Below are 230,686 nucleotides of genomic sequence, written 5' to 3'. Positions count from 1 at the left end.
TTTCCAAAAGCTTTGATCAAAAGTTTCGCTCCGGTAATATTCTTCCCATCCCAAGGTTCGAAAGGAGTCAATAATTGTAAGCGCTTAGAGTCTGGCTTCACTATTACTTCCACATTACTTCCATCAGAAGCAGGGGCTTGATAACCATTTTCTTCAACCGCAAAACCTTTAGAAGGAAGTTCATCACCCACTGGTGGATCAAGTTTCACTTGCTCACCTTTCTCGTTGGTTAGGGTGTCTGTGATAGGGTTGAAGCCTAAATCTCCAGAGATTGCAATAGCTGCTACCATTTCTGGAGAAGTCACAAATGCATGCGTATTTGGGTTTCCATCTGCTCTTTTAGAAAAGTTTCTATTGAAAGAGTGTACAATGGTGTTTACTCTATTATTGTCACCTGTTCTTTCCCACTGGCCGATACATGGTCCGCAAGCATTGGTGAAGATAGTTGCATCCAAATCTTCAAAGATTTGAAGCATTCCGTCTCTTTCTGCGGTATATCTAACTTGCTCAGAACCTGGGTTGATACCGAAGTCAGCTTTAGTTTTTAATCCTTTTTCTACCGCTTGTTTGGCAATAGAAGAAGCTCTAGACAAGTCTTCGTAAGAAGAGTTGGTACAAGAACCAATCAGTCCCCATTCAACTTTAGTAGGCCAGCCGTTTTTCTCAGCTTCTTCTCTCATTTGAGAAACAGGAGTGGCTCTATCTGGGGTGAAAGGGCCGTTTACATGAGGTTCTAATGTACTGAGGTCAATTTCAATAACCTGATCGAAATATTCCTCAGGATTGGCATAAACCTCATCATCACCAGTAAGGTGTTCTCTTACAGTGTTCGCCAAATCGGCCACATCAGCTCTGTCTGTAGCGCGAAGGTAGCGCTCCATTGAATCGTCATAACCGAAAGTTGAAGTAGTAGCACCAATTTCGGCACCCATGTTACAGATAGTACCTTTACCTGTAGCCGACATGCTTTTGGCTCCTTCGCCAAAGTATTCTACAATACAGCCAGTTCCACCTTTAACAGTTAGGATTCCGGCAACTTTAAGAATAACGTCTTTCGGAGCAGTCCAACCGTTCATTTTCCCGGTCAACTTTACACCAATGAGTTTTGGGAATTTAAGCTCCCATGGCATTCCAGCCATTACGTCAACCGCATCAGCACCACCAACACCAATGGCAACCATTCCTAGTCCACCAGCATTTACGGTATGCGAATCGGTACCAATCATCATTCCACCTGGGAATGCATAGTTTTCGAGCACTACTTGGTGAATAATACCAGCCCCAGGTTTCCAGAATCCGATTCCGTATTTGTTAGAAACCGACTCCAGAAAATTGAATACTTCACCAGAGGCAGTTAATGAATGTCTTAGGTCTTGTTCGGCACCTTGCTTAGCTAAAATCAGGTGATCACAGTGTACAGTAGAAGGAACAGCCGCGGTTGGCTTTCCTGCTTGCATAAACTGCAAAAGTGCCATTTGCGCTGTAGCATCCTGCATGGCTACTCTATCTGGAGCGAAATCTACATACGACTTACCTCGTTCGTAAGAGGTTGTGGCATCTCCGTCCCAAAGGTGGGAGTACAGGATTTTTTCAGAAAGGGTAAGTGGTTTTTTTACAGTATTTCTAGCTGCTTCAATTCGAGAAGGCATTTTCTCGTAAACAGCCTTAATCATATCAATGTCAAAGGCCATGGACTATTTTTTTGGTTTTTGGTTTAAAAAACGAACGACTCAAAAATTAGCTTTTTTTGTCTGCATGGGCAAAAAAATGTATCGCCCATACAGACAACTAACAAACTCGCACTAAAAAGTGTTCGAAACGTACGCTTTTTAAATATAATAGCCTTTGCTCGAACCTATTAGCTAGCTGTTAAAAGCTTAGATGAAGGTTTGAATTTGGTTAATTCAATTCCTTCAACAGCTTTTTCATATTCTTCAATTGTAGGTGTTCTACCTAAAATAGTAGAGAGCACTACAACTGGTGTTGAAGATAATAAAGATTCACCTTTCTTCTCTTCAGAATCTTTCACCACTCTACCTTGGAATAGTCTGGTAGATGTAGCCATAACAGTATCGCCAGGAGCTGCTTTTTCTTGGTTACCCATACATAGGTTACAACCAGGACGCTCTAGATAAAGCATGTTTTCATAGCTAGTTCTAGCGGCAGCCTTAGGGTTGTTGTCGTCAAACTCAAAACCAGAGTATTTTTGAAGCACTTCCCAATCGCCTTCTGCTTTCAGCTCATCTACAATGTTGTAAGTAGGAGGGGCCACTACTAAAGGAGCTTGGAAGGTTACGTTTCCTGTTTGACTTTCTATGTTTTTAAGCATTTGAGCCAAAATTTTCATGTCACCCTTGTGAACCATACAAGAACCCACAAAACCAAGGTCTATCTTCTTCTGACCTCCGTAGTAAGACAATGGTCTGATGGTGTCGTGCGTATAGCGCTTAGAAACATCGTCATTGTTTACATCTGGGTCGGCAATCATTGGCTCGCCAATCTCATCCAGATCAACCACTACTTCAGCATAGTATTTTGCATTGCTGTCAGGCCTCAAAGCAGGTTTTTCACCCGATCTGATTTCTGCAATTCTCTTGTTTGCTTTGTCGATCAAGCCTTGAAGCACTTGCTTCTCATTGTCCATACCCTTTTGGATCATGATTTCCATACGGGATTTAGCAATCTCTAGCGATTCGATTAAGGTTTCATCTTCTGAAATACAGATAGAAGCTTTTGCCTTCATCTCTGCAGTCCAGTCGGTGAAGGTGAAGGCTTGGTCTGCTGTAAGCGTACCAATGTGCACCTCAATAACTCTACCTTGGAATACGTTTTCTCCGCCAAATTGCTTCAGCATTTGTTGCTGCGTAGCATGTACTACATCACGGAAGTCCATGAAGCTTTTCATGCTCCCTTTGAAGGTCACTTTTACAGACTCAGGAATAGGCATAGAAGCTTCACCAGTTGCCAAAGCTAGGGCTACAGTACCTGAGTCGGCACCGAAAGCCACACCTTTAGACATTCTAGTGTGAGAGTCACCTCCAATAATAATTGCCCAATCATCTATAGTGATGTCATTCAGTACTTTGTGAATTACATCGGTCATTGAATGGTACTTGCCTTTAGGGTCACGTGCGGTGATTAGGCCAAACTCATTCATAAACTTCATCAGTTTAGGGATGTTCGCTTGAGCCTTCTTGTCCCAAACTGAAGCAGTATGACAGCCCGACTGATAAGCCCCATCTACAATAGGAGAGATGACAGTGGCAGCCATAGATTCAAGCTCTTGAGAGGTCATTAGCCCCGTAGTATCCTGAGAGCCTACAATGTTTACTTCAACTCTAGTGTTCGAACCTGCATGAAGTACTTTACCTGGCGTGTTGCCTACAGCGTTTTTGTTGAAGATTTTTTCAACGGCTGTAAGTCCTTGGCCTTCGTGAGAAATTTCTTTTGATGGAGCGTAAACTACAGGTGCTTCAACATTCAAAGTCTTAGCAGCGAAAGACTGGAGTTTTTTACCAAATACAACGGCATAAGAACCGCCTGCTTTAATAAACTCCATCTTTTGAGGAGTTAGAGCAGAAGAGATATCCATTAGCTCTTCATCACCCTTATAGAGTTTCTTGGTTTTTGTGTCGATGGTCAGAACCGTACCAGTTTCTACAGAATAAGTCTGTTCCAACACTGGTTCGCCATCAGCGTCTACTACCGTATTGCCATCAGCATCTTTCTTCTTTACCCAGTTTTTAAGGTCTATACCAATTCCACCTGTTACGCCAACAGTTGTCAAGAAGATAGGAGCTACGCCATTTGTTCCACCAATGATCGGTGCGATGTTAATGAATGGTACATACGGGCTTGCCTGAATACCAGTCCAAAGGGCTACGTTGTTTACGCCTGACATTCTAGAAGAACCAACACCCATGGTACCTTTTTCGGCCACTAACATTACTCTTTTATCAGGGTGCTCAGCCTTAAGGGCTTTCAGCTCTTCTTGCATTTCTTTGTTGTGCTCGAAAATACATTGACCGTGTAGCTCTCTGTCAGATCTAGAGTGCGCATCGGCACCAGGAGAAAGCAGGTCGGTAGAGATATCTCCAGTTCCTGCAATGAAAGTTACGATCTCAATTTTTTCAGGAACATCTGGTAATTGAGTGAAAAACTCTGCCTGAGAGTAGCTTTCAAGAATGCCTTTGGCAATAGTATTACCGTTTTTATAGGCTTGTTCTAGTCTTTCGGTATCGGCTTCGTAAAGGAATACCTGAGTTTTAAGCACTTTAGCAGCCTTTTCTGCAATGGTTTGGTCGTTACCTAAAGCTAAGTCTAATAGTACTTTTACCGAAGGTCCACCCTTCATATGAGAAAGCAATTCGAAAGCGAAATCTGGTGTAATTTCAGCAACTTCCGATTCGCCTAAAATGATCTCCTTTAAGAAGTCTGATTTTACCTTAGCGGCAGGGGTGGTGCCTGGTAGGGTATTGTATATGAAGAACTGCAGTGAATCTGCTCTATGTTCGTTATTTGTATCTTTTATTTGGGTGATGATTTCACTCAATAACTCACTTTCATCAATAGGTTTTGGGTGTAACCCAGCTTGTTTTCTTTCTTCAATCTCCTTGATGTAATCCTGATAGGTTGTCATTTAGGCAATGGTTTAAATCTTGTATTTAGATTTCTTATCTCAATCTCTCTTTTTTAGCTATAAGGCTAAAAGAGAGCATTATTTAAAAAGTAGCTTCAATGTGCTTTTAACGTGCTCAAAGTCTCCTTTTTAAGGGGGCGCAATTTATCAAAAATCGGTAAAATTGGAGGCTAGAACCTTTCTAAATTCTTGTAGTAATAATCAGCAATTCAGAAGCTTTTGATTTTTAAAAAATCAGCAAGTTGGTGATGAAGATAACAGAGCCAATAAGCAAAATAAAACCACTATAAGGCAGTATGTCTTTGGCTTTAAGCTGTGTAATTCCTAAGAGTGGGAGGGCCCAGAATGGCTGAAGCATGTTAGTGAGCTGGTCTCCATAACTAAGCGCCATTACCGTTTTTGGGATGGAGACTCCAAGTGTTTGTGCTGCTTCTGTTACAATAGGTCCTTGAACTACCCACTGACCGCCACCGCTCGGCACAAAGATGTTTACCAAACCAGCACTCAAGAAAGTGAAGATGGGTAGAGTAGTTTGGTTGGAAATAGCTACAAAAGCATAGGAGATTTCGGCACCTAAGCCAGAGTATTTCATAATGCCCATTATTCCTGCATACAGTGGGAATTGAATGATTATGCCTGTAGATCCGCCAACAGCAGTTTGAACGGCTTTCAGAAATTTGGCGAATGTTCCATGGAAAGTAAGTCCTAGACCAAAGAGTAAGAAGTTTACATAATTGAGATCAATGAAACCTAGGCCAGCATCACTTGGAGTATTGAAGGCTTGTCGAATAGCTATAAAACAAATGATAACTCCCAGACCAATGGCGGGTAGTTTGTAATGGTCAAATTTCTCGGCACCAACTACAGAGTCGGATTCTACCACCGAATCATCTGCTTTTAGATTGAAAGGTTTGTCTTTAACCATTTTGCCGAGCAAGTATAAAGACAGTGGAATAAGAATAACCAGACAAAACCAAGTAACAAGATTCATGTTGGAGAGTATTGTTTCATCAATACCTATTCTTCCAATTTGATTGATAAGAAAATGATCTTTACCTGAAACAGTTAGTGGCGCAGATGCCGAAAAACCACCATGCCAACACATCATGCCAGCATAACCAGCCGCACCTATCAGAGGGTAGTTCAGTGGTTTACCTAGTTGTTGTGATCTTTCGGCTACTTTTCTGGCAAATATTGCTCCGAATACTAGGCACAGGCCCCAGTTGAAGAAACTGAGTAGAATTGTAAATAAGCTGACAATCAATGCAGCCTGAGCAGTTGTGTTACAAAACTTGGTTAGCTGACCAATGAGCTTATTGAATATTGGAGTAAGCGCTAAGGTATGGCCAAGTATAAGAATAAGAGCCATTTGCATGGTGAATGCTAAAAGCTCCCAAAAGCCAGTTTGCCAATACTCCAAAATTTTTATCGGATAAGCGGAAACAGCGTTTTCAGGCCTTTGAGTGAAAATTAGTGCCAGAAAAAACACCATCACAGAAATTATAATGGCTATGGCAAAAGGAGAGGGGAAGAGGTGGTAGAAAAGTTGCCTGAATCTTTTGGTCATGCTTAAAGATGCGAATTCTTATGGATTCAAATAACTAGCCCACGGTTTAAACCTTGGGCTAGTTTGTTATTTTACTTTTTATAAAATCATTGAAATGGTTTTTGAATTTATAAGGAGGCCAAAAACTCCAGCGTATCTACACCATCGGCATAATCCCAAAGTTCAGGACATTGAGCGGTTCCGAATGGCAAGCTGCCTTCGTACCAGCCGTCTTTTGAAACTACACATTGAATTTTGTCTTGCTGAGCCGATAACTTTAGGGAGAGCTCTGCCTCACTTTCGTAGGTTTCATAATAGAGTACTGAAATAGGAGAGACCAACTCTTTGCTTTCTCTCATCATAAAGAAGCCAGAATCTAGGTGCGGTTCTTTGTTGACTAGGTAGATTGATTTATTGTAGTCGTAGTTGTTGCGGTATTTGTGATGATCAAGTGCAGAAGAGAATTTGTCCATTGCACTTATGAGTGTAGGTAGTTTAAAATCCTTCGGTACATAAACTTTAGATACGTTTCTGCAACCAAGACCGAAATAGGTAAATATATCTTCGCCTAGTGCTTCAAAGTCTTCGGTACTTTCGCTTCCGTTAACAATGCCCACTGAAACTCTGTTTTGTCTGATGATATGTGGTTTCCCTGCGAAGTAGTGTTTGAAGTATCTTGCGGAATTGTCAGAACCAGTTGCAATAACGGCATCTACATCGTTGAGTCGTTCAACCTCTTGAATAAGCTCTTTAAAGCCTGCATCAATATTGATTAGGGCGTTTATAACAGCTTTCATTAAAATAGAGTCTTGCGAAGAGTATTTTACACAGGCTACATTTCCACTTATAATTACTGACAATACATCGTGGAGACCAACCAATGGAATATTTCCAGCAAGTACAAGTCCAATGTTTTTGCCAGAAGCTTTAAAGGAGTAAGGTTTTACCCAGTCTTGCATTTTGTCTTTTTGAAGGGCTTCTGCCCAAGCATTAAAACACTTTTCTATGCTTTCTTTGGTAAACCAGTTGTTCTGATTGGCTGCTATTTGGCACAAGGCATCTAACGATTCGCCCTTTTGTTCATTAAACCAAAAGCCCAGTTGTCTTATTCCTTTTAGTCTCGCTTCTAATTCCATTGTTGTAATTCTGTGGCAAAAATACACTTTAAGATTGCGCGCAAGAACAATAACTCATTACTTTTGCGCCAAATACTGAAGAATTCTGAAACTTAGGCGACTGAAAATTGTTGCACTAAGAACACCAATAAAACAAGAAGCGCTATGGCGATAATGATTACAGACGAATGCATCAATTGCGGTGCATGTGAACCTGAGTGTCCGAATACAGCTATTTACGAAGGTGGGATGGAATGGACGTGGGCAGGCGGAACTGATCTGAAAGAAGTAGAAATGGAAGATGGAACTGTAATTGATGGCAATGAGCCTCAAGAACCGGTTTCTGATGAGTTCTATTATATCGTCTCAGGAAAATGTACGGAGTGTACTGGTTTCCATGAAGAGCCTCAGTGTGCTGCAGTTTGCCCTGTAGATTGTTGTGTTGATGATCCTGACTACAGAGAAACTGAGGAAGAATTAGAAGCGAAGAAAGAATGGCTTCACGTTTAATAGCGTTGGAACCAATAATATTGATAAAAAAAGGCCTCGTGAGAGGCCTTTTTTTTATTCTACAATTTTGTGATAATAATCTGGTCACTACTTTCAAATTCTTTATTGAAAGTAATGCCATAAGAGTTCCTTAATTCTTTAAACAATTCTTCGGTGCTGCCTCTCTTAAGTTCAATTTTAAGGTTAAATCCAAGTTCAGGTAATTGCCCTTCAATAGGAGTCTCGACCTCCTTATTTAATAATGTGATTAGGTCTGTTAGTGTGCCAACAAAGCTGATTTGATTTTTTGTAATCTTAGATTGTTGTTTTATGCCTGCTTGATAGTCTCTTGCCTGCGCAAGTAATTCTCTATTTGATATTTCTACGCTGTAGAATTCTCTTGTGCCATCTTCTGTTTTCCACTCAAATCCAACTTCTTCAGCCATAAAGCTTAATATTTCATCTCTTAGAAGAGATATTTCCTTTGCTGGAAAATCAGTGACTTTGAGGTTATAGGTGAAGTCTTGAAAATCACCCTTTACCAATAGACTGTTATTTGGGGTGAAAGATTTAATCACTTCTTGAAGGCTGCCCATTCTTTGAAACATAAACTCACCCTCCGATGATCCAGAAACATTATTGCTGAAGTAACCTTTCCTTTCGATTTCTAACTCAAGTTTGGCGTTGTTTTTTTCTTCTAGTGTTTTGGAATCATAAGATTTTTTAGAATCAAAGTCGCAACTAGATAGAAATACAAGAAGGGCTAAGGAAATGATGTGTATTGTGTTTTTCATTGATTAGATTTTGATATTCTTAAATTAAGTCATCTTTTGTCTCTTTATCAAATAGGCTTTAAGAATTTGGTCGAAACCTTGGTTGATGTCGGCTTCTATCAAATCAATCTTTAGCTTGGCACATTTGAGGTAAAGGTCTTTGTAATAAGAGTCCATTTGCTCTCTAAAGGCTTTCTTTATAGTGGCAGGGTTCAACCTAACCCTCTCTTGAGTTTCTGAGTCTATAAATTCATGAGGTCTATCTTCAAAGTCAAAATCTAACTCCGTATGATGATCCGTTACATGAAACAGTAGCACTTCATGTTTTTTGTGCTTTAAGTGCTGCAGTGCAGACATCAACTCTTCTTCATTGGCTTCATTGTCGAACATATCGGAGAAAATGATTACCAAAGACCTTCTATGAATTTTCTGAGCAAGTTGATTCAGAATAGATGCAACGTTAGTTCGCTTTTCTGTCTTTGGTTTCTCCAGCATTTCATTGAACTGAAGAAAAAGCTTGTGAATATGTGACGCAGAAGATTTTACAGGAGTCTCAATTTCTAGCTTTTCGCTAAAGGTGTGAAGGCCAACAGCATCTCTTTGTTTGTGGAAAAGATAGGTGAGGGCAGCACCAGCCATTACACTAAATCTCATTTTGCCCAAGTTCTCCTTTGGGTAATACATAGAAGAAGATTGGTCAATGATGAGCTGGCAACGCAGGTTAGTTTCCTCCTCGTATTGTTTAGTATATAGTCTATCGGTTTTAGCATAAAGTTTCCAATCAATATGTCTGGTGCTTTCTCCATTATTATAGAGTCGGTGTTCTGCAAACTCAACTGAAAAACCATGATATGGAGATTTATGCAAGCCGGTAATAAACCCTTCTACCATTTGTTTAGCCAGCAACTCTATGTTGCCCAGCCCTTTAATATCTTCTAATGTAAACTGCATAACTGTTGCTCTATGTATCTTATCGGCTTCTTAGACCCAAAATCACCCTTCAAACTACTTAAAATAAACTTATGGGTTGTGTTTTTTATTTTTGCGGTGTTTGCAATAGTAATTTTAATTGGTTTATATTAGACTGCTTTTTATACGAAAACCAACTAAGACTAATTAGATTAAATACTTTGAGTAGTGGAAGACAAGGACAGGAATGAGATTTTTTCGAAGCGGGTGAGGGCAGGAAAAAGGACGTATTTTTTTGACATTAAGGCCACCAGATCCAATGACTATTATTTGACCATCACAGAGAGCAAAAGAAAGTTCAAGGATGATGGTTTTAGCTATGAAAAGCATAAGATATTTCTCTACAAAGAAGATTTTCACAAATTTGTAGACGCACTCAATGAAGCAGTAGGACACGTAAAAGACGAATTGCTACCCGATGTAGACTTTACACAATTCGAAAAAGAAGAAGAGTATAGTCTTAATAATGACTCCAATCACGATAGCGAGCTTAGCTGGGATTAAGAGATAAAAAGATAAAGATATTAAGGGGCTTAGCCCCTTTTTTGTTGTCCAAGAGTGAGCTCAAAAATCAATTATTTTTATCTTTGCGCCCTGTTTTAATAAAAGCAAATTCAATTATCAATTATGGGTTTACAATGTGGTATTGTTGGTCTGCCAAATGTGGGAAAATCAACACTCTTTAATGCACTTTCTAGCGCTAAGGCCGAAGCAGCAAACTTTCCTTTCTGTACCATTGAACCCAATGTTGGGGTGGTTACCGTTCCAGATGAGCGTTTAGATATTTTAAAAGGATTGGTAAACCCGCAAAAGGTGTTACCAACAGTAATTGAATTTGTAGATATTGCTGGTTTAGTAAAAGGTGCCAGCAAGGGAGAAGGACTTGGTAACAAGTTCTTGGCTAACATTAGGGAGGTAGACGCCATTATTCACGTTATCCGTTGTTTTAAAGACGATAATGTAGTGCACGTTGCAGGTAATGTAGACCCTGTTTTCGATAAAGATGTAATTGATACAGAGCTTCAGCTCAAGGATATTGAGTCTATTGAGAAGAAGATTCTAAGGCTACAGAAAATAGCTAAATCTGGAGACGCCAAAGCCAAAAAAGAATTAGCCGCTTTAGAAAAGTTCAAGAACGAAATGGAAACGGGCAAAAATGCTCGTTCTATCGAAGCCAATGAAGATGAGTTGGAGGCAGTAAGAGACTTATCTCTACTTACTATTAAGCCTGTAATTTATGTGGCCAATGTAGAAGAGTCTTCAATTCACACAGGTAATGAGCATGTTGATGCGTTAAAAGAGTCCGTAGCCAATGAAGGAGCAGAAGTTGTTGTTATTTCCGCTTCAATAGAGTCTCAAATTGCGGAGTTAGATGACCCAGACGAGAAAGCTATGTTCTTAGATGAATATGGCCTAAAGGAGTCGGGTTTAAATAAGCTTATTAAAGCTTCTTACTCTTTGCTTAACCTAATTACCTATTTCACTGCAGGTGAAAAAGAGGTGCGTGCTTGGACTATTACCAAAGGATGGAAAGCTCCTCAAGCCGCTGGAGTTATTCATACCGATTTTGAAAAGGGCTTTATTCGTGCGGAAGTAATCAAATTAGACGACTATCAACAGTATAAAACTGAGGCTGCAATTAAGGAAGCTGGTAAGATGTCTGTTGAAGGAAAGGACTATATTGTAAAGGATGGCGATATAATGCACTTCCGTTTCAATGTTTAATTCCTATTTTGCTATAAATCTTTATTTTTTACAATTAGGCTGAACAATCTTTTTCACCACAGAGTTTAGGTTCATATTGCTCGCAATGGTGGGCAAGTCTTGGAGGTTGTAAATTAAAGTAGAGTATAGTGAGAATCAGGGTAATTTTTAAGCTGCATAATAGAGGGGCTTACCTGCCATTTCATCACCAACACATTCTAGCTCAATTTTTGAAAGGTGTTTTGGTGAAGGGTGCGGAGAAAAAATACATCAATTTCGAATGTTTTAACTTTTCTGGTCTGAAGGGACAAACCAAGATTTCCAGAAATGGTCTCCATTATTATTCAAATTTGGTTACCCTGGTTATATCATCACCAGATAAAGACTTTGTAGATTATCTGCTTGCTCAAATTTTCGAGTTCGAAACTATTGAGTTCGGTAACCTAAAAGTGAGTCCATCTTTCACTGAAATCGAAAAACCTATAGACCTTACGGAAGAAACTAAATTCATCTGTATTTCACCGATAGTGCCTTTTAAGGCTGAATTCAATGATGAGTCTTCTAAAAGGTTTATCCTTCCTGAATCTGATGAATTTTCCGATTTATTGTACGAATCTACGATTCAAAGACTTGAGAGATTGGGTAATTACACCACAGAAGATTTTGATCGGTTTAAGAAGTTTCAGGTAGTGCCAGATGCCGAATACTTAAAGCGTATGCAGGAGAGAGATAAGAAATTCGCCAGAATTTATTCGCTTTTCGATAATGACGTGAAGTATGAAGTAAGAGGTTATACTTTGCCTTTTAAGTTGTATGCTGATAAAGAGGTTCAGGAGTTTTTATTTCATTGTGGCTTTGGCAATTACACTTACAAGGGCTTCGGCATGTTAGATATCGCCAATGCTAATCCAGTAGATAGAACTGAAAAGTACCAATTTCAGAGAGAGTCTGTTACCGCCTAGAGTTGTAGGCTGTGGCTGAATATGCCACTAATAAATCTCCTCTGCCACCCATGGGTCTGTAGTACACAAATACTTCGTATAAATTCTCAGTGTCAAAGAAGCTACCATCAATAGAGAAAGGGTCTTGTCCATCGGTCACATAGGTATAATTATACCAACCTTGCTTTAAAAGAACTTCCAATTCATATTGTTCGAGTTCGCTATTGTAGTGCATCAGCGAGGTCTCATTCTTCTGCCAGTTATTAAATGCACCCAAAACGTAGACATTATCCTGTTTTTGAGGAAGTTTTAAACTCAGTTTGGTGTTCACATATTCTGCCGTAGATTGTCCTGATCGTCCTTCTAAATCTCGAATGTAAAATTGCCCATTAATATCTAATCCTTGAAGGTATCCATCGCCAAGTGGCATATCTGGTCTGAGTTCAGCGAAAACCCTATTCTCAACAACCTTTACAGACTGCACATTTCTCCCCGTGAAGGTTACTGTTCCCAAATCGAAGCTTCTAAATTCGTTGGTCCCCGGAAATTCATTTTCATCTCCCAGATTTTGGTATCGAATAGTTTTATTATTCTGATCAATGAAAGTAGAAGGTAGGTTATAGGTGGTCAAATCTTCGCGCTGATTCTGCCTAACCACCACCTTAAACTGAGTTTTAGGGTCAATGGCTTTAAGGTTGGCGTAGTTAAGCGTTACTTCCACCCGCTGATTATTGAGCCTTTTACCAGCATCGGCAGACCGGTTTATAGAAACACCAGCGGCTGCAGCATCTTCAAAAACATAGAACCTTTGAGATAGAATCAAGTCTTCTTTATCTCTATCTCTGTACACAACCGCCAAATAATTGCCCGAAGTCTTAAAGGCTGGAATGGCAAAGCGGTAGTTTACATATTTTTGCTTGGCCTCTGAGCTGAACTCGAATTCGGTTATTTCAAACTCATTAAAGGTGTTCAGGAATACGTTTGGCCTAATACTAGAGGGTGTCCAGTCGGCATTACAGTGAATGAAATAGACATAATAGTAGTCTGCATTTTCTCTAAGGTCGTCAAAAGAAAGCCAGAGTTGTTGCCTGTTAACTCTAGTAACGGGAGGGGCTATTACACTTTCAACTGAATTACCATTACTGTTTATTTGTACAGTTTTTATAGTTGGTTCGTAAACTCGGTTATCAAACTTTAATTCTTTTTGCGCCAAAGTGGCAAATGGCGTAAGCAAAGCAAGAATGAGAGTTAAGTACAGAGGCTTTATATTCATTTGTAGGAAAGACTTTCGATAAATTTCTATGGCATTACAACCAATAATAATACCAGTGTGTCTAAAAAACCAGAAGACAGGATCTTCTTAAAGGTCAATGATTCAAGATATAGAATTAATCCATAAATGCATTGAAGGAGATGGCAAGGCGCAGCGCGAACTTTACAACCGCTACGCTGCCAAGCTCATGCCTATGGCTATGCGTTACGCAAAGTCTCAGGCCGATGCTGAGGATATTCTTCAAGATGCATTTATTAAAATATTCAATAGTCTAGAGTCATTTCGTCAGGAAGCACAGTTTCTGACTTGGTTAAAGCGCATAGTCGTTAATACCGCCATCAACCACAACAGAAAAAAGCTTTATCAGCAGCCAATGCTAGATATTGAGAAAACACCTCTTTATGTGGAAAAGGATCTGGTGATATCGCACTTACACTTTACGGAAATTATGGCAATGATGCAGAAGTTGCCGGTGGGTTGTAGAACAGTTTTCAACCTTTTTGCCATTGAAGGCTATGGTCATAAAGAAATAGCCGAAATGATGGAAATCACTGAAGGAACCTCAAAGTCGCAGTATTCAAGAGCGCGAGCTCTGCTAAAAGCAATGATTGAAGAGGCCAGTACAGTAGTTAAATCAAATGCGTCAATGTGATGGACAATTTTGAAAGTGAAATGAAAGATATGTTCGATGGTGTTGAGTTTCAGCCATCGGAAAGAGTTTGGGCAGGAGTGGAGCAGGCCCTGGGGGAAAAAAAGAAGAAGGGGGTCTTCTTTATGTGGCAAACTTATGGGGTGGCTGCAGCACTTATTTTGTTCATTACAGCAGGTATGCTGTATAAGAATGGCTTATTCACGAAGCAACCAGATGCTCTTGAGGGAACTAAGCAACTCACTGAAAGTGAAGAGCAAATCTCCACAGATACCCTTAAGAATGAAGATGGCGCTCATGAAAAACTCTTAGCCAAAGAGGGTACGCAAGAAGAGTTAAAAAGAGAGAAGCCTGGTGATCAAATCAAAACGCTTTTAGCTGCCAAATCTAGTGAAGGAAAAGCTCAGGAAACCCTTGAGAATATAAGTTTGAAAGGTTCCTCTACTGATGAATCGGTCGGAATGAGTTCAGAAGGTGAAAGTGATTCAGAAGGTCTTTTGATCGATTTGGAGAGACTTGAGGCAAAGCCTTACAGAGCTAGTCTTGCTGCCACCAAGGCCAAATGGCTGAACAGGTTGGGGGTAGATGAATCTGCCCTGGCGTCTTTGGTTAAAACTGCTGAAGAACAACCCGAGTTTGTGGGAGAAAATGCTCTTAACGGTAGGCTGGGGAACAATAACTTTAATATTTCCGAACCCGCTAATGGTTCTCCATTAGCAGCTAGGGCAGAGGATGCCAATTTTCAGGCTATGTCTAGCATTGAAAACCGAAAGGAAGAAACTTTAGGTTCATTGAGTGCCGGAATTGGTTTTTCGCTAGAATTAAGTCAAAGGTTGACGTTAAATACCGCTCTTAGATATAGTGAGCTCAGAACTAAAACCACTTCTAATGCTTACTCAGTAAGTAAGGGTCAGTCGTTTCCAATATACTTGCCGCTTGGTTACGATCCAGACAATGTAAACTTCATTGGCACTTATGATTTGGTGAATACACTGCAAGGGCTTTCAGTTCAGCCTACGTTGAGCTATAAAGTGGCTCAGTTCGGTAAATTCGATGTGTCCGTTTTGGGTGGTGTAGGTTTCGACTATTTCTTCGCTTATCGGGTTAAGGGCGAGTTGAACTTTCTTTCAGTCAAAAAAGCCAACCTGAACGATTCTGATTTCATTAAAAAATTCAATGTGAGTGGAATTACCGGCTTGGGTCTAAATTATAGACTCAATGAACAGTTTGGTTTAGCTGCTGATTTAAATTACCGATACTTCCTTCCAACTGGTGGCGGTGACAACAGAAGACAATCTTCTGTAGTTGGTTTTGGACTAGGAGTAAACTATTTTCTTCAATAGAATTAGCTAGCCTCGAGCTCTTCTATTTCTAGATAAATGGTTTCCCAGTTTTCTTGCTTACTTTCTAGTTGTTGCTTTAGCTGGGTATGCTTTTCGGTTTTTTCGGCCAGCGTATCTGGGTTTTCAAACACCTCTGGCTTAGCCATATCCTTTTCAATGTTGGCAATTTCACCTTCTATTTGCTCAATAGCACTTTCTGTTTCAGCTAAGCTCTGTTTCAGTTTCTTTAGCTCTTGCTCTTCCTGATTATTACGAACTTTTTTGCCTGCACTTTTAGCTTTAGGTTTAGCTGGTTCTGGTGGAGCCTGTGCTGCTAATTGCTTTTCTCTTTTGGCTTGCCAATATTCGTATTCATCGTAAGTTCCCGGATAAACCTTGATTTCTTGATCTTCTATGTACCAGATTTTATTGGCTATTTGAGAAACAAAATGTCTGTCGTGAGAAACAATTACGAAGGTGCCTTCGTATTGTTGAAGCGCCTGAATAAGGATGTTTACCGATAAAAAATCTAAGTGGTTTGTCGGTTCATCCATCATTAAGAAGTTAGCCTCAGAAAGAAGCGTTTTTGCTAGAGCCACTCTAGATTTTTCGCCACCAGAGAGTACCTTAATCTTCTTAAAAACTTCTTCATTTTGAAAAAGGAAACAACCCAAAATACCTCTCAAATCTCTTTCAGACTTACTTGAGCCAGCTTGCTGTAATTCTTGAAGTATTTCGTTTTCAATATTTAATGCCTCAAGCTGGTGCTGGGCATAAAATGCGGTGTTTACGTTATGACCTTCTTTTCTATCTCCTTCAATTTTCTCTGACCCAGCTATAATTCTTAAAAGGGTAGATTTACCTTTTCCGTTGGCTCCGATTAGCGCAATCTTATCTCCGCGTTCTACTTGAGCAGAAGAATTCTTCAGGATTTGAAGATCTCCATAGCTCTTAGAGATGTTGTTTAGCTCTACAATGTACCTACCAGACTTTTGAGTGAAGCCGAACTGAAAGTTCATGGTGATATTCTCATCAACAACGTCTTCAATTAGGTCCATTTTTTCAAGGGCCTTTACCCTAGACTGAACCTGTCTTGCCTTAGTAGATTTAGCTCTGAATCGTTCAATAAATCGCTCAGTTTGGCGAATTTGAGCCTGTTGGTTTTCGTAGGCGTTCTTTTGAATTTCTTCTCTTTCGGCCTTTTCTTCCTGATAAAACGAGTAATTACCGCTGTACTGAGTGAGTTTAAAGCCCGAAACCTCTACTATGGAAGTTACCACGTTGTCTAAGAAGTACCTATCGTGAGAAACTACTATAATGGCGCCCTCATAACTTCTTAGGTAGCTTTCAATCCACTTAATAGAGGGAAGGTCTAAGTGGTTGGTTGGCTCATCGAGCATTAAAAGAGAAGGCTTCTGTAAAAGAAGTTTGGCCAGCATTACCCTCATTCTCCACCCTCCAGAAAACTCTCTGAGAGGCCTTTTTAAGTCTTCAGTTCTAAAACCGATACCTTCTAATATGGCCTCGGCATCTGACTGCATGCTGTATCCGCCTAGTGCTTCGAACTGCTCTTGAGCTTTTGAGAGTTTATCAACCAAACTATCATCATAGTCTGTTTCCATTTTATGAAGAATCTTTTCAATCTGACGTTGATGCTTGTTGGCTTCTTCAAAAGCTTCCATAGCAATAGAAAGAATGCTATCGTCTGATTGATAGGAGAGTAAGTCTTGATTTAAGAATCCAATGGTGCACTCTTTACTCTTAGAGATTTCTCCAGAAGTGGGCTGATATTCACCAATGATCAACCTTAAAAGGGTAGACTTACCTCTTCCGTTTAGGCCTATTAATCCAATTCTATCATTGGGTTTTATATGTAGGTTGGCGCTGTCGAATAAGGGTCTGTCACCGATATAATAAGATAGGTTGTTGATGGCAATCATGTCGCAAAAATAGCTTCACTAAAAAGAAAACAAACATTCACCTCTGATAAAATAGTTATCATTACACGATATATCATTTGATAGATTTGACATTATGAAAAGATCGACCTTAATCAGACTGTTCTATTCCTTGTTTATACTTTGTTTAGTGAGTTTTTGGAGTTGTGATAGCAAAGCCCAAAGCAAACAGAATAATGAGTATGAGGCCCTTTTGGAGCGTATAAATCTTCCCGAAGGATTTGAAATTTCTTATTACGCTACCAACGTTATAGACGCTAGATCATTGGCCAGAACCGAAGACGGAAAAACTGTTTTTGTGAGTAATAGACGTAGAAAGAATGTCTATGCACTTACCGATACTAATGGAGATATGGTGGCAGATAAGGTAGATACAATTCTAACTGGTTGGAATTCACCGAATGGAATTGCTTACAGAAATGGCGATTTATATGTAGCCGAAATCAACAGAATTCACCGTTTCCCAAGTATTATGGAGAACCTAAGTGATCCTAAGTCAGAGGTTATTTATGACCAATATCCAACTGACGGTCATCATGGATGGAAGTTCATTGCTTTCGGGCCCGATGGTAAGCTTTATGTGCCAGTTGGTGCCCCATGTAACGTATGTGATAAGGAAGAGGAAAACCCAGTTTACGCAACAATCACCCGAATGGATCCTGATGGTTCTAATATGGAGATTTACGCAAAGGGCGTGAGAAACTCAGTTGGGTTTACTTGGAATCCAAAAACCAATAATATGTGGTTTACGGATAATGGTAGAGACCTTATGGGTGACGATATTCCGGCTTGTGAACTTAACTTTGCTCCAAAGGCGGGTATGCACTTTGGCTTTCCTTACTGGCATCAAGGAGATATTCCAGACAAAGAATTTGGCAAGAAATATCCTCGAGATAAGTTCACTGAGCCAGCTTACAAATTTGAGCCTCATAGTGCTCCATTAGGATTGAGGTTCTACGAAGGCAATATGTTTCCTGCTAAATACAAGAATAATATAATTGTTGCACAGCATGGATCATGGGATAGAACCCCTGATGCAGGTCATATTGGCTATCAACTTCGCTTTGTGCAGATTGAAAACGATAAAGTAGTGAAAAGTGAAATTTTTGCAGATGGTTGGTTAGACACTGAAAATAATAAAGGCTGGGGCAAACCAGTAGATATTATGGAAATGCCTGATGGTTCTATTTTAGTGTCAGACGATGTAAACCATTGTATCTATAGAATTACATACAAGAAGTAATCCTTTAAGATTATAAAAGGCTGTTTTCAATTAAAAGAAAGCAGCCTTTTATTTTTGCAGTTTATGCTGAAAGTCAAAAACCTTCATAAAAAATACTCAGGAGAAAGCTTAAGTGCTGTTGTAGATATTTCATTCTCCTTAAAGGAGTGCGAGGTGTTGGCTGTAGTTGGTAAAAGTGGTTCTGGTAAAAGTACTCTGCTGAGAATGCTAGCAGGATTGATGAAACCAGATGCTGGGGTGGTAGAGTTTGATGGAAAACCGCTTAAGAATCCCGAGGAACAGCTAATAGCGGGTCACGATAAGATAAAGATGGTTTTTCAAGACTTTCAGGTAAAACCAAACATGACAGTTGCTGAAAATGTAAAGTATAAACTACTTCATTTCAATAAGGAATATCAGGCCGAAAGATGCGAAGAACTCCTAGATACTTGCGGGTTGAGCACTTTAGCAGAGAAAATGCCCCATGAGCTTTCTGGTGGTCAGCAGCAGAGGCTTTCTTTGGCCCGGGCTTTGGCCGATGATCCTAAGTTATTACTGATGGATGAGCCCTTTAGCAATTTAGACCCTATTATTAAAGAGGACTTGCTATTGGAGCTTACCGAGATTGTAAAGAAAGAGCGCTTGTCTTTAATCCTGGTTAGTCATGATACCAGAGATGCATTGCTCATAGCCGATCGCATAGCATATGTTGAAGAGGGTAGGCTTGTTCAGATTGGAGACAACGAAACAGTCTACAAGCAGCCGAAGACTTTAGAGGTTGCACAATTTTTTGGAAGAGTAAACGAGATAAGCTTAGATGGTCAAAAGCACTTTATTCGGGCAGAAGATTTAACCCCTCAATTAGAAGAAAATAAATTCGAGGTAACAGTGAGCAGCAGCACCTTTATGGGAGGTGTTTATCTCAATCGTGCTAGATACTCAGGTCGCAAATTAGTGGTGTTTTACAGCAGTGAAAAATTATCTGAGAATAGTAACATGGTACTTGGTTTTAAAGGTAGGTGCCAACTACATTTTTGAGGTGACTAAGTGTAGAATCTTAGTTTTTTGATATCTTTAAGCTGTGTTCGCGGAACACCCTCCTCAACAACCATCGATACTGACGACTAGCCTGTCAACTTTTATTAGAATCATCAATCAGACAAACTATGAAGAGATCACTAATCGTTCTGTTCATTCTCAGTTTAGTAGCCTCTACGGCATTCGCCCAAAACTTGAATAAAGTTTATGGTGCCATGGCCGAAGAAGACTGGGAAGTGGCGCTTGAAGAATTGGAACCAATTCTATCAAAGAAGAAGAAAAATCATGAAGCTATGTGGTTGGCAGCTATCTGCCACACAAAACGCTATAGAATGGATAAAGCCTTTGAGCTGTTTCAACAGTCGGCACCATTTGCTGAAGAGCTTCCTTATTACTGGATTCCTTATGCTGAAGCATACTTGGTTGCAGAGCGCGTTGATGACGCTGAAAGAACACTGCGCAGATTGAATCCGAGCAGCTTAGAAGAGCAAGATCAGGCCGATTGGTATACACTTTTCAATAAAATTCAGAACGCCAGAAAGTATCTGTCTAACCCGAAAGATATTATTATTAAAAACCTTGGGCCAAACGTAAATACGGAAGGTAACGAATACTCTCAGGTGGTAACGGATAACCAAATGGGTATTTACTTTACTGCCAGAAGACAAGGACTTGGTAAAATTGCCGATGATGGTGAAAACTACGAAATGGTAATGACTGCCGAGATGGATGATTTGGACAAGTGGAAGAAAGACAGACCACTAGATGGTTTTTCGGCAACCGATGCCAATGAGGCTCCGGTTCAGTTGACCAATGGAGATAGCACTCTTCTAACTTTTTATGACGAAGACCTGTACATCTCATATAGAGACCCTAACGGAAAGTGGGGAAAAAGAGAAGCTTTGCCAATTAATACCAATAAGTGGGACTCTCACGCCTTCCTTTATAACAATGGCAACTCAATGATTTATGCCTCAAGTTTTGGGAACGATGAAGAGAACTCCGACCTATACATTGTCCATAAAGACGCTACAGGTAAATGGAGCAAGCCTTACTTTATTGAAGAATTGAATACTCCAGAAAGAGAAGATGCTCCGTTTGTGGCAGGCGATGGCACGCTTTATTTCTCTTCTCAAGGGCACGATTCAATGGGAGGTTATGATATTTTCATGACTCGTATAGATAGTGCAACAGGTAAATTCTCTGAGCCTGAGAATATGGGAGCTCCTATTAACCTGCCAAACGATGACACATTCTTTACGCTTTATGGAAAGAATGCCTATCTGTCTTCTAGCCGTCCTGATGGTTACGGACAGGTTGATATTTACAGAATCATTATGTTCAACAAGTCTCAGCTTCAGGGCAAGTTGCTAGACTGTGATAACGAAACTCCAGTGGCTTTTGCAGAGGTGAAAGTGACTACTGAAGACGGAGAAGAACTGACGACAACTACCAATGAGTTTGGCGTATATAAAATGACCATGCCGATTGAGCGAGATTTCACACTTACCGTTTCTAAAGACGATGAGGTAGTTTATGAGAAAACTCATGCCATTAGAGTGTTATTTAGAGATGAGTTCGATATAGAGCAAGATTTCTACATTGGTTGCGATAAGGTGGAGAAGGACATCTACGTTAAAATGATCAACAGTTTTGACTTAGACCCTACCAACGTGCCAGTAGAAGAGGTTTCTACCGAAGGTATTGTTGCTGTGGCAGAAGTAGAGCCAGGGCCTGAAGTGGAAGAAGAGAGTCCTGTTGAAGAGGTCCCTGTGGTAGAAGAGAAGAAAGCAGCAGTAGTGCCAGCAGTTACTCCTGAGACCATAGAGTTGCCAAATGTATTCTTCGATTTCGATAAGCATAATGTGAAGTCAGAGTTCTTTGAAAGGCTGGACGAGGCAGCAGAGCTATTGAAGAGAAGAAGAGACCTAAGAGTGATGGTAGCAGGCCACACAGATGCTTACGGTACTAATCCGTACAACGTAGCCTTAGGAGAAAGAAGATATACAGAGGTTTATAATTACTTGGTGAATAAAGGGGTGAATCCTAGCCAGCTAGCAACCAAAACGTTTAGTGAAGATATTCCTATTGCTACCAACAGAACCGTTCAGGGTAGGGCATTCAACAGACGCGTTGAGCTTTATTTTATTGATGAAAATAATAATAGGGTAGACTATTAGATGATAAGGTGTTGATAATTAAAAAAGGGCTCGAGAGAGCCCTTTTTTGTTACAGAGTCATTCCTGTATTCAACTATTAAATTAAAAACGAGGGTCGCTAAACAAACTCTGGTTATTTCATTTATTTTTTATCTAACGCATTTATTGACGCGAAAATCTATTTCAAAGAGCAATAATTCCTGTTTTTTCTGCATTTTCTTACGAGCGGTTTTTATTCAGGTTTTCTGGATGACCTTATTAGCAACTCTCGCACGCTTTTTAACATCTAAAGCAGAAACGCGCTTCAAATTGACACAGTTGCAGGATTGTGTCTGCCGAATGACGAACAGCAAAGCTTCAGAAAAAGGTTCAGCCTCAGGTAGAAAAAATCAGTAGCAGGACTCATCAAGAAATACATAAAGTCAGCATCTCGAAATGAGTGGGTTTTCCCCTATCTAAGATAGTTTACTAGTCTTTACTCAGCGAAGCAAGTTAGATCACAAAGTGCTAAGACATTATATCATACTTAGTCTCTGATCAATGGTAAGGTTGAGCAGCGGAGCAGGCCACTAAGTTTAGAGGTTTCGCTATACTTTACGGGGTGACAAGTGATGCCTCTTTTCTCTAACTCTTGAATGAGTCTGGAAAAGTTGCGTTCTATCAATACATCATTTGGCCCTACAGAGAAGATGTTAGGAAACATTTGATTTTTCTCAGCTTGACTAACCGGTATAAGGTTCTCTTCTCCAAATACCTCAAAGATGATTTCAGGTTTATTCACAAAGCCTTCTTCATGAAATATGGCAAAGCCACTTCCAACAGGTTGAAAGGCGCAGTCTAAATGAAGAATGTTTACTGCAGGATCGTCACTTACTACAAGCTCTAAAGCATGAAACTTCTTATTCGGAAACTGTGCTTTTAAGTAATCGAAGCCTTTTTGGTTGGTTCTTTTGCTGATGCCTACAAAGACATGTTCACCATGTACTAGCACATCTCCGCCTTCAATGGTGGCACCCTCAGGGATACGAATGACATCATCAGGGTTCATCTGTTCAAGTACAAAAGCAATTCCCTCAATCTCACCTTGTCTCAAAGGTTCCTTCATATTGGCAATCACAAACTTATTGTCAATTACAAAGCCAATGTCTCTGGTGAAAATCTGTTTTTTAGCACTAAGATTTGTGGGCTGAATTACCTTAACACCTAAAGCCTCCAGTGTTTTCTTGGCACCGGCAATTTCTTCCTGAATATCTTCAGGAGTAGGGTAGGTGCCTTGCTGTTTGTGCATTTTAGCCACTGGGTTAATCTCGTAAGGTTTACCCTGATCGGTACCAGTTCCGAGAATAACAGTTTTTAGCTTATTAGTTTCTGAGGTGATATTTAATGGTAGGTAATTCAATTCTTGTGCTTTTTAAAAGGTCAAATGTACAAAAGAATTAACTACAGCCTACCTGAATGGTTTAGGCCTGAGCAGGAATGGACTCTGCTTCCGTTTTAGTTTCCTTAACCTTTCTCAAAGTTCTGTAGCTTAAAACGAGGCATATCAATGAAAAGAATGCTCCTAAGGCAAAAGGAGCTCCAGGAAAATAGTTGTCACCAACTGTAAATGTTTTGAATGTAAAGCCCATCATAATTGGGCCAAATATGGAAGATAAGCTCATTAAGCTGGTGAGACCGCCCTGAAGCTCTCCTTGTTCACTGTTTGGCACCTGAGATGACATTAATGCCTGAAGTGTTGGCCCGGCTAAACCTCCTAAAACATAAACTCCCAGAAAGGAGTATAGCATGGTTTCGCTGGTGGTTATAGAGAATAGAATAAGACCGGCAAGGTTAAAGAAAAGGCCTAAATAGATAGTTTTTTTGTTGCCAAGTTTCTTACTGACAACTCCGATAAGGCCACCTTGAACAATGGCCACCATTATTCCAATTACAGTTAGAGAGATGCCAATTTCTTTGGACGCCCAACCAAACATTTCTGCTCCAAAATAAGACCATTGAGATTGCACCGAGTGACTGGCTAAATACAAGAAAAACAAGGCAACAGCTAAGCCAATAATAATAGGATTCTTTTGAAGCTGTTTTAACGAACCTACAGGATTTGCACGCTTCCAGCTAAACTCTCTTCTGTTTTCTTTAGGTAACGATTCTGGTAAAAAGAATAGCCCATAAATGAAATTGAGCATGGTTAAACCTGCGGAAATAAAGAATGGAAACCTCAAACTGACAGACCCTAAAAGACCGCCTAAAGCTGGGCCTATGATAAAACCGAGTGCGAATGCAGCACCAATCATTCCGAAGTTCTTCGCACGCTTTTCTGGAGGACTTACATCGGCTATGTAAGCAGAGGCCGTTGTAAAACTAGCTCCGCAGATTCCAGCAATGATTCTGCCTACAAATAATAGAGTAATTGTAGGAGCAAGGGCTAGAAACAGATAGTCTATTGCCAAGCCTAGTAAGGCAATAAGAAGCACGAGTCGTCTTCCGTATTTATCACTTAAACCACCTAATATAGGAGCGCAAATGAACTGCATTATAGCATAAGCCGTTACAAGCTGCGTTCCTGTTAATGAAGCTTCACCATAAGTCATATTTCCTAGCTGACTTAAGAGCTCAGGAAAAATGGGTATGACTAATCCTAGACCGATAACGTCTATCAGAACAGTTATGAATATAAAGCCGAGGGCGGGAGTTCTTTTGCTCATGATTGAAAAAGCAGGCGTGAATTTACTGCTTTCAATTGAAAAGCCTAGCCGAAACAAAAAAAGTATAAAAAGAGGTTTTACCCTTAAATAATATTTACCTCAGGATGTAGTTCAATACCGAATTTGGTACTCACTGAATCCAATATTTCGAAAGCTAAATCTCTAATTTTTGCACCTTGGCCACCTCCATAATTGACTAGTACCAAAGGTTGTTTTTTATGCACTCCAATATTATCGAAAGTCTTGCCTTTCCAGCCAGTTTGTTCAATAAGCCAGGCAGCAGGAACTTTGACCTTATTATCTGGTAATTGATAACCAGGTATAGAAGGGAATTCAGCCTTAAGACCTTCATAGTCTAGCTTGTCTATGGTGGGGTTTTTGAAAAAGCTACCTGCGTTGCCTATTTCTTTAGGGTCTGGTAGCTTGCTCTGGCGGATATTAATGACAGCATCAGAGATAGATTTAATGCTTAAGTCATTAACCTCCATTGTATCAAGGGTTTCTTGAATTGCCCCATATGAGGTATTGAAATCAGGAGTTTTATTGAGTCTAAGCGTAACAGAAGTAATAATGAATTTTGCTTTAAGCTCCCGCTTAAATACACTTTCTCTGTAGCCAAATTGACAATCAGAATGCTTGAATTCATGCAACTCACCTGTTGCTATTTCCACAGCCTTTAAGTGGTCAAAAACTTGCTCTATCTCAACTCCATAAGCACCAATGTTCTGCATTGGCGCTGCACCCATTGTGCCCGGAATAAGCGAGAGGTTTTCAACCCCAGCCCAATTGTTAGCAATAGCAGTAAGCACGAATTCATGCCAAGTTTCTCCTGCCTGAACTTCAATAAAGAAGTGCTCATTTGTTTCGTTCAACAGTTTAATCCCTTTTAACTCATTTTTGAGTACTAGACCATCGAAATCTTGGGTGAGTAAGATATTGCTTCCTCCACCTAAAACTAAGAGCGGAGCCTTAGCAGCATGCTTAAGTGCCAGTTGAAGACTGTCTAAATCTTGAAAGGCAAAAAACTGTGAGGCACTTGCTTCAATTCCAAATGTGTTGAATGGCTTTAGCGCTATGTTTTGTTGAAACATTGAATTTATTTGTCGAGCAGTCTGCGGTGGTAGTTCAGTTGGCCTAAGTGGTAGTTTAAGTGAGCATGGAGGTGCTGCAAAAAGAATAGCACTGTCATTTCTTTTCCAAAGACGTTAATCGGGTAAACTTCATCTAGCTTGTTTTCCGAAAGCTCTTGGAGTGTTTCAATAACAGATTTCTTAGTTTCTTTGATCTGGCTTACCAGTTCCGACTTTTTTACATCTTTAAGTGAAAACTCATCATCTCTCTGTCGTATGTAACTGGAGCCACCCAGCATAGCACCGATAAAGTGCCTTAGGTTACCACAAAGATGAAGTACAAGGTTGCCACCACAGTTAGAGATATCTCCGGTTACTACCCACAAGTTTTCCTCTTTTTTATACGCCTTTAGCTCATTTAGCAGAAGGTCTAGATCTCGCTCATAAAGCGCTGATAGTGACTCTAAAATGTTACTCATAAGCCCAATTCACTTTTAATTTGACCAATCTTATTTTGAAGTGTGCTCTTAACTTCATCGTATTGCTCTTTAGATTCTAAAGACTGATTTACGCTGATGTAGAACTTAATTTTAGGCTCTGTTCCCGATGGTCTAGCAGAGATTTTTGAACCATCTTCTAAAATGAATTGCAGTACATTAGACTTTGGAAGGTCTATATCTGATTCTTCTCCCGAATTTAGGTTTTTAGATTTTGAAGATTGATAGTCTAGCAGTTCTACCACTTTCAATCCTGCCAAGGTTTGAGGAGTATTCGTTCTAAAATCAGTCATCATTTGCTGAATTTCTTCAGCACCTTTCATGCCCTTTTTGGTTAGGGAAACCAAGTCTTCTAGATAAAAGCCAAATTCCTCATAAACCTTGGCTAAAAGCTCAAAGACAGTCATGCCTTGGTCTTTAGCCCAAGCACACATCTCAGCCAACATGGCACACGATGCAATAGCATCTTTGTCGCGAACAAAATCGCTTATCATGTAGCCATAGCTTTCTTCGCCACCGCCAATAAATTCCTTTTTGCCTTCTTCTTGTTTAATTAGCGCAGCAATAAACTTAAAGCCCGTTAAGGTACTCGGACAGTCTACTCCAAAGCTAGCAGCCATTTTATCTAACAAGTCGGTAGTAACAATGGTCTTAATGATCATTTGCTTTCCGTTCAACTTGCCATTCTCTTTCCATTTGGTGAGTAAATAGTAAATAAGAATAGAGGCAGCCTGGTTACCGTTCAATATTTCGTATTCACCCTGTTTATTTCTTGCGGCTATCCCAACTCGGTCAGAATCTGGGTCAGTTGCCATCACCAAGTCTGCATGAATCTCATCTGCCTTTTTGAGAGCCAAACTCATGGCTTCCTTTTCTTCTGGGTTAGGGTATACTACGGTTGGAAAATTGCCATCAGGAATAGCCTGTTCTTCAACAACAGTAACACTTTCAAAACCCTTTCTTTTCAACACCTCCGGAATAAGTGTTATTCCAGTACCATGAATGGGCGAGAAAACAATTTTTAAGGTATGTTGCTTTTCAATTACCTCAGGAGCAAGCGTGAGGTTCAGGATTTCTTGCAAATAGGCTTCATCTATTTCTCTGCCAATGCTTTCAATTTTGGCATCGTTCTTTTCGAACTTAACTTGCTCTACACCAGAAATGGCCTGCACTTCCTGAATGATATTTTTGTCGTGCGGAGCAATTACCTGAGCGCCATCGTCCCAATAAGCTTTGTAGCCATTGTATTCTTTCGGGTTGTGAGAAGCTGTAAGCACCACACCACTTTTGCAACCAAGCTTTCTGATAGCATAAGACAATTCTGGCGTGGGACGAAGGTCTTCAAATAGGTAGACATGAATATTGTTTGCCGAGAAAACTGCTGCGGTTGTTTCTGCGAAAAACCTACTGTTGTTTCTACTATCGTGAGCAATAGCTACATTAATTTCTTCATCAGGAAAAGACTTCTTTAAGTAATTGGCCAAGCCCTGAGTTGCCATACCTACGGTATATTTGTTCATTCTGTTTGAACCGGCTCCCATTACACCGCGCAAACCACCTGTTCCAAACTCTAAATCTTTATAAAATGAGTCGGCCAACTCATTTTCGTTCATATTTCTGATGGCTGCTTTGCTTTCATCGTCTATGGCTGAGTTGAGCCACTTGTCTACTTTTTCCTGAATTGCTTGGTCTATCATAGCTGTAGGTAATTCTGCGGTTGAATATCATCTAAATTTTAGATGAATTGGAATTCGTTTAAAAAACTGTGCTGTAAACGTTTCCCCATTAATGCTTTTCAAAAATAGAAGTACGAACCATATGGTGAAAGGAAAACCGATTTTATGTGGTTGTTTGATAGTTTCTCATGGGTAAATGACGATTAACGTTTTGATAGTTTGGAATTTGAAATTGAACTCAACAGCTTTGCAAAAAACAACAATTCATGGACATCAATAAACTGAACGAAGACTTCGCGAAGATTGCAGATAAGATTAATGAGCTGGATGAACTAGATTATAGCGATGAGCGCTATGACGATTTGGAAGAGGAGTTGCATGATATGGAAGATGACTTCATTGAGGAGTTTGGTGAATACTTAGAAGACGCCATTGAAGGTGTTCATGATAAGTTCTGTCCAGACAATGATGTACTTCTGCCAATAGCTTATTTTGCTAAGAACTACATAAGAAATCAAAAAGACCATAAGGGTAGGTATAGTTATGATATTGAATATGGTGAAGGAGTACCTGTTACTGTTAAGCAGTTCGGAGATCAGGAAGTAAAGCTAGTATTGGTTCCTGGGCCAACCAGACTAATAGTTACCATAGGAGAGTCTGCTAAGCAAGTTGCTTGGAAAGCTGATTAAAGCACTTAAAAGAAAAGATATAAAAGGCTGTCATTTGATAGCCTTTTTTTATGCAGAAAAAGAATCGCTTCTCTTATTTCCTTTTTGCGTAAGCTAAACCTTGTTAGCTTACGTTAAGTACATACACACTATTCATAGATGGTCAATTCTACAAGCTATTTCCGAAGCCTAACTCTCCTAACAATCCTTGTTTGCTTCTGCATCAGTTCATGTAAAAAGCCTCAGGTTGATGATAGAAATAATACTGCTCTAGATCAGGTTGTTCTAATAATTGACAAATGCCCGAATTATAGTAGTACCGAAAATCCAGAAACTGGAGTTTATAGTTCTACTGCCGATGATTTTGAAATTACAGCCATAAATAGTGAGTTATGGAAGCTTAGCTACAAGACTAAGCAGATTCCAACTTTAGATACAGTTGTTTTTCAAACCAAAGGGGAGTTTTTGGAATTGGATCATATCTATAAGTTTTACAGACACCTGAGTTTTATTGTTCAAAAGGGCGATACAGTGCTTTTTACCTACGATCAGGATTTCCCGAAGGCGGAGATTCTCAATAGAGAGGTCAGCTATGAAGAACTCAACTATGATTTTATTAGATCGAACTATTTACTAGATGATTTCAAAGCGCTTGATGGTAATAGCAAGTTTAATGTAAGTCCTGTTAGTTCAGTTAAGGGGTATATAACCATTCGAGATCCTTTAAAGCAGAAAGATATTCGGTCGAAAATTTATCAAGATGCATTAGAAGAAGGAAGGAGTCAGCTGGAAAGAGAAATATTACTGCTTGACTCATTAGTAAGCCAAGGACTAATGGGGGAGGATGCAAAGTCTTTATATCTCAAGAGGGCATCAGTTTTAAATCAATTTAACGAGTATAGATATAATGAATATCTGAGAGAAAATTTTGGTGGATCCGAAAATACCTTGGTCGAATGGGATATTCAGAGTACGTCAGAAGTAGACTTAGCGAGATTTGGCTACTATAATACAATACTCGACTACATAGAACGCAAGACCTATTATAGTCGAGTAGGTTGGATAGAGGAAGTCAATAGGCGGTATCCTGATTATAGAAGGGTTTACGACTCCTTAAAGACGAATGAGTTTTTAGCAAAAAGTGAGATTGATCGTCTGCTAACCAAAAACATTGAACTTATTATCGAGCATTTTCCCCAGAAGGATTCCGAAACTTACTTAAAGAAGTTTGCTGAAGATGTAAGTAATCCACTCTTGGTTCAAAATGTACTGAATAAACACCGTTATGCACTAAGCGCTGAAATTAAAGAGTGGGGTAGACGAAATTTTGAATTTGCGAATCTTTCTGATTCTTTATTACAGCTGAGTCTCATCAATACTAGTAATGAACAGTTTGATTTTAATAAACTCTTAGAAAAGCATAGAGGGCGTTTGGTTTATGTTGATTTTTGGGCAAGTCATTGTGTTCCTTGTTATGCTGCCATGCCTTATTCTAAAGACTTAGCCTCCACTTATAAAGATCAGGCTATATCATTCATTTATATTTCAATTGATACAGAGTATGAAAGATGGTTATGGGGAATGGATAAGGCGGAAATCTCTTCTTACCCTAACTCCTTCATGGTAAATAAAGAGGCGGCTAATAATAGCTTTTTAGCTCAGCTAGAGATTAATGAGATTCCCCGATACCTACTTTTCAATAAAAAAGGTGAGTTGGTTCAGTATAGAGCTTTTGGCCCCAAAACATCGGAAATCAGAGAGGTATTTGATACTTATCTTAATTAGCCTGTCATCTTTGGTAACCAACGTTCACCTTACGGTAACTTCTTATCTTTTTAGCACCTGTTGTGTGAATTGAACTGCCCAATGAGGTTAGTCAGCATTGCTTTGTGAACTAGTTTGCTAATATAGCTTTGCCAAATAAAAATGGCCACATTTTGCAATGTGGCCACTATATATTATACGTTGTTATCTCAATTATCCAAGGCTCTTAGCCATCTTCAAACGAGTGTTTTCATCTAAATAGATTTTTCTCATTCGGATTACTTTTGGCGTGATCTCCAAGTATTCATCTTTCTGAATGTATTCCATCGCTTCTTCCAAAGAGAATCTACGTGGAGGAGCAATTTTAGAGTTGTCATCAGAACCGGCAGCACGCATGTTAGTCAGCTTTTTACCTTTCTGAACGTTCACCACAATGTCATTCTCACGGTTGTGCTCACCAATTACCTGACCTGTGTAAAGGTCTTCACCCGGAGCCACGAAGAAATAACCTCTGTCCTGAAGTTTATCCATTGAATAAGCTGTACCAGGACCATTTTCCATTGAAATCAACGAGCCGTTCATTCTACCTTTGATTTCGCCTTTGAAAGGCTGGTAATCTAGGAATCTGTGGTTCATAACAGCCTCACCACCAGTAGCAGTAAGTACGTTGTTTCTTAAACCGATCAACCCTCTTGAAGGAATCTCAAACTCAAGGTGCTGCTGATCTCCTTTTGGCTCCATAATTTTTAGCTCACCTTTTCTCTGGGTAGCCAATTCAATTACTTTACCCGAAACATCTTCTGGAACATCTACCACAAGTGTTTCTATAGGCTCGCATTTCTTACCGTCAATTTCTTTGAAGATTACCTGCGGCTGACCTACCATTAGCTCATAACCTTCACGTCTCATTGTTTCGATCAAAACAGACAAGTGAAGAATACCACGGCCATAAACCAAGAATTTATCTTCAGAATCAGTCGATTGAACTCTCAATGCAAGGTTCTTCTCAACTTCTTTCATCAAACGGTCTCTCAAGTGGCGAGAGGTAACAAACTTACCGTCTGAACCAAAGCCAGGAGAGTTGTTGATGGTGAAGAGCATGTTCATTGTAGGCTCATCGATAGCGATACGTGGGAGTGGAGCTGGGTTTTCGAAGTCGGTCAAAGTATCACCAATTTCGAAGTCCTCAAGTCCAACAATGGCACAAAGGTCACCAGCTTTTACTTCAGAGACTTTTACTCTACCTAGCCCTTCAAACACTTGAAGTTCTTTGATTCTTACTCTTTGAATAGAACCGTCAGCCTTAGTTAAGCCCATTGACTTTCCTTCCTCCAGTTTACCTTGGTAAACACGGCCAATAGCAATTCTACCAACGTAAGAAGAGTAGTCTAATGAAGTTACTTGGAATTGAGGAGTTCCTTCAGGGCTTGGTGCCTCAGGAATAGTCTCTAATATTTTGTCTAGAAGAGGAGTGATGCTGTCTGTTTCGTTTTTCCAGTCATCGCTCATCCAACCGTTTTTAGACGAACCATACATGGTCTGGAAATCCAACTGCTCTTCAGTAGCGTCTAGGTTGAACATCAGGTCGAACACTTGCTCATGAACCTCATCAGGTCGACAGTTTTCTTTGTCTACCTTGTTTACCACAACAATTGGCGTAAGGCCTAAACCTAGGGCTTTGCTCAATACGAATCTTGTTTGAGGCATTGGACCTTCGAAGGCATCTACCAAAAGGAGAACACCGTCAGCCATTTTCAATACACGTTCTACTTCACCACCAAAGTCTGCGTGACCAGGAGTGTCAATGATGTTGATTTTTACATCTTGGTATGTAACGGAAACGTTTTTTGAAAGAATGGTAATTCCTCTTTCACGCTCTAAGTCATTGTTATCCAGAATCAACTCACCTGATTCTTGATTCTCTCTAAATAATTTAGATGCGTGAATAATTTTGTCTACCAAGGTTGTTTTACCGTGGTCAACGTGTGCAATAATGGCAATATTTCTGATGCTCTTCATACGGGCTCTTCAATTCGAGCGGCAAAGGTATGCTTTTAATATGACTTGATTGTTATCACTAGGAAAATAGTATGTGTTTGGTACTCTGGATATTGGTGAATAAGTCAAATGTCATTCGTCATTAGGGAAGTTGGTGAATTAGTTGTGGCAATTGACCTTTGACAAACCTTTACTCCGATTTATGCACTAGTTTTTGTGTTAATCAATAGTTGCTAATTCAAGTTTGTCAAAGGTTATAGGCTTTAGGGTCATTTGTCGATTACAAAGCGACTGTTCTTGAATCCTCGATACAATCGAGGATTAGTTAGTTGGTCATTGGTCATTAGGGGAACTTGGTGATTGGTGAATTGGTGCATAACAAAAGACCTTTGACAAACTTTTACCTCGATTTATGCACTAGTTTTTGAGTTAAGTAATGGTTGCTAACTCAAGTTTGTCAAAGGTAACCTTGCAGCATTTTTAGTGTATTCTTGTTGATTACAAGTCGATTGTTCTTAAATCCTCTATGCAATCGAGAGAACTGGGAAATTGGGTGATAACAAAAGGCCTTTGACAAACTTTTACTCTAATTTATGCACTAGTTTTTGTGTTAACCAATAGTTGTTAACTCAAATTTTTTAAAGGTTATAGGCTTTGGCGTCATTTGTAGATTACAAATCGACTGTTCTTGAATCCTCGATACAATCGAAGATTAGTTAGTTGGTCACGGATCATTAGGGAAACTGGGTGATTGGTGAATTGCTGCATAACAAAAGACCTTTGACAAACTTTTGCCCCGCTTTATGCATTGACTTGCGTGTTTAGCAATAGTTGCTAATTCAAGTTTGTGAAAGGTTCACCTTGTAGAAATGTGAGTGCATTCTTTTCAATTATAAATCGAAAGCTCTTAGTTAGTGGTTCGTTTATTATGTTAATCTAAAGGGCTGTTCTACAGTTGTATTTGAGATTTTTACCGATTATAAATACACCGTGCTCTAACCCTAGAAGCAACAGAGGGTAGGTTTATGAAGCTTTTTCTTCTTGAGCTTCTTCTTCACCATCCTTAATTGTTTCTTCGGCTTCTTCTTTTTCTTCTTCAGACAAGGACTTCGAATTCTTCAATTCTTCTGAAATAATTGTGAACTGTGAATGTAACGGGAAGTGGTCTGATCCGATGTCGCTCATTCTTTGCAGCTTATTGATTTCAATTCCATCAGAATAGAACAGCAGGTCTAGAGGGAACCTCATCAATTTATTGTTAACAGGAAAGGTAGAACAAAGGCCGTAACCAATTCTCGGGTCGGTTAGGTTAGAGGCTTTGGCAAATGCCTTCGAACTTCTAGACCAGGTTACATTGTTGAAGTCGCCAATCACTAAAGTAGGTAGTTCGCATTTAGCTACTCTCTTGGCTACTTTCATTAGCTCGGCATCTTTCTTCTTAGAGGTTTCTTCTTCCGTAGGGCTTGGAGGAGGCGGGTGCACACCCCAGAAAATGAAATCATTGCCTTCGGAATCCTCCAAATGAGCTTCTATTGAAGGGAATTCTTCAGAAATCAGAAAGTGTGCGGTGAGCTGTTTTACTTTAAGCTTGGTATAAAAGTGCATTCCATACCGATTTTCTAAGGCAATCTTTTTCGTTGAAGGGTAATACTCTTCTATGGATTTCAAAGCTTTTTCCCATTTAGCATTACTTTCTAAAGTGAGTAAAATATCTGGCTGATGTTCTTTTACCAATGCTATCAATTTGTCGCAGTTATCATTCTCCTGTAATACGTTGGAACTGATAATAGAAATGGTATTCGACTTTGCGTTTGGCCACTTCTTTTTATTGAACAAAGAGAGATAAGGGAATATGATTTTTATTTGATACAATAACGCAATTAGCAGTGTGGCCATGGTCACCATGCCAAGGGTGGATTCTTGGTCTAGAACAAATAAGCTTACAATTAAGATCAAAAGCTTGATTGGGATAAGCTGAACCCTAATGAAGTCGAAGTTGCGCACAGACCAATGCGTGATTCGAAAGGAGGGAAGAATAGCACCTAGAATAAATATCCAGCTAAGAACTATCAGAACGATTTGAAGCGCATTCATTGAGTTGAAAAAATGTAAGCTTAAAAATCAAAAGGTAGACAATAACATCTACCTAAAAACAAACCCGATAGCTTCTATTTTGTTTGTCTTAAAGCCTTAAGACTGCCTTAATATTTTCTCCATTTTTCGGCCTTTTGCTAGTTCATCTACCAGTTTATCTAAATAGCGAACCTGTTTGGTAAGAGGTGTTTGAATTTCCTGAATTTTGTAGCCGCAGATAGTACCTGTGATCAATTCTGCGTTAGGGTGAAGTTTAGCTTGTGCGAAGAAATCTTGAAAGGTGATTTTGCTACTGATGTGCTTTTCGAGCGTAGGTTCATCGAAGCCAGTCAGCCATTCAATTACCTCATGAAGCTCATCAACAGTCCGTCCCTTTTTCTCCACTTTGGTTACATAGTGGGGATACACTGAAGAGAAGGTCATTTGGGCTATGCGCTGATCATGTTCTGGGGTGGTTGTCATAAAGCGAATTTATAGAATAAATCTATTTGTGAAACTCTCCAATATGCCAAAGTATGGTGCAGGGGTCGTGTACAAAGAACTCGCGCCCCCAGGGTTCATCTCTGATTTCAGATATTCTTACTCTTGGATGCTTTTCTGCCAGATTCTTTTGAAGTAGCTCTTGGCGAAAATGTTCTGTGTTTTCTACCTCAAGGAAGAGCATGGTGTTTTCAACCCAGTCTTTTACAAAGTATTTCTGAAGGTAGAATGCGATGTTTCCGTCCAGTTTATAGACGCACATATCTTGTGAGATCTCAATTTCCTGAAAACCAAAGTCTCGGTAGAAGGCTCTTGAAGCTTCATAGTCTTTGGCTCCAATAAATGGGCGGATGGATTTGGCAGGAGAGTTCATAATGTAGAAAAACCAGTAGTTAATGGTTATGCCTTAGTTAGCAATTTTCTTTTCATCAATTTATGCATGGTATAACCGAAAGCTAAACCTGCTAATGTCCAAATCACTAAGGAACCCAATATAAACTTTTGTGTTATCGATTCTCCACTGAGCCAAGGAGAAACTAGAGTCATAAAAACGAACATAAGTAGTCCCCAAATAAGCCCCATTTTTATCCAGTTCTTGTTAGAAAATTCGGGTGTTATACTCTCCATATCAATTGAAGAAAATCTTGCTGACTGTTTAATAAGCCATTTTTGCTTCATTCTAGTTCTAAACCAACCCCAAACGGGGTAGGTTAATACCAAAATTATGGCTGAAGTAAGGTTGAGAAAGCAAGGGATTGTTTCTCCACAGTTTGGACAGTAGAGACCAAACCAATTTTTGAAAGCAGTATTATTTTGAGTAGACCAAGTTCGGGAGTCGTGTAAAGCATTACAGTGAGGGCAAGGAACAAAGCTTGCTTCTGCTAAAGATTTACTTTTGTCTTTCTCTACTAAAAGGGTTTTAGCAACTCTTTGGCCTAAAACCAGTTCATTGAAAGCTAAGCCAGGATTGATAATCCAATGAAGCATATACGGATGCTTCCAATTCCAAACTTTATATTTGCTGGTGTCTATTTTCATCATCAAAAGATAATGAAAATAGCGTTTTATCTATATTCTGGATTCTCGAAATTCCAGCGTTCTCCATTGTTCCACTCTTTTGTAGAATTTCCGTAGGCTGAGTAACCGTTGGCTTCTTTCAGCATTTTGGCTAGATGAAGCATATTGTAAGTCATAAAGGTAGTATTACGGTTGGTAAATGAGTTTTCTGATGCATTAGACTCTTCATCTAAATAGCTCGGTCCAGGGCCTATCTCGCCCAACCATCCGCAATCGGCCTGTGGAGGAATAGAATAACCAATGTGCTGAAGTGCATACAGAATTGACATTGAACAATGTTTGGCCCCATCTTCGTTACCTGTAATTACACAGCCACCTACTTTTCCATAGTATAGGTATTGCCCCTTATCATTTGTTTGTCCGCTTAAGCTGTATAGCCTTTCGATCAGTTTTTGGGCTTCAGAAGACTTTTCTCCCAACCAAATAGGTGTGCCAATTACTAGTATATCAGCAGCCAAAATTCTCTCCTTGAGTTCTGGCCATTCATCTTTCTCCCAACCATGCTCTGTCATATCTGGGTAAATGCCAATAGCTACATCATGATCGATAAAACGAAGCTCATCTACGGCTACACCTTCTTTGAGCATAATGTCTTTCGAACGACTCATGAGTCCTTCAGTATGGCTCTTTTCAGGAGACTTTTTAAGCGTGCAATTAATGTAGATGGCTTTCAATTGAGAGAAGTCGGGCTTTTTCATGGTAGGAGGGGTTTAGAGGTAATTTAAGTTTTTTCAGTATAAAAAGGAATGTCCCAAACAATGTTGGGACACTCATTAATCAAGCAACTACTGTAGATTACACAGTTTGGTCTTCATGTTTACCTTCGGCCACTTCTTCGATTACTTTGGCATTGAAGGCTTCTAAGTCTTCAGGGCTTCTAGAAGTAACTAGACCTTCGTCTACCACTACTTCTTCATCTACCCATTTGGCACCTGCATTCATTAGGTCCTTTTTAATTGAAGGGAATGAAGTGATTTTTCTATCGTTTACTACATCCGCTTCAATTAACATTTGAGGTCCGTGGCAAATGGCCGCAACTGGCTTATGTGCTTTAAAGAAGTCTCGAACAAAAGAGACAGCATTTTCATCTCTTCTGAGGATGTCTGGGTTAATGACTCCACCAGGAAGTACTAAAGCATTGTAATCTTTTACATTTGCTTCAGAAAGTAGCTTATCTACATCTACTTCTTTACCCCAGTTGCCATTATCCCAACCTTTAATAGAGCCAGATTCCATAGAGATTACTTCTGTGGTTGCCCCGGCTTTTTCTAAGGCAGCTTTAGGTGAGGTTAATTCAGATTCTTCAAATCCGTTGGTTGCCAAAATAGCAACTTTCTTATTTGTAAGGTTTTCCATTTTAAGTTCTATAGGGTTTGTATAGCCCGAAAACGGGCTATGGTTAATAATCAACTATCAATCTTATCTGAGGTAGATATTAGATGGAATCGATAAAGTCCTTAATCTCGTCCTTAGTCTTTCCAGTCTTTCTCTGAATACGGCCCAAAAGCTCGTCTTCTTGACCTTCTGTGTAAGTAAGGTCATCATCAGTAAGATCAGCATAGTTCTGTTTTAATTTTCCTTTGATAATATTCCAATTGCCTTTCAGCTTGTCTGTTGTTGCACTCATAATTTTTGATTTTTTGGTTCGGCAATAGAAGTCCAAAGAGAGTGCCGAGTCTCTAGGTGTTTTGTAACCTATTGTAAATCAGTTAATAAAAAGTTTGTGTGTTTGCTGTGCTTATTGGTTTTGCTTTCTATTTGAGAAAGATATTCTCTATATGAATGAACTATGTATAGAATGGGCGCTAAGAGTGGGGCTAAAAGATTAGTGAAAGTAGCAAGAGGCCTGCCATCAGCAGGAGTTTATTATTTACCTCTGTGGGAGGCAATTAGTAGCTTTCAAGCCTAAGAAGCGAAGCTAGTTTCAATACTGATGGCATGGTCTCTTTTCGGAAATCGTATAAGGTTAAAGTTAGTGGGCCAGGTTAACTTCCTCTGTGTCATCTATTTAAGAAATCTGCAGATGTGTGAAACGTACTATGTGGTTTACTGAAGAATAGATGTGAAAATTAGATTGGTTTTAACACCAATCTTGGCTAATCAAGAAGACTAAGCCTCCTTATACTCCATGCCTAAAATGGCAAAGGCGTGTTTCTTGTGCTGGTCCATCACCTCAGTTCTGGTCTGGGTATCGGGTACCATGCATAGGTAAAAATAGGCCCCTTCAAGAATCGTATAGATAAGGTTGGCTGTTATTTTAGGATCGTCCAATTGAAGAGAACCTTCGTCAATACAGGCTTCTAAATGTTCAGTAAGTGATTCTCTCAGTGAATCGTGTAGCTGTCTGTATTTCTTTTGGATTAACGGATCTCTAAAAATTAGTGTAAAGCAGTTGTAGTACACATCGTCACTGACCAAGGTGTTCCATTTTCTGGAGAAGATATTATTCAATACCTCCATTAGCTGATCTATGGCAGATCGATTACTCTTTATTGTATATATGTTAAGGTATCTGTTGAGAATATAATCGATGAGAGCGAAGATCAAATCCTCTTTGGTTTTAAAGTAGTGCAGAATTAAACTTGGGTTAACATTCATTTCATCCGCTACCTTCTTAATTGACGCATTGTGTAGGCCTTCAGCTTTGGCTGTTTTATACAAGGCACGCACAATTTCTTGCTGTCTGATGTCTTTAATGCTTTTTCTTCCCATGTGTTGTCAGTGATTTTCGCGTTGAATATCTGTATAATAAATTGACTGACTGTTCAATTAAAATTAAATCCCGGTTAACTCCCACTTAATACTGGCCACCTACCTTTGAGTTATTAAAACCTAATTCGAAAAACTCTATGAAACGACTCTACCAAGAATTAAGAAACAGCCGAGCCTTCATGACGGGCCTAGGTTGCTTTCTTGTGCTATTGACTTTGAGTTCTTCTGCCTTTGCGCAATCCAGAAGAGTTCAGGGGCAGATTACTGACGCTAATGGCGTTCCACTCTTCGGAGTAACTGTGTTTGAAAAAGGAACGACCAACAATGGAGCTATTTCTGCCGAAGATGGCTCTTACACTATTACAGTGGCCAGTTCTGAATCTGTGCTTCTCATTACTTCAATAGGTTTTGTAAACCAAGAAGTAACAGTTGGCAATAGAAATACCATCAACATTATGCTTGAAGAAGACATGACCATGCTTGAAGAAGTGGTGGTGGTAGGTTATGGCACTGAAAAGAAAGTAAACCTTTCTGGCGCTGTAGATCAGGTGAATGCAGAGCAACTTGAGAAAAGACCTATCAGTAATGTTACTGAGGGGCTTCAGGGGGTTGTACCAAACCTAAACATTATGAACAATTCTGGTGCCCCTGGTTCCAATTCTAACATTAACATTAGAGGTATTACTTCAATCAACGGTGGCGATCCGCTCATTCTGATTGATGGTGTCCCTTCTAGCACTGCAGAACTGAATAGAATTGCTCCACAAGATGTAGAAACAATCTCCATTATTAAAGATGCATCTGCTGCTGCAATTTATGGTGCAAGGGCTGCTTTTGGTGTGGTGCTTATCACCACAAAAAATGGAGAGGGCAAAGTAAAGGTGAACTACACTGGTTATGTATCCTTCAATAGACCAACCGTTACGCCAAACAAAGTTACCGACCCTTATATCTACTCTAGGCTTCTTGAAACCTCTACAGATAATACCCCATGGGATAATGTGAACTATAATGATCAGTACTACGATTACGCCAAGCAGAGATCTGAAGATCCTTCAGTTCCGGGTGTAAGAATAAACCCTTCTGATGAATCGCTTTGGGAATATATGGGAGATAGAGATTGGACTAACTATTTCTTAAAAGACAATACAGTTTCTAACAACCATCAGATATCAGTTAGCGGAGGGCAAGAAAACGTGAATTACCTACTTTCAGCCTCATATAGCCGTCAAAATGGTGTGTTACGACTTGCAGAAGACTATTTCGATAGATACACAGTAAGAAGTAAGGTCAATTTTAAGCCTACCAACTGGCTGACTGTAGGAAACAATACTTACTTGACAACTACCGAAAGAAAAGAGCCTTCTCAATTGAGTTTGGGTGCTATTTATGACGTTTTCCCTACTTCTTGGAATATTAACCCTGATGGTACTTGGGCTAATTCTGGCGCGGGTCGAATTGGTGCGCAGCTAACCGATGGTGGTGAAAGTATTACAGAGTACAGCAGTCTACAGTCTCAGTTTACTACCAAAATCGATTTCATTAAAAATAAGCTGAGTTGGAATAATGACTTCACCTTTAGAAGAGGAAGACAAGATTGGAATTGGTACAGAACTAAATACCAGATTGGCTATGGCCCTGGCGATGTAAGAGAAGAAGGAGACAACAGAGCTTACCGCTCAAATGCTATTGATAACTACTATGTGTTCAACTCTTACTTAAATTTCAATCAGATGGTAGGAAGTAGACACGACTTCAGTGCTACTGCCGGATTTAACCAAGAGCACTACAGATACAACTCTTTCAGTGCAGAAAGATATAACGTTATCTCTGCCTCATTACCAACTATTGCCTTGGCTACTGGAGATCAATTTGTAAATGAAAGTATCTCTGAATGGGCTGTGAGAGGCTTGTTCTATAGATTGAACTACATATTTGATGAAAAGTATATTGTTGAATTCAACGGTAGATATGATGGTTCTTCAAAATTTCCATCAGACAAAAGATGGGGTTTCTTCCCTTCGGCTTCTGTGGCATGGAGAGTAGATGAGGAGAACTTCATGGACGGGCTTTCTGATGTATTCAGTCAGCTGAAATTAAGAGCTTCTGTTGGTTCTTTGGGTAATCAGGCCATTGGTCCGTACGATTATATTGCCACAATGAGTGCTTACCAAGGCAATTATTTAATTGATGGCAGTCTTCCTCTAGAAATTTCTTCTCCTCCTTTGGTTTCCGGCAACTTCACTTGGGAAAAGGTAGTAACCACCAACTTTGGTGTAGACATGGCTTTTATGGATAATCGCCTAACGGCCTCTTTCGATATATACAGAAGAGATACAAAAGATATGCTCACCTTGGGTAAAGAGTTGCCAAACGTACTTGGTGCAACTGAACCAAGAGAAAATGCCGCTGACTTGAAGACCAACGGATGGGAATTGTCACTAGGTTATCAAGGCGAGGTTAGTTTAGCTGGTAAACCATTGAGCTTTAATCTTACGGGTATTCTTTCCGATAGCAGGTCTTACATCACTCGATTCGATAACCCTACAGGTAGCATCACTCAGTATTATGAAGGTATGGAGCTAGGTCAGATTTGGGGCTTGGTAAACGATGGCTTCTTTGAGAGTACCGATGAAATTGCTGCTTTAGATCAAACAGGAATTATTCCATGGGGAGCGCTTTCAATTGTGCCAGGATGGATGAAGTACAAAGATTTAGATGGTAATGGAGTAATTGAAAAGGGTTTGACTCTTGATGATACTAAAGACTTAACGGTGATTGGTAATCAGGCACCACGCTACAGCTTCGGGTTCAACTTTGCAGCCGATTGGAATGGGTTTGATATTAGCGGACTAGTTCAAGGAATTGGAAAAAGAGATTACTACCCATTAGACTACTTGTATTGGGGCTTCTATCAGCAGCCTTATGCCGGAGGTTACTATCACTTGTTCGATTTCTACAGAGCTGAATCAGAAACTGGTGCAGATAGAGATAGACACTCTCAGTCATATCTAGATGCTGGCCTTGCTGATCAAAATTTAGATGCTAAATATCCTCACTTACAGTCATGGTTAGCAGATAGAAACCTTGGTGAGAGAATAGATCAGGCTCAAGGTTTAGGTATCCCTCAAACAGATTATTTACTGAGTGCAGCATACGTAAGGTTGAAAAACTTAACAGTGGGTTATACACTACCACAGGCACTTACAAGTGGAATAGGAATTAGTAACCTTAGAATCTATGTGAGTGGAGAAAATCTGATGGAGTGGTCTGCCTTGAAAGATTACTTCGATCCTGAAGCAGTTAATGATGCCATTCAATACAACCCAGCTGTTAGCCAGTCTAGAGGAGTAGGTAAGGGTTATAGTTATCCATTCCAAAGAAGGTATGTAGTAGGTGTAAACATTGGTTTCTAATTCAACCCAACTGACAAAAGATACAACAATGAAAAAGTTAAAATATATATTCTTATTCACCCTCATTGGTGTTTTTGCCTGTGACGATGAATTCTTGGATGTAGTGCCAGAAACTTCTATAGGAGAAGAAAACTTCTTCAATACCGAAGAAGACTTGCAGATTTACATCAACAGCTTGTACAACTTTCCGGGTACCGGAAATTACAATGCCGACCGTGCCACTGATAATGCGGCAACCACAGGTAACACGGAGTTGAAGACCATGATGGTGAGCACGCCATCTTCTACCTCAATTACTGGTGGATGGAATTGGGGAACCCTCAGATCTATCAACCTTTTTCTAGAAAACTTTGAACGTGCAGATATTTCTCCTGAAAAATTAAACCACTTTGAAGGTTTAGCAAGGTTCTTCAGAGCACAGTTTTACATGGAAATGGTTAAGCGGTATTCTGACGTACCATACTATGACTTTGTAATTGATACTGACGATACTGAGGCGCTTACCAGACCAAGAGACCCAAGAACAGTTGTTGTAGATAAGATTTTTGATGACTATCAGTTTGCTGCAGATAATGTGTTTGAGAACCAGCCTTCTGGTGCTGTAAATCAATGGGTAGTTAAGGCGTTTATGGCCAGAGCAGCCTTGTTTGAGGGTACTTTTAGAAAGTATCATGATGAATTAGGCTTAACCGCCTCGGCTAACGTCTATCTGTCTAAAGCTAGAGATTTGGCCAAAGATATAATGGATAATGGCCCGTTTAGCATTCACAATACAGGTAATGTAAATTCTGACTATGCCTCATTGTTTACTGATCCTGACCTTGGTGATAATCCAGAGGTAATCTTTGCTGTTTATAGCGAAGACCAAGTGAGAAATAGCGGTTGGTCCGAAACCATTTTCGGAAACTACGAAGTGAGCCCAACCAAAGACTTATTGCAGTCTTATTTAATGGCCGATGGTTCTTTCTATTCTTCACAAGCTGGTTATGAGACTTTCAGTTTTGTAGATGAGTTTGAGAATAGAGATCCTCGTTTGTCTCAGACTTATGCCTTTCCAGGTTTCTTTCTAATCAATACTGGTACTTACTCTCAAGGTGGTGGTGTTTACGTTCAGCAGTTGGCTAAAAACTTCTCTGGTTATCATCAGATTAAAGGTTTTGTGAATGTTACTGACCAAGCTGTAATCAATAGTTTAGATTTCCCTGTAATCCGTTTGGCAGAAATGCTCCTTACCTATGCAGAAGCAAGAGCCGAGCTAGGTGAGTTAACCCAGGCAGACCTTGATATGTCCATCAACTTATTGAGAGATAGAGCAGGTATGCCGAATATGACCATGACCACAGCAACAGATCCTTTTCAGCAGGCAAAGTACCCTGGTGTAAGTGCTGTATTACTAGAGATTAGAAGAGAAAGAAGAGTAGAGATGGCCTTGGAAGGCTATAGATACGATGACCTAATGAGATGGAAGGCTGGTAAATTATTGGAAGAAGAGCCAAAGGGAATCTACTTCGATGGCCTCGGTAAGCATGATTTAACAGGTGACGGAATTGAAGATATTGTGTTGTTGAGTGAGTCTGAGTCTATTCCAGATCCGAAGGAGCAAAATTCTCTTGGCACTACATTGGTTTACTATAAAGCGGGAAATCCTGGTGAAAGTGTAGGTGTTTTCCTTTCTAATGGTAATAGTGGGCATATTATAACCGTGAACGAAAGAGGTACTTTTCAAGAGCCTAAGTATTATTACAGACCGGTTCCGGCCGCTCAAGTAACGCTTAACCCCAACCTGACTCAAATTTTCGGTTGGGATTAGGTTCTCCCTTACTGGGGTAAATAAACGGTTGGGGCAAAGGCTCCAACCGTTACTTCATTTTCAACTTTACTGATGATCTTTCCTTTATGAAACAACTTTTTGGACTACTAGCTTTTGTGCTACTACTCAGTAATTGTGCAGCGCAAAAAGAGAAAAAGGTGGTACTTATAATCATCGATGGCGTGCCAACCGATGTTTTAGAAAGAAATGAAACACCGCATATAGATTCTATAGCTGCAGTGGGTGGTTATGCACGCTCATATCAGGGTGGAGAAAAGGATGGCTACAGCCAAACTCCAACCATTTCTGCTCCTGGATATATGAATATGATTACAGGCGTATGGGGAAACAAACACAATGTTTGGGGAAATTCCGTAAAGAATCCGAACTACAACTATTGGAATATTTTTCGCGCAGCAGAAGAGCTTAAACCAGAGTTAAATACTGCCATTTTCTCTACTTGGGAAGATAATAGAACTAAGCTGATAGGCGAGTCTAAGCCAGAAGCGGGCTCTATAAAATTAGATTATGCCTTCGATGGTTTTGAGTTAGATACCGTTGCTTTTCCTCATGGCGATAGTCGTTTATTCATTCTGCAGATAGATGAGCATGTAACAGATGAGGCTGCGGTTTATATCAAAGATGAAGCGCCCGATTTGTCATGGGTTTATTTAGAATATACTGATGACATTGGTCATGCTTATGGCGATAGCCCAGAAATGGTGGAGGCTGTGGGCTTGGCCGATGCTCAGATTGGCAGAATATGGGAAGCTATTCAATACCGCGAGGCCAACTTTAATGAAGAATGGATGATCGCTGTCACTACTGACCATGGTAGACACCCATTTAACGGAAAAGGTCACGGAGGGCAAACAGTGAGAGAAAGGCTTACGTGGGTGGTTACTAACCTCTCGGATCTAAATGAGCGATTCAATGACGGTTTGGCTGTTGTAGATATTTACCCAACTGCTATAAATTTCATGGGTGTAGAATTGCCAGAGGCTCAAAAATCTGAGTTAGATGGTGTGCCATTTATTGGAAAAATATCACTTCAGTCGCCACAGGCCAGATACAATCAGGGCGTATTGAGTCTTACGTGGAAATCCATTGGCTCCGGAAATGTAGAGATACTCTATACCGATGCCAATGAGTTTGCTAAGGGTGGAACAGACGAATACATTTCATTGGGTAAAGTTTCGGTAGGTGAAGACGAGTTTCAGACTCCACTAGAGTTGAAGGCGGGCACTTATAAGTTCCTTTTGAAAGGCTACAATAATTGGGTTAACACTTGGCTAACCATTACTGACGATCAAACCACAAACAACTAATAATGAATAGAAGAGAAGTTATATCATCGCTTGGGTTACTTGGTGCAGGCGCTTTAGTTGGAGGCAAAGGCTTGAGTACTTCTAGCAGAAAACGAAGTATAAGAATTGCTCACTTAACAGATGTGCATTTACGCGACTATGAGGATGCTCCGAAGAAATTTGAAAAGTGTCTTCATGCGCTTCAGTCAATTTCAGACGCACCTGATATAATCTTTAATGGTGGAGATACCATTTTCGATGCTTTAGGTGCTGAAAAAAGTAGTGTAGAAAGACAGTGGAAACTTTGGGATAGTATTATCAAAGAAGAAAATAGTCTGCCAATAGTTCATTGCATTGGTAATCATGATGTTTGGGGTGCTGGCGATAAGTCCGATATTCTTTATGGAAAGGCTTATGCTGTAGATAAGATGGGGCTAAGCTTGCCCTACTACAGCATGGAAAAAGCTGGCTGGAAGTTCATTGTTCTAGATAGTACTCACCCTGTAGGAGAAGGCTGGTACACTGGTAAATTAGACGATGAGCAGTTTGATTGGTTCGAAAACGAATTGGCAAATACCGATTCAAATAGACCAATCATGGTAATGTCTCATATACCAATATTGACAGCCACTGGCTTTTACGAAGGGAATGAAAAAGAAGGTAATTGGGTTGTTCCAGGCAGCTGGATGCACATAGATTTCAACCGTATTAAGAAGCTTTTTCTTAAGCATCCGAATGTGAAACTATGTATTAGTGGCCATATGCACTTAGTAGATCATGTTCAGTATAATGGAGTAACCTATTGCTGCAATGGTGCCGTAAGCGGAAATTGGTGGGGGAACGAAATGTACCATGAAACTCATGCCGGCTTCGCTTTAATAGACCTGTATGACGATGGAGGTTTTGATGTAGAGTATAGAACCTACAATTGGTAAAAGAATAATAATACAGTTGTTTACCTCATGTTTTTACAGATTCAGAGCTTTGTCGTGGGCTCTGAATTTCTGTTTTTATGGAGCTAGGAATTACTGAACTGGAAAATTATGTGGCAAGAAGTAGCCGTTCAAGGTATTGGTTGGTTAGGGACAATACTCTTTATTATTGCCTACATTCAGTTGAATAGGGGAGTTTGGACAGTGAAAGACCCAAAATATCATGTCTATAATATTTTGGGTAGTATCTTTTTGGTTGCTAATACTTTGTGGGATTACTCTTACGCTGCCACTATGGCCAATCTGTTCTGGGGTGTTATAGCGGTTTATGGCTTCCTTAAATTCAAGAAAGAAGCAAAAGCTGATTAATTCAAGTTTCTCTAAAGTCTACTTTAATAGTCTCAGTTCTCTAGAAATTCTGAATGATTCTTAAGTTTAGCCTGAGACTTCTTCCGCATGGAAATGTCTATTTGTTGTGTTTGATGAAAATTGAACTATTCTAATTTTGTTATGTCAACTGCAGAAACTTGATTTTACATATCATTTATACAACTATTAAGGTTTCATTGAGATAAAATCCGTTTCCAATAAGGCTTATTCCCTATCTTAATATCGAATTCGTTACCGCCTTATAGTTCCATAAAATGTTTAAAATGTGCTTTTAAAATGCTTAAAAGCATGTTTTGAGAGCCTCCTCTCTTTTTGTTCACTCTTTTAAGATTGATTTTTGAAGCTTGACTCGTAAAAAATGCTTTGTACAACAGAATGCAGTCAGTTTTGTTTTCATTATTTAATTTGCTCCTGTTAATCACCTAAAGCCAGTATAATGAATCGAATAAAACTACTCGCAGTAGGAGCTATGTTTTTGGCTCTCATCGGTACGCTTCCTGTACACGGGCAGACCGAAAAGTCACTCGATCAGTCGTTTTCTGAAATCCTCAATAGTTCGGAGTCTTATGAAGAATATAAGGTGATAAAGACCTCAAAGCTTAATGCCTTTAGAGGTGCTATGTTCGATAGTCTAAAATTATACCGAGGCACTATTCAAAACCTGCAAGGAGAGCTGTCTGAAGTGAAGTCAGACATGGCAGAAATGAGAAGTGAGCTTCAGGCCGTTCAGCAAAGCTTCAATGACAGTCAAGCCAATTCAGAGATGATAGGCTTTTTGTGGTTCGATGTAAAGAAACTTACCTATTCAATCTTCCTTTGGTCTTTGGTGGCCTTACTCACTTTATGTTTGGCCATAATGTATGGCAGAATTAAGCACGTTTGTGGCGTGGTTAAGCGAGTTAAAGCAGCTTACTCCAAAATTGTAGAAGACTATAGAAACCAGCGTTTTCAGGCCACTGAAAAGCAAATAAAGCTCAAAAGAGAGCTACAGACGGCTTTAAACAGATTAGAGAATATTCAAGCTTCAGAGCAGCTCTAGCGCTTTAGCTTAAAAATACTTAGTAGTGTCGGATTGGTCGAGAGGCCATAAAAAAACCCCAGCAGACGGCCGGGGTTTTTTGTTGATATTAAGTGAGTTCTATTCGTAATCTGTTCTTGGCTTAGGGCCACCTGCCATAATTTCATCGTTGGCATAAGACTCAAACTTCTCAAAGTTCTTCTGGAACATTCTAGCCAGCTTGTTAGCCTTTTCGTAGAATCCTTTATCGTCTTTCCAAGTTTCTCTAGCACTAAGCAATTCGCTTGGTACTTCTGGGCAAGTCATAGGTATTTCAGCACCAAAAATTGAGTGCTTTCTGTAGCCTACATTGTCCAATACACCTGAAAGTGCCGCAGAAATCATAGCTCTAGTGTATCTCAACTTGATTCTTGAACCAACACCGTAAGGTCCGCCAGTCCAGCCAGTGTTAACCAACCAAACATTTACACCGTGCTCATCCATTTTCTTACCTAGCATCTCTGCATATTCAGTAGGGTGCAATGGCATAAATGGAGCGCCAAAACAAGCAGAGAATACTGGAGTAGGCTCAGTAACACCGGCCTCAGTACCTGCTACTTTAGAGGTGTATCCTGAAATGAAGTGGTACATAGCCTGACCTTTGTTCAATTTCAAAAGTGGAGGCATTACACCGTAAGCATCGCAAGTTAAGAAGAAGATGTTCTTTGGAATACCACCAATAGATGGTTCCGCAATGTTGTTGATGTGGTGAATTGGATAAGATACTCTAGTGTTTTCAGTCACAGAAGTATCTTCATAATTCACGGTTCTAGTGCCTTCTACAAATCTGGTGTTCTCTACAATTGCACCATACTTGATAGCTCTGAAAATGTCTGGCTCGTTTTCTTCAGTAAGGTCAATGGCTTTTGCATAACAGCCGCCCTCAAAGTTGAATACGTTTTTCTCTGTCCAACCGTGCTCATCGTCACCAATCAACAATCTATTAGGGTCGGCAGATAAAGTAGTTTTTCCTGTTCCTGAAAGGCCAAAGAAAATAGCAGTATCTCTTTCTTTAATTCCCATGTTGGCAGAGCAGTGCATAGGTAAAACGCCATCTTCAGTCGGCAACAAGAAGTTCAACACAGAGAAGATACCTTTCTTCATTTCACCAGAGTACTGTGTACCACCAATAAGAATCATTCTCTTGGTAAAGTTTACAATAGCAAAGTTGCTTTGTCTGGTACCGTCAGTTTCAGGGTCTGCCTCAAATTCTGGGCAAGAAATAATAGTAAAGTTCGGTTCGAAATCAGGAAGTTTATAATCTTCTGGTCTGATGAACATGTTGTAGCAGAACATGTTGTGCCAAGCAAAAGTGTTAATTACTCTTAGCTTAAGTCTGTGCGTTTTGTCTGCTCCAGCATACGCATCTCTAACATATACTTTCTTGTCTTCCAAGTAAGTCAACATCTTGTTATAGATCTTGTCGAAAGACTCAGGAGAAATGCCAATGTTAATATCTCCCCACCATACTTTATCTTCTGTCATTTCATCTCTTACAATGAAACGGTCTTTAGGAGATCTTCCGGTGAACTTACCGGTGTCGCACATTAACGCACCTGTATCAGTCAGGTGGCCTTCGCCATTCTTAATGGCTTCTTCTGTTAACTCAGTAGGGCTGAGGTTCCAATGTGCTTCTTTAACTTTTTTAATGCCTGCAGCTTCCAGGCCTGTTTTGGATTTCGTTCCGGTTTCTAACATGATTTTTATAGGTACTTTCCTTGTTTATGAAATCGTTTGCAAAAGTAATTATCAGGTTCGAATTTAGGGCATGAATTTTTAACAATTACTGATTTCCGTCATTTAGGGTAGAAATCCTTTCTAAATGGCATATTTACGATGGCTTTGAATGAAATGCCTTGTAATATTTTTCAGACAGTACTAATTTGGAAACTTTGCTAAAAACTAAATATCAACTATGTCAGAAATAAAAAACATAGAAGGACCTCAGATGCTTGGTCATCCTAAAGGTCTGTTCTATCTGTTCTTTGCAGAACTATGGGAGAGGTTCAGCTTCTATGGAATGCGTGCCTTGCTTACCTTATATATGGTAAACGTGGTTTTTGAAGCACTAGTAACCAGAGACTTTGCGGCAGCAGCCGTTTATTCATCTTATGGATCACTCGTATATGCTTCTACCGTAGTAGGAGGGAGAATCTCCGACAAGATTTTAGGCTTTAGAAAGTCTATTTTCTTAGGAGGTATCCTGATGGCTCTAGGCCATTTTGTGCTGGCTATTGAGAGCGATATGACTTTCTTTTTGGCTCTTGCACTTATAGTAGTTGGTAATGGTTTCTTTAAGCCGAACATTTCAACCTTTGTTGGTTCTTTGTATAAAGACGGTGACACCAGAAAAGATTCAGGGTTCACCATCTTCTACATGGGTATTAACATAGGTGGTTTTGCTGCCCCTCTTTTGTGCGGTTGGTTAGGCAGAGAGTATGGATGGCATTACGGATTCGGCTTGGCTGGTATCGGTATGTTAGCCGGACTTATCTTCTTCTGGTCAGGTATTAAGGCTGGTGTCTTTATGGACAAAGGTTTGCCACCAAGCGAAGAAGCTTTGAATAAAACTGTTCTAGGTATTAAGCAGAAAGTATTAGTGCCAATTTTGGCTTGTATTGCTGCTCCAATCATTGCTCTAATGTTGGCTTCATATGAGCCTTTATTAAATGGTGAATCATTCTTTGGAGATCAGAATATTGTTAATGTGCTCTTCAAAGGTATTGGTATTGTCATATTACTCTACATGGGGTACATTTTGTATCAGGCTAGTTTAGAAGAAAGAAAGAAGCTAGCGGTGGCACTGTTCATTACTCTATTTATGACCGTGTTCTGGGGTTTTCATGAGCTTTCTGGAAGTGTAATTACTCTTTTTGCCGATAGAAATGTGAACCTAAGCATTATAGATGCAGCTCAGACTAATGCACTGAACTCCATGTTCATCATTATTCTTTCTATTCCTATTTCATTACTATGGACTTACCTAGCTAGAAAAAAGAACAACCCTCGTACACCTTATAAATTCGGGATGGGTCTGTTATTGGCTGGTATAAGTTTCTATGTATTGGCGTTAAGTGGCGGTTCGGCCGATGAAAACGGTATGGTACCTTTCAGTTACTTGCTAATTATGTACTTCTTACTTTCAGTTGGTGAGCTATTTATGTCGCCAGTAGGGCTTTCTAAAATTACTGACCTTTCTCCTAAAAGAATTGTAGCTTTTATGATGGGTATTTGGTTCTTGTCTAGTGCCTATGCCTTCCAAGTGGTGGGCTTCATAGGCAAGAAATTGGCTGTGGAAAGCACTGGTTCTGAAGTAAGAGGCTTCGCAACTTTAGATGTGTACATTGGTGGTTTTGAGCTAATTGCACAATATGCAATAGGAGCTGGAATAATAGTCTTTATTCTTTCTCCGATACTTAACCGTTGGATGCAAAACGTACATTAGAACAACCTATCCATTTATATAATTACAAAGCCGCCTCAACAATATGGGCGGCTTTTTCATTAGATTTAGATATACCAAAAGATTAAGATGAAAAAAACACTCAAACATCTGATTGGGCTGGCTTCAGCAAGTGTTATGCTTGCTTTTACAGCATGCCAAAGCCCTACAGAGTCTCCTACAGACGAGTTTTCACTCGACTATGAGAAATATGAATTAGACAACGGCTTAGAAGTTGTCTTGCATCAAGATAATTCAGACCCTAAAGTGGCTGTGGCAATTCTATACCATGTAGGTTCAAATAGAGAAAAGCCTGGAAGAACTGGTTTTGCACACTTTTTTGAGCATATGCTCTTTCAAAACTCTGAGAATGTAGGCCCTGGAAATTTCATTAAGTATATCAATGAGTTAGGGGGAACCTTCAACGGAGGAACTTCAACAGACCAAACCGTTTACTTTGAAACTGTACCTAGCGATGCGCTCGAAAAAGTGCTTTGGATGGAGTCGGACAGAATGGGCTTTTTCATCAATACGGTTTCAGAATGGGGCTTAGAGAATGAAAAGCAAGTAGTAAAGAATGAGAAAAGGCAAGGTGTAGACAATAGACCTTACGGACATAAGAGCTACGTTCAACTCAAGAACCTTTACCCAGAAGGCCATCCATATAGCTGGGACGTTATTGGTAGTTTAGAAGATTTGCAAAATGCTACAATTGCCGATGTAAAAGAATTCTACTCCCAGTTCTATGGTGCTGGTAATGCTACTTTAGCTATCGCTGGCGATATAGATATTGCCAAAGCTAAAGAACTGGTAAATAAGTATTTCTCAGAAATAGGTTCTGGTCCTGCGGTTGAGGCAATGAATCCTATGCCTGCAGTGTTGGATGAAACCAAACTTTTCTATCATGAAGACAAGTTTGCCAATCTGCCAGATTTGGAGATGATTTACCCAACTGTAGAGGAGTACAATAATGATATGTGGGCCTTAAATATGCTCGGTCAATTATTGACTGATGGTAAGAAGTCGCCTCTTTACAAAGTGGTTGTGGAAGAAAAGAAGCTAGCACCAAATGTATATGCATATAATAGTTCTGGAGAAATAGCAGGAACATTCAATATTGGTGCTAGAGCTTTTGATGGCATAGACCTCAATGATTTAAGAGATGCCATTTTTGATGGGATGGAAAAGTTTGAAAAAGAAGGCTTTACCGATGAAGATTTGGCAAGAATTAAAGTAGGTGCAGAGACAGGTGTTTATAACTCAGTATCAAGTGTATTTAACAAAGCATACCAGCTTGCCAGCTACAATACCTTTACTGGAGACCCTGGCTACATAACTAAAAACCTGAAAAAAACGCTCAATGTAACTCGTGAAGATGTTATGAGAGTGTACAATAAGTACATCAAAAATCAGGATTACTTGGCTACTAGCTTTGTGCCAGTGGGTCAGAAAGAATTGGTGCTAGAGGGCTCGGTTCAGGCCGAAGTTGTGGAAGAGCCAATTGTTCAAGGGGCAGAAGGAAATCTAGATCAATATGAGAGAAATGTGGAATTTGAAAAAACTGCATCTCAGATAGACAGGGCTGCAATTCCAGCGTTGGACGGTGATTTAAGCTTTGCTCCACCAAGCATAACAACTGATGAACTCTCTAATGGCATGAAGGTATACCACATTTACCAAGATGAGCTGCCTATGGCTCAGTTCAGCATTAGACTTAAAGGAGGAATGTTTTTAGACAACCCAGAGAAGGTTGGGGTGGCCGCATTGCTAGATAATATGCTAATGGAAGGAACAGCCAATAAAACGCCAGAAGAGCTCGAAGAAGCCTTAGGTCAGTTAGGGGCTAGTGTTTACGTTTCATCTTCTAGAGAATACATTACCATTTCTGGTAACTCTTTGGCCAAAAACTATGATGAGGTATTGACTTTAGTAAAGGAAATTTTGTTAGAACCACGTTGGGATGAGAAGGAGTTTGAAAGAATCAAAAGTTCTGCTATCAACTCCATACAGCAGTCTAATGCCAACCCGAATGCAATAGCATCTCGTGTTTTCAATGAAGTGCTTTATGGTAAAGATCATATTTTCTCTAAGCCAACTTCGGGCACAATGGAGTCAGTTTCTAGTATCACACTTGAAGACTTAAAAGACTATTATAGAGATAATTTTTCTCCATCTGTGGCTTCCTTCCATTTTGTAGGTGCAATTTCTAAAGATGAGGTAATGACTTCTTTGGAGCCATTGGAGTTATGGATTGCTAAAGACGTAACCTTTCCGGAGTATGAGGTGAAAACTAATACTGAAGAGTCCAGAATCTTCTTTGTAGATTATCCAGATGCAAAACAATCGGTCATCAATATCGGACGAATTGCCATGGAAGATGGTAACGATGATTATTCGGCAGCTTCGGTTTCTAATTACCGTTTAGGTTCAGGTTCAGGTTCAATCTTGTTTAAGGAGTTGAGACTTGAGAAGGGCTATACTTATGGCGCTTATTCTGGTTACAGCCGAACTATGGATGGTGCTGTTTTTCAGGCTTCTTCAAGCGTAAGGAGTAATGTAACCAGAGAATCTGTAGATCTATTTAAGGACTTGTTAGATAACTATAGTACCGATTTCTCAGATGAGGATTTGGAGGTAACCAAGAATTCAATTTTGAGAAGTAATACGCAGTCTTACGAGACATACGGTAGTCTATTGGGTATTCTTCAGAATATTTCTACTTACGAGCTGCCATTAGATTATATAGAAAAGGATGAAACCAAGCTAAAAGCTATGGATAAGGCGGAGATCAAGCAAGTGATTGACGAGTTTATGAATCCTGATAACTTGGTATACGTTGTGGTTGGAGATGGAAAAACTCAGCTACAAAGATTGAATAATACTGGATTAGGAAAACCAGTAGTGATTAATAAAGATGAAGAGTCTCTTAAGATAGATAAGTAAGAGACTAATCGGTAAATTTTTAAAGGAGGCTCTCTCAAAAGCTAACTGTCATTCCCGACTCCGTCCCGACATATCGGGAGATTCCCAGTCAAGCTGGGAATGACGAATATAGTAGCTTCAGGGATGGCCTCCTTTATTGTTTAAGAACATCATGAACTATCTTCTTTAGTTCAGGTAGAACCCCTTCTTCAAACCATGGATTTTTACGCATCCAAATTCCATTTCTAGGAGAGGGGTGAACCAACGGAAAGTAGTTTGGTAAATAGTCTTCAAAAGATCTTACCGTTTCGGTTAAAGTCTTCTTTCTGCCTTCTAAATAGTAGCCCTGAGCATATTGACCGATAAGAAGCGTAAGTTCTATATTCTGCATTTTATTGAGGAGCTTATTATGCCATGTTGGGGCACATTCTGGGCGAGGAGGTAAGTCTCCAGACTTTCCCCTTCCAGGATAGCAAAAGCCCATTGGCACTATGGCGAACAGCTCTGGGTTATAGAATTCCTCTTCTGAAATATTCATCCACTTTCTCAGGTTTCTACCCGAAGGGTCATTCCAAGGAATTCCTGATTCATGTACTCTGGATCCTGGAGCTTGTCCAATAATTAGAATCTTAGATTTGACATGGGCACGAACTACAGGCCTTGGCCCCAGAGGCAGGTGTTGCTGGCAAATAGTGCATTGCTCAATTTGGTTTAGTAATTCATCCACAGTTAAAGATTACAATTAATTCAACTACATGTTGTCAGGTAAACGATGTTAGCTTCTGGTCAATTCATATTTAGAAAGTACCGCCTTTATTGGGACAATTTCTTTAGGAGCACTCTGGTTCGCGTTTAAATCCAAATCCCACCAACTGGTATTATACCAATTGCCATTCTTGTAGCCTATGTTTTTCATTTCCCCAATATGCATAAACCCAAGAGCCCGATGAAAACCTATACTAGCATCGTTTGGAAGTGTAATTACGGCTATGGCTTTACAGAAATTCATGGCTTTTAGCATATCTAGAAGTAGTAAATAGAGCTTCTTTGCAATACCGAGCTTTCGATATTCCGGATGCACATACACAGTTACTTCTTGGTTCCATTGATAGGCCTGTCTGCTTCTATGGTCTGTAGCATAAGCGTAACCAACCACCTTGCCTTGTATCTCTGCAACCAACCAAGGAGCCTTTTCACTGTAAGCCTTTATTCTTTCCTCAAAAGACGATAAAGTAGGTACTTCAGTTTCAAATGAAGTTGCTGTATTTAGTACTAATGGCCCATAAATCGCCAGCATATCTAATGCATCATCAACCTTAACTAGCCGAACAGAAATAGATGATTTCATGCTGAAATGTAGGTAAAAATATAGGAGTGTAAATGAGAAATTGTCATCCATATAAAAACATGAATCTTAGCTGAGCGAGTCAACGAATGGAGGTTGTACTTGGATTAAGCCGGTTGAGTTTAACCAGTAAGCATAGGAGCAAAGCCAGACGTTAACTTTGATGTAATAGAAAGGTCGAAATCTTATGTTAGTGATTTGATTTTCAGTTGTTTGAGAAACATAATGGTTTTAGTTTCTGACAATCTGTTTTATCCGCTAATTTTGAGCCATGGATAAGTTCTCTAGCTCGGAGCTGATATACTTTGTGGATTTGGCCGGAACCTTTGTGTTTGCCGTTTCTGGTTGGCTTTTGGCCTCCAAAAAAGAGTTAGACTTTTTTGGAGCTGCGGTTATATCATTCATTACCGCAGTTGGAGGGGGTACACTTAGAGATGTACTTATAGGAAGTACGCCTGTTGGGTGGATGCAAGACATTAACTATCTGCTCATTATTGCCTCGGCTATGTTAGCTACAGTATTTTTCAAGAGAATTTTTGAGAAGCTTCGTAGAACCATGTTTTTGTTTGACTCCATCGGAATAGGCCTTTTTACTATTCTTGGTGTTCAGAAAACACTGGGGCTAGGTCTTTCTCCAGTAGTTGCCATTATGATGGGTACCATTAGTGCTGTATTTGGGGGTGTACTTAGAGATACTCTTGTAAACGAAATTCCGCTGATTTTTAGGAGAGAGGTTTACGCTACTGTTTGTGTGGCGGGTGGTACCACCTATTGGTTGTTAGGAGAAACTTCACTCAATGATGAGTTGAGGGTAATTATAACCATAGGCTTAACCATAACCATTCGAATATTGGCAGTTGTGAATAACTGGACTTTTAAAGCTGTTAAGTAGTTATTTTTTCTTCTTTTTGGCCTTAGGCTTGTAGTAGAAAGAATCTGCCAACGGACTGGTGTAGAAGCCCCAAATTAGAGAAAATGTAACAGCATTTCCGCTGTAGTCAACCACTGAGTTTAAAGAGTAATCGGCAACGTTGTATTTCAATTGAAGCCCCAAATATTCGCGATAGCTCAAGTTGTATTTATAGCCCATACCGATGTTGAAATTATAAGTTAAGACACTTGCTCCATCAATTCCGGCATCTTCATCTTCTTTAAGCGCATCAAAACCATCTAAGCCAATACCAGCCAAAAGTTGAAGCTCATTATTACCCCATCTGGTTATCTCTCTGCCAAAATCTACACCAAAATAACCTCCAAAAAAATGCTTAGTGTTTTCTAAAGGACTTGAAGCTCCATCCCTTCTAGCCTCGTAGCCATCTTTCACATTCAAGAACTTAAAGCTTAGAGTTAAGTCGTAAGTAAGTTTCTTCTTTTTGCCACCAATGAAAAAGCCCAAGTTTGGGTGTGTGCCCAAAACGTTTAGTTCGCCAGTTGGGCTCCATGTTCCACCAAAAAGGCCAGAATGTAGCTTTGTGGTGTTTTCAATGCTTTGCACTTTAAAATCATATAGGTATCGTACTTTGGTATTCGAGTATCTTTCTTCACTCAACATGCTATGTACATTAGGAGATGAAGAGGCATAGAATGATGCTAAAAATGCCTCTGTACTAGATTCTTCAAAATCGTTTATCGCACCTTTGGCCATTCTGGAAAGTAGCACATTAAAGTCGCTATTAGGGTGAACATAGTCGTAAAGGCTAGAGGTCCAATTGTTAAACTCTATTCCTTCACTAGCATACATTATTTTATGCTGATAGCTCATAAGGTAGTCCATCAAGTTAGAAGGCAATTCAGACTCCTCAAAAGTATTATTGTGCAGGCTTAGAATGGTTTTAGCTCTAAAAACAGGTTCTACTAAGCCACATGTTTTCTCCCAATAATTCAGTAACATTTGGGCAGAATCTAGTTCATTAACGATCATGTAAGATTCAAAGAGTTCGGTAGAATTGATGGCTACATCAAAGCAGTTGATGGTTCTTTTTACCATCATTTCGTCAAAACTCTTATTCTGGCTAAATGAAGCGAAGGAAGAAAGCAAAAGCCCTAGGCAAAGAATGAGTCTATTAATCATGTGAATTTTAAAAGCGCAATGATACGAATATTGGCCTTTTGTCAATACAGTTATTTTGTGAATCGCTTCACAAGGAGCAAGTGCCTACTTTTCAATCAACTTGGAGGTTGTTGGAAAGTATATCGGAACTGTTGGTTGTGCGATAGTTAAAGTCAAAAGACTCCATTAATTCTCATAGACTACATTAACATCTTGCTTAAACCACTCAGGGTACATTGGTGTGTGAATAGCTTCCACTCTATTGCGCTTTACCTTTAGAGAAGGTGTCATTAGGCCGTTTTCTACCGACCAAACCTCTTTCATTACAACTGCCTTGGCAACCTTTTCATAAGCTTCTAAGCTGGGGTTAATATCGGTAATGGTTTTCCAAATAGACTGATTGAATTCCTCTCTAGACTTCTTTTTCCCTATCTCTGATGGAACTACTAGTGCAATAGGCTGCGGTATGCCCGAACCTACAATACAAACTTGGTCTACATCATTGTTTTTAAGAATTTCCAGTTCAATTGGTGCTGGAGAAATGTACTTGCCTTTGTCAGTTTTGAACTGATCTTTAACTCTGCCAGTAATGGATAAATAACCATCATGATCGAATTCTCCAATATCTCCTGTGCGCAGAAAGCCATCTTCAGTAAACATTTCTGCTGTTTTTTCAGGCTCTTTGTAGTAGCCCTTCATAATGCAGTTACTCCTTATGAGTATTTCACCATCTGCAGATAGTTTAGAGGTTACCCCTGGGAGAGGCCTTCCAACTGTGCCGAACTTATTTTTTCCTGGTAGGTTGAAATGAGATAGTATACAGTCTTCTGTCATTCCATAGGCCTGATTAATTTCTATGCCCAGCTTTCTGTACCATTGCTGTAAGCTCATGGCAATTGGAGCTGCTCCTGAGAAGTTTACCACGGAGGCTGAAAGTCCCAATTTCTTCTGAATTTTCTTTTTAACTAAGCTGCCAATGAGCGGTAAACCCAACAGCTTGTCGAGCTTTTTCTGAGGCATTTTTTCGAGTATCTTCTCCTGAAATTTTTGCCAAATTCTTGGTACACCAAAAAAGGTTTGTGGCTGAACAGAGCTGAGGTCTTCAGCAAAGGTTTCTAAAGACTCAGGAAAGCTAACGGTGCCACCTCTAAATATGGAAGACATTTCAATACCAGCTCGCTCTGCAATATGTGTCATTGGCAGGTAAGAAAAGTATCTTGGGTTAGGGGGCATTTTAATTTGGTCTATAGCAGTGTTGATCAATTGATCGAAGGCAGCATAGGTGTGCATTACTCCTTTGGGGTTACCAGTGGTGCCAGAAGTGTACATTATGGTCATTAAATCTTCTGGCTGCGGAGTATGTATTTGTTCGCTCGGCTCGTTTTGAGCAAGAATTTTCTCCCAAGTTTGCTCTTCTATTACGCCATACATTTCTACCCCAATTTTTATAATATCTGGAATGCCAGACTGCTGAGCAGCATAGTCATCTAATTTCCCTACAATAATTGCTTTAGACTCGCTATGCTCAAGAATTTCAAAGATGGTTTCAGCTCCAAACGTGGGGTAAATAGGAATTGAAATACATCCAGCAGCCATTATGGCTAAATCGGCCATCATCCAATGGGCACAGTTCTTAGAAAGAATAGCTATGTGGTCGCCTGGCTGAATACCTAAGTTCCTCAGTCCGGAAATCATTTTTCTGATCTCCACATCCGCATCCTTATAAGTGTACTCAATGAAGTTTCTATTGATAGGTTGTCTTAAGAACACCTGATTGGGGTTTTTCTTTGCCCAATAGCTAAATGCCTCTAAGGCTGAAGAGAATTTTTCCATAATAAGTCGAGTTTGGCTTAGGAATATACTGAATTATGGTTCGATTCTTGTCAATCAAATCCAGATTCTCGTTTAATAAAGATTTGTCTTAGTACTCTAAAAATCAATTGTCAATTTTGTAAGACAGTATCGTTGTGGCTATTCAGGTTTAGAAATATTCATGGTCGGTGAATTTTCTTACAACCAATCTGAAAATGCCCGTGTCGAAAAAGTATGGTCAAAAACATCACAATAGCATTAATGCTCTTACTACCTATTTGGGCATTATCGCAAGAAGAAGATTCAGTAAAAGTATTTCAACAGGCTGAAGTAGGTTTTGGTTTATTAGCAACCAGTCCAAAGGCTTTACCTTTCTGGATGAAGCACAACAATAGTGGTAGATTTACAGACGCTCAGGCGGGTGCGTTATATTCTCAATTGCATTATTCGGGCAATAGTGAACTGGCTAAGTGGCTCAAGCCAAGCTGGGAGTTTGAGGGGCTAGTTTCTGCAGGCAATAATGGTTCGTATGCCTCTATAATTCAGGCCAATGTAAGTGTAGGGCTGCCTTTGGTTACTATCTCTGGAGGGGTAGATGAAGAGTTTTTTGGTCTTAATGATTCTACACTTTCTGTGGGCAATCTCTTTTATGGTAACAATGCACGGCCAATGCCTAAGCTTCGCATTCAAACCAATGGATGGGTAGCTTCACCTGTACTTTCTAAACTACTTTCTTTTAAAGCCTACCTTGCTCACGGCTGGTTCGATTCGGATAGAACTCAATCTAAGGCCTTTCTTCATCAAAAGTATTTGTATGGCCGTATGCAATTGTTTAACAGTAGATTGTCTCTTGTGGCAGGGCTAAATCATAGTGCGCAATGGGGAGGTCAGAACTTATCGCAAGAGAGTTTTCAACCTACTGGTTTTAAGAATTATGCGAGGATATTCTTAGGAATGAGTGGAGGAGGAGATGCCTTACAAACCGATCAGAAAAATGCACTTGGTAATCATTTGGGTACATATAATTTAGGAGGAAGCTACAGGTTTAAAGGTGTCACTCTTACAAATTATTGGGAGTTTCTGTGGGAGGATAGTTCTGGACTAAATCCTTTAAACTGGCGCGATGGTATGGTGGGGCTAAGTCTTAAACTTCACCAGTCGGGCTGGGTAGACAGGTTTGTTATTGAAGTAGTAAGAACCAATGACCAGGATGCTTACAAGGTTGGTGAAGATGGTGTGCCTTTTATAGAACCAGATTATTTTTTCAATAATAGTGTCTATAGTTCAGGTTGGACGTACGGAGATAGAATAATCGGATCTCCTATGTTTTTGATATTCGATGTAGAGAATAGCGCTAGAAATATTGTTCAGAATAAGATTAACGCATTCAATATTGGTATTGGAGGTAGTTTTAACGCTCTAACATATACCTTAAAATATACCGACTTTAAGAACAATGGAACCGTATTTAAGCCTTTGGAAACTAGCTTGTATGTTAAGGTAGTTGATCTAAACCTGCAGTATAGTATTAATAAGCATTCAAGCTTAGGACTCAGAGCTAACTATCAGCAGTCCAATTTTGAGTCAGGCTCAAACTTCGGACTGCATTTAAGTTATAGCCATACCTTTGGCTTCTAGGTTGGCTTATTGCTGATCGTTAAAACTGATCATCCAGTTAATGCCGAATTGATCGGTTAACATGCCGAAATAATCGCCCCAAAAAGTCTGTGCCATTGGCATCTTGGCTTCGCCACCTTCTTGAAGTTTATTGAAAAAGTTATCTGCTTTTTCTTTGCTATCGGTGGTTATTGAAATAGAAAAGTTATTGCCTTGTTGATAATCTGCAGCCCATTCGCCACCAGTATCGCTTCCCATTAGCACAGTTTCTTTGCTAATAGGCAGACTTACATGCATTATTTGGTTTTTCATTTCATCTGAAACAGGTGGCATACCTTCTTGAGGAGGCATTTCTCCAAAAGTACTTTCCGAAGCAAAATCGCCTCCGAATACTGAGTGATAAAAATCAAATGCAGTTTTGCAGTTGCCGTTAAAAGTGAGGTAAATATTAATGGTGGTCATAAAAAAAAGTTTGAGTTTCTAATAAATCTCAATTTACCGAATCTACCAGTTAATCCTACGTTGTCTTGGCATTGAATTAAACGATTAATACAGCTTCTACTATAGCTCATCACACTCAAACCCTTGGCTGTTGAGTATAGTAACCACAGTATCGGGCAGTAGGTCTATAGTTTCTACTCTTAAAATTCTGTCTTTATCTTCAAGGTCGAAGTTCCAAGAGTCATAGGGTAGAAGTATGTTGAGGAATGTACCCACCATTGAGGCTTGCTTTTCGCTTTTTACGGAAGTTTTAAAAACGTGTATCATGAGCGGTTGAATTGTCTATTGATTGATAAGTTCTTCATACGTTTGCTTGAGTCTTTTCCGCAGGTATTTAACTGCATAATGCTTTCTAGAGAGAAGGGTGTTTACCGAAAGGCCCGAAGATTCAGCTATTTCTTTTACTGGTAAGCCATCTAATTCTGTTAACTCAAAAATGCTTCGCTGTTCTACAGGTAATTCGGTAAGTGCTTCTTCAAGTTCTTCCCACATCAGCGAGCGTATATATAGGTTTACTGGACTTTCAGATTCATCTGTTTTTGGGAATAAAGAAGTAAGAATGTCTTCCTCTTCATTATACTCCAATTCCAAGGGGAGGCTACTCTCTTTTTTCTTTTTACTCTTATTGATGATGAGATTTTTAGCTACACGAAAGAGCCATCCAGATAAGTTTTCTATGGGATTATGAGTGGTTTCAACGGTTTTTACGAATTGGAAAAACACATCTTGGGCAATATCTTCTGCATCTTCATGCGAAGGCACCCTAGTTTTTATGAAAGAACTGATTTTAGGTTGATATTCCTTGATCTGTCTTTCTAGTTCTTCCCTTTGTTCGTTATTACTCACTATCTGAATCAGCTTTTTCTTTCGTGTCTGATTCTGAAAAGCAATTGCCTTGTTGTTCCATCCACTCGGCAATTTTTTTCTTTTTAAACCAAGCTTTGCGCTCTTCTGGGCTCATGCTCATCCACTTTTCTTTCCCTTTTCGGCCACCCCACTTGTGTTTATGAGAGTGTTTTTGTTTGCCTCCCATCCCAGAAAAGAGAATTCGGGAGAGAATAAATAGGCCAAGGGCTTGCCAAAAGTCAATGGTAGTAAGTCCGAAAATTTCAGGCATTAGCCAATTCCAGAGTAGCATAATCACTGAGCCAAATAAGAAGAGTGCTGCTGCTCCAAAGAGTGGGTAAAAGAAGTACTTGTATTTATGTATAACCTTTTTCATTGTCAGATTTTAAATCGTGCCTTTGTATTGGTAGACAAATGAAAGAGGAAAATATTTTAGGTATGAATAATTAATTTAAGAGATTTAGAATTTATAGTTCTAGGATGAATAGAGAGGTTAATGTTTTATTCTCAATTAGTTAGAGACAAACTTTAAGCCTACTATAGAAATTATTAGGGTGGTAATAAAGAAAAGCCTCCAGAAAGTTGCTGGCTCTTTGAATACTAGAATTCCAATCAAGACAGTGCCAACCGCACCTATACCAGTCCATACAGCGTAAGCGGTTCCAATTGGTAGCTGTTGAGTAACTTTAACCAATAAGAGCATGCTTGCAGATAGACAAGCTAAAAAACCTCCATACCAATATGTGGCTTCCATTCCGGTAGACTCTTTCGCTTTCCCTAAACAGGCGGCAAAGGCTACTTCAAAAAGTCCGGCAATTATTAGCAGTATCCAGTTCATTTGAGGTTTAGTTTTCTGATTCATCATCTGTTTTCGTATAGCACTTATCGGTTTCTACACCTGCTTTTGCTTGATATAAAAGTAGATAGACTATTCTGAAAAATAGTGATCTTCCTAAGGTTTGAGCTGCTTTTTCTTTTCCTTAATCGAGTCTATTTCCTAGAAGGAATAAGCAATTTTGAAGTTAAGGTCTAGGTTAGCACTGAAAGACTGAGTAGGTCTATTTGAGTCGTATTCTATGTCAAACCATTCCCAGTAGGTAGCAATAAGCACCAAACCATGAGGAGTGTTTTTATGAGAAACATTTCTGTATCTCAAACCCACTCCAAAATAGCCGTCTACCAACAAACGTTTGGTTAAGTAGTATTCTATGCCAAACCGAGGAACCATGGAGATGAAGCGTTTTTCTATATCTACGAGACTCCATATAGCCACAGGCTCTTCTTTTTGAATAAAATCTTGCGGTTCAGAGTAGTGAAGAACAGCTTCATGGTTTTTATGGAGGTACTCTAAATTCGCACTAAGGTAAAAACGTGAATTGGTGGTGTTTCGATAGTAGCGTTTCAATTCTAACCCTAGACTAAAACCAGTGGCATTTTTTGCCAGATCTGATTGGGCAGGAATAAATTGTTGATAAGCAATTAGTGCAGCATACTTGATTCCTAATGCTCTTTGGTAAGATAATTCTATACCGGGATGTTGATTACCCAACGGTGCTAGAGGTGTTAATGAAAGCCTATTTGGTTTGTTCAAAATCATCGAGGTATCCATTGGAAAATAGGGGAGGTACGAACCTTTTTCCATATTCACGAAAACGTTTTTAGGGTAGGTCCATTTTCTTCGGGTTAACTCATCAACACCAAAACCCAACCAATAGGGGGAGAAGACATTCAAGTAATAGAGTCCCACCTTTTTTGGCCTGATATTGATTTGTCGTTCGTAGTCTTTATTAATAAAAGTAAGCGTAATAGGTTGTTTTTTATTTCTGTATACTCGAGCAAACGTATTGGTGTTTTCATGAACCAAAGTATCTCCTTTGAATACATAATCAACATTTTCACTCGTCTGAAAAGTGATGACGCTCTGCCTTTTATTAAGTAGAGTTGCACATGAACTTATACTCATGCATATAAAAAGCACGCCTAATACCTTGAGTGTTGATTCCACAATCACACAAGATAGAAAAGGGAGGCAAACTTGATATTATGTATGGATTAAATTTAAGGCGTTGCAATAGGTTTCTTAAAAATACAATGTGCATTGTCCATTGCTGCTTTACTCATAAAACCGATAGATAGCCCATGAGTAAGCTAACTTGTGCTTAGAGAATTATGCTTTTGATCTCTGCAAAGTACCAGAGAGTTAGCGTAAAACTTATATGCCAACCGAATCTCTGTTGCATTGGTCGGCTTAGATATCTTTAAAAGTGCAGAATATCTATTTGTGCTGCTCATTGTTTTGCGAGTTTATTCGATTACCAAAGGTATAATTGTTCAGTAACACTTGAGCTTATATAAAATTGTCTCCCTATTTACTTAACAAATATGAAAATAATAATTACTTTTACTTTTGTTAAGTAAATTGAATAGGTCATGAATGAACATTCATTGGGTGAGTTTGAAGAACTAGTGTTGCTGTTGGTGGCTGCCCATAATCAGGAAGCATACGGAGTGATGATTCTTGAACTGCTTGAACAGAAACTGGAGAGAAAACTGAATATCAGTGCGGTACATGTAGCCCTTAAGCGCATGGAGAAAAAAGGGTTTGTAGAATCATCTTACGGTGGAATAACTAACGAAAGAGGGGGGAGGCGCAAGAAGTATTACAGTATTACATCTTTAGGGAAGAAGGTATTAGATCAACAATACCAGGTTCGAACTAGCATTTACAAACAAATTCCTAATCTCTCATTTGGTCAATGAATACGCAACCTCCAAAAAGAGCACTAAAATTCCTGCGGTGGTTTTGCAGGGAAGATTACCTAGAAGAATTCGAGGGTGATTTAATTGAACTCTTTGAGAAGCAATATGAAAGCTCTCCAGCTAAAGCTAAACTGAAGTTTTTCTGGGGAGTCTTACGTTGTTTCCGCCCATCATTTATACGGTCATTTAAAATTTTCAAAAACTCAAACACGTTTTTCATGTTCAAAACTCATTACAAAATCGCTTGGCGAAACCTAAGACGTCAGCCCTTTTTCACCATGCTCAACACGCTTGGGCTTTCAGTTGGAATGGCAGGAGCCTTGCTCATAGGCCTGTATATACACTATGAACTTAGCTACGATAAAATGTTTGCCGATGCGGATCGCATTTACAGGGCTAACATAGACAACCGCACCAGTGGTGAGAGAAGTATTTATGCTTCAGTTTCAGGACCACTCGCCAATGTGTTGCGTGAAGATTTTCCTCATGCCGAAATGGTTACACGCTTTCAACACATAGACGGCATGCTTATCAAGTCTGCTGAGGCGGAGGAGAATGTAAAGGAGGAGAAAATGGTGGCGGTAGACGAAACCTTCTTTGCAATGTTTGGGATTCCGCTGCTATCTGGCAATGAAGCTACTGCATTAAAGGAGAAGAACAGCATTGTATTAACGGAAGAAGCTGCCCAAAAGCACTTTGCTCCTAATGAGGCCTTGGGTAAGGAGCTTGTACTAAATAATGATGAAACCTATTTGGTCACTGGAGTTATTGAGAAACTGCCCAGCAACTCATTTCTGGCGAACCATTCTGCCTTTATTTCGCTGAGTTCTTTAGATGGGGCTGATAGCCCAGCATGGAATAATTGGAACTTCCCCACCTTTGTGAAACTCAGCTCATCAGATCGCGAACCAGACCTTCAATCATTTTTATCTGGTGTAACTGAGAATTATCTAGTGCCATGGGCCATGCAGTTTGTGCCAGGTCTAACACTAGAAAACTGGCGAGAGCAGCAGGAGATTTCAGGAAACTATCTTAGCTTCAATGCTATTGCTCTTACCGACATTCATTTGCATTCTCCCAATATGAAGGGAGAGTTCAACCTAAATGGAGATCTGAAGGATATTTATATACTGAGCTTTATAGGTTCATTTCTGCTGTTGCTGGCTTGTGTGAATTTTATGAATCTGGCTACCGCCAAGTCGCTAAAACGCTCGAAAGAAGTAGGTATACGCAAGACACTCGGTTCTAAAAGAGGAAATCTTATTTCCCAGTTTCTAACCGAGTCTTCATTAGTGGTTTTTCTTTCTATGCTGGTGGCATTGATGCTGGTGGGCTTGGTTTTACCTCACTTCAATCAGTTTTCTGGCAAACAGATAGTTATGCCTTGGGGAAGCCTGACTTTTTGGCTGCTAATGATGGTCTGTACACTGGTGTTGGGTATTGTGGCTGGTAGCTATCCTGCATTGATGCTTTCTCGGTTTTCACCCTTGAAAAGTCTTCGAAATGCTTCGGAAGGCAGTGCAGAAAATGGTCGAATCAGAAATTCTCTGGTAGTGTTTCAATTCATAATTAGTGTATTTCTAATTGCGAGCACTCTGGTGGTCTATGAACAATTGAAGTATATACAGAACAAGGATTTAGGATTTGAAAAGGAGCAGGTGCTTGTGTTGAATAATGTAGATGCTCTAAAAGAGAAATCAAAAACACTGAAAGGAGAGGTGTTAAGGATTTCGGCAGTTAAAAATGTTTCTGTGAGTAGTTTTTTGCCTACACCTTCAGATAGAAACGGTGCAACCTTCTTTAAGAAAGAAGACATGAGTCCTGAGAGTGCTATTATCATTGGTAATTGGCGTGTAGACCATGACTATATAGAAACCTTAGGCCTTGAATTACTAGCAGGCCGTAGTTTCGACAAGCGTTTGGCTACTGATTCCAGCGCAATTATTCTTAATGAATCGGCAGTAAAATTACTGGGTCTTACCCCCGAACAAGCTATTGGTTTGGAGCTTACGGACGATTTTAAAAGGCCTGATCAAGAGAACATGCGATTGATTACGGTCATTGGTGTGATTAAAAACTTTCATTTTGAGTCGATGAGGAACAGTATAGATGCCATGAGCCTGAAGCTTGGTAGTGATGCCCAAAGGATGATGGTTAAGTTTGCACCTTCTGACTTCAACGAGAGTATTGCCAGAATAGAAAGGCTTTGGGATGAACTTGCTCCAGGCCAGCCTTTTGAATATTACTTTATGGACGATGCCTTCAGTTCAGTCTATGAGGCTGAAAACAAACTGGGTAGAATATTCATGCTGTTTACCATACTTTCGGTTATAGTAGCCTGTCTTGGACTATTTGGTTTGGCAGCCTTTAACGCAGAAAAAAGAGCCAAGGAGATTGGCATAAGAAAAGTGCTGGGGGCTGGTGTTTTGCACTTAACTTCTTCTTTAACCTTAGATTTCTTAAAGTTGGTTGGTTTAGCCATTCTCGTTTCTCTCCCTTTGGCCGGATATTTCATGAACCTTTGGTTGAACGATTTCTCTTACCGGGTATCAATTCCTTGGTGGATTTATTTGGTTTCAGCCCTATTAGCCATTGGCATTTCCATTGTCACTGTAAGCTTTCAAAGTGCTAAAGCAGCCATGAGCAACCCTGTTAATGCCCTTAAGTCTGGATAGGCTAAGAGCGTAAGCTCTTCTCAAAACAAACACTATTCTCAATGCCTATGTATTGACCATAGTTTTTAGTAACCAGATAGCCATGCTTTGTATAAAGGGCAATGGCTTCTGGTTGTCTTTTGCCGGTTTCCAACACACATTTTGAGTAGCCCAATTCTGCAGCCCATAGCTCAAGTTCTGCCAATAGTTTACTAGCAATACCTTTTCCTCTTTGTGTTTCCAGAACATACATGCGTTTTATTTCTACAGATATATCTTCTTCAAAAGCCTTGAAGGCACCGCAGCCGACAGGCTTATCATATTCATAAACCACAATGCAGTTCTTGAGCGAGTCAATTTTATTGAACTGAGCATAGTAAGCATTATCTGCACCATCACGATGGGCTAAATCGGTATCAAGAATTCTCACCAAAGCGATGAAGTCGGGGTTTGAAGAATCTGTTCTAACTATGTTCACCTATCTAATATCACAATTCTATGGCTCTGTAACTACTAGCTTATTCGCTCTAAACCTTAAAAAACGCTTCGGCCTAAATCTGTTTCAGAAGAACTTATTCTATATAATTTATATGACTTCAAACTTTCAGACTCAATGTCTTTATTCGGAAAGTGGATGCCATTTCTAGAAACAAAGACGTCTGTTGAGTAATGGTTAATTCCAAGCTCTTCTACAGGTAGGCTGATTTTGCCAGAAGTTTTGGTGACGGTATCAAAAATGGTAAGAGTAGCACCAAAAACTTCAGGTCGTTCTTTATCAGAACCTTCTTCTACTTTGGGCTTAGTGCCGTGAATCAAAATGCGGTAAATGTACCTGTTATCTGGGGATGAAAGCATTTCGGTATAAAAAGCAGGTTGAATAGCTTTAGGGCCAATACTTATACCACCACCTTCAAAGGTCTCTATTTTGGTTTTGTTAAAGTAGCCTTCCAGATTGGTGACCTCAACCTCTGGGTCGCCAGCGTAGTAAGCCCCACGAAATTCGCTTCCAACGAAGTGATATAAGCTGTCATTAATGGCTGAGCTACCGTAAACTTCTTCAGCATTTCCTGCAAAAAATGTTGATACTGAACTTATGCCTCCCGTTTTCGCCATTTCTCTGAGCCTCCGTGCCTTTTCTTCATAATTCGGCACCAGAAATCGTTCATCTACATATTCCTTTTCGAAAGTCTCACTGTCAAAGTTATACACTGTTCTTAGCCAGCTAGTGTCGCCTTCAGCAGGCACTGATTGGCTGATTCCGCAATAGAGCTTTCCATCTCTATATTCCATTGCACCATCTATGGCAATGTTTTTCCTAGAGAAGAAGCCAGAGGTATCGTCTGGCTTAATTCGTTTAAGCACCTCCCCATCTTTGTTGATGCGATAATAGAAGGCCATGGTGTTGATGAAAATATTATCAAAATCATGGACATAGTAATCGAAGAAATAGTACGGGTACTCTACCGCATCTGGTCCGTCTTTAGCCATTTTCGTTTGGTGGTAAAGCTCTCCAGTTTCATAGTCATAGAAATATATACTACTGTTTTTGCGGTTAAAGAAGGTGTAATAGGCCGTACCATCTATTTCAACATATTTACCATCTATCTGGTCGAATGCTGTTTCATAATCAAGTTCAAACTCCTTGTTTGGCTGTTTTACCAAGGTATATACTACTTCTTTAGATTCTTCGATTTTATTAGAATCACCACAAGATTGAATTAGAAAAGCAGTTCCCAGAAATATGAGCAAAAGCGGGTTTCGAGTAATATTCATGTTGTTGTAACTATTTCATTTGTTTTGACTTAGGGTGAATATACTTTTAAAGCTGCATACAAAAAAGCCCGACTTCTCAGCCGGGCTTTTGATTTATGATTTGAACTTATTTGTTGTCTGTGTCAGAGTTTTCATCCTTTACATTTTCAGCCATTTGCTGAATTTCTTCAGAAGACTTTCCTTTCAAATAGCTAGGTAATTCCATACCAGCCATGTTGAACATTTCCTGAAGAGGAGGTGCCGATTTGTAAAGCCCAGAAATGAAGTTGGCCGTTGAGGTTTTTTCTTGTTCTATTGAGCTAAATTATTCTAAAACAAGCGGTATATCGCTTATCACTTCCCAGGAATTTTCTTCATTTTGAATAAGTACTAAATATTTATGCATGTCAGGTTCTGATTCGGACTTGTAAGTTAGATCTACAATGGCAGTATGGCTAGTGATATTAATTTGATTAAATTCAATGCTATACTTAGTTCCTCCAATTTTTCCGTTTTTCATCATGACTAAATAGTTGCCTTTTGAAATGATTGTTACTTCATTGGATCCCTTAAATCGATTGGCAATCACTCTATAATCTTCATGTAGAAGACTATTAAGTAGATTGTTATTTCTTTCCGCTGCTGCCTGTTCAATTTTAATTACGGTTTCTCTAATCGCTTGTTCCATTTGTTTGTGTGATTGTGAATAGCTTTTTATCTGGCTGATCACTGTTAAAAGAATAATTGTAGAAAGTTGTCTCATGCTGTTCTAGTTAAATACAGCACAAAACAGCGAGGAAAGATTAGATATTCCTTTGACGAAAGTCAAAAAGCGCTTGAACTCAACCTTTTTCGAATTCTACTGAGCGATTCTCGACTTATTCCGAGGTAACTAGCAATATGTTGTAAAGGAACGCGCTGTAATATTTCTGGTTGATTATTAATGAGTTGAGAATACCTTTCTCTTGGGGAATATGTGGCGAGCAGTGAGGAATATTTTTGCTCATTTATTGTTAGTCTTTCTAAAATTAGATTACCTAATCTCAGGAAATATTCGGACTCTTTATAGAGCTTAGTTAGTTTTGGTTTTTCAATTAGAAGGACGCTACTAGATTCAATGGCCTGAATATTTTTCTTTGATGGGGTGTCAAAAGTTAAGCTTTCAATCTCTCTTAAGAACTCTCTCTCAAAGTGAAAGGACGTGTTAACCTCTCGGCTATCAAAAGTGTGGAAAGTTCTTAGTGCTCCTCGAGATAAGAAATAAATGCCTTTACAGAATTGTCCTTCTCTCAACAGGAACTCAGATTTCTCAACTTCAATATTAGTTACAATACCTTCAAAGATTTGCCACTCCTTTTGGGGTACTTTAATAATCTGGTCAAATACTAATCTTAAATCTTCATACATAAATGATCAGGCTTGTTTTGTTTAAGATGTGATGAATTCCCTTCTACTCATCTTGAACTCTAATATCTTCAAGTTAATGGAGAGGTTAAGCGAAATTTTTGGATTTTGGAGTGAGCATTATCTTAATTAGGAAAGATTGGTATTAGGATTAAACTAGTTAATACTCACATTTTTTTGAAAAGGTGATTCATTCTTCTTCCGTTATATATCTATAAACACTATTTTCAACTTCTATGTATTGGTCATATTTCTTAGTATTCGGGTAGTCTTCTTTTGTATATAAGGCAATGGCTTCCGGTTGTCTTTTTCCCGTTTACAGAACCGATTTAGAATAGCCGAGTTCCGCAGCCCATTTTTCCAACTCTGATAGTATCGCTCCAGCTACACCTTTACCTCTTTCAGTTTCCAACACTTACATGCGTTTAACCTCAACAGAGATATCCTTTTTAAAGGTTTGAAAGTATCGCAACTGAAAGGTCTTCCGTTTTCATAAGCAAATTCATAGTCTTTTAGCATGTCAATCTTATTGAACTGTGTATAGTATTCTGTTTCAGCTTCAACTCGTTGGGCTAAGTCAGCATCTAGTAATTCAACTAATGCCATAAAGTCTGGGTTTGAAGAGTCTGTTTTAAGAACGTCCACAGATTCAAGAGTTATTGTCTTTGGAAGTCCTAAACTCGATCACGATGACATTGGCTGCTTGTATATCATTGACGTTTAACTGAACCTTCACTGTACTAGCTGGAACTCATGCATGTGCACGTGCGCCTATGATTTAGTCTTTCAAAACCAAATTAAGACCTTCTGCTTCTAGCATCTGTTTGGCCATCTGACACTCTAATAATGAGCATTCATATATTGTTGTGAGTTGATGAATATTAAGTTCATAAAAAAAGCCCGACTTCTTAGCCGGGCTTTTGGTTTATGATTCGAACTTATTTGTTGTCTGTGTCAGAATTTTCATCCTTTACATCTTCAGCCATTTGCTGAATTTCTTCAGAAGACTTTCCTTTTAAATAGCTAGGCAATTCCATACCAGCCATGTTGAACATTTCCTGAAGAGGAGGTACCGATTTGTAAAGCCCAGAAATGAAGTTGGCAGTAGAGGTTTTTTCCTCAGGACCATTTCCGCCATTATCCCAAACCGTAACTTTATCGATTTTGATATTTTTGATCGCTTCTGTCTGTAGTTTCACTAGCTCAGGTAATTTATCTGCTACTAATAGGAGTACTGCATTTTTAGAGTCGTTGCCAGCAGCCTTCACAATCTGCTCAAGACCTTGAGCCTGCTTAGTCAATACCTCATAGATACCCTTCGCTTCAGCTTGTTTCATATAAAGAATCGCGTCTGCTTCACCTTTCGCTTTTCTCCTGATCATCTCAGCTTCAGCTTCAGCAGCAATTTCAACTCTTTGCTTGTCGATCTCTGCAGGAACAACAATATCTGCTGTTTGGCTAGACTTATCTCTTTGAGCACGAGCTATTTCAGCTTCTTTCTCTGCGGCATATGCTTCTTCCAAAGCTTTTGCCGACTGAACCTTTTCTGCAGCAGTTGATAATCTTTTTGCTTCAGCTTCTTTTTCAATCCTCGAAGCATCAGACTGCGCTACTTTTACCTTCGCTAAGTTCTCACCTTCAACAGCTTTTGCATTGGCCGCAGCCACGTGAGTTCTCTGATCTTGCAAAGCATTCGCTTGACCAATCTGACCATCTCTGTCTTTTTCAGCAACGCTTTTGATAGCATCGTTTATGGCCTTTGCAGCTGCTTCTTTACCAAGCGCCTCAATGTAGCCCGACTCATCCTTTATATCAGTCACGTTTACGTTGATCAACTTCAGACCGATCTTCTTCAATTCAGCCTCAACATTAGAAGCTACGTTAGCCAAGAACTTATCTCGGTTATTGTTGATCTCTTCAATGTCCATAGTGGCAACTACCAAACGCAACTGACCGAAGATGATGTCTTTCGCTAAGTCATGGATGTTCTGCTGAGACAGGCCTAATAGCCTTTCAGCAGCGTTAGTCATAATTCCTTCTTCTGTAGAGATACCCACGGTAAATCGAGAAGGAACATCTACACGAATGTTCTGACGGCTCAACGCATTAGTTAGGTTCACCTCGATAGAAATAGGGGTAAGGTCCAAAAAGGAATAGTCCTGAATGATTGGCCAGATGAAAGCGGCCCCACCGTGAATACACTTGGCAGATCGGCCTACATCGGTTCCGGTATGAGAGCCTACTTTACCGTAAACCACCAAAATTCTATCGGATGGACACCTTTTGTATCGCCTGAAGATGCCAATGAGCATCACAAAGACGAAGATTACCGCAACGGCAATAATTATAATAAAAGATTCACTCATATGTGTTGGTTTAATTTTTCGAAACTAAAAGTATGTTGTCGTTGATCACGTCTTTCACATTTACCACCGAACCAGTTGGTAAATCTTCTTCGTCATCGGTTATGGCTTCTAGCTCTCTTAAAGAGCCCTGAACCTTCACTAGCACCTTACCAATGTTAGATCTGTTACCGTGAATTCTCATGTACACCTCAGCAATAGCTCCCTTGGCATTGTTAATATCCATGGTGCCACTATCGGTCAGTTTGCTGAAGAAATAGAAGAGACTGGCCATTAAGGTCATCATAATTAGCCCACTAATTGTAGATATAATTAGTGTGGTAGCCGTGCTGTAATCAGAGTCTAAAGCGGCTATGCCAGACCAAGAGAAGATGGTGAAAAAGCCTATGAAATTTTTTAGGGTGAAGAACTGAAAACCTACACCGGAGTCGCTTTCGACATCAAAGTCAGCATCTCCATCAATTTCCATTTCACCTCCAATAAAAGTAAGTACCATTTGAATTAAAAAAATCAAACTAAAGGGGATGGCAATGCCCCAATAAATCTGGCGGATTGTATCCAGTGAGTTCCACCACTCTGAAAGGTTAGACATGGATTAAAAATTTAGTTGATTGAAAATATGCTTTTTTATCTTCCAATTCTAATGAAATGAAGGCATGGGTGAAAAATGGATGGCGAGTGGACGAAAGGCATGCTGATCTTCACCTTCCTTTTAGCTGTATTAATCATGGACTTATCTGAATTGAGTCTAAATTCGTCTAAAATAGGTGCTGGTTGATGTAGAGTAAATTAGGTTGATTGATTTTATTACTAACTTATACCGATAACGGTAAGCGTATAAAATCAGCACTATGGCAAGTTTTACACTGAATATTAATGGGAAAGACAAGCAGGTGGATGTCGACCCGAGTACTCCACTTTTGTGGGTGCTAAGAGACCACCTAGATATGGTAGGAACTAAATATGGCTGTGGTATTGCTCAATGTGGTGCCTGTACAGTTCATTTAAATGGAAGTGCAGTTCGTGCATGTTCGCTTCCGGTTTCTGCAGTTACTTCACAAAAAATAACCACTATTGAAGGGCTTTCGGAAAAAGGAGATCACCCAGTTCAGAAGGCGTGGTTAGATATAGATGTGCCTCAGTGTGGTTATTGCCAGGCTGGCCAGATGATGAGCGCAGCGGCTTTGCTCAACAGCAACCCTAACCCAACTGATGAAGATATTGATGCAGCAATGAGCGGCAATATTTGCCGCTGCGGTACCTATGTGCGAATTAGAAAGGCAATCAAAGCAGCTTCACAACTTTAAACCACTGAATCATGACTATAATTAAAACGAAAGTAGGAAGAAGATCCTTTCTGAAAACCTCTGCTGCCGCAGGAGGAGGAATGCTCATAGGGTTCAATTGGTTAACAAGCTGCTCGGCCATTTCTAAAGAGTCCGAAACGGTGGCTTATCCAAATGAGTGGTTCGAAATAAACGGCTACATCAAAATTGGAGATACTGGAATGGTCACAATCTACTCTCCAAACCCAGAGATTGGCCAAAATGTAATGACTTCTATGCCAATGATTGTGGCAGAAGAGTTAGATGCTCCTTGGAAAAACGTAGTGGTTGAACAAGGTGCCTTAGATTCAGATGCTTTTAAAAATCCTCAGTTTGCTGGGGGGAGCTTATCTATTATGATGGCTTGGAATGCCTTGCGTATGGCTGGTGCTGCGGGTAAACGTATGCTCATGGAAGCAGCTGCAAAAGAATGGGGCGTAGGTCTTGACGAACTTACTGCTAGCGAAGGAGTAATCACAGAGAAAGACGGAAGCAGGTCTATTGGGTATGGTGAAATAGCCTCCAAAGCTGTTGGAATCGAAGTTCCAGAAGAACTAGAGCTAAAAGACCCTAAAGACTACAAGCTTATTGGTACGGCTCAGAAGAATGTAGAAGGTCCTAAAATTGTAACAGGAAAGCCTCTTTTTGGACTAGATTTCAAACGCGAGGGAATGAAGTTGGCTATGATCCAGCACCCACCAGCATTTGGTATGCAACCGAAAGACTTCAATGTAGATGAAATAAAGGCTATGCCAGGTGTGTCTGATGCATTTATTGTAGATACTACTTTGGAGAAACCACAATGGTCAGATGTAAATGCCTTCAACAAATTGATAGCAATAGTTGGAGACTCAACTTGGCAGTTAATGCAGGCAAAGAAAGCACTGAAGGTAGATTGGGAGAAGGTAAGTGAACCAGAGAACTCTGAAATGCATGAGAAGAAACTGATTGCTGACCTAGAAAAGGGTAGAGTTGGTGGAAGCCGAAAAGACGGTGATTTTAATGCTGCTTTTGCTAAGGCTGCTAAAGTAATAGAGAGAACATATACTTCTCCATTTATGGCTCATAACACATTGGAGCCTCAGAACTTTTTTGCTCATGTAACTGATACATCGGCTGAGCTTGTAGGCCCGAGTCAGACACCTCAAGCCTTAAAAGATTCAGTTGTACAGTTATTAGGGATTCCTGCAGAAAATGTAACAGTAGATATGACTCGTATGGGTGGAGGTTTCGGTAGAAGACTTTATAACCACACGGGAATTGAAGCAGCAGCAATTTCAAAACAAGCTGGCGCACCAATCAAACTTATTTACACACGTGAGGACGATATGACCCAAGGAACATATCGACCTACTTATAGATCGGTTTATAAAGCCGGTTTGGATGAGGATAATAACCTCATAGCTTTCTCAGCAAGAGGAGTTGGCTTGCCAGAAGGTCCTATTTTCCCTAATAGATTCCCTGCTGGAGCTGTAGATAACTATTCGGCAGAATCGGTTATGTCTAGCACAAATATTTCTACTGGAGCATGGCGAGCTCCAAGGTCGCACTTCACTGCTGGGGCAGAGCAAAGCTTTTTAGATGAGGTTGCAGAAGCAGCTGGTAAAGACCCAATTGATTTCAGGTTGGAGTTATTCGATAAGGCAATGAATAACCCGGTAGGAGAGAAATACGAGTACGATGCCGAACGTTACGCTGGCGTGCTTAAACTAGTAAAGGAAAAAGCAAACTGGGGCACTGAACAAGATGGTGTTTATAGAGGTGTTGCTGCTTACTTCTGCCATAACTCTTATGTGGCTCAGGTAATGGATGTAGTAATGGAAAACAACCAGCCGAAAGTGAAAAAGGTATGGTGTGCTGTAGATTGCGGTATTCTAATTAACAAAGAAGGAGCAGAGAACATAATTCAAGGCGGAGTGGTAGATGGCATAGGACATGCATTGTATAGCCAACTCACTTTTGAAAATGGTTCACCTATGCAAAGCAATTTCGATTCTTATAAACTAATTCGGAACAATCAGGCACCAAGAGAAATTGAAGTACACTTTGTAGATAATGACATTTCGCCAACGGGGCTTGGAGAACCTGGATTACCACCTGCTATTGGAGCATTGGCTAGTGCGCTTTACAAAGCAACCGGTACAAGGTTGTATAATCAACCGTATGCAAGTAACGAGATGTCTTTGAACTTGGGTTAGAACGAGAAATAGTAATAGATAAAAGAGGCTATCTCAAAAGCTACTATTTTCGTCATTCGCAGCTTGACTGGGAATCTCTTCCGGCCAATGAAGTCCGCCTAGGAGATTCCCGATCGGAGTCGGGAATGACAGTTAACTTTTGAGATAGCCTCTTTTTTTGTGTCTTACTTAGACTCCCAATAGCTTTCAATAAGCTCTTGCATTTTATCTATCGTCAGTGGTTTAGACTTGAAGTCTTTTATGTGGGGGTTAGCTTCTGCCTTTTTAAAATCGTCTTGATTTACCGAGGTGGTAAGCATAACTACAATTACATCGCCTTTTTGCTCCTCACTTAGTTGATCATATAATTCTAAAAACTCCCATCCATCTACCAATGGCATATTAATATCTAAAAATATAAGATGAGGTTGGGGATGATTACCCTCCTCGTCTTTTGAGGTTAAAAACTCTATGGCCTCTTGTCCGTTCAGAGCCACATCTATGCTTTTGCAACAACCCAGTTTTTTGAGATTATACTGGTTGTAAAGGTTTGTGGCTTTATCATCGTCCACCAAAAGTACCTTTAGATCCGCTTTCATTTTGTTAAAATTGTTTTTTCGGGAGTGTGAAGAAAAAACTGGAGCCCTCATTGGGTTTAGATTCTACCCACAACTCGCCACCGTGCAGCGATATGATTTTCATGCAGTGAGCTAGCCCAATTCCGGTTCCTTCAAACTCCTCTTTCTTATTTAGGCGCTGAAAAATAAGAAATATTTTCTGCTGATGTTCTTCTTTTATACCGATGCCATTATCCTTTATTTGAAATTGCCAAAACAGTCCTTTTTCCACTGCACTAATACTAATTTGAGGAGGGGTATCTGGTTTACGAAACTTTATAGCATTGCTTAATAAGTTCTGAAAAAGCAGTCTGATTTCTACTGGATAAATATCCAATGAAGGAAGTTTAGATTTCTCTATATCAGCATCGTGATCATTAATAGACTGGCCAATGTCAGATAGCACATCTGTAACTAACTTATTCAAGTCTGTATGCTCTAGCTCCTTCTGATTGCCCAATCTGGCGTAGTCCATTAAACCTTTTACCAAGTCAGACATACGATTGGCAGATGAGTCTACTAGGTCCATGAATACTGTAGTTTGTTCGTCAAGCTTATCATTTAGCTCCAGTTTAAGCAGCTCTAACATACTTCTTATCGATCTCAAAGGCTCTTGAAGATCATGTGAGGCAATATAGAGGAACTGCTCTAGCTCTTTATTTTTCTGTCTGAGCTTCTGCATAAACTGTATGTCTTTTAATATTTCATTTTGCTTACGCAAAGAAATATCTTGCTCAACCATAAAGTACTTGGTTGGGCTTCCCGGAGGCTTATCTTCAACCACAGAGCTATGAACCCAGAGCTTCCCGCTTTTGGCTTTTCTTTCTACCTCACCAACCCATAAACCATCGGCACTTAAGTTGTTTAAAATGGTTTCAGTAATTTCTTCATTTAGCTCCAAAAGACTGGTGTATGGCTTACCCACTACTTCATCTTTTGTATATCCAGTGAGTAGTTCAAAGTTTTCGTTAATGTCGGTTATAGCTCCTTGGCTATCTAACTCAGATACAATAGATGTTTTATCTATTGCTTTCTTAAAACTACCCAAGGTATGGATAGAAGATTTAAGATTTTGCTGAAGCGATGTTTCCTTTTTAGCCGATTTATTCAAGCCAATGGCCATAATGGAGATATAAACAATGCTTAAAATGATGAGTGAGATGGTATTTACAATAACCCAAAGACTACTAGGAATGTCTACAGTAGATTGTACCGATAGGTAAAAGAACAAATAGCTGAGAGCTAGAGGAACGGTAATAGTAAAAGGCAGCAACCTTCTAGTAATTCGGCTTCCAGGCAAAGGGCCGGTTATTAGTGCAGCAAATCCAGTGGCAGAAGTCTGAAAGAAAAGCCCTAAACCCATTAAACCAAAAAGTGCCGAGGTATGAATAGCCATAGAGCTAAAAAGCTCCGTCTTTTGCTCAGCAGGTATATTTAGAATATAGGTAACTATAGAAATGAAGGCTGTAACAATTACTAAAAGCCAAATGAATTGTGAGGCCATAAGACTTTTAACTCTATTACGGTTAAAAACCAATACGCCTACACCAATAAGTAAAAAGCAGCTGGCCGTAGCTGGCGACATCCGGTTTCTTACTACCGAAGAAAAAGCATCTTCTACTAAAAGGCTGTCAATACCCAAAGAGATATCGAAAATGTACTCTAAAAGAGTCAGAAGAGCCAGTACCGATAGCAGCACGGCCAAAGATTTTACTAGAGTTTTTAAAAATGCTCCTTTCTTGGTGAATAGAAAACCAATAGATCCGACTATCAAGAAACCTAAAGCAGTATTTGCTTTCATGGTTGCTGCGTCTGGAATAAGGCTGAGCACTGGCTCGTAGCTCAAAATCCAGCCTATCAACACCACTGCAGCCACTATCAATGTGAAGATTGAACCGAAGTTTAAGATGATATTCTGAACGGATCTCTTTGGTGTGTATATCATAGATTGATGTAATTATACTAAGCTAGCCAAAATACTTTAAGCAAACAGGAAATTAGCCTAAGGCTTTTTAAATGGTTGATTATCTCAATTTAGTGGAGGTGATGGTCTCCTCAAATTGAATGCGTTGTTCTAACCTTGAAACTTCCTTTTTGTGTGGTGGAAAAACGAATTCTATTTTGTTGAATTATCGACTGAACGAATTAGAGGGGCATCCCCATCAGAGTCTCGCGCGGTGGACTCTGATGATACTTAAGGAAGCTCAGAGTCCCTTTCAGGAGACTCTAAGCGAGGAGCTATGTGCGATAAAGCCTCTCTATATAGAGACTGGTTTCTTACTTTCACATTTATGTAAGGCTGCCAGGCTTTACTTATTGCTTATGCAGTGATGTCACCTGGGTTTTGGTGACAACACCAAAACCGGCTAAGATACTAAGTCGAAGCGAGACGATTCAACTAGGGCGGAGGTGGGCAAGTTCAACTAAGGCGCGTTTCACTGGTCAGACCACTCCAAGTGGTCAGACCAGTTGATTCCATCTCCATCAGAGTCCACTATGTGAGACTCTGATGGTGTTTGAAACTGCTCGGAGTCCCTTTCTGGAGACATCTAATCGAGGTGCTATACGAGGTTTGAGTAGTAGCAGGGGGCTCTACCTGAAGGCTGGCTTCCTACTTTCACTATTGTAAGGCTGCTAGTTTTGTTCAAGCCCTTTTTAATCCCGAGGAATCGAGGGATCGTCCAAGCTTTATTTATTGCTTATGCAGTGTTGTCACTCGCAAGCTGGATTCTGGTAACAACGCTCAAATAGTTAGAGCATTAAATCGAAGCGAGACGCTTCAACTAGGGCTGAAGCTAACAAGTTCAACTGTGGCGAGTTTCACTGGTCAGACCACTCCACGTGGTCAGACCAGTTGATTCCCATCCCCATCAGAGTCCCTTACAGGAGATGTCTGAGTGTAGAAAAGCCTCTCTTTTTATAAAGGCTGGCAGCCCTATCTTCAATATGTAAAAAGGACTGCCAGCCTTAGACTTATTAGGTTCAAAATCAGGAAGGAGTTAAAAAAGAGCCTGCACTACCTAGTACACGAGCTCAAACAATTGCTCCTTATCCTTGCGGACCTTTTTCCTGAATTGAGCCTCATCATTGTCTGACCGATAGCCGACTGTTGCAATCAGCGAAGCGTTGAGCCCCTGCTTGTTCAAGCCAAGAATTCTATTGTAAGCATCGTTAAGAAAGCCTTCCATGGGACAGGCATCGATCTTAAGTTCTGCACAGGCTGCCAATAAATTACTGAGTGCTAAGTAGGTCTGCTTTTCAGCCCAAACTTGGTTTTGTTTGGTGCCGTTGTTGTTCAATTGCGACTTGATAAATTCACCGTAGGGGCTAATTTGTTTCTTATCAACACCCTGAGCTTCCACAATGAGCTGCACGTAATCATCCACATGATCGTTGAAATCTTGCGTGAAATTGCAGAAGACTAATAAGTGAGAGGCATCTGTGATTTGAGGTTGATTCCAACTCGCCTCCCTTAAGGCCATTCTGATTTCCTTGTTCTCAACTATCAGTACTTTGTACAGTTGCAAACCATAGGCAGAAGGAGAGAGCCTCACTGCTTCTTTTAATACCTCCAATTCTTCGGAGCTTACTTTTTTTGCTGGGTCGAACGCCTTGGTAGCGTATCTCCAGTTTAGGTTATCGATTAAATTCATGCTTATTCTAAATGTTATACTTGTAGGTTTTGAGTGTGAATTGCTGAGTAAAGCCAGTTTTGAGATAGAGTGCTTCTCCCATACTGGAAGCTTGTAGTATGGCCCATTGAGCACCGCTTGCTTTACCAAGACGGAGTACTGAGTGCAGCAACCTTTCGGCATACCCTTGTCTTCTCATGTCTGGGATGATACCCATAGAATGAATGCCTGCGATCTCTGGCTTATGATGGAATAAGACCGCTGTGCCCACTGGCTGTCCATGGTCTCTGGCGATAAAATATTGCACCCGATCCATTGTTTTTAGCACCGTAGCACTATCTATTCTATAGCCGAATGCCTGTTGAAAAAGATCTGACCACATAGCTGCGCTTAGGTCATCCCCAACGGTAAGTAGCTCTATGGGCTGACCTTGTCTTTCCCAGTTTCTCAGGGTCATTGACATGCCCTGAAGCTCCGATTTCAGTTTGTAACCTTCGGCTTCCAGTTGGTTCATTTCCATGAGTTCATCCCAAAGTGAAATGCTTAAGTCGTGCTGCTTGGCTTTTGTTATGGCCTCTTTGAAGGTAGTAGAGTCAATATCAGCGGTCAGCCAAAGCCTGTTGGGCCAGCTTGACTGTGGTATATAACTAAAGGAGTAGCCGGAGTTCTGTTCGAAAACTCCACAACGGTTTCCGGCCAATTGCCAGAGGCTGGTCAGGTTATCTATATTTTCTTGAATGAGATTCATTGACTATTTGTGATGGTTGATAAGAATTATTCCGATTATCATGGCTGCTATGCCAAGCAAACGCCTGAGCGAAATGGGTTCGACCTCAAGACCAAACCATCCGAAGTGCCCTGCTATCACCGAAATGAGCATTTGGCCAGTTAGGCCCAATGAAATCATACTACTAATGCCCAACTTGGGAATGGTGTAATAGTAGAGGCATATACCTAAAAAGCTGAATATGGCTCCGGCAAACCACAGGTAGGGCGGTATCAGTTGAACTTCCTGCCAATCTGGTAGTTTCTTCAGACTCAGCGCGATGACCAGGCCTGCCAAAATAGAGCTGATAACAAAGCTGATCAGTGCTGCTAAGAAGGGGCTTTTTAACTGAGTACTCAGCTGGGAGTTGAAGCCTCCTTGAATGGCTAAAAGTATTCCTCCTAAAAGGGCAAGTGATACTAAACTGGCATTACTCATAAGGCAATGGTTTGATTGTGCTTAGTACTGTTTATATTATTTTAATTTATTGACAGGCAGTGCAATAGGTCGCATTGGCGCACCACTAGCACCTCTCAGTTTGAGTGATGAGGCAATGAAGGCGAATTCGAATACCCGATCTTCAGCCAGTGGCTCCAGATTCATTTGTTCAATGAACATCATGCCTTTTTCTGCCAGCAGATAGGTATGTACGGGTACCCAGTTATCGGCTCTTTCAGGAGGAAAGGCTTCCAAGCTCAGGTTATCGGCACCGAGCAACATTATTTGCTGATCTTCTACCAGCCACTTAACCGCATCTAAACTGATACCCGGATAGTTGTCCAGATATTCGGAAGCCTGTTGGTAATATTGTGCCTGGCCAGTTCTGATAAGTACCACATCACCAGGCTGGAGCGCAAGGTGCTGCTTTTTCAAGGCTTCTTTAATATCCTCTGCCGTAATGCGATAGTTGGGTAAAAGCCTTTCACCCTTAGCACTTCTGATATCTATAAGCACCCCTCTGGCAATAATAATGGGGATGGTTTCCGCTCCGGTTTTCTTCCATCCTTTGTCACCCAGGTGTTCCTCAGGGCTATATCCATTCCATATTTTACCATTCAGTCCGAAATGATTGAGAGCGTCAATATGAGTGCCCATGTGGGTGTACATAGAAATGGCATCACCCGTGTAGGAAACCTTTCGGTTCATGGCCTCGCCCATTCCGTTTGGGTTGTCAACTATGGTACCGTTGGGGGTATGGGTGAGCCAATATTGGTAAGGCGGATCGCCAAGGGCGTGAAAGCTGGGCATTCCTACGAAATACTCCACGCTCAAATCATAAGACTTGCCGCTGGCAATTCTAGATAGAATCTGAAGTTTGGAAGCCTCGGTCATCATATTGAGGGTGCCAATCTCATCATTGGGTCCCCAAGGGCTAATTCCTACTACTTCCTGTGCTTCAACCTTAGCAAAAAGAAGGAGTAGCAGTAAAATGGATTTGTACTTTTTCATTGGTGTTAAAGTTTGATAGGTACAAACTTCAGCACATCTGAAAGCCCAAAAATTAAGGTATCTTAAGAAAGCTTGCTTTTAGAAATTTTCTTTCGAATCGCACTAAGGTGTTCGGGTGTTACGCCAAGGTAGGAGGCTATCATATATTGAGGAATGCTCTGTTCCATATCTCTATATTGAGAAATAAAACGGGCATAACGTTCTTCTGCCGACTCTCTCATGAGGTTCATGGTACGCTCTTGGAGAGCGATATAAGCATTCTGTATTTTTATTCTCCAGAACCGGTCCAGTGAAGGAATTTGATTGAAGAGTTGGTCTAGCACGTTTTTATGCACCTGAAGAACAGTGCTATTGGTAATGGCTTGAATAAAGTAGGAAGAGGGCTGACCCGTGAGGTAACCATATAGATCGTTGACCCACCAGCCATTGACTCCAAACTGAAGAATACCTTCATTTCCGTCATTATCTAAGCTGAATACTTTTAAGCAACCACTCGAAATAAAGCGCATATAATGCGATGAATCGCCCTTTTTTAGGAGGTACTCCTTCTTCTTCAATTGCTTTTCCTTAAATGCAGAAGAGATTATTTCAGCCTCTTCATCGCTTAGGGAAACCAATTGGCGCATATGGTCGATCAAAACTTCCTGCATAGCCAGTTGAAATTACAAAAGTTGAGTGAATGCACCACTGCAAGTTAGTTCCTACCCCCATCCGGGTGCTCAAGCTCTTTCACATCCCGAGGAATCGAGGGATCGGCCAAGCTTTACTTATTGCTCATGAAGTATTGTCTCCCACAAGCTGGATTCTGGTAACAACACCAAAACATTCTAGGGCATTAAGTCGAAGCGAGACGCTTCGACTAGGTTCTATAATATTGTTAAAGTAAAAAGGAATTCAATAGTTAAGCTTAAGCTAACCTAAACCTGATGTGGAAAGTTGTTCCTTGGTTTACCTCGCTAGAGACTTCTACTGTACCTCCCATTGCTTCTATTTGATTTTTAGTAATAAAAAGGCCAACTCCTCTGGCATCTTTGTTTCCGTGGAAAGTCTTATACATGCCAAAGAGTTTCTCGCCATGCTTGGCTAGGTTAATACCCAAGCCATTATCGCTTATGAAAATAGACAGGAAGTCATTTTTAACCTCAGATAAGACTTTAACTTCTGGTGTCCGATCTGGCGATCTATACTTAATGGCGTTATTGATAAAATTGAAGAAAATACTATCTAAGTATGCTGGAATCCCCTGTATTTCTGGCTTTTCCCCAACTAAATTGGTCACTTGGGCATGGGTGTCTAAAATTTGCCCTTTAGAGTTGTTAATGGCCTTGTCTATAAATTCTTTTGGGCTGAGTGGAACGAGGTTTTCTTGAGTGGTTTCGTTCATGGTGACAACCTCAGTCAAATGACCAATAGTCTCATTCAAATTCTTAGCAGCTGATTCTAGAAAGGGGAAGAATTCATTTTCAGTGGATTCCGGAACCTCCATTGTTATAAGCTGGAGAATCATAAATATGTTACTAGAATGCGAACGGAGGTTATGAGAAACAATATGAGCAAAGTTCAATAACCTTTCATTTTGCTCTTGAGTAATATTAAGAATTGATTTTATTTCGTTCTCAACCTCCTTTATCTTGGTCATATCAACCGCCACTCCCAAGAACCCTGTAATATTTCCTTGTTTGTCTTTGATGGAAGTTACGGATAAAAGCACAGGAAATCTGGTGCCATTTTTACGAATGTAAGTCCACTCTCGGGTTTCGAACCTACCCATTCTAGCATAAGCAATAAGAGTTTCCATTGGGGTAAGTGATGCTCCTAATTCCTCGCTGAGCTCAATCTGTCTTTTTTCTACTTCATTAGCATCATGTATGATTTCTAGAGTACATTTCTGAACAACCTCAGCAGACTCATATCCTAGAAGGTTTTCTGCGCCTTTGTTAAAGCTTTGAATAATTCCCTTAGTATCAGTTTCTATAATGCTTACTTGAGTTGTTGCGTCTCTTATGGCCTGAAGTCGGGTAATGGTTTGCTCTAACTCTATTTGAGCATGTTTTCTTTGAGTGATATTATTAATTTGAGATACGAAATGAATGGGTTCTCCATTGTCGTTTTTGACCATAGAAACAGAGAGTAAGCCCCATACTATATTGCCATTTTTATGGAAATAGCGTTTTTCCATTTGGTAGCTTTGTCGCTCTCCATTAACCAATTCGGTTAAAAGCTCTAAGTCTTTTTCCAGATCTTCAGGGTGTGTAATGTCTTGGAAAGTGATTTTTAAAAACTCTTCCTTAGTATATCCAAGCATGTCGCAGACGCTTTTATTAACGTCTAACCATTGCCCTTCTAGGCCCACTAGAGCCATTCCATTGGCCGCGAAATAAAAGGTTTGTCTGAATTCTTCTTCTTTTAAGGCAAGTGCATATAGTTCTTTGTTTCTATCATCTACATCTTGGATGAGGCCATGAACAATTTTTACCTTTTGGTCTTCAGTATATGGTAAACTAATGAGCTTTATCCACTTACCTTTTCCGTCTTTAGTTTTAATCTGGTATTCATGCTCGAAATCGATTAGCTCATTTACATTTCCGTTTAGAAACTCTGAAATGTGGCCGTCATCGTAGCCTTCAGCATTCAATAGATATAAAAAATCTTTTAGAGAAAGGTTTGAACCTTCTGAGACCTGAAGTATACTGCTAGATGTGGCGTCTAACCTAATCACATGATTGCTGATGTCATATTCCCAAGTACCAATTTGGGCTATTTCTCTCAACCCCTTCCTAATGGATGGAGTGGGGGTGTCTTCATATAGTTCACTGCATCCGATTATAGCAAGGGCCAAGGCAGATTCTTCAGGTTTAGATAAGAATAGCTTGCAGCGAACGCTTAAGCCAGATTCTGATTTGATTTTGAGAACAATTTCTTCTTCTTGAATTCCTGCATTGCTTGAACTTGAAATGGTTTTAAGCAGTTTTTCAAGGTCTTCTTCACAAACTATTGAACTGATGTTTTCTGTGTAAGCACTAGACCTAAAGTGGGAAGCTAACTTTGGGTTTATCCAAGTTGAACCAGATTCTATGTCGAAGCACAGGAGGCCTTCTAAGGCATGATTTTGAGTAAACTCAAAGAGGGCTTCATTACTCCGAACTATAGAGTATACTTCTTTCTTTAGGTCAGCCAAATTCAAATCAATTCTCTTTAAATATAGTCAGCAGGTGCATAACTTTTATTATAAAAAATGAATTTGTATGCCCTTGGAGTTTGGTTTTGTTGAAAATCAGTCACTTAGATGTCAGTTGCTTCTTAGTGCTTCAATTAATTCTTCTTTGTTCATTTTAGACCTTCCATCTATACCTACCTCTTGAGCTTTTTTGTATAATTCTTCTTTGGTTCGGTCTTCATATTTAGAAGCTTTACCTCCCTTTGCACCACTGTCTTTTGTATTTGCAATTCTGGCAGCCTTCTCTTTCGACATTCCTTGGTCCCTCAAGGCTTCATATTGCTCATCGTTCTTGATGCTATTTCCATGATCTTTTGACATAATTTTTCTTTAAAGAACAGGAGCGAGATGGTTTTGTTCGTCTGAAACCCTTACTCATCATCAGATTCGTTATTCAAAACCAATATTCAAAGCCTATACAGGCTAGTAAATTTCAGTTAAGCTAGTTTGAATTTCAGTTAAGTAAGAGATTCAGATTTGATGGGCCTTTTCCGAACAATAGGCCCTTGCAGCGCCTTTTATAAGTAAACAAAGAATAATTATGGAAACTATAGATAGAAATACTTTAGAACAGAGATTAGACAATATTTGGAAAGAGAACGAAAATAATTCTCAGAAATCTGAAGAATTAGGTTCTTATGTGGATGTAGAAACAAGAACTATTAGAAATGCTGGAATAGATCGAGGAAGCATGGCCTCGCCAGGCAACTTTAGTACATGGAGAAATACTCCTTCATCAGGTCGTTACTTCATGGAAGGTTATGGCGCTGGAATGACTAGGCTTTTTAGAAGATAATTGTTACAGAGCTGTTGTAACGGAAGGCTTTCACCATTTGGTGAAGGCCTTTTTTAGTAATAATCGACTCATTTGGCCTCATGTTAACGAGTTTGTTTTGAGAGTGACTCTATGGCATCTCGTTATCATTGATCTTTTATCTAATACCTGTTGTTCTGAATATTAAAGATTGAAAGAGGATGGGATAGGGTATAGTGAGAACTCGATTTCCTTACAGACTGAATTTTAAAGCAGATACATGCCTTGGATAAAAAAGGCATGTATTTGAACTATTTACTTACCTGTTTTTTCAATCCATTGAATAATCATTTCAGCTATTCCCTTATTGTTATTGTCCTGAATATAAGCTGTAATACTGGTTAGACCACTTCAGGTGGTCTAACCAGTTGTTTCAAAGTTAGTTTCTTTAAAACAGTCAGCCTTCTTTTTGCTACACATAAAGTGCTCACAGCCTTAGTTAATCGCTATTCCATCCCGAGGAAATGAGAGTGATCTGCCAAACAGTACCATTTGGTTTAGGTTAAAAGGTTTTAATACCTGGAGATTGTTTTAAGGATATGGGTAACACTACCAAAAATAGACTACGGTAAAGAGTTACTCCTATGAAGTTGAATTCTACTAAGTAAACTTGTTTTGAACGAGCTCTATTTTTTGAGCTTTTTAGCTATGGCATCATAATACTCTTGCGTTAGAACTTCAGTCCATGTTGTAGGGGTCTGGCCACCATATAAAGCCAAATAAGTAACATCACTTTCTTTAGTAGAAGAGTGCCAATGTTCCACATCTTTCTGACATTTGATAACATCTCCAACTTTTAGAATAATAGGTTCTTTTCTTCTTTCTTGGTAATACCCCTCTCCAGCAACATAGATTAAAACTTGTGCAGAAGAGTGTTTATGCCAGTCGAGCGTAGAGTTTGCCTTAAAGGTTGCCTTCGTAATATTATAATCAATGTCTCCATCGGCTGTCAGTAGACCGTTCAGCCAAGCTTCACCAATATAGTGTGTGTTAGGTGCTTTTGCTCCTTCTGTTAAATACGATGAAACAGCATACTTCTTTTGTTGGGCGATAATATTAGTGCTGACGATTAGAAGCACCACAACGAGCAGATTTCTTGTTTTTATATAGATCATGATAGGCTATTTAACGCGTGATATCAATTTAATAAGTCTTTTTATTCCTCGATTGAAACGAAAGTGTTTTTTGTTAAATGAGCGCAATTTCGATGTCTACCTCTACTTGAATACAGAGCTAATGATTTCGCTACCATTGATAAGTATTATTTAAAAGCTGTTTCTGCAATTCTAGAGACTCATCTAGATGGTTATTTTAGCTCGGAAAATAAGACGAAATGTATGTCCAGATTGCAAAAATGAATGAGAGCCAGCCTCTTGGCTCTGAGCCAAGACTGCTCAGGCTAGCAATTTGAACTTATTCTTTTAAAGACTGTCAGCCTTCTTTTTGATACACATGAAGGGCTGACAGTCTTAGTTAATCGCTTTTTTATCTCTAGGAATCGGGCGATCATTAGGTTCAATTCTTGAGCTTTTGCTGCTCCTCAGTTTGTTCTTGAAGGATTTAGGTAACAAGCTTATAACTCAAAGAAAATATTTAACCAAGCCTATAAAGGTGATATTATTGATTAGAATCCAGGAATGGAATAAGTGCCCTCTTGCATCCTAAGCTCAATTCCATTCAAAGTTTCATTGAAGCTTTCCGGAGCTAGCTCTTTAACGGTCGTCATTTGGTTGATGGCCTTTTTGCTTTTTCCTTGTTGGTAGTATCCCACCGCTTGATTGAGCATAAGAAACCAAGTGTCTGGGTTAGCCTTTAAGGATTTTTCGAGAAGGTCCATCGCCATCTCTGTTTTCTTGATCCCCAATAGATAGATACTGAAGAAGTTAACATCATCAGGGTTCTGAATATAGGCTACCGCATCTGTAAGTGTTGCTTCCAACTCTGCCATTTTCCCCAAGCTTCTTTCAAGCTGAGCTTTGGTTCTTAGGTTCCCAGCATTTTTGTTGGCGGCAAAACCACCATAACCGCCATTAATCGATCGGTTAGCCCATTCTAAAGCCTCTTCTAAGTTGGTGTTATGTTGTAAACACCATTGAGCGGCATCATTCCAGGCTTGCCAGCGGTAAGTGTTAATTCCTCTGAGCTCATACCTGAAGCTCTCAACTACCGTGCTGTTAAGGTCTACGGCTACTTTAAAAGGAATGCGCCTATCAGCCCACTCTAGGGCAACGGTTACTTCAGAGGGAGTCCAATTGAGAAATTCATAGTCGAGTTTTTCTGAAAAGGGAGCTTTTTCGGCTTCAACCTCAACAGTAAGAGTTACGTCTTTTTCTAGATCCAGATAATAGCTTCCCCATTGTTCTGGGGTATGAGCAAATAATAGCTCATACTTTTCGTCTCTAGGTATAACGTGGAAGCCATATTTACCGGCAGCCAAAGGTTGACCTTCAATAGTTACATCTGTAGAAAATTGGATGGTTGTGGCCATATTGGCGCCTGCTCGCCATGCAATAGGTTCAGCATTTTGAGGGATAATGTCGGTATTGTTCCAGACATCGCGCTGCCTTACTGCGGGGCTATGATAATCTATTGTTATATCCGTAACACCAAGCGTTTGAGTCTCTTGAACATGATTACTCGGCTTAGGAATCTTCAGGGTGTGGAATTGTCCGATACTTTCGCTGGTAACTGCGAGAGCTAGAATAGCTCCGAAAATTATTCTTTTCATTGTTAAATAGTTTGAGTTTTTACTTTGATAAAATGACGCTTTTAGGCCACTGCCGAACCTGATTTGTTATTTGAGATTTTTGGTGGCTTTGATATTGACCTTTATGCAAAGAATGGCGATGCTGGGATTAAAAAATTGTAAAAAACAGACTCGACCTAATTAAAAAGTAGGTGCTTGTATGCCCTTATCTGATTTTGAAAAATGGGAAGGGGTACAACGTATGATTGACTTAATGTCTTTTACAAAGTGAGATTGGTCGAAATATTCAGATTCGTAAGCCAGTTGAGTTAGTTGCTTCTTACGTTTGCTTTGTCTTAAACAATGAATAACCCTGATCAACCTGCTGTATTTCTTAGGAGTGATTCCCATGTGCTCTAGAAACCTCCTTTGGATGGTTTTGGTAGAAATACCAAATTTTTCGCTTAGCTCTTCAATACTTGCCGTACCGACTTTAGATTCAATTTCCTCGGCAACGGCTTCGAAAAGTAAATCGCGCTTATGTTCATTTTGAAGGTAAAGCGATTCAAAGAACTCATTCAAAAGCTCAATTCTTCTTTCCTGATTTTTAGTCTCAAAGAGCTGTTCTTCAAGTTTTAGAATACTTGTTCCAAAACAATTGTTTAGTTCAAGACAGTTGTCGACAGTGAGTACGGGAGGAATTTTGGTAAAGAGATAGAGACCCTTGGGTTTAAAGCGGACGGAAATAATGGGGCTATCTTTTACGCGGCATAATTGACTTCTTGTTTTGAGCCCACAAAGATGACTTTGTACGAGCCACTGTCTATTGAACTCCGGGGATACTCTGTGAAAAGGGGTTCGAATAAAAATGAGTTCTATTGAATTGTCGGGCACTATATGGTGGGTTCGGTCAGGATTTTTCCGACAGTAGTCTTCCCACCAGTAGCACTCTATTACTTCACTTAGTTTGCCCTTAGGCTTTACCTCTTCGTATCTCCAGTTCATCTTTGATATAACTTACGGAGAATGCCCCGTTTGGCTTTTGATTTCACTTGTAATCGGCATGAAAATCATAAAAGAGCAAGTTTTGCCAATAGGATTTGTTGAAGCCATTCAGATATCTGGGCTAATTATGGGGAATGTCCACATAAGTATAGCTTGTCTAATGAAACTAGTGCTGTTTTGACTGACGCATAAGCTTCAATATCATTTAGGTGTTTGTATGAATGAGAACGCCTTAGCACAGATATAGGATTATACTCCATTTCTAGTCAATGACCTCGCTAAGATTAGAGTAGGAGAGCACCTAGTCTCTTTTTCCATCCTGAGTGAGCGAGAGATAGGCCAATTTCAATAACGCTGTTTTAATCAGATTAAATTCTACAGATTCTTCGGTCCCGAAGTCTCGGGACGCTGAGAATGAAAATGTAAAGGCTAAATCAATAGTTTGTTGCAACTGAACTTTTTGCAGGCTCTAAGTTTGAAATCCCATTAAAACCAAAAGCCCCAACTCATTGAGTCAGGGCTTTTATCTATATACGTTGTACTAAAATCTATGTACAAGCGGAGCGATTCTTACATCATTCCGCCCATGCCACCACCCATTGGAGGCATTGGAGCCGCAGCACCAGCTTCTTCTGGTTGCTCAGCTACTACACACTCAGTAGTAAGTAGTAGAGATGAGATAGAAGCAGCATTTTCAAGTGCTAAACGAGTTACTTTAGTTGGGTCAATTACACCAGCAGCGATCAAGTTTTCATACTTGTTCTCTCTTGCGTTGTAACCGTAATCTGCCTTACCGTTTTTCACTTCGTTAACCACTACAGAACCTTCGCCACCAGCATTGGCTACAATAGTTCTCAATGGAGCCTCAACAGCCATTCTAATGATGTTAACACCAGTAGCTTGGTCGTCATTGTCTACAGATACTTTATCTAAAGAAGCAGCCGCTCTGATTAAAGCAACACCACCTCCAGCAACTACACCTTCTTGTACAGCAGCTCTTGTAGCGTGCAATGCATCGTCTACTCTGTCTTTCTTCTCTTTCATTTCTACTTCAGTAGCAGCACCAATGTAAAGGATAGCTACACCACCAGAAAGCTTAGCAAGTCTCTCTTGCAACTTCTCTTTGTCGTAGTCAGAAGTAGTGTTTTCAATTTGAGTTTGGATTTCCTTAACTCTTGCTTCGATGTGAGCAGCCTCACCAGCACCGTTAACAATAGTAGTATTGTCTTTGTCGATGTTTACTTTCTCAGCAGTACCAAGGTACTCGATAGTAGCGTTTTCTAGTTTGTAACCTCTTTCTTCAGAAATTACAGTACCACCAGTCAAAACAGCGATGTCTTCCAACATAGCTTTTCTTCTATCACCGAAACCAGGAGCTTTAACGGCAGCAATTTTCAGAGAACCTCTGATTTTGTTTACTACTAAAGTAGCAAGAGCTTCACCGTCAACATCTTCAGAGATAATTACTAATGGCTTACCAGACTGAGCTACAGGCTCAAGTACAGGAAGCAATTCTTTCATTGAAGAGATTTTCTTGTCGTAGATCAAGATGTATGGGTTCTCCAATTCAGCTTCCATTTTCTCTGTGTTAGTCACAAAGTATGGAGAAAGGTAACCTCTGTCGAACTGCATACCTTCTACAGTCTTCACTTCAGTTTCAGTACCTCTAGCTTCTTCAACAGTAATTACACCGTCTTTACCAACTTTGTCCATTGCATTGGCAATCATCTCACCAATTTCAGCATCGTTGTTAGCAGAGATAGTACCTACTTGCTTGATCTCGTTAGAGTCTTTGATAGGCTTAGATTGAGCTTGAAGGTCGGCAACAACAGCAGCAACAGCTTTGTCAATACCTCTTTTCAAGTCCATTGGGTTAGCACCAGCGGCTACGTTTTTGATACCTGCACCGAAGATAGCTTGCGCTAAAACAGTTGCAGTAGTAGTACCGTCACCAGCGCTGTCTGCAGTTTTAGAAGCTACTTCTTTCACAAGCTGAGCGCCCATGTTTTCGATTGGCTCAGAAAGCTCAATCTCTTTAGCTACAGAAACACCATCTTTAGTTACAGTTGGTGCACCAAATTTTTTGTCGATAATTACATTTCTACCTTTAGGACCAAGGGTCACTTTCACAGCATCTGCCAAAGTATCAACACCTTTTTTTAGTTGGTCTCTGGCATCATTACGAAAGAATAGATCTTTTGCCATGTCTTATTCGATTTTTAAGTTTTCAGATTAAGATTAAGAATTGATGATTGCGAAAATGTCAGACTCTTTCATGATCAAGTAGTCTTTTCCTTCTACAGTGAGTTCAGTACCAGAGTACTTACCGTAAAGTACAGTATCGCCAGTTTTCACTGTCATTGGCTCATCTTTTTTTCCGCTTCCAGCTGCAACGATAATACCTCTTTGTGGCTTCTCTTTAGCAGTGTCAGGAATGATGATACCTGAAGCAGTTTTTTCTTCAGCAGCAGCAGGTTCTACCAGAACTCTGTCAGCTAATGGAGTAATGTTAACTTTAGACATTTTTCTTATTGGTTTTAAGAGTTTGATTCAAAATTACATTGCGGCATATTACAGTTTATGTGCCAAACCTTTATCGTGAACATTTGACAGTTCAATCTTGCGCATGTGTCAGGTTTGAAGCCAAGCTATTGCACCAGTGTCAGTGAAAAACTGACAGTTTTTCATCCTCTTGAGCATTTCAGGCTTGAAATATTAGTGGAAACAGAGTATCTTCTATGTCAAATAATCTGCTCTGTCAGGTTGTTTAAGCTTTTTAGGAACATAAAACTCTTTTCATCTATGACACAATTAAAAAAAGACTGGATTACAGATGGGCTCATTGATTTCGAGTATAAGAAGTATGTGCTGTTGGCATATCTAAAGCATGTAGAACAGAATTTTGACCAGACTAAACTATTCCCATTTATGACTGAGTTGATAGACCATTATAGGGACGCTAAAGTGCTGAAGGATAAAAAGCAATCTATTCAATCTGAGATGCCTAAAGAGATTTCTCGTCTAGACCTGAATAAGCTGGAAATTATATATAAAGATTTGAATGAAAGCGATGAACTCTTAAAAGACATTGAAGAAATAGTTGACTATGCTCTGCCAACAATGCAAAGAACCTTAGGTAAAGGAAAGGAAATTCATGAGTGGGTGGAATCTGAGTTGAAAATTGACCCGATTGGCATAATTCCCATGTATAAAGATGAAGGATACGTGATGTTGGAGCTGGGGAACTCTAAGTTGACGGATGTTTTTCAGTACCAGATTAAGAAATTCATCATGTTCAATGAACAAATGAGAGGAGTGTATTTCAAATTGATAGATAGAGTTTCTAGAGGAATAGGAGATACTTTTGAGCAGATCAAACTGCAGTTAATCAAGAGTTATAAGGTATTGCCCAACCCCGCTACTTTTGTAATTCACGGAGAGTTGCCATTGCCGATGGAAGAGACGGTAATACCAATGAGTAAAAAGCTAGTATTGAAGACGGTTCAACAGCTTTGATTATAGAAGCCTTAGTTTAGATAGGTGTCCCGTAAGGACTGAATGTCGGTAGGCAAGTTTGCGTATTAGGTTTATTTGTGCCTTTAGGTACAAAACATAATTGATGCTGGAAGTATATAACGTACCTAAAGGCACATTGACGGTGGCGGCATTCTTTGGCTACCCATGTTTAGTCCCTACGGGACAGGGTTGCTCAGCGGTGATCATGTTTCTCCTTAGCCCATTAGCCCAAAGGGTTCCTTCATCAATAATGCCCCAGCGGGACATCATATTGGTAGAGCAGTTAGCTCAGGCGATAGTTTGTGCCTTTAGGTACAAAACCAACCTAACTAATCTGATAAGGTGATTGGTAGGATATTCAAACCGTTTTGGCCAATTACCCACCAAACAAAACTTCTCGCTTTATATCTGCTATTTTCATAGATTAAGGAAAGCATTTTTTCAACCTTAAGCTTTATCTATGGACTTTTCGATTTTTAAGCAAAGCGCACTGCTTACATTTTTTATTCTGTTCATTTTTCAATCCTGTGATTCATCAGATACCATTGAACTCTTTAACGGTGAAAACCTAGAGGGTTGGACTAATAATGGCGAAGAGCTATGGTATGTAGAAAACGGTGAACTCGTCTGCGAAAGTGGGCCAAAAGCTCAGTATGGATATCTCACCACCAACGAGTATTACGATGACTTTGAACTCACGCTGGACTTTAAACAAGAAGCCAATGGCAATAGCGGTGTATTCATCAGGTCAACTGTCGATGGTACCAAAGTCAGTGGTTGGCAGGTAGAGGTTGCCCCTCCAGGCAGTAATACCGGAGGAATCTATGAGTCGTATGGTAGAGGTTGGCTTATTCAGCCAGAGCCTGAGAAGGACAGCGCCCTGAAAATGGGTGAGTGGAATACGATGAAAATAAGAGTAGTGGGAGATGAAGTTACCTCTTGGCTCAATGGAACCGAAATGGTACACCTGAAAGACCAAAAGATAGGAGAAGGCAAAGGCTCTATAGCTCTACAGATTCACGATGGTGGAGGTATTAAAGTAAGGTGGAAGAACATTCGGTTGAAAAAACTCAAATAGAAAGCACCAAATTCCAAAGAATAGACCCAAAACATAAAGAGAACTTTGAATTGACACCCTTTAGGGCTGGGGTATAAGCTGAAAAAAATCAAGCACCAAATTCCAAATATCAAGAATCAACCAGAGGGATCTGGCCATAAAACGAATAACTATTAACGAATAACTAAGAATCAACCCAAATATGAAAAGAAACTATCTACTTGCTTTACTATCTGTTGGAGTCTTTTCCTGCGGATCAGGCACTAAATCAGAGAATATTCAAATAGCAGAAGCTGAAGATGAGGGCTGGATTTACCTTTTTGATGGCACCAGCACTGAGGGCTGGAGGGCTTACAACGGTGAGGAACTCCCGCCACAATGGACAATTGATGAAGAAGGAGCTCTGACTTTCGATACTGAAAAGCGACTTGAAGAGGATTGGCAAGGGGGAAAGGACATTATCTACGCGGCAGAGGAGTTCGATAATTTTGAACTGTATATGGAGTGGAAGCTACCAGCAGGAGGAAACAGCGGGATATTCTATCACCTTAAAGAAAATGAGCCAGGAGGTCCTCCAGCTATTGCACCAGAATATCAGCTCTTAGATGACCTAGGTTGGGAAGAAATTAATAATGCCACATTAGCTGAATGGCAGAAGACAGGAGCCGATTACGCCATGCATGCTGCCGATACAACTCAGAAGATTGTGAAGCCAGCTGGTGAGTGGAATACCTCTAAAATCATATTCACACCTGAAAAAGTAGAGCATTGGCTCAATGGAAAAAAGATTGTAGAGTTCGTCCCATGGTCTGATGATTGGCATGAGCGCAAGGCAGCGGGTAAATGGAAAGATTTTCCAAAGTATGGTTCTTTCAAAACTGGTTATATCGGTTTGCAAGACCATGACAGCCCGCTTTGGTTTAAAAATATTAAGATTAGAAAATTGTAGGTAATTGCATTGATATTTTTCACCCAGAGGAATCGAAGGGTCAGCCAGATTATCTGGTAAACTCATTGGCTACGGTCAGAATGAGAAGTTTTAAGTACAATAAGACTCAACCGAACATTATGAATAAAAGAGATTTTTTAAAAAGTGCAGCAATATTCTCCACAGCCTCAGTTTTGCCTTCGTCTGTTTGGGCCTTGGGAAAAGCAGACAAACTAAGAACTGCACACATTGGAGTAGGAGGAATGGGAATGGAAGACCTCAAGGCTATTGCATCACACTCATCTGTTGAGGTAGTAGCCCTTTGCGATGTAGATGCTAATTTTTTGGCCGCTGCTAAAGCACTTCACCCTAAGGCAAAAACATATAGTGATTATAGAATAATGCTCAATGAAATGAGCAGTGGAATAGATGCGGTAGTGGTTTCCACACCAGATCATACGCATGCTCCGGCTTCTATGATAGCGATGAACATGGATAAGCCAGTTTACTGCCAAAAGCCATTGACTCACCACGTGACCGAGGCTAGAGCCATGAATCAGCTAGCTGCCGATAAAGGCTTGATCACCCAAATGGGTATTCAGGTACATTCGTTCTACGATTATAAGTTGGCCACCGAGCTGATTAGGTCTGGGATTATTGGAAAGGTGAAGACGGTGAGGGCTTGGTCGCCTAAAAACTGGGGTTATGATGGGGGCGTGCCTGAAGGAAGCGATCCAGTTCCATCTGCCTTGGACTGGAACCTGTGGTTAGGAACATCGGCAGAAAGACCATATAAGGAAGGAGTTTATCATCCAGGAAACTGGCGTAAGCTGGTAGATTATGGCTGTGGAACGCTAGGTGATATGGGGGTTCATATTTTCGACACACCTTATAACGCACTAGCGTTAGATATTCCGAAGACTATTAAAACAAAGTGTCGTAAACCAAACGGGTTTGGCTTTCCTGAGCGTAACAGGGTTACTTATGAATTCCCTGGCACCCAATACACAACTAAGAAGTTTAAATGGGTTTGGTACGATGGAGAAGGAGCGCCCAAACTCCATAGAGATTTGAAACTTCCGAATGGAGATACTTTGCCAGATCAGGGAGCTATGTTTATTGGTGAGAAGGGTAGGCTGCTCTTGCCTCATTTTATGCAGTTACCAAGGCATATTGTAGATGGCAAATACGTTGATCTAGATTTGGAGAAATTCAAGTACGTAGGCGAGCCTGTTCGAAATTACGAGCAAGAAGGTAAAAAGCACTATCATCAGTTTGTAGATGCCTGTCTCGGTAAAGGAGAGGTTACTGCACCGTTCTCTTATGCCGCTAGATTAACTGAGACTATTTTACTTGGAGTAATTGCAGGTAGGTTCCCAAATAAGAAGCTTCATTGGGATAGTGAGAATGCTAAATTTAAAGAGGAAGAAGCCAACGCCTTTTTAGATTCGCCATACAGAAAGTTTTAGGAGAAATGGGTATAAAATCGATCATTGTGATGGATGAACTTTAGAATTAAGGTGTCTGGGAATATTTGACTAACTGTCTAATTAATTTAATACCATGGGTGATCAATTAGAAACAAATAGTAGAATATAGCATAGTAGAAGAACATGAATGGATGTTAACCTTCTTAGCTATCAATGGCTAATACTTTATTAGATTCGGTTTATATGTTAATTCGAATTATTGAATTGAGATAATTCCAATAATTTTTGCTCTAGGTTGAATATAGCATCAGGAGTATTTGGTGAAACATACTCTATACTTTCTATCTTGGAGTTGTCATTCCAGTATATTACCGTAGGATAGAGGGACCATAAAGGAGCCTGGTAGAAGTGGTTTTCCTCATCAATAATAACATTGGGCAAGTCAATTATTTCTGTGAATTTGACTTTGACTACTTTGATGGAGACGGCATCTGTAAGTATTACAGTCAGAAAGTCCGAGTATCTAGATATATTATCTTTTACAAATTGCTCAGCTGAACTAATACAGCCAGTACATCCGCTTTTAGGTAGAATTAGAGTAACCGCTTTTAAGCTATTTGTAGGAATCTTTGATTTATTAACCGCTTCTTCGAATGAAGATGCATACTTGTCATTTTCACTCATACAACTTGATAAGCTACTTAATAGAACTAGAATACATAAACTATGTTTAAAAGGCATAGCTAACAGTTTTTATTTTTAAGCTGTCTTGCAATTTTGAATTAAAAACGACTTCATTTAGTCCTTTTTGATTAAAGAAAATGTGATCCCCTCCCTGATAGTCAAATTCACCTAAGATTTCGAATGATTCATTGGCTACTAACATTTTCATCTGTGTTTTAAAAATATTTTTATCTAAGTTCTCTCGGGATGTTTCCAAATAGAACTTCCTCAGGTAGATTTTTCTAACAGGATCATAAAATATCGCCCCATATCTAGGGTATGATAAGAGGTGCTTAAACTCATCCAATGGATTGCCGGTGAGTTGGTTTTTCCTAAGAGCATTTTTTTTCTGGAACTCTGGTGAAGAAAAACTAAAGGCTCTTCTCTGACCATTTTCGTTAATTGTTAGTACTGAATCGCTAAGTGGAAAGCTAACCACCATTATATTGTTATTAGCATTGTATGTATTATAGGGATTACATAATTCCTGAGGCCAATAAGAATCCTTCTCTTTAGAGTATTCTATTGGAAATTTCAAATTTAGTTCACTGGAACCATCTACTAGGTTTCTTTTGTAAATGGCTTGTTTCTGTCCCGAATTGTCGAAATTGCAAGAAGCACCGGTATTTATATAAACAAAATCACTTATTCTTACCGGAGGAAAGCCGGCTCCAGATTTTGGTTGAAATTCGAAATCGAGACTTTCTGCTTTTACTGGGATCTGTCCTTTGTTTTTTCCTTTATGATTAAAAACCAATAGTTCTCCTTTGTAATAGCTATGAAAAACAATTGAATCATCATGCGCATAATGAAAGTAAGTAATTCTGTTTCCTAAAGCATTAGGCCCATCCTTTTCAAAAGGTATAGACGAGATCAATTTCTTTGACTCAAGATTGTATAAATAGAGCTTATAATTCAAAGAATTAAAAAAAGCCAAAATCTCAGCAGAATCAGTTTCAATGTACTGATAAAAGTTGTTGATATTTGATGTTTCCGAATCGAGATCCAGAAACTTTTCTTGTGCCTCCGAAATTTCTAATTTTTTTAACGGTTCTAGACTCTCTTGTTGACAGTTATATAAGGACAATAATATAAAAATCAATAAGAATCGTTTATCTAGAATATTTATAAAATCGAACATGAAATAAGAATTAGTTGTATCGTAATTTTTTGATTGAACTATAAATGTTGATCAAGCATAATACTTGATCAACATTCTGATTAGCTCCTAACATTCCAAACATTAGGCGTTTGGAGGTAATGTCTCTGGTATATGACAATCATGGAGTCCGTATGCGTTAGTTCTATACAATTCGCAATAAGTACCAACTAATACCCACTCCCAGTTTTCTTCATCAAGTAAATAACTTGGGTTACAAGCTCCATTATTTTTAGGGTTTACAGATAGCTCACAAGATGTTTGACTAACAACTGAGGCTGAACTTACAAAGGTTAAAATGATTAAGCTTAAAATTATTCTTAATTTTTTCATATTTTTGAGTTTAATGGTTTGGTCTTATTATACAGTTTGAAATATCAGGATAACCTTGCTCTGGAATATAATCTTCACAATGGTAGCCTTCGATTATGTATACCTCTTTGTCTTCATCATAAGTAACATCTGCAACACAGATACCATCAGTCAAGGGGCTTGTTTGCTGAGTACATGTCGATGCTATTGATGAATAAGAACCGGTAAGGCATAATAAGATTATAACTAGTGATATTGTAAATATTTTTTTAATCATTTTTTTAAAATTTATGTTTAATACGATTTAGAATCAATGATTCTTGGCTCTGTTGGGAATATAAGATTCTAACAATATGATTTCCACATACTGCTATTTATCTATCTCTTACTTTTAAGATTCTATCATCTAAATATGAGCCTAAAAATCACAGGTAAAACACCTTGTAATGAGTGTGCCTAGTGCGTTTATTATTTGCAAATAATTATTATTGATATCAAAAAAGAGAAAAATTATTTAAAATCAAAAAAAATATAAATTAATTTAAATAAAAAAGTAAAGAAGAAAATGCATAGTGGTATTAAGTTCTAAATGATTATCATCAAACTGATAGTTTGATTTTAGGTTTGACAAAAAAAAAGAGCCTTGATTTATTTTAAAAACCAAGGCTCTTTTATTTAATGGTGGTTTGGACTAGTTACTGCTGCTCAGTAGTGTCTTCTGGTAGAGTACTCAAATCAATTCCTGTTGATGTAGTATCTGTAGGGACAGTAGGTAATGCATTAGGCTGGCTTTGCTGAGCCGCATCTACGTTAGGGTTTACAAAATTGCCCGTGCCTTTATCTAGCATTAAACTAGAAGATAAACTAAACACAATAAGCGCTATGATAAATACCCAAGTGGCTTTCTCTAAAATATCGGTGGTTTTCTTTACACCAATAACTTGCTGAGCTCCTCCGCCACCAAACTGGCTTGACAATCCTCCGCCTTTTGAATTCTGCATCAATACGATCAGAATTAACAAAATCGCTACTATGATTGCCAATATAATGAATAACTTAAACATTCTATTACGACTTTAATTTTTCAATTTGGGTGGCAAAGTAAGTGCTTTTTTCAGGAAACTTCAAACTGAGTTTTTTATAAATGCTTTCGGCCTTTTTAAGCTTGCCTTGTTTGGCCATTAATTCAGCCAAAGTTTCAGTTTCAAAAGCTTCTTCTTTTAAGATAGATTTATCTGCTAGGTCTTCAATATCTACGTTTCCCTCGGCTTGCGCCATTCTCTCCCTATCTAATTGTGGTTCATTTTGAATGAACTTTTCAATGATCTGAATTTGGTTTTTCTTCTTTTCAGAAAGGGGCTTTTCTTTTTTTCTCTCCTGTGTTTCGTCTAGCTGACCTGAGAGTAAGGCTTCAATTCTACGCTTTGCCGCTTCAATTTCGGCTAAGTCGTTGTCTATCTTTTCTTGGTCTGCTGCTGTTTTTGGAGTCTCAGCTGGTTGCTTGTCCTTTGGTTTTTCGGCCATAGCAGAAGAGCCTTCTTTCTCTTTCGAGCTTTGCTCTGCAGGTTTCTCCTTCTCCGTATTTTCTTCCAACTTCTCTTTTGCTTCGTCTTTACCTTCAATCTTCTCAGTCTTAGTTTGAGGCAATGAATCCTTGGCTTTAATAGACTGACCTACCTTAAGAACTGGTTTTTGCTCAGTTTCTTGTTTGGGTTTAGAAAAAGAAAAGTCGCCTTCAATAATCTCCTTTAAGTGAGAGCGGTTGGCAGAATAAATAGCGGCTTTCTTTATAAAAGCCTCAGTTTTTGGATGCTCACGATCTTTCAAAGCCTTAGCTACCACCACATACAAACTCTGAAAATACGGATACTTTTTACGGTATTCGTTCAGTGCTTTTATATCGGCATTGGTAACCAGCGATGGGTCTTGTAGTAAAGTACTAAAGCGCTCTTTGTCCACTTTTTAAGAGTTGAATGACGAAAATAGAACGAAAATCACCATTGGGCAACAGCCGCTTGGAAAATGTCGAAGTAAAGTGCCTCAAAAATTTCTTCTACCAAATCATCTTCTACCGCATTTAGGGTAGTAGTAGAAGGATCGTAGTCTGCATAAAATTCAAAAGGTCTCTGAAAACTGGCTTCTTCATTGACAGTATCATTGAAAACAACTTGAACAGTAATGGTCAAACGCATAAGGCCTGTTCCATCTGCGCGCGTAGAACTACCAGAAGAGCTAATGGCTTGTGGAGCTACTCTATAGTTAGAAATTCCACCTTCAAACTGTAGGTCTCCTTGGTTCTGAACCACCTGTAACTTAGTTCTTCTTTGGAAATAGTCTTTTAGGCCTTCGGTAAAGGTTTGCGCCATGTTAGGAGGCCCGCTACCTATTTCATTAATGAAATTGGCAATACTAATGGTTTTGGTTGTGTTGTAGTCTATGGTAGTACCAGAGAAAGAGTAACTGATATTACTACATCCATTAACCACAAACAACAAGGCCAGCCCAAGAATTACTTTAATCGATTTCATATTGCTTGATCTTACGGTAAAGGGTACGCTCAGAAATCCCCAAATCTTGTGCCGCATACTTACGCTTGTTGTTATTTTTTCTCAGGGCTTTAATAATCAATTCCTTTTCTTTTTCTTCTATACTCAGAGATTCATCTTCTTCATGTGTGATGTCATGAACATTCTCATAGTCATAGTCTTCATCATTAGAAGAGTCTGAGTCGAGGTAAATAGGCTCACTAAAGTCTTTTGGTCTGGCTTCTTGAGGTAGGGTAGGTGTATTTTCTAGATTTCGGAACAAGTTAGGATTGTCCTCAATTACACTGCTATCTACGTTGCCATTCTCAAGCATGTCATGAACGAGTTTCTTTAAGTCGTTCATGTCTTTCTTCATGTCGAAGAGTACTTTGTAAAGTAAGTCTCGTTCACTCAAGTTCTCCGAATTCTCAGATGAGCCACCTCTATAAATTGCTGGTAAGCTAGAGCCCTGCTGAGGGAGATACTTCATTAACGTATCTGCTGAAATGGTTCTGTCCATTTCTAGCGCAGACATTTGTTCTACAAGGTTTTTGAGCTGCCTGATATTGCCCGGAAACCTGAACCTTAATAAGATAGATTTAGCATCATCGGTTAATTTGATGCTTTCTACTCGGTACTTTTCCGAAAAATCTGATGCAAACTTTCTGAACAGTAAATCAATATCGGTCCCTCTTTCTCTTAAAGGAGGAACAAAAATGGGTACAGTACTAAGTCTGTAGTAGAGATCTTCTCTGAACTTCCCTTTTTCAACCGCATCTATTAGGTTAACATTGGTTGCGGCAACTACCCGGACATCTGTTTTCTGTACCTTAGATGAACCTACTTTTATGAACTCACCATTTTCCAGTACCCTCAGTAATCTTGCTTGGGTTTGAACAGGCATTTCACCAATCTCATCTAAGAAAATGGTACCTCCATTGGTTACCTCAAAATATCCTTTTCTGGCTTCGTAAGCCCCTGTAAATGAGCCTTTTTCGTGGCCGAAAAGCTCGGAGTCAATGGTGCCTTCAGGTATAGCTCCACAGTTAATAGCAATGAATTTGCCGTGCTTGCGAGAGCTAAGTTGATGAATGATTTTTGAAAAGGATTCTTTACCACTTCCACTTTCACCGGTTATGAGCACTGTCATGTCGGTGGGAGCTACTTGTGCAGCTACCTGAATGGCGTGATTAAGTTTTGGGCTATTGCCAATAATCCCAAACCGTTGTTTTATGCTTAAATATTCGTTGCTGCTCAAGAGTGAGTTTTTTATTCGACTACCTCGCCAAAAAGAGTGGCGGCAGTACAGTCATTAACCAATACATTAACGTATTCACCCTTCTGGTGATTCCCTCTAGGGAATATAATTACTTTGTTGGCTGTATTTCTACCCTGAAGCTGTTCTTCTGAGCGCTTAGAAGTACCTTCAATAAGTACCTTATGAACTTTGCCAACGTCCAGTTTATTTCTTTGTAAGGATATTTCTTGTTGCTTATTAATGATTTCCTGAAGTCTTCTTTTCTTAACCTCTAGTGGAATGTCATCTTCAAACTTCTTGGCGGCCAATGTGCCAGGGCGTTCTGAATAGAAGAACATATAGGAGAAATCATACTTCACATAGTCCATCAAGGTGATGGTTTCTTTGTGTTCTTCTTCTGTTTCGGTACAGAAACCAGCAATCATATCGGATGAAATGCCGCATTCTTCTCCTAGAATGTCTCTGATGGCATCTACACGGTTAATGTACCATTCGCGAGTGTAGGTTCTGTTCATCAGGTCTAGCACACGGCTGTTACCACTTTGGGCAGGAAGGTGAATGTACTTGCAGATGTTTTCGTACTTCTTCATGGTGTGAAGTACATCATCAGTAATATCTTTTGGGTGAGAAGTAGAGAACCTAACGCGAAGCTCAGGAGAAACCTTTGCTACCATTTCTAAGAGGTTAGCAAAGTTGATAACTTCAACCTCTTCGCCCTTCTTCTCTTTTTTCTCCAACCAAGCTTTATTATTCTCATCGGCCGACCATTTGTAGCTGTCCACATTTTGACCAAGTAGCGTTACTTCTTTGTAGCCATTATTAAATAAGTCCTGCGCTTCTTTGACAATAGAGAATGGGTCTCGACTTCTTTCTCTACCTCTGGTGAATGGCACTACACAAAACGAGCACATGTTATCGCAACCTCTCATAATGGAGATGAAAGCCGTTACACCATTAGAATTTAGGCGAACAGGGGAGATGTCGGCATAAGTTTCTTCTCTAGAAAGGAAAGTGTTGACAGCTTTAAGGCCATCTTCTGCAGACTCTACTAGTTTTGGAAGGTCTCTGTAAGCATCTGGCCCAACCACTACATCAACAATTCGCTCTTCTTCTAGAAGCTTTTCCTTAAGTCTTTCGGCCATACAACCTAAAACACCAATGGTCATTTCTGGCTTGGTCTTTTTTACCGAGTTGAAATGATTCAGTCTGTTGCGAACGGTTTGTTCCGCTTTTTCTCTGATAGAGCAAGTGTTAAGAAAAACAACATCGGCATTTTCAAAATCTGAGGTAGTATCATAACCATTTTCCTTCATAATAGAGGTTACAATTTCACTATCTGCAAAATTCATCTGACAGCCGTAGCTCTCTATGTAAAGCTTTTTGGTTTTCCCGGTGTTCTCCTCCTTAGAGGTTTTTACGGTTTCCATAGCCTCCTGACTGTTTCTGTCAATAATATCAATGTCTTGTATGATATTGCTCATGCCTTTCCCTACTCAAATTTGAGCCGCAAATATAAGTGTTTTTCAGAGAAAATGTGACAGATTGGCAGCGAAGTCTGGGCTTTTGCCTGAGTGCTATGCAAAGTAGAGGTATGTCTAATTGCTGATTAAAATCAGGTGTTTTTACGCATCAAACTGCGTGTTTTTCATGCATGACAATATGAATCGAGTATTTACCTTTGCATCAGTTAGCAATACAGGCTATTAAGACTGATTGTTTAGGTTGAAAGGAGAAAGCAGCTCAAGAAGTGGGCTGCTTTTCTTATTTATTAAGTAGCTGAAAAAGGGCTTTAGCTTTCACTAAACACTCATCATATTCCTGTTCGGCTACAGCATCGTAAGTAATTGCACTGCCTACCTGAAATGAATAAGCCTTGGTAGCATCATTAACAAAAAGGCTTCTAATGAGCACGTTGAAATCAAAATCTCCAGATGGTTTTATGTAGCCAGCAGCACCAGAAAAGGCGCCTCTCTTTGTGTTTTCATAATGTTCTATGAGCTGCATTACCTTTACTTTTGGAGCGCCTGTCATACTACCCATCGGAAAAGCTTTTTCTATTACATCAATAAAATGGGTGTCTTTTTTTAGTTCAGACACCACAGTAGAAATCATCTGATGCACTTGCTGAAAGGAATAAATGCCAAACATTTCTTCAACCTTGACAGTACCAGTTTTGGCTGTTCGAGAAAGATCGTTCCTTACCAAATCAACGATCATCATGTTCTCAGCCATTTCTTTTTCACTATTTCTAAGCTCCGTTTTCAATGCTTCATCTTCTGATGGAGACTTACCTCTAGGACGTGTGCCTTTTATGGGTTGAGAAATAATTTGATTGCCAGCTTTCTTTACAAAGCGCTCTGGTGAAGCAGATAGAATGAAGTATTGGTTATGTTTTTGAAAACAAGCGAATGGCTTTGGTGAAATATGATTTAGCTCCAAAAAACTTTCTACAGCATTCCAAGATTCTACTTGCCCGTGAAACTCTTGGCAGAAGTTTATCTCATAGCAATCACCGTCTTCAATGTGTTGTCTTAGTGCTTCAACATGACTGATATATTCCTCTTTCGAAACAGAGGCAGTAGATGGGCCAAACTGCGAAGAGGCAGGTTTTGGTTTATGCTGAAGAATTTCCTCTACAAGATCGGATTGGTCAGACTCAACGGTAACACCGTTCTTTTCAAAGTGTATTATGTGTTCAGGTTGAAACAATGATGCATCTGGAAAACCAACATAATCTGCGTTACGGCTTTCGAGCTTTTCAAGTTCATTTTTGAGATCGTAGCCCAAATACCCGAACAGCCATTCATTCTGATGCAGGTTCTTCAATGACTGAAAAACACTACCGGCATTTTCACACATTACTTGCTTTGCACCAACGGCTAAAAGCTCATCAAAACCATTGTGAGGATAGCTTATTTGGTTATTCAGATGAAGCGAAAAATGAGATTGAGTACTGGCCCAATGTAGTGCCTGTTGTAAGAATTGTTCTTTAGAAAGTTCTTGATATGGGTAAAACTGATTCAATCCTAAATTTTGGCAAAAATGGAAAAAGGAGAGGGCATAAAAAAATCCCGATCTGAATGACCGGGATTCTCTATATAAAATTTTGTTGTCTTACTCTGAAGCAGAAGTGTTACCAGCTTCAAGTTCGAAACCTACGTTTACAGTGTCGTAGATCATTTTGTCTTTTGCTTGGTCTACAAAGTTAGCTTCAGTGTTATAAGATAAGCCCCAAGCAGTTCTGTCAATATTGAAGTTAGCCTTGGCTTTAATTACACCGTTATTCATTTCTACATGAGCAGGGAAAGTAATGTTTTTAGTAGTACCTCTCATAGTCAGGTTACCTGAAATAAAATGAGTAGGGTTTTCTACCATTACTTCGCTAAGTGCAGCAGGCTTGTTCTCAGAGTCATACTCATCTTTATCAGCGCTTAGATTCGCAGCACTAAAAGGCTTAACCTCAGTTACTTCAAATGTTGCTGTAGGGTGGTTCTCTGCGTCAAAGAAGTCAGGAGACATTAAGTGACCAACAAGGTTGTTGTATCCGTCAGTACCTTCTTCCATATCCAATGCTTTCAAAGAAGTAATGTCTATGGTGAAGTTTCCACCAACAATCTCTGAGTTGTTTACCATAATTTCACCGTCAGCAATGCTGATGCTACCATTATGCTTACCAGTTGGCTTGCTGCCAATCCAAGTAACCATACTGTTTTGAGTATTTACAGTGATGGCTGTTGCGTCATCTGCAGAAGCTACTTCCTTCGCTTCAGATGTTTCAACGGTGTTACTCTTAGAGCCACATGCAACAGCAAATACCGCTAAAAGCGATAGAGCTAATGTTGATTTTAAAAACTTCATTTTGTCTTGAGTTATAGATTAATTTTAAATTTTCAATCTTGCAGTGCGCTTTAAAAGTTGCGGTCTTCTGCGTAATTGATCGTTTAACTCGCGAAGTAATGCAAAAGTTCAGTGTATATACATATATTTTTAAAAAATGGCTCTAATAAAAAGCGTAAAAGGTAAAAGACCAGAAATTCATTCTTCGTGTTGGTTAGCCGACAATGCTACTATTGTAGGAGATGTGAAAATGGCTGCAAATTGCAATGTTTGGTTCAATGCCGTGGTTAGGGGAGACGTTTGTACCATAGAAATGGGAGAAAATTGCAACATTCAAGATGGGGCGGTTATTCACGGCACACTGAATTTATCTAAGACAGTGTTAGGTAAAAATGTGTCCATTGGTCATAATGCCATTGTTCATGGCTGTATCATTGAAGATAATGTGTTGATAGGTATGGGAGCTATTGTTATGGACAATGCGGTTATTAAATCTGGATCTATGATAGCGGCAGGAGCTGTAGTCTTAGCCAATACTGTGGTAGAAGAAAACTCTTTGTATGCAGGCACTCCTGCTAGAAAAGTGAAAGATATAGACGAGAAGCTTAAAACGGTGATTGAAAAGACACCAGAGCACTATAAAATGTACACCAGTTGGATCGAAGATTAGATTCAATCTCTAACCAGAAAAAGCTAAATTAAATCATGATCCGTAAACCCAAAGCAGGTGAGTACAATGAGTTTTACTCTACCTACATCAATAAAATAGAAGAAGATAATCTCATTAAGTTACTAAGAGCCCAGCTTACCTCATTCTCAGGCTTTATGTCAGATATTTCTGAAGAAAAGTCTGATTACCGTTATGCAGCAGGTAAATGGAGCATTAAAGAGGTTTTGAATCACATTAATGATACCGAACGGATATTCGCCTACCGGGCATTGTGTATCGCACGGGGAGAAAAGCAAGCATTGCCAGGGATGGATCAAGATGAGTATCAAGCCGCTAGTCCTACTACAACTCGAAGTTTTTCAAGCTTAATTGAAGAGTTTGTGGCCATAAGAACGTCAACGCTTTTTTTGTTTGATGATATGCCTGAATCTGATAGCCTTAAAGTTGGTACGGCTTCTGACCACCCAGTAAGTGTAAGGGCCTTGGCAGGAATGATCTACGGTCACTGTGCTCACCATACAGATGTGTTAAAAGAACGCTATTTATAATGTCGATAATAGATTCCAATAAAGAATACCAAAAACAGACCGAGTCTAGGGTAATAATCCGTTTTCAAGACTGTGACCCTTTAAGACACCTCAATAACGCTAAATACTTCGACTACTTTTTCAACGCCAGAGAAGACCAAGTGCCTAAACTCTATGGTGTTGAAATGAAAGATATTATTCAGGAATACAAAGCTTTTTGGGTGGTTTATAACCATCACATAGCCTACCTGAGATCTGCTAATTTGGGTGAATGGGTTAGAATATTTACTAGGTTAATTCACTTTGATGATAATACCACGGTGATCGAATACCTAATGACGGACGACTCTAAAAGTCACCTGAAAACGCTCATGTGGTCTACCTTCAAATATGTGGCTATGGACACCAGTAGAACCACTACTCATTCGGCTGATGTACAGGCCTATTTAAAAGCCATGCTTTTCGATGAAATTGAATATCACCCCAATAAATTCGATGAAAGAGTGAAGCAGGTAAAGGCAAGTCTGCAAACAAATTTTTGACACCCACAAAAAATGATTTATATTAAATATTGAACCGTTACTAATCCATACTTAGATACTTATGCAATCAAATCAAGGCTTTGACCCTCAGGAAATTGAAGAGTTAAGGAAAGAAATGGCCGAAAAAGGTCAGTCTTATGTGGTCATAGACTCTGAAGACAATTCTGAAGACTTTATGAACTTCTTTTTTATTGGAGTTTATGAAGGCAGAGAGGTAATATACGATGCTGCCATTTATACGCTTAAACTGCAACACAGCAGCGAAATATATGAGCTAGCCGAACATCAAGTAGCCAAAAAATACCCAAACTATAAGAGTATAGTTTATGAAGAAGATGAAAATGGAGACATTGAACCTCTAAACGACCAGGAAGAAGAAATTGGTCTTTACATGACCGAGGTAATGGACGAACTGGAAGAAGATGAAGCAGTGAAAGTTCAGGAACATGTAGATGTAGACCCTAACATAGATTATGGAATTGGACTAGATGTAGGCTTAAACGTAGATCAAATTAACCCAAAAGTGATTGAGAAGTTTATAAAGGAGTTTAATGAAGATACTCTAAAGTTAGACCCTACTCATTACTCTTTTCAGTTCGATGAGGACGCTTAAAATATAATTGGCTAAGAATTAGCTAAGCCAGAAAGATTCTATAGGAATAGAGTTCTTTCTGGTTTTTTTATGTCCTGTGTGTATGGCTTTACCTGACACTAAATCACATTTTATTTATCATAAATAAACATCTGGCTTTAGTTTTGGCTTAGAAGGACTACACTGTTTTTATTCAAACCTCATTTGTGTAACTATTATGCTCAAGATAGCTTGGACTCAGATTTATGCACATCCGCTACCCAAGAATCACCGCTTTCCGATGGAGAAGTATAACCTTCTCCCAGAGCAGTTGCTCTACGAGGGTACGGTAAAAGATGCGAACTTCTTTGTGCCAAGCCCACTATCAGAATCTGAAGTTTTGCGTACCCATAATGCTCATTATTGGGAAAAGCTAAAGAGTCAGAGTTTAACCCGCAAAGAGGAGAGAAAAACTGGCTTTCCATTATCTGAGCAGCTAGTGGAAAGGGAAATAACCATAATGAATGGAACAGTTCAGGCGGCATTGTTTGCCTTAGATTATGGAGTAGCAATGAATATTGCTGGAGGAACGCACCATGCCTTTACTGATAGAGGAGAAGGCTTTTGTCTGCTCAATGATATTGCCATTGCAGCCAATCACCTGTTAGATAGAGGGTTGGCTAAACAAGTTTTGGTGGTAGATTTAGACGTTCATCAGGGAAATGGTACCGCGCAAATATTCCAAAACGAACCAAAAGTGTTCACTTTCAGCATGCACGGAGCGTCTAATTACCCAATGCATAAGGAGCAGTCCGATTTGGATGTGGGATTAGAAGATGGTACAGACGATCCTACTTACTTAAAGCTATTAGATAGGCACCTAAACGAGTTGTTAGATCAGGTGCAGCCAGACTTTGTCTTTTTCCAATCTGGGGTAGATGTGTTGGCTACCGATAAATTAGGTAGGTTAGGAATGAGTATAGAAGGTTGTAAGATGCGAGACAGAATGGTGCTAGAACGCTGCAAGGCTTGTGGCATTCCTGTGGTTGCCAGTATGGGTGGTGGGTACTCGGAGCGCATAGCTCATATTGTTGAGGCACATGCCAATACCTATCGTTTGGCTCAAGAGATATATTTTTAGGTTGAAATATACCGTTGTGAATCTACGTTTACCAGATGAAATCACTGACTATTCAGCGTTACTTTCAAATGGTTAATTCAGTTCATTTCATTTAATTTGCATTAACAAAGTTTAAAGCAGCCTGTCTTGAACTCACCATCGCTTTACGCGTAATTCGAATTATTAAGAAAAATTCCATGCTCAATCGTTGCAGTTTCATCCTTATAGGAGTTCTGTTTTTATTTTCTGTCAAAGCCCAAGTGCAGAGCCATCTTAAAATAGATAGTGTTAATTCATCTTACGATGAGCACAGTCCTGCATTGAGTCCAGACGGTGAAACACTCTATTTTACGCGCTCTGGTCATGCCGCAAATGTTGGAGGAGTGATTGATAGGGGAGATATTTGGTTCTCTACCAAAACGGAAAGCGGATGGAGTAAAGCGCAACATGCTGGCAATGTTATTAATCACCCAGGGTTAAATGGAGTAGTTGGTTTTAGTGCCGATGGTAATAGAATGTACTTACTGAATTATTTTGATGCCGATGGTCAAGGTGGAGGAAGTATGAGAAATGGAATTGCAGTATCTACTAAACTAAATGGCGAATGGCAAAAGCCTGAAAGACTTCAAATTCAGTATTTTTCTAATAACTCACCTTACTTAGGTGCCACTATTAACGCAGAAGAAAATACGCTGATCCTGGCCATGAGATCATACCTTTCTGAAGGTAACGAAGACTTATATGTGTCTTTTAAACAAGGTGATGATACTTGGAGCCAGCCGCAAACGTTGGGCAATGTGGTAAATACTTATGGCGAAGAATGGTCTCCATTTTTAGCTGCAGATAATGAGACGCTTTATTTTACATCTAATGCTCATGATGGCCTCGGGGGCAGAGATATTTTCGTTACAAAACGGTTGAATGGTTCTTGGCAAGATTGGTCTACCCCAGTGAACTTGGGAGAAGGAATTAATACAAAAGGTACCGAGAGAGATTACTTTATTCCAGCTTCAGGAGATGTAGCTTTCTTTTCTACAACTCAAAATAGTGAGGGCTTTGGAGATCTGTTTAATTATGCCCTCAGCGATGCAGAAAAAGCATTACAAGAGTCTATTGAAGAAGTCTTAGCTCAAGAAGAAGAGGCCGAAATGCCAATAGAAAATGAAAAAACCTCAGTTGTGGTAATGACTTTTCAGGTGTTAGATAAACGAACTGAAACACCTGTGGATGCCTCGGTGAAAATGAGCTACGATGGTAAGGATATTGATATAAATACCGCTGACATTGACTCTCAAAACAAGCATTTTGTTATGTCATTAGAAGAGGGAGCTTCTGTAGAAGTGAGTATTGCAGCCAAGGGCTTTTTAAAATATCAAGAAACTTTTACTGCGGGTTCATCTGTACAGAGTATGAGCGATGAATTTGGAGGGTCTTCCGTAGAGACCTTCTATCTAACTCCTGAAGAAGTAGGGACTAAAGTAAAGATTGAAAATGTATTGTTCAATCGGGCTTCTGCGAACTTCTCTAACCCAGAAGTAGCTAAAAGGCAACTGGATGAAATTGTACAAATGATGGAGTCTAACCCAGGAATGGCCATTAGGCTAGAAGGGCACACCGATAACCGAGGTGATGCCAGATTGCTCAAAGAGCTTTCTGTGGAAAGAGTAAAAACCGTAAGGGATTACCTGTTAAGCAAGGGGGTTGATGCCGAAAGAGTAGAGTTTGAAGGTTTTGGAGGCGAAAAACCACTAACCGATAACGATAGTGCATCAGGCCGAGAAATAAACAGAAGGGTAGAGTTTGTAATTATTCGCTAAGAGGCTTTTAGCATTATCATACTAATAAGGCACAGGTATTCTGACCTCTATTTTTGTTCCTTTGCCAAGTTGAGAATCTATATGTAGATGTCCATTCACTGAATCTATAGATGAATTCAGTGCTTTTAGCCCAAGGTGCTTTTTACCTACCAAGCTAGGGTCAAACCCAACTCCATTATCAGAAATGTCTAGCATGAGTTCTTTATCTTTTTCGGTAAGAGTTATATCAGCCGTTGAAGCTTTTGCATGCTTAACAATGTTGTTAATGATTTCTTGAGTAGTTCTGAAAAGTATGATTTCCAGGTTAGTCGGAAGCCTATTAGACTTCAGGTCATTTATAAAGTTGAAGGTTAAGTTAGATTGAAAGTGTCTCTCGAGTATGGTTTCTATACCGGCAGTTAGCCCTTTTTCTTCAATTTCAAATGGAGTAATTTCATGTGCAATCCTCCTAGTGGTTTCTATGGCTTCTTGTAGCAATGATAGTCCTTTTACATAAGAGGACTTACTGCGCGAGTCAAGCTTTTTTTCAACCTCCTTACCTAATGCTTCAATACTCATAAATGATGCGAGAAGCATTTGCTGCAGGCCATTATGGAGGCTTGTAGCCATTCTTTCACGTTCCCTTTTTTCTACATTGTAAGAAGTGAGTTGTAATTCTTCCTGAAGCCTTTTTCTTTCCGATATGTCAATGGCCACAATCATTCTCGAGGGAATGTTTTGGAAGAGGATATCTCTACTATAAATATCTACAGTAATGATTTGACCGTCTTTTTTTCTATGCACGAAAGTTCCGTTATATGGTGTCTGTCTTTCGCTTAGTGGCCTTTTTATCACTTTTTGTAGCGTTGGAATATGTTCAGGAGGTCTGAGCTCATGGATTTGCTTGCCTATGAACTCTTCAAAAGAGTAGCCATATTGCTTTAGTGCAGCGGTATTGGCATCCAATATTTTAAATGTACTTAACTCATAAATCCATTTAGGTTGAGGGCTTAAATGAAATAGGTTTCTATAATTTTCTTTAGTAGCTCTGAGGTCATCTATAAAACGCTTGCGCTCTATGGCGTACAAAACAGATTTATGAAGTGCTTCAGGGCTTATTTCATCCTTGATTAAAAAATCTGCTACCCCCTTGGCTAGAACTTCCTTAGCAACTTTTAAATCTGAGTATCCTGTAAGAATAATAACGGAGCAATTACAGATGTCTAATACCTCATCTACAAGTTTGTGCCCGCTTAAATCAGGAAGCTTCAGATCTAATAAGACCACATCATAGTCTGAACACGCTAAGATTTGAGTCTTGGCTTTCTTAAATGTATTTGCAATATCTATCGATAGGTTGTCGAACCGCTTTTTTAGGAACTTTTCAACCAAGAAAATATCTCCTACATTATCTTCAACTATCAAAACACGTGTAGGCTTAATGGTATTGTTCATACATTATAATTCTGATATGTTAATTCAGGATGACGCGCTAACCTGAATGGATAGTTTCACTAGCTTTCCCCACCTTTGTGACATCAGATGATTAGCTCCATGCGATGTCAATCAATTTTATGTACCCATAATTTGATGAACTTTCTTTACAAAAGCTACTTTGTTGAGCAAGTCGACTTCTAAAAGTGCATGTTTTAAACAGCATTAACCTGTATTTTAATGACTTTAACCGGTTACTCTAGTGGAGAGTCGTAGCAATTTTTTCTTCCTAGCCTGTTTTTAGGCTATTTCAATTAGTCCTAGTTCACTCAATTCCATTTTTAAAACTATAGACCTGTTCACTGCTGCTGTTTTTCTTGCTAGCTGATCTTCAGACTACTAAAAGTTTAATCCTAAGCAACCATTGTGTAACTTAAAGCATCTATCATTCACAAATCAAAAACTCATGATGAAAACAATGCAAACTTTAAAGAAATCAATGATGTTGAGCGCATTGGCGCTTTTGCTCACCGTGTTCTCAGTAAATCAGTCGGTGGCTCAAGAAGCATACGACCCAACTGGAACATGGGAGTATGAAGTATCTATGCCAGAAGGGGACTTAACAGGAGATATGATCATTTCTCGTGCAGAAGATGGAACCCTGGAAGTGTCTATTAAAAGCGATGTTTATGGTACAATTGAGCTAGAGGATGTTGTATTTGACGATCTGATTCTAGAAGGTAGTGCAGAAATAGATGGTGGAAATATCGAGTTTGAATTTAAGTTCGATGGTGATGACTGTGAAGGTGCTGTTTACACGCCCGATGGTACACTGGAAATGACAGCCGAAAGGAAAAAGGGATAAGAGAATTCTAACTAGAATAGGTGTAAAAGAGGCTGTCTCAAGAGCTAATCTTTATTTCTCTCCAACATACTAAATAAGAGAGAATCTCTCCACATTGGAGGTTTTCTGGTTCGATAAAGACTTCTAGTCACTTTAAAAACCAGAGGACTAATGGCTTGTGAGACAGCTTTTTAGCCAATGTCAGAAAGTCTTACTGATTCTTTGTTTCTTTTTCTGAAGTACAAGTCTAGAATGAATATGGCAATTACTGAAAGGGTTGTGCACAGAATTGATCCTTCATAACCAAATTTACCGCCTGTTAGATAAGAAGGTCCATAAAGTTGGATCTGTGTTATTGATTGAATTTCATTCCCACTTACATTGAATCCTAAGAACGGGGCTTGTATAAAGTTCCATATCAAGTGGGCTACAAAGCAAAACCAAAGATTCTCAGTATGCATAAATACTAAGCCTAATAGAACTCCAGACAAGGTCAAGTTGATAAAGCCGAGGAGTGATAAGTTAGGGTTGAAGGCATGCAGTAAGGCAAAAAGGAACGAAGCTACAGCAAGGGCGGTGTATGGTGGGATAGATCTCATTAAGGTCTTTTGGATTAGCCCTCTACAAAACAATTCCTCCTGAATTGAAACGCTTACAAAAAGAAGAAAAGTTGTTAAAACAATTCCGCCATCAAAGGGGAGTGGGGTTAAAGATATTTGATTAGAAAGCAATAAAATTGCCGTACCAATCCCAATAATTGAAACTACTGTAATCACTGCCAAGAGAGTATCTCTTTTAAGTTGATGAGTAGAAAAGAAACTTTTTGGGACAGAGATTTCTTCTATTTTCTGAAATGCAAAAAAGAATAGAGCAATGGTGCCTGCCAATCCGAAGTAGGAGATTATAGTGTCCTCCATTAAGGTAAGCTCATTTCCACTCCCTGTTATTTCATCGAAACCGACTCCTACCATTAAAGCACCAACTATCTGCAAGAAACCGACAGCGAAGAAAAGTAGTACAATATAAACTAGAATGCGTGTGTAGTATTTCATGGTTCTAATCTAATACTCTAGAACCATTTATTAATACTTATGCCACTCTCCAAAGCGTCTTCAAGTTCATCGGGCATAGCAGGGAAAAAATCGAGCTTGGTTAGTTTTTCCAATTCATCAATACTCACCACAAAAGTACTTAGGTCGGCTGACGACTTTTCGTTCTTCATTAGAAAGGCAATAGCTTTTACCTCTGGCTTTTCAATATCCAGTACTATCTTGTAGTAATACTCAGGGACAGAAACTTCATTTCTGCCAATGGTTTTGAATTTCTTGTTCAATACAGGGCCAGTAACAACGTAAATGGTATTGTTTACCTTAGCCCAGTTACGTACTTGGTCTTCCAGTTTCTTCCAAATGCCTCTGTTAAAGCTAGGGTCTTGAGGGCTCATATTGCTCATGTAAAAGCTTTGCGATAGGGCAAATTCATCGTAAGAAAAATCTGCTGCTGGTGCCAAATGACCCCTATCATATCCAGAGCCTCTATAGTCTGCTAGCGAAGCCGACTCGGTACGAACCCTTGGGTCTTCTCGGAAGTTGTCCTTTCTTTCGAATGTAGGCTTGGCCAAGGAATCGGCCACTAATTTATAGGCTACCCACATAGCTTGTTCGTGTTCTTCGCTATAACTGATGGTGTAATAAGGTCTTTCTATTACAGCATCTGTAGTGCTGTAGGCTGGCCAACCAAAATCGAATGCAGTAGTGAAGTATAGGTCGAATGCATCGTAATCAAGGCTCTTTTCAGGCTCAACCGCTTTAGGTTCTTCCTTTTTTGGAGTTGGTGCTGCTAGCTCTTTTTTAACAGTTGTAGGCTCAGGCTTTTGAGTGTCAGATTTACTTGGTAAGAGTGACTCAACACTAAACTCCTGAATAACATTCGGAACCAGCTGTCCTTCCTTAATGGCTAAAGCAGCATAGGCCAATCCTGCTAAAATGATAATGCCAAGGAGAAACCTGCCGAAGCTAGAACCGCTGTTAGTTCGACCTGAAGGTCGTTTTTTTGCGCTAGTTTTCCTTGAAGTAGTTTTTCGTTTCTGAGCCATGCTGGTTTTTTCGCAATGTTAAATAATAATCGGCTTCTAGCGTAAATGATATTTCTTAAATTCAAGGATGTCTTAACAACAATCCAAAAACTATGAACCAATTTGGCCAATCACTAATGAGGCGAAGCAAGCTCCTAAGTTTGCTTATGGTAGCTTCCATAATGTTTATGGGGCTCCAATCACACGCCTTCCAAAAAGAAAAATCCGATACCTCAAAGTTCAACCAAAAGACCTACAAAGATCTTCCCCTTAAAGCAGATCGGCTGTTGGAGTTCAACACCACAGAAGGTACTTGGATCTCGGTAGATGTTTCCCCTGACGGAAAAACGATTGCCTTCGATATGATGGGCGACCTATATACCATGCCTATCTCTGGTGGAAAAGCCACGAGAATCACCGATGGTATGGCTTACGATACGCATCCTCGCTATAGCCCCGATGGTAAAAGCATTGTGTTTACTTCAGACAGATCAGGATCAGACAATGCTTGGATCATGGACTTGGAAACCGAAGAGTTTTCACAGATTACGAAAGGAAATAATGAATGGGTTCAATCTGCTGAATGGTCACCAGACGGAGACTATATAGTTGTAACCAAAGGCAGAAGAAACTTGAAGCTCTTTATGTATCACAAAGATGGTGGCGGAGGTTTCCAGTTAATTAGTAGCCCATCTTCTTTAAAAGTTATTGAACCTGCTTTCTCTCCCGATGGCCGTTACATTTACTTCTCACAAAGAAACGGTGCATGGAATTACAATGCGCAATTACCTCAGTATCAAATTGGTGTGTACGATAGAGAAAACGGTGAGCGTTCAACGGTTACTTCACGCTATGGTTCGGCCTTTACACCTACCTTATCACCAGACGGTAAGTGGATGGTTTATGGCTCTCGCTATGAAGATCAGACCGGCTTAGTGCTTCGAGATTTAAAATCTGGTGACGAGCGATGGTTAGCTTATCCGATTCTGCGCGATGAGCAAGAGTCAATTGCTCCGTTGGGCGTACTGCCAGCTATGTCATTTACTCCAGACTCTAAAGAGGTGATTACTTCTTGGGATGGAAAGCTTTTCAAAGTGGGTATCGAAGGAGGAAAGGCTACTGAAATTCCCTTAGATGTAGACGTGAAACTAGAAATGGGTCCAAGGTTGAAGTTTGATTACCCAATTTCTGATGAAACCGATATGGTGGTAACTCAAATTCGCGATGGTGTTCCATCTCCTGATGGATCGAAATTGGCTTTTACAGCACTAAATAGGCTTTATGTCATGACTATTCCTGACGGTGAGCCAAAGCGCTTAACAGATTTCGACATGACGGAAGCCATGCCTACATGGTCGCCTGACGGTAAGAACTTGGCTTTTGCCACTTGGTCAGATACCGAAGGTGGTTCAATCTACAAAGTGAATGTGGATGGAAGACCAAGACCTGTTAAAATCACTTCTGAGTCAGCTATTTATATGACACCGGTTTGGGCACCAAACAACCGAATTGTGTTCACCAAGGGTAGTGCTCAAAACCTAAAAGATGCTTCTGGCCCTGGGGCTGCCCGTGCCGATGAAGACCTTTGCTGGATTTCACCTGATGGTGGTGAAATCAATTTCATTATGAAGACCAAAGGTAAAAGCGGACCTCACTTTGTGAAAGGTAGTGATAGAATCTACCTGAGTGGATTTAACGGACTGAGCTCTGTGCGTTGGGATGGAACTGATGAAAAGGAGATAGTCAAAGTCACAGGTATCTCTACTTATGGCTCAATTGCAGGACATGACCATTCGCCTTATGAAATTTATGACCCATGGTCGGAAGACGAACATGGAGCAGGCGGAACTTCTTTGGGCGAAGGCGAAGGCTGGAGAGAGAACAATCCTCCTTCAAGAGCAACAGCCATTTATATGGCTCCAGAAGGTGATAAAGCCATGGCTTTGATCAACAACGATATCTATGTGGTGACAGTGCCGAAATTAGGTCAAACGCCAACTATTTCCGTTTCAAATCCATCATCTTCTCAGTTTCCCTCCATGAAGCTTACAGAAATTGGTGGTCAGTTCCCTGCATGGTCGGCCGATGCTAAGAAGGTGCATTGGTCAATCGGAAATGCCCATTTCATCTATGATCTGGATGAAGCTGAAGCTTATGCTGATAGTGTTAAAATAGCTAAGAAAGCAGAAGCTGAGGCTAAGGAGGCTGCTAAAGACGAAGAGAAGGAAGAGGAAGTAGAAGAGGCCAAAGAAGAGACTGAGGAAGATAAGAAGGAAGAGAAAAAGGATGAAGGTTACCAGCCAACAGAATTCCGTGTGAAGGTGATGGCCAAAAAGGATGTGCCTGAAGGTGTAGCTCTATTGAAAGGTGCCAGAATCATCACCATGAATGGTGATGAGGTTATTGAAAACGGGGATATTCTCATAGAAAATGCGCGAATCAAAGCTGTTGGAGCCAGTGGTACACTTGAAGTACCTAGAAAAGCTGAGGTGATTGATATGGCTGGAAAAACCATTGTGCCAGGCTTTATCGATACTCACGCACACATGTGGCCAGCGTGGGGTTTACATAAAAACCAGGTGTGGGTTTATGCAGCTAATCTTGCTTATGGAGTAACCGCAACTCGCGATCCTCAAACCGCTACCACAGACGTTCTAACCTATTCTGACTTGGTAGAAACTGGTGATCTATATGGGCCAAGAGTATATTCAACCGGCCCTGGAGTTGGCTACTGGATGTATAATTTGAAAGACCTAGACCACACCAAAAGAGTATTGAAGCAGTACAGCGAGTACTACAATACCAAAACTATTAAGATGTACTTGGTGGGGAATAGGAAACAAAGACAGTGGGTAATTGAAGCGGCAAAGGAACAACAGCTAATGCCAACTACAGAAGGTGGTTTGGATTTCAAGTTGAACATGACTCAACTAATTGACGGTTACCCAGGGCATGAGCACTCATTCCCAATTGCTCCGCTTTATAAGGATGTAACTTATTCGGTAGCTGAGTCTAAAATGGCTTACACTTCAACCTTATTGGTATCGTATGGTGGGCCTTGGGCCGAAAATTACTTCTACAGCCGAGAGAACCCTTACCACGATAAGAAGCTACAAAGATTTACGCCTTATGATGAATTAGCCTCAAAGTCTAGAAGAAGACCAGGGTGGTTTATGGACGAAGAACATGTGTTCCGTAAGCATAGCGAAGGTGTAAATTCCGTAGTGCAACAAGGTGGTTTGGCCGGAATCGGTAGCCACGGACAACTACAAGGCCTCGGTTACCATTGGGAGTTGTGGGCGGTAGGTTCTGAAATGGAAGAGCATGACGCCCTTAGAGTAGCCACTATTCTAGGTGCTGAAGCACTTGGCTTAGAAGGTGACTTAGGCTCCATTGAAGCTGGAAAACTAGCCGATTTGGTGATCCTCAATGACAATCCGTTGACTAACCTGAGAAACACGAATAATATTTTCAGAGTCATGAAAAATGGAAGGCTATACGATACGAACACTTTAGACGAAGTCTATCCGCGTAAGAAAAAAGCTGAGCAGTTCTACTGGCATCAGGCTAAGCCGGAGGGTTTACCAGGAATTAAAAAATAGGGGAATAGTGCCTAGTGCCTAGTGCTTAGTGCACGGGGTATTACCCCCAGCCCCTTGAGGGGAGCTAAGATCATCTCGCTTGGCATCTCTCGATGTCTCGGGAAGGGGACGAGGGGCATACAATTAGAAATCAAAAACCAGTGAGGGCAACCTTGCTGGTTTTTTCTTTTGGTGAATTGGGTAAATAGTTGATTAGTTGATTGTTGAATTGGTGTAGTTTTCTGTTAGCACAGCAGCTATTTATGTTCGCAAAAGGAAGAACAGCAATTGTTTTATCTGATGTTATGGCACCAGAGTTTATTATGAGTCTCAACTGTTTTCATATGGCTTTGTGACGGTTTCGAAGCACTTTTCCGGCCCCCCCCCGAAACCAAGTCTGGTTATGGAGCGAAAACCTTGCTGGCAGCCGTTCACCCGCCATAAGCTATATGCTTCGTTGGGGCACGTTTTTTTATTTTTTTATTGTCCATGAAATACAGTTTAATGCTCCGCCTTGTCTTACAATTTCTCTCATATCAATTTTCCTGATTCTTTTATTTTGGGCATAGTTAGGGAAGCAGTCAGATATTTTTTCAAAGGCATTTTCATCTTCTTTTTGCTTCAAAGAGGGAACAAGAATCATGTCCGTAGTTTGCAGAAAGTTGATATAGGCAATATTCGATTCAGTTTCATTTTTCGAGCATCTTAACCATTCGCAATTTAACTTTGCTTCTTCCAAAGGTTTTATCAATTCTTTTTTGAATTTCGAATCTGCCTGTTCGTAAAAACCACTTATCAGAACGGTATCATTATTAATGAATCTTAGCATTCCGTCTGAGTGCCCGAACTCACAATCTTCGTCCCAAGGAATCAGGATGACATTATCAACTTCAAATGATTCGTGAATTTTCTTGACTAATTCTTTTTCAGAATAATGTCTTCGGTTTTCCCAAACAATTTTGTCTGTGAGAATTACTGTGTTTTCAGATTTTACAATGTTTCCGCCATCTATGATTAAGTCACTTTTTATAGTGGGAAGATTGATTTCATTGCATATGATGTCAGGGTAACTTTTTATCTCTCTTGTTTCCTGTTCTTCTGAGCTACCTTGCAAATAATCTGGGTCATAACGATATTCAAGAAATCGATTATCTGAAATTTGAATTGGCATAAAATCTCTTGCCCAAATGTCATTTGTATTAGGTAAGAAATTTGGTTTCTGTCCGAGACTTTCTAATTCTTTTTCAATTTGAATACAAGTCTTTGATAACTTGATTTTAAGCTTTTCAGAGAAGTGTATTTTATTGGTTTGCCAATCAGCTATCATTTTACGTTAATCGTATATCTGTACTCTAAAAGTTTTGTTCCACTTTCTTCTGCATTTTTTCCTAATCCAATTCTTGGAGTTTTTGAAAGTTCTTTCCGATCAAACTTATGTTCAATAACTTTAGTTTTTATTGAATCTGAAAAGGCATTAGTTCCACTAAACAATTTCATGGCACAAACCATAGGTCCTTTGTATGCTTTCTTGTCTTTTAGGCAATAAATTCCACGAATAAGAATTCCGCCATGTCCTTTAAGCATTTCACTTTTCAATGCAATGTCAACGCCTGAATAATGGAAAAACCAATCACCGTTTTCAGGATTTACATGGTTTCTATTGTATGTGCTGTTGTCGTTGTGAGTTGGGGAGTTCCAATAGAACTCAACTTCAGTTAATCTGAAAAGTGATTCATGATTTTCTATAGCATAATCATTCATCAAGTGATTTGCAATCTGGTCAAATTCACTTGGAGATTCGGTTTCTAATTGTAAAAATTTAGGTTTCATTTTTTAATGTATCTAACGTTATGTAACAACTAACAATATGACTGATATAAATATATAATGAAAGGTTTATGACTTATAGCCGTCTATATCTAGGGGCTAACAGTCATATTCTTATTTCCTAGAAAAGCATATAGAGTGAAAGGTATGGTGTGTTTTCCAAAAATGAAGAAAGACATTTTGGGAGTAACTTACAAGGTTTGCTTAGTACCAACTTTTAGAATGCTCAAACACCAAGGAACCTGATGTTAGTCGTCTGACCAATAGTGCCTAACACTGGTGAAAGCTTTGGCAACAGGTTAAGCTTCTGAGTATTGGTCTGACGACTTGATGTTTTCAAGGTTAAATCAGGTACTAGATTTTGGAGATTCTTCGGTCGTACCTCTCTCAGAATGACGGTTTGAATAGGTATATGTCTTGTGATTAAATCAAACCATTTCCAAATTATCCCATCACCAAATCAACTTATCACCAAATCAATTTATCATCAAATCACCTTCTCCATTACCACATAGTCGATGCCTAGTTTGGTAAACATTTGGTTGGTTTTGTGCATGCCAAAGCGTTCGTAAAGAGCAGTGGCATTGACTCTAGCATTGCACCAAATTCTGGTGGCTCCAAGGGAAGTGAGTTCAACTATTAAATGGGAGAGGAGCTGAGAGCCATAGCCTTTGCCTTGGAATTCCTGAAGAGTAGCAAACTTACGGAACTGAGCTTCCTTAGTTTCTTCATTAAAGAAGCCAGAGATTACAGAGATGAGCTTCCCATCCACAAAATAGCCGAAGTGTAGGCCTTCATTATCATTGGCAAGTTTAACGTAGTCAAAAGGCTGATCGGGCCACATGACTCGATGGCGTATTTCATAGGTTTGCTCGGGCGTGATGTGTAGGATGGTCATTAATCAATTAAATTTATATCCCTGCCCTAAAGGGTGAAGGATTTAAATATTCAAACTTTTGAAAATTATTGAAAGGATTTAGTCTTCAGAGATCGAGGGCTTTGCTTTTAGAAATTGGTGAGCAATCATTAGTGACTCTTCAGTTTTATTGTTCAAATGCTAGAAATCACTTTAAACAATCTGAAAGCGGGGCGGTTCTATCACTAAATTAACCCAACCGTGCCGTCAGCTACGCAGTCAATTCCAACCAAAACAGCCATTGAAACACAAATTGTTTCTTTGCTTTGCCAGCAAGACAAACAATCCATAAAACTTATTTTCGATTATTATGGAGCTGCTTTGTTGAATGTGATCAGTAGAATTATTGTAGATAGGCCAATGGCCGAAGAGGTATTGCAGCAGGTGCTCATAAAAGTATGGAACAATGCTGCCACTTACGACCAGCAGAGAGCCGGATTGTATTCTTGGCTTGTTGCCATAAGCAGGAATGCAGCACTTGATAAAAGAAAAACTAGAGACTTTAAAGAAAGTCAAACATCTAAAATGGCCATAGAGGTCGTAGCTTTGGAAAACAAATTAAGTGCTGATGATAGCCTTGAAAAACTAATGGCAAAGCAACTTTTAGAACAGTTACCGAATAAATACCGACTTTTGATCGATATGTCATTTTTTGAGGGTTATTCGCACCAAGAAATAGCCGACAAACTAGAAGTGCCAATTGGCACTGTAAAAACCAGAATAAGAACCGCGTTAAAGCATTTGAGGTCATTTGTATAATGAACGTGAAGGAATACATAGAATCAGGTATTCTGGAAAAGTATGTAGCCGGAGAACTTTCTGAGCAAGAAATGCTCGAAGTTGAACGAGTAGCCATGCAATATCCAGAAGTAAAAGCAGAGCTTGAAGAACTTCAAGAGGCTTTGAGGGTGTACGCAAAAGCCTCTGATAAAACCCCATCGAAAGACATTTTGGAGAAATCACTCCTTGGTATAGAAAAGGGAGAAGAAGAGCGTTTTATGGCTGTTCTTAATGAGTCAGATGATGAGGTCAAAATCAAAAGAGTAAATGTTATACCCGTTTGGTCTATTGCAGCCACTATTCTCTTGGTGATCAGCCTAGGGTTCAACTATATCTTTTACTCTCAGTTTAAGCAAACAAAAGAAAGACTTGCCCTGTTAGAGCAAAACAATTCGGTATTAGCCGAAAAGGCTTCTAATACCGAACAAGAGCTAGCTTATGCAGAATTACGTGTAGCTCATTTTATGAGCGAAGACAATATTCACGTGCGAATGGATGGACTCGAGATATCTCCAGAGTCTTTTGCCAATGTGTTTTGGAATAAAAAATCGAACGCTGTATTCATTAGTGTAGATCAGCTACCTGAGCCCCCTCATGGACATCAATATCAGCTATGGGCCATTAAAGACGGTCAAGCGCCAATAGATGCAGGAATATTTGACCATAATCAGTTGGTGCAAGAGCTCAAAGTAATAAAGGGTGATGTGAGGGCCTTTGCGGTTACACTAGAGAAAGAAGGTGGTAGCCCAATAGCCACAGTAGATAAGACCTATGTAAAGGGTTTTATTTGATCTAAGTGTTCTTCATCTTAACCTTTATCGGTTTATAAACTATTTTAAAGAATTATGAAAAAGCCATTCCAGATAGTGGGAAGGCTTTTTTGCGTTGTAAACTTCTAGTCTGTTTAACTTTTTTTAAAAAATATTCAACAGTAGAAATCTGGTCGTGCAGTTGAGGTCGTAACTCGGGTAGTTAGAAATTAAATTTTAATCTGAATTATGAAAAATCACAAGATTCTAAAAGTAGCACTAGGTGTACTTTTTACAATGTTCTTAACGCTAAATCAGTCAAAGGCTCAATCTAAAGATATTGTTGACTTAGCCGTTGGAAATGAAAATCTATCTACCCTTGTAGCTGCTGTTAAAGCTGGCGGATTAGTAGAAACTTTAAAAGGCGATGGTCCTTTCACTGTATTTGCTCCAACCGATGCAGCATTTGCTGCGCTTCCTGCTGGTACATTAGATATGCTCTTGAAGCCTGAAAATAAAGATAAACTGGTAGCTGTGCTTACATACCATGTTGTGGCTGGAAAGGTAATGTCTTCAGACCTTTCTAATGGGCAAAAAGCAAAAACAGTACAGGGTGAAAACGTAATGGTAGATATCTCTTATGGTAACGTTAAGATTAGCGGTGCTAAAGTGGTAATGGCCGATGTAAAAGCAAGCAATGGTGTGGTACACGTAATAGACAAAGTGATTCTACCACCAAGTATGAAATAAGGTTTTTGGTTATGGTTGATTCAGAGGTCACTCAATATTTGGGTGGCCTTTGTTTTTGATATAATTTCAGTTTTGAAGCTTACTATCCATTGCTTAACATTGAAACATGAAGGTGATTGAATGTCCGAGAGATGCCATGCAAGGGCTGCATGATTTTATTCCAACAACAACGAAAGCAGCTTATATAAACCAGTTGCTCAAAGTTGGTTTCTATACTATAGACTTTGGGAGTTTTGTTTCTCCTAAAGCCATCCCTCAAATGAGAGATACAGCTGAAGTACTTTCACAATTAGACCTATCTCAAACAAGCTCAAAACTGTTGGCCATTATAGCTAACCTGAGAGGGGCAGAGCAAGCATTGAGTTTTGAAGAAATAAGTTATTTGGGCTTCCCTCTTTCTATCTCTGAAACCTTTCAACAACGCAACACAAATAAGAGTGTGGGAGAGGCGCTAGATCAACTAGCAGAGATTCAGAACTTGTGTTTGAAACATAATAAAACTCTAGTCACTTACATCTCAATGGGCTTCGGAAATCCTTATGACGAGCCCTTTAATGAAGAGATCGTTTCTGAATTTGTTCAGAAGTTGAATGATCTTAATATTTCAATTATCAGTTTATCTGATACTATCGGAGTTGCTGAACCAGAGGTGATTAAAGATATTTTCAAAAACAGTATAACCGCCTATCCAACTATAGAATTTGGGGCGCATTTCCATTCTACTCCCCAAAAGACACGAGAAAAAGTGGAGGCAGCGCTGGCAGCTGGTTGCAAAAGATTTGACTCGGCAATTAAAGGGTTTGGTGGTTGCCCTATGGCCAAAGATGACCTGACTGGAAATGTAGCTACTGAAAAATTATTAGTGATTTTAGAAGAGCATAGTGAAGCCCCCGAGTACAGTAAAGCCGAGTTTGAAAAGGCTATGGTTCAAAGCATAGATGTGTTTCCAGGATGAGCAAGTTTCTTAGGTACATAAGCTTTGTATTTGTGCTCTTTTTGCTCTCTGCTTCGAGTATCAATGCGCAATACAGAATCAATAGATCTGCAGGTGAATTGGTGTTGGGTAGTCCTGAAGAAGTTGGAGTAGATGGAGAGGTTCTTTCTCGAGAAATCTCCAAGATAATGACTGAGGCAATCGACTCAATGGCTTTTCCTGGTGCGCAGGTTCTACTGGCCAAGGGAGGAATTGTCTTTTACAAAAACTCTTTTGGTTTTCATACTTATGACAGTCTAAGAAAGGTGCAAGACTCTGATCTTTACGACTTAGCTTCTGTGACCAAAGTAACTGCGGCAACATTAGCTTTGATGAAGCTGTACGATGAGGGATTATTCGATTTAGATCAAACTTTTGGTTACTACTTTCCAAAAATCGCCAAGGGAGATAAAGCCGAACTACGTATTCGGGAGATTTTGGCTCACCAGGCAGGTCTAAAGGCTTGGATTCCTTATTGGTCAGAATCGCAGCGGAAAAATGGCAAATGGAGGTGGAATACAGTAAAAACAGATTCATCCAGACGATTTCCGACTAGACTAGAGGGTACTGATTTATTTCTCCATAAAGACTTCAAAGAAAAGAAGATTTATAAAATGATCCGCAAGTCGGAGGTAAGCGAAGACAAGAAGTATCTCTACTCTGGTCTGTTCTTTTATTTAATTCCTGAACTAGTAGAGCGGTTGTCTGGAGTAGAGTATGAAGAATACCTAAATAATAAATTCTATCAGCCATTATATGCTGAAACGCTTGGTTTTAATCCTACAGATCGTTTTTCGCTCAATAGAATAGTGCCAACAGAGAATGATACATTCTTCCGTCAGGCGCAATTGCAGGGTGTGGTGCACGATGAAGGTGCTGCTATGATGCTTGGAGTATCTGGTAATGCAGGTCTGTTCAGTAATTCTATGGACTTAGCCAAGGTCTATCAAATGCTGCTGAATGAAGGAAAATATGGAACCACTCAGTATTTGAAAGCGGAAACAGTTAAAGAGTTTACAAGTGTTCAGTTTCCCGAAAATGATAATAGGCGAGGCTTAGGCTTCGATAAGCCATTATTGGAATACAATGAACGATTGAGTAGTGTGGCCAAGGATGCTTCAGCAGAGAGCTATGGTCATACTGGCTATACGGGGACTTTAGTTTGGGCTGATCCAGCCAATGATTTGCTGTTTATCTTCCTTTCCAATCGGGTTTACCCAACTAGAAACAATAGCAAGATTTATAGTTTGAACGTGCGTCCGAATATTCATAACCTAGTTTATGAATTATTGAGAATAGGGGATGGTACTTATACCATCGGTACTCATTGGGAGTAATAAAGAGATCGGGGTCAAGTCTAGTGTCTAGAATCTAAGATCTACATTAAACCAATCTATATTCTTTGCCAGGGAAGGGCTTGATTAGTCCTTCAAACTCTAATTGAAGTAGGATGGAGGCCAGCTGATTGAGTGGGGTCTCACTTTGCCAACTGAGTTGATCAATCTGCATTTGCTGGCCGTTTTTGAGAAGTATGTCAACTACTTTCTTTTGTTCTGTCGAAAGATGGCTGTAATCTTTCTCAATGACCTTTTTGTTGGAAGATTGATTCAAGTCCCAGTTCAAAGCTTCTTCAATGTCTCTAAAGCCAGTGTAGATTGAAGCTTTATAGTTTCGAATAAGTAGGTTGCAACCTTCAGAAAAGCTTTTTCCAATTTCTCCAGGAACTGCAAAAACGGGTTTGTCGTAACTATGAGCAATATTGGCTGAGATCAAAGCACCACCTTTGGCTGCCGCTTCAACCACTATGAGGGCATCTGAAAGACCAGCTATAATTCTATTTCTCGCAGGAAATAGTCGTGCATCAGCTTTAGTGCCTACAGGATATTCGCTGATCAAGCCTCCATTATCTAACATTTTTTGGGCAATGCTTCTGTGTGCCGAAGGGTAAATAGTGTCTAAGCCACAGGCCAGAACACCGTAAGTTGGAATGTTCAGCTTCACGGCTGTTTCATGGCTTCTAACATCGATACCGTATGCCAAGCCTGATATAATAATGGGCTTAGATGATTGGCTGCTTGAAACTATGTCTTCCGTCTGATGAAGTCCGTATTTAGTGGCTTTTCTGGTGCCAACAATGCCAAGGGTTCTTTCTGTATTGAGTTCAACATGGCCTTTGGTGTAGAGAACAATTGGTGCATCTAGAATGGATTTAAGGCGCTGTGGGTAGGAGTCTTCTTTGTAGTAGTGAGTTTGGATGCCTAGCTTCTCAGACGCCTCAAGTACCTTATCTGCCTTAGCGAGCAACTGTTCTTCGCCAGATATTAAGTCAGCCAGTTTCTTCCCCAATCCATTCACCTTGGTGAGCTTCCCTTTGGTAGCCTTAAAGATGTTTTGTGGTGTCTCGAAATGATTGATTAGCTGCTTGGCCAGAACTGGGCCAATGCCAGGTATTAAGGAAAGCGCAACTTGATAGCGCTTGTCTTCATTCATGGAAGGTTGTTCTTCATCTCTACTAAAAACTCCCGAATACGTTTTAGTGATTGAACCATCTCAGCGGTATCGTCAATGCTGTCTTTACTCTCTTTGATATGGTCATAGGCTCCTTGTAAGGTGTAGCCTTTTTCCTTCACCAAGTGGTGGACTAGCTTGAGTTTTTTGAGATCGTCTTGTGTGTATTTACGGTTTCCTTTGGCGTTTTTTTTGGGACGAATAAAATCGAACTGTGTTTCCCAAAAACGAATTAAAGAGGTGGCCACACCAAGCTCTTTGGCAACTTCACCAATGGTGAAATATTTCTTGATTATGGGCTTCTCTTTGTACGGCATATCAACTAGTTACGAAGTTAATTAAAAGAGTTACTTGAAGTTAAAATTCACTTAGGAATCTCTAAAAATTATTGATTGGCATATGAACCTAACGACTGGTTTTCAATAGTAGAAAGCCTTAAAATTTCTTCGTATTGTTCGGCATCCAAATCCATATAAAAGTAGTTAACGGGGTTAACGGCTTTATTGTTAATATGGACTTCGTAGTGTACGTGAGGGGCGGTAGATTTTCCAGTATTGCCTACATATCCTATTATCTGACCACGCTTAACATTTTGACCAGCTTTAACAATGTACCTATTCATATGGCCATATACTGTTTCGAATCCAAAGCCATGATCTATCTTAACATGCTTGCCTAGTCCGGTGTAAGTAGTTCTTGCAACTGAGATTTTTCCATCTGCAGTAGCGTAGATAGGGGTGCCCTGTTCAGCCGAAAAATCTACACCGTAGTGCATTCTCTTTACTTTCAGAACTGGGTCGGTACGCATGCCAAAACCAGAAGAGAACCTTCTTAAGTCTTCGTTAGAAACAGGCTGAATAGCTGGCATTGCAGCATAATACTCGTCTTTATTGCGAGCCAACTGCATAATTTCGTCATAAGACTTGGTTTGAATGTACATCTTCTTCTTCACTCTATCGAGTTTGTCTAATGTACCCACCACCAAGTCTTTATTAGATAAGTCGCTTTCTAATAAGTCTCTGTATTTCAATACACCACCAGAGCCAGCTTCACGTACTGTTTCAGGAATTGGTTCAGCTTCAAAAACTGTTCTGTAAACCTGATCGTCTTTTTCCTGAAGAACCTTTAGCATATCGTCCATGCTGGTAAGTTGGTTCTGCATTATGTCATAATACAGTTTCAACTCATCATTCTCTTTCTTTAATGCAAGTTCTTTTGGGGAATCAAAATAGTTGGAGAGCACCACAATGATGCCGATGGCCAGAATGAGGGATAGTGAGAAAAATCCTAGCGCATTTATCACTACATCGCGTTTTTTGACCTTTACTCTTTCATATTTGCAGGTCTCAGTATCGTAGTAATATTTTATTTTTGACATTAAGAATCCTTTTTGAAATTCTCCTAATTTTGTGCCTTTGCACAGCTTTCAGGCTTCAGCAAAAGTAACAAATTTATTGTAACGCTAATCACATTTGAACAGTTCTCCAATGCAAGCCAAAGAGATAAGATCAAAGTTTATTTCATTCTTCGAGGAAAAAGGACATAAGTATGTTCCTTCTGCTCCGATGGTACTTAAAAACGACCCAACATTGATGTTTACCAATGCGGGTATGAACCAGTTTAAAGATCTGTTTCTGTGTAATGCCACAGCCGATTATACTAGGGCTGTCAATAGCCAAAAGTGTCTGAGAGTATCTGGTAAGCATAATGATTTGGAAGAGGTAGGTATAGATACTTACCACCATACCATGTTCGAAATGTTGGGTAACTGGTCGTTTGGAGATTACTTCAAAAAAGAGGCTATTCAATGGGCTTGGCAACTCCTTACAGAGGTTTATGGTCTTCCAAAAGACAAACTATATGTAACTGTATTTGAGGGAGATGAGTCAGAAGGTTTAAAGTTCGATCAGGAGGCTTATGACTTCTGGAAGGAATTTATAGATGAGTCTAGAATCCTCAATGGAAACAAGAAGGATAACTTCTGGGAAATGGGCGAAACTGGCCCTTGTGGTCCATGTTCAGAGATTCATATAGACTTAAGATCTGATGAAGAAATTGCCAGCGTGCCAGGAAAAGATTTGGTCAATAATGATCATCCGCAAGTGGTGGAAATCTGGAACCTAGTTTTCATGCAGTTTGATAGAAAGGCTGATGGGAGATTGGAAAACCTGCCGGCACAACACATCGACACCGGAATGGGTTTCGAGCGTTTGGCTATGGCCTTGCAGGGCAAAAAGTCTAATTACGATACGGATGTGTTCACCCCGTTGATCGATAAGATTGCAGGTGAAGCAGGAGTGAAATATGGCCAGAAGGAAGAGACTGACATTGCTATTCGAGTGATTGTAGATCACATCAGGGCGATCTCTTTTGCTATTGCAGATGGAACTTTACCATCGAACAACAAGGCTGGTTATGTGATTCGAAGAATCTTGAGAAGAGCAGTTAGATACGGCTATACTTTCCTCAATTTCGATAGTCCATTCCTTTACAAATTGGTCGATGTTCTTGCTGATCAATACAAGGGCTTCTTCGATGAATTAGATAGCCAAAGAGAGTTAATCAGTAAAGTGATTAAGGAAGAAGAAACAGGCTTCTTAAGGACTCTGGATAACGGCTTGAAGCGATTAGAGCAAATAAAAGATAAATTAGCGTTTCAAAATGAAACAATTATCGAAGGCAGAGAAGTCTTCGAATTATACGATACTTATGGCTTTCCAGTAGACCTTACAGCCCTTATAGCTCGTGAAAATGGACTGACAATTGACGAAGCTGGTTTCAACTCAGCCATGGCTGAACAGAAGAACAGATCGAAGGCTGATGCTGCTTCGGAGAAGGGAGACTGGACGGAAATATTGACTGACTCTAAAGTAGAATTTGTTGGTTACGACCAAGAAACTGCCGAGTCTAGAATCATCAAGTACAGAGAGATCAAAGAAGCGAAAAGAACAGTCTACCAGATTGTACTCGACAAAACTCCTTTCTATGGCGAAAGCGGTGGTCAGGTAGGAGATACCGGTGTACTGAAAAGCGACTCTGAAACGCTTAAGGTTTTGGATACTCAGAAAGAAAATGACTTGATCGTACATTTCACTGACAAACTTCCGAGCGATCCTTCGGCTACTTTTAAGGCTGAAATCAACTCCAATAGAAGGTCTTTAATCAAGTTCAATCATTCTGCAACGCACTTGTTGCATGCTGCTTTAAGAGAGGTATTAGGCAACCATGTGCAGCAAAAAGGTTCATTGGTTTCTGATTCTGTTTTAAGGTTTGACTTTTCACATTTCTCAAAGGTTGAGCCAGAGCAAATAGAACAGATTGAGCAAATTGTGAATGCTCGCATTCGTGAGAACATTCAATTAGACGAAAAGAGATCAGTTCCGATAGATGAAGCTAAGTTATTGGGAGCTATGGCTTTATTCGGTGAAAAGTATGGCGATTTTGTTCGCGTGATCACCTTCAATCCTGAATATTCAGTAGAACTTTGTGGTGGAACGCATGTGGGGTCTACAGGCAATATTGGTTTGTTCAAGATTGTTTCTGAAAGTGCTGTTGCGGCAGGTGTAAGAAGAATTGAAGCATTCACCGGCCCGAAAGCTTTTGAGTATGTACAAGAGCAAGAGAAGGAGTTGAAATCGGTAAAAGAGTTACTAAAGAACCCGAAAGACTTGACCAAAGCTATTTCGGCCTTGATGGAAGAGCAGAAGAAGCTTACTAAAGAAATAGAAGGACTTCATGCTAAGCAATCTGGCCGAGTAAAAGATGATCTGAAAAAGGAAATAGCAGAGGTTAGCGGTGTAAATACCTTGATCCAAAAAGTAGTTCTTCCTTCGGGAGATGCTTTAAAGAAGCTGTCTTTTGAGCTTAAAAATGAGGTGAATAATCTGTTCGCTGTTTTAGCTGCCGATATAGATGGTAAGCCTCAAATTTCGGTGATTATAGATGAAGCTTTGGTGAAAGATAAAGGCTTAAATGCCGGTCAGATTGTTCGAGATTTAGCTAAGAACATCAAAGGCGGTGGCGGTGGTCAGCCATTCTTTGCTACTGCTGGAGGAAAGGACATTTCAGGTCTAGATAAAGTGGTGGAACAAGCCCAAGAAATAACAGCCAGTTTTGCCTGATATACTCCAAAAATTAGAAGAAGCAGGCTATGAGGCCACAATTGGGCTGGAAATTCACGTCCAGCTCAATACAGAATCTAAGATTTTCTCTTCCGATCCTAATGCTGAAACGGATGAGCCGAATACGCTTGTTTCAGCCATTAGCTTGGGGCACCCTGGTACTTTGCCGGTGCTTAATGAAGCTGCAGTAGAAAAGGCTGTGCTAATGGGTCTGGCCTGTGGTTGCGATATTACCAGACACAACTATTTCGATAGAAAGAGTTACTTCTATCCAGACTTACCAAAAGGTTATCAAACCACTCAGGATAAGACTCCTATTTGTGTTGGAGGCAAGATTGAGTTGATAGGGAAAGAGCTTGCTCAAGAGGCTGTTAGTCTTCATCATATTCATTTAGAAGAAGATGCAGGAAAGTCTATTCATGACGATGGTTCTAGCACCATGATCGACTTGAACCGAGCTGGTACACCGCTGATTGAAATGGTGACCAACCCTAGCATCAAAGGCCCAGAAGAGGCCGCGGCTTGTCTTCAAGAAATCAGAAGAATGGTGCGCTATTTAGGTATTGGTGATGCCAATATGGAGAAAGGTGAAATGCGTTGCGATACCAACATTTCAATCAAAAGAAAAGGAGATAGTGAGCTTGGGGCTAAGGTGGAGATCAAGAATATGAACTCTTTCAATAATGTTCGTAAGGCCGCTTATTATGAATTAGAAAGACAGCTAGACCTAATTTTGAAAGGAGAGGAGATTGCTGTAGAAACTAGAACCTTCAACCCCGATGAAGGTAAAACCTACGGTATGCGTTTCAAGGAAACCATGAACGATTATCGTTATTTTCCTTGTCCAGATCTGCCACCCCTACAATTAGAAGAATCTTTTATAGCTGCATTAAAGCCAAAGGCAGAAGTTCAGCCATCAGCGTTCAGAAAAAGGTTTCAGCAAGAATATCAGCTGTCTGACTATGATGTTGCTATTCTAACCGAAGAAAAGGAAACCGCAATATACTTCGATGTGTTGTGCCATCAGGTAAAGGAGTCTAAATCTGCAGCTAACTGGTTAAATGGACCAATTAGAGCACTTCAGAACGAGGGAAATCAATCATTATCTGAAATTGGGTTAACACCAGAAAGTTTAGCCGAACTAATTAATCTGGTAGATAATGGCAAGGTAGTATATAAAACTGCTGTTCAGCAGTTGTTACCTGAGTTACTGAAGGGTGAAAAATCTGCAGCTATCTTGGCAGAACAGATGAATCTGCTGGTAGAAAAAGACTCAGGAGAGCTTCAGTCTATAATTCAAGAGGTATTGATATCTTTACCAAAAGAGGTTGAAGCCTATAAAAAAGGTAAAAAGAAGTTGATTGGACTCTTTATGGGAGAGGTAATGAAGGAAACTCGAGGTAAAGCTACCCCAAAAGATGTTCAGCAAGAATTGAATAAAGCGTTAAGCAAATGATGAAGAAATTTTTAGCATTGACTTTAGTAGTTTTCCTTTCGGCTTGTGGCGGAAGCAACGATGGTCTAATTAAAATAACTGGTAAAATTGAGAACGCCATTCCGCAAGGAGAGGTGATTTTGGAGCGATTTGAGGTAGGACAAGTAGGACAAGTAAGGCCAGTGGAGACCGTTTATTCGGATCACAATGGAAACTTTGAGCTTGAAGTATCGGTAGATGGCCCTGGCTTTTACAGGCTAAATATTTACAACAAGCAATATGAAGTCCTTATTCTGGCAGATAAAAACTTAAAAGTTGAAGCTAGTGGAGAAGAGGGGAATGGTATTGAGGTAACTGGTTCTAAAGACATGGAAAATATGGCTAAGCTATATGAGTATATGGATGCCTATCAAGTCAAAGTCCAAGAATTCAATCAAAAGTATATTCAAGCCAGAAATGAAGGAAATACTGAACTTGTTGAAGAGCTAACCACCCAAGGCTTAGCTATGGAAGAGGGTAAAGTAAAGTTCTTGAAAGATATGGCTATGAGTTTGGAAGGCTCCCTAGTTAGTTTACTCATTACCGATTATATTCCTAATAAAGCAGACGAGTATAAGTTCTTAGATTCTTTGTCTGTTAAGCTTCAGAAGGAGATTCCTAATTCTTCAGATGTAGACTATTTCGTTAGCAATGTGGGCGTATTTAAACCTGCCGTAGCCATGGGCGATGTAGCACCTAATTTGGAGTTGCCCAACCCAGAGGGTGAAATGATTAGCCTTGAGTCTCTAAGAGGCAAATATGTGCTTCTAGATTTCTGGGCAGGCTGGTGCAGACCTTGCCGAATGGAAAACCCGAATGTGGTAAGAATGTACAACAAATACAATGACGATGGTTTTGAGGTATTTAGTGTGAGCCTTGATAGAACTAGAAACCAATGGGTAGATGCCATTGAGAAAGATGGTTTGGTGTGGCCTTACCATGTGTCTGACCTTAAATATTTTCAGTCCGAAGCAGCAGTCGCCTATAAAATCAATGCCATTCCTTTCGCACTTTTATTAGATCCAGAAGGAAGAGTTATTGGTAAGAACCTAAGAGGTAGAGCCCTTCAGGCGAAACTAGAGAGCATTTTTGGGGAATAACCTTCTTAAGGTTTTTTAAGGGAAACTGTCTCATAAGCCGATTTTTTGTCATTCTCAGCTTCACTGGGAATCTCTTTGAATCTTTTACCTAATTTAAAGGGATTCACGATTGGTGTCGGGAAAGACGTTTAGCTTTCGAGACAGTTTCTTTTTTTCAGTTTGAGAGCGAATATTGCATATCCCAAAATGTAATTACGTAGCATTACGTATTCCCTTGTAGTGCCAATTAGCATTATCTTAGCGTTAGTTATCTAATTGACATGAATGACATTTCCATTGTATTGGCAGACGACCACCCATTGTTACTAGAAGGGCTAGAAGTAAACCTGATAGCAAAAGGGTACAAGGTGTTAGCCACAGCAAAAGATGGAAAGTCAATATTGAAGATTATTACCGAATTGGCACCTAGAATTGCTATTTTGGATATCGAAATGCCTGAAATGGATGGGCTTTCTGTGGCTAAATATTGCATGGAGCACAGTTACAATACAAAGTTTATTATTCTTTCATACCATAAGGAAACAGAGTTTATTGCTAGAGCTAAAAGCCTGAATGTTTCGGGTTATCTTTTAAAGGAAGACGCGCTGGAGGAAATAGATAACTGCATTCAAGAAGTAGAAAATGGCGGTCAATACTTCAGCAAGGCGTTTCAATTAAAGGATGTGAAGAATGCTCAATCTGCATTGGAAAGAGTAGAGTCGCTCACTCCATCTGAGCGAAAAATCCTCAAGCTTATTTCTAAAAACCAATCCACTCGAGAGATAGCTGAAAACCTATTTATTTCGGAACGAACCGTAGAAAAACACAGGAGTAACATTATTCAGAAATTGAATCTGGAAGGTAAGTCTAATGGGTTAATTGCGTGGGTACTTCAGAATAAACACTTGTTAAACTAGTGCTAGCGTTTTACCAATCTCTAAAACGGATATGTTTTTTGTGGCTCTTGGTTGTCATGGTACCGCTGTTTGGGCAGAGTTATAATGATAAAGATATATTGTCCGTTCAGCACTTCAATGTGCAAGACGGTTTAGAAGTTGGAGATATTCAGTCTTTGGCGTTTGACAATGCAGGTTGGCTTTGGATCAGCGGATTAGAGTCTGACTTAGGCGCAAGCACCTTTCTTCAAAATACACCCAAACTGCAATGGTTCGATGGTTATAATTTCCATACCGTAGCCATACCAGTCGATGACAAGTTCTCTCCGCGGGTGGTCAATTTGTATGAGAGAAGTGATGGTTTATTCTATCTATCTCTAATTTCTAACCATTCGGATAAGTTATTTCTGTTTGATCCATCTACTCTAGATTTTAAGCCCATCACGTTACCAACAGTGGTTGGTCGCATTGATATTGCCAACATGTTTGTGCAAAAAGAAGACACTTTTATAGTGCTAGATGAGGGTGAAGAAACTTATTTATATCGGTTAAATAGCGATTTAAGCTTTGAGAAGCTATTCAAGCTCCACACCGAGAGCGGACAGTCGTACTTGTATCAGGTTATTGCTTTTAACGATCATTTCCTTGTTTCGGAAGCCAGAGTTGGGGTGATCGTATATGCACCAAATGGAGACATACTGAAGGTTTTTAATTACGAGGACTTCGGCCTCAAAAAGGCAACAAACTCAGAGGTTATGGCACTCGTAGACCATTTTTGGTTCGAAGATGCTCATCACTTCGTTTTAAAGTACGATAAGGGAGTTTATGAATATCATGAACAAACCATGTCTTGGTCACAAAGTGAATTCGAGATACCCAGTTTGACAGATCCACATGTAACAAGCCTCTTTCAGAGTCGAAATGCAATCAATGATAGCTTCGGTAATGTGGCTTGGTTCAGCAAGGCTGGAAATCAAAACCTGATCAAAAGGGAATATCTACAACAGGGCAATCAAGCTGCCAGAGTACTGGTGGATGTAAAAGATCTTATTAACGCAGGTAGTCACGATTTACATAAAGAATTGTACTTGGCAGAGCTTGGCCGGCTAACTCGGATAGTGTTTAAAAATACAAGCGTAAATAACTTTCTAGAAGACTACAGTATTAGAAGCATTGCCCACTACCGAGGCAATCAGTATTTAGCCGCCACCGAGGCCAATGGCCTCTTTCTAATAAATATTGAGAAAAACACTGTAGAACAATACCCATTGTTTAGTAATGGCCAACCATTCTTTCCTTCAGAGATCAGAGGTGTTTTCTTAAGCGGAGAGGGCGTCTGGACCAATTACAATGAGGGAATTATACTTATAGATACAGCTACTCATGAAGTGGAAAGGTTCAGGCATTACCCTATTTCGGCAATGGTAGATGATGGAGATAGAATAGTTTATGGCGCTACTTATTTCCCTTTAATGGAGTTCGATAAAACCGATAGGGTCAATAAGGTACTATCAAAAAATGATTCATTGAGAGTATTAGATTTGGCGAAATTTGACGGTAGTTTCTATGCGTCAACTGTAGATGGATTATTCAAGTATAATGATGGCCATGAGACATTTATAGATATTCCTATTTCATCCGATAAGCTAATGATGTTGCGTGTTTCGACACAGTTGGGCTTGTTGTTTACAACTAATGATGGCAGGGTTTACCGCATAAAGGATGAAGGCAGCAAACCGGAGTTAATTTTTACCGATCCAGCGGCAAGCCCCATAGCAACGGTGTTTGAAGATAAGGAGAACAACTTGTGGTTTGCCACATTTGCTGGTCTTATAAAGTATTATATAGGTTCTAAAGAAGTCCAAAGGTTTATTGAGGATGATGGCTTTAGCAACAATGAATTCAATAGGTACAGTTTTCTTCAGACTGAAGATGGAGGCGTATTCTTAGGTGCCATTAGAGGGTTAAATTTTTTCCACCCAAAAGACCTCAAGAAGCTTGAGAAAGGTGGTGAAGTAGTACTTACTAGCCTTACTTACTTCGATAATAAATCTAATACGAATACCAATATTACAGCACATGCAGAGTTGGCTGACGTTAAGGACGTTTCATTACCTGCGGAAAATAAATTCTTAAGAATTCAGGTGGCACCTGTTGGGCTCACTCAGCCTACGCAGGTAATTATGGAGTTTAAATTGAATGATGGAGAATGGCTACCGATTAAGCAGCCGGGTGAAATCCAATTCAATAACTTGGGTGCTGGGCAATACCTATTAAAGGTAAGAATGGTCGATTCTGAAGGTACTCCTTTTGGTAAAGATTTAATGCTGAACATTCATGCGAAGGAGTTCTTCTATAGAACTTTCTGGTTTGGACTGTTATGTCTGCTGCTGGTTGTTGTGATTAGTTACTATTTTATCAGGCAGGCGAATAAGGCCCGTGCGCTGGGGCAGCATTACTCCAGATCACTTCTGAAGGTTCAGGAAGAGGAGCGCATGAGAATCTCTCGCGACCTGCACGATAGCGTAGGTCAGCAGCTAATTCTTCTAAAAAACCAAGCCAATGCCAGCCGAGATCAGCAAATGGTGAAGAACGTTAGTGCTACCTTAGAGGAGGTGAGAAGCATAACCAGAAACCTACATCCAGTTGTGCTCAGTAGGCTAGGGCTTACAGCGGCACTAGAAGAGTTAATCCGCAAACTCGATGAAAATACAGAAGTGTTCTTCGCAATTGAACTAGAAAACATTGATGGCCTTTTTGATGCAGAGGAAGAACTCAACCTTTATCGCATTATTCAAGAAGCATTAAACAATATTGTAAAGCACGCCAATGCCGTTTCTGCCAAGCTTACGATTGTTCATAAAAAGAACAAGGTGCTGATTAATATTCAAGACAACGGTAAAGGCTTTTCAATTGAAGATGAACAACAATCCAGTAGTTCACTAGGACTGAAAACGCTCCAAGAAAGAATGGCAATGCTGAAGGGAAAGGTACGTATTGAATCTGGTGATTTGGGTACAATCATCTCACTGATAATCCCTAAATAAAAGCTGTTTATCACATTTGAGCTTATTAAATACGTATCGCTACGTATTTTTTGCCTAGTACTTGAGCTTTAAATTTGTTCTCGCCTAATTAATCATGCAAAGTCAGCTAGTCCAGCTATTATCAGTCTATACTCAGGGTCAATATGGTTCGAACCTTTGGAGGTATTATTCATTAATTAGAAACTTAAGAAATGTTAGGGTTTCAATATCAGTCAGAAATGTTATTGGGTTATTTTTAACCATATTTTTTGTCTTAATATCTAATATTAAAGCTCAAACTTTTGATGCAAAGTTTACTTTAAACCCAAGTTCAGGATGTTCTATACCACACACAGTTTTTTTTACAGATCAATCAGTAAATCCTGATGTATGGTCATGGAGTTTCGGTGATGGAGGAACATCAACTATCAAGAATCCTATTCATACTTTCACAACCTCTGGAGACTTTACTGTTAAACTAACGATTCAAGATACCATTTTCGGTTACACAGATACTTATACTGAAACAGTTTCCATTTCAGTGCCTACTGCAGATTTTACAGCAACCCCTATATTTAATTGTGGGCCATTGACGGTAAATTTTACAGATGCTTCTTCTATTTCAGGTGCCAATACCATTACCAGCTGGGCTTGGGATTTTGGCGAAGGAAGTACCTCAACAAGTCAAAACCCTTCACATGTTTATGATAAACCTGGAAACTACACTGTAAAATTAAGAATTACAGATTCTGGAGGATGCACTCATGAAAAAATCAGAACTAATTACGTTCAGGTCCTAGGTCCTGATGTTGGGTTTATAGCCACTAGCAGCACCGTGTTGGATGGACCTGGCGCAGTAACTTTTCAAAGCCAAGCTACTTCAAGCGCTCCTATTACTAGTTGGCTGTGGGATTTTGGAGATGGTTCAACTTCTAACTTAGAGAACCCTACACATACTTATGCTACATCTGGTACTTTCGATGTAAGCCTAACTGTCAGTGATATTGACGGCTGCTCAAGAACACTGACAAAGCCAAATTATATCAATACCATTTCGGGTGCCTTTGATTTATCTAAGGCCATATTTACTGGCAATGAAGACCGTTTTTCAGTGGCTGCGCAAGAGAGTCAGCCCAGATCCATGGCTTTTAATCTGGATGGCACAAAGTTGTACGTAATGGGGAGTAGTGGTGATGATATCAATGAATACAATCTGTCTGTTGCTTATGATATTACTTCAGCAGTTTATGCTGGGGATGCCGAGCGCTTTTCAGTAGCAGCGGAAGAAACTGTTCCACGCTCTTTTGCTTTCAATAATGATGGCTCCAAAATGTTTGTAATGGGAACAATTGGTGACGATGTCAATGAATATAACCTTTCCACTGCTTTTGATGTTTCTACGGCCGTTTTTGCCGGAAACGCAGAGCGTTTTTCTGTGGCAGCCCAAGAAACCAACCCAACATCACTCACATTCAATCATGATGGCACTAAAATGTATGTGGCTGGCAGCGATAATGATGCAGTGAATGAGTATATACTTTCAGAGGCCTTTGATGTTTCTTCTGCTACTTACAGCAAAAGGTTACTCGTAGGGACGCAAGAGTTGTTTCCTCAGTCTATTGTATTTGTGAACAACGGCCTCAATTTGTTGTTAATGGGTTCCTCTGGTGATGATATTAACCAATACACACTGACTACCGCTTTTGATTTGTCTACGGCTACTTTTGCAGGTAATGCAGCACGTTTTTCTGTAGCTTCACAAGATGGTCAACCTAATTCAGTTACTTTCAGTTCTGATGGTACCAAAATGTTTGTACTAGGTTTTGAAGGAAAAGACATCAACGAATACTCCTTGGCTGCCCCTGTAACTACTGGTGCTGTTGCGAATCAGGCGGTAAACGACAATGCTACAATGAGTCCATTTTCGGCAATTACCGTAGCCGACCCTAATGGGGACAATGTTTCAGCCACCATAACCTTAGACGACAATGCCAAAGGAGTCTTGTCAGGAACAGGTCTTACGGGTTCGGGGCCATATACCTTAGCAAGTACTGATGCCGCCAGTTTGCAAGCCAGTTTAAGAGCTTTGGTATTTAACCCAACAGATAATAGGGGTGGCTCAGGAAGTACTGAGAAGACAACTTTAACTATTCAAGTGAGTGACGGTGAACGAAATGAAACAGACGCCAATACTACTGTGATTTCAAGTCCAGTGGCGCCAACAGTTTCATTGAGCAGCCTAGCCACTTCACCGACAAATGGTTTTGGTATAACGATTACTTTTAGCGAAGCAGTTACAGGTTTTGCCATAGGAGATATTACGGTTGCAAATGGCACGGCTTCTAACTTCAGTGCCACAAGTACTTCTGTTTATACTGCCCAGATCACTCCGACAACTGATGGCACAGTGACCGTTGATGTAGCATCGGCAAGTGCTCAAGATGCTGGAGGCGTAGACAATACAGCAGCCACTCAGTTTAGTATTACTGCAGACGTGACCGCTCCAACCATTACCATTACAAGCACCGTACCAGATCCAACCAATAACACATTCACTGCAACTTTCACTTTTAGTGAAGATGTGACAGGGTTTACTGTAGGAGATATTACCGTAGGAAATGGAACAGCTTCAAACTTCAGTACCACTAGTGCCTCTGTTTACACCGCAGACATTACACCAACAACCGATGGAACTGTGACAGTAGATGTAGCTGCTAATGTAGCCGAAGACGCAGCAACTAATGGGAATACTGCAGCTACTCAATTTAGCGTAGAAGCGGACTTGACGAATCCAGTTGTAACGATTACTAGCTCTGTGGCCGACCCAACTAACGGAACCTTCACAGCAACCTTCACTTTCAGCGAAGATGTGACAGGGTTTGTGATTGGCGATATTACCTTAGGCAACGCCACTGCATCAAATTTCAATCAAACCAGTGCCTCGGTTTATACTGCTGATATTACCCCAACCACTGATGGAACGGTAACCATAGATGTAGCAGCCAATGTGGCCGAAGATGCAGCAACTAATGGAAACAGTGCAGCCACGCAATTTAGCGTAGCAGCAGACTTAACCAATCCAGATGTAACGATTTCGAGTGCTGTAGCCGACCCAACTAACGGAACATTTTCAGCAACCTTCACTTTCAGTGAAGATGTGTCAGGTTTCGTGATAGGTGATATTACCTTAGGCAATGCCACTGCATCGAATTTTTCACAAACCAGCCCATCGGTTTATACTGCTGATATTACCCCAACGACTGACGGAACGGTAACCATAGATGTAGCGGTCAATTTGGCCGAAGATGCAGCCACAAACGGGAATACTGCAGCCACTCAGTTTAGTGTAGAAGCCGACTTAACTGACCCAGGTCTAACGATTACTAGCTCTGTAGCCGACCCAACTAACGGGGCTTTCTCAGCAACATTCACTTTCAGCGAGGATGTGACAGGGTTTGTGATTGGGGATATCACCTTGGGCAATGCCACTGCATCGAATTTCTCGCAAACCAGTGCCTCGGTCTATACTGCCGATATTACCCCAACGACTGACGGAACGGTAACCATAGATGTAGCAGCCAATGTGGCTGTGGATGCTGCAACTAATGGAAACACAGCAGCTACTCAATTTAGCGTAGAAGCCGACTTAACTGACCCAGATGTTACAATTACCAGTGCTGTAGCCGATCCAACTAACGGAACCTTCCCCGTAACATTCACTTTCAACGAAGATGTAACTAGCTTTGCTATTGACGATATTACCTTAGGCAATGCCACTGCATCAAATTTCAATCAAACCAGCGCCTCGGTTTACACTGCTGATATTACCCCAACCACTGATGGAACGGTAACAGTAGATGTTGCAGCCAATGTGGCCGAAGATGCAGCAACCAACGGAAATACTGCAGCTACTCAATTTGGCGTAGAAGCCGACTTAACGAATCCAGATGTTACAATTACCAGTGCTGTAGCCGATCCAACTAACGGAGCCTTCACAGCAACCTTCACTTTCAGCGAAGATGTAACTGGTTTTGGAATAGGGGATATCACCTTGGGCAATGCTACTGCATCGAACTTCAGTCAAGGCAGCCCATCGGTTTATACTGTTGACATTACACCAACCACTGACGGAACGGTAACCATTGATATGACAGCCAATGTGGCTGAAGATGCTGCAACCAATGGAAATACAGCAGCTACTCAATTTAGTGTGGGAGCTGACTTAACGAATCCAGATGTTACAATTACAAGTGCTTTAGTTGACCCGACTAACGGAACCTTCACAGCAACCTTCACTTTCAGCGAAGATGTAACAGGGTTTGTGTTAGGTGATATAACCTTGGGCAATGCCACTGCATCAAATTTCAATCAAACCAGCGCCTCGGTTTACACTGCTGATATTACCCCAACCACTGATGGAACGGTAACCATAGATGTAGCAGCCAATGTGGCCGAAGATGCAGCAACCAATGGAAACACCGCAGCTACTCAATTTAATGTAGAAGCTGATTTAACTAATCCAGTTGTAACGATTACTAGCGCTGTAGCTGACCCAACGAATGGAACCTTCTCTGCGACATTCACTTTCAGTGAAGATGTAACAGGGTTTGTGATTGGAGACATTACTCTGGGCAATGCTACGGCATCGAATTTCTCGCAAACCAGTGCCTCGGTTTATACTGCTGATATTACCCCAACCACTGACGGAACAGTAACAGTAGATGTTGCAGCCAATGTAGCAGAAGATGGCGCAACCAATGGAAACACCGCGGCTGCTCAATTCAATGTTCAAGCTGATTATTCAACCCCAACCTTAACCATAGATAGTGGAGTAAACGGACTTACCAATAAGGCGTTTACTACCACTTTCACTTTTAATGAAGTGGTAACTGGTTTTGCCATTGGGGATATTACCTTAGGAAATGCTACTGCTTCTGGGTTTAGCCAAGTGACTCCATTGGTTTATACAGCGGAGATTACACCAACAACTGACGGAATTGTGACGGTTGATGTAGCGGCAAACGTAGCAGAAGATGCAGCAACTAATGGAAATACCGCTGCGCCACAACACAGTGTAATGGCAGACTTTACAGCTCCCGAGGTGAGTATTAGCAATATTCCTGCGGAGTTAAATGATTTCGATCCGTTCAGCCTCACTTTCACCTTTACTGAAGAGGTGGTTGGTTTTGAAGAGTCAGATATTCAGTTTACAAATGCACAGTTAACATCTTTTACAACCACAGATAACATTGTTTTTGAGGTGTCACTTTCTGCTATTAGTAATGATGAAGTGACTGTTTCCGTACCGGCAAATACTTTAGAGGATCTTGCTGGAAATCCTTTTGAAAGTGCTGAGCAGATTACCATTGCTTTCAATAGTTTACCTACAGACATTGGCCTATCCGTTCTTGCCATTGATGAAAACAACGCTTTGGGTGATGAAATAGGTCAATTGACTACGGCCGATAATGATTTGGGAGACGTGCATACTTACAGCTTGGTGGCAGGCACGGGTGCGGATGACAACAATGCCTTTGGTATAACCACAGACAAGCTACGAGCAGCTGAGTCTTTCAATTATGAAGCGAAATCGGACTATACCATAAGAGTGAGCACCGATGACGGCAGGGGTGGGGGGGGTGAAAAGGTATTTGCTATCACCATCAACGATGTAAATGAACAGCCAACAGATATTTTATTGAGTAATCAGATCATTGAGGAAACGGATGAGGAGCGAATATCTGTCGGTTTATTGAATACCATAGACCAAGATTTTGGGGACGATTTTTCTTATGAATTAGTAGAAGGTAATGGAAGCACACACAACGCTAGGTTTGCCTTAGTGGGAGATGAATTGTTCACCTCCCAAATGGTGAACTATGAAGAACTAGAGGTGCTTCAGATTCGTATTCGCACGACTGATTCTGGTGGTTTGTTCTTTGAGAAGGCACTGGAAATTGCTGTTGTGAATGTTGAAAATGAGGGGTTAAGGGATTTTACCAAGGATGAACCTGATGCTCGAATCAAGAACTTCTTTACACCAAATGGTGATGGGAAAAATGATGTTTGGGTTGTGGATGACATTCGAGATAACCCGAATAATCAGGTGAAGGTTTATAGCCAAACTGGGCAGCTGGTATTCAGTACCAATAATTACCAAAACAACTGGGAAGGATCGTACAACGGAAAGCAGCTGCCGAGTGGTACGTATTACTACGAGATAAACATTGCAAACGGCATGTCAATAATTAGAGGAACTGTGTTGATTTTAACCCAATAAGCGAGAATAATGAAGCATTTAAAGAAACTTGTTTTAGGTTGTTTGCTTTCGTTACCGGGTGTTGCCTTTGGTCAACAAGTGCCGCTCATCAACCAGTATTTCACACAACCAACACTGGCTTACCCATCTGCGGCTGTGTTTCAGGATAAGGCGCAGTTGAGCTTGTTGTATAGAGGACAATGGTCGGGAGTAGATGGTGCTCCGCAAGTTTTTTCGCTCAGCTTTGCTAACCCTTTCAAGCAAAAGCTTGGGTATAATGTCAATGTAAACAGTTTTGAGTCAGGGCTTTTACGTCAAACTAATGTAGGTGCAGGTTTAGCTAAGGCTTGGGTCTTGAATGAACATAGGATTTCAATAGGAGCAGAGGTTGGGCTTTCACTTTTCTCGCTAGATGATAGTCGGGTAAGCGTTGAAAGTATGGATGATGAACTGATAAGAAACTTGCTAGGTAGCAATGGTTCTTCGGCCAGTTTAAATCTGTCACTTTCGTATCAATACAAGGGGCTTCAAGTAAATGCCGCAGTACCAAATGTTCTTAATGAGAGCCTTTCTGACGATGAATATGTGCAGCTTTCGGATAACAATAATGCCGATTATCTAGTAGGTGTGGGCTATCAATTTTCGTTAGATCAAATGGGAGACATTACTTTTACCCCGAACATAACCTGGCGATATCAAGAGCTTATTGGTAGCGCTTTTGATGTGCTTGCTCTCTTTGAATGGCAACGTAAGTTTCAGCTTATGGCGGCCTACCGCGATGGTTATGGCTTAAATGCGGGAGTAGGTGTAAGGTTGAAACCAAACATTCTCTTCACTTATAATTACGATTTTGGAAAGAAGGAAGCGCCAATTCTCTCGAACGGGTTTAATGAGGTTGGTCTTCATTTTTCCCTCAATAAAAAAGCCAGTGTTGATAAGGATGAAGCATTAAGTCAAGAGGCTAGCAGGATCATAGGTCAACTAGAGGCGCAAGAGATTTATGACAAAAAGCTTATTGCTACGGAAGATCAGGAAACAGTTGTGAATTACTATTCGAGCCTGCATAGTGGTAGTAAAAAGGAAAGAAGAGCAAAGGGCGAAGCCGATTTTGATAGTCTACTGGAAGATATTAAGCAAAAAGGGCTTGAAAGAATGAGAGCCGAAGCAAGGGCTAGGGCTGAGGCAGCCAAAGCCGATGAAGAAGTAGAGGAGGCGGCACCTACTCCCGCTCCGGTAGTTACTGAGGAACCCGAACCTGTGGAGGAGCCTACAGAAACATCAGCCGCCATGGGACGCTACATTTTGGTGGTTGCCGCTTATAACCCTGGAAGTGAATACGCCAAAGTTCTGGTAGAAAAATTGAGGGAATTGTATCCTAGAGCAGGTATTTACAGCAATGAACTGCGCGGATACGACTATGTGTATGTCCTTCAATTTGGGGATAGAGCAGAGGCTATTTCAACCATGCTTGAGCTAAGGTCTAGCGGAGACTTTACCGATGGTTGGGTGCATGTGATAAAGAAGTGAAATAATTGAGTTAGACTGATTTGATTCTTTTTGTTCTGTTCAAGAAGAAAGGAGAGGGGTCTCTTTGAGACACCCTCTTTTAATTCGTCATCTAGATTAAAAGCATTCTGGCATTATATACTCTGGCTTTTAAACTACTTTACTCAATACCAAACTCTAAAATCTGGTAGCGAACTTCGTTTGAATCCTGAACTTCTTTACCTAACATATAAATGGATAAGTTATTGATTTTGGCGGCAAGGGCAATCTGTATGATCCATTTAGCTCCTTCATTATCAGGAATCACCCAGCACCAGTAGTCTTTTTCTTGGGTTTCACCTTTTTCTTCTTCCTCTGTTCTGATCTTGATATAGACCCGTTCATTTTCTTTGCCACTATTGCTTCTGATTTTGGTTACCGTACCGAGTTTGGTTTTCTTAACTGTGTCTGTCATTTCAATTTTCTTTTAGTCCTAATTCAAGTATTCTAAATTTTTTATTGTCTTTATCTTGCCTACCGTAAACATAGATTGTTTGCTTGTTTACTACTGCCTTTAGTGCAAGGTCCATCATAAAGTTGGCCTCTGGTGTATCGGGGATAAAGTAGCCCCAACCAGGAATTCCGTTTCCAGCATTGTCCAGCAATAAATAGCACCTGTACTCAAACCCGAAATCGTTAGCTCTGATTTTCTTTACTGTCGTATGGATTATTTTGTAATCGGTATCTTTTTTGAACAAGGCAGAGGCCTCCGCTTCAGACAGTGTGTAAAGGTCTTGTAGCACTGGAAGGATGTTCTCTTTCAAGAAGAAAAGTAACAGTAGTTCTGCCACATTCTGGGCGTTTTCTTCTTTAAAAGTACTCCTTATGAACATTGCGGTTGTCTTGCAGTCAAATCGAAATTCTTCAATCATCATTTCGATGATATTAGTCTTTTCATAACCCACCTTCTCCAAGAGGATCTTTCCTATTTCAGTTGCTTGCTTTAAGCTCATTTAATGTTCTTTTTTCTTCTTGTACCACTCTTAATGCTTTGAGGATTGCCTGCCTTCTATGGTCTATTTGCTGTTCAAAAGGCCTGCTCCCCTGATAATCAATAAAATACTTTAGACCGCAGCCTATTTCTTTTAGACTGTACCCCCCTCGCATTAGGCTGGTGCTCAGTTCTATGGCTTGCAGGTTTTCATAGGTTTTTAATAAAGTACAAGCAGCTTCCTCTCCGTTCATTGACTTAGATTTACTGTCTTTTGCTAGGTCTTCTGAGCATCTGGCATTATGCTCTATGGCTTTGGCTATTGACATTGCCAGAGATTCTTTGTTGATAAGATCTGATTTCAGGCAGAATGTTCTGCTGTTTTTGAAAATTTCTACATCAGCTTTGAGGAGCAAACCGAACTTAGCATTTTCGAGGTTGATGATAGTTGAATCTGGCTTGAGACTTTTTAGGCTGGTATCGAATGAGATGGATTTAACTTTAAAGAAGTCTTTTTTGGCATTGGATATCAACTTCGCGAGTTCTTTAAAATCACCGATGCTTTTTTCTAATTCTGCCAGAGCCAAAGAGGTTACATTGAGCATTTCATCTGCAATGCTTTTCATTGTCTTCAGGGATTCGCTCACAGTGTTTAAAGTGATGCTTCCTACCTTCATCAGGTCATTCACGGTCTTTTGAGCGACTTTTACAGCTAGTTCAGCTCCTACCTGAGGGCCTTCCAGTGTCTTTTTCCTGGCTTCCCAATAGCCCAGTTGGATCAACAGCTCGGCTTGCTTTTTGAACCAGTCTGGCCAATCCCAAGGCCACCCCGGCTTACCTTTTCCAATTTGATTTTTGATGGATGTGATGTTTTCTTTACAGCTATTGATCTCACTGTTAATCGTGTGCTCTAGGTAGTGTTTGGCCGATTCCAAGGCTCGGGTTGCTTTTCGGTATTCTGCCTCTAGCGCTTTTTTCTGCGCCTGAATATTATCTTCAATGGCCCTAGTCGCTTTCGATACTTTTTCCTTGGCTACCTCCAAATGTTTCTGGGCCTCTCTTAATTTCTTCTGAACTTCATCAGCAATTTCGAGTAAGTTTTGTTCTACGAGACTTACCAGCTTCTCAGGCAATATCTTGCCAGATACGGTCCATCCACTATCAGAGCTAAAATTAGAACCTTTTAGGGTCAGTTCGTTTGTTCGAAAGCCCCCGATGGTAGTCTCGAACGTAAGCTCATACTGTTTGTCTTTTAACTTAATGTCAACGTCCTTTTCGACTCCCAGAAAGAAAGCCGTAGCTTGAATTTGTGCCATCTCGGGCGATACGAGAAGTAGAGGACCACGATGCTGCGCTTCTATTTTATCTTCAGCAGATGCTTTGCGCCTAGTCAGTACAAGCGGCCCTATTTCTAAAGGGCGCATGTATACGCTCAGATTTTGACTTTGATCGAGACCGAGCGATAGTTGCTGCCCAAATAAGCTACCACTTATGCTTAAGGCCTCATGGCTAATACTGAGCCGACTTTTAGAGAAAGGGATCCCTGCGATTCGTGTGTCTACTGTTCCCGTAATGGAGAATTCGCCAGGGCTGAGATATGCATCTACATTACCCTTAACCGATATATAATCGGCTGCTTCTTCTGGGAATAGAGAAAGGTACCCATCGAAATTTAGTCTTTGTCCGTTAGATTTTGCTTTTGCGTAAAGTAGTCGATGTTCTCCAAGTTTAATTTCTGTCAGTCCGTCAAATTTCAGACCTTTTTCATTGGTCAAACGCCCGAAGACGCGAGCAGTGAAAAGATTGCTTACCAATGAACCACTCAAGGTCCATTGGGCTAAATATTCGTCATTCTCAACAAGGTAGGCCAAAGAATTTTGCAGTTGGGACATATCACCCAATTGAAAATCACCAGATAGCCTGAACTCTTGTCTATTATCTTGAAAGAACATCAAAAGTTCACCGGATGACTCGAAGCCAAGAATATTAAATTGGGTATTTCCTTCAAGGTGAAATTTTTCAGATGTGAAAGTGCCTTTGAGGTCACCAGCTATATGAATAGGTAAATCAGACTCCTGGGCTCCAGTTTTTGCCTTGAGATTAAAACCTTCATTATCTAGCTCATAAGAACCAGCTAATGCATTGATCCCAAGAATATCAATGTGGCCTTTTCCTCTAGCCAGTAATTTTTTCTCTTCTAAGCGAAAAACTCCATCAAAATGGGCATCTAGAAGGTAGTTTTCCATCGATTTATCTAAGGGCGCTAGTCTTCCATCATATCTAAGTGCAATTCCCAGCCCTTTTTCGCTCAAAGCCAGAACCAAGGCAGCCGTAAAGTTCAGTCCATCTGGAGCGTGTATTTGGCCTCGGCTCAAAAATATAAGGCCTTCGGTTGTTGCATCAATGTTCGGTATGCTATTCACTTCATCTGATGGAAGTACTTCTAAATATTGTGTTCTTTCTTGGAATGAGAGATCTAACTGCCGATGTGTTTGAAGCTGTTGGGCGGCCGTTTTGTTGAAAGACTCATTTACGAACTCGCTTGGTGTCAACAATGCATAGTCACTTCGAGTTTTGAGTAAGTCAAAGAGGTGCAAATCAATACCACCTATTCTGTTTCCTAAGCTGAAGTCTGTAAGCAGTGTATTGAAAGATTTTTCCTGAATGGCTTTGATAAGTGTAGTGATCAGGCGGATTGAATTCATTTCGACTCCGTCTTTTCTATAGATCTTTAAGCCCTCAGGATTTCCGATGAGGCTTCCTTCTTTGACTCCATTTTTATTAGCTTCCGGCTCTCTAGAAATGTATTTTGGAGTTCTGGTGTAGCAGCTCAATATCTTGAATTCAAAAATCGGGTCAATATTGTCCAGCTTTTCCAGCTCCAAAGGTTTGCCTGAAAAAAGCCTCATAATTTGAGAGCCAATCAATGCGAGATCTTTCAATTGAGTCAACCCCAGTTTAGGCATGGGGAAGGAGACCCCTATACCTATTTCCATGCCCAGAGCATTTTTTAAGTCATAGCTGAGTCGGTTAAAGAATACAGGAATAGGGATTGGTATAGTGGTCTGGTAGATGATAAGAAATACTACTTCTTCCAGCACTACTCGGTTCACAAAATCCTTTGGTCTTGGCAGATAATCCTTGGAGAAATTACTTTTGGGGTCGATGATCAGGCTTGCTGCTAGGTCTTTGAGGTCGAAAGTATCGTAGAGTAAGTCCACATCCATTCTAAATAGTGTGCCGCTGAAAAGCTCTCCAAAAGAGATACTCTTGAGTTGAAAGCCATACAGTTGAGGAAAGGTAGGGTCAGGTATTAATAGCTTTAGTGGTTTGCCCTTTTGCGCCTCGTCCGAAGGACTGGTACTGAATTTAAAGTTGAGGCTTTGGGTAATATTATAGTCTATTTTCAAATAAAGGTGCTCAGGTATCTCAATTTGCCCGTATTCGAGGAAGCGGTCCGGTAATTTTCCAACTTCCCGATTCAATATATCAATAGCTGATGCGAACCAGTCAGGTTTGTCAAGAGGGTTGCCGTTAGGCAAAACGAGTTTCTCAAAAGCTTGTATGCGGAATTTCCGTTCTCCATTTTCCAAAGGAGCGAAGTTTATACCAGTAAGCGGAATGGATTTTGGAAGGTTTCTGGCTAGGTCTGTAAATCCTAGTTGTAATAAAAGTTGCCTAGTAGCAGAAGTGGGAACCTTTAAATTATTGGCATGCATTTCGACCGTGCCTTTTACTCCTTCTGCCGAAATAGCAAGTTCAGGCCAATCAAAGGCAAATTCTCCTAGGTGCTCTGATATAATTTCTAGCCCATTGTCAGCTTCTTTTACCAGTATGTTATCTAGATTGAAAGGAATATTGCAGAGCTTAAAGCTCAAGCCTTTGTCTCTCAGGCTAAGTTTCAGCTTAGTCATACCTCGGTCGTTAGCCGATGGATCATATACTTTGAAAACCTTAAGACCTGGCTTTCGTACGAACTCACCTTTATGTTCATCCCAATCCAATGAGTCGAATAGACGGTTAACCTGCTTTGGTAATCCCAGACCAAGCGTGGCAGATAATTCGTTACCTTTTAGGTCGAAAATGAAATCGGCCATGAGGGGATCCATCTGGATGGGCGGAGTGCCCATGTCTATCCCCTCTATTGAATCGGGTATTTTTAGTTCGATGTCCTGAAGCCCAATTTCAGCATGCTCTGAATCGATCTTGAAAAATGCCTTAGTCTGTTGCTCAGTATTGGTAGGAAGCAATCCCTTAAGAATTTCTGGCCACTGTTCAGCATAAAAGTCGGTTTTACCACCACAGAACCACTTCTTGTTATGGCTGTCATGAGAGAGTTCGAGTGTAGGCTCAGATAAAACAAAATAGGGCAGGTCTTTTAAGTCACCCGGAAACCTCAAGGAGAGGTCTTCTGTAGAAACAGATAGTTTATAATCAGTCCCTGATTTATTGAAGCTTACGATGCCTTGATTGTAACTAAAAACAGGAGTATGTAAGGAACTAGTAGCTGATAAGTCCCACTCAAAAGATTGGTCATTCTTTTTAATTAGTTCCAAGTACAACGTGTCGAATTCAAAACGGAAATCATCGACTAATTGAATAGGATCGAACAGGTTTTCAGTAGTGGTTTCCAGTTTAAGTGATTGACTGTCGCCATCCGCTTTCAAAGTACTCCTCAGATCAAATGTTGATTTGGCTATCGGGGTATCAAGTTTTACTCCTTTGAATTCAGAGGCAGAGCCCCAAAGGTGATTTTTTGATGCAACATTATATTGATAATCAAACCTGAGGTCGAACTGGTCGATGATGAGGGTGTCATTAATATTCAAACTCCCCTTTAAGTCTAGACTTGCTTCATGACTTGCATTTATATTTTGTGAGTAAGAAAAAGATAGGGTTTTGCAATCGACTTTTGAAAGAAACTGGGAGTCGGATAACTTGGACGATATGCCAGTGGTTAGGTTGACGCTGTAGGAAGAATCATGGCTAGAGTTAGAGCTGTATACGAGGTCTATGCTGGGTTTATCAATGTTCAAATCTATACCTAGTGGCAAGTCTTCTCCAGTGAATAACTCCTTCTGAAAAGCGTTTAGACTCACACTTCCTTCACCTGATATGGTGAGGTTGCAGGTGCTTTCTTGGCCTGTCAATAGGTTGCCCGAAACTCTTGCTTTATGACCCATCAAGTAGGATAGGGCTGTGATCTGGCCAGTTAGAATTTCTTTTTCTAGGTCGAGTTCTAAATCAAATTTGGCGGTATTTAACTCGAAAGAACTAATTTTTAAACCCTCTATACCTTGGCCGTCAGGCAGCCGTGTTGCGAATTTTAGCTTTTTTTGATCTCCTAGTAACATTGTACCCTTCAATGTAAGAATGCTTCCTAAAAGGCGGATTTTTATGATGTTATCTATCGACCAACATCCATCGCTGTATCTATAAATGAAGTCTAGATGATCCAGTGAGGTGCCATTGAGTAACTCATAACTTTCTTTCGCCTGAACCCTTAATTGTATCTTTCTTGAGGATTTTTTCTCACCCTCACCTTCTATCTCAAGAGATGCTTGCGCTTTGATCTGTCGCCCCCCAAAGGGTGACCAACTGAAGCTACTTTGTGCTTGAAGTGAAAAGCTATTTTGCTCAAGGTTGATATGGCCATTCAGGGCTTTTAAAGCGAAGTTTGGATAAACCCTGTCTTTCGGATATGCAATACCTGTAACTTTTTCCAATAGTTTGGAAAGTTGAATGGTTTGTGGTTTATCTGAATCTTTCACGACTATTTGGCTTTTTGCGGAAGGTTCATGGAAAGCTCTTTCTTTGTTAAGTCGAGCATTGCACCCAAAGTCATGTCATCAAAGTGAGCAATACCGCTTATGTTGCCTTGAAGTTGTTTTAGCGATAATAAATAGGTGATTGCACCTTGCATGTCGAGTTTTACCTTTGTATTGAAGCCTGGAAGCGTATAATTGGTAGTTAAAAGGCTATCGATATCAAGACTTTGGTTACTCACTTTTATTTTAACCTTAGTTAAGCGAAAGTCTAGGCCATGCACAGGTATAGTCAAACCCTTATCGATTTCAGTAAGCAATTGACTCAGGAGTATTTCTTGGTCTTCGGTTAAGGAAATAGTAGTGTTCCATAGTCTTTGACCAGTATCGAACTGACTCACAATCTCTCCTTTAACTCCAGCTATAGTAGTGCTGGCGTTGAATCCACCTTCAATCAATGATTTCGAAATATCAAGTGTCATATCGACCTTGATTTTGTTTAATTGGAAGTTCTGAATTTTTAAGACTTCTTCTTTATCTGAGTCAACCAGAGAGGTTATTTTAATCTTTCTAGTTTTTTCGGCTTGTTTGAGCTCTGCCTTGGTGGCAAAGTCCCGACCTTCTATTTGAGTCATTAGCTTTCCGTACATCTGCCAATCACCATTGGAATGTGTGTAGCGAAAGCCCAAAGAGTGCATTTTGACTACTCCCACAAAATTGATTGTCTCATCTTCTTTTGAATTCACATGAATTAGGATTTGATTGACCCCATTATTTCGTGAGATCTGAAAGCTAGCCGTTGCGTTAATAACATAGGCTTCTCCCAATGGAGACCAAGAGAAATCACCAGTGGCTGAAAATGAAAACTCCTTTTTCTCAAGGTCAACATGGGCGTCAAGCGTTAAGAGCGTGACAGCCGGAAACCCTTCAGGAAGAGTAATGGTTTCTCCGCAGACTTTTTGTAGTAGTTTGGAAGCTTCAATAGACTGTGTGTGGTTCTCGTCAGACATTTCTGGTATATGGTGTGTGAAGTGAACTTATCCAGAAACTAAAAGCTCGAAGTGTTAATGTGCGCCAACCACTTTTTAATGTACGTTAACAGGCTAATTAACGGAGTGAACTTACCTATTGAGTTTATAATTACTATCACTTTTCCTGCTTAGTTATACTATTCCTAGATAGAAAAACTGAAGGAATCGTATCCTAAAGCAGGTATTTACAGCTATGAGTTGCGCGGATACGACTATGTGTATGTCCTTTAATTTGAGGATAGAGCAGAGGCTATTTCAACCATGCTTGAGCTAAGGTCTAGCGGAGACTTTATCGATGGCTGGGTACACGTGATAAAGAAGTGAAATAATTGGGTTAGACTGTTTTGATTCTTTTTGTTCTGTTCAAGAAGAGAGGATAAAGCGCTCTTGAGGCGCTTTATTCATTTCTCAATACCTCGGTTGGATTGACTCTGACCGCATTTCTAATCTGCCAGAAGACCGTAATTCCCACAATTAACACGAAGAAGGCTAGAGTCATCACAAAGAGTTCAGCAGATATTTCGGTTCTATAAACAAAGGAAGTTAGCCAGTCTTCTAAGAAGTAATAGGAGAGAGGAAAGGAGATAATGCTAGCCAATGCCAATACCTTCCAAATATTTAGAGTTAGTAGTCTGGCCAAAGTCGAAAAACTAGCCCCTAATACCTTTCTAATTCCTATTTCCTTCATTTTAGTCTGAATTAGGTAAGTGAGAAGGCCAACCAAACCAAGACAGGAAATGAGAATGGCTACTCCCGTGAAAATGCCGAATAGTTGCCCCATTTTAAGTTCATCTGTATAAACTTTAGCAATTCTGTCGTCAATAAATTCGGCTTCGAATGGTTGGTCTGGAAATACTTCTAACCAGGCAGATTCTATTTTCTTAATTGCCTCCGATGGATTGTTTGTGTTCAGTCGGATAGCTAGCTTTTTAATGGTATTGGGTAGCTGTTCATTTACTTCTGCCTGCATATACATGGCAGGTTCAATCTCTGATTTTATTGAGCCAACTGGAAAATCCTCAACAATACCTATCACCTGACTTGGCACCTCACCATACAACTTATATTCCTGACCTAACGGGTGACCTTCTTTTATATTTTCAATCATGGCTTGATTGACCAGCACATGGTGCGTTTTATTTCTGTCGTCCCTAAAGAAGTCCTGACCTTCGGTGATCCTTAGTCCCATTATCTCCAAAAATTGGGTATCTATAATGTACAGGTCGAATGAGCTTTTAAAGTCACTAGTGCCCAATCCGCGCACGCCATTGTCTGCTGGTCCAGGTATAAATGAGGAGAAACTAATTAGGTCTATTTCTGGAAGGGAATTTAACTTCTGGGCAATTATACTTTTCTGGTTTCCAATATCCCCCTTAACTATAATTACATTTTCCAGTTTGTTCAAATTGTGGCTTCTGTTAATGAATCTCAGTTGTTTTAAGAATGTGAAACTCCCCACAATCAAGAAAGTAGAAATAGCGAATTGAAGCACCATTAGGCTACTTCTTACCCACTGGCTTTTAGGTGAATTAGAAGCCTTTCCTTTGAGAAAAGTGCTCATTTTAGTGGTTGAGAACAATATGGCAGGGTAAAGGGAAGTGAGGATAACCAATGCCATTAGACTTAGTATGCTGATTATGATGAGCCAATACCTTGATTGGAGCTCCATTCCAATTTCTAGCCCTATATAGGTTTCTATGGTGGGTAGAAGAGCAAGTACTAATAACAGGGAGAACAGTACCGAAATGCCCCCAACAATAAATGATTCGGTTAATAACTGACTCATTAAGTTTTTTCTGGAAGCACCCATCGCATGTTTAATACCCACCTCCTGGGTTCTTTTTAGAGTAAGTGCGGTGCTAAGATTTACATAATTGCCAATGGCCAACAGCAGAATTACAAACCCAACAATTTTGAAAATAAGGAGCGTTTGAGCATCTACTGACTGTATAAAGTTGTGCGCGATTTGAGGGTTTTTCCTTATTTCTTCCAAGGTTCTGAATTTGTATTCTGTATTCAGAATACTTGTTCTTTCTGTATAGGCCTTTAAAGTCTCAGGTATCCTGTTAGCCAACTCCGTTCTGTCTGTACCTTCCATTAGCTTAAAAAAAGCAGCTAGTGATACCGTAACCATCCCATTCAAATCGGAATGCTTTTGATAATTACCTGGTTGGCCAATGATTTGCGCTGAATAACTTGAGTTGACCGGAAGATTTCGGGTAATTCCTGCAATATGTTTTTTGCTTGGTTTATTATTAAATGTGAGTGTTATCTCCTTGCCCATTGCCTCTTCCGCGGAAGTGAAAAGTTTAATTGCCATTTCTTCAGAGATCAAAACCGTGCCGGCTTCCTTCGGAAACCTTTCTCCTAAAACAGTTTCTATCTGGAATATGTCCATGAAGTCTGGCTCTACGGATAGTACGCTCTCAGTAAAACTTTCTTGGCTTCCGGTGGTGCTTACCTCCATTATCATGGAATTCATCCGAGATACTTTTTCTATTTCCGGGATGTCTTTCTTTAACAAGTGCGGAATCCCTGTATGAATTCCTATGCCTTCCTTGCCCTCATGAATCACATTCAAGCCAACAATACTTTCGGGATTTGATAGAAATGAGTCTTTTTGATGTTGGTCATATACAAACAAATAGATCAAGCTGAAGCAAGTGAACCCAAGAGTTAGAGAGGCAATGTTGAGAGATTGATAGACTCTATGCTTCTTAATTGACCGAAGGCTGTACTTGAGGTTGAATAGGAATAGGTTATTCATGGTTTTTGAGTTTTGTGTGGTTCTTCTGCTTCTGGGGACTAATCTTGTCAGTCTTACTACATCGAGCATAAAGTAGATTTTTGCTCGAAGGGAACCGTATTTCACATGGTTTCGCTGAAAGTCGTCCAATAGGTCGCCTTCCAGTTCTTCCATAGTGGAATTGGAGAACATCTTAGAGAGAAGCTTCTGGAATAGACGAGGGGGAGTTGGTTGTTTCATGTGTGCAGTGATTTAAGAATATTGGCCGGAATGTCACTCCAGAGACGAGATCGGGTTTCGTGTACTTCCGCCAGTGATTTTAAACCGAATGACGTAACTGAGAATAAACGTTTTCTCTTACCGCCTCTCACTTGACTTGCTTCTCCTAGTTTCGATTGTAAAAGGCCTTTATCTTCCATTCTATACAGTGTGGTATGAATGGCGCTAATATTCATTCGTCTGTTTGTTCTGTTTTCAACCTCGTCTTTAATGTCTAAGGCATATGCATCGTTCTCCAGAACACATATGGTTAAGAGTACTAGCTCTTCGAATTCACCAATTCCAACTCGTTTCATATTATACAATAATGTAAATAATATAAGTGTAAAGCAAGTTGTGTCTTGTAATAAGTTATTCTCCAGGCTCTCTGAGTGGTCATGAGAAGGTAATTTTGAAGCCTAGCCTTCTTGAAACTCCACCCGATTAAGGACTAAACCAGAGGCGGGAGCCACTAAACTTAGGTGATCTGGAAAGCCAGTTTTTAAGCTCGATTCTAAATAGTCTAAATCGATTTCGTTTCTTCCTAGTCTGATTAGTTGTCCCATCATCATACGGATTTGGTTGCGCATAAAGCCTTTGCCCTGCACCACATAGGCATAAGATGGACTAGGAAAGAAGCTCGCTTGATGATATTCATTCCGAACAATCTCAGACCTTTCAATCAATCTGGTAGTAACTTTCTCTTGAGCAGGTTTTTTAGTGTAAGCTCTAAAGTCATGATTACCCTCAAAAACTTTTGCACCTTGCTTCATAAGCTCTAAGTCTAGCTTATCTAAAAAAGTGCTGATGAAAGGAGAGGAGAATGGGTGGGCTTTTTGCCCGAATGAAAATAGATAGATGTATTCTTTCTGTTTAGGGGTGTTTATAATATTAAAGTGCCTATCTGTCTCTTCTATTTTAAGAACTTTAATATCAGGAGGGAGATTCTTGTTGAATAAAGCTGTAAACTCAGATATGTCTTCAATTGGTTCTTTTAAAAAGAGCTCGAAGGCCGCATGGTTAGCAGAAACCATCGCATCGGTTCTGCTTGCTCCTAAGGTTTTAAACCATTGCTGTCCCATCACAAAAGTGAGGGTTCGGTCTATCATATAATGTACGGTTTTTACGTTAGGCTGCTTGGCCCAGCCATGAAACCGATAGCCGAGGTATTGTATGTGTACTATGTAGTAAAAATTGGCCTTCATAGATGGAAAAACAAGAGGCTGTCTCAAATGCTACTACTTTCGTCATTTATCCAGCTTCGCTAGGAATCTCGTTCGGCCTATAAAGCCAGTAGGGCAAGATTCACTCCCTATATATCGGAACGAAGTCGCGAATGACAGTTAGCTTTTGAAACAGCCTAGCTTCAATTATTTCAGCTCTTTAACTCGAATATTTCTAAAATGAACTTCATCTCCATGGTTCTGAAAACTAAAGGCTCCTTCCTTATACTTAGCGTAAGTATCCGAATTAGCCCATTTGCCAGCTGCTTTCTTAGCTAACCAATCGGCAGAACCTTCTTCAAACTCTAACACCTTTTCACCATTTAACCAGTGCTCAACATGGCCATTGTTATAGATGATTTTCACCTGATTCCATTCCATATGAGGATTTGGCTTTTTTGATTCAGATGGGGCATGCATAGCATAGTTAGAGGCTACCATCTTGTATGGCTCGGCTTCAGATCTAGAGAATTCATCGTCTAGCACCTGATATTCAGGACCTGTTGTATAGTCAGTTCCATATTCTTCAGATTCTACCACGTGGTAGAAAATTCCACTGTTGCCACCTTTCGCAATTTTGTATTCCAATTCAAATTCGAAGTTACCATAGGTTGAAGTAGTAACAAGAGAGCCAATATCGAAGCCAACGTTTTCTTCGCCAATTCCTGCGTTACAGGCAATAGCTCCATCTACAATTGACCAAGAATCAGACATAGTGTCTTGACCATAGGTTTTCCAGCCATTAAAAGTTTCACCATCGAATAAGCTTACCCATTCAGGTGTTTCTTCCGTAGTTTCATTGGTTTCTGTGGCCGAATCTTTCTTTTCACCACCACAACTAACCAATACCAGCGCGCTCAATAAAAAATAAAATGCTTTCAATTTCATAGTTATAGGTTTTGCTCCAAGATAATGAATGAAGCTGTAAGTATGAACATCACTGAGCAAGGTTCGCTATTTCAGTTTAAATCAATACAGGTTAAGCCAGCGAATTAGGTAAAGCCATTGATTTGTAGGTAAATTCTAGGTGTACTGAGCTATAAATTATGAGTTTCAACGGGTAAGTGGTTCAATTTCAATCGTTTTCAGGATTTTTGAAAATAATATGAACCTATCTGCCGTCATAGTGTTTTATTAGTGTTATGAGCTACGCAGAAAAGAATACGCATCCAAAAGATAGTATCTTGTCTCATCCTACGGGCCTGTTTCTGGCCAAATGTTCCTTTAAAAGCTAAGGTGCTTTAGATATGAGTTTCGCTTCCCCGTGATTTATATACATCTCGGGTTGGAAACTATTGTCATGCAATCCAATCATTTTAATCATAAATAATCATGAAAGTATTAGTTATCGGGGCCGGTAATATGGGTCTCACGTATGCTAAATCAATAGCTAAGTCGGGCTATTTAGAAAGAGAAGACTTATTGGTGTACGATAAGTCTGCCGACTTAAGAGATGCACTGAAAAAAGCAGATGATGGCTTTGAAGTGGCCGACACCTTAGAAGAATCTTTGCCATTTGTAGACATCATTTTCTTGGCAGTTAAGCCTTATCACAATGATGGTTTAATGTCAGAAATGATAGAAATGATGGATGATCAGAAATTAGTGATCTCCATTATGGCGGGTGTTACCATCGAAACCATTCAGCAAGGTCTAGGAATTAAGAAGGTAGTTAGGGCAATGCCTAATTTGCCTGCGCAGGTAGGTAAGGGTATGACTTCTTACCTGGCAGCACCAGAGATTTCTAGAATTGAATTATGGATGGTAGAAGATTTATTGAATTCTACAGGGAAATCGGTACGGGTTGATTCTCAAATGTTTATCGATGCCTCAACGGGTATTTCAGGCAGTGGGCCTGCCTACGTATTTTATTTTATGGAGTCTATGATGGAAGCCGCTAAAAGTATGGGCTTTTCAGATAATGACTCTAAGGTATTGGTTAGTTCGACTTTCGAAGGAGCCATTGAACTCTTCAATAAAAATAAGTTATCGCCTAATGGGTGGATGAAGAGAGTGGCCTCTAAAGGCGGAACTACTCAGGCAGCACTAGATTCTTTGGACGATAATAATGTAAAAGACTTGATTCACGATGCAGCTTATGCAGCCTTTAATAGGGCAGTAGAACTAGGTAAAGTGGAAGAACAAGAAGCAGTTGAAAAATAAGTTTTGGAAAGAACAGAAAAGAAAAGAGTCGTAATTAAGGTAGGTACTAATGTGCTTACCAATAAGGATAATAGAATTGTTAGACCTATCATCCATGAGATTGTAAAGCAAATTGCCGAGCTCTATGAGCAAGATATTATGGCAGTGCTTATTTCTTCAGGATCGGCAATAGCTGGTAAAGAAGTGCTTGGTAGCTGTAGTATAGAAGACAAGGCTACCAGAAGACAGGTTTTCTCATCGGTAGGTCAGCCTCGAATGATGAGGACTTACTACGAATTATTTCATGATTATGGGATGAAGTGTGCGCAGGTACTCGCTACCAAGCGCGACTTCAATCCTGGGATTTGGAGAGAGAATATGATCAACTGTTATGAAGGTCTATTGTCTGAAGGAGTTATTCCAATCGCCAATGAAGATGACGCCACATCGGTTTCGCATACCATGTTTACCGATAATGACGAGCTGGCTAGTCTAATTGCCGAACTAATTAATGCAGATATGCTCATTATGTTAACCGATACAGATGGTGTGTATAATGGACATCCAGATGATGATCATACCCACATAATTAGAGAAGTAGATGTGGAAGATAACCTAGATCATTACATACAAAAAAGTGGCAAAGGAGAAGGAGAAGGTCGCGGAGGAATGCGATCTAAGTTGAGGATTGCCCAAGGTACTGCAGCAAAAGATATTACCACATTTATTGCCAACGGAAAGCGCGAAAGAGTAATCCTTGACATAGTTGAAGGTAAAACCGTTGGTACCAAGTTTACATCATAAAACATTAATAATGAATTTATTAAGTACAGATATAAAGAATAAAGTTTTAGATAAAGTAATAGAGCTCCTAGATGCTAGGAGATCGGAAATCATTGAGGCAAACCAGAAAGACCTTGATGATTTTAACAAGGAAGATAGAGCCATGTATGACCGCCTTGTGGTGAATGATAAAAAGGTAGATGGCATGATTCAGGCTGTAAAAGAGGTCAGAAATCAAGATGATCCAGTCGGTAAGGTAATTTCAGAAATCAACAAAGACGATGGATTGAAAATAGTCAATAAAACAGCTCCTTTTGGTACCATCATGATCATTTATGAGTCTAGGCCAGATGTAACTGTAGAAGCTGCTGTCTTAGCGTTTAAGGCCAATAACAAAATCTTGCTTAAGGGTGGTAAAGAAGCCATAAACTCAAATGAGGTATTGGTAGACGTTTGGCACCAAGCTTTAAAAGAGAACGATATTACTACCGATTATGTGAAGCTTCTGAAACTTCAAAGAGCTGAAACCCAAGAATTCCTAAAGAATCCGACAGAACAGATTGATTTAATAGTGCCTAGAGGTGGAGAAAGACTAATCCAGTTTGTGAAGGAAAATGCGTCTTGCCCAGTCTTGGTTTCGGGTAGAGGGAATAACTTTATTTATGTTGACCACTCTGCAAATTGGGAACAGGCAATAAAGGTTATACTCAATGCTAAAACCAATAAAATATCGGCCTGTAATGCATTGGATAAGATTTTACTGGATAAGAGACTTCCAGATCTAGATAAGAAATTGCTTCACCTACAAAAAGCCTTACATGAGTTTGAGGTTGAGCTTTTGGTAGATAAGCAGGTGAAGGAGATACTCAGCGATGAGGCTGAGATTGAGAATGAAGATACATGGTATGAAGAGTTTTTGGCACTCAAAGCATGCGTAGCGCTTGTGGGTGACGAAGTGGAGGCCATCGAGAAGATTAATAAATACTCTGGTGGTCACTCTTCAGCCATTATGACAACCGATTTAAGCAAAGCAGAGACCTTTATGGAGCAGGTAGATAGCGGAGCGGTGTATCATAATGCATCAACTCGCTTCACTGACGGTGGAGCCATGGGAGTAGGTGCAGAGCTGGCAATTAGTACAGATAAATTGCACCATAGAGGTCCTCTAGGGCTTGAACAATTAGTTACGAATAAATACTATGTCTACGGACAAGGTCACGTAAGAGTCTAGGTATAGATAAAACCCGTCAGGGTTTATTTAAAGGATAGTGAGGTGATAGAAGTCGTTACTCGATTTGAGCATATGACAGAGTCCCTTAGCTATCCTTTTTTATTAGTCACAATAGGAGTTAAAACTATGCACTTTAGTGCATTTCGCTTTAGCTTCTGAAAATCATCTTGAAATTTACGATGTACGCCCCCATAATGCTCGGGGTTTGATTGACGTAAATCGTAAATCTAATCCTGAAAGCTTTCTGAACGTACATTTTCTAAGTCAGCCTTTCAAAGCGACTTTCAGTTGCTTCTAAAACTATGGTGCTTTGAGCCCATAGTGGTTTATTTAAATACTTTCTAAAACGGCTAGTAGTTTCTCTTTCTCACTATTCCAGAGGCTAGTTGAAGTGTCGCCTTGTGTGTAAAAGCTGGTGTTCTTCATCTTATTTAATAGCTCTTGGGCATTAAAATCTTGAGGGTTTACCTCAATTGCTGCGTTGAATTGCTCACAAAATTCAACCCAAGTAGGATTGTTCAACAGGAGTATTGGCAACTGATTAGCAGTATACTCAAACAGTCTGGTGAGAATTTTATCATCATTCATACCATTGTTAGGCTTCTTGAGAACAAAGCCAAAGTCTGCCTTTTGTATGGCTTCTACTATTTCAGAGTGAGGAACCAAGTGATCTCCACCATTCAATTCAATAAAATCGTATGGCTCTATTTCTTTTTTCAACCGTATCAAGTCTCGCTTAAGAGCGCAATATCCAACAATCCTCAGCCTTATTTTCGAATTGCATAGGTGAAGCGATTTAGTGATATCTATAGCATCAAATACACCATTAGACTCGGAGATGGTTCCCGTATATAAGAGGTCGATATAAGAGGGGTCGGGGCTTCTGTATGCGGTAGATTCTTCGGCTTGCGGTGCATACTTATTTTCAATCACTACACTTTTCTTCGAAAGAAAGGGGAGTTGCTTTTGGTAGACTCTTTCGGCTAAAAAATAATGGTCTATAAAAGGTTTCGAAAGCCATTCTTTAAACCTAACCCATAAAGATAATGGTAGTCTAAGTGGCCATGGGAAAACGTTGGTTTCACGTATGTTCTTAACGTAGTTTTCTCTAATATCATAGATGAATTTGCCACCAAATAATATTTTGTATAGAGAGGTAACTATCAGTAATTCATGTGTATTGACTATAGTTACTTCAGGTTTTACTTTAATTAGTTTTCTGAAGGTCCTCCAGGGTTGAATCAACCGTTGGAAAGACATTCTTTCAAAGGGTAAGGACGGGTGAAAGGTAATACCTTTTGCCGATCTGACATTTTTTGAATCAAAGCCTATGATATTAATATCATATTTATTTGTTTCAGCCATCGAAAGGCCGAATTTCTCAAACATCCGAGTGTCATCAATTGGCTTAAGCAGCGAGGCTACGACTACTTTGGTCTTTTTCATCAATAGAATTAAAGATAAAATTTTCTACGTTATAAATGGAACTAAAGGACATTATTGAAAGAGCATGGGACGATCGTTCTCTACTGAATGATAAGGAAGTAGTGCTAGCGATTAAAACCATAATTGAAGACTTAGACCATGGAGATAGAAGGGTGGCTACACCTACTCCAGAAGGTTGGGTGGTGAACGAATGGATTAAAAAGGCCGTGATTCTTTATTTCCCAATTCAAAAAATGCAAACTATTGAGGTTGGTCCATTTGAGTTTCATGATAAAATGAAGCTTAAGACCGGCTATGCCCAAAAGGGAGTAAGAGTTGTTCCTCATGCTATAGCAAGGTATGGTTCTTACGTTAGCAAAGGTGTAATTATGATGCCTTCTTATGTAAATATTGGCGCTTATGTAGACGAGGGAACCATGGTAGACACTTGGGCTACTGTTGGTAGCTGTGCCCAGATAGGGAAAAACGTACACCTAAGTGGTGGCGTTGGCATAGGCGGAGTACTTGAACCTCTACAGGCAGCTCCGGTGATTGTAGAAGACAATGCTTTTATCGGCTCTAGATGTATTGTGGTTGAAGGCGTGAGAATTGGTAAAGAAGCTGTTTTGGGCGCCAATGTAACTTTAACAGGTAGTACAAAAATAATTGATGTAACTGGTTCTGAACCAGTTGAATACAAAGGTTATGTGCCAGAAAGATCTGTAGTTATTCCAGGGTCTTATACTAAGAAATTCCCTGCTGGTGAATTTCAGGTACCAACGGCTCTGATTATTGGAAAAAGAAAAGAAAGCACAGATAAGAAGACATCATTGAACGATGCACTTCGTGAAAATGATGTAGCAGTCTAAGATTGACTGACTATTTCCCACTTTGGGAGCTTTTTAAATCCTTAGATATTGGTAAGTCACTGTTATACAGTGACTTATTTTTTTGGTCTTTGGTTTGGGTATATAAGGATAGTTGTTTGAGTTTTTGACATTGGGTGACGGGGCAAAATCCCGTTTAGGGGTAGATCTTTCACCCTACCTGAGGAAAGGGGCCTAGTGCCCCTTTTTCTTTTTTAAAGAATGTTAAAAGCCTACCTTTGCAGCTCATTTTTCGTAGGAACAAAAACGATGAAGAAAATAGGCCTAATTTTAATGATTTTAACGGTTGTTGCGCTATCGGCATGTAATAAAAGCGTAACCCGAGAAGCCGATGCTTTATACAAGCAGGGTAAATACAAAGAAGCGATAGCCGCTTATGATGAGTACCTAACTACCAAGCCAAAAGACTTGAAATCGCTATATAATAGAGGTAGGGCTCATGAGGAAGTTGGAAACCTAAGTCAGGCAAAAGAAGACTTTGAAAGTGTTCTTAAGCTTGATGCCGACAATCTGAATGCGAATTTAAGCATGGGTAAGTACTGGTACAACCAAAAGGATTTTACCAAAGCTATTTATTATTTCGATAAGGTGTTGGAAGTTGATGGTAGGGTTTCAACGGCTTACCTGCTAAAGGGGAGGTCACTTCATCAGCAAGGGGAGTTTCCTAAGGCTAAGGAAAACTACGATCAAGCAATTAACTTCGATAATAAAAACCCAGAAGCATTTCTATACAGAGGTGCTCTTAAGATAGCACTCAACCAAACTAGAGGTGCTTGTAATGACTTTAATAGAGCTAAAGCCTTAGGTGCTTCTGAGGCGAATGATGCACTAGCTAAGTATTGTAAGTAGTTTAGCTAAGTAGAAGATATAAAAAAGGCCTTGAGGATTTCCTCAAGGCCTTTTTTGTGAGTTTTAACTGATTATTCATTACCATCAGGCACGTCCATATCAACGTTGCTGCGGTAGTCTCCTAGCAGGTGCTCTGCAAAGAAATACCACATCATTTGCTCATAGTAATCTCTTAATCTGCCATAGCCGTGTCTTGAGCCAGGAATTGGCATGTAGTCGAATCTTTTACCTGCCTTCATCAATTCGCTAGCAACGCGGATTGAGTTGCCTGGGTGCACATTATTGTCACGAGTACCGTGAGTTAGCAATAAATGACCTTTCAAGTTTTTAGCTAAATCAGGATTAGTCTTGATCTTGGCATTCCAAGTGGTTTCAACGGTCTCATTTCCGTCTTTATCCTTTTTCTTCTTCTCCACCATTTTCACACCATTGTGGGTTTCACTCCACCATTTGTTGTAGATGTTGTTATCGTGGTTACCAGCTGAAGATGCAGCTGCAGTGTAGAAGTTAGGGTAGGTAAGTAGGGCAGCAGTAGACATAAAGCCACCACCAGAGTGACCGAAAATACCTACGTTATCAAGGTCAATCCAGCCATGTCTTTCAGCCAATTGCTCCAATGAACGCTTATCATCAGCCAGTGCATAGTCTCTCAAGTTCTCATAACCGAACGTGTGGTAATACTTGTCTCTCATTGGGCTACCACCTCTGTGACCCATAGAAACAACTATAAAGCCTAACTGAGCCATAGCCACGTTGTAACCACCAGTAATAGAGAAGTCATTACCGAAAGACTCAACCTGCGGACCTGGGTATACATAAGAGATAACAGGATATTTTCTTGTTGAATCAAAATCGAATGGCTTATACATTACGCCATAAAGGTCTGTAATGCCGTCATCGGCTTTTACTTTAAAGCGCTCTGGCATTTGGAAACCAGCTTGGTTCAATAAAGTCATATCAGCCTCTTCTAATTTCATAATCACGTTGCCTTCATTGTCTTTCAGATAAGATTGAGGCACTACATCTGGGGCAGAGAAGTTATCTACATAGTATTTAGCAGACTCAGACATGCTCATGAAATGATTTGCTGGTTCGGTACTCAAAGCTTTGAAGCCAGAACCATCGAAGTTAGCCTTATACATTAATGCGTAGTAAGGATCTACATTGTCCTCACGGCCTCTTGCTTCGAAGTAAACTTTACGTCCAACCGTATCGATTTGCTGAATTTGACCGGTAACAAAGTGGCCTCCGTTAGTGATTTTGTTCTTTAAGGCACCAGTATTACCATCATATAGATAAAGTTGTCCCCAGCCAGTTCTTTCAGACCACCAGATCAGCTCTTCGCCTTCATTTAGAATAGCTAATTGTTGGTAGCTCCAGTTGAAGTAAGGGTGATTTACATCGGTAAATAGCGTTTTAACTTCTCCCGTAGCTGTATTTACTCTACAAACATCAAGAGAGTCTGACGTTCTGTTCATTCTGGTAAAGAACATTTTATCAGAGCTGTCGCCAGCTAGGTAAGGGCTGATGGTTTGGTCTTTATATTTTGCAATATCTAGAATGGTTCGCTCTCTGCTTTCCACATCAAAAAGCTCTAATTGCTCTTGTGGAACCTCTTGCTCACCTGGCATTGCATATTTGTAAATTTCAATCTCAGGTCTAGGGTTGGCCAACTCATCGATCACGAAAAGTTCTCCTACTTTTCTCGAATCAGAACGGTTAACGAACATTTTGCTTTCGTCTTCGAACCATCTGGCTCTTGCTCTAGATCGCTCATCAGAAGTAGTGTCACCCTGATTCCAAGCATAGCTGAACCATCTCTCGCCATCTTCAGTCAACTGAATTTCTGTAGAATCAGGATCATCAGCCTTCATCAAATATAGGTTATGGTTCTTAGCGAATGAGATGTAGGTAGAATCTGGCGAATAAGTAGCCCAATTATTACGTTTTTCGGCCTTTTCAGTAGAATCTCCTTTGGTAATCACTTTTGAATTTAAGTCGAAGTGATAGTCAATACTATCTACCATGAAAGTCAAGGTTCTGTTATCTTCTTCAAGCTCTAGAGCTTTTAAGTCTAGATCGTTGAAGTTCCACGGCTTTCTCGTTAGCTCACTCAATTGGGCAGCAAAATCCTTATTGTCGAACATCAAAGTCCTAGTCTTTTTTGCCGGATCTACAATGTAAAAGTTCTTACCACTGGTAGTGGTGTAGGTATACCAGAATTTATCGCTGTCTTCGAACCACCTTGGGCTCACTCTGGTGCTTTTCAACATCTTGCGGATGTTACTCGATTTGAATTTTTCTGCCGCTTTAAAGTCGGCCTTGTGCTCTTGAGAGAAACCCAGAGAACAAGTCGCTAGAAGCAGAATCAACAAGTAGAATTTTCTCATAGTTGTTTAGTTTGGACTCAATAATATAGGCTTTATTGATTTATTAAAACAGCATATCATTTGAGTGGTAGATGATTTATAATGAGTTGAAAAAGAAAAGCCCTTCGCGGTGCAAAGGGCTTCAATTGATTAAGTCTTTTTTATAGCTTGATAGGAAGCTCTACAATTGTGTTCTGCCAGCCTACAACCATGTGTGCTCCGCCAGATACTTCTTTAAACATAATTGAGAATACTTCAATTGGCTCTTCTGAGCTTTTCACAACCGATGTTTTTGTACGTGCTACAAACTGATCTTCTTTGGTTGTGTAATTTCCCCAAGTGTTAAGTTTTGAGCTAAGGATGAATTCCCACTCTTTTTCGCCAGGAATAGCAAAAATAGCATAAGTACCAGCCGATACTTTTTGATCACCGAAAGTTACATCTTCGTAGAAAGTAATCTCTGGAGCTTCATTAGCACCTAGTCTCCAAACTTCTCCGAAAGGAGCAGCTTCACCACCGAGCATTTTTCTACCTTTTAATTGAGGTCTGCTGTAGTAGATTTTGATTTTTAGATCTCTTACATCTCTTTGGAATACTTCGTCTAATGGCTGCCCATCAGGGAAATAAGAGGCATCCATAGGGCTAGCGTCTAGGCCTGGAAATTCTTGTGCGCTAAGACCAAAAGCGCTAAAAAAGCAAATGAGTAGGATTAGTTTTTTCATGGTTTTATTAATGTTTGAACGATTGACTAACTATGGGTCAGTTGTTATGGTTTGAATTTACTCAATAGAAAAAGATGTAGGAGATAATAATTGCTGCAACCACACCCGCAAAGTCGGCTGCAAGACCAGCGCCAGCGGCATATCTTGAATTCTTTATTTTCACTGCCCCAAAGTAGACTGCCAAAACATAGAAGGTTGTCTCTGTAGAGCCTTGAAGCACTGAGGCTACTTTTCCTGCAAAAGAATCTACTCCTAAAGCTGGGTTGGCGTATACATCTAACATGGCCGCTCTAGCTCCAGAACCACTCAATGGTTTCATCCATGCCACAGGTAGAGCTTCTACAAAGTCGGTATTCATTCCAATGGCTTCAAAAAACCACCTGAAACCATCATTAATATAGTCCAGTGCACCAGAAGTTCTGAAAACTCCAATCGCCACCAGAATAGCTACCAGATAGGGGATAATCTTTATCGCAACATTGAAACCATCTTTTCCTCCTTCAATTAAGGCTTCATAAACATTGACTTTGTTTTTCACTCCCATAAGAATGAAAAGCATTACTATGCCTAACAGAATGATCGAGGCCAATACATTAGAGATTACGGTAACTTGCTCCTGAGGAATTGAGCTGAAATAGACTAAAGCAGCTACAATGATTATGGTTAATGTGCCCAAATAGGCTAACACCACTTTATTCAACAAGTTGATTTTCTGAATGATAGAGACAGTGATCAAACCTGCTAAGGTTGAAAAATAGGTCGAAAGTAGGATAGGAATGAAAATATCGGCTGGGTTTGCTGCTCCGTTAGAAGCCCGATAAGCCATAATGGAAACAGGAATCAATGTTAATCCACTAGTATTCAGAACCAGAAACATAATCTGCGCATTTGTGGCAGTTTTCTTATCTGGGTTCAGTTCTTGAAGGCCCTCCATGGTTTTAAGTCCCATAGGAGTAGCGGCATTATCCAAGCCGAGAAAGTTCATGGAGAAGTTCATCAGCATTGGTCCAAACACTGGGTGGTTTTTAGGAACTTCCGGAAATATGCGCGTGAATAACGGGCTGATAGCTTTTGACATGATGGCTACCACGCCACCTTTTTCACCAATCTTCATAATACCCATCCAAAGCGTTAGGGCTCCTGTCAATCCTATGGAAATCTCAAAGCCAAGCTTGGCAGTATCAAAAGTGCTTTGGAGTATGGCAGGAAAAACTTCAACATCGCCAAAGAATATCAGCTTCACTAAAGCCACAATAAAGGCAATAACAAAGAAAGCGATCCAGATATAATTAAGCGCCATAAGGGATTTAACTAAATAAGTTTAAAAGATGTACTGCAGCTAATCCAGCGGTTTCAGTTCGTAACCTGCTTTCTCCCAAACTCACTTTTTGAAAACCACTTTCTAAGGCGAAATCTAGCTCAGATGGGTCGAAATCCCCTTCTGGGCCAATGAGGATAATGGAGTGCTGTTCTGTTTTGAGACAATCTTTTAAATGAACAGGATTGTCAAAATCTACATAAGCAATGAACTTCTCTGCCGTTTCGCAACTCGAAATGAACTGCTTCAACTTCATCATCTCATCTATTTGAGGGAGTGTGGCTTTCAGGGATTGTTTCATGGCACTAACTGCTTTTTTTACCAAGCGTTCAGTCTTTAAAACTGTTCTTTCTGAGTTTTGGCAGAGCACAAAAGAGATTCTATCGACTCCCATTTCAACGGCCTTTTCAACCAACCATTCCGTTCTATCTAGGTTCTTGGTTGGAGCTATTGCTAAATGTCTGAAACCATTCCTTTTGGGTTCTTCTTTGGTGGAGACTATCTCAAATTCACACTTACGAAAGTCTGCTTTTCGGATCTCAGCAGTATAGAACTTCCCATGCCCATCAACCAAGTCGATAGCATCGCCTTCCTTTCTTCTCAATACTTTGATGGCATGTCTAGACTCTTCTGAGTCGAGGGTATTGATACCATTTATAAGTTCGGGCTGATAAAAGAGCTGCATAGCTTATTGCGAAAATAGAAAGAGTATTTCGCTAATCAACTATATTCGCTGCAATGCCCCACCAGAAATTCTTCAGTGATTCAAAATACCGTTGGTTCGGACTGGCAGCTAATTTAGTATTGCTAGTTACATGGTACTTGGCCAATGACGGTCTGGCTTTTTGGGATGACTTCAGTTATCTGAATTTAGCAAACACTATCAATGAAGGGAGTTTTACCATTACCAATAATCATTTCACCAGTAGGGTAGCTTTGCTTTATCCCGTTGCTTGGATTATTGAACAACTAGGTATTAACCAGTTCAGTATTACGGTATTTCCATTGATTTGTGGCCTTATTACTCTGAATGTGTTGCTTTGGCTCGGAAATTTATACCATCACTGGTTGGGCGTTTTTGCTGCTACCTTTTTTGTCTGCGATTATCATGTAATCACCTTTGTGACACATCTTTTCCCCGAAATGCCAATGACCTTATATACTTTGGCTGCTTTAGTAGCTTATGATCGGGTGAATAGAAAGGAGGGAGATCATAGACTTTGGGCCTTGGTTTTGAGCACCTCCATTTTCTTGGGTATCCTTACCAAGATGACGGTTATAGTTCTCGGACCACTCTTTGTCTATCTATTTGTCAATGACTATTGGTTGAAGAGAACCAACAGAAGCTTTTGGATGATCAGTGTGGTGTTGCTACTCTTTTTTGTGTTGGCTAATGGCTTTTGGTACCAAGAAGTTTACGGTGATTTCTTTTACCGTTTTAGCAACATTTCCGATAACCACGAGGCTACTTCTAAAACCTTTTTCGATAAGAGTGCTCTCACCATACTCAAGCGTTTGACTTATTTGCCATTGCTTGGCTTTATGCGTGGCGGCTTTTTCATTCCATTACTTTTCGCCCTCCCCGCATTAATCACACTCAAGAAGTCTGACTGGAAAGTTGAAGATCCTGACAAGCTTTGGCCAGTTGCAACAGTGTTCATTCTGGGCACTTGGTGGTTTATGAGCACCAATTGGAAGTATTACAGCCCAATGCCGGTAGATACTCGGCATATCACTTTGCTGATTCCTGTAATGTTGGTAGCAGGGGGGATGTACTGGACTAAAACACATCTACTATCTGCAATCAGGTATTCCAGTGCAAAGTATTTACTAGCAGTGTTATTGGTTATTCCGATTTACAAGATTGCCACAGCGGATGACAGAAACTTTAAAGGGGTGGAAGTGATTTTTAATGATGTGTTAACTCCAGAAAGTGTAGGAGCTACGGTTTTCACAGACGGTCTTATCTCATACGGATATCCTTATTTTTATGAACTGAAGTCAGTAAACTTAAACTTCGTTTGGTTCTCAGAAATGAACGGTTCGCAGCCAGAGAATGGAGATTATCTCTTGCTAAACCCTGCTTACTTTAACGACCGATATAATGACGTTGAAAACCTCGAAAGGTTTAAGAGTCAAGTTGAAGATTTAGGGTTGAAATTGGAGCCTATTTCTAGAGGAGAAGTTCAGCTCTTCAGGTTGGTGAAATAAAAAGAGGCTATTTCAAAAGCTAACTATCATTTCCGACTGCTTCCCCACATGTGGGGAGGAAATCTCCTCAAAGTGCTGCTAAGAGTTGTTAGAGATTCCCAGTCAAGCTTGGAATGACGATAATAGTTATTTTTGAGATAGCCTCTCTATGTTTTTTCTAGATAGATATTAGCCTATTTTCTTCAGCTGTGCTTCACCAGCCTTCATAATGGCATAGTCTTTCCATTCTTGATACTCAGCATCAGTCATCACTTTGTCTGCTGAACCTGCTTCTGGAGGAGTAAAGGTGAATTCAGACTCCCACCATTTTTGAGCGAATTCTCTGGCTTGGTTTTTATCTACTTCAAACTGGTTGACCTGACCATCACCCACTAACCAAGGCTTTTCCTGAGAACTGTATTTTTGGAAGATCATGGTACGCATTTTAGTACCCATCTCATCATTTCTTTCGAAATGTGCTTTTGAATAAGCTAAGGTTTCTGGCTCAACCATTTTATTGTCCCAAAAGCGCTTAGACTTGATGATTTGTGATGAGGTAAGTAAATAACCTTCACCAAATTCTAGAAGAGACCCTTCTAAATCGCAAGATCTGGCAGGTTTTTTCTTTTTCTTCTTACCGAAGCTAAATAATCCCATTATTGTTGTTTTTGAGTTTTATCAATTTGCAATATGCAAAGAAAATCGCAATTGTTGTTTCTAAAAATAGGTTAACGATTGCAATTCACTTTCTGATATATAGTCTATGTTAAGCGGACTTTAGTTGCTCTATAAGGTCTATATATTGAGTCATAGCATCTTCTTTGCTAGTGCCCTCAAGTTTTTTCCAAGCATTGTGTTTTGCAGCAGCTTTAAAGTCGAATCCGCCAGGAGGCTCTTCGTTGTTGTCGCCTTCAGTAGCTTGCTTATATAGACCATACATTTTCAATAGGTTGTCATTAGAAGGTCTATCGTTTAAGGAATGTGCTGACTTCACAGCATTTTCGAAGGTGTCTTGTAAGCTCATCTGATTTTTTAAAATTATCTTGTGCGAAACTAAAAAACATTTTCAAAAACCCTACTGAAAATGATGAAGCCCCTAACCATAGCCTTACTGCTTTGCCTGTTGAGCTTGAGTGCTTTAGCTCAATCTCATTACGACCGATTTTATCAGGCGGGGCCTGTAGTAAAATTGGTGACAGCTAAAATGAAGCTTCAGAATGATGAGATAGACCTGTCTGAAGGAGGTTCAGAAGTTGGGTATCAGTTTGGTGCGTTCTTTAGAATCAATGTGCAAGGCGTTTTCGTTCAATCGTCCGTTTTGCTTTCAAAAGTTAAGACCGATCTCATTTTTAAGAATTATAATGATGTTCAAGGCTTTAATCCTCGAGCCGATTTTGAATTCAATACCCTAGAACTTCCTGTAGACATAGGGTACAGAATTGGAAATCTAAGATTGCAAATGGGACCCTCGTTTAGCTTTCTGATGTCTGGACAGCGTTCCTTCCTCAATGAGGTTGAAAAGGTATCTGACGACTACAATCGTAGCAACATGATGTGGCACTTCGGTATTGGTGGTGACTTCGACCGCTTTGTTTTAGATATCAATTATGAATTTGGACTTAGCAAAACAGGGGAGAGTTTAAGCCAAATTTTGGGTAGAGACTTTGTGCCAAAGCAACGGCAGTGGGTCATAGGTTTGGGAGTTAATATTCTCAATGATTACTAGACCCAAATATGATTTAACCAATTTGGTTAATTAAAGCCCAAAGTGATTGATTGGGGCGTTTCCTTTACCCAACGTTTTATTTTTCCCTAAGGCTATGGCCTCATTTACATAAGCACATCCTTTTCTGACTGCCATTTCCAGTGAATGCCCAAGGCATAAGAAGGTAGCAATGCTAGAAGATAGGCTACAGCCAGTTCCGTGTGTGTTTTTTGTGTCTATTTTCGGGTTGAAAATCTTATGAATTTCACCGCTTCCATGCTCATATAGAATATCCGTCAGCTCACTAAATGAACTTTCTAGGTGACCGCCTTTCAAAAGTACAGACGTATTAAAACGCTTTCCAATTTCAATGGCCGAAGTTTCAAAATTATGCAAGCCAATGGAGTGGCCAATAAGTAGCTCAGCTTCATGAATATTTGGTGTTATCAGGTCTGCCTTCGGCAAGAATTCCTTCAGGCAGTCAATGGCATCATCGGCAATGAGTTTGTTGCCAGAAGTAGCCACCATTACAGGGTCTAGCACAATGTTTTTTACATCGTATTCCTCCAGTTTTGATTTCACCACTTCAATTACTTCGCATGAGTGCAACATGCCAATTTTAATGGCCCCGAACTCAATATCACTTAAAACAGCTTCTAGCTGAAGTTCTAGGTGCGCCATTGGAATGGCATGAATGTCTAAAACGCCTTGTGTATTTTGAGCAGTAGTGGCCGTAATTACACTAGCTGCAAAAGCTCCACAAGCAGAAATGCTCTTAATATCGGCCTGAATGCCAGCACCACCGCCAGAATCGCTTCCAGCAATGGTCAATACGCTTTTATATGGTGTCATTAGATTTTCCATTGTTCTTGATTATATGCGCTATCCCAGAACATCCACTCAAGTTTAGAGGCTTTCTCAAATGCTTGATTCATTTTCTCCAATTTCTCTGGAGAGGCAGATTCGGCATACCTATTGGTAATTTCGGTGGCCTTTGCTACCGATTTAGCGAACTCTTCACCACCATAAGTGTTTATCCAATCTTGATATGGATTATTGTCTTTATTGGTTTGATTGGCTAAAATATAGTCGCCTACTTGTTTGTAAATGGTAAAGCAAGGAAGAACTGCAGCCAGAGCTTCTTCAGTGGAATGAGTATGCGCCATTCTGGATAAGTAGCTGATATACAGTTCGCAAGTAGGAGAGGCTTCGTTGGAGGTTGAATGATCTTTTAGGAAAATCTGATGCAAAGCGTCTTCAACATGGATGATGCCCGTAGCCGCATCTAAGAAGAATTGGCAGTCGTCATCTACGCATTTGATGCCCACTTCGGCCAACACTCTTTTATAAGTAGCTAAGTACAATGCATCTTGGCCTATATAGAACAAGAAGACATCATTAGAGAGTGTGCCTCCCATGAGTTCTTCGATAAAAGGGTGACCTTTTATTTTTTCGAGAATGTAATCCGTCTGTGTGCTTATTGATTTGTACCAGCTTGACATATTATTGATTTTAATGCTTTCGATTCTTTTTCGGGATCTTTTGCCTTGGAGATGGCTGAAATTACAGCAATTCCATCGGCTCCATTTTCAATGATCTCAGCAGTGTTTTCTTTATTAACTCCACCAATGCACACAATCGGTTTGGCCCAGATTTCTCTTATCTCTTTTAAGCCCTCAATGCCTAATGGCTTATCTAGGTCTTTTGTTTTGGTGTTAGTGCTGAAAATAGGGGAGATACCGATGTAGTCTATCTCAAGGCTTTTGGCCTCTATGACCTGTTGGTTATTGCTCACTGAAAGTCCAATGATTTTCTCCTTACCAATGAGTTCTCGAGCTACTGAAACTGGCATATCCTTTTGGCCTAAATGGACACCATGGGCATTGATAGCCAAAGCAATGTCTATTCGGTCGTTGATAATTAGAGGAATTCCATACTGCTCACAGAGGCTTTTTGCCCTTTTCGCGCGAGCATAAAATGGTTTTGTGTCTAATTGCTTTTCTCTCAATTGAACAATGCTTACTCCACCCTTAAGGCTATTTTCCAGTATGTTGAAGAAGATAGAATCGTCTGTGATTCTATCATCCGTCACATACATCAACGAGTAATCTATATTGTTCATAGCTTATAAAGGCTATCGAGAAAATTCATCTGGAAACTTCCTGGTCCTGCAGAAAGATCAGCCGCCATATTTCCTGCCTTACCCATAATCTGCATAGCCACTGTAGAGGCTAAGTGGATGTCTGCTTCAACTCCTATACATGCACCAACCATGGCAGTTGCAGTACAGCCCATTCCTGTGATTTTCGACATCATTGAATCACTATCGGTAATCTTGCTTATAGTATCATTAGTGATGATGTAATCTGTAGCTCCACTGATTACTACCGTATTATTAAGCTGTTTAGATAAGCTTTGCGCAGCACTCACAGCGGCATCAGAAGCTACGGTACTATCTACACCTTTGGTGCTATTGGTTACTTGAGCCAAGGCCATTATCTCAGAGGCATTTCCTCGAATAACTGATGGAGTAGCTGTTTCTATAATTTTTTGAGCAGTTTCTGATCTGTATTTTGATGCTCCAACACCTACAGGGTCGAACACAAATGGTTTGTTAAGTTCTTTTGCTTTGGCTGCCGACAAGATCATGGCTTCCACCCATTTTTTGCTTAAAGTACCCATGTTAATGACCAAGGAGGAAGAAATGGTGACAATGTCTTCTACTTCTTCTACTGCATGAGCCATTACTGGCGAAGCACCAATAGCCAACAGAGCGTTGGCTGTATTATTCATTACTACATAGTTGGTGATATTATGCACCAATGGCGATTGTGTGCGTATTTGTTCTAATACTTTGTTGAATGCGTTGTTCTCAGACATAGTTAAGCTCATTAAGTATATTAAATAAAAAAGCCACTTTCACAGCTATGAAAGTGGCTTGTATAATCTGTTCTATCAAATTATTGACAATCCTCGTTTCCCTCCGCTGTAATTAAACAATTCAGGTTCATAGGGTATAATCTCAGCCGTTTTAGGCACCCCTAACGATGCGATAAAGTTAGTTTATTCAGTTGGTTTTTGCTGCACCATTTTTATGCTTTTAGTGCATATAAGAAGATTTCGAAGCAACCGACTCTATAAGATCCTCGGCTCAATAACTCTCAGGTAATAACACCCTTTTATTGCTGCCTTTTAAGAATTTTAACTATTCGATTATTGATGATCTCGGATAGGTTCCAATTGTAAAGTTTTGGGTCGGTTGTGCTGTAAAATGCCACTACAACTGCATCTATTTCTTCATAGTATTCTACAAAGCTTTGGTATCCGGGAACCCAGCCTCCATGTTTATATTCATAAACCGACTCGTAGATTTCTTGCTCGCCTGGAGCGAACAGAGAGCCATCATTTAAGGCTCGGACAAAAAGGCCTACATCCTCGGCTGTGGCATGCATTCCATGATCGTTTTCCTTTAAGTCATGAGGATAACCTTCATGATAGCCACTCATTACATCGTCTATATCTACTGCTGCAAGTGAAGAGAAGGTGTTTTCTAAGCCCAGTGGATTTAAGATTTCCTCTTGAATGAATTGAAAATTACTGTAGCCCAGTTCATCATCCATAATCTTGTTGAGTAGGAGATAGTTGGTGTTGCAATACTCATAATCACTGCCTGGTTCAAAATTAGCCGGCTGATCTATGATTAAGGCTAAACTTTCTTCATAAGACTTGGTGGGAGAAGCCCAAAAATCGGGAGTATCTGTGAAATTGGGTATTCCACTTCTATGCTGAATGAGCATGCGTAAGGTAATCTGGTTGGCATGCTCAATTCTACCATTTAATTTAGGTAGATAGTCTGTGAGGGTTTTATCTAGTGAAAGTCTCCCTTCTCCAACTAACTTAGTCACTGCCACAGCATCGTAGAGTTTACTGATACTGGCGATTTTAAAGAGCGCCTGAGGCTTGGCAGGGGTTTTAGTATCTCGGTTGTGCCAGCCCGATGCAAAATATTCATCTGGCTTTTTTCCATGATCCACAAAGACAATCATTCCATCAAAACCATGGTCTATTGCTTGGTCTAGTTGCTCTTGCACGGTATCGGGTAAGGGTAGAATCCAAGCTTTAACCAATAGCCATGGCACAAAATAAAGAGAACCAATTGAGGCTGTAATTAAGATGAATTGAAAGATGCGCTTCGATTTTTTCTTTGTCATGGCTGTGTGACTCTTATTGTAAGTGGATTAAGTGAGATGGTTGAATCTAAAGGTAAAGTAAAGAAAAACTATCAGTTTCAATTTTAGACATAACACTCATCTAGTACTTAAAGTAAAAGAGGTTGTTCCAAATACGATTGAAACAACCTCTTAAATGATTCTTTAAGAAGAGCTTGGCTTACTTCTTAGCAAATTGCTTAGAAACTACTAAGTCTTTTGTGCCGTGATTCCAGCTATAGAAACCTTCTCCTGATTTTACACCTAGATAACCCGCAGTTACCATGTTCACTAATAGTGGGCATGGAGCGTATTTAGGATTACCGAAACCTTCGTGCAACACGTTCATAATTGAAAGACAGACATCTAATCCAATAAAGTCGGCCAATTGCAATGGTCCCATTGGGTGGGCCATACCTAATTTCATTACTGTGTCAATTTCTTCTACACCAGCAACACCCTCGAACAAAGAGATAATCGCCTCGTTGATCATTGGCATTAAGATTCTGTTAGAGATAAAGCCAGGATAGTCATTCACCTCAACAGGTACTTTGCCTAACTTTTTAGAAGCTTCCATAATGGTGTTAGTCACCTCGTCAGAAGTGGCGTAACCTCTAATTACTTCTACCAACTTCATTACTGGTACTGGGTTCATAAAGTGCATTCCAATCACCTTATCAGCGCGGTTAGTTACCGAGCCAATTTTAGTAATAGGAATAGAAGAGGTGTTAGATGAAAGAATACATTCTGGCTTAGTGAACTTATCTAAGTCTCTGAAAATGTTCAGTTTAATATCTACGTTTTCAGTAGCTGCTTCTACCACCAAGTCGGCATTTTCTACGCCCGCTTTAAGATCGGTATGGGTAGTGATGTTGCCTAGAGTAGCATTTTTTGTGGCTTCATCTATTTTTTCTTTCGCCAACATTCTATCTAGGTTTTTCTCAATAGTTTTAAGCGCTTTGTCTAAAGCATCTTGAGAAATATCTACCAAATTCACCTTAAATCCACTTTGAGCAAAAACGTGGGCTATACCGTTACCCATTGTGCCTGAGCCGATTACTGAAATATTCTCCATTTTCTAACTTTTAGGTTTGTTTACGTTTGCACAAATATAATCGCATCATCTACTTTTATTGTTTTGAAAAAAAGGAATTGTAAATATGCCATTGTTAGAAGTTTGTGCTGGTAGTGTAGAATCTGCCCTAAATGCCAATGCTGCCAAAGCCGATAGGATTGAATTATGTGCCGAACTCTCTGTTGGCGGACTTACACCAAGTAAGGGAATGATTCAGCTTGTAAAAGAGATGGTAGAAATCCCTGTTTATGTGTTGATTAAGCCAAGGTCTGGAGATTTTAATTACTCCTTGTTAGAACTGGAGCAAATGAAAGAAGATGTAGCGCTCTGTGCTGAACTGGGTTGCGAAGGGGTGGTAATTGGAGCATTAACGCCTGAAAGAAAGATTAATGAACGCATTACTTATGAATTGATGCAACAGGCTGGTTTTATGGATGTAACCTTCCATAAAGCTTTTGATGAAGTGGTGAATCAGTTTGAGGCACTAGATACCTTAAGGGAACTTGGAATTCAGCGGGTGCTAACTTCTGGTGGAGAAGCTACAGCTATGGCTGGCTTCAGCAGATTAGGAGAGCTGATTGAGGAAGCAGAAGATGATATTATAATCATGCCTGGTGGTGGTGTGAGGTCTTCGAATATTGGCTATCTATTGGATTTAGGAGCCACAGAGTACCATAGTGCGGCACTCGTAGAGGGAGCAAGACATTCGGATAAAGTGGAAATAGAAAAAATGCTTACCGGCCTTAGATAATTACTTCCGAGGATTTAATATCAGGTCCATTATAATAGGTAAGTGGTCGCTGTAGCCACCAATGTAAGCAGGGCCTTGGTAGGTTCTAAAGGGTCTAGTTGCACCAGTGGCTCCTTCTGTAATGAGAAAGTCCATATCGAAGATTTGGGCAGTTCTATTTCGAATAGAGGTAGAATTTCTACTGTTCAGAAGCCTACCGTTAACCACAAACTGATCTAATATTCCCCATTCATTCTGAAAGCTATGAGTTCCAGTAACGTAGCGTATTGGGTACATCATATTGAAAAGGTCGGTAGGTTTAACTTCAGATAGCTCGGTTTGCACTTTCAGACCAGAAAGCATGCTTTCTTCCTCTGGTTCGTCATTAAAATCTCCGGTTATAATAATATTGGTGTTGGGTTGAGCTAACATTATTGAGTCTACCTTATGACGAGTAAATTCTGCAGCAAACATTCGTTTTGGTTGTGTTTCAAACTCTCCTCCAAACTTAGAAGGCCAGTGATTTACAAAATAATGCAGCGTGTCTTGGTTGGGTAGCTTTCCAATAACGTGAAGAATATCTCTAGTTCTGCTGGCTGTATCGAACGGAAAGTTGAGTTGGTAGTAATGATAATCGAGCAATTCAAACTTATCAGGCCTGTAAATGGCAGCAACATCTATTCCTCGCCTGTCTCTAGAGTCTTGATGGATTATTTCATAACCAACAGCTTTTAGTGGTGTAAACTGAGTCAGTGTGGTTAGAACGTATCTATTTTCAACCTCGCAAAAACCGATTAGTTCAGGAGCTTCCCAACCACCCATGGCTACGATGGTTTTAGCTAGTCTTTGCTGCTTCTCTTGATACCTCGCTTTCGTCCACCTATTGTTGCCCCTATATGTAAAATCATCATCCAATGTGGTGCTGTCATCAATATAGTCGAAAAGATTTTCAACATTATAAAAGGCTACCCTGAATCGTTCATTGCCCCGAATGCTACCCTCAAAGGCCTCAGAAGCCAAGTATGCCTTCTCTTGAGCTAATGAGTTGAGTGAAAGGGCGAGTAAGATAAGTGTGAATATTGATTTTGAATTTTTCAATCGAGCAGATTAATGAACTTGTTTTGGTACTTTTGTCAATTGATTTGAAAATACGAATTGCGGTAGATATTTGATATGGAAATAGGGAAAATTCAAGAACTAGAAATAGCGAGAGAGGTTGAGTTTGGTTGCTACCTTACTGATGGAAAGGAGGAGGTGCTTATTCCTGCTAAATATTTGCCAGAGGAGTATGAGATTGGTGACAAAATCAAGGTATTTGTCTATACAGATCATATGTCTCGTCCTGTAGCGGTTACGCGTTGGCCGCGGGGTCAAGTCGGAGATATTGTTGGATTAGAAGTAAAACAAGTAACCGAATTTGGTGCCTTTGTAGATAATGGTTTGGAAAAAGACCTTTTGGTACCAAACAAAGAACAGCAGGCAGATATGAAAGAAGGAGGGAAGTATGCTGTAATGATACTTCTTGACTATAAGACCAATAGAATGATTGGTACCACCAAAATTGCTGGTTTTTTAAGCGACCAAGCTGAAGGGGTAGAAGAAGGTCAACAGGTTAAAATGGTGATCTGGCAAAGAACAGACCTTGGTTATAAGGTGGTAATTAATGGGCAATTTGTTGGTCTGATCTATAACAATGAGATTTTCGAGAAGATAAAGCTTGGCGATAATAAAAGAGGCTACATCAAAAGAATTCGCGAGGATGGTAAAATTGATGCCAGCCTTCAAAAGCAAGGTTACGAAGCAGTAACTGATTCTTCAGACGACATTTTACAGGCCATTGAAAGTAATGGTGGTTCACTTCCTCTTGGAGACAAAAGTACTCCAGAAGAAATTCAGGAGCATTTCGGCATTAGTAAGAAGAACTTCAAGCGCGTTTTAGGAGGGTTATATAAAGCCGGAAAGATTGAGATCTTCGACCATGAGGTTCGCCTAAAAATGGCGGAAGGTTAACCTGAGGATGGGTTAACCTTCACCAAACTACCTATAAAACTAAAACTAACCTAAGCTAATTTCCATACTGACATGGCAGTGTTAACGATTGCACAATGGTCAATAGATCATTTAGCCTGATAATCTTGTCTTTAAGTTAGGAATTATTTCGAATGAGAAAAATTATATTCTCAAAAAAAGACAAAGTGAGGAATTTTATATCAGAAAAGAGTGTTTTACTAAAATTTTAGTTAAAACTATCTAATGTCGACTTCATTGGCTATTCCGAGCGCTGTAAAGCGAATGCTCAGTATTCTGGGGTCGTCATCTTTAGAGTTTGCACAGTCGGCAGAAGGATCGATAGCATAGAAATAATACGTCTGACTTCTTTCATACAGTTCTTCAGACTCTGGTTGACCCAATGCTTTGATAATCGATTTTTGGTACAGGCCTAAGAGGTTAGGCTTTACTTCTAATAAATCGTCAATCATCTCAGAACGAATACCTTGGCAACCATTTGGGTCAGATTTCCATTTTTCGGAGTCAAAATTACCTAGTTCGACTTTCTTTGTACAGCCACTAAATAGAAGGAAGGTAATTATTAGAATAAGTATATTTCTCAAACCTGAATAGTCACTGGGTGAACGATTGATTTTCGCAGCAAAGCTACCCAAATAATTGAAAGCATAGTATATGACAGAATTCCAATCAGCACAAGATTTTCCTCTCCAATGGCTGGAAAGAAGTATATCAGGCTCGCAGCCACGGCTATAAGCCTGGCAACTTCTATAACACTAGCCCATTTTCTTCCTTCAAACATAGCTCCAAAGCTAACGGTAGAAACAATGATTATTAGAGCCAAGACTGCTTTTTGCACCAGATTGTTTTCGAAAGCTTCTAGGTTAAAGAGAAAAAGTGCTGTACCCGCTAAAAGCACCAAGTATTGGGCAAAGACATATATATTCACCGATTTAGCACCGCTAAGGTCAAACTTTTTATAGGTTTTTAAATCAACATCATAAGGCGCTCTATAGCCTCCCATGTAGTCTGGCAACCAGCCTGGTTTGTTGAAGAGGTAGCGTACTTTATCTGAGGCCTTTGGAATAGTTCTTATTTCCTTCCACATATCGGAGTAATGCGACACGTTGGCCCAAACAGGATTCCAGCTATTTAGGTTTTTGGTTATTCCGTAGGTTGGTCTTTCTTCTTCCTGCTTAAAGGTTCCAAACAATCTATCCCAGACAATGAAAGTGCCTCCATGGTTTTTATCGATGTATTTGGGGTTGCGAGCATGATGCACTCTATGATGAGAAGGGGTATTGAAAACAGCTTCGAACCACTTAGGGAGCCTATTGATCGATTCTGTATGAATCCAAAATTGATAAAGCAAATTAAAGCCAGAAACAGATAGAAGAACCAGAGGGTCGAAACCAGCCAAGGCCATCGGAGAGTAGAATATAAAGGTCCAAATGGTTTGGGTTGAACTTTGTCTTAGAGCTACAGAGAGGTTATATTCTTCACTTTGATGATGAACGCTATGCCCGCCCCAGAACAGGTTTACCTCGTGGCTCATTCTGTGAGCCCAGTAATAAAAGAAGTCATAGGCTATAAAAGCTATAACCCATGTGAGTGCGCTATTGCTAATTCTGGCTAACCTAAACTGTTCGAATATATAGGTGTATACGCCAATGGACAGCACTTTCAGAAATGCTCCAGTAACCTGTGAGGTTACTCCGCAGTTAATGTTGGTTATAGCATCGTTGAGCCGGTAAGACTTTATAGACTGATAACGATGAGCAATTAGCTCTAAACCTATAAGGAGAAAGTATACAGGAATGGCAATTACCGTGGGATCGAGACTCATAATTAGTTCAAATGACCTTTTAAATTAAGACCATTCTTCATTTTAGGCAAAACAAAAGCACTAATGCTCAAAGGTTTTCTTTTGTTGCTTATCTTCGCGCTGAAATTGAGGAGATATGGATAAGTTCATCGGGTTTTTCAGAACGGTAAGTTACCTGTTGTTTTTAGCAGCATTGCTTTGGTCTTATGCCTATATGGTAGGGCAGGTTACTTATAAGTTCGATGTCGATGGAAATCCTGTATATAACATAGATAGAGACTTGTACTTTTTTGGCTCTATTGGTGTCTTCATTTTTGTTAATGCAGTATGCTCGGTGTTTATTCAAACACTGAAAAAGATAAAAACATCAGAAGATGGAGTTGGTCTTAGAAATAGATCTTTGAAGTTAGATTTAGTTACTTGGGCTAAGGGTTTTGCCGGAGTGTTGAACTTGTTTTTTGCGATGGTGCTATTCTTTTTAGGACTCATGAACTTAGCCGAGTCTGAACAGTCTATGACACTCGGATTCTACGTGTATTTAGGCCCAACACTTATAGTAGCTTGGTTTGGCTACTTGGCTTATTTATTAGGCAAAAGACGTAATTAATAACTAACTCATTTTCAGTGTGCATTGGTCTTAATTCTTTTGAGACCCAAAATGGCACGTGCATTTTTAGTTTTTTAATTCTAACTTCCGACTTTGCTGAGCGCAGAAGTGCGCTTGGAAATACTTCGAACTAAAGTTGTTGAAATTCTGAATGGCAGATCAAGTAGCGAATTATACCGAAGATAGTATTCGGTCTCTCGATTGGAAAGAACACATCAGACTTCGACCCGGTATGTATATCGGAAAATTGGGTGACGGGTCGGCCCAAGATGACGGAATTTATGTATTGGTAAAAGAGGTAATCGATAATAGTATCGATGAACATATGATGGGCTTTGGTAAGACCATCGATGTGAAAGTCTCTGAGCTAAAAGTAGAAGTCCGCGATTACGGTAGGGGGATTCCTCTCGGTAAGGTGGTAGACTGTGTGTCGAAAATCAACACTGGTGGTAAGTACGATAGCGGTGCCTTTCAAAAATCTGTTGGATTGAATGGAGTAGGTACCAAAGCGGTGAATGCGCTTTCTACGTATTTTAAGGTTCAGTCATATAGAGATGGTAAAACAAAGGTTGCCGAATTTGAGAGAGGAGAAGTTAAGAACGATGCGGATGAAACAACAAGCAGCGGAAGAAATGGTACCCTGATCGTTTTTAAGCCAGATGAAACCATTTTTAAGAACTACCATTTCATCCCTCAATATTTAGACGACCTTATTTGGAACTACTGCTTTCTAAATGCAGGGTTGACCATTAATTTCAACGGAGTAAAATATCACTCGGAAAAAGGGCTTTACGATTTACTTTCCAGAAAAACAGATGTAGATAGCCTTCGCTACCCAATTATTCATTTGAGGGGCGAAGACATAGAAATTGCCCTTTCGCACACCAACCAATACGGAGAAGACTATTATTCATTCGTAAATGGTCAGTATACCACGCAAGGTGGAACTCACCAAGCAGCGTTAAGAGAAGCCTTGGTAAAAACAGTAAGGGAGTTCTACAATAAGAACTTCGATGCTACCGATGTGAGAGCCTCTATTGTTGGTGCTATTGCTGTGAGAGTACAAGAGCCTGTTTTTGAGTCGCAGACTAAAACTAAGCTAGGTTCGCAAAATGTGGCTCCCGATGGGCCAACCATGAGGACTTTCGTGAACGAATTCGTAAAGAAAGCGCTTGACGATTTTCTTCATAAAAATCCAAAAACCGCAGAAGCACTTCAGAAGAGGATTCTTCAGTCGGAGCGAGAGCGAAAAGAAATTGCAGGTATTAAAAAACTAGCTAATGAACGAGCTAGAAAGGCTAATCTGCACAATAAAAAACTTAGAGATTGTAGAATCCACTTAGACGATGGCAACAAGGTAGATGATGACCTTAAGAATGCCACCACGCTGTTTATTACAGAAGGAGACTCGGCTAGTGGGTCTATCACAAAATCTAGAAATGTTCAAACACAGGCAGTATTCAGTTTAAGGGGAAAACCGCTGAACTGCTATGGACAAACCAAGAAAGTAGTATACGAGAACGAAGAGTTTAACCTGCTTCAACATGCTTTAAATATTGAAGATGGTTTGGAGGGACTTCGCTACGACAAAATTGTAATAGCAACCGATGCAGATGTTGACGGTATGCACATCCGTTTGTTGCTACTTACTTACTTTTTGCAATTCTTTCCAGATCTGGTAAGGCGTGGGCATGTATACATTCTAGAAACGCCTCTTTTTAGGGTCAGAAATAAGAAAGAAACTATCTATTGCTATAGCGATATAGAAAGGCAGAAGGCCATAGAAAAGCTAGGCAACAAGCCTGAAATAACTCGCTTTAAAGGGCTTGGTGAGATTTCGCCAGATGAATTCAAAGGCTTTATTGGTGCAGATATGCGCCTGGAACCTATTATTCTGCGAAAAGATACCAGCATCAGCGATATTCTTAAATTCTACATGGGCAAGAACACCCCTGATAGACAAGGCTTTATCATTGATAACCTTAGAGTAGAAAAAGATATAGCTGAGGAAGCTGTTTAACTACTTTAACCGCTAAGATCGCAGAGGGCGTAAAGATGACTGAGAATGATTTGGCAAAACTGGTAATTGGTCGGGCTATTGAAGTTCATAGGCAGTTAGGGCCAGGTCTCTTGGAATCAGCTTATCAAGCTTGTCTGTTTTATGAGTTAGTAAAGAGCGATCTCTTGGTGGAAAAAGAAAAGCCACTTCCTCTAGTTTATGATGATGTAAAATTGGATTGTGGATACAGATTAGATTTAGTAGTTGAAAGAAAGCTAATTATTGAAGTGAAGTCTGTTGAGGCATTAAATGATATTCATTTGGCTCAAGTGTTGACATATCTGAAGCTTTCTGAATGTAAGCTAGGATTATTGATAAATTTCAATTCTGTTCTTTTAAAAGACGGAATAAAGAGAATAGTAAACAAACTTTAACCTTTGCGCTCTTTGCGTACTCTGCGGTGAAATGAGTGAGGAAAATATAGATAACATAAATAAAGAAGACGGAGAAATGAAAGACGTAATTCCTGTTTCGGGAATGTACGAAAACTGGTTTCTCGATTATGCATCCTATGTAATTCTTGAAAGGGCAGTTCCTGCGATTGAAGATGGTTTTAAACCGGTTCAACGCAGAATTCTCCACTCTATGAAGGAGATGGACGATGGCCGTTTCAATAAAGTAGCGAACATCATTGGTCAAACCATGCAGTATCACCCGCATGGAGATGCTTCTATAGGTGACGCTATAGTGAACCTTGGTCAGAAAGATTTACTTATTGAAACCCAAGGTAACTGGGGAGATGTACGCACTGGTGATGGTGCTGCTGCTCCACGTTACATAGAGGCAAGGCTTTCTAAGTTTGCCTTAGAGGTGGTCTTTAATCCACAGACTACTCGATGGCAGCTGTCTTATGATGGTCGTAAAAAAGAGCCAGTAACGCTTCCCGTTAAATTTCCGCTGTTATTAGCGCAAGGAGTGGAGGGTATTGCGGTTGGCCTTTCAACCAAAATTCTTCCTCATAACTTCATTGAGCTTATTCAAGCATCTATCAAAATTCTTCAGGGCAAAAAGCCGAAAATATATCCTGACTTTGCTACAGGAGGTATGGCCGATTTCTCTGAGTATAATGATGGGTTGCGAGGCGGAAAAGTAAAGGTCAGAGCCAAAATAGAAGAGCTCGATAAGAAGACTCTTGTTATTAAAGATATCCCATTCGGTACAACAACTACCAGTTTGATTGACTCAATCATTAAAGCTAATGATAAGGGAAAAATCAAAATCAAAAAGGTAGTAGATAACACAGCTGAGCACGTTGAAATTCTCGTTGAATTGGCAGCTAATCAGTCACCAAATATTACTATAGACGCGCTTTATGCCTTTACCGATTGTGAAAGTAGTATTTCTCCGAATGCTTGCGTTATTATTGATGAAAAGCCGCAGTTCATTGGAGTAAGTGAGATTTTAAAGATCAATACCGACCAAACTGTAGAGTTACTTCGCCAAGAGTTAGAAATTAGAAAGGGAGAGTTGCTAGAGAAAATTTTATTCTCTTCGCTCGAAAAAATATTTATCGAAAACAGAATTTACCGAGACATTGAAGAGTGTGAGACTTGGGAAGCTGTTTTAGATACCATAGACAAGGGGCTTGAGCCATTTAAGCCAGATTTCTACAGAGAAATTACCAAAGACGATATTATTCGCTTGACTGAAATAAAGATTAAGCGAATTTCCAAGTTCGATTCATTCAAGGCCGATGAGCTGATGCGCAAACTTCAGGAAGAGTTGGCTGAAGTGGAGCATAACTTGGCTAATTTGATCGATTTCGCCATTGCTTATTATCAGAACTTACTAGAGAAATATGGTAAGGGTAGAGAGCGTAAAACGGAGATTAAGTCTTTTGAGAATATTGCAGCAACGGTTGTGGCTGCCAATAATGCCAAGCTTTACATGAACGCCAAAGAAGGCTTTGTGGGTTACGGCTTAAAGAAAGACGAGTTTATTTGCGAATGCTCAGATATTGACGACATCATCGTTTTCAGAAGGGACGGTAAGTTTCAGGTAGTTCGCATTTCAGATAAGGTGTTTGTGGGTAAAGACATTTTATGGGCCGGGGTCTTCAATAAGAATGACGAACGAATGGTCTATAATATGATGTACTTAGATGGAAAAACTGGCCGAACTATGGTGAAGCGATTCCAAGTACTGGCCATTACTCGAGATAAGGAATATGACCTTACTAAAGGTGAAAGAGGTTCAAAGGTGCTTTACTTTACAGCCAACCCGAATGGCGAGGCCGAACTAGTTACTATTTACTTGACCTCTGGAGCCAAAGCAAGGGTGAAAGTATTCGACTTCAACTTTGCCGATATAGACATTAAAGGTCGAGCTGCTGGAGGTAACATTGTTACCAAATATCCTGTCCGTAAAGTTCAGCTTAAAATGGAAGGTAAGTCCACTCTGGGAGGATTAGATATCTGGTACGATGATTCTGTAGGAAGGCTCAATCGCGATGAAAGAGGTGAATTGCTAGGCAATTTTCAGGCAGATGATAAAGTGCTGGTCATCTATAATTCTGGAGAGTATGAACTTACCAGTTTTGATTTAACCAATAGGTATGAGCCGGCTAAGATTCATCTTATTGAGAAGTTTGACCCGGAAAAACCAATTGCTGCCGTTCATTACGATCCTGCAGCTGGAACACATTATATAAAGAGGTTCTTGATTGAGACTTCTACAATGGATAAAGCTTTTCACTTTATAAGTGAAGAGAAAGGAGCTAAGCTTTTATTGGCCACAACTGAAGAAGCAGCTCAAATTGAAGTGCATTATACGGTCAAAGGTTCTCGAGAGAAGAAGGTGTCTACTTATGATGTAGATATGCTCATTGATGTAAAAGGGTGGAAGGCCAACGGTAATAAACTGTCTCCTCACAATGTGAAAAAGGTGGTTTTGTTGGGTGACAATAAACCAAAGCCTGGTTCTGACTCAAGGCCTAAAGATGATAACTCTGGTGAAACCAAGAATGAGAGTTCTGATAAAACTCAAGAGTCTCAGGCAAAAGTAGAGCAGAGTAAACCTGAAGCTAAACCTGCTGAAAAGAAAGAAGCACCTAAAACAACTCCTCCTAAAAAGGACAATAACGACAAGCAAGGTGGTGGTTATGGTGTAGGAGAGACCATAGACCTTTTTTAGAGCCATTTAATAGACAGTTGAAATGTCCGTTTTATTTCTTTTAGCGAGTCTCGGAGCTGTAAACGGACTTTTACTTGGCCTTTTCTTTTTGGTTAAAGGGCCAAGTAAAATTGCTAATGTCTACTTTTCAGGTCTGCTTATTTCATTAAGTATTAGAATAGCCAAGTCCATTGTCTTTTATTTTCAGAGAGATGTAGACTATGCTATTCTGCAGGTAGGTTTATCTGCCTGCGCTTTTATTGGACCATTCTTTTTTCTTTACGCCAAATCGGTCGTCAAGCAATCCAAACGCTATCACAAGAGTGACTTAATGTTGCTGGCAGTGGTATTCGTATTGGTTGTTACTGTCGGAACTCTCTACCCTTATCGTAATTTTCCTGAGGTCTGGAATTCTTACATCATTCACGGCATCTATGTTTTATGGTCTCTATTTACCTTGCTAGGAGTGTATTATACATTTGTTTCGGTAAGAGATGTGTTTAAAAGAAAGCAGCGGTTTAATAAGTCGCAATCTTACTTTGTGGCCATTGCACTGACGGTTTTGGCTATCAATATTACTTATCAAATGGCCCTTTATGGAAGCTTTACTTATCTATGGGGCGCTTTGATTTTTACCATAGTCATGTACGTGCTCATTGGAAAGTCAATGATGAATAGGTCTCTTAATATGGCTGGGCGAGATTTACCTGTTTCCGAACAAACAGACCTTATGAGCAAGTTGAATGAATATATGCTTAATGAGAAACCCTTTGTTAACAGTAAACTGAAGCTGGAAGACCTGGCTTCAGCTGTAGGAATGAACAGAAATACTTTGTCAAAACTTCTCAACGATGAATATGGAAAAGGTTTTTCTCATTATGTCAATTCTTACAGAATAGAAGAAGCCAAACAATTGATCGCATCACGACCTGAACTATCGCTAGAAGGCATTGGCTACGAAGCGGGATTCAATTCCAAATCATCTTTCTTCGCTAGCTTCAGAAAAATCACTGGTAAGACACCTGCCGACTTCAAGAAGTAGTCCCGTAGTAGTCCAGAATTATCATTTAGTACCTCTTATGCTGTTTAAGGGCGGTTTTAGTGTGCATTGGTCCGTAATGTTGAAGTAAAAACTATGCGACCAATTGCAATCATTAGTGCTCTATTTTTCTTGATATGTGTGCCGGGATTTGGGCAAATAGATATTGAAGCGATTCAAAAAGTGTTGAACACATTCATCTATGGTACAACCTACAACTACCCTGATTCTGTCAGTTCAACCTTTTATCCCGATACCCGGATGTTTCTCTATAACGGCTCAGATACAGCCTTTGTCATGAGTTCTGAACAATATGCCTCGGGCTATGGAAGAAGAACTCCCGGAACTCAGAATTCCAGAATCTCAAAGATACTGGATGTAGAATTAGTTAGAGATGTTGCCTATGCCAAACTTCAGGTTGATATTCCTCCTTATGGTAATCGATATACCGACCTGCTACTGATGAAAAGGATTAAGGGCAAATGGAAGATTGTGGCAAAAGCTACCTCGGCTGGTCCAATTCCTTCAAGGCCGTCAGTCCCAAAGAAAGAGGTAGTTCTGACAGGCTTAAATAAGCCTTGGAGTATTGCTTTTTTGTCTGAAGAAGAAGTGATTATAGCAGAAAAGGATGGAGACCTAATAAAAACTAATCTTCATACCAAAAGGAGAGAGGTAATTAAGGGATTGCCAGATGATGTCGCGAGAGCTGTGTTGATTGACACCGTCAAACATACGAACGGTGTATTTCCTGCGGCTGCTCACGGCAAGACTTTAAGCTACAATGCCGGATGGTTTCAAGTTTTGCTCGATCCTGATTTTGAGAATAATCATTACATCTACATTTCATATGCAGCAGAAAATAAGCAGAAGCAAAGTGCCACTAAAGTAATTAGAGGTGTACTTAGAGGTAATGCTTTGTCGAAAGTAGAGACCCTTTTTGAGGCGGCTCCTTACAGTCATGGATTGTTTCATTATGGAGGTGGGATGATCTTCGGCCATGATGGAAAGTTGTATATAGCCACTGGAGAGAGGAATTTCTATGAGCACTTGAACCCGAAATTACCTTTCGCTCAGGATGTATCAGATAGAAGGGGTAAGATTTTTCGACTGAATCCTGATGGAAGTATTCCAGATGATAACCCCAACTTTGGTTCTGATGCCGTTTCAGGCTTATACAGTTTGGGAATCCGAGCCGCTCAGGGTATGACCATCGATACTCGTACAGGCAAGATTTGGTTCTCCGAACATGGTACCATTCAAGGAGATGAGTTGAATATTCTAGAAGCAGGTGCAAACTACGGCTGGCCTAATAGAACCACAGGAGGGTATAGAACTAAGAACTATAAACCAGCTGAAGTTGAAGGAGCGCTTTATAAAGATCCTATTCATTTTTGGGAGAACACAGTAGCTCCCACAGGTCTAGTTTTTTATAGCGGTACAGAGTTCCCAGAGTGGAGAAATAGCTTCATAGTGCCTGGATTAAGTAAAGGGAGTTTATGGAGAGTCGCTACTGAGAATGATCAGGTAATTTCTTCTGAAGAGTTATTTATGAATGACAGAGTACGATTGAGAAAGGCTGCATTGTCGCCAGCTGGTAAATTGTATTTGCTAACCGATGAAGAAGATGGTCAACTCATTCGAGTAATCAATCAAAACAGGTAAAAGAGAGTCAGAATATTAAAATGATTAGCTAGGTTGCCAGAAAATTTAAATCCTCCTAAAAATAATACTCATTAGGAAGGATTGTAAGGGTCTCCCTCGGTCTGATTGTTTTAGTCATACAAGAATGTAAACCTTTAGGGTTAAGGTTGTTATATTATTGTTTGTTCATCTTCAGCTGTTGGATGCTCTTCCAACAGCTTTTTTTATGGAAATAGAATTAAAGAATAGCTTGGTTCAACTCTTGGAGGAATATGTTACACCAAACAAGATTGAATTGATAGATAAAGTTTTGGCAGAAAGAACTCGTTATCTCACCGTGGTAATGGAAGATTTCTATCATTCTCAGAATGCCAGTGCTGTAATGAGAACATGCGATTGCTTCGGAGTTCAAGATGTGTACATCACGCAGAGATTACATGATTATAATGTGAATCCAAATGTAGTCAGAGGAGCTTCCAAATGGCTTTCGTTAAATATGTTTGAGAGAGAAGAACAAAGCACAGAGAAGTGTTTTAATTCGCTTAAATCGAAGAATTACCGACTAGTTGGTACAACCCCAGACAGAGATAGTGCATCTATAAAAGAGTTAAATATAAACCAACCTATCGCTTTTGTGTTTGGTACTGAGAAGCAAGGTATGTCTAATTACGCTAAAGAACACGTAGATGAATTAGTGCATGTGCCCATGTATGGCTTTACCGAGTCATTTAACGTGTCGGTCAGTGCCGCACTTATTTTGAATGAATTGGTAGATAGAATTAAAAGAGAAAGTGTGGACTGGGCCTTGTCTGCAGAAGAAAAACTAGACTTAAAGTTCGAATGGTATCAGCATATAGTAAAACGATCAGACCTTCATATAAAAAATTACATAGCGGAACATTCCCATTAGCAGAAACGTTTGCACAAAATTGAATGAACTAAAGGCACATTTAATTCATCTTTGTCGTTTAATAAACGCTACAACCAAAAACTCGAAATTGAAACTTTTCACCAACCTGATTTTTTTATTTTTCTTTTTGCTTTGTGCCAGTGGTTTGGCACAAACTGTAATTGAAGGAAAAGTAACGGATGCCGATTCTGGCGACCCAATCCCTTTTGCAAGTGTATACTTTTTAGGAACTACAAAAGGAGTTGCTACAGACTTCGATGGATTCTATAAAATAATCGGAGATGCAGAAACCGACACTTTAGTAGTCTCATACATTGGTTATGAAACAAAGAAAAAGGTTTATGAAAAGGGCATATCTCAAACCATTAACTATCAACTTGCCCCAGAGTCTACCTCGCTAGGAGACTTTGTTGTAACTGCAGGTAAGGTAGAAAACCCTGCTTGGGATATCATTAGAAGCGTAGTAGACAATAAACCTCAAAACGATAAGCGAAGATTGGCTGCTTATGAATATGACAGCTATAACAAGATTGAAATCGATTTAGACAATATCTCCGATAGATTAAGGAAGAGGAAGATAATGCAGAAAATTACTGCTGTATTAGATTCAATTGAGACCATAGCCGGAGAAGATGGTAAACCAATTCTACCACTCTTTATATCAGAATCGCTTTCCAAATACTATTACAGATCTGATCCAAGGCTTTCAAAAGAACATGTTCAGCGAACAAAAATTACTGGAATTGGAATAGAAGATGGAAGTCTTATTTCTCAAGTCATTGGTTCAACATTTCAGCAATATAATTTCTATCAAAACAGAATGAATATTGTCGAACGGGAGTTTGCTTCTCCAATCTCTGATGGTTGGAGATTAATCTACGATTATGAACTAACCGACTCGGTATACATTGGCGAAGAGTTTTGTTATCTAATCGATTTTAAGCCAAAGAACGATCAGGAGTTGGCTTTCATTGGTAAAATGTGGATCGCCAAAGATGGCTTCGCTTTAAAGCAAATAGATGCTACAGTTCAAAGAACAGCCAATCTTAACTTTATAGAAAAAATTAAGCTTCAGCAAGAATTAGAACGCTTAGAAGGAGGTGCCTGGCTTCCTACAAAAACAAGGGTGTTGGTAGATGTGGCAGAAATTACCAATAAGTCGGCAGGCTTTTTAGCCAAGTTCTATACCTCTAATCAGAATTTGAAAGTTGCCGAGCCAAGAGATGTCAGCTTCTTTGAAAGGGCAATTGAAATAGATGAAGATGCCAGAATGGAGAATGATGCTTTTTGGGAAGCTAACAGGCACGATAAGCTTACTCCAACAGAAATGAATGTGATCAATATGATCGATACCCTCAAAAACATACCAGTAGTCAAAACTTGGACAGCTATAGCCAAAACTTTTGCGAGAGGGTATGTAGAGGTAAACCAGTTAGATCTTGGGCCTTGGCCTTTCTTAATTGGTAATAATGATGTTGAAGGTTGGAGGGTTAGAGTAGGCGGCAGAACCAATGAGAATTTCAGTCTTAATTGGCAGTTCAACGGTTATTTGGCTTATGGTTTCGATGATGAGCAGTATAAGTATGGACTAGGAGCTAAATGGATTGCCGATAGAAAAGACTGGACGGTTTTTGATGTTTCATATAGAAAAGACATTGATCAATATGGTATTCAACCTGATGCATTAACGAATATAGAAAGTGGTCAAGCATTTTTGGCCCTAACTCAATTGGGAGACTTAGTAAGGCCGTTTAGATATGAAAGCTATCAATTTGGTGCCTTTAGACAGCTTTCGAGAGCTTTTTCTGCAAGCCTAAGACTGAATCACAAGGAGTTTCAACCTGAGTTTGCGTTCAGATACAGAACTGACCTCAATAGAACAGACTCGCCATTAGCGCAAGATTATGCTACGTCAGAAGTAACGCTTAACTTAAAATATGCCCGAGATGAGGCATTTATTATTAGCGATAACAATAGAATTAGCTTAGGAACTACCAGATGGCCAATATTCTCAGCTTCTTTTACCAGAGGGTTCAAGGGATTGACAGGTGGGGACTTTGACTATACTAGAGTAAACTTTGGCGTTTCGCAAAAGTTAAAATTAGGCTTCTGGGGTAATACAACGTATCAGTTAAATGCGGGCCACACTTTCGAAGATTTGCCATATACTTTGCTCAATGCTCATATTGGTAATGAGCAAATCGTTTATACCAATATTGCATTCAATACCATGAGCTTTTATGAGTTTGTGAGCCAGAGTTATGCTTCTCTCCGTTATGAGCATAATTTCGAAGGCTTTATTTTAAACAGAATTCCCTTGCTTAGAAAGTTAAAGTGGAGATTGGTAGGAACCAGTAATGTGTTATTTGGAGGAGTTAGCCAAAGTACGCTAGCCGTACAAGCGCTAACTGATGAAGGTGGTAATGCATTGCCTCAGTTCGATGTTCTTGAAAGCGGACGACCATTTGCTGAAGTTGGAATAGGTGTGGAAAACATCTTTAAATTCTTCCGTGTAGATTACATCCGAAGACTAACCTACTTAGAAAAACCAGGAGTAGACAATTCTGCAATAAAACTTAGCTTCAGGTTAGGTCTTTGATCAATTTATTTTAGTTGAAATAGGGGCAAGCAGATTAATGTTAGCATATTTGCAGCCTAAAGAAATTTTAAGTCAAACCGATGGTTTGTAGCATCGGAAAAAGATTAAAATGAGTAACGAAATCATAAAAATCACCTTACCTGATGGCAGCGTTAGAGAATATCCGAAAGGATCGTCTGCCATGGATGTCGCAATTAGTATTAGCGAAGGATTAGCCAGAAACGTACTTTCTGCCGAAGTAAATGGAGAAGTATGGGATGCTGATCGAAAAATCACCCAAGATTCAACCTTAAAACTACTCACCTGGAACGATGATGACGGAAAAGCCACTTTTTGGCACTCTTCCGCTCACTTAATGGCAGAAGCACTTGAATCGCTTTACCCAGGAACTAAGTTTGGAATAGGTCCATCAATAGATCAAGGCTATTATTACGATGTAGACTTTGGTGATAAAGAATTTGATTCTGCTGACTTAGAGAAGATCGAGAAGAAAATGCTCGAGCTTGCCAAGCAGAAAAATACCTACGATAGAAAAGAGGTTTCTAAGGCAGACGCTATAAGCCACTTCAATGAAAAAGGAGACGAGTACAAGCTCGAGCTGATCGATGGTTTAGAAGATGGCTCCATTACATTCTATACTCAAGGCGGATTTACAGACTTGTGTAGAGGTCCTCACATTCCACACACAGGTTTTATAAAGGCAGTTAAGCTTCTTAATGTAGCTGGTGCTTACTGGAGAGGTGATGAGAAAAGAAAGCAGCTAACTCGTATTTACGGTATAACCTTTCCTAAGCAAAAAGAGCTTACAGAGTTCTTGCACAACCTAGAAGAGGCAAAGAAGAGAGACCATAGAAAATTAGGTAAGGAGCTCGAGTTATTTACGTTCTCAGAAAAAGTAGGCTTAGGGCTTCCGTTATGGTTGCCTAAAGGAACAAGGTTAAGGGAGAGGCTAGAGTCTTTTATGAGACGTGCTCAGGTAAAAGCCGGATATGAGCCGGTAGTTACTCCGCACATAGGTCATAAGAACCTCTATGTTACTTCGGGCCACTATGAAAAGTATGGCGAAGACTCATTCAAGCCCATTCAAACACCGAATGAAGGAGAAGAGTTTTTGTTGAAACCAATGAATTGCCCTCACCACTGTGAGATTTATAACTCTAAGCCAAGGTCTTACAAAGATCTTCCACTTAGGCTGGCAGAATTTGGTACTGTGTACCGATATGAGCAGAGTGGAGAGTTACACGGCTTAACTCGGGTAAGAGGTTTTACTCAAGATGATGCTCACATTTTCTGTCGACCAGATCAGGTAAAAGAAGAGTTCAAGAAAGTAATAGACCTTGTTCTCTACGTATTTACATCTTTAGGCTTTCAGGATTATGTAGCCCAAATCAGCTTAAGAGATCCTGAGAATAAAGAAAAGTATATCGGAGACGATGCCCTTTGGGTAGAAGCAGAGAGCGCCATTCAAGAAGCAGCCGAGGAAAAAGGCTTGAATACTGTAACAGAATTGGGCGAAGCTGCATTCTATGGTCCTAAGTTAGACTTTATGGTTAAAGATGCCTTGGGTAGAAAATGGCAACTTGGAACTATTCAGGTAGACTATACCTTACCAGAAAGGTTTAAGCTAGAATACACAGGTTCAGATAACCAAAAGCATAGACCTGTAATGATACATAGAGCACCATTTGGTTCTCTAGAAAGGTTTGTTGCAGTATTAATTGAGCACTGCGGAGGAGAGTTTCCACTATGGTTAACGCCAGATCAGGTAGCTATTTTGCCTATTTCTGAGAAGTATGCCGATTATGCTCAAGAATTATATAGTGCTTTAGAAGAAGCAGACATTACTGGTTTTGTAGATCATAGAGACGAAAAAATTGGTAGAAAAATCCGTGATGCGGAGGTAAAGAAAATACCAATAATGCTTATTGTAGGCGAAAAAGAGGCCGATCAAAAAGAGGTTTCTGTGAGAAAGCATGGGCAAGGAGATCAGGGAAGTATGTCAATTACCGATTTCATTGCTTACTTTAACAAAGAGAAGTCTGCCTCACTAGGCAATTGATTTTAAAATATGTGATTTCTTAATTATTGATAATTAGAAAATTATGCCGATATTTGCAGTCATTTTAACAAAACAAGGAGGTAACAATCGCTAAAATGAGAAGACGCTACCCACCTAGAGGTCGGGTAGAGGAGCCATACAAGGTAAATGAGAAGATTACAGCTCGTCAGGTGCGAGTGGTTGGTGAGAATGTAGAGCAAGGAGTATTCCCTACAAATCAGGCGCTACAAATGGCCAAAGATCAAAGCTTGGACCTTGTAGAGATTTCTCCAAAAGCGGATCCGCCTGTTTGTAAAGTAATTGATTACTCTAAGTTTAAATACGAACAGAAGAAGAAGCAAAAGGAAATTAAAGCCAAAGCTTCAAAAACTGTGATTAAAGAAATCAGGTTCGGGCCAAATACGGACGACCATGATTTTGAGTTTAAGCTTAAGCATGCCATCAACTTCTTACAAGAGGGAGCAAAAGTTAAGGCTTACGTTCACTTTAAAGGAAGAACAATTGTGTATAAAGAAAGAGGTGAGATCCTACTTCTGAAATTTGCACAGGCACTAGAAGAGTATGCTAAGGTAGAGCAGTTGCCAAAGTTAGAAGGGAAGAGAATGTTCCTCTTTTTGGCACCGAAAAACGCAGGGAAGAAAAGTTAGTAAAACTAATATTTATAAAATGCCTAAAGTAAAAACTAAATCTGGAGCGAAAAAGCGTTTCAAATTGACAGGAACTGGCAAAATCAAAAGAAAGCACGCTTTCAAAAGCCATATCCTGACTAAAAAAGAGACGAAGCAGAAACGTAACTTGACTGGTACTGGCTTAGTACACAAGTCAGATGAGTCTAACGTTAAACACATGCTCAACATTTAAGAAAACCTTTGAAGGTTTTGTTTAACCGGAGTTTTGGTAATAAGTACTAAGTGTTTGGTTAGTCGCCAAAAATCAAAAACAACAAAAAAATGCCAAGATCAGTAAATTCAGTAGCCTCAAGGGCTAGAAGAAAAAGAGTACTCAAGTTAGCCAAGGGTTATTGGGGAAGAAGAAAAAACGTTTGGACTGTATCCAAAAATGCAGTTGAAAAGGGTCTCACTTATGCTTATAGAGATAGAAAAGCTAAGAAGAGAGAGTTCAGAAAGTTGTGGATTCAGAGAATCAACGCAGGTGCTAGAGAGCACGGCATGTCTTATTCACAGTTTATGGGTAAAGTAGGTCAGTCAGGAATCGAGCTTAACAGAAAAGTGTTGGCAGATCTAGCAATGAACCATCCTGAAGCGTTTAAAGCAGTTATCGATAAAGTGAAGTAATTCACTTTTAAATATAATTCAAACCCCGTCCCAAAAGGTCGGGGTTTTCTTTTGTCCTTTTTTTGCTGGAGGTGTAGTATTGAAGGTTTGTGTCTGAGGGAATAAAAAAAAGGCAAGTTGAAAACTTGCCTTTTGTAGCGAGGACGGGAGTTGAACCCGTGACCTCAGGGTTATGAATCCTGCGCTCTAACCAACTGAGCTACCTCGCCAGATTCGGATTATTTGGGTTGAAATTTGTTTCATTTCCCAAAATCGAGGTGCAAAGGTAGCTATCTAATTTTGAATTCCGCAAGCCTATGGTGAACTTTTTTTTGTTTGCCGAAGTGGTATTTTAGTTCTATATTACTTCCGATCACTTTTTAGCCTATGGGAAAGTTTAAATTTATTACAGAGTTTGAGATCAATGCATCTCAGAAAATGCTCTTTCCTTACCTCAGTACAGCTAGTGGTTTAGCTCAGTGGTTTGCGGACGATGTGAATATTAATGAAGATAAAGCCTTTATCTTTCTTTGGGATGGAGAAGAACATAGGGCTAGAAAGGTTTCGCAAAGAACCAATCACTCTGTAAAGTTCGAATTTCTTCCAGAGTCTGAAGAAGATGAGGACGATCCAAACTACATTGAACTTAAGTTGGATGTAAATGATCTCACTCAGACAGTCTTCATTCAAATTACTGACTACTCCGATTTAGACGATGCAGAAGAGCAGCAAGACCTCTGGGAGAACCTTGTTTACTCTCTGAAGGAAATCATTGGAGGTTAGCCGGTCTTAATCCTTGCAATTCCTGTTCAAAGGCATGATCTTTGCGGCCTCAGAGGGGCAAAATTGAGTACATGAAGAAGATAGATAAGTTGGTTTTTGGGTCGTTCATTGGTCCTTTTCTGCTTACTCTTGTAGTTGTTGATTTTATCCTCCTGCTGGTTACCCTTCTTAAGTATTTCGATGAGATTATGGGGAAGGGCCTGAGCGTTGGGCTTTTCGCTGAGCTCATTACCTATTTCTCAATTTCAAGTTCGCCAGACGCATTTCCGTTGGCGGTACTCATGAGCTCCATAATGACTTTCGGTAACCTTGGAGAGCATTCAGAGCTTACTGCAGTAAAGAGTTCAGGTATATCTTTGGTCAGAGCATTGCGTCCTATCTTCGTGTTTGTGCTTATCCTAACAGGCATAACGTATTATTCAAATACCATACTAGTTCCTAAAACCAACCTTAAAACCTACAGTCTTCTTTGGGATATGAGAACCAAAAAGCCTGCACTTGATATCAAAGAAGGTGTTTTTTACGAAGGCATACCCGGATACAGCATTAAGGTTAATGAGAAAATTGGTGATGAACAGTTAAAGGATATCATCATTTATGACCATACCAAAGATAGAGCTCAAGGGAATAAGAAAGTGATTCTGGCTGACTCTGGAAGAATGTATTCTTTTATGAATCAGAGGTACTTGGCTTTAGAGCTGTATGACGGTACGCGCTATGAAGAGGATATGAATGACCTGAGAGAGGAAAAAGAGATTGGTGGTCGATTCATTCGAGATAAGTTCTCTAAAAGTGTTATTCGCTTCGATTTATCTTCTTTTGACATGGGGAATACTGATGAGAAGCTGTTTAAGCGTAGCCGACTGGTGCAGACCAGAAAGGAGCTTAATATGGGCATAGACTCTATGCAGAGAGACATTTACTCCAAGGAAGTGCAGATATTTAAGCAAATAGGTTCTAACGGCTTTAGGTATCATCTGGTAAAAGATCTTGAGGCTCCTCTGGAGGTTAGAAAAGGTTTGGAGTATTATGATTCATTGAAACGTATAGAAGATGAATCGAAATTATTGACGAAAAGTGAGGTTGAATCGGCTAAAGTAGAGGGTGATGGTGTTAAGGAAATAACTCCGGAAAACTTACTTCAAGACGGTGAGTCTAATAATCTTGGAGTTGAAGATACTGTCAGTGTAAAAACTAGTAGAAGGTTTATTGCTCAAAGAGACGAATTGGAGACTGTGGACAAAGAGAGGGCTCGCGGAAATAGATATAGGGATAGTGTTCCTCCGAAATATACTGAAGAGCAACTAGAAAGGGCGATTGAAAAGTTGGAAGAGCATTACTATACCTCGGATGTTAATAATCCAGACAACCTGAATTTAGTATCTGCTATTTCTAGTGCTGCAAATAATGCCAGAACAACAAGGAATATTTTGAACAGCAGAATGGTGACCTTGAAGAATGTTCAGCGCGACCAGAGAAAGTTCATTATTACCAAGAATCAGCAAGCAGCGCGATCTCTTGCCTGTCTTATAATGTTTTTAATTGGGGCTCCTATTGGAGCAATTATAAAAAAGGGAGGATTAGGGCTTCCGGTAATTGTATCAGTAATCTTCTTTCTTGTTTATTATATCCTGAATACAACGGGTGATAAATGGGGTAAGGAAGACGTAGTTGATCCTGTATTTGCAGTTTGGATGTCAAACCTGTTTTTGTTTCCAGTTGGGCTTTTCTTCTTAAGACAAGCAAGAAATGATGCAAGGCTGTTTGAGCCAGATATATATTTGAGTTTTTTGGAGAAGATAAAAAAGCCATTTCAACGGAAGAACAAGACTCAATTAGAGCAGGCTTAGTTTGCTAATTGATACTTATATCCATATCTTTGCGGCTGTTTTATTAATAATTATTTTAAATTTTAGCTAAGCATGTATTTATCAAGCGAAAAGAAACAAGAGTTGTTTGAGAATCATGGTCGGTTAAAGTCAAAGGGTGATACAGGTTCTGCTGAGTCACAAATTGCACTTTTTACCTTCCGTATCAATCACTTAACAGAACACCTTAAAACAAACAAGAAAGATCACTCTTCAAGACTAGGTCTTCTTAAGTTAGTAGGTAAAAGAAGAAGATTACTAGATTATCTTTACAATAGAGATATTGAGAGATACAGAGCTATCATCAAAGAATTGAAACTTAGAAAATAATTTTAGGGAGAAGGGAGTTCTATTGAATTCCCTTTTTTCCTTATATACCATTGCAGGACGTTGTATCTTCCTGCTTTCTTATTTTAAAAACTATATATGTCGAAAATTGTAACAAAGTCCATCAAAATGCCCGATGGCGCGGAAATAACCATAGAAACGGGTAAACTAGCGAAACAAGCCGATGGATCAGTAGTCGTTAGAATGGGCAATACCATGTTGCTCGCCACTGTAGTCTCTGCTACTGATGCCAAAGAAGATGTAGACTTCTTACCACTCTCTGTAGACTATCAAGAAAAATTCGCCAGCTCAGGTAAAATACCAGGTGGCTTCCTTAAAAGAGAAGGAAAACTATCAGACCATGAAGTTTTGATTAGCCGATTGGTAGATAGAGCTTTAAGACCTCTTTTTCCAGACGATTATCATGCTGACACTCAGGTGATGATCTCAATGATCTCACACGATGATAATGTAATGCCTGATTCACTCGCTGCTTTAGCTGCTTCTGCGGCATTGTCAGTGTCAGACATTCCTTTCAATGGACCAATTTCTGAGGTTCGTGTGGTTAAAAACAATGGTGAGTTCATTGTTAACCCAAATAAAGAAACTACAAAAGAGTCTGAACTTGATATTATTGTTGCTGCCGATAAGGACAACATTATGATGGTTGAAGGCGAAATGAAAGAGGTTTCTGAAGCAGAGCTTTTAGAAGCTATGAAAGTTGCTCATGAAGCCATTAAAGTTCAGTGTCAGGCCCAGATTGAATTAGCCGAAGAAGTTGGTTCAACAGAAAAGAGAGAGTACTCTCATGAAAAGTCTGATCCAGAATTGTTAGAGAAAATGCAGTCGGAGCTTTACCCTAAGCTTTATGCTGCTGTATCTAAGCAAACTGCAGATAAATCTGTGAGAAGCAGCGATGTGAAAGCTATCAAAGATGAATTCATGGAGTCTCTTCCAGAAGATCATGAATACGATGCTTTCTTATTGTCACAATATTTCAAGAAGCTTCATAAAAAAGCGGCTAGAAACTTTGTGTTAGATGAAAGAAAAAGATTGGATGGTCGTGACTTCACAGAGGTTAGACCTATTACTTGTGAGGTAGATTACTTACCATCTGCTCATGGTTCTGCAGTGTTCACTAGAGGTGAAACTCAGTCGCTTACATCTTGTACTTTAGGTACTAAGCTAGATGAGCAAATGATTGACGGTGCTACCGAATCAGGTTATAACAAGTTTATACTACACTATAATTTCCCTGGCTTCTCAACTGGCGAGGTTAGACCAAACAGAGGTCCTGGTAGAAGAGAAGTTGGCCATGGTAACTTAGCTTTAAGAGCGTTAAAGCAAGTGTTGCCAGCAGATGAAGTGAATCCATATACTATTCGTTTGGTTTCAGACATTCTAGAATCTAATGGTTCGTCATCTATGGCTACCGTTTGTGCAGGTTCATTGGCTCTAATGGATACAGGTGTTAATATTTCTGGACCTGTTTCTGGTATTGCAATGGGTATGATATCCGATGCAGAAACTGGAAAGTATGCTATTCTTTCTGATATTTTGGGTGATGAAGATCACTTAGGTGATATGGACTTTAAGGTTACTGGAACTGCAAAGGGTATCACTGCTTGTCAGATGGATATTAAAGTAGACGGCCTTTCTTACCAAGTTCTAGAAGAAGCCCTAAACCAAGCTAAGCAAGGTAGAGAGCATATTTTAGGTGTAATGAATGAAGTGGTTTCTCAGCCAAGAGAAGATTACAAACCTCATGTACCTAGAAGTGAGAAATTCAGTATTCCTAAAGACCAAATTGGAGCCGTAATTGGCCCAGGTGGTAAAGTAATCCAAGAGATTCAGAAAGAAACTGGAGCTACAGTAAACATTGAAGAAGTTAATGATGAGGGTATCGTAAGCGTATTTGCTATCGATAAGGCGGCAATGGACGCTGCTGTGAAACGCATCAAAAACATTGTTGCTGTTCCAGAAGTTGGAGAGGTTTACGAAGGTAAAGTGAAATCTATTATGCCATTTGGTGCATTCATTGAATTCATGCCTGGTAAAGACGGCTTGCTTCATATTTCTGAAATCAAGTGGGAGCGCTTAGAGAAAATGGAAGGTGTCCTTGAGGTAGGAGAAGAAATTACTGTGAAGCTTATCGGAATAGATAAGAAGACTGGTAAATTCAGACTATCTAGAAAGGTTCTTTTGCCTAAGCCAGAGAAGAATACGGAACAGAATTAGTATTCTCAGCGTTGTTTTAAATGGAACTTTTCATATTTTATGAATTGTTCGGAAGTGTTTAAGAGGGAAAATCATCTATTTGAATGAGACAGCTTAAGATTAGTAAGCAGATTACTAACAGAGAGTCACAATCTCTGGATAAATATTTACAGGAAATCGGTAAGGTAGACCTACTGACTCCAGACGAGGAAGTAACACTTGCTCAAAGGATTCGCGAAGGAGATCAGCTGGCATTGGAAAAGTTAACCAAGGCCAACTTGAGATTCGTTGTATCGGTAGCGAAACAATATCAAAATCAGGGTTTATCTCTGGGTGATTTGATCAACGAAGGAAACCTTGGTTTGATTAAAGCCGCTCAGCGTTTCGATGAAACTCGTGGTTTTAAATTCATCTCATATGCTGTATGGTGGATTAGACAATCTATCCTTCAAGCTTTGGCTGAGCAATCTAGAATTGTTCGTTTGCCATTGAACAGAGTTGGTTCATTGAATAAAATTTCAAAGACCTTCTCTGAACTTGAACAGAAGTTTGAGCGTGAGCCTTCACCAGACGAATTAGCAGAAGTATTGGAAGTGACTACCAACGAGGTGGTTGATACCATGAAAATTTCAGGTAGACACGTTTCAATGGATGCGCCATTCGTTCAGGGTGAAGAGAATAGCTTACTTGATGTATTAGAAAACGACTCAGAAGAAAAACCAGATACTGGTCTTATGAATGACTCTTTGAGAAGAGAAGTTCAGCGAGCGCTTTCTACTTTAACTCAAAGAGAGGCCGATGTTATTACACTTTACTTTGGTTTGAACGGTGAACATTCAATGACTCTAGAAGAAATTGGAGAGAAATTCAACCTAACTAGAGAGCGTGTAAGACAGATTAAAGAAAAGGCAATCAGGAGGTTACGTCATACATCGAGAAGTAAAGCCTTGAAACCGTATCTTGGATAACTTTATTGGAAATAAGATTTAGGAAGGTGTCTGAAAAGACACCTTTTTTTGTTTCTATACATAAGGAACAATTCTTTGGCATAAAACTGTTAATGGTTTAGTTTTGATAAAATTTGAGATATAGATGGCAACTGAAAATATAAAAGTTTTGATTATCGGGTCTGGCCCGGCTGGTTACACTGCAGCAATTTATGCCTCTAGAGCGGGCTTAAACCCTGTACTCTATACAGGTGGAGAGCCTGGTGGGCAGTTAACAACTACCAACGATGTAGAGAATTTCCCTGGCTACCCTGAAGGTATCAATGGTCCGCAGATGATGGTAGACCTGCAGAAGCAAGCTGAGCGTTTTGGTACACAGGTTCGTTATGGTCTAATTACTAAGGTTGATTTTTCAGAATACCCATTAAAAGTTTGGGTTGATGATAAAGTGGAAGTTACTGCTGAATCGGTTATCATTTCTACAGGAGCTAGTGCAAAATACCTTGGCTTAGAGTCTGAAAAAACCTTTGCTAACAAAGGAGTTTCCGCTTGCGCAGTATGTGACGGCTTTTTCTACAAAGGAAAGAATGTAGCCGTAGTTGGCGGTGGTGATACAGCTGCTGAAGAAGCTACTTATTTAGCCAATCTATGTCCTAAAGTTTATTTATTGGTAAGAAGAGACGAGATGAGAGCTTCTACCATTATGCAAGAGCGAGTTAAAAATACCCCAAATATTGAAGTGCTGTGGCATACAGAAGCAGAAGAGGTGTTAGGAGATGACACTGGTGTAACTGGTGTTCGCGTAGTGAATAATCAAACCAAAGAAACGAAAGACTTAGATATTAGTGGATTCTTTGTAGCGATTGGGCACAAGCCAAACACAGATATTTTTAAAGACTATCTGGATATGGATGAGACTGGTTATTTGAAAGTACAACCAGGGTCTACTAAGACAAACGTTGAAGGTGTATTTGCAACAGGTGACGCAGCCGATAGAATTTACAGACAGGCGGTTACCGCTGCCGGAACAGGTTGTATGGGAGCACTAGATGCAGAAAGATTCTTAGCAGAAAAAGAGTTTGAAGTAGAATCGCAAAAGGAGATGGCTTAAGTCTCCTTTTTTGATTATTTCCACTACTATGAAATTAGATATTCTAGCTCTAGCGGCTCATCCAGACGATGTAGAGTTATCGTGCGCAGGAACACTGATTAAAGCTATCCAGTCAGGCAAAAGGGCTGGAGTAGTTGATTTTACTCAGGGTGAGCTGGGCACACGAGGTACTCCTCAAATAAGATTATCGGAAGCTCAAGCTGCAGGCGAAATAATGGGGCTTTCGGCCAGAGAGAACTTAGGGTTTCGAGATGGATTCTTCAAGAATGATGAAGAGCACCAATTGGAAGTCATTAAGATGATCCGGAAATACCAGCCAGAAATAGTTTTGGCTAATGCTATCAAAGACAGGCATTCAGATCATGGAAGGGCTTCAGAATTAGCCAGAGAGGCCTGTTTTCTGTCGGGTTTAGCAATGATTAAGACCGAGCTGAACGGAGAAGAGCAGAAGCCATGGAGGCCTAAGACGGTTTATCATTACATACAAAGCATTCCTCATAACCCAGATGTGATTGTAGACGTTTCCTCCGCTTGGGATACTAAAATAAAGGCAGTAAAAGCGTTTAAATCACAATTTTTCGACCCTGAATCAAAAGAGCCTCAAACCTATATTTCTTCTCCAGAATTCTGGCAAATGATAGAATCTAGAGGAATTCATTATGGTCATGAAATAGGAGTGAAGTACGGAGAAGGCTTTACAGTTGAGCGTACTCCTGGAGTTAGCACCATCTTCGATCTTATATAGTGACAAGTTCTATGTTCAACGTTTTATGCTGACTTTGAACATAGAACTTAAGTTTTAGGCTAATCAAGGCGAAAGCCGACTGATCTTCCAAGTATTATCGGCTTGTTTTTCATAAAGCAATCTGTCGTGCAGTCTGTTTTGTCTGCCCTGCCAAAATTCAAATGAAGTAGGCTCAACTCTATATCCACCCCAAAAATCGGGTAGAGGTACTTTTCCTTCTTTAAATTTCTGCTTAATCTCAGCTAGTTTCATTTCAAGAATAGATCTAGAATTGATCACAGAGCTCTGCTGAGAGACCCAAGCCCCAAGCTGACTTCCATGAGGTCTGCTTAAAAAGTAATTTAAAGATTCTTTATTAGTTACTTTTACAGCTCTACCCTGAATGGAAACCTGTCTTTCCATAGGAAACCAAGGAAATAGAATGTTCACCCTATTGTTCTCGGCTATTTGTTCTGCTTTGCGGCTTTTGTAATTGGTATAGAAAACCACACCTTGTTGGTCTAGGGCTTTCATTAGTACTGTTCTTTGGAATGGCTGGCCTTGAGTATCTACAGTACTCAAAACCATTGCGTTTGGTTCCGGTAGCTCAGCTTGTTGAGCTTCTTTAAACCACTTATCGAACTGAATAAAAGGGTTCGAATTGGCAGATTCTATATCTAATGAGGCGTTAGTGTATTCTTTTCTTAAGTCAGCAATATTGTCGGCCATGGCATACATAGGTTATAATAGGCGAAATTAACTGTTAAACTTTTCGGTTTTCGTTAGGCAAAGTAAATATGCATTTATAATTTCCATCTCCATGCAATCTATGTTTGAATACGACAAAAACATTCCCGATCCTGAAAGAGGAGATTTCCTGATCTCAGAACCATTCTTGACTGATCCTAATTTTGAGCGCACCGTTATTCTGGTTTGCGAGCATTCAGATGAAGGAACTTTCGGTTTAGTATTGAATAAAATCAGCGATCTAACCCTGAGTGATGTGATGAGTGAGGAAATTAGTTTTAATGGTTATCTAAATGTTGGTGGGCCAGTAGAACAAAATACCTTACACTTTGTACATAGATTGAAAGATGATGTGCCTGGTGCAATTGAGTTGAATAATGAACTTAAGTGGAGTGGAGATTTTGAGCGCATCAAGTTTTTGCTCAATTCAGGAATGATCAATGAAGATGATATACAGTTTTTTCTAGGGTATTCTGGATGGGGTGCGGGGCAGTTGCGAGAAGAGCTAGATAATCAGTCTTGGTTTGTAAGAAAGAAGGCAACTGCTTCTGAAATTTTCGACATGGAGTCAGATATACTTTGGAAATCTATTTTGAAGCAAATGGGCGGTAAATACAAGGTGTTTTCAAATTACCCTGTAGACCCACGATTGAATTAATACTTTTACTAAATTTGGTTTTGTAACGGTGCGGTGTAAGCCGATAGGTCAAAAGATATGAGCGAAGAAAAAAATATGCAGCAAGGAGATCAGGAGGAAAACAAGAATCTAGCTGAAGAAAAGAATGAAACCACTAATGAAGCGCAAGAAGTAGCTTCTTCTGAACAGGTTTCTGAAAAAGGTGAAGACTCGCCAAGTAAAGATGAGGTTACTCCCCAAGCTGAAGTAACGGAAGAAAAAGAAGTTGAGCCGGTGGTAGAAGTAACTTCTGAAGTTTCCGAAAATAAGGAAGGTGATGAGCCTAAAGAGAAAAAATTGGAAACCGAAGATGATCTCCATTCTGAAGATGAAGACGAAGACGAGGAAGATCATGAAGAGGAATTACCAGATTACTCTGAATATAGCAGAGAGCAACTGGTAGAAGCCATAGAAGAACTCGCTCAGCAAACTACTTTCAAGCGAACCGATAGGGTTTTGGCAGAGATTGTTCCGCTTTTCGAAGAAATGGAACAAGGATTGCGCACCGAAGCCCTAGAAAAGTACAAAGCCGATGGTGGAGAAGAAGATAGTTTCGAATTCCGTCATGACGAACTTTTTAATCGCTTCGATGCTAGTCATAGGTTAATTAGAGACAGAAAGCATAGTTTTTATAAGGAAAAGGAAGAGGCCAAGACGAGAAACCTAGTTAAGAAAGAAGAGCTATTAAGTCAGCTGAGAGAATTGGTAGATGGAGAAGAGGCTACAACCAGCATCAAACCTATCAAAGACATTCAGGAAGCTTGGAAGCAAATTGGCCCTGTTCCTCCGCAGCATAATAAGACGCTTTGGGCTAACTATAATGCCCTTTTAGACCGATTCTTCAATAATAGACATATCCTATTTGAGCTAAAAGAGTTAGATAGAAAGAAGAATCTTGAGGCGAAAAAAGAGCTTTGCGAAAAAGCAGAAGCACTAGATAAGCTAGATAACATAAAAGATGCTGTCATTCAGCTCAACGAACTTCACGAAGAATATAAACACGTTGGTCCTGTACCAAAAGAGGTTCAAGAAGAATTATGGCAGAGATTCAAAACTGCCTCTGACAACATATACAGAAAAAGAAAAGACTATTTAGAAGACCTGAAAGGTGAACTAAAGGAAAACTTGGTTAAAAAAGAGGCCTTGGTTCAAGAGCTTCTGCCTTTTACTGACTTTAAATCGGATAGAATTAATGCCTGGAATGCTAAAACGAAAGAGATTTTAGCTATCCAGAAAAAGTGGGATGCTATAGGTGGTGTACCAAGAGAGAAGGCTAAAGAGATTAATAAAGGTTTCTGGGGGAGTTTTAAGCAATTCTTTGCTCATAAAAATGAGTTCTTCAAAACTTTAGAAGGTCAGCGAAAGGAAAACTTAGAGAAGAAAGTCAAATTGGCCGAAGAGGCTGAAGAGCTTTCTAAAAGCGAAGAGTGGGATAAAACTTCCGAACAATTAAAGAAGCTTCAAAGACAGTGGAAAGAAATAGGTCCGGTGCCAGAGAAGAAGCGAAACGAGATTTACGAGCGTTTTAAAGCGGCTTGCGATGCCTTCTTTAATAACCGAAGATCTCACCAGAACAAGGCTGAAGCTGGTTATGTAAACAACCAAAAGGCTAAAGAGGCCATTATCAATACCATCAGTGATAAAGCCAAAGAGGCTGGTGGAAGCGAAGCAGAATTGATGGAACTGGTAGAGCAGTTTAATAGCATCGGTTTTGTTCCTAGAAATGCAATTAAAACTATAGAGTCTCAATTTTCTGAGGCGCTAGAGGCTTACGCTGGCTCGCTGAACCTTGAGGAGAATGAAACAGAGTCTTTAGTTATTAGAGCTGAAATGACTGGTTTACAGAGTGGGCCAGGTGGTAATAGAAGGCTTAATAAGAAGGAGGGAGCTCTAAGAAGACAGATTTCCGAGTTGGAAGACAACATAGCCCTTTGGAGAAATAATTTAACATTCTTCGCCAATAGTAAGACAGCCGATAAGCTCAAAGGAGAGTTCGATCAGAAGATCGATAAGGCCGTTGAAGAAGTGAAGGAGCTAAAAAAGCAACTTCGTATTTTGAGAAGTCTTTGATTTTCTGCCTCTTCAGAAATAGTTTTGAATTTAGTTTTGGAGGGGTTTGAATATTAAAATGCGACTTTTATATTTGCACTCGCTTTAAGCAAAAGCCTCCTTAGCTCAGATGGTAGAGCAACTGACTTGTAATCAGTAGGTCATTGGTTCGATCCCGATAGGAGGCTCTTTGAAGCCTTAAAAGGTAAAAAAAATATTAAAGCGATGCCTCCTTAGCTCAGATGGTAGAGCAACTGACTTGTAATCAGTAGGTCATTGGTTCGATCCCGATAGGAGGCTCAAAAGCCGGTCATTTCTGACTGGCTTTTTTATTTTTATCAACTTTGCATTTTATTCCTACAGATCTAATATTGGCTATTATGCCTTAATAAGGTTTTAAGATCAGAGATAGTCGCGCGATTATTCTCGGTTGACCACTAATCCAAATTGAAAAATCTAAATAGTATTGAGGTTGTCTCAAGACTATATCGTAATATTGCGATACGAAAGATTGATTAATGGGCGTATCTAGAACAGACTTGTTTACGAAGGAACAAAATGGCTTAGCACAAATGGCTAAGGTTTTGGCTCATCCTGCACGCATAGCCATTCTTCAACACCTTATAAAGACCAATGCCTGCATTAACGGAGATTTGGTTCAGGAATTGGGTTTAGCACAAGCTACCATCAGCCAACACTTGAGAGAGTTGAAGGAGATAGGAATCGTTCAAGGCACTATAGAGGGGGTGAGTATGAGTTATTGTATTGCTCCTGAAAAGTGGAATGAGTTTAAGCGTTTGTTTAATGAGCTTTTCGATCAGTTAGAGACTGTGGATAAGAAGAATTGTTGTTAAAAAAATTTGACTTTATTAATCGTAATATTGCAATGAATAGTTTATTGAGATTGCTGTCTATTTCCCCTAAAAAATAAAGACCATTCACTTACAAAGAGATAATTCAATGAGTAATAAAAAATTAAGTTTTCTAGACCAGTACTTAACCTTATGGATTTTTCTAGCCATGGCCATTGGTGTTGGCTTAGGTTATTTTGTGCCTTCCACTTCCAACTTCATTAATTCATTTAGTAGTGGCTCTACCAATGTGCCAATTGCCATTGGATTGATTTTGATGATGTACCCTCCATTAGCAAAAGTGAATTATAAGCTTTTACCTCAGGTATTCAGAAATGTGAAAATTCTATCGATTTCACTGATTCTCAATTGGGTAATCGGTCCTATGTTGATGTTCGCTCTGGCCATGATTTTCCTGCAAGATCATCCGGATTACTTGGTAGGACTTATTCTTATTGGTCTGGCAAGATGCATTGCAATGGTGCTCGTTTGGAACGATTTAGCTGAAGGTAATAGCGAGTATGGGGCTGGTTTAGTAGCCTTAAATAGCGTTTTTCAAGTGTTTGGATATAGTTTTTATGCTTGGCTATTCATTACTAAGTTGCCTCCGTTGTTCGGCATGGAGGGCGCTATTGTCGATATTTCCATTGCTACTATAGCCGAGAGTGTTGCTATTTACTTAGGTGTGCCCTTTATGTTGGGTTTACTCAGTAGGCTTATTCTTGTTAAGTTGAAGGGAGAAAAATGGTATACAGAAAAGTTTATCCCTACCATTTCTCCCATTACATTAATAGCGCTATTATTTACTATTGTAGTGATGTTCTCTCTAAAGGGAGAGCTCATTGTTGAAATTCCACTAGATGTGGTTAGAATTGCCATTCCACTTCTGATATATTTTGGCTTAATGTTCTTCATTGGGTTCTTTTTTAGTAAAGCAATGGGGGCTGAATATGACAAAAATGCCTCTATCGCATTTACAGCTGCAGGAAACAACTTTGAGTTAGCTATTGCAGTAGCTATTGCTGTCTTTGGCTTGAATTCAGGCCAAGCTTTTGCTGGCGTTATTGGTCCGCTAGTAGAAGTTCCGGCACTTATTCTTCTGGTTAGAGTTTCGTTCTGGCTGAAAAAGAAATATTATCATCAATAACGTGATTGATTGAGTTGAAGCATCGAATCGTAATACTTCTTAAATCGGGAGGATAATTCTTGGTACTAAGCTGAAATGGACTTTTGAAGGCAGGTAAAGATGCTTTCAGATTGAATTCCGTTTCTTTATTCTGCCCATTTTAATTTAGTTTTGAACATGCGGTATTTGTTAGTCTTGCTGTCAACTTTTCTAATCGTTGTGTCTTGTAGCTCCTCTAAAGAGCAAGAGAAGCACATTACTGAGATTCCTCCTGAGATGGTACTTATTCCTTCAGGAACATTCACTATGGGAGGCAGGTCTGATCAAGCGTATGCAGATGAATTTCCCCAGCACCAGGTGAAGGTTTCCGCTTTTTTAATGGATGAAACGGAGGTGACGAATGCTCAGTTCAAAGCATTTGTTGAGGCTACTGGTTATGTAACTACTGCAGAAAGGGCTGTAGATTGGGAAGAACTGAAGAAACAGCTTCCTAGTGGAACGCCAAAACCAGCAGACTCCCTTTTGGCTGGTGGGTCACTCATTTTTGAAAAGACGAATAAGCCTGTTGAGCTTAATGACGTGAGCCAATGGTGGGTTTGGACAATCGGAGCTAATTGGCGTCAGCCAGAAGGACCGCACAGTGATATAGAGCAGAAGATGAATCACCCTGTGGTTCATGTCTCTTGGGAAGACGCCAATGCTTATGCTAAATGGGCAGGAAAAAGATTGCCTACTGAAGCTGAGTGGGAGTGGGCTTCTATGGGAGGGTTAGAAAATGCAAAGTACCCTTGGGGTGACGAACCTGTTGAGTCTGCTTATGAAAAGGCCAACTTTTGGCAGGGTGTTTTTCCTTTTCAGAATCACAAGCTCGATGGTTTTGATGCTAGTGCTCCCGTAAAATCATTTCCACCAAATGGATACGGTCTTTACGATATGGCTGGCAACGTATGGGAGTGGTGTATCGATAAATATGATGTTCGAAGTTATACGGTCAACGCCAATAGCGGCTTGTTGGAGAATCCTTCAGGTTCTGAAGAATATTATGACCCGCGTGAACCTCATACTCCGAAACATGTAATTCGAGGTGGTTCCTTTTTGTGTAACGATAGCTATTGCAGCGGCTATCGTACCTCAAGGCGAATGAGTAGCAGCAGAGACTCTGGCTTCAATCACACAGGGTTCAGATGTGCCAGATCCTTGTGATTCCGTGTAAAGAAGAATTGGATTGAAGAATAAGTCAGTACGTTCTATATAGGAAGTCTACAAGTCACATAAATAAATGAACCTTCATCAAATAGTCTTGTTATGCTTGTTGAATATGTGTCTAAATTGGCACCACCTAAAACCATTAACTCTATGAAATTTTTGAAAAAGTATTCACTAATCGTTGTTCTAATCACTTTTATGGCTTCTTGTGGCTCTTCTGATGGAGTCTATTTTGAAAACCTAACCGATGGTCAAGAAGTTTCTTCTACTGTTTTGGTAGAGATGGGTGTCAAAGGAATGGAGATTGAGCCTGCTGGCGAAGTGAACAAGGGTAAAGGTCATCATCATATTATTATTGATGGTGGTTATATGAACACTGGAGAAACTATACCTGCAGATGCTAACCATATTCATTATGGCAAAGGACAAACCGAAGCTACCATTGAATTAACCCCTGGACAACATACATTGACTTTACAGTTTGCTAATGGCCTTCACCAATCTTATGGTGAGGAGTGGAGCAAGACCATAACTGTGAATGTTAAAGATTAATTATAGTTAAAACTATTACATCAGATGAGGCTCCAAGGTAATTGGAGCCTTATTCGTTTCAGTATAATTGAATCTAGTGTATAGAATATAATTGAAGAGGTGTGAAACTGTTTCTTTTATTTGTAAGTAGAAAATTTTACTTTCAAATGACTTTTACTAAATAACTGACTAATGAAAAAGCTTGTATTATCTCTGTTTGTAATGGCTGCCGTTTGTTGTTTGGGCTCATCGCTTCAAGCACAGTCAGACAATGATGTTGAAAGAATAGATTATTTGGTTGTAGTGGCTAATTCAACCAATAAAGCTGAAAACGAAAAGGTACTAGACCAAATGAAGAAGAAATTCAAAGATGCTGGTATGCATTATGATGAATCTTCTAAACAATACTACGTTTACATAGAAAAATATTACAGCAAGTCTGGAGTAGATTATGCCGTATGGTGGCATAAAAAAGAAAACAAGGATTTGCCAAAAGTATGGGCCAAACCAGTGCCTGTTGAAACAAACTAAAATATTAACCACGCTAAGGCGTGGTTTTTTTATGGTCTCCAATTGATTCTCCTGTTAGAATGTAAGTCATTTTTTAAGCTTGTTATCTAGAAGTTGATTTTTGGTGGTATTAAAAACTTGTCGCCCCTTAATTCTCGATAGAATTATCTTTTAGCAATCTTTGTTGGTGGATCTGAAAAGTTCTATACTCAAGTCAATAGTACTTGGTTAAACCAACCACTTTTTGAATGAATCTTACCATTGAAAACATCATTTTAGTTGGCTCATTATTGCTGCTCATCAGTATAATAGCTGGTAAAACAAGCTATAGGCTAGGTATTCCTACCTTGTTGTTGTTCCTCTCTATAGGGATGCTGGCTGGTTCAGAAGGTATCGGTGGTATCTATTTCGATAGTCCTCAGATTGCTCAGTTTATTGGAGTTGTTTCGCTCAACTTTATTTTGTTTTCTGGTGGACTTGATACCAGTTGGGATTCCGTTAAACCTGTACTAAAAGAAGGTTTAGCTCTTTCAACTGTTGGGGTTTTATTGACAGCTTTGGGGCTTGGGACGTTCGTTTACCTAGTGACCGACTTTACTGTTTATGAGAGTCTTTTGCTGGGGTCCATTGTCTCGTCTACAGATGCAGCAGCAGTGTTCTCCATCCTGCGTGGTAAAAAACTAGCGCTTAGAACTAACCTTAGGCCTACGTTAGAGCTTGAAAGCGGTAGTAATGACCCTATGGCCTATGTTTTAACCGTGGCATTTCTATCCTTAGTTGTTAACCAAGATAAGAGCATCTACTCAATCATTCCATTCTTCCTTATGCAAATGAGCATAGGTGCTGTGGCAGGGTTTCTTTTCGGAAAGTTGAGTAAGCTGGTGATCAACAAAATTAAATTGGACTTTGAAGGACTATACCCAGTGTTGGTAATTGCTTTGATGTTCATTACATTTTCAACCACCGATGCCCTAGGCGGAAATGGATTTTTAGCCATTTATATCTGTGCTGTTTACCTCGGAAACTCCAATCTCATCCATAAGAAAACCATTCTGAGAATGTTCGATGGCTTGGCTTGGCTCATGCAAATAGTGCTCTTCTTAACCTTGGGGCTATTGGTTTTTCCAACTCAGATAGTGCCATATATGGGCATAGGGTTGTTAATTTCTCTCTTCCTTATTTTTGTTGCTAGGCCCATTGGTGTGTTTATTTCACTCATGTTTTTTAAAATGAGAATGAGAAGACGCTTCTACATCTCATGGGTGGGCTTGCGAGGAGCAGTACCGATTGTGTTTGCTACTTATCCACTTTTAGCTGGAATAGAAAAGGCAAATGTCATTTTCAATATTGTTTTCTTCATTTCCGTTACTTCTGTGCTTATTCAGGGAACTTCTTTGTCTGTTGTAGCGAAATGGCTCAATGTAGGTTTGCCAGAAGAAGATAAGCAGATGTCGCCTACTGATCAGTTACTGGCAGAGCACCCTAAAACCATTATGGAAGAAATCATTATTAAAGAAGGTAGCTTTGCGGCAGGGCAGAAGATAGTTGACTTGAATTTTCCTAAAACGGCAATAATTGCCATGATTGAGCGAAATGAGAATTACATTACTCCCAACGGTTCTACTTTAATTGAAGCGAACGATAAGCTGATTGTACTCACCGATAAGAAGCAAAATTTGGATGAGGTTTATACCGCTTTGAAAATAGCTGATGCTTAGATGTTTTTATCGGGATTTGTCTATAAACTATCTTCAAACTAAGTGGAACAAAACTAAGTCTAGCTACGTTTTAGCCAAGCAACTTGGTGAATATTCAGGTTGAGTATCAAGAATTAGCTTAGTTTAGCATTTGGATTTAATAGCATTGAAAAGTCTTAAAAAATCAGTTTTTACAGCCATTTTATTCCTAGCCTACGGATGGGTATTGCTAGGGAGTAATGTTGTTTTTGCAAATCCTGATAGGCCTGTTTCAGATTTTCCAGTTGAAGGTGAGAACTACAGTGTTTTAAGTGCCGACTATTTCTTTGCTGCCAGACAATCCCAGTCTTCGATATCCATCAATTTTGGTAGTCAGTTCAGAGAAACTGACGGTATTGATAAACTGAATCACACAACTCTGCTAGCCACTAATGATTTAATAATTAGTGAGTTTAGGCAGCAGAATGCTGATGCTGTCAACCGTTTGATCGAATATCGGAAGGCAGACAGATTATACCCTCATCATTACTTTTGGTAAGCCATTTTAGGTTTTAAGGCGAGTCTCATGCATTGAGGCTTAAAATGTCGGTAGCTTCTACCTACACTATTTTCTACACTTAATTCTTATAAAATGGATTTACAAACAACAATAGTTGGGTTGCTAGTTGCAGCCCTCTGCATATATGTGTTCGTGCTTTTGAACAAAAGCAGAAAGAACAAAGAAAAGATACTTATTAACCAATTGCAGATGCTGGCTTCAGAGCAAAACGCACTTATTGAAGACCATGAGCTTGGGCTCAATTTCGGATTGGGTATCGATGAGGTGAATAGGTATATATTTTATACCAAAGACAACAAAATTGGCTTTACAAATAAGACCATAGACTTAATGAACGTACGTAAGTGCGAAGTGGCAACGGTAAAGAAAAGAGTAGGAAAAGAAGACTACATAGATAGAATATCTCTTGTCTTCTACCTCATCTCTAGCAATAAAGAAGAACAGATAATAATATTTGATTCAGATGCCACGGCATTACCTAATGGAGAGCCATTAATGGCCAAGAAGTGGGCCGATAGAATTAATGAGCTTTTGAAAGACGTAAAGTCTAATGCTGCATTTCGTGTAGCAGTTTAGGACATATAAAAAGGCTATCTCAAAAGTTGTACCTTGGTTTTACAGTCTTAAGTATCTATTCTTCATTTGGTTAAAGGTTGAATAGATTATTTAGACAAGTAGAAAATGACTCACAAGGTTAGCGTTGAGATAGCCTCTTTTTTTTGGAAAGAACTTATCCCTTTAAGGCTTCTGTAATAGTCTTCTGGAATGATTCGTTAAGAAGCCCATAGTCATAAAAGGCCATTCCGTTTGCCTTGGTATCTTTAACTAGTTTAACAGCTTCCAATACTTCTTCTTCGTTTTTATCGGCTAGGTAAAAAGCAGTGTATAAAGGTTTACTACCATTTAAGTCATTAAGACCTTCTTCCGTAGCCCGCTTCATAAAGTCAATGTCTTCATCATAGAACTTGTAATAGATCATTGGAAATACAAAATCTAAGTTCCACTTGTCCCAGTCTTGTCTTACCATCATTCTGGCTAAAGATGGCGTTGCGAATACGGAAGCAGAAAGCTTTTTACCTTTCTGGTGAACACCATCAGCAATTTTATTCACTAGGTTAGTGATTGAGTCGAGCCTAAATTGCCTCCATTTCTCATCTTTACTTGGGTCTTCAAGATCTAGTGGGTCATAACCTTGCTCGCCCTTAAATTTTGTTCGGCAGTCTTCACAATAACAAAAATCGAATTCAGGCATTTCATGATCTTGAACCAGATCATATTTAGACCATAAGCCTTTAGGGAGAATTACATCACAATATCTAACATAATCGAGCTGAACACCATTTAGGCCTTCCAGCTCGGTAACTTCCATCATACCGTTGTATACAAACTCTTGAACTTCGGGCTTGGTAGGGCAGAGCCACTGATAGTAATCTACATAAGGTCGAACGTCATAGCTAGAGTTGCCTTCTCGACTGACTGCGTACCATTCTGGATGCTCTTTTGCAGTTTTATCACCGGGTCTGTTCATGGTCCATTGCCAAGCGTGAATTTCTAAGTCATGCTTTTGTGCTGCAGGAATGGCTTTTTCAAGTACAGGTTTACCTCCGCCAACTAATACTCCATAAAAGCCTAATTGCTTTAATCCCTCGAATTCTTTATCCCAATCAGCTTCAGATTTTTCGCCACCGCCAGTCCATATCCAGAGTTTGAAATCTTCAGGGTTTTCTGATTCGCATGATTGAAATAGGATAGGGGCGCCAAGTACTGCTGCCGATCCTAAGCCTAGATTTTTAATAAATTCTCTTTTGTTCATTTACTTATACTGTTTCACCCAAAGTGGATTGATAGGTTAAATCAAATTACGAGTGCGATTGAGATAACTACTTAAATTCTTTCCAAAGCCTTCCTGTCTCGTCCATGTGCCACAGAATTGCTGCATTGAAGGGGTGTTGCATAATTGCATGGTATCTGTAGGCATTTCCTTCAACCTCCCAAACAATTGGCCTGCCTACATTGAATGTTTTTGTTTCTAGCAGGTCTGTCTTACTGGAGCTATAGCTTCCCGATTCTCTTTTAATGTCTTTCTGTTTTCGATGAATAAAACTGAGTAATTGTCGCACTTCTTCCGATCCGAAATCTGAAACGAACTGGTCGGTTTCTCCAACTTTCTTACCCGAGAAGTATAACTGTCCCCAAAACTCAGGCTCATGCATGGCAATGGCTCTCTGAGGCGACCAAACCCAATTGTGTTCAACAGGTTTCCCTCTTTCTTTATTCACCACTTTTACATATTGGCCATTCTTAATTTCAGTATCCCATTGAACGCGAGAAAAGTTTAATCTCCAAGTATCTCCTGGTTGCGGATGGCCGCCCCTTGCAGCCGCTTCTTCTAAAGTAGTCCAAGGCATGGCCACTTCAATAGCCCAATATTTATCCTTATCTGAAGGGTCATTCAGGGTGCCTTCAATATGAACTGCCGATTTAAGTCCGTTGATGTTCCAATTGTCTATGGCCTGGCCTTGATCTCTATATGGCCTTGTTAACATCAGATCCCAAACCGTGTTAAATGCATTGACTTCGTATTCGTAATAAGAATGCGTATCTCCGTCAGGGTCAATAAATATTTCAAAGTCATTATCGTAGAAGATTACCGTATCTCTTTCTTTCAGCTTCGCCCAAACATGTGGTTCCTCTAATTCAGCATAGAAGTAAAGATAGTCTTCATCCCAGAGCATTTTCACTCTAGTTTTATGGTAAGGCTTGGGGCGTTTGTTGCCCTCAATATCTACGAACTCATCTGTCCACTGAGCTAATTGCCATGACTCTTCGCTAGGCAATCCATCAATTTTAAGTTCTCCAATGGTCTGTTTGCAGATGTATGCTCTACTTTCTATTAAAGGATATTGAGCATGGGCAGAAAGGCATAAGAGAAGCCCTGCAAGAAGTGTTAGTTGTAGTTTAAGCATAAAAAATCCTCTCCGTTTAAAGAGAGGATTCAATATCTTAAAATAGTCTAAGCTTTAAAAAAGGTTTATACCAAAGTATGTTTTTAATACTGTAATTATAAAGATGAAAGCCAAAATAGTTGGTGCTAAATAGCTGATAGCAAAATGAAGGTATTTCTGAACAAATGAACCTTTGTAGTTTGGTGAGCCATTGGCTAACTCTTCGTCTAAATTGTGCTTCTTCCATACGTGTGCTGCGAAGAATACAATTAAACAACCTCCTAGCGGAAGGAATGAATCATTCGCTACATTGGCTATAAAGCTCAAGAAGTCAGTTGCACTTTCAGCACCTGGGTAAGTAATAAAGTTGCTGAAGAAGTCAGAGTATCCATTTCCTAACAATGAAGGAATTCCAATCAAGTAGATAAGTCCGGCAACAATCCAAACAGCTTTCTTTCTAGCTAACTTCTTCTCATCTACAACGTAGGCTACAGGAACCTCTAGCAGAGAAACAGTTGAAGTTAGAGCGGCAAAACAAAGTAGTACAAAGAATACTGTACCAGCAATTGCTCCTAAAGAACCTCCAATGGTACCGAATATCTGAGGGAGCGTTACAAAGATGAGGGCAGGGCCACTACCTACACCATCCATTGAGCCTTCGCTCATAAACCCGATGAGTGGGAAGATCATCATACCAGCTATAACAGCAATACCAACATCGGCTAGTGTAATGAATGCTGCAGCAGAAACTATATTTTCTTTTTTGTTTACGTAAGAACCGTAGGTGATTAGCGCACCCATTCCTAATGAAAGAGAGAAGAAAGCCTGACCAAGTGCGTTGGTTACTACTTCGGCATTAATCTCAGAGAAATCTGGAATTAGATAGAACTTCAAACCCTCAATAGCATTTGGAAGAGTAAGAGAGTAAACCACTAAAGCTAAAATCATGATGATTAATGTTGGCATTAAGAATTTTGCAGCCTTCTCGATACCACCAGAAACCCCTTTCGAAACCACGTAAGCTGTGGTAACCATAAAGAGAAGTCCGTAGGCTCCAACCTTGAAAACGTCTTTTACAAATTCTCCGAACTGATCTGCAATTCCGAAGTTTCCAGAAGCCATTTCAAAGATGTAACCAAATGCCCAACCAGCGATGACATTATAAAAGGAGAGGATTAAGAAACCACTAAAGATTCCCATTTTACCCACGAAGTTCCATTTTTTGTAGCCTAAGGCGTTAAATGCCCCAACTGGGTTTTTCTCAGTTTTTCTACCAATGGCTATTTCAGTAATCATTACCGGATAACACAAAATGAAACAGAAAATCAGGTACATTACCACAAATGCGGCACCACCACCTTGTCCTACTTCATATGGGAAACCCCAAATGTTACCTAAACCAACTGCCGAACCTGCTGCGGCAGCAATAAAACCGAGTCTGCTTGAAAATCCTCCTCTAGTTGCCATTCATTAAAATTTTAAAACCCGAATATATGTGTTTCTGCACAGTTATAATGGGCATCCATATAAAAATCTAAAAAAGCTTATCAGAACCAATAGAAGTTAAAATAGAATGTAGGTTGATCAAAATTGTATATACTTGAAACCGAACAAAAGCTGAATCAATGCCTTACTTTACCAACGATGCTATTGTACTAGGTCTTCTCATTATGGTTGTGGCCTGGGTATTTTACACATCGAGCTCTCAAAAGCCATTTTGGAAGAAGTTCTACACCTTTGTACCAAGCATTTTGCTTTGCTATTTTCTACCTGCGCTGCTCAATTGGCCATTCGGACTGATTGATGGCGAAGAGTCAAATCTTTACTTTGTAGCCTCTAGGTATTTATTGCCGGCTTCCCTAGTTCTACTTTGTTTGAGTATAGATCTAAAAGGAATTCTGAACCTTGGTCCCAAGGCAATCATTATGTTTTTGGCTGCTACCTTTGGCATTGTGCTAGGCGGACCATTGGCAATTCTACTCATTTCTACCATTGCGCCTAGTGTGCTAGATGTTGGTGATGGTCAAGAGGTGTGGCGAGGTCTTACTACTGTGGCTGGTAGTTGGATTGGCGGTGGGGCCAATCAAGCTTCTATGAAAGAAATTTTCGAAGTAGGTGACGACTTGTTTGCTACTATGATTGTGGTAGATGTAATCTGTGCCAACATTTGGACGGGCTTTTTGCTTTACGGTGCGAGTATCACCAAGAAAATTGATGCATGGTTAAAATCAGATACTTCTGCTATTGATGATTTAAAAAGCCGAGTAGAAAAGTATCAGGCTAGTATTGCAAAAATTCCTACTCTACCAGAAACCTATGTTATTCTCGCCCTTGCTTTTGGAGGGACTGCCTTAGCTCATTGGGGTTCAGATGTTATTTCACCCATGCTTGAAGAGCGAAAAGAATGGTTAGCGAAATACTCTTTAGAGTCACTAGCTTCTGGCTTCTTCTGGTTGGTTGTTATTGCAACTACTATAGGAGTGGGGCTTTCATTCACAAAGTTTAGAAAGTATGAAGGTGCTGGTGCTTCCAGATTAGGCAGTGTGTTCATCTTTATTCTGGTGGCCACTATTGGTATGAAGATGAATATTCAGGAGATATTCGACAATATGGGGCTATTCCTGATTGGAATTACCTGGATGTTGTTCCATGTAATTATAATGATAGTGGTAGCTAAATTAGTGAAAGCACCATTCTTCTTTGTAGCCGTAGGAAGTCAGGCCAACGTAGGTGGTGCAGCTTCAGCACCAGTAGTAGCATCTGCTTTTAGTCCTGCTTTAGCACCTGTTGGTGTGTTATTGGCAGTGCTAGGTTATGCCTTAGGAACTTACGGTGCACTTTTATGCGCTTGGATGATGGAAAGAGCCTCAATGTTTTGAGCGGCTGTCTAATTCAGTTTTAATCTTTTTTCTAATTCCTCCAAAAGCCATAAACGGATAGGCAATTCCGACAATAAGAAATAAAGGTATAATCTGATACCCTTGTGTGGCATTTTTGGAAAATGACACCACTGCTACGGCTACAGAAGCTACAAGCGCGGCAATAAAAATGCCTAGTTGTAGCTTCTTAAATTTGTTCAACTTACGAGAGAGCTCGTCATTGCTCAATTCTGAATATTCGTTTTGATCACTCATGAGTTGAAAATCTCTTTTTCAGCCGAAATGTTTAGTAAGTTTCAAGAATCTGGAAGAGTTCATCGAGTTTTGGTGTAAGGATGATTTCCGTTCTTCTATTCAAAGCCTTGTTTTCAGGGGTGTTGTTTACGGCAACAGGAGAAAACTCACCTCTGCCCGAAGCGGTAATAGTCTCTGGGCTTACACCGTTGCTTACTAAAATTCTAACAATAGAAGTGGCTCTCATTACACTTAAATCCCAGTTATCATTCATGTATTGAGAAGCTCTAGAAATTGGCACATTGTCCGTATGGCCTTCCACCATAATATTTATTTCGCTATTTCCTTTAAGTGCAGCAGCGAGTTGTTTTAGCGCGTTTGCTCCTTGGGCATCAACTTTTGTGCTTCCAGAACCAAAAAGGAGCTTTTCGGCCAATGAAACATATACTTTTCCATTCTTTACTTCTACTGTGAGCTCATTCTCGTTGAAGTTGAGTAAAGCATCGGTTACTCTTTTCTTCAATTGTTGAACAGCCGCATCTTTATCCGCAATCAATTTCTCTAATTCGGCTACCCGGGCTTCTCTTTTAGAAAGATCTTCGGCCAGTTCTTGATTCTTCTTCCTTTCAATTTCCAGATCGTCTTGAATAGCCAAAAGCCTTTGTTGCTGTTGAGCCAAGTCAGAGTTCAACTGGCTGCTGTTAGAAAGTAGATTGTCGTATAACTGCTTTACTCGCTCATAATTTCCTTTTACAGTATTATACTCTTTAGTCAATACATCGAGATCGTTTTGAGTAGCTTCATTTTTGGCTTTGTATTCTTCTACCTGAACCTCTAGTCTGCTGATTTTCTCTTCAGCAATCTCCAGGTTTTCTTTGAGTGAAGCGTTTTCGTTCTCTAGGTTGGTTTTTTCATTAAAAAGAGCATCGAATTCTTTCTTGGCCACACAAGAGCTAAGCATAATAGATGTGGCTAAGGCAAATAATATTTGAGTTTTAAGACGTTTCATGTTGTTGCTTATATAAAGCAAATATGCTGAATTCATCTGAGAATTGATTGAGCCCTTGGCTTGTTTTGACTTTTAAAGGATAGCCCTAAAAAATGTTATGCATGCAGAGAATATTTTTGATATCTTGAAGGTTCACTCACTTTAGAAAAACGGATAAATGAGAACTGATGGAATGTTAAAAGATGGTGCGCTCAAAGGGCAAACCATTATTGTTACAGGTGGTGGAACAGGTTTAGGCCGATCTATGGGCAAGTATTTTTTGGAGCTTGGAGCCAATTTGGTAATCACAAGTAGAAAGATTGAGGTACTTGAAAAGTCGGCTAAAGAGTTGGAAGAGGAGACGGGAGGAACCGTGTTACCGGTACAATGCGATGTGCGAGATTACGAGCAGGTAGAAAATGTGCTGAAGGTGACTGAAGAGCGTTTCGGTCAAATTAATGGTCTTTTGAATAATGCAGCCGGTAACTTTGTAAGCCCAACAGAACGACTTTCCAATAGAGCTTTCGATACCATCATAGATATTGTGCTAAAGGGTACAACCAATTTTACCCTTGCCTTAGGGAAGAAGTGGATTGAGCAAAAACAGGCTGGTACGGTTCTCAATATTGTAACCACTTATGCCTGGACAGGCTCTGGTTATGTGGTGCCATCTGCTTGTGCTAAAGCCGGAGTGCTTTCTATGACGAGATCATTAGCCGTTGAATGGGCTAAGTATAAAATCAGGCTAAATGCTATTGCCCCTGGGCCATTCCCGACAGAAGGCGCTTGGAGTAGGCTGTTGCCAGGTGACTTAGTGAAGAAGTTTGACCCAGCAAAGCTAGTGCCTGTAGGTAGAGTAGGAGAGCACCAAGAGCTAGCTAACCTAGCGGCTTATCTAATGTCAGATTATTCTGCCTATGTAAATGGAGAAGTAGTGACCATTGATGGTGGCGAATGGCTAATGGGTGCTGGTGAGTTCAGTCACCTAGAAAAGATTCCTCAAGAGATGTGGGATATGCTAGAAGCTTCTAGAGGAAAAAAGCCATAAGCCCCAAGCTACTTTGGGGCTACTGGAAAGCCAAACGAAAGGTTAAGAAGATTGATCTTTAGCTCAAGGTTTAAACCTTGATGACCGGTATAAGAAATCTCACCTTTCTGCCGTAGTGACTGGTGCTTGCCGAAGCCCTCGTTGGTGTTTTCACCAACGAGTCTCTAAGCATGACTCATCAGATTTGTTGGTCAAGACCAACAAAGGTGTAGGTGCGTACTTCAAGTGAATCTAAATACTACGTACTATTATCTCTTTAGTGGAGGCTTCTACTGGAATGCAGCCTCTCTGAAAGTAATATTGATTCCTAGCCCTCGTTGGTGTTGTCACCAACGTGCCCCTAAGCATGATTCATCAGATTTGTTGGTCACAAGGCTAACAAAGGCATAAAGCCCTATACGGAGTTTTTTTATTGCCTTCTAAATGACTTAGTTATTGTAGATTCAACAAAACCAATAATTGTATCTTCTCCTAAATCATTCTTACTTATTAGATAATCAGCAGTTGTAAAATCTTCAATAAGACCATTTTTATAGAGCATTATAAAATGTCCTTCACTTTTAGCTTGAGTAGGTAAATAAGTAATACTACCATTTCTAATTTTTCTTACTGGACTATAACCAAGATTGTTTCTAATAAATAGTTTATTAAACGGTATTCTTTCTATAATATTCATTTCTTCTACATTTAAAGTTCTGAAAAACAGGAATTTAGCAGGTTAATTATTAAAAACAAGCCCTGAAATTTATTTGTGTGACCTAGTTACCGTTATCACCATCGAGATTCTAAACATGACTCATCAGATTTATTGGTCACAAGACCAACAAAGGCGTAGGTGCATACTTCAAGTAAGTCTAGATACCATGTACTTATATCTCTCTGATGGGGTCTTCTATTGGAATGCAGCCTCTCTGAAAGTAATATTGATTCTAGGCTGTTGATATTTTTCGTTCTTGATCAAGCTGTGTTCATAATTTTTCTGGCAGTTTTCACCCATAATAAGAAGGCTTCCATTGGCAAGATCTAAGGAAAAGGTAGATTCTGTTTCCTTATCTCTAAAGCTGAATTCTCTTACTTCTCCGAGGCTAAGTGATGGCAGAATAGTTTTTACTCCTGAGGTTTGTTGATCCGAATGATAGGGAGCATAAAAGGAACCATCAGGATAGTATAGGCACATGGCTAAGTCGAAGCTTTGATTTGAGATCTTTTCCACTTTGTCTTTTAAGTCTTGCATCAGGCCCTCAAATGGATATGATTTGCCATGAATATGTTCAGGATGCGTGTTTCTGGCAATCAGATCGGGCATAGAAAAGAGTATTTTGAAGACATCAGTCTCTATAATTCGACCTCCAGCCTCTATTCTAGTTCTGGCTTTATCTAACTTATACTGTTCAATTAACAGAGTATAAAGTGCGAGAGACTCTTTTGGACTTAGGAAACCTTCGATGTAATCAACTGTGCAGTTTAGAGGGAGTAGCATGTGTTTAAGTATTGTGGAATGAATATGATGAATTCCGACCTTTTATAAAACTGCTTGAGATTTTAAATCACCTAGCACTCACTTGTCTGCTAAAGTAACTGGTACTTTGCCTTTGGCGAGTACCTATCATTCTTAGCATGGGTGTGGTTGATAGAGTTTTAGTAATAGTAGCAGTCCGCACAGGATTACGAACAACTGATTTTGATGATTGAATGTCTCAATACTATCTACTCAAAACTCTGTACTATCATTTAAAACCAGCCGTTGAGCATGGAATTTGACTTAGTCATTTTTATAGATTCTAGGTACTCCAAGCCCTCGTTGGTGTTTTCACCAACGAGTCTCTAAGCATGACTCATCAGATTTATTGGTCACAAGACCAACAAAGGCGTAGGTACATACTTCAAGTAAGTCTAGATACTATGTACTATTATCTCTTTAATGGGGGCTTCTATTGGAATGCTGCCTCTCTGAAAGTGATATTGATTCTAGGCCGTTGATATTTTTCGTTCTTGATCAAGCTGTGTTCATAATCTTTCTGGCAGTTCTCACCCATAATAAGGAGGCTTCCATTAGCAAGATCTAAGGAAAAGGTAGATTCTGTTTCCTTATCTCTAAAACTGAATTCTCTTACTTCTCCAAGGCTAAGTGATGGCAGAATAGTTTTTACTCCTGAGGTTTGTTGATCCGAATGATAGGGAGCATAAAAGGAACCATCAGGATAGTATAGGCACATGGCTAAGTCGAAGCTTTGATTAGAGATCTTTTCCACTTTGTCTTTTAAGTCTTGCATCAGGCCCTCAAATGGATATGATTTGCCATGAATATGTTCAGGGTGCGTGTTCCTGGCAATCAGATCGGGCATAGAAAAGAGTATTTTGAAGCCATCAGTTTCTATAATCCGACCTCCAGCCTCTATTCTAGTTCTGGCTTTATCTAACTTATACTGTTTAATTAACAGAGTATAAAGTGCGAGAGACTCTTTTGGACTTAGGAAATCTTCGATGTAATTAACTGTGCAGTTTAGAGGGAGTAGCATGTGTTTAAGTATTGAGGAATGAATATGATGAATTCAGACCTTTTATAAAACTGCTTAAGATTTTAAATCACCTAGCACTCATTTGTCTGCTAATGTAACTGGTACTTTGCCTTTGGCGAGTACCTATCATTCTTAGTATGTGATTTGGTTAATAGAGTTTTAGTAATAGTAGCAGTCCGCACAGGATTACGAACAACTGATTTCGATGATTGAATGTCTCAATACTATCTACTCAATACTCTGTACTATCATCTATGTACTTAAAAATCCAAAACTTCACACAAACTTCAAATTCACTAACCTTTGGGCTAACATAGTGAGGTTAGCTTGCTCTGATGTTTCGGAGTACGCTCACTTTATTGCTCTTTCTAGTTTGTTCTGCTTCCGCTTTAGGGCAGATCAAAAGCAATAATGTGCTTATTCCTACCTCTTCCAACTCGGCCAATACACTATCGGTTCAGTTGAGGTCACTTAATGAGTTAGGTAGTTTTTACGCTTCTAGCGATCCAGACTCAGCATTTTTTTACGCAAAGCTAGCTATGGACGAAGCTCTTTCTCAGGCTGATGATCATAACTACGCGGTAGCTAAGCGAACCATGGGTGAAATATTCTATCTACAAGGTGCCTATGACAATGCCATTTCTTACCTAACCGATGCGCTCAAGGTTTTTCAAGAGCTCAACGCTACCAATGAAACGGCTCAAACTCTTTTGGCTTTAGGGGCGGCCTATCAATTTCATGATTTATGGGACAAAGCCTTAAATGAATATCATAGGTCTAGAAAACTCTTTTTGTTGCTCAATGATTCAAGCGGCTTGGCAGAAACCTATGGGGTGATTGGGCACTACTATGAAAAAACGGCCGATTCTGACTCAGCTTTCTTTTATCAATACAAAGCATTGGAGCTCTACGAAGCGTTAGACGATAGCCGAGGCTTGGCCATCATTCATGATAATATTGGTAGTATCTATGAAGACCTGGGTCAGTTTGAACAGGCCTACGACTACTTTTTGCAATCGGCTAAGTACGATTCTGTGTGTAATAATTTACCAGCATTGGTGAATACACTCAATAATATTGGTGACACGTATAGAAAGCGTGGAATTGTAGAGGAGTCGGTTGTGTATACCAATAAGGCTTTAGCACTAGCCGATAGCTTAAACCTGAATTACGAAATACTTAGTGCCTATCATGATTTAGCCAAAGTATATCGGGCCGATGGTCAGGAATCGCTGGCTCTGATGTATTATGATAGTGCTTATGAATTCAGTCAAAACCTATTCAATTCTCAAATTGCAGGGCAGATTGCCAATTTTCAAACACTCTATGAAACGCAAGAGAAGGAGCAGGCCATAGTTCAGCTTGAGGCAGAACAGCGCATTGGTAGACAAACCAGAAATACAGTCATTGTTGGGTCTCTTGGCCTTATATTTTTCGTTACGCTAGTAGCAATACAGGAGCGGAAAAGAAGAACTAATGCAACAGAAGCATTTAAGGCCCAAAAGGCCTTGAGCGATGCAAAGATTGAGAACATAGAGCTAGAGCAAAAGGCACTTCAGACGCAGTTAGAAAATAAAAAACTGAAAGAAGAACAGTTCTACCTAGAGCTAGAAGCCAGAAGCCAAGACCTGACCACCAAGACACTTCATATTATTCAAAAGAACCGATTGCTAAAAGATTTGCGTGAACAGATCAGCGTACTGGATAAGGAGAACAAAATGAAGTCTGATGTTGTCAGTAAGCTTTCCAACTCCATAGACAAGGGGTTTCAGTTCGATAGAGAGTGGGAGCATTTTCAAGATAGTTTCAATCAGGTACATGACGACTTTTCTCACCGAATAAAAAAGGAGTTTGCCGACCTTACCGAAAGTGAAATCAGGCTCTGCGCGCTCATCCGTATGGGAATCTCTTCAAAAGATATAGCCACCATCTTGGGCATTAGCACCGATAGCCTAAGAGTGTCTCGTTATCGTCTCAAGAAAAAGCTGAATACAGAAGCCGCCAACAAGCTTAAA

198 protein-coding genes, 3 tRNA genes, 1 pseudogene and 1 riboswitch (2 of these 203 only partly in view) are annotated in these 230,686 nt (G+C 39.9%); of the genes and pseudogenes, 94 read left to right on the top strand and 108 right to left on the bottom strand.

The features are described 5' to 3' along the window. From AWW68_RS15850 to AWW68_RS15835, 4 genes are all read right to left on the bottom strand, one after another. On the bottom strand, nucleotides 1-1,691 hold the 5' portion of the coding sequence (locus tag AWW68_RS15850) for an aconitate hydratase (protein WP_068223085.1). Its footprint begins 574 nt before the window's first position; only the first 1,691 of its 2,265 coding nucleotides appear in the window; it begins with the start codon at nucleotides 1,689-1,691; its stop codon lies off the left edge, out of view. Between the two features lie 167 nt (nucleotides 1,692-1,858). Next, a complete protein-coding gene (locus AWW68_RS15845) occupies nucleotides 1,859-4,639 on the bottom strand; it encodes a bifunctional aconitate hydratase 2/2-methylisocitrate dehydratase (RefSeq protein WP_068223075.1) in 2,781 nt (926 codons plus the stop codon). 226 nt (nucleotides 4,640-4,865) lie between these two features. Further along, complete coding sequence (locus tag AWW68_RS15840; protein WP_068223073.1) at nucleotides 4,866-6,206, bottom strand: short-chain fatty acid transporter; 1,341 nt, start codon at nucleotides 6,204-6,206, stop codon at nucleotides 4,866-4,868. Nucleotides 6,207-6,313: 107 nt separating this feature from the next. Beyond that, complete coding sequence (locus AWW68_RS15835; RefSeq protein WP_068223070.1) at nucleotides 6,314-7,321, bottom strand: acyl-CoA reductase; 1,008 nt, start codon at nucleotides 7,319-7,321, stop codon at nucleotides 6,314-6,316. Between the two features lie 144 nt (nucleotides 7,322-7,465). On the opposite strand from AWW68_RS15835, the gene AWW68_RS15830 reads away from it, so the two are divergent. After that, the gene (locus AWW68_RS15830) at nucleotides 7,466-7,810 is read left to right on the top strand and encodes a 4Fe-4S dicluster domain-containing protein (RefSeq protein ID WP_068223068.1); all 345 of its coding nucleotides are present in this window, start codon (nucleotides 7,466-7,468) and stop codon (nucleotides 7,808-7,810) included. 59 nt (nucleotides 7,811-7,869) lie between these two features. Here AWW68_RS15830 and AWW68_RS15825 read toward each other — a convergent pair whose 3' ends face one another. Together AWW68_RS15825 and AWW68_RS15820 are read right to left on the bottom strand one after the other, a co-directional pair. Then, nucleotides 7,870-8,583 carry a hypothetical protein gene (locus tag AWW68_RS15825; protein WP_068223066.1) on the bottom strand — a complete coding sequence of 238 codons (714 nt, stop codon included), beginning with the start codon at nucleotides 8,581-8,583 and terminating at the stop codon, nucleotides 7,870-7,872. 24 nt (nucleotides 8,584-8,607) lie between these two features. Beyond that, complete coding sequence (locus AWW68_RS15820) at nucleotides 8,608-9,513, bottom strand: DUF58 domain-containing protein (RefSeq protein ID WP_068223064.1); 906 nt, start codon at nucleotides 9,511-9,513, stop codon at nucleotides 8,608-8,610. A 186-nt stretch (nucleotides 9,514-9,699) separates the two neighbouring features. On the opposite strand from AWW68_RS15820, the gene AWW68_RS15815 reads away from it, so the two are divergent. The 3 genes from AWW68_RS15815 (at nucleotide 9,700) to cas6 (ending at nucleotide 12,197) form a co-directional block, all read left to right on the top strand. Next, nucleotides 9,700-10,035 (top strand): DUF3276 family protein, encoded by a 336-nt coding sequence (locus tag AWW68_RS15815; RefSeq protein WP_068223062.1) that lies wholly within the window; start codon nucleotides 9,700-9,702, stop codon nucleotides 10,033-10,035. A 123-nt stretch (nucleotides 10,036-10,158) separates the two neighbouring features. After that, the gene (gene ychF / locus AWW68_RS15810) at nucleotides 10,159-11,256 is read left to right on the top strand and encodes a redox-regulated ATPase YchF (RefSeq protein ID WP_068223059.1); all 1,098 of its coding nucleotides are present in this window, start codon (nucleotides 10,159-10,161) and stop codon (nucleotides 11,254-11,256) included. A gap of 128 nt (nucleotides 11,257-11,384) precedes the next feature. Continuing rightward, nucleotides 11,385-12,197, top strand: coding sequence for a CRISPR-associated endoribonuclease Cas6 (gene cas6 / locus AWW68_RS15805; protein ID WP_068223056.1), 813 nt, complete (start codon nucleotides 11,385-11,387; stop codon nucleotides 12,195-12,197). On the opposite strand, the gene AWW68_RS15800 is transcribed toward cas6, so the two are convergent. Next, nucleotides 12,187-13,449, bottom strand: coding sequence for a type IX secretion system plug protein (locus tag AWW68_RS15800; protein WP_068223053.1), 1,263 nt, complete (start codon nucleotides 13,447-13,449; stop codon nucleotides 12,187-12,189). The genes cas6 and AWW68_RS15800 overlap by 11 nt on opposite strands. A 97-nt stretch (nucleotides 13,450-13,546) precedes the next feature. On the opposite strand from AWW68_RS15800, the gene AWW68_RS15795 reads away from it, so the two are divergent. Further along, complete coding sequence (locus AWW68_RS15795; protein WP_068223051.1) at nucleotides 13,547-14,101, top strand: RNA polymerase sigma factor; 555 nt, start codon at nucleotides 13,547-13,549, stop codon at nucleotides 14,099-14,101. Beyond that, nucleotides 14,101-15,441 (top strand): hypothetical protein, encoded by a 1,341-nt coding sequence (locus AWW68_RS15790; RefSeq protein ID WP_068223050.1) that lies wholly within the window; start codon nucleotides 14,101-14,103, stop codon nucleotides 15,439-15,441. The genes AWW68_RS15795 and AWW68_RS15790 overlap by 1 nt, the downstream gene beginning before the upstream one ends. A gap of 2 nt (nucleotides 15,442-15,443) precedes the next feature. Here the strand turns inward: AWW68_RS15790 and AWW68_RS15785 are convergent, their stop codons facing one another. Next, nucleotides 15,444-17,360, bottom strand: a complete 1,917-nt coding sequence (locus AWW68_RS15785) for an ABC-F family ATP-binding cassette domain-containing protein (RefSeq protein ID WP_068223047.1) — start codon at nucleotides 17,358-17,360, stop codon at nucleotides 15,444-15,446. A gap of 94 nt (nucleotides 17,361-17,454) precedes the next feature. Here AWW68_RS15785 and AWW68_RS15780 point away from each other — a divergent pair, with 94 nt between their 5' ends. The 3 genes from AWW68_RS15780 to AWW68_RS15770 all read left to right on the top strand — a co-directional run bounded on the left by AWW68_RS15780 (nucleotide 17,455) and on the right by AWW68_RS15770 (nucleotide 21,818). Then, nucleotides 17,455-18,621, top strand: coding sequence for a PQQ-dependent sugar dehydrogenase (locus tag AWW68_RS15780; RefSeq protein ID WP_084375717.1), 1,167 nt, complete (start codon nucleotides 17,455-17,457; stop codon nucleotides 18,619-18,621). Nucleotides 18,622-18,684: 63 nt separating this feature from the next. Continuing rightward, nucleotides 18,685-19,638, top strand: a complete 954-nt coding sequence (locus AWW68_RS15775; protein WP_068223041.1) for an ABC transporter ATP-binding protein — start codon at nucleotides 18,685-18,687, stop codon at nucleotides 19,636-19,638. Nucleotides 19,639-19,766: 128 nt separating this feature from the next. Next, nucleotides 19,767-21,818 carry an OmpA family protein gene (locus AWW68_RS15770; RefSeq protein WP_068223039.1) on the top strand — a complete coding sequence of 684 codons (2,052 nt, stop codon included), beginning with the start codon at nucleotides 19,767-19,769 and terminating at the stop codon, nucleotides 21,816-21,818. Between the two features lie 505 nt (nucleotides 21,819-22,323). Here the strand turns inward: AWW68_RS15770 and AWW68_RS15765 are convergent. From AWW68_RS15765 to AWW68_RS15745, 5 genes are all read right to left on the bottom strand, one after another. Beyond that, nucleotides 22,324-23,196 carry a dimethylarginine dimethylaminohydrolase family protein gene (locus AWW68_RS15765; RefSeq protein WP_068223035.1) on the bottom strand — a complete coding sequence of 291 codons (873 nt, stop codon included), beginning with the start codon at nucleotides 23,194-23,196 and terminating at the stop codon, nucleotides 22,324-22,326. A 61-nt stretch (nucleotides 23,197-23,257) separates the two neighbouring features. Further along, on the bottom strand, nucleotides 23,258-24,499 hold the full coding sequence (locus AWW68_RS15760; protein ID WP_068223033.1) for a TCR/Tet family MFS transporter: 1,242 nt from the start codon (nucleotides 24,497-24,499) through the stop codon (nucleotides 23,258-23,260). Between the two features lie 83 nt (nucleotides 24,500-24,582). After that, complete coding sequence (gene murB, locus AWW68_RS15755) at nucleotides 24,583-25,590, bottom strand: UDP-N-acetylmuramate dehydrogenase (protein ID WP_068223031.1); 1,008 nt, start codon at nucleotides 25,588-25,590, stop codon at nucleotides 24,583-24,585. Between the two features lie 5 nt (nucleotides 25,591-25,595). Further along, entirely contained in the window at nucleotides 25,596-26,048 is a 453-nt protein-coding gene (locus AWW68_RS15750) for a DinB family protein (RefSeq protein ID WP_068223027.1), read from the bottom strand. Then, nucleotides 26,045-27,763 (bottom strand): phospho-sugar mutase, encoded by a 1,719-nt coding sequence (locus AWW68_RS15745; protein ID WP_068223024.1) that lies wholly within the window; start codon nucleotides 27,761-27,763, stop codon nucleotides 26,045-26,047. The genes AWW68_RS15750 and AWW68_RS15745 overlap by 4 nt, the downstream gene beginning before the upstream one ends. A gap of 245 nt (nucleotides 27,764-28,008) precedes the next feature. On the opposite strand from AWW68_RS15745, the gene AWW68_RS15740 reads away from it, so the two are divergent. Beyond that, a complete protein-coding gene (locus tag AWW68_RS15740) occupies nucleotides 28,009-28,431 on the top strand; it encodes a hypothetical protein (protein WP_068223021.1) in 423 nt (140 codons plus the stop codon). A 138-nt stretch (nucleotides 28,432-28,569) separates the two neighbouring features. After that, a complete protein-coding gene (locus AWW68_RS15735; protein ID WP_068223018.1) occupies nucleotides 28,570-30,195 on the top strand; it encodes a TlpA family protein disulfide reductase in 1,626 nt (541 codons plus the stop codon). A gap of 192 nt (nucleotides 30,196-30,387) precedes the next feature. Here AWW68_RS15735 and typA read toward each other — a convergent pair whose 3' ends face one another. The 9 genes from typA to AWW68_RS15690 form a co-directional block, all read right to left on the bottom strand. Further along, nucleotides 30,388-32,193, bottom strand: a complete 1,806-nt coding sequence (gene typA / locus AWW68_RS15730) for a translational GTPase TypA (RefSeq protein WP_068223015.1) — start codon at nucleotides 32,191-32,193, stop codon at nucleotides 30,388-30,390. 1,002 nt (nucleotides 32,194-33,195) lie between these two features. Next, nucleotides 33,196-34,266 carry an endonuclease/exonuclease/phosphatase family protein gene (locus AWW68_RS15725; RefSeq protein WP_068223012.1) on the bottom strand — a complete coding sequence of 357 codons (1,071 nt, stop codon included), beginning with the start codon at nucleotides 34,264-34,266 and terminating at the stop codon, nucleotides 33,196-33,198. A 96-nt stretch (nucleotides 34,267-34,362) separates the two neighbouring features. After that, entirely contained in the window at nucleotides 34,363-34,728 is a 366-nt protein-coding gene (locus AWW68_RS15720; RefSeq protein ID WP_068223009.1) for a DUF2200 domain-containing protein, read from the bottom strand. A 22-nt stretch (nucleotides 34,729-34,750) separates the two neighbouring features. Continuing rightward, nucleotides 34,751-35,119, bottom strand: coding sequence for a VOC family protein (locus AWW68_RS15715; protein WP_068223007.1), 369 nt, complete (start codon nucleotides 35,117-35,119; stop codon nucleotides 34,751-34,753). Nucleotides 35,120-35,145: 26 nt separating this feature from the next. Next, entirely contained in the window at nucleotides 35,146-35,787 is a 642-nt protein-coding gene (locus AWW68_RS15710) for a hypothetical protein (RefSeq protein ID WP_245660255.1), read from the bottom strand. 23 nt (nucleotides 35,788-35,810) lie between these two features. Next, nucleotides 35,811-36,521 (bottom strand): flavodoxin family protein, encoded by a 711-nt coding sequence (locus tag AWW68_RS15705; protein WP_068223004.1) that lies wholly within the window; start codon nucleotides 36,519-36,521, stop codon nucleotides 35,811-35,813. A gap of 97 nt (nucleotides 36,522-36,618) precedes the next feature. Further along, complete coding sequence (locus AWW68_RS15700; RefSeq protein WP_068223001.1) at nucleotides 36,619-37,179, bottom strand: type 1 glutamine amidotransferase domain-containing protein; 561 nt, start codon at nucleotides 37,177-37,179, stop codon at nucleotides 36,619-36,621. A gap of 79 nt (nucleotides 37,180-37,258) precedes the next feature. After that, nucleotides 37,259-37,450, bottom strand: coding sequence for a CsbD family protein (locus tag AWW68_RS15695; protein WP_068222998.1), 192 nt, complete (start codon nucleotides 37,448-37,450; stop codon nucleotides 37,259-37,261). Nucleotides 37,451-37,932: 482 nt separating this feature from the next. Beyond that, entirely contained in the window at nucleotides 37,933-38,535 is a 603-nt protein-coding gene (locus AWW68_RS15690; RefSeq protein ID WP_068222995.1) for a TetR family transcriptional regulator, read from the bottom strand. A 137-nt stretch (nucleotides 38,536-38,672) separates the two neighbouring features. Here AWW68_RS15690 and AWW68_RS15685 point away from each other — a divergent pair, with 137 nt between their 5' ends. The 6 genes from AWW68_RS15685 to AWW68_RS15660 all read left to right on the top strand — a co-directional run bounded on the left by AWW68_RS15685 (nucleotide 38,673) and on the right by AWW68_RS15660 (nucleotide 47,429). Then, on the top strand, nucleotides 38,673-41,951 hold the full coding sequence (locus AWW68_RS15685) for a SusC/RagA family TonB-linked outer membrane protein (protein ID WP_245660254.1): 3,279 nt from the start codon (nucleotides 38,673-38,675) through the stop codon (nucleotides 41,949-41,951). Between the two features lie 28 nt (nucleotides 41,952-41,979). Next, nucleotides 41,980-43,761, top strand: coding sequence for a RagB/SusD family nutrient uptake outer membrane protein (locus AWW68_RS15680; protein ID WP_068222992.1), 1,782 nt, complete (start codon nucleotides 41,980-41,982; stop codon nucleotides 43,759-43,761). An 86-nt stretch (nucleotides 43,762-43,847) separates the two neighbouring features. After that, nucleotides 43,848-45,089, top strand: coding sequence for an alkaline phosphatase family protein (locus AWW68_RS15675; RefSeq protein WP_068222989.1), 1,242 nt, complete (start codon nucleotides 43,848-43,850; stop codon nucleotides 45,087-45,089). A 2-nt stretch (nucleotides 45,090-45,091) separates the two neighbouring features. Next, nucleotides 45,092-46,003: a metallophosphoesterase family protein gene (locus tag AWW68_RS15670; protein WP_068222986.1), complete on the top strand. Its 912-nt coding sequence runs from the start codon at nucleotides 45,092-45,094 to the stop codon at nucleotides 46,001-46,003. Nucleotides 46,004-46,111: 108 nt separating this feature from the next. Next, nucleotides 46,112-46,369, top strand: a complete 258-nt coding sequence (locus AWW68_RS15665) for a CBU_0592 family membrane protein (RefSeq protein WP_068222983.1) — start codon at nucleotides 46,112-46,114, stop codon at nucleotides 46,367-46,369. A gap of 457 nt (nucleotides 46,370-46,826) precedes the next feature. Then, entirely contained in the window at nucleotides 46,827-47,429 is a 603-nt protein-coding gene (locus tag AWW68_RS15660; protein WP_068222980.1) for a hypothetical protein, read from the top strand. 99 nt (nucleotides 47,430-47,528) lie between these two features. Here the strand turns inward: AWW68_RS15660 and pckA are convergent, their stop codons facing one another. Beyond that, on the bottom strand, nucleotides 47,529-49,145 hold the full coding sequence (gene pckA / locus AWW68_RS15655) for a phosphoenolpyruvate carboxykinase (ATP) (RefSeq protein WP_068222978.1): 1,617 nt from the start codon (nucleotides 49,143-49,145) through the stop codon (nucleotides 47,529-47,531). Between the two features lie 217 nt (nucleotides 49,146-49,362). Here pckA and AWW68_RS15650 point away from each other — a divergent pair, with 217 nt between their 5' ends. Both AWW68_RS15650 and AWW68_RS15645 read left to right on the top strand, forming a co-directional pair. Beyond that, nucleotides 49,363-50,892 (top strand): peptide MFS transporter, encoded by a 1,530-nt coding sequence (locus AWW68_RS15650; protein WP_068222974.1) that lies wholly within the window; start codon nucleotides 49,363-49,365, stop codon nucleotides 50,890-50,892. An 87-nt stretch (nucleotides 50,893-50,979) separates the two neighbouring features. Further along, on the top strand, nucleotides 50,980-53,832 hold the full coding sequence (locus tag AWW68_RS15645; RefSeq protein ID WP_068222973.1) for a M16 family metallopeptidase: 2,853 nt from the start codon (nucleotides 50,980-50,982) through the stop codon (nucleotides 53,830-53,832). A gap of 133 nt (nucleotides 53,833-53,965) precedes the next feature. Here AWW68_RS15645 and AWW68_RS15640 read toward each other — a convergent pair whose 3' ends face one another. Both AWW68_RS15640 and AWW68_RS15635 read right to left on the bottom strand, forming a co-directional pair. Continuing rightward, a complete protein-coding gene (locus AWW68_RS15640) occupies nucleotides 53,966-54,538 on the bottom strand; it encodes a uracil-DNA glycosylase family protein (RefSeq protein ID WP_068222972.1) in 573 nt (190 codons plus the stop codon). A 48-nt stretch (nucleotides 54,539-54,586) separates the two neighbouring features. Continuing rightward, complete coding sequence (locus AWW68_RS15635; protein WP_068222971.1) at nucleotides 54,587-55,159, bottom strand: GNAT family N-acetyltransferase; 573 nt, start codon at nucleotides 55,157-55,159, stop codon at nucleotides 54,587-54,589. A 268-nt stretch (nucleotides 55,160-55,427) separates the two neighbouring features. Here AWW68_RS15635 and AWW68_RS15630 point away from each other — a divergent pair, with 268 nt between their 5' ends. Next, the gene (locus AWW68_RS15630) at nucleotides 55,428-56,048 is read left to right on the top strand and encodes a trimeric intracellular cation channel family protein (RefSeq protein ID WP_068222968.1); all 621 of its coding nucleotides are present in this window, start codon (nucleotides 55,428-55,430) and stop codon (nucleotides 56,046-56,048) included. On the opposite strand, the gene AWW68_RS15625 is transcribed toward AWW68_RS15630, so the two are convergent. Together AWW68_RS15625 and AWW68_RS15620 are read right to left on the bottom strand one after the other, a co-directional pair. Then, on the bottom strand, nucleotides 56,049-57,227 hold the full coding sequence (locus tag AWW68_RS15625; protein ID WP_068222966.1) for a hypothetical protein: 1,179 nt from the start codon (nucleotides 57,225-57,227) through the stop codon (nucleotides 56,049-56,051). A gap of 165 nt (nucleotides 57,228-57,392) precedes the next feature. Beyond that, nucleotides 57,393-59,039: an AMP-binding protein gene (locus AWW68_RS15620; RefSeq protein WP_068222964.1), complete on the bottom strand. Its 1,647-nt coding sequence runs from the start codon at nucleotides 59,037-59,039 to the stop codon at nucleotides 57,393-57,395. Nucleotides 59,040-59,252: 213 nt separating this feature from the next. Here AWW68_RS15620 and AWW68_RS15615 point away from each other — a divergent pair, with 213 nt between their 5' ends. After that, nucleotides 59,253-60,656: a capsule assembly Wzi family protein gene (locus AWW68_RS15615; RefSeq protein WP_068222962.1), complete on the top strand. Its 1,404-nt coding sequence runs from the start codon at nucleotides 59,253-59,255 to the stop codon at nucleotides 60,654-60,656. Between the two features lie 6 nt (nucleotides 60,657-60,662). Here AWW68_RS15615 and AWW68_RS15610 read toward each other — a convergent pair whose 3' ends face one another. From AWW68_RS15610 to AWW68_RS15585, 6 genes are all read right to left on the bottom strand, one after another. Beyond that, complete coding sequence (locus AWW68_RS15610) at nucleotides 60,663-61,097, bottom strand: VOC family protein (RefSeq protein WP_068222959.1); 435 nt, start codon at nucleotides 61,095-61,097, stop codon at nucleotides 60,663-60,665. A gap of 99 nt (nucleotides 61,098-61,196) precedes the next feature. Then, entirely contained in the window at nucleotides 61,197-61,403 is a 207-nt protein-coding gene (locus AWW68_RS15605) for a hypothetical protein (protein ID WP_068222957.1), read from the bottom strand. Nucleotides 61,404-61,418: 15 nt separating this feature from the next. Then, nucleotides 61,419-61,982, bottom strand: coding sequence for an RNA polymerase sigma factor (locus AWW68_RS15600; RefSeq protein ID WP_068222954.1), 564 nt, complete (start codon nucleotides 61,980-61,982; stop codon nucleotides 61,419-61,421). Beyond that, nucleotides 61,975-62,358 (bottom strand): hypothetical protein, encoded by a 384-nt coding sequence (locus tag AWW68_RS15595; RefSeq protein ID WP_068222951.1) that lies wholly within the window; start codon nucleotides 62,356-62,358, stop codon nucleotides 61,975-61,977. Before AWW68_RS15595 ends, AWW68_RS15600 begins: the two co-directional genes overlap by 8 nt. A gap of 135 nt (nucleotides 62,359-62,493) precedes the next feature. Further along, entirely contained in the window at nucleotides 62,494-62,820 is a 327-nt protein-coding gene (locus AWW68_RS15590) for a DMT family transporter (RefSeq protein WP_068224205.1), read from the bottom strand. 159 nt (nucleotides 62,821-62,979) lie between these two features. After that, nucleotides 62,980-63,987, bottom strand: a complete 1,008-nt coding sequence (locus tag AWW68_RS15585; RefSeq protein WP_157717678.1) for a hypothetical protein — start codon at nucleotides 63,985-63,987, stop codon at nucleotides 62,980-62,982. A 425-nt stretch (nucleotides 63,988-64,412) separates the two neighbouring features. Here AWW68_RS15585 and AWW68_RS15580 point away from each other — a divergent pair, with 425 nt between their 5' ends. The 3 genes and pseudogenes from AWW68_RS15580 (at nucleotide 64,413) to AWW68_RS15575 (ending at nucleotide 67,417) form a co-directional block, all read left to right on the top strand. Then, complete coding sequence (locus tag AWW68_RS15580) at nucleotides 64,413-64,742, top strand: PadR family transcriptional regulator (RefSeq protein WP_068222943.1); 330 nt, start codon at nucleotides 64,413-64,415, stop codon at nucleotides 64,740-64,742. After that, nucleotides 64,739-64,912: pseudogene (locus tag AWW68_RS20505) on the top strand (permease prefix domain 2-containing transporter); the annotation flags it as partial. The gene AWW68_RS15580 and the pseudogene AWW68_RS20505, both read left to right, overlap by 4 nt. Before the next feature lie 48 nt (nucleotides 64,913-64,960). Beyond that, entirely contained in the window at nucleotides 64,961-67,417 is a 2,457-nt protein-coding gene (locus tag AWW68_RS15575; protein ID WP_068224203.1) for an ABC transporter permease, read from the top strand. 1 nt (nucleotide 67,418) lies between these two features. On the opposite strand, the gene AWW68_RS15570 is transcribed toward AWW68_RS15575, so the two are convergent. The 7 genes from AWW68_RS15570 to AWW68_RS15540 all read right to left on the bottom strand — a co-directional run bounded on the left by AWW68_RS15570 (nucleotide 67,419) and on the right by AWW68_RS15540 (nucleotide 73,507). Continuing rightward, entirely contained in the window at nucleotides 67,419-67,874 is a 456-nt protein-coding gene (locus AWW68_RS15570; protein WP_068222940.1) for a GNAT family N-acetyltransferase, read from the bottom strand. Between the two features lie 56 nt (nucleotides 67,875-67,930). Then, on the bottom strand, nucleotides 67,931-69,169 hold the full coding sequence (locus AWW68_RS15565; protein WP_068222937.1) for a DUF4221 family protein: 1,239 nt from the start codon (nucleotides 69,167-69,169) through the stop codon (nucleotides 67,931-67,933). A 304-nt stretch (nucleotides 69,170-69,473) separates the two neighbouring features. Then, nucleotides 69,474-69,911 (bottom strand): hypothetical protein, encoded by a 438-nt coding sequence (locus AWW68_RS15560; protein WP_068222936.1) that lies wholly within the window; start codon nucleotides 69,909-69,911, stop codon nucleotides 69,474-69,476. Nucleotides 69,912-69,973: 62 nt separating this feature from the next. Further along, nucleotides 69,974-70,555: a Crp/Fnr family transcriptional regulator gene (locus AWW68_RS15555; RefSeq protein WP_068222935.1), complete on the bottom strand. Its 582-nt coding sequence runs from the start codon at nucleotides 70,553-70,555 to the stop codon at nucleotides 69,974-69,976. Between the two features lie 381 nt (nucleotides 70,556-70,936). Further along, nucleotides 70,937-71,158, bottom strand: coding sequence for a hypothetical protein (locus tag AWW68_RS20320; protein ID WP_245660253.1), 222 nt, complete (start codon nucleotides 71,156-71,158; stop codon nucleotides 70,937-70,939). A gap of 332 nt (nucleotides 71,159-71,490) precedes the next feature. Then, entirely contained in the window at nucleotides 71,491-72,918 is a 1,428-nt protein-coding gene (locus tag AWW68_RS15545; RefSeq protein WP_068222933.1) for a flotillin family protein, read from the bottom strand. 10 nt (nucleotides 72,919-72,928) lie between these two features. Continuing rightward, a complete protein-coding gene (locus AWW68_RS15540; protein WP_068222930.1) occupies nucleotides 72,929-73,507 on the bottom strand; it encodes a hypothetical protein in 579 nt (192 codons plus the stop codon). A 259-nt stretch (nucleotides 73,508-73,766) separates the two neighbouring features. Here AWW68_RS15540 and AWW68_RS15535 point away from each other — a divergent pair, with 259 nt between their 5' ends. Together AWW68_RS15535 and AWW68_RS15530 are read left to right on the top strand one after the other, a co-directional pair. Further along, nucleotides 73,767-74,222 (top strand): (2Fe-2S)-binding protein, encoded by a 456-nt coding sequence (locus AWW68_RS15535; RefSeq protein ID WP_068222927.1) that lies wholly within the window; start codon nucleotides 73,767-73,769, stop codon nucleotides 74,220-74,222. A gap of 11 nt (nucleotides 74,223-74,233) precedes the next feature. Then, nucleotides 74,234-76,438: a xanthine dehydrogenase family protein molybdopterin-binding subunit gene (locus AWW68_RS15530; RefSeq protein ID WP_068222926.1), complete on the top strand. Its 2,205-nt coding sequence runs from the start codon at nucleotides 74,234-74,236 to the stop codon at nucleotides 76,436-76,438. Nucleotides 76,439-76,602: 164 nt separating this feature from the next. Here AWW68_RS15530 and AWW68_RS15525 read toward each other — a convergent pair whose 3' ends face one another. From AWW68_RS15525 to AWW68_RS15480, 9 genes are all read right to left on the bottom strand, one after another. Next, nucleotides 76,603-77,016: a response regulator gene (locus AWW68_RS15525; protein ID WP_068222922.1), complete on the bottom strand. Its 414-nt coding sequence runs from the start codon at nucleotides 77,014-77,016 to the stop codon at nucleotides 76,603-76,605. Nucleotides 77,017-77,020: 4 nt separating this feature from the next. Next, nucleotides 77,021-78,979 (bottom strand): PAS domain-containing sensor histidine kinase, encoded by a 1,959-nt coding sequence (locus tag AWW68_RS15520; protein WP_068222920.1) that lies wholly within the window; start codon nucleotides 78,977-78,979, stop codon nucleotides 77,021-77,023. Nucleotides 78,980-80,054: 1,075 nt separating this feature from the next. Then, nucleotides 80,055-80,687, bottom strand: coding sequence for an NAD(P)H-dependent oxidoreductase (locus tag AWW68_RS15510; protein ID WP_068222911.1), 633 nt, complete (start codon nucleotides 80,685-80,687; stop codon nucleotides 80,055-80,057). A 7-nt stretch (nucleotides 80,688-80,694) separates the two neighbouring features. Next, on the bottom strand, nucleotides 80,695-81,414 hold the full coding sequence (locus AWW68_RS15505; protein WP_068222906.1) for a GNAT family N-acetyltransferase: 720 nt from the start codon (nucleotides 81,412-81,414) through the stop codon (nucleotides 80,695-80,697). Between the two features lie 3 nt (nucleotides 81,415-81,417). Continuing rightward, nucleotides 81,418-81,870 (bottom strand): DMT family transporter, encoded by a 453-nt coding sequence (locus AWW68_RS15500; protein ID WP_068222904.1) that lies wholly within the window; start codon nucleotides 81,868-81,870, stop codon nucleotides 81,418-81,420. Nucleotides 81,871-81,906: 36 nt separating this feature from the next. After that, nucleotides 81,907-82,881 carry a cyclase family protein gene (locus tag AWW68_RS15495; protein ID WP_068222896.1) on the bottom strand — a complete coding sequence of 325 codons (975 nt, stop codon included), beginning with the start codon at nucleotides 82,879-82,881 and terminating at the stop codon, nucleotides 81,907-81,909. A gap of 62 nt (nucleotides 82,882-82,943) precedes the next feature. Beyond that, nucleotides 82,944-83,531, bottom strand: coding sequence for a Crp/Fnr family transcriptional regulator (locus AWW68_RS15490; RefSeq protein WP_068222893.1), 588 nt, complete (start codon nucleotides 83,529-83,531; stop codon nucleotides 82,944-82,946). A 257-nt stretch (nucleotides 83,532-83,788) separates the two neighbouring features. Beyond that, nucleotides 83,789-86,065, bottom strand: coding sequence for a sensor histidine kinase (locus AWW68_RS15485; protein ID WP_157717677.1), 2,277 nt, complete (start codon nucleotides 86,063-86,065; stop codon nucleotides 83,789-83,791). 105 nt (nucleotides 86,066-86,170) lie between these two features. Next, the gene (locus AWW68_RS15480; RefSeq protein WP_068222889.1) at nucleotides 86,171-86,419 is read right to left on the bottom strand and encodes a DUF7218 family protein; all 249 of its coding nucleotides are present in this window, start codon (nucleotides 86,417-86,419) and stop codon (nucleotides 86,171-86,173) included. A 220-nt stretch (nucleotides 86,420-86,639) separates the two neighbouring features. Between AWW68_RS15480 and AWW68_RS15475 the strand changes: the two genes are divergently transcribed. Continuing rightward, entirely contained in the window at nucleotides 86,640-86,894 is a 255-nt protein-coding gene (locus AWW68_RS15475; RefSeq protein WP_068222886.1) for a hypothetical protein, read from the top strand. A gap of 644 nt (nucleotides 86,895-87,538) precedes the next feature. On the opposite strand, the gene AWW68_RS15470 is transcribed toward AWW68_RS15475, so the two are convergent. The 5 genes from AWW68_RS15470 to AWW68_RS15450 form a co-directional block, all read right to left on the bottom strand. Beyond that, complete coding sequence (locus AWW68_RS15470) at nucleotides 87,539-88,027, bottom strand: cupin domain-containing protein (RefSeq protein WP_068222884.1); 489 nt, start codon at nucleotides 88,025-88,027, stop codon at nucleotides 87,539-87,541. A gap of 509 nt (nucleotides 88,028-88,536) precedes the next feature. Then, entirely contained in the window at nucleotides 88,537-89,640 is a 1,104-nt protein-coding gene (locus AWW68_RS15465; protein ID WP_068222883.1) for a DUF2911 domain-containing protein, read from the bottom strand. Between the two features lie 159 nt (nucleotides 89,641-89,799). Continuing rightward, nucleotides 89,800-90,603 carry a helix-turn-helix transcriptional regulator gene (locus AWW68_RS15460; RefSeq protein WP_068222882.1) on the bottom strand — a complete coding sequence of 268 codons (804 nt, stop codon included), beginning with the start codon at nucleotides 90,601-90,603 and terminating at the stop codon, nucleotides 89,800-89,802. 570 nt (nucleotides 90,604-91,173) lie between these two features. Then, the gene (gene groL / locus AWW68_RS15455) at nucleotides 91,174-92,808 is read right to left on the bottom strand and encodes a chaperonin GroEL (RefSeq protein WP_068222881.1); all 1,635 of its coding nucleotides are present in this window, start codon (nucleotides 92,806-92,808) and stop codon (nucleotides 91,174-91,176) included. 33 nt (nucleotides 92,809-92,841) lie between these two features. Next, complete coding sequence (locus AWW68_RS15450; RefSeq protein ID WP_068222880.1) at nucleotides 92,842-93,126, bottom strand: co-chaperone GroES; 285 nt, start codon at nucleotides 93,124-93,126, stop codon at nucleotides 92,842-92,844. Between the two features lie 279 nt (nucleotides 93,127-93,405). Between AWW68_RS15450 and AWW68_RS15445 the strand changes: the two genes are divergently transcribed. From AWW68_RS15445 to AWW68_RS15430, 4 genes are all read left to right on the top strand, one after another. After that, nucleotides 93,406-94,119: a hypothetical protein gene (locus AWW68_RS15445; protein WP_068222879.1), complete on the top strand. Its 714-nt coding sequence runs from the start codon at nucleotides 93,406-93,408 to the stop codon at nucleotides 94,117-94,119. A gap of 460 nt (nucleotides 94,120-94,579) precedes the next feature. Beyond that, entirely contained in the window at nucleotides 94,580-95,197 is a 618-nt protein-coding gene (locus AWW68_RS15440) for a 3-keto-disaccharide hydrolase (protein WP_084375715.1), read from the top strand. Nucleotides 95,198-95,378: 181 nt separating this feature from the next. Then, nucleotides 95,379-96,125 (top strand): 3-keto-disaccharide hydrolase, encoded by a 747-nt coding sequence (locus AWW68_RS15435; RefSeq protein WP_068222877.1) that lies wholly within the window; start codon nucleotides 95,379-95,381, stop codon nucleotides 96,123-96,125. A 119-nt stretch (nucleotides 96,126-96,244) separates the two neighbouring features. Beyond that, nucleotides 96,245-97,573 carry a Gfo/Idh/MocA family protein gene (locus AWW68_RS15430; protein WP_084375747.1) on the top strand — a complete coding sequence of 443 codons (1,329 nt, stop codon included), beginning with the start codon at nucleotides 96,245-96,247 and terminating at the stop codon, nucleotides 97,571-97,573. A 207-nt stretch (nucleotides 97,574-97,780) separates the two neighbouring features. Here AWW68_RS15430 and AWW68_RS15425 read toward each other — a convergent pair whose 3' ends face one another. The 11 genes from AWW68_RS15425 to AWW68_RS15385 all read right to left on the bottom strand — a co-directional run bounded on the left by AWW68_RS15425 (nucleotide 97,781) and on the right by AWW68_RS15385 (nucleotide 107,369). Further along, a complete protein-coding gene (locus tag AWW68_RS15425) occupies nucleotides 97,781-98,218 on the bottom strand; it encodes a hypothetical protein (RefSeq protein ID WP_068222872.1) in 438 nt (145 codons plus the stop codon). A 46-nt stretch (nucleotides 98,219-98,264) separates the two neighbouring features. Next, the gene (locus tag AWW68_RS15420; protein ID WP_157717676.1) at nucleotides 98,265-99,359 is read right to left on the bottom strand and encodes a DUF4221 family protein; all 1,095 of its coding nucleotides are present in this window, start codon (nucleotides 99,357-99,359) and stop codon (nucleotides 98,265-98,267) included. A gap of 141 nt (nucleotides 99,360-99,500) precedes the next feature. Beyond that, nucleotides 99,501-99,749, bottom strand: coding sequence for a hypothetical protein (locus tag AWW68_RS20150; RefSeq protein ID WP_157717675.1), 249 nt, complete (start codon nucleotides 99,747-99,749; stop codon nucleotides 99,501-99,503). Nucleotides 99,750-99,759: 10 nt separating this feature from the next. After that, nucleotides 99,760-100,005, bottom strand: coding sequence for a hypothetical protein (locus AWW68_RS20145; protein WP_157717674.1), 246 nt, complete (start codon nucleotides 100,003-100,005; stop codon nucleotides 99,760-99,762). Between the two features lie 418 nt (nucleotides 100,006-100,423). Continuing rightward, the gene (gene secG / locus AWW68_RS15415; RefSeq protein WP_068222866.1) at nucleotides 100,424-100,792 is read right to left on the bottom strand and encodes a preprotein translocase subunit SecG; all 369 of its coding nucleotides are present in this window, start codon (nucleotides 100,790-100,792) and stop codon (nucleotides 100,424-100,426) included. Between the two features lie 4 nt (nucleotides 100,793-100,796). Beyond that, nucleotides 100,797-101,687, bottom strand: coding sequence for a hypothetical protein (locus AWW68_RS15410; RefSeq protein ID WP_068222863.1), 891 nt, complete (start codon nucleotides 101,685-101,687; stop codon nucleotides 100,797-100,799). Nucleotides 101,688-101,722: 35 nt separating this feature from the next. Next, nucleotides 101,723-102,256, bottom strand: a complete 534-nt coding sequence (lptE, locus tag AWW68_RS15405) for an LPS assembly lipoprotein LptE (RefSeq protein ID WP_068222859.1) — start codon at nucleotides 102,254-102,256, stop codon at nucleotides 101,723-101,725. Then, nucleotides 102,243-103,511: a sigma-54 interaction domain-containing protein gene (locus tag AWW68_RS15400; protein ID WP_084375713.1), complete on the bottom strand. Its 1,269-nt coding sequence runs from the start codon at nucleotides 103,509-103,511 to the stop codon at nucleotides 102,243-102,245. The genes lptE and AWW68_RS15400 overlap by 14 nt, the downstream gene beginning before the upstream one ends. Nucleotides 103,512-103,522: 11 nt before the next feature. Continuing rightward, nucleotides 103,523-104,992, bottom strand: coding sequence for a tRNA (N6-isopentenyl adenosine(37)-C2)-methylthiotransferase MiaB (miaB, locus tag AWW68_RS15395; protein ID WP_068222853.1), 1,470 nt, complete (start codon nucleotides 104,990-104,992; stop codon nucleotides 103,523-103,525). A gap of 280 nt (nucleotides 104,993-105,272) precedes the next feature. Beyond that, complete coding sequence (locus tag AWW68_RS15390; RefSeq protein ID WP_068222849.1) at nucleotides 105,273-106,535, bottom strand: anthranilate synthase component I family protein; 1,263 nt, start codon at nucleotides 106,533-106,535, stop codon at nucleotides 105,273-105,275. A 90-nt stretch (nucleotides 106,536-106,625) separates the two neighbouring features. After that, nucleotides 106,626-107,369: a YceI family protein gene (locus AWW68_RS15385; protein ID WP_068222848.1), complete on the bottom strand. Its 744-nt coding sequence runs from the start codon at nucleotides 107,367-107,369 to the stop codon at nucleotides 106,626-106,628. Between the two features lie 136 nt (nucleotides 107,370-107,505). On the opposite strand from AWW68_RS15385, the gene AWW68_RS15380 reads away from it, so the two are divergent. The 6 genes from AWW68_RS15380 (at nucleotide 107,506) to AWW68_RS15355 (ending at nucleotide 112,595) form a co-directional block, all read left to right on the top strand. Continuing rightward, a complete protein-coding gene (locus tag AWW68_RS15380) occupies nucleotides 107,506-108,018 on the top strand; it encodes a gamma carbonic anhydrase family protein (RefSeq protein ID WP_068222846.1) in 513 nt (170 codons plus the stop codon). Between the two features lie 35 nt (nucleotides 108,019-108,053). Next, on the top strand, nucleotides 108,054-108,566 hold the full coding sequence (locus AWW68_RS15375; RefSeq protein ID WP_068222843.1) for a DinB family protein: 513 nt from the start codon (nucleotides 108,054-108,056) through the stop codon (nucleotides 108,564-108,566). Further along, complete coding sequence (locus AWW68_RS15370; RefSeq protein ID WP_068222841.1) at nucleotides 108,566-109,087, top strand: acyl-CoA thioesterase; 522 nt, start codon at nucleotides 108,566-108,568, stop codon at nucleotides 109,085-109,087. The genes AWW68_RS15375 and AWW68_RS15370 overlap by 1 nt, the downstream gene beginning before the upstream one ends. A 61-nt stretch (nucleotides 109,088-109,148) precedes the next feature. Then, nucleotides 109,149-109,700 (top strand): hypothetical protein, encoded by a 552-nt coding sequence (locus tag AWW68_RS15365; protein WP_068222838.1) that lies wholly within the window; start codon nucleotides 109,149-109,151, stop codon nucleotides 109,698-109,700. A 196-nt stretch (nucleotides 109,701-109,896) separates the two neighbouring features. Beyond that, nucleotides 109,897-110,799, top strand: a complete 903-nt coding sequence (locus AWW68_RS15360; RefSeq protein ID WP_068222835.1) for a histone deacetylase family protein — start codon at nucleotides 109,897-109,899, stop codon at nucleotides 110,797-110,799. A gap of 239 nt (nucleotides 110,800-111,038) precedes the next feature. Continuing rightward, nucleotides 111,039-112,595 (top strand): OmpA family protein, encoded by a 1,557-nt coding sequence (locus tag AWW68_RS15355; protein WP_185101281.1) that lies wholly within the window; start codon nucleotides 111,039-111,041, stop codon nucleotides 112,593-112,595. A gap of 21 nt (nucleotides 112,596-112,616) precedes the next feature. Here the strand turns inward: AWW68_RS15355 and AWW68_RS15350 are convergent, their stop codons facing one another. Then, on the bottom strand, nucleotides 112,617-114,029 hold the full coding sequence (locus AWW68_RS15350) for a PAS domain S-box protein (RefSeq protein WP_068222833.1): 1,413 nt from the start codon (nucleotides 114,027-114,029) through the stop codon (nucleotides 112,617-112,619). Nucleotides 114,030-114,486: 457 nt separating this feature from the next. Here AWW68_RS15350 and AWW68_RS15345 point away from each other — a divergent pair, with 457 nt between their 5' ends. Next, complete coding sequence (locus tag AWW68_RS15345) at nucleotides 114,487-114,873, top strand: hypothetical protein (RefSeq protein ID WP_157717673.1); 387 nt, start codon at nucleotides 114,487-114,489, stop codon at nucleotides 114,871-114,873. Nucleotides 114,874-115,043: 170 nt separating this feature from the next. Here the strand turns inward: AWW68_RS15345 and AWW68_RS15340 are convergent, their stop codons facing one another. After that, on the bottom strand, nucleotides 115,044-115,904 hold the full coding sequence (locus AWW68_RS15340; protein ID WP_084375712.1) for a CPBP family intramembrane glutamic endopeptidase: 861 nt from the start codon (nucleotides 115,902-115,904) through the stop codon (nucleotides 115,044-115,046). Nucleotides 115,905-115,921: 17 nt separating this feature from the next. Beyond that, nucleotides 115,922-116,947: a DNA/RNA non-specific endonuclease gene (locus tag AWW68_RS15335; RefSeq protein WP_068222822.1), complete on the bottom strand. Its 1,026-nt coding sequence runs from the start codon at nucleotides 116,945-116,947 to the stop codon at nucleotides 115,922-115,924. Nucleotides 116,948-117,093: 146 nt separating this feature from the next. Between AWW68_RS15335 and AWW68_RS15330 the strand changes: the two genes are divergently transcribed. After that, nucleotides 117,094-120,528, top strand: a complete 3,435-nt coding sequence (locus AWW68_RS15330; RefSeq protein WP_245660252.1) for an amidohydrolase family protein — start codon at nucleotides 117,094-117,096, stop codon at nucleotides 120,526-120,528. A gap of 451 nt (nucleotides 120,529-120,979) precedes the next feature. Here AWW68_RS15330 and AWW68_RS15325 read toward each other — a convergent pair whose 3' ends face one another. From AWW68_RS15325 to AWW68_RS15315, 3 genes are all read right to left on the bottom strand, one after another. Beyond that, the gene (locus AWW68_RS15325; protein WP_068222816.1) at nucleotides 120,980-121,834 is read right to left on the bottom strand and encodes an agmatine deiminase family protein; all 855 of its coding nucleotides are present in this window, start codon (nucleotides 121,832-121,834) and stop codon (nucleotides 120,980-120,982) included. Continuing rightward, complete coding sequence (locus AWW68_RS15320) at nucleotides 121,831-122,337, bottom strand: hypothetical protein (protein ID WP_068222812.1); 507 nt, start codon at nucleotides 122,335-122,337, stop codon at nucleotides 121,831-121,833. Before AWW68_RS15320 ends, AWW68_RS15325 begins: the two co-directional genes overlap by 4 nt. Before the next feature lie 484 nt (nucleotides 122,338-122,821). Then, on the bottom strand, nucleotides 122,822-123,232 hold the full coding sequence (locus AWW68_RS15315; RefSeq protein ID WP_068222810.1) for a GNAT family N-acetyltransferase: 411 nt from the start codon (nucleotides 123,230-123,232) through the stop codon (nucleotides 122,822-122,824). Nucleotides 123,233-123,451: 219 nt separating this feature from the next. Here AWW68_RS15315 and AWW68_RS15310 point away from each other — a divergent pair, with 219 nt between their 5' ends. From AWW68_RS15310 to AWW68_RS15290, 5 genes are all read left to right on the top strand, one after another. Continuing rightward, the gene (locus AWW68_RS15310; protein WP_068222808.1) at nucleotides 123,452-124,009 is read left to right on the top strand and encodes an RNA polymerase sigma factor; all 558 of its coding nucleotides are present in this window, start codon (nucleotides 123,452-123,454) and stop codon (nucleotides 124,007-124,009) included. Next, a complete protein-coding gene (locus tag AWW68_RS15305) occupies nucleotides 124,009-124,821 on the top strand; it encodes an anti-sigma factor (RefSeq protein WP_068222800.1) in 813 nt (270 codons plus the stop codon). The genes AWW68_RS15310 and AWW68_RS15305 overlap by 1 nt, the downstream gene beginning before the upstream one ends. A gap of 207 nt (nucleotides 124,822-125,028) precedes the next feature. After that, nucleotides 125,029-125,529, top strand: coding sequence for a fasciclin domain-containing protein (locus tag AWW68_RS15300; RefSeq protein ID WP_068222798.1), 501 nt, complete (start codon nucleotides 125,029-125,031; stop codon nucleotides 125,527-125,529). Nucleotides 125,530-125,635: 106 nt separating this feature from the next. Then, complete coding sequence (locus AWW68_RS15295) at nucleotides 125,636-126,484, top strand: hydroxymethylglutaryl-CoA lyase (RefSeq protein ID WP_068222795.1); 849 nt, start codon at nucleotides 125,636-125,638, stop codon at nucleotides 126,482-126,484. Continuing rightward, nucleotides 126,481-127,839: a serine hydrolase domain-containing protein gene (locus AWW68_RS15290; protein ID WP_068222793.1), complete on the top strand. Its 1,359-nt coding sequence runs from the start codon at nucleotides 126,481-126,483 to the stop codon at nucleotides 127,837-127,839. Before AWW68_RS15295 ends, AWW68_RS15290 begins: the two co-directional genes overlap by 4 nt. Before the next feature lie 46 nt (nucleotides 127,840-127,885). On the opposite strand, the gene dprA is transcribed toward AWW68_RS15290, so the two are convergent. The 3 genes from dprA to AWW68_RS15275 form a co-directional block, all read right to left on the bottom strand. Further along, nucleotides 127,886-128,992 carry a DNA-processing protein DprA gene (gene dprA, locus AWW68_RS15285; RefSeq protein WP_068222792.1) on the bottom strand — a complete coding sequence of 369 codons (1,107 nt, stop codon included), beginning with the start codon at nucleotides 128,990-128,992 and terminating at the stop codon, nucleotides 127,886-127,888. After that, entirely contained in the window at nucleotides 128,989-129,327 is a 339-nt protein-coding gene (locus AWW68_RS15280) for a MerR family transcriptional regulator (RefSeq protein ID WP_068222790.1), read from the bottom strand. Before AWW68_RS15280 ends, dprA begins: the two co-directional genes overlap by 4 nt. Before the next feature lie 68 nt (nucleotides 129,328-129,395). Continuing rightward, nucleotides 129,396-130,388 carry a M23 family metallopeptidase gene (locus AWW68_RS15275; protein ID WP_068222788.1) on the bottom strand — a complete coding sequence of 331 codons (993 nt, stop codon included), beginning with the start codon at nucleotides 130,386-130,388 and terminating at the stop codon, nucleotides 129,396-129,398. 109 nt (nucleotides 130,389-130,497) lie between these two features. On the opposite strand from AWW68_RS15275, the gene alaS reads away from it, so the two are divergent. The 7 genes from alaS to AWW68_RS15240 all read left to right on the top strand — a co-directional run bounded on the left by alaS (nucleotide 130,498) and on the right by AWW68_RS15240 (nucleotide 147,392). Beyond that, nucleotides 130,498-133,131 (top strand): alanine--tRNA ligase, encoded by a 2,634-nt coding sequence (gene alaS / locus AWW68_RS15270; protein WP_068222783.1) that lies wholly within the window; start codon nucleotides 130,498-130,500, stop codon nucleotides 133,129-133,131. Further along, a complete protein-coding gene (gatB, locus tag AWW68_RS15265; protein ID WP_245660251.1) occupies nucleotides 133,124-134,587 on the top strand; it encodes an Asp-tRNA(Asn)/Glu-tRNA(Gln) amidotransferase subunit GatB in 1,464 nt (487 codons plus the stop codon). The genes alaS and gatB overlap by 8 nt, the downstream gene beginning before the upstream one ends. Next, a complete protein-coding gene (locus AWW68_RS15260) occupies nucleotides 134,584-135,705 on the top strand; it encodes a TlpA disulfide reductase family protein (protein WP_068222780.1) in 1,122 nt (373 codons plus the stop codon). Before gatB ends, AWW68_RS15260 begins: the two co-directional genes overlap by 4 nt. Before the next feature lie 260 nt (nucleotides 135,706-135,965). After that, complete coding sequence (locus AWW68_RS15255; RefSeq protein WP_068222777.1) at nucleotides 135,966-136,601, top strand: response regulator; 636 nt, start codon at nucleotides 135,966-135,968, stop codon at nucleotides 136,599-136,601. 56 nt (nucleotides 136,602-136,657) lie between these two features. Then, nucleotides 136,658-139,627: a sensor histidine kinase gene (locus AWW68_RS15250; RefSeq protein WP_068222774.1), complete on the top strand. Its 2,970-nt coding sequence runs from the start codon at nucleotides 136,658-136,660 to the stop codon at nucleotides 139,625-139,627. 94 nt (nucleotides 139,628-139,721) lie between these two features. Further along, on the top strand, nucleotides 139,722-145,886 hold the full coding sequence (locus tag AWW68_RS15245; protein WP_068222771.1) for an Ig-like domain-containing protein: 6,165 nt from the start codon (nucleotides 139,722-139,724) through the stop codon (nucleotides 145,884-145,886). A gap of 9 nt (nucleotides 145,887-145,895) precedes the next feature. Further along, nucleotides 145,896-147,392, top strand: coding sequence for a PorP/SprF family type IX secretion system membrane protein (locus AWW68_RS15240; protein WP_068222769.1), 1,497 nt, complete (start codon nucleotides 145,896-145,898; stop codon nucleotides 147,390-147,392). 139 nt (nucleotides 147,393-147,531) lie between these two features. On the opposite strand, the gene AWW68_RS15235 is transcribed toward AWW68_RS15240, so the two are convergent. From AWW68_RS15235 to AWW68_RS15200, 8 genes are all read right to left on the bottom strand, one after another. After that, on the bottom strand, nucleotides 147,532-147,825 hold the full coding sequence (locus AWW68_RS15235) for a hypothetical protein (RefSeq protein ID WP_068222766.1): 294 nt from the start codon (nucleotides 147,823-147,825) through the stop codon (nucleotides 147,532-147,534). A gap of 1 nt (nucleotide 147,826) precedes the next feature. Beyond that, on the bottom strand, nucleotides 147,827-148,363 hold the full coding sequence (locus AWW68_RS15230; RefSeq protein WP_068222763.1) for a hypothetical protein: 537 nt from the start codon (nucleotides 148,361-148,363) through the stop codon (nucleotides 147,827-147,829). Then, nucleotides 148,341-154,112, bottom strand: a complete 5,772-nt coding sequence (locus tag AWW68_RS15225; protein WP_068222760.1) for a hypothetical protein — start codon at nucleotides 154,110-154,112, stop codon at nucleotides 148,341-148,343. The genes AWW68_RS15230 and AWW68_RS15225 overlap by 23 nt, the downstream gene beginning before the upstream one ends. A gap of 2 nt (nucleotides 154,113-154,114) precedes the next feature. Continuing rightward, nucleotides 154,115-155,116 (bottom strand): hypothetical protein, encoded by a 1,002-nt coding sequence (locus AWW68_RS15220; RefSeq protein WP_068222755.1) that lies wholly within the window; start codon nucleotides 155,114-155,116, stop codon nucleotides 154,115-154,117. Between the two features lie 418 nt (nucleotides 155,117-155,534). Next, on the bottom strand, nucleotides 155,535-158,123 hold the full coding sequence (locus AWW68_RS15215; RefSeq protein ID WP_084375710.1) for an FtsX-like permease family protein: 2,589 nt from the start codon (nucleotides 158,121-158,123) through the stop codon (nucleotides 155,535-155,537). Then, a complete protein-coding gene (locus AWW68_RS15210) occupies nucleotides 158,120-158,458 on the bottom strand; it encodes a PadR family transcriptional regulator (RefSeq protein WP_068222751.1) in 339 nt (112 codons plus the stop codon). Before AWW68_RS15210 ends, AWW68_RS15215 begins: the two co-directional genes overlap by 4 nt. Nucleotides 158,459-158,560: 102 nt before the next feature. Next, on the bottom strand, nucleotides 158,561-159,346 hold the full coding sequence (locus tag AWW68_RS15205) for a tRNA pseudouridine synthase A (protein WP_068222749.1): 786 nt from the start codon (nucleotides 159,344-159,346) through the stop codon (nucleotides 158,561-158,563). A gap of 165 nt (nucleotides 159,347-159,511) precedes the next feature. After that, nucleotides 159,512-160,252: a 3-keto-disaccharide hydrolase gene (locus AWW68_RS15200; protein WP_157717672.1), complete on the bottom strand. Its 741-nt coding sequence runs from the start codon at nucleotides 160,250-160,252 to the stop codon at nucleotides 159,512-159,514. Between the two features lie 444 nt (nucleotides 160,253-160,696). Between AWW68_RS15200 and proC the strand changes: the two genes are divergently transcribed. Genes proC through AWW68_RS15185 form a run of 3 tightly spaced genes read left to right on the top strand, consistent with a single transcriptional unit; the run spans nucleotide 160,697 to nucleotide 163,520 of the window. Next, nucleotides 160,697-161,527 (top strand): pyrroline-5-carboxylate reductase, encoded by an 831-nt coding sequence (gene proC / locus AWW68_RS15195; RefSeq protein ID WP_068222746.1) that lies wholly within the window; start codon nucleotides 160,697-160,699, stop codon nucleotides 161,525-161,527. Nucleotides 161,528-161,530: 3 nt separating this feature from the next. Next, nucleotides 161,531-162,310 (top strand): glutamate 5-kinase, encoded by a 780-nt coding sequence (gene proB, locus AWW68_RS15190; RefSeq protein WP_068222745.1) that lies wholly within the window; start codon nucleotides 161,531-161,533, stop codon nucleotides 162,308-162,310. Nucleotides 162,311-162,320: 10 nt separating this feature from the next. After that, nucleotides 162,321-163,520 (top strand): glutamate-5-semialdehyde dehydrogenase, encoded by a 1,200-nt coding sequence (locus tag AWW68_RS15185; RefSeq protein ID WP_068222744.1) that lies wholly within the window; start codon nucleotides 162,321-162,323, stop codon nucleotides 163,518-163,520. A gap of 330 nt (nucleotides 163,521-163,850) precedes the next feature. On the opposite strand, the gene AWW68_RS15180 is transcribed toward AWW68_RS15185, so the two are convergent. Further along, complete coding sequence (locus AWW68_RS15180; protein ID WP_068222742.1) at nucleotides 163,851-164,966, bottom strand: glycosyltransferase family protein; 1,116 nt, start codon at nucleotides 164,964-164,966, stop codon at nucleotides 163,851-163,853. A gap of 35 nt (nucleotides 164,967-165,001) precedes the next feature. Between AWW68_RS15180 and AWW68_RS15175 the strand changes: the two genes are divergently transcribed. Both AWW68_RS15175 and AWW68_RS15170 read left to right on the top strand, forming a co-directional pair. Continuing rightward, nucleotides 165,002-165,814: a 2,3,4,5-tetrahydropyridine-2,6-dicarboxylate N-succinyltransferase gene (locus AWW68_RS15175; protein ID WP_068222739.1), complete on the top strand. Its 813-nt coding sequence runs from the start codon at nucleotides 165,002-165,004 to the stop codon at nucleotides 165,812-165,814. Nucleotides 165,815-166,081: 267 nt separating this feature from the next. After that, a complete protein-coding gene (locus AWW68_RS15170) occupies nucleotides 166,082-166,681 on the top strand; it encodes a tetratricopeptide repeat protein (RefSeq protein WP_068222736.1) in 600 nt (199 codons plus the stop codon). A gap of 71 nt (nucleotides 166,682-166,752) precedes the next feature. Here the strand turns inward: AWW68_RS15170 and AWW68_RS15165 are convergent, their stop codons facing one another. The 4 genes from AWW68_RS15165 to AWW68_RS15150 all read right to left on the bottom strand — a co-directional run bounded on the left by AWW68_RS15165 (nucleotide 166,753) and on the right by AWW68_RS15150 (nucleotide 171,775). After that, nucleotides 166,753-169,071 (bottom strand): S9 family peptidase, encoded by a 2,319-nt coding sequence (locus AWW68_RS15165; RefSeq protein ID WP_068222734.1) that lies wholly within the window; start codon nucleotides 169,069-169,071, stop codon nucleotides 166,753-166,755. A 140-nt stretch (nucleotides 169,072-169,211) separates the two neighbouring features. Further along, entirely contained in the window at nucleotides 169,212-169,772 is a 561-nt protein-coding gene (locus AWW68_RS15160) for a DUF2911 domain-containing protein (RefSeq protein ID WP_068222732.1), read from the bottom strand. Between the two features lie 61 nt (nucleotides 169,773-169,833). Then, a complete protein-coding gene (locus tag AWW68_RS15155; RefSeq protein WP_068222728.1) occupies nucleotides 169,834-171,072 on the bottom strand; it encodes a nucleoside recognition domain-containing protein in 1,239 nt (412 codons plus the stop codon). A gap of 7 nt (nucleotides 171,073-171,079) precedes the next feature. Further along, entirely contained in the window at nucleotides 171,080-171,775 is a 696-nt protein-coding gene (locus tag AWW68_RS15150; protein WP_068222725.1) for a 16S rRNA (uracil(1498)-N(3))-methyltransferase, read from the bottom strand. 53 nt (nucleotides 171,776-171,828) lie between these two features. On the opposite strand from AWW68_RS15150, the gene AWW68_RS15145 reads away from it, so the two are divergent. After that, on the top strand, nucleotides 171,829-173,301 hold the full coding sequence (locus tag AWW68_RS15145) for an ArnT family glycosyltransferase (RefSeq protein ID WP_068222722.1): 1,473 nt from the start codon (nucleotides 171,829-171,831) through the stop codon (nucleotides 173,299-173,301). 168 nt (nucleotides 173,302-173,469) lie between these two features. Here the strand turns inward: AWW68_RS15145 and AWW68_RS15140 are convergent, their stop codons facing one another. Next, the gene (locus tag AWW68_RS15140) at nucleotides 173,470-173,937 is read right to left on the bottom strand and encodes a hypothetical protein (RefSeq protein WP_068222719.1); all 468 of its coding nucleotides are present in this window, start codon (nucleotides 173,935-173,937) and stop codon (nucleotides 173,470-173,472) included. A gap of 109 nt (nucleotides 173,938-174,046) precedes the next feature. After that, on the bottom strand, nucleotides 174,047-174,304 hold the full coding sequence (locus tag AWW68_RS15135) for an acyl-CoA-binding protein (protein WP_068222717.1): 258 nt from the start codon (nucleotides 174,302-174,304) through the stop codon (nucleotides 174,047-174,049). Nucleotides 174,305-174,364: 60 nt separating this feature from the next. On the opposite strand from AWW68_RS15135, the gene AWW68_RS15130 reads away from it, so the two are divergent. Beyond that, the gene (locus tag AWW68_RS15130) at nucleotides 174,365-175,006 is read left to right on the top strand and encodes a porin family protein (protein WP_068222714.1); all 642 of its coding nucleotides are present in this window, start codon (nucleotides 174,365-174,367) and stop codon (nucleotides 175,004-175,006) included. 30 nt (nucleotides 175,007-175,036) lie between these two features. Here AWW68_RS15130 and thiD read toward each other — a convergent pair whose 3' ends face one another. The 6 genes from thiD to AWW68_RS15100 all read right to left on the bottom strand — a co-directional run bounded on the left by thiD (nucleotide 175,037) and on the right by AWW68_RS15100 (nucleotide 180,268). Continuing rightward, the gene (thiD, locus tag AWW68_RS15125; RefSeq protein ID WP_068222711.1) at nucleotides 175,037-175,849 is read right to left on the bottom strand and encodes a bifunctional hydroxymethylpyrimidine kinase/phosphomethylpyrimidine kinase; all 813 of its coding nucleotides are present in this window, start codon (nucleotides 175,847-175,849) and stop codon (nucleotides 175,037-175,039) included. Continuing rightward, complete coding sequence (locus AWW68_RS15120; protein WP_068222709.1) at nucleotides 175,837-176,487, bottom strand: TenA family protein; 651 nt, start codon at nucleotides 176,485-176,487, stop codon at nucleotides 175,837-175,839. Before AWW68_RS15120 ends, thiD begins: the two co-directional genes overlap by 13 nt. Continuing rightward, nucleotides 176,463-177,107, bottom strand: coding sequence for a thiamine phosphate synthase (gene thiE / locus AWW68_RS15115; protein WP_068222706.1), 645 nt, complete (start codon nucleotides 177,105-177,107; stop codon nucleotides 176,463-176,465). Before thiE ends, AWW68_RS15120 begins: the two co-directional genes overlap by 25 nt. Next, nucleotides 177,104-177,865, bottom strand: a complete 762-nt coding sequence (gene thiM / locus AWW68_RS15110) for a hydroxyethylthiazole kinase (protein WP_068222703.1) — start codon at nucleotides 177,863-177,865, stop codon at nucleotides 177,104-177,106. The genes thiE and thiM overlap by 4 nt, the downstream gene beginning before the upstream one ends. Nucleotides 177,866-177,946: 81 nt before the next feature. Then, nucleotides 177,947-178,038, bottom strand: a riboswitch (TPP riboswitch). Between the two features lie 126 nt (nucleotides 178,039-178,164). Then, nucleotides 178,165-179,196, bottom strand: coding sequence for a serine hydrolase domain-containing protein (locus AWW68_RS15105; RefSeq protein ID WP_068222700.1), 1,032 nt, complete (start codon nucleotides 179,194-179,196; stop codon nucleotides 178,165-178,167). Nucleotides 179,197-179,374: 178 nt separating this feature from the next. Then, the gene (locus AWW68_RS15100) at nucleotides 179,375-180,268 is read right to left on the bottom strand and encodes a 3-hydroxybutyryl-CoA dehydrogenase (protein WP_068222697.1); all 894 of its coding nucleotides are present in this window, start codon (nucleotides 180,266-180,268) and stop codon (nucleotides 179,375-179,377) included. A gap of 85 nt (nucleotides 180,269-180,353) precedes the next feature. Here AWW68_RS15100 and AWW68_RS15095 point away from each other — a divergent pair, with 85 nt between their 5' ends. Continuing rightward, nucleotides 180,354-181,019 carry a copper homeostasis protein CutC gene (locus AWW68_RS15095; RefSeq protein ID WP_068222694.1) on the top strand — a complete coding sequence of 222 codons (666 nt, stop codon included), beginning with the start codon at nucleotides 180,354-180,356 and terminating at the stop codon, nucleotides 181,017-181,019. Here AWW68_RS15095 and AWW68_RS15090 read toward each other — a convergent pair whose 3' ends face one another. Next, on the bottom strand, nucleotides 181,020-182,096 hold the full coding sequence (locus AWW68_RS15090) for an endonuclease/exonuclease/phosphatase family protein (protein ID WP_068222692.1): 1,077 nt from the start codon (nucleotides 182,094-182,096) through the stop codon (nucleotides 181,020-181,022). It lies immediately after the preceding gene. 75 nt (nucleotides 182,097-182,171) lie between these two features. Between AWW68_RS15090 and AWW68_RS15085 the strand changes: the two genes are divergently transcribed. After that, entirely contained in the window at nucleotides 182,172-183,008 is an 837-nt protein-coding gene (locus AWW68_RS15085; protein WP_068222689.1) for a CvfB family protein, read from the top strand. 236 nt (nucleotides 183,009-183,244) lie between these two features. Here AWW68_RS15085 and AWW68_RS15080 read toward each other — a convergent pair whose 3' ends face one another. Then, nucleotides 183,245-183,610, bottom strand: coding sequence for a hypothetical protein (locus tag AWW68_RS15080; protein ID WP_068222687.1), 366 nt, complete (start codon nucleotides 183,608-183,610; stop codon nucleotides 183,245-183,247). Beyond that, nucleotides 183,607-184,851 carry a sterol desaturase family protein gene (locus AWW68_RS15075; RefSeq protein WP_068222685.1) on the bottom strand — a complete coding sequence of 415 codons (1,245 nt, stop codon included), beginning with the start codon at nucleotides 184,849-184,851 and terminating at the stop codon, nucleotides 183,607-183,609. The genes AWW68_RS15080 and AWW68_RS15075 overlap by 4 nt, the downstream gene beginning before the upstream one ends. 115 nt (nucleotides 184,852-184,966) lie before the next feature. Between AWW68_RS15075 and AWW68_RS15070 the strand changes: the two genes are divergently transcribed. The 12 genes from AWW68_RS15070 (at nucleotide 184,967) to rplT (ending at nucleotide 200,150) form a co-directional block, all read left to right on the top strand. Then, nucleotides 184,967-185,437: a hypothetical protein gene (locus AWW68_RS15070; RefSeq protein WP_068222683.1), complete on the top strand. Its 471-nt coding sequence runs from the start codon at nucleotides 184,967-184,969 to the stop codon at nucleotides 185,435-185,437. 151 nt (nucleotides 185,438-185,588) lie between these two features. Beyond that, nucleotides 185,589-187,457 (top strand): DNA topoisomerase IV subunit B, encoded by a 1,869-nt coding sequence (locus AWW68_RS15065; RefSeq protein WP_068222681.1) that lies wholly within the window; start codon nucleotides 185,589-185,591, stop codon nucleotides 187,455-187,457. 35 nt (nucleotides 187,458-187,492) lie between these two features. Next, nucleotides 187,493-187,870: a GxxExxY protein gene (locus tag AWW68_RS15060; protein ID WP_068222678.1), complete on the top strand. Its 378-nt coding sequence runs from the start codon at nucleotides 187,493-187,495 to the stop codon at nucleotides 187,868-187,870. 31 nt (nucleotides 187,871-187,901) lie between these two features. Next, a complete protein-coding gene (locus AWW68_RS15055) occupies nucleotides 187,902-190,628 on the top strand; it encodes a DNA gyrase/topoisomerase IV subunit A (protein WP_068222675.1) in 2,727 nt (908 codons plus the stop codon). A gap of 22 nt (nucleotides 190,629-190,650) precedes the next feature. Continuing rightward, nucleotides 190,651-191,649, top strand: a complete 999-nt coding sequence (locus AWW68_RS15050) for a helix-turn-helix domain-containing protein (RefSeq protein WP_068222673.1) — start codon at nucleotides 190,651-190,653, stop codon at nucleotides 191,647-191,649. Nucleotides 191,650-191,742: 93 nt separating this feature from the next. Further along, a complete protein-coding gene (locus AWW68_RS15045; RefSeq protein WP_068222671.1) occupies nucleotides 191,743-193,308 on the top strand; it encodes a PQQ-dependent sugar dehydrogenase in 1,566 nt (521 codons plus the stop codon). Between the two features lie 205 nt (nucleotides 193,309-193,513). Next, entirely contained in the window at nucleotides 193,514-194,197 is a 684-nt protein-coding gene (locus AWW68_RS15040; RefSeq protein ID WP_089082309.1) for a TrmH family RNA methyltransferase, read from the top strand. Between the two features lie 88 nt (nucleotides 194,198-194,285). Beyond that, the gene (locus tag AWW68_RS15035) at nucleotides 194,286-196,796 is read left to right on the top strand and encodes a DUF5686 and carboxypeptidase-like regulatory domain-containing protein (protein ID WP_157717671.1); all 2,511 of its coding nucleotides are present in this window, start codon (nucleotides 194,286-194,288) and stop codon (nucleotides 196,794-196,796) included. A 109-nt stretch (nucleotides 196,797-196,905) separates the two neighbouring features. Further along, nucleotides 196,906-198,855 carry a threonine--tRNA ligase gene (gene thrS, locus AWW68_RS15030; protein ID WP_084375708.1) on the top strand — a complete coding sequence of 650 codons (1,950 nt, stop codon included), beginning with the start codon at nucleotides 196,906-196,908 and terminating at the stop codon, nucleotides 198,853-198,855. 95 nt (nucleotides 198,856-198,950) lie between these two features. Then, on the top strand, nucleotides 198,951-199,502 hold the full coding sequence (gene infC / locus AWW68_RS15025) for a translation initiation factor IF-3 (protein ID WP_068222668.1): 552 nt from the start codon (nucleotides 198,951-198,953) through the stop codon (nucleotides 199,500-199,502). Between the two features lie 19 nt (nucleotides 199,503-199,521). Beyond that, complete coding sequence (rpmI, locus tag AWW68_RS15020) at nucleotides 199,522-199,716, top strand: 50S ribosomal protein L35 (protein WP_068222665.1); 195 nt, start codon at nucleotides 199,522-199,524, stop codon at nucleotides 199,714-199,716. Nucleotides 199,717-199,805: 89 nt separating this feature from the next. Beyond that, a complete protein-coding gene (gene rplT, locus AWW68_RS15015) occupies nucleotides 199,806-200,150 on the top strand; it encodes a 50S ribosomal protein L20 (protein WP_068222663.1) in 345 nt (114 codons plus the stop codon). A gap of 135 nt (nucleotides 200,151-200,285) precedes the next feature. Here the strand turns inward: rplT and AWW68_RS15010 are convergent. Continuing rightward, a tRNA-Met gene (locus AWW68_RS15010) sits at nucleotides 200,286-200,359 on the bottom strand. Between the two features lie 157 nt (nucleotides 200,360-200,516). Between AWW68_RS15010 and AWW68_RS15005 the strand changes: the two genes are divergently transcribed. The 7 genes from AWW68_RS15005 (at nucleotide 200,517) to bshB1 (ending at nucleotide 208,127) form a co-directional block, all read left to right on the top strand. Then, nucleotides 200,517-200,912: an START-like domain-containing protein gene (locus tag AWW68_RS15005; protein ID WP_068222660.1), complete on the top strand. Its 396-nt coding sequence runs from the start codon at nucleotides 200,517-200,519 to the stop codon at nucleotides 200,910-200,912. 71 nt (nucleotides 200,913-200,983) lie between these two features. Then, on the top strand, nucleotides 200,984-202,762 hold the full coding sequence (locus AWW68_RS15000; protein ID WP_068222657.1) for an LptF/LptG family permease: 1,779 nt from the start codon (nucleotides 200,984-200,986) through the stop codon (nucleotides 202,760-202,762). Between the two features lie 72 nt (nucleotides 202,763-202,834). Next, on the top strand, nucleotides 202,835-203,110 hold the full coding sequence (gene rpsO / locus AWW68_RS14995) for a 30S ribosomal protein S15 (protein WP_068222654.1): 276 nt from the start codon (nucleotides 202,835-202,837) through the stop codon (nucleotides 203,108-203,110). A gap of 96 nt (nucleotides 203,111-203,206) precedes the next feature. Continuing rightward, complete coding sequence (locus tag AWW68_RS14990) at nucleotides 203,207-205,345, top strand: polyribonucleotide nucleotidyltransferase (protein ID WP_068222651.1); 2,139 nt, start codon at nucleotides 203,207-203,209, stop codon at nucleotides 205,343-205,345. Nucleotides 205,346-205,428: 83 nt separating this feature from the next. Next, on the top strand, nucleotides 205,429-206,292 hold the full coding sequence (locus AWW68_RS14985) for a sigma-70 family RNA polymerase sigma factor (RefSeq protein WP_068222648.1): 864 nt from the start codon (nucleotides 205,429-205,431) through the stop codon (nucleotides 206,290-206,292). A 124-nt stretch (nucleotides 206,293-206,416) separates the two neighbouring features. After that, complete coding sequence (gene trxB / locus AWW68_RS14980; RefSeq protein WP_068222645.1) at nucleotides 206,417-207,382, top strand: thioredoxin-disulfide reductase; 966 nt, start codon at nucleotides 206,417-206,419, stop codon at nucleotides 207,380-207,382. A gap of 28 nt (nucleotides 207,383-207,410) precedes the next feature. After that, the gene (gene bshB1, locus AWW68_RS14975; protein WP_068222641.1) at nucleotides 207,411-208,127 is read left to right on the top strand and encodes a bacillithiol biosynthesis deacetylase BshB1; all 717 of its coding nucleotides are present in this window, start codon (nucleotides 207,411-207,413) and stop codon (nucleotides 208,125-208,127) included. 63 nt (nucleotides 208,128-208,190) lie between these two features. Here the strand turns inward: bshB1 and pdxH are convergent, their stop codons facing one another. After that, nucleotides 208,191-208,835: a pyridoxamine 5'-phosphate oxidase gene (gene pdxH, locus AWW68_RS14970; protein ID WP_068224187.1), complete on the bottom strand. Its 645-nt coding sequence runs from the start codon at nucleotides 208,833-208,835 to the stop codon at nucleotides 208,191-208,193. Between the two features lie 91 nt (nucleotides 208,836-208,926). Between pdxH and AWW68_RS14965 the strand changes: the two genes are divergently transcribed. The 12 genes from AWW68_RS14965 to AWW68_RS14910 all read left to right on the top strand — a co-directional run bounded on the left by AWW68_RS14965 (nucleotide 208,927) and on the right by AWW68_RS14910 (nucleotide 218,634). After that, nucleotides 208,927-209,511: a YqgE/AlgH family protein gene (locus tag AWW68_RS14965; RefSeq protein WP_245660250.1), complete on the top strand. Its 585-nt coding sequence runs from the start codon at nucleotides 208,927-208,929 to the stop codon at nucleotides 209,509-209,511. Between the two features lie 57 nt (nucleotides 209,512-209,568). After that, nucleotides 209,569-211,599 carry a DUF349 domain-containing protein gene (locus tag AWW68_RS14960; protein ID WP_068222637.1) on the top strand — a complete coding sequence of 677 codons (2,031 nt, stop codon included), beginning with the start codon at nucleotides 209,569-209,571 and terminating at the stop codon, nucleotides 211,597-211,599. A 94-nt stretch (nucleotides 211,600-211,693) separates the two neighbouring features. Further along, nucleotides 211,694-211,766, top strand: a tRNA-Thr gene (locus tag AWW68_RS14955). A gap of 39 nt (nucleotides 211,767-211,805) precedes the next feature. After that, nucleotides 211,806-211,878: transfer RNA gene (locus AWW68_RS14950), tRNA-Thr, on the top strand. A gap of 218 nt (nucleotides 211,879-212,096) precedes the next feature. Continuing rightward, nucleotides 212,097-212,432, top strand: coding sequence for an ArsR/SmtB family transcription factor (locus AWW68_RS14945; RefSeq protein ID WP_068222635.1), 336 nt, complete (start codon nucleotides 212,097-212,099; stop codon nucleotides 212,430-212,432). Nucleotides 212,433-212,538: 106 nt separating this feature from the next. Next, nucleotides 212,539-213,576: an ACR3 family arsenite efflux transporter gene (gene arsB / locus AWW68_RS14940; protein WP_068222632.1), complete on the top strand. Its 1,038-nt coding sequence runs from the start codon at nucleotides 212,539-212,541 to the stop codon at nucleotides 213,574-213,576. 156 nt (nucleotides 213,577-213,732) lie between these two features. After that, entirely contained in the window at nucleotides 213,733-214,758 is a 1,026-nt protein-coding gene (locus tag AWW68_RS14935; protein ID WP_068222630.1) for a formylglycine-generating enzyme family protein, read from the top strand. 153 nt (nucleotides 214,759-214,911) lie between these two features. Then, nucleotides 214,912-215,313 (top strand): DUF4399 domain-containing protein, encoded by a 402-nt coding sequence (locus tag AWW68_RS14930; RefSeq protein WP_068224185.1) that lies wholly within the window; start codon nucleotides 214,912-214,914, stop codon nucleotides 215,311-215,313. A gap of 171 nt (nucleotides 215,314-215,484) precedes the next feature. Then, a complete protein-coding gene (locus AWW68_RS14925; protein WP_068222627.1) occupies nucleotides 215,485-215,823 on the top strand; it encodes a hypothetical protein in 339 nt (112 codons plus the stop codon). Between the two features lie 227 nt (nucleotides 215,824-216,050). Further along, entirely contained in the window at nucleotides 216,051-217,520 is a 1,470-nt protein-coding gene (locus AWW68_RS14920) for a potassium/proton antiporter (protein WP_068222624.1), read from the top strand. A gap of 145 nt (nucleotides 217,521-217,665) precedes the next feature. Continuing rightward, nucleotides 217,666-218,037 (top strand): hypothetical protein, encoded by a 372-nt coding sequence (locus AWW68_RS14915; protein ID WP_068222622.1) that lies wholly within the window; start codon nucleotides 217,666-217,668, stop codon nucleotides 218,035-218,037. A gap of 93 nt (nucleotides 218,038-218,130) precedes the next feature. Further along, a complete protein-coding gene (locus AWW68_RS14910) occupies nucleotides 218,131-218,634 on the top strand; it encodes a hypothetical protein (RefSeq protein ID WP_068222619.1) in 504 nt (167 codons plus the stop codon). 154 nt (nucleotides 218,635-218,788) lie between these two features. Here AWW68_RS14910 and AWW68_RS14905 read toward each other — a convergent pair whose 3' ends face one another. From AWW68_RS14905 to AWW68_RS14895, 3 genes are all read right to left on the bottom strand, one after another. Continuing rightward, complete coding sequence (locus tag AWW68_RS14905; RefSeq protein WP_068222617.1) at nucleotides 218,789-219,871, bottom strand: family 10 glycosylhydrolase; 1,083 nt, start codon at nucleotides 219,869-219,871, stop codon at nucleotides 218,789-218,791. 67 nt (nucleotides 219,872-219,938) lie between these two features. After that, on the bottom strand, nucleotides 219,939-221,024 hold the full coding sequence (locus AWW68_RS14900; protein ID WP_068222614.1) for a carbohydrate-binding family 9-like protein: 1,086 nt from the start codon (nucleotides 221,022-221,024) through the stop codon (nucleotides 219,939-219,941). A gap of 54 nt (nucleotides 221,025-221,078) precedes the next feature. Further along, on the bottom strand, nucleotides 221,079-222,470 hold the full coding sequence (locus AWW68_RS14895) for a sodium-dependent transporter (protein ID WP_068222611.1): 1,392 nt from the start codon (nucleotides 222,468-222,470) through the stop codon (nucleotides 221,079-221,081). Nucleotides 222,471-222,628: 158 nt separating this feature from the next. Here AWW68_RS14895 and AWW68_RS14890 point away from each other — a divergent pair, with 158 nt between their 5' ends. Further along, nucleotides 222,629-223,882: a DUF819 family protein gene (locus tag AWW68_RS14890; RefSeq protein ID WP_068222608.1), complete on the top strand. Its 1,254-nt coding sequence runs from the start codon at nucleotides 222,629-222,631 to the stop codon at nucleotides 223,880-223,882. Here the strand turns inward: AWW68_RS14890 and AWW68_RS14885 are convergent. Next, nucleotides 223,871-224,137, bottom strand: coding sequence for a hypothetical protein (locus AWW68_RS14885; protein ID WP_068222605.1), 267 nt, complete (start codon nucleotides 224,135-224,137; stop codon nucleotides 223,871-223,873). The two genes, AWW68_RS14890 and AWW68_RS14885, sit on opposite strands and share 12 nt — an antisense overlap. A 31-nt stretch (nucleotides 224,138-224,168) precedes the next feature. Continuing rightward, nucleotides 224,169-225,125, bottom strand: coding sequence for an OmpA family protein (locus AWW68_RS14880; protein ID WP_068222602.1), 957 nt, complete (start codon nucleotides 225,123-225,125; stop codon nucleotides 224,169-224,171). Nucleotides 225,126-225,282: 157 nt separating this feature from the next. Between AWW68_RS14880 and AWW68_RS14875 the strand changes: the two genes are divergently transcribed. Next, a complete protein-coding gene (locus tag AWW68_RS14875) occupies nucleotides 225,283-226,152 on the top strand; it encodes an SDR family oxidoreductase (RefSeq protein WP_068222599.1) in 870 nt (289 codons plus the stop codon). A 409-nt stretch (nucleotides 226,153-226,561) separates the two neighbouring features. On the opposite strand, the gene AWW68_RS14870 is transcribed toward AWW68_RS14875, so the two are convergent. The 3 genes from AWW68_RS14870 to AWW68_RS14860 form a co-directional block, all read right to left on the bottom strand. Further along, nucleotides 226,562-226,828 (bottom strand): hypothetical protein, encoded by a 267-nt coding sequence (locus AWW68_RS14870; protein WP_068222596.1) that lies wholly within the window; start codon nucleotides 226,826-226,828, stop codon nucleotides 226,562-226,564. 216 nt (nucleotides 226,829-227,044) lie between these two features. Next, nucleotides 227,045-227,632: an alpha-ketoglutarate-dependent dioxygenase AlkB gene (locus tag AWW68_RS14865; RefSeq protein ID WP_068222593.1), complete on the bottom strand. Its 588-nt coding sequence runs from the start codon at nucleotides 227,630-227,632 to the stop codon at nucleotides 227,045-227,047. Nucleotides 227,633-228,083: 451 nt separating this feature from the next. Beyond that, nucleotides 228,084-228,671 (bottom strand): alpha-ketoglutarate-dependent dioxygenase AlkB, encoded by a 588-nt coding sequence (locus tag AWW68_RS14860; RefSeq protein WP_068222590.1) that lies wholly within the window; start codon nucleotides 228,669-228,671, stop codon nucleotides 228,084-228,086. A gap of 335 nt (nucleotides 228,672-229,006) precedes the next feature. On the opposite strand from AWW68_RS14860, the gene AWW68_RS14855 reads away from it, so the two are divergent. Further along, nucleotides 229,007-230,686: the 5' portion of a tetratricopeptide repeat protein gene (locus AWW68_RS14855; protein WP_068222587.1), read on the top strand. The gene runs 21 nt beyond the window's last position; 1,680 of the gene's 1,701 nt are visible here — the first part of the coding sequence; the start codon lies at nucleotides 229,007-229,009; its stop codon lies off the right edge, out of view.

The sequence above is a fragment of the Roseivirga spongicola genome (assembly GCF_001592965.1).
Taxonomy (GTDB): Bacteria; Bacteroidota; Bacteroidia; order Cytophagales; family Cyclobacteriaceae; genus Roseivirga; species Roseivirga spongicola.
The sequence above is the reverse complement of the archived record's forward strand: the minus strand, read 5'-3'. Positions and strand labels throughout refer to the sequence as shown.

Coding starts and splice junctions, on each gene's coding strand:
- AWW68_RS15845 (WP_068223075.1), bottom strand. CDS start 4,639: ATGACAACCTATCAGGATTACATCAAGGAGATTGAAGAAAGAAAACAA.
- AWW68_RS15840 (WP_068223073.1), bottom strand. CDS start 6,206: ATGACCAAAAGATTCAGGCAACTTTTCTACCACCTCTTCCCCTCTCCT.
- AWW68_RS15835 (WP_068223070.1), bottom strand. CDS start 7,321: ATGGAATTAGAAGCGAGACTAAAAGGAATAAGACAACTGGGCTTTTGG.
- AWW68_RS15830 (WP_068223068.1), top strand. CDS start 7,466: ATGGCGATAATGATTACAGACGAATGCATCAATTGCGGTGCATGTGAA.
- AWW68_RS15825 (WP_068223066.1), bottom strand. CDS start 8,583: ATGAAAAACACAATACACATCATTTCCTTAGCCCTTCTTGTATTTCTA.
- AWW68_RS15820 (WP_068223064.1), bottom strand. CDS start 9,513: ATGCAGTTTACATTAGAAGATATTAAAGGGCTGGGCAACATAGAGTTG.
- ychF (WP_068223059.1), top strand. CDS start 10,159: ATGGGTTTACAATGTGGTATTGTTGGTCTGCCAAATGTGGGAAAATCA.
- AWW68_RS15800 (WP_068223053.1), bottom strand. CDS start 13,449: ATGAATATAAAGCCTCTGTACTTAACTCTCATTCTTGCTTTGCTTACG.
- AWW68_RS15795 (WP_068223051.1), top strand. CDS start 13,547: ATGATTCAAGATATAGAATTAATCCATAAATGCATTGAAGGAGATGGC.
- AWW68_RS15790 (WP_068223050.1), top strand. CDS start 14,101: ATGGACAATTTTGAAAGTGAAATGAAAGATATGTTCGATGGTGTTGAG.
- AWW68_RS15785 (WP_068223047.1), bottom strand. CDS start 17,360: ATGATTGCCATCAACAACCTATCTTATTATATCGGTGACAGACCCTTA.
- AWW68_RS15780 (WP_084375717.1), top strand. CDS start 17,455: ATGAAAAGATCGACCTTAATCAGACTGTTCTATTCCTTGTTTATACTT.
- AWW68_RS15775 (WP_068223041.1), top strand. CDS start 18,685: ATGCTGAAAGTCAAAAACCTTCATAAAAAATACTCAGGAGAAAGCTTA.
- AWW68_RS15770 (WP_068223039.1), top strand. CDS start 19,767: ATGAAGAGATCACTAATCGTTCTGTTCATTCTCAGTTTAGTAGCCTCT.
- AWW68_RS15760 (WP_068223033.1), bottom strand. CDS start 24,499: ATGAGCAAAAGAACTCCCGCCCTCGGCTTTATATTCATAACTGTTCTG.
- murB (WP_068223031.1), bottom strand. CDS start 25,590: ATGTTTCAACAAAACATAGCGCTAAAGCCATTCAACACATTTGGAATT.
- AWW68_RS15750 (WP_068223027.1), bottom strand. CDS start 26,048: ATGAGTAACATTTTAGAGTCACTATCAGCGCTTTATGAGCGAGATCTA.
- AWW68_RS15745 (WP_068223024.1), bottom strand. CDS start 27,763: ATGATAGACCAAGCAATTCAGGAAAAAGTAGACAAGTGGCTCAACTCA.
- AWW68_RS15740 (WP_068223021.1), top strand. CDS start 28,009: ATGGACATCAATAAACTGAACGAAGACTTCGCGAAGATTGCAGATAAG.
- AWW68_RS15735 (WP_068223018.1), top strand. CDS start 28,570: ATGGTCAATTCTACAAGCTATTTCCGAAGCCTAACTCTCCTAACAATC.
- typA (WP_068223015.1), bottom strand. CDS start 32,193: ATGAAGAGCATCAGAAATATTGCCATTATTGCACACGTTGACCACGGT.
- AWW68_RS15725 (WP_068223012.1), bottom strand. CDS start 34,266: ATGAATGCGCTTCAAATCGTTCTGATAGTTCTTAGCTGGATATTTATT.
- AWW68_RS15720 (WP_068223009.1), bottom strand. CDS start 34,728: ATGACAACCACCCCAGAACATGATCAGCGCATAGCCCAAATGACCTTC.
- AWW68_RS15715 (WP_068223007.1), bottom strand. CDS start 35,119: ATGAACTCTCCTGCCAAATCCATCCGCCCATTTATTGGAGCCAAAGAC.
- AWW68_RS15710 (WP_245660255.1), bottom strand. CDS start 35,787: ATGATGAAAATAGACACCAGCAAATATAAAGTTTGGAATTGGAAGCAT.
- AWW68_RS15705 (WP_068223004.1), bottom strand. CDS start 36,521: ATGAAAAAGCCCGACTTCTCTCAATTGAAAGCCATCTACATTAATTGC.
- AWW68_RS15700 (WP_068223001.1), bottom strand. CDS start 37,179: ATGGAAAACCTTACAAATAAGAAAGTTGCTATTTTGGCAACCAACGGA.
- AWW68_RS15695 (WP_068222998.1), bottom strand. CDS start 37,450: ATGAGTGCAACAACAGACAAGCTGAAAGGCAATTGGAATATTATCAAA.
- AWW68_RS15690 (WP_068222995.1), bottom strand. CDS start 38,535: ATGGGAAGAAAAAGCATTAAAGACATCAGACAGCAAGAAATTGTGCGT.
- AWW68_RS15685 (WP_245660254.1), top strand. CDS start 38,673: ATGAAACGACTCTACCAAGAATTAAGAAACAGCCGAGCCTTCATGACG.
- AWW68_RS15680 (WP_068222992.1), top strand. CDS start 41,980: ATGAAAAAGTTAAAATATATATTCTTATTCACCCTCATTGGTGTTTTT.
- AWW68_RS15675 (WP_068222989.1), top strand. CDS start 43,848: ATGAAACAACTTTTTGGACTACTAGCTTTTGTGCTACTACTCAGTAAT.
- AWW68_RS15670 (WP_068222986.1), top strand. CDS start 45,092: ATGAATAGAAGAGAAGTTATATCATCGCTTGGGTTACTTGGTGCAGGC.
- AWW68_RS15665 (WP_068222983.1), top strand. CDS start 46,112: ATGTGGCAAGAAGTAGCCGTTCAAGGTATTGGTTGGTTAGGGACAATA.
- AWW68_RS15660 (WP_068222980.1), top strand. CDS start 46,827: ATGAATCGAATAAAACTACTCGCAGTAGGAGCTATGTTTTTGGCTCTC.
- pckA (WP_068222978.1), bottom strand. CDS start 49,145: ATGTTAGAAACCGGAACGAAATCCAAAACAGGCCTGGAAGCTGCAGGC.
- AWW68_RS15650 (WP_068222974.1), top strand. CDS start 49,363: ATGTCAGAAATAAAAAACATAGAAGGACCTCAGATGCTTGGTCATCCT.
- AWW68_RS15645 (WP_068222973.1), top strand. CDS start 50,980: ATGAAAAAAACACTCAAACATCTGATTGGGCTGGCTTCAGCAAGTGTT.
- AWW68_RS15635 (WP_068222971.1), bottom strand. CDS start 55,159: ATGAAATCATCTATTTCTGTTCGGCTAGTTAAGGTTGATGATGCATTA.
- AWW68_RS15630 (WP_068222968.1), top strand. CDS start 55,428: ATGGATAAGTTCTCTAGCTCGGAGCTGATATACTTTGTGGATTTGGCC.
- AWW68_RS15625 (WP_068222966.1), bottom strand. CDS start 57,227: ATGATTAATAGACTCATTCTTTGCCTAGGGCTTTTGCTTTCTTCCTTC.
- AWW68_RS15620 (WP_068222964.1), bottom strand. CDS start 59,039: ATGGAAAAATTCTCTTCAGCCTTAGAGGCATTTAGCTATTGGGCAAAG.
- AWW68_RS15615 (WP_068222962.1), top strand. CDS start 59,253: ATGGTCAAAAACATCACAATAGCATTAATGCTCTTACTACCTATTTGG.
- AWW68_RS15610 (WP_068222959.1), bottom strand. CDS start 61,097: ATGACCACCATTAATATTTACCTCACTTTTAACGGCAACTGCAAAACT.
- AWW68_RS15605 (WP_068222957.1), bottom strand. CDS start 61,403: ATGATACACGTTTTTAAAACTTCCGTAAAAAGCGAAAAGCAAGCCTCA.
- AWW68_RS15595 (WP_068222951.1), bottom strand. CDS start 62,358: ATGAAAAAGGTTATACATAAATACAAGTACTTCTTTTACCCACTCTTT.
- AWW68_RS15590 (WP_068224205.1), bottom strand. CDS start 62,820: ATGAACTGGATACTGCTAATAATTGCCGGACTTTTTGAAGTAGCCTTT.
- AWW68_RS15580 (WP_068222943.1), top strand. CDS start 64,413: ATGAATGAACATTCATTGGGTGAGTTTGAAGAACTAGTGTTGCTGTTG.
- AWW68_RS15575 (WP_068224203.1), top strand. CDS start 64,961: ATGTTCAAAACTCATTACAAAATCGCTTGGCGAAACCTAAGACGTCAG.
- AWW68_RS15565 (WP_068222937.1), bottom strand. CDS start 69,169: ATGAATATTACTCGAAACCCGCTTTTGCTCATATTTCTGGGAACTGCT.
- AWW68_RS15560 (WP_068222936.1), bottom strand. CDS start 69,911: ATGAGACAACTTTCTACAATTATTCTTTTAACAGTGATCAGCCAGATA.
- AWW68_RS15555 (WP_068222935.1), bottom strand. CDS start 70,555: ATGTATGAAGATTTAAGATTAGTATTTGACCAGATTATTAAAGTACCC.
- AWW68_RS20320 (WP_245660253.1), bottom strand. CDS start 71,158: ATGGCATTAGTTGAATTACTAGATGCTGACTTAGCCCAACGAGTTGAA.
- AWW68_RS15545 (WP_068222933.1), bottom strand. CDS start 72,918: ATGAGTGAATCTTTTATTATAATTATTGCCGTTGCGGTAATCTTCGTC.
- AWW68_RS15540 (WP_068222930.1), bottom strand. CDS start 73,507: ATGTCTAACCTTTCAGAGTGGTGGAACTCACTGGATACAATCCGCCAG.
- AWW68_RS15535 (WP_068222927.1), top strand. CDS start 73,767: ATGGCAAGTTTTACACTGAATATTAATGGGAAAGACAAGCAGGTGGAT.
- AWW68_RS15530 (WP_068222926.1), top strand. CDS start 74,234: ATGACTATAATTAAAACGAAAGTAGGAAGAAGATCCTTTCTGAAAACC.
- AWW68_RS15525 (WP_068222922.1), bottom strand. CDS start 77,016: ATGAAAGCGGATCTAAAGGTACTTTTGGTGGACGATGATAAAGCCACA.
- AWW68_RS15520 (WP_068222920.1), bottom strand. CDS start 78,979: ATGATATACACACCAAAGAGATCCGTTCAGAATATCATCTTAAACTTC.
- AWW68_RS15510 (WP_068222911.1), bottom strand. CDS start 80,687: ATGAATTTAATCGATAACCTAAACTGGAGATACGCTACCAAGGCGTTC.
- AWW68_RS15505 (WP_068222906.1), bottom strand. CDS start 81,414: ATGAATCTCATTCAAGAAAATATAGATAACCTGACCAGCCTCTGGCAA.
- AWW68_RS15500 (WP_068222904.1), bottom strand. CDS start 81,870: ATGAGTAATGCCAGTTTAGTATCACTTGCCCTTTTAGGAGGAATACTT.
- AWW68_RS15495 (WP_068222896.1), bottom strand. CDS start 82,881: ATGAAAAAGTACAAATCCATTTTACTGCTACTCCTTCTTTTTGCTAAG.
- AWW68_RS15490 (WP_068222893.1), bottom strand. CDS start 83,531: ATGCAGGAAGTTTTGATCGACCATATGCGCCAATTGGTTTCCCTAAGC.
- AWW68_RS15480 (WP_068222889.1), bottom strand. CDS start 86,419: ATGTCAAAAGATCATGGAAATAGCATCAAGAACGATGAGCAATATGAA.
- AWW68_RS15475 (WP_068222886.1), top strand. CDS start 86,640: ATGGAAACTATAGATAGAAATACTTTAGAACAGAGATTAGACAATATT.
- AWW68_RS15470 (WP_068222884.1), bottom strand. CDS start 88,027: ATGATCTATATAAAAACAAGAAATCTGCTCGTTGTGGTGCTTCTAATC.
- AWW68_RS15465 (WP_068222883.1), bottom strand. CDS start 89,640: ATGAAAAGAATAATTTTCGGAGCTATTCTAGCTCTCGCAGTTACCAGC.
- AWW68_RS15460 (WP_068222882.1), bottom strand. CDS start 90,603: ATGAACTGGAGATACGAAGAGGTAAAGCCTAAGGGCAAACTAAGTGAA.
- groL (WP_068222881.1), bottom strand. CDS start 92,808: ATGGCAAAAGATCTATTCTTTCGTAATGATGCCAGAGACCAACTAAAA.
- AWW68_RS15450 (WP_068222880.1), bottom strand. CDS start 93,126: ATGTCTAAAGTTAACATTACTCCATTAGCTGACAGAGTTCTGGTAGAA.
- AWW68_RS15445 (WP_068222879.1), top strand. CDS start 93,406: ATGACACAATTAAAAAAAGACTGGATTACAGATGGGCTCATTGATTTC.
- AWW68_RS15440 (WP_084375715.1), top strand. CDS start 94,580: ATGGACTTTTCGATTTTTAAGCAAAGCGCACTGCTTACATTTTTTATT.
- AWW68_RS15435 (WP_068222877.1), top strand. CDS start 95,379: ATGAAAAGAAACTATCTACTTGCTTTACTATCTGTTGGAGTCTTTTCC.
- AWW68_RS15430 (WP_084375747.1), top strand. CDS start 96,245: ATGAATAAAAGAGATTTTTTAAAAAGTGCAGCAATATTCTCCACAGCC.
- AWW68_RS15425 (WP_068222872.1), bottom strand. CDS start 98,218: ATGAGTGAAAATGACAAGTATGCATCTTCATTCGAAGAAGCGGTTAAT.
- AWW68_RS20150 (WP_157717675.1), bottom strand. CDS start 99,749: ATGAAAAAATTAAGAATAATTTTAAGCTTAATCATTTTAACCTTTGTA.
- AWW68_RS20145 (WP_157717674.1), bottom strand. CDS start 100,005: ATGATTAAAAAAATATTTACAATATCACTAGTTATAATCTTATTATGC.
- secG (WP_068222866.1), bottom strand. CDS start 100,792: ATGTTTAAGTTATTCATTATATTGGCAATCATAGTAGCGATTTTGTTA.
- lptE (WP_068222859.1), bottom strand. CDS start 102,256: ATGAAATCGATTAAAGTAATTCTTGGGCTGGCCTTGTTGTTTGTGGTT.
- miaB (WP_068222853.1), bottom strand. CDS start 104,992: ATGAGCAATATCATACAAGACATTGATATTATTGACAGAAACAGTCAG.
- AWW68_RS15385 (WP_068222848.1), bottom strand. CDS start 107,369: ATGAAGTTTTTAAAATCAACATTAGCTCTATCGCTTTTAGCGGTATTT.
- AWW68_RS15380 (WP_068222846.1), top strand. CDS start 107,506: ATGGCTCTAATAAAAAGCGTAAAAGGTAAAAGACCAGAAATTCATTCT.
- AWW68_RS15375 (WP_068222843.1), top strand. CDS start 108,054: ATGATCCGTAAACCCAAAGCAGGTGAGTACAATGAGTTTTACTCTACC.
- AWW68_RS15370 (WP_068222841.1), top strand. CDS start 108,566: ATGTCGATAATAGATTCCAATAAAGAATACCAAAAACAGACCGAGTCT.
- AWW68_RS15365 (WP_068222838.1), top strand. CDS start 109,149: ATGCAATCAAATCAAGGCTTTGACCCTCAGGAAATTGAAGAGTTAAGG.
- AWW68_RS15360 (WP_068222835.1), top strand. CDS start 109,897: ATGCTCAAGATAGCTTGGACTCAGATTTATGCACATCCGCTACCCAAG.
- AWW68_RS15350 (WP_068222833.1), bottom strand. CDS start 114,029: ATGAACAATACCATTAAGCCTACACGTGTTTTGATAGTTGAAGATAAT.
- AWW68_RS15345 (WP_157717673.1), top strand. CDS start 114,487: ATGCAAACTTTAAAGAAATCAATGATGTTGAGCGCATTGGCGCTTTTG.
- AWW68_RS15340 (WP_084375712.1), bottom strand. CDS start 115,904: ATGAAATACTACACACGCATTCTAGTTTATATTGTACTACTTTTCTTC.
- AWW68_RS15335 (WP_068222822.1), bottom strand. CDS start 116,947: ATGGCTCAGAAACGAAAAACTACTTCAAGGAAAACTAGCGCAAAAAAA.
- AWW68_RS15330 (WP_245660252.1), top strand. CDS start 117,094: ATGGTAGCTTCCATAATGTTTATGGGGCTCCAATCACACGCCTTCCAA.
- AWW68_RS15325 (WP_068222816.1), bottom strand. CDS start 121,834: ATGATAGCTGATTGGCAAACCAATAAAATACACTTCTCTGAAAAGCTT.
- AWW68_RS15320 (WP_068222812.1), bottom strand. CDS start 122,337: ATGAAACCTAAATTTTTACAATTAGAAACCGAATCTCCAAGTGAATTT.
- AWW68_RS15315 (WP_068222810.1), bottom strand. CDS start 123,232: ATGACCATCCTACACATCACGCCCGAGCAAACCTATGAAATACGCCAT.
- AWW68_RS15305 (WP_068222800.1), top strand. CDS start 124,009: ATGAACGTGAAGGAATACATAGAATCAGGTATTCTGGAAAAGTATGTA.
- AWW68_RS15300 (WP_068222798.1), top strand. CDS start 125,029: ATGAAAAATCACAAGATTCTAAAAGTAGCACTAGGTGTACTTTTTACA.
- AWW68_RS15295 (WP_068222795.1), top strand. CDS start 125,636: ATGAAGGTGATTGAATGTCCGAGAGATGCCATGCAAGGGCTGCATGAT.
- AWW68_RS15290 (WP_068222793.1), top strand. CDS start 126,481: ATGAGCAAGTTTCTTAGGTACATAAGCTTTGTATTTGTGCTCTTTTTG.
- dprA (WP_068222792.1), bottom strand. CDS start 128,992: ATGAATGAAGACAAGCGCTATCAAGTTGCGCTTTCCTTAATACCTGGC.
- AWW68_RS15280 (WP_068222790.1), bottom strand. CDS start 129,327: ATGCCGTACAAAGAGAAGCCCATAATCAAGAAATATTTCACCATTGGT.
- AWW68_RS15275 (WP_068222788.1), bottom strand. CDS start 130,388: ATGTCAAAAATAAAATATTACTACGATACTGAGACCTGCAAATATGAA.
- alaS (WP_068222783.1), top strand. CDS start 130,498: ATGCAAGCCAAAGAGATAAGATCAAAGTTTATTTCATTCTTCGAGGAA.
- AWW68_RS15260 (WP_068222780.1), top strand. CDS start 134,584: ATGATGAAGAAATTTTTAGCATTGACTTTAGTAGTTTTCCTTTCGGCT.
- AWW68_RS15255 (WP_068222777.1), top strand. CDS start 135,966: ATGAATGACATTTCCATTGTATTGGCAGACGACCACCCATTGTTACTA.
- AWW68_RS15250 (WP_068222774.1), top strand. CDS start 136,658: ATGGTACCGCTGTTTGGGCAGAGTTATAATGATAAAGATATATTGTCC.
- AWW68_RS15245 (WP_068222771.1), top strand. CDS start 139,722: ATGCAAAGTCAGCTAGTCCAGCTATTATCAGTCTATACTCAGGGTCAA.
- AWW68_RS15240 (WP_068222769.1), top strand. CDS start 145,896: ATGAAGCATTTAAAGAAACTTGTTTTAGGTTGTTTGCTTTCGTTACCG.
- AWW68_RS15235 (WP_068222766.1), bottom strand. CDS start 147,825: ATGACAGACACAGTTAAGAAAACCAAACTCGGTACGGTAACCAAAATC.
- AWW68_RS15230 (WP_068222763.1), bottom strand. CDS start 148,363: ATGAGCTTAAAGCAAGCAACTGAAATAGGAAAGATCCTCTTGGAGAAG.
- AWW68_RS15220 (WP_068222755.1), bottom strand. CDS start 155,116: ATGTCTGACGAGAACCACACACAGTCTATTGAAGCTTCCAAACTACTA.
- AWW68_RS15215 (WP_084375710.1), bottom strand. CDS start 158,123: ATGAAACAACCAACTCCCCCTCGTCTATTCCAGAAGCTTCTCTCTAAG.
- AWW68_RS15210 (WP_068222751.1), bottom strand. CDS start 158,458: ATGAAACGAGTTGGAATTGGTGAATTCGAAGAGCTAGTACTCTTAACC.
- AWW68_RS15205 (WP_068222749.1), bottom strand. CDS start 159,346: ATGAAGGCCAATTTTTACTACATAGTACACATACAATACCTCGGCTAT.
- AWW68_RS15200 (WP_157717672.1), bottom strand. CDS start 160,252: ATGAAATTGAAAGCATTTTATTTTTTATTGAGCGCGCTGGTATTGGTT.
- proC (WP_068222746.1), top strand. CDS start 160,697: ATGAAAGTATTAGTTATCGGGGCCGGTAATATGGGTCTCACGTATGCT.
- AWW68_RS15185 (WP_068222744.1), top strand. CDS start 162,321: ATGAATTTATTAAGTACAGATATAAAGAATAAAGTTTTAGATAAAGTA.
- AWW68_RS15180 (WP_068222742.1), bottom strand. CDS start 164,966: ATGAAAAAGACCAAAGTAGTCGTAGCCTCGCTGCTTAAGCCAATTGAT.
- AWW68_RS15175 (WP_068222739.1), top strand. CDS start 165,002: ATGGAACTAAAGGACATTATTGAAAGAGCATGGGACGATCGTTCTCTA.
- AWW68_RS15170 (WP_068222736.1), top strand. CDS start 166,082: ATGAAGAAAATAGGCCTAATTTTAATGATTTTAACGGTTGTTGCGCTA.
- AWW68_RS15165 (WP_068222734.1), bottom strand. CDS start 169,071: ATGAGAAAATTCTACTTGTTGATTCTGCTTCTAGCGACTTGTTCTCTG.
- AWW68_RS15160 (WP_068222732.1), bottom strand. CDS start 169,772: ATGAAAAAACTAATCCTACTCATTTGCTTTTTTAGCGCTTTTGGTCTT.
- AWW68_RS15155 (WP_068222728.1), bottom strand. CDS start 171,072: ATGGCGCTTAATTATATCTGGATCGCTTTCTTTGTTATTGCCTTTATT.
- AWW68_RS15150 (WP_068222725.1), bottom strand. CDS start 171,775: ATGCAGCTCTTTTATCAGCCCGAACTTATAAATGGTATCAATACCCTC.
- AWW68_RS15145 (WP_068222722.1), top strand. CDS start 171,829: ATGCCCCACCAGAAATTCTTCAGTGATTCAAAATACCGTTGGTTCGGA.
- AWW68_RS15140 (WP_068222719.1), bottom strand. CDS start 173,937: ATGGGATTATTTAGCTTCGGTAAGAAGAAAAAGAAAAAACCTGCCAGA.
- AWW68_RS15135 (WP_068222717.1), bottom strand. CDS start 174,304: ATGAGCTTACAAGACACCTTCGAAAATGCTGTGAAGTCAGCACATTCC.
- AWW68_RS15130 (WP_068222714.1), top strand. CDS start 174,365: ATGATGAAGCCCCTAACCATAGCCTTACTGCTTTGCCTGTTGAGCTTG.
- thiD (WP_068222711.1), bottom strand. CDS start 175,849: ATGGAAAATCTAATGACACCATATAAAAGCGTATTGACCATTGCTGGA.
- AWW68_RS15120 (WP_068222709.1), bottom strand. CDS start 176,487: ATGTCAAGCTGGTACAAATCAATAAGCACACAGACGGATTACATTCTC.
- thiE (WP_068222706.1), bottom strand. CDS start 177,107: ATGAACAATATAGATTACTCGTTGATGTATGTGACGGATGATAGAATC.
- thiM (WP_068222703.1), bottom strand. CDS start 177,865: ATGTCTGAGAACAACGCATTCAACAAAGTATTAGAACAAATACGCACA.
- AWW68_RS15105 (WP_068222700.1), bottom strand. CDS start 179,196: ATGACAAAGAAAAAATCGAAGCGCATCTTTCAATTCATCTTAATTACA.
- AWW68_RS15100 (WP_068222697.1), bottom strand. CDS start 180,268: ATGGAGAATATTTCAGTAATCGGCTCAGGCACAATGGGTAACGGTATA.
- AWW68_RS15095 (WP_068222694.1), top strand. CDS start 180,354: ATGCCATTGTTAGAAGTTTGTGCTGGTAGTGTAGAATCTGCCCTAAAT.
- AWW68_RS15085 (WP_068222689.1), top strand. CDS start 182,172: ATGGAAATAGGGAAAATTCAAGAACTAGAAATAGCGAGAGAGGTTGAG.
- AWW68_RS15075 (WP_068222685.1), bottom strand. CDS start 184,851: ATGAGTCTCGATCCCACGGTAATTGCCATTCCTGTATACTTTCTCCTT.
- AWW68_RS15070 (WP_068222683.1), top strand. CDS start 184,967: ATGGATAAGTTCATCGGGTTTTTCAGAACGGTAAGTTACCTGTTGTTT.
- AWW68_RS15065 (WP_068222681.1), top strand. CDS start 185,589: ATGGCAGATCAAGTAGCGAATTATACCGAAGATAGTATTCGGTCTCTC.
- AWW68_RS15060 (WP_068222678.1), top strand. CDS start 187,493: ATGACTGAGAATGATTTGGCAAAACTGGTAATTGGTCGGGCTATTGAA.
- AWW68_RS15055 (WP_068222675.1), top strand. CDS start 187,902: ATGAGTGAGGAAAATATAGATAACATAAATAAAGAAGACGGAGAAATG.
- AWW68_RS15050 (WP_068222673.1), top strand. CDS start 190,651: ATGTCCGTTTTATTTCTTTTAGCGAGTCTCGGAGCTGTAAACGGACTT.
- AWW68_RS15045 (WP_068222671.1), top strand. CDS start 191,743: ATGCGACCAATTGCAATCATTAGTGCTCTATTTTTCTTGATATGTGTG.
- AWW68_RS15040 (WP_089082309.1), top strand. CDS start 193,514: ATGGAAATAGAATTAAAGAATAGCTTGGTTCAACTCTTGGAGGAATAT.
- thrS (WP_084375708.1), top strand. CDS start 196,906: ATGAGTAACGAAATCATAAAAATCACCTTACCTGATGGCAGCGTTAGA.
- infC (WP_068222668.1), top strand. CDS start 198,951: ATGAGAAGACGCTACCCACCTAGAGGTCGGGTAGAGGAGCCATACAAG.
- rpmI (WP_068222665.1), top strand. CDS start 199,522: ATGCCTAAAGTAAAAACTAAATCTGGAGCGAAAAAGCGTTTCAAATTG.
- rplT (WP_068222663.1), top strand. CDS start 199,806: ATGCCAAGATCAGTAAATTCAGTAGCCTCAAGGGCTAGAAGAAAAAGA.
- AWW68_RS15005 (WP_068222660.1), top strand. CDS start 200,517: ATGGGAAAGTTTAAATTTATTACAGAGTTTGAGATCAATGCATCTCAG.
- AWW68_RS15000 (WP_068222657.1), top strand. CDS start 200,984: ATGAAGAAGATAGATAAGTTGGTTTTTGGGTCGTTCATTGGTCCTTTT.
- rpsO (WP_068222654.1), top strand. CDS start 202,835: ATGTATTTATCAAGCGAAAAGAAACAAGAGTTGTTTGAGAATCATGGT.
- AWW68_RS14990 (WP_068222651.1), top strand. CDS start 203,207: ATGTCGAAAATTGTAACAAAGTCCATCAAAATGCCCGATGGCGCGGAA.
- AWW68_RS14985 (WP_068222648.1), top strand. CDS start 205,429: ATGAGACAGCTTAAGATTAGTAAGCAGATTACTAACAGAGAGTCACAA.
- trxB (WP_068222645.1), top strand. CDS start 206,417: ATGGCAACTGAAAATATAAAAGTTTTGATTATCGGGTCTGGCCCGGCT.
- bshB1 (WP_068222641.1), top strand. CDS start 207,411: ATGAAATTAGATATTCTAGCTCTAGCGGCTCATCCAGACGATGTAGAG.
- pdxH (WP_068224187.1), bottom strand. CDS start 208,835: ATGGCCGACAATATTGCTGACTTAAGAAAAGAATACACTAACGCCTCA.
- AWW68_RS14965 (WP_245660250.1), top strand. CDS start 208,927: ATGCAATCTATGTTTGAATACGACAAAAACATTCCCGATCCTGAAAGA.
- AWW68_RS14960 (WP_068222637.1), top strand. CDS start 209,569: ATGAGCGAAGAAAAAAATATGCAGCAAGGAGATCAGGAGGAAAACAAG.
- AWW68_RS14945 (WP_068222635.1), top strand. CDS start 212,097: ATGGGCGTATCTAGAACAGACTTGTTTACGAAGGAACAAAATGGCTTA.
- arsB (WP_068222632.1), top strand. CDS start 212,539: ATGAGTAATAAAAAATTAAGTTTTCTAGACCAGTACTTAACCTTATGG.
- AWW68_RS14935 (WP_068222630.1), top strand. CDS start 213,733: ATGCGGTATTTGTTAGTCTTGCTGTCAACTTTTCTAATCGTTGTGTCT.
- AWW68_RS14930 (WP_068224185.1), top strand. CDS start 214,912: ATGAAATTTTTGAAAAAGTATTCACTAATCGTTGTTCTAATCACTTTT.
- AWW68_RS14925 (WP_068222627.1), top strand. CDS start 215,485: ATGAAAAAGCTTGTATTATCTCTGTTTGTAATGGCTGCCGTTTGTTGT.
- AWW68_RS14920 (WP_068222624.1), top strand. CDS start 216,051: ATGAATCTTACCATTGAAAACATCATTTTAGTTGGCTCATTATTGCTG.
- AWW68_RS14910 (WP_068222619.1), top strand. CDS start 218,131: ATGGATTTACAAACAACAATAGTTGGGTTGCTAGTTGCAGCCCTCTGC.
- AWW68_RS14905 (WP_068222617.1), bottom strand. CDS start 219,871: ATGAACAAAAGAGAATTTATTAAAAATCTAGGCTTAGGATCGGCAGCA.
- AWW68_RS14900 (WP_068222614.1), bottom strand. CDS start 221,024: ATGCTTAAACTACAACTAACACTTCTTGCAGGGCTTCTCTTATGCCTT.
- AWW68_RS14895 (WP_068222611.1), bottom strand. CDS start 222,470: ATGGCAACTAGAGGAGGATTTTCAAGCAGACTCGGTTTTATTGCTGCC.
- AWW68_RS14890 (WP_068222608.1), top strand. CDS start 222,629: ATGCCTTACTTTACCAACGATGCTATTGTACTAGGTCTTCTCATTATG.
- AWW68_RS14885 (WP_068222605.1), bottom strand. CDS start 224,137: ATGAGTGATCAAAACGAATATTCAGAATTGAGCAATGACGAGCTCTCT.
- AWW68_RS14880 (WP_068222602.1), bottom strand. CDS start 225,125: ATGAAACGTCTTAAAACTCAAATATTATTTGCCTTAGCCACATCTATT.
- AWW68_RS14875 (WP_068222599.1), top strand. CDS start 225,283: ATGAGAACTGATGGAATGTTAAAAGATGGTGCGCTCAAAGGGCAAACC.
- AWW68_RS14870 (WP_068222596.1), bottom strand. CDS start 226,828: ATGAATATTATAGAAAGAATACCGTTTAATAAACTATTTATTAGAAAC.
- AWW68_RS14865 (WP_068222593.1), bottom strand. CDS start 227,632: ATGCTACTCCCTCTAAACTGCACAGTTGATTACATCGAAGGTTTCCTA.
- AWW68_RS14860 (WP_068222590.1), bottom strand. CDS start 228,671: ATGCTACTCCCTCTAAACTGCACAGTTAATTACATCGAAGATTTCCTA.